Source organism: Cellulomonas sp. P5_E12 (genome assembly GCF_054049315.1).
Genome location: NZ_JBFUMP010000006.1, coordinates 57109 through 283067, shown reverse-complemented (window position 1 = coordinate 283067; position 225959 = coordinate 57109). Strand labels below are relative to the sequence as shown.

Sequence of the window (225959 nt, the reverse complement as noted above, 5' to 3'; positions counted from 1 at the left end):
ATCGGGCACGTGGGGCCCGGAGTCGGCGGACAAGATGATGGCCCGCGACGGGCGCGTCTGGAGGCGGCCATGATCATCGAGATGCCCGACACCACCACCCGCGACATCAACAAGCGCCTGCTCAAGGAACGCGACGAGGGCGGCGCGATCGCCCTCGGCCGCGTGCTGACCCTGATCATCCCCGTGGGTGACCGGGACCCCGACGAGGCGATCGACGCCGCGAACGACGCCAGCCGCGAGCACCCGTGCCGCGTCATCGTCATCGCGAACGACACCAAGGAGCGGACGTCCACGCTGGACGCCCAGATCCGGCTCGGCGGCGACGCTGGCGCGAGCGAGGTGCTGGTGCTGCGCCCGTCCGGGCAGCTCGAGCGGCACCTGGACACGCTCGTCATCCCGTTGCTGCTCCCCGACACACCGATCGTCACCTGGTGGCCCTACGAGATCCCCGAGAACGTCGCCGAGGCGCAGCTCGGGCGCATGGCGACCCGCCGCATCACCGACTCGACCCAGGTCGCCCGCCCGAACGCGGCGCTGCGCAAGCTCGCCGCGTCCCACGTCGACGGCAACACGGACCTCGCGTGGACCCGCGCGACCCTCTGGCGCGGGCTCATCGCCGCGACGCTCGACCAGCCGCCGTACGAGCCGGTGCACAAGGCCGTCGTCGTCGGCGAGAGCACCCACCCGTCGGTCGACCTCATGGCCGCGTGGCTGGCCTACGCGCTGAAGGTCCCCGTCGAGATCGAGCGGATCAAGGACGCGCCCGCGATCACGCAGGTGCGGCTGGAGCGCGCGTCTGGTGACATCGTGCTCGACCGCCCGGACGGCAAGACGGCCGCCCTGCGGCAGCCCGACCAGCCCGAGCACCGGATCGCCCTGCCCATCCGCCAGCTGCGCGAGTGCCTGGCCGAGGAGCTGCGGCGGCTCGACGCCGACGAGGTCTACGGCGAGGTGCTGCAGAAGGGCCTCGCGAGGATCGACGCATGACCCGCGACGTCGTCGTCCACCCGGACTCCCGGGTGCTCGCCGAGTCCGTGGCCGCCCGGCTGCTCACGCACCTGGTCGACGTGCAGTCGCACCGCTCCCCCGTGCACGTGGTGCTCACCGGCGGCACGGTCGGCATCGCGTCACTGAAGGCCGTCGCGGCCAGCCCGGTGCGGGACGCCGTCGACTGGTCGGGAGTGCACCTGTGGTGGGGCGACGAGCGGTTCCTGCCCGACGGAGATCCCGAGCGCAACGAGACGCAGGCGCGGGACGCCCTCATCGACGCGCTCGGCGACGCCCTGCCGCTCGAGAACGTGCACCCGGTCCCCGCCCGGTCCGACGACGTCCCGACGCCCGAGGCGTCGGCCGACGCCTACGCCCAGACGTTCGCGGAGGCCGGTTCGCCGGCCTTCGACGTGCTACTGCTCGGCATGGGGCCCGACGGGCACGTCGCGTCGCTGTTCCCGGGCCACGAGGCGCTGACGGTCACCGGTCGGCCCACGGTCGGCGTCCACGGCTCCCCCAAGCCGCCGCCGGAGCGCGTCTCGCTGACCTACGACGCCATCCACGCCGCGCGCGAGGTCTGGGTGGTCGCGTCCGGTGCGGAGAAGGCCGCCGCCGTCGCCTCGGCGCTGCGCGGTGCCCCCGTGACGACGACACCCGCCTCGGGCGCCCTGGGCACCGAGCGGACTCTCTGGCTGGTGGACATCGCCGCCACCGAGGGCCTGGGCACCCCCGCCGCGCTCTCCACCACGCCGTCGGCGTTCCCGGCCCCGGTCGAGACGGAGGCCGACCTCTGGACCCGGGTCGACCACTACTTCGGCGCGCTCGTGCCCGAGGACGTCGCGCTGAGGGACACCCGGCACGCGGCCGCGTCCGGCGGCCTGCCCGACATCGCCGTCGCCCCCAACCAGGGCAAGCTCCTGCACCTCTTGGCGCAGGCCACGGGCGCCCGGCGGATCCTCGAGGTGGGGACGCTCGGCGGGTACAGCACGCTGTGGCTAGCCCGCGCCCTGCCCGCCGACGGCCACCTGACGACGCTCGAGCTCGAGCCCGAGCACGCCCGCGTGGCGACGGAGTCCCTGACCCGTGCCGGCGTCGACGGGCTCGTCGAGGTGCTCGTGGGTCGGGCGGCCGACACCCTCGACGGGCTGATCGCCGACGGGACCGAGCCGTTCGACCTGGTGTTCATCGACGCCGACAAGGAGTCGATCCCGCACTACCTCGAGCAGACGCTGTCGCTCACGCACCCGGGGTCGGTGGTGATCGTCGACAACGTGGTCCGCGGCGGTGCCGTGGTCGACGCCGACCACCCGGACGAGCGCGTCCAGGGCGTGCGCGCGATGGTCGAGCTGCTCAGGAGCCACCCGCGCTACGACGGCACGGTGATCCAGACGGTGGGCACCAAGGGGTACGACGGCTTCGCCCTGCTCCGCGTGCTCGACTGAGACCCGACACGTCGAAGGGGCCCCCGAATCTCGGGGGCCCCTTCGTCGTGTGTTCTGGGTCAGCCGCCGCGCTTGGCGCGCAGGGCCGCGAGTGCCTCGTCGAGGATCGCGGCGCCGTCCTCGTCGGACCGCCGCTCCTTCACGTAGGCGAGGTGCGTCTTGTACGGCTCGTTCTTCGACGGCGACGGAGGGTTCTCCTGGTCCTGCCCGGCGGGGAACCCGCAGCGGGGACAGTCCCAGGTCACCGGGGCGTCGAGCGCCGCTTCCTCGGCGAAGCTGGGGCGCGTCTCGTGGCCGTTGGCGCACCAGTACGACACCCAGATCCGCGGAGCGGTGTCCCCGCGCTCGGCCTCGCCCATCGGGCCGGCGCCGACTCGCGACCCCCTGATCGCACTCCCGCTCGCCATCGTCTACCGCCTCAGACCGTGCGCTCGAGGAGACCGAGCAGGATGATGATCGCCGTCCACAGGAGCGCGGTGCCGATCGTGATGCGGTTCAGGTTCCGCTCCGCCACGCCCGAGCTTCCGGCGCTGCTCGTGATGCCGCCGCCGAACATGTCCGACAGGCCGCCACCCTTGCCCTTGTGCAGCAGGACGAGCGGGATGAGCAGGAGGCTGGTCAGCACCAGCAGCACAGAGAGCGCGATACGAAGGCCAGTCACGTCGGTGTCAGTTCCTTACTGGGCGGGCACGTCGACGGCGGCTGAGCCGGCGACGCTGCGGTGGACCGCGGTACAGGGTAGGCGACGAGTGGGGCGATAAGCCACCACCTCGCCCAGGCGGGTCCCAGGAGTCTCCCGGGACCCACCCGCGACGGACTCAGAGACCGACGGCGTGCGACTGGTAGCGCGCGATCGCGGCGAACTCCTCGGGGTCCAGGCTCGCGCCGCCGACGAGAGCGCCGTCGACGTCGGGCTTGGCCATGATCGAGGCGACGTTCGACGACTTCACGGAACCGCCGTAGAGCACGCGGACGGCGTCGGCCGTGGCGGCGTCGTACAGCTCGCCGATCCGCGTGCGGATGGCCGCGGCCAGCTCCTGCGCGTCCTCGGGCGTGGCCGTCTCGCCGGTGCCGATGGCCCACACGGGCTCGTAGGCGACGACGATGGTGGCGACCTGCTCGGCCGTGAGGCCGGCCAGCGCACCGTCCAGCTGCGCGAGCGTGTGCGGCACGTGCTCGCCGGCCTTGCGGACGTCGAGCACCTCGCCGACGCACAGGATGGGGATCAGGCCGGCGCTGAGCGCGGACTTGACCTTCGCGTTGACCAGCTCGTCGGACTCGTTGTGGTACTCGCGGCGCTCCGAGTGGCCCACCGCGACGTACGTGACGCCGAGCTTGGCCAGGAACGCCGGCGAGATCTCGCCCGTGTACGCCCCGGACGTGTGCGCCGAGACGTCCTGCGCGCCGTAGACCAGCTCGAGCTTGTCGGCGTCCACGAGCGTCTGCACGCTGCGCAGGTCGGTGAACGGCGGCAGCACGGCCACCTCGACCTTGGCGAAGTCGTGCCGGGCGTCCTTGAGCGTCCACGCGAGCTTCTGCACGGTGTGCGTGGCCTGGTGGTGGTCCAGGTTCATCTTCCAGTTGCCCGCCATCAGCGGGGTGCGAGTCGCCACGTTCAGTCCTCCAGAACCGCGATGCCGGGGAGCGTCTTGCCCTCGAGGAACTCGAGGCTCGCGCCACCACCGGTCGAGATGTGTCCGAACCCGGCCTCGTCGAAGCCGAGCGTGCGCACGGCCGCGGCGGAGTCGCCACCGCCGACGATCGTGAAGCCGCCGTTGGCACCCGCGTCGACCAGCGCCTGCGCGACGGCACGCGTGCCGCCCGAGAACGCCTCGAACTCGAACACGCCCGCCGGGCCGTTCCAGACGACGGTCTTGGCGTCGACGATCTTGCTCGCGAAGAGCTTGCTCGACTCGGGGCCGATGTCGAGCCCGATCTTCCCGTCCGGGATCGCGTCCGCGCGCACGACGAGCGCCGGGCTGTCGGCCTTGAACTCGTCGGCGACGACGATGTCGGTCGGCAGCACGATCTCGACGCCGGCCTCCTCGGCCTGCGCCAGGTAGCCCTTGACGGTGTCGATCTGGTCGGCCTCGAGCAGCGAGTTGCCGACCGGGTGGCCCTTCGCCGCGAGGAAGGTGAAGAGCATGCCGCCGCCGATGAGCAGGCGGTCCGCCTTGGTCAGCAGGTTGGCGATGACGCCGAGCTTGTCGGACACCTTCGAGCCGCCGAGGACGACCACGTAGGGCCGCTCGGGGTCGTCGGTCGCCTTGCGCAGCGACGCGACCTCCTTGAGGACGAGCTTGCCGACGGCGTGCGGCAGCACCAGCGCGACGTCGTAGACCGAGGCCTGCTTGCGGTGCACGACGCCGAAGCCGTCGGACACGAAGACATCAGCAAGGCCGGCCAGCTCCCCCGCCAGCTCGGCGCGCTCGGCGTCGACCTTGGACGTCTCGCGCGGGTCGAACCGGATGTTCTCCAGCAGTGCGATCTCGCCGTCCTGCAGCGCCGCCACGGTGGCCTTCGCCGAGTCGCCGACGACGTCCTTCGCGAGCGCGACCGGCTGCCCCAGCAGCTCGGAGAGGCGCGCGGCGACGGGCGCGAGCGAGTACTTGTCCTCGGGGGCACCCTTCGGGCGGCCGAGGTGGGCGGTGACGACGACCCGCGCGCCGGCGGCGAGGAGCGCCTGGAGCGTCGGGAGGGCCGCGCGCACGCGGCCGTCGTCGGTGATGGTCGTGCCGTCGAGCGGCACGTTGAAGTCGGAGCGGACGAGCACGCGCTTGCCGCGCAGGTCGCCGAGGTCCTCGATGGTCTTCATGCGTCTTCTTCCCTTGACTCGAGCAGGGCCGGACACGGCAGCGTCCGCGTGCGCCGGGGCCACAAGGGCCGGGGCGCACGCGGACGCATGACCGTCACTACAGGTGCGACGTGACCGTCAGAGACGCTCGCCGACGTACGTGGTGAGCGCGACGAGGCTGTTCGAGTAGCCCCACTCGTTGTCGTACCAGGCGATGATCTTGACCAGGTCGCCGCTCACCTTGGTGAGCTTCGAGTCGAAGATGCTCTGGTGCGGGTTCGTGACGATGTCGCTCGACACGATCTCGTCGTCGACGTACTCGAGGATGCCCTTGAGCGGGCCGTCGGCAGCGGCCTTGACCGCGGCGTTGACCTCGTCGACGGTGACCTCGCGCGAGGCCGTGAACGTCAGGTCCGTGGCCGAGCCCGTGATGACCGGGACGCGGAGGGCGAAGCCGTCGAGCTTGCCCTTGAGCTCCGGGAGCACGAGCGCGACGGCCTTGGCCGCACCGGTCGACGTCGGGACGATGTTCTGCGCGGCGGCGCGGGCGCGGCGGAGGTCCTTGTGGGGGCCGTCCTGCAGGTTCTGGTCGCCGGTGTAGGCGTGGATCGTGGTCATGAGGCCACGCTCGATGCCGATCGAGTCGTTGAGCGCCTTGGCCACGGGGGCCAGGCAGTTCGTGGTGCACGACGCGTTCGAGATGATGTGCTGCGTCGCGGCGTCGTACGACTCGTGGTTCACGCCGACGACGAACGTCGCGTCCTCGTTCTTCGCCGGGGCGGAGATGATGACCTTCTTGGCGCCGGCCTCGAGGTGGGCCTTCGCCTTGGTGGCGTCCGTGAAGAAGCCGGTCGACTCGATGACGATGTCCGCGCCCAGCTCCTTCCAGGGGAGGCTGGCGGGATCGCGCTCGGCGAGGGCACGGATCTTCTTGCCGTCGACGATGATGTTCTCGTCGTCGAAGTCGACGCTGAGCGGGAAACGACCGAGCACCGTGTCGTACTTCAGCAGGTGCGCGAGCGTCTTGTTGTCCGTGAGGTCGTTCACGCCGACGATCTCGATGTCGGCACCGGACGCGATGATCGCCCGGTAGAAGTTACGCCCGATACGGCCGAAGCCGTTGATACCGACGCGGATGGTCACTTGCCCTCCTCGGCAGCGCCGACGGGGGGCCGGCGCACACATTTTGGTGATGGGGTCACGCACGCCGCTGTGCGCTCCGGACGCCTACGGCACGGGCTGTCTCACATGCCCAACACGTGACCGTCGTGTGACGTTCGGATGACATGACCCTATACCAGTGACCGGGCTCACGCGGTGACGAAGGTCCCTCGTGAGACGGCCGCGGGGGCACCGCGGGCCAGGTCAGAGGTCGAGCAGGTCCGGGCTGAGCCCGGCCTCGGTGTCCGGGATCCCCAGCTCCGCCGCGCGCTTGTCCGCGGTCGCCAGCAGGCGGCGGATGCGGCCTGCCACGGCGTCCTTGGTGAGCGTGGGCACGGCGAGCTTGCCCAGCTCCTCCAGCGACGCCTCCTTGTGCGCGAGCCGCAGCTCCCCGGCCTCGCGCAGGTGCTCCGGCAGCTCGTCGCCCAGGATCTCGAAGGCCCGCTCGACGCGGGCACCCGCGGCGACGGCGGCGCGCGCCGAGCGGCGCAGGTTCGCGTCGTCGAAGTTGGCGAGCCGGTTGGCCGTGCCGCGGACCTCGCGCCGCACGCGGCGCTCCTCCCAGACCAGCACGGTCTCGTGCGCGCCGAGCCGCGTCAGCATGGCGCTGATCGCGTCCCCGTCGCGGATGACCACGCGGTCGATGCCCCGGACCTCGCGCGCCTTGGCGGCGATGCCCAACCGGCGCGCGGCCCCGACGAGCGCGAGCGCCGCCTCCGGGCCGGGGCACGTGACCTCGAGCGCCGACGACCGGCCGGGCTCGGTGAGCGAGCCGTGCGCGAGGAACGCTCCGCGCCAGGCCGCCTCAGCCTCCGCGACGCCCGCCGACACGACCTGCGGCGGCAGCCCACGGACCGGGCGCCCCCGGTTGTCGAGCAGCCCCGTCTGGCGGGCGAGCGACTCGCCGTCCTTGACGACGCGGACCACGTACCGGCTGCCGCGGCGCAGACCACCGCCCGACACGACGATGATCTCGCTCTCGTGCCCGTACACCTCGGCGATCGCCTGTCGCAGACGCCGGGCCGCGATGCCCGTGTCCAGCTCCGCCTCGATGACGATCCGACCCGAGATGATGTGCAAGCCCCCGGCGAACCTCAGGGTGGCCGAGACCTCGGCCTTCCGTGAGGACGTCTTGTCCACCTTCAGACGGGCGAGCTCGTCCTTCACCTGTGCCGTCAACGCCATGGCTGCATCCTGCCATTGCAGGACACGTGCCCGGGACCGCTCCCGTCACCTACCTCGGTGGGTTCTCGCGGGTCCCGACGTCCCCGAGGAAGCCGTCCAGCACGTCCGAGTAGGCCCCGGCGAGCCGCAGCGGGTCGTGCCGCGGGGTCCCGTCACCCCGGCCGACCTGCCGCAGCAGGAGACGTGCTCCCAGGTCCGCGCAGCGTGCGGCGAGCGCGGTGACGTCCTCCACGGCCGACGGGTCCGCGACCACGGCATCCACCCGGAGCTCGGGCGCGTGCACCCGGAGCACCTCCAGGTACTGGTCGGCGCTCATGCCCGCCGTCTCCCCCGATTCACCCGAGGAGAGGTTGAGGGTCAGGATCGTGCGCGCCCCCGTTCGGCCCAGCGCGTCGCGCAGCCCCGGCACCAGCAGGTGCGGGAGGACCGACGTGTACCAGGAGCCCGGCCCGAGGATGACCCAGTCGGCGGCCTCGATGGCCTCCACGGCCTCGGGGCACGCGGGCGGGTCCGCCGGTTCGAGGCGCACCTGCGTGATGGTCCCGCTCGTGACGGCGACGGCACTCTGCCCGACCACGAGGCTCGTGGCGCCCCCGGGCTCGACGACGTCGGCCTCGATGAGCAGCGGCACGGAGGTCATCGGCAGCACCCGACCGCGGGCGCCCAGCAGCTTGCCCACCCAGTCGAGTCCTTCGACGGTGTCGCCCAGCAGCTCCCACAGCGCGACGATGAGCAGGTTCCCCACCGCGTGGTTGTCCAGGTCCCCGGACGAGCGGAACCGGTGCTGCAGCAGGTCGCGCCAGGTCCGGCCCCAGTCCGAGTCGTCGCAGAGCGCGGCGAGGGCCATCCGGAGGTCGCCGGGCGGCAGGACGCCGAGCTCGTCGCGCAGGCGGCCCGAGGACCCGCCGTCGTCGGCGACCGTGACGACGGCGGTGATGCGGTCGGTCATCAGCCGCAGGGCCGACAGTGACGCCGACAGGCCGTGCCCACCACCCAGAGCGACGACGGCCGGCGCGGCCGCCCTCATTCCTTGCCGAGGTCGCGGGCCGACACCGCGACGAGGTGACCCCGCTCCCGCAGCTTCGTCGCGATGGCCTCGCTGACGGCCACCGAGCGGTGCTTGCCGCCCGTGCACCCGACCGCGATGGTCACGTACCGCTTCTCCTCGTTGAGGTACCCCGCCAGCACCGGCTCGAGGGCGTCGACGTACCGGTCGATGAAGGTCACGGCGCCGGGCAGGCCCAGCACGTAGTCGCGCACGGGCGCGTCGCGTCCTGTGAGGTGCCGCAGCTCGGTGATCCAGTACGGGTTGGCCAGGAACCGCATGTCGACCACGTGGTCGGCGTCCAGGGGGATCCCGTACTTGAACCCGAAGGAGACGACCGAGATCCGCAGCACGTCGTCGGCGGCGCTGGCGACCACGGCCCGGACCTCGCGGGCCAGGTCGTGCACGTTGAGCTCGGAGGTGTCGATCAGGGTGTCGGCCCGCTCGCGCAGGTCGGAGAGGATCGCGCGCTCCTCGGCGATGCCGTCGAGGATCCGCCCCTGACCCTGCAGCGGGTGCGGCCGCCGGACCTGCTCGAACCGCCGCACCAGCACCTCGTCCGAGGCGTCGAGGAACAGGATCCGGTACTCGATCCCCGACGCGCGCAGCCCCTGCAGCACGGGCGACAGGTCCCGGAAGAACTCGCGGCCGCGCACGTCGATGACGGCGGCGAGCCTCTGCGCCCCGGCGCCGGCAGGCCCGCTGGTGAGCATCCCGACGAGGTGCGTGAGCATCTGGGCCGGCAGGTTGTCGATGACGTACCAGTCGAGGTCCTCGAGCACCGCGGCGGCCCGCGTGCGGCCCGCGCCGGACATGCCGGTGATGATGAGGACCTGCGGCTGGCTCAGGTGGGGCGCCTCGGTGGCCGCCTCGAGGGCGGGGATCCCGGCGGGCACCGTGATCGGCGAAGGCTCGTCGCTCATGCGTCCAGCATGCCAGCCGGCTCGGTCGCGGGGGCCGCCGCCACACCCGGCGCGGCCAGCGCGGCGACCACCGCCGCCGCCGTCCGGTCCCCCATGCCCTGTACGGACGCGATCTCCTCGACCGACGCCGCACGCAGCCGCTTCACGGACCCGAAGTGCCGGAGCAGGGCCGCCTGGCGGGCAGGCCCGAGGCCGGGCACGCCGTCCAGCACCGACGTCGTCATGCCCTTGCTCCGACGCTTGCGGTGCGCGGTGATCGCGAACCGGTGCGCCTCGTCGCGCAGTCGCTGGAGCAGGTAGAGGCCCTCGGAGCTGCGCTGGAGGATCACCGGGTACTCCTCGCCCGGCAGCCACACCTCCTCGAGCCGCTTGGCCAGCCCGACCAGGGCGACGTCGTCGATCCCGAGCTCCGCCATGGCCGCAGCGGCCGCCGCCACCTGCGGCGGTCCGCCGTCCACGACGACGAGGTTCGGCGGGTAGGCGAAGCGCACCGGCTTGCCGGTGACCTCGTCGATCGGCCCCGAGCGCAGCGGCTGGTCGTCGTCGTCCTCGCCGATGCCCAGCTCGACGTCCCGCGCGTCCGCCCGGTCGGCCAGGTACCGCCGGAACCGCCGGGTGATGACCTCGTGCATGGCCGCCGTGTCGTCGCGCGCGCCCTGCCCCTCCGGACCGCGGACGGTGAACAGCCGGTACTCGCTCTTGCGCGCGAGACCGTCCTCGAAGACGACCATCGACGCCGACTGGTACGTGCCCTGGTTGTGCGAGACGTCGTAGCACTCGATGCGCAGCGGGGCGGACGCCAGGTCCAGCGCCTCCTGGATCTCCTGCAGCGCCTGGCTGCGGGTGGTCAGGTCGCCCGCGCGCCGGGTGCGGTGGAGCACGAGCGCGTGCTCGGCGTTGCGGTGCACGGTCTCCGCCAGCTCGCGCTTGTCGCCCCGCTGCGGCACGCGCACCGAGACCTTGCTGCCGCGCAGGCCTGTCAGCCAGGCCTGCACCTGGTCGACGTCGGGCGGGAGCACGGGGACCAGCACCTCGCGCGGCACCGCCGACGAGCCCGGGTCCCCGTCGCCGGACGCCTCGTTGCCGTAGATCTGCTGCAAGAGGTGCTCGACGAGCTCGGCGTCGGTCACGTCCTCGACCTTCTCGACCACCCACCCGCGCTGGCCGCGGATGCGTCCGTCGCGCACGTGGAACACCTGGACCGCCGCCTCCAGCTCGTCGCCGGAGAGCGCGAAGATGTCCGCGTCCGTGCCGTCGGCCAGCACCACCGCGTTCTTCTCGGTGGCCCGCTCGAGGGTCGCGATGTCGTCGCGCAGGCGTGCCGCGCGCTCGAACTCCAGCTCCGCCGACGCCTCCTTCATGCGCGCCGTCAGCCGCCGCGTGAACTTCGCCGTGTCGCCCGCCATGAAGTCGCAGAAGTCCTGGGCGAGCTGGTGGTGGTCGTCGGGCGAGATGCGGCCGACACAGGGCGCCGAGCACTTGTCGATGTACCCGAGCAGGCAGGGCCGGCCCTGCTGGTGCGCCCGCTTGAACACGCCCGCCGAGCACGTGCGGACCGGGAACACGCGCAGCAGCAGGTCGACGGTCTCGCGGATGGCCCACGCGTGCGCGTAGGGGCCGAAGTACCGGGTGCCCTTGCGCTTGGCGCCGCGCATGACCTGGATGCGCGGGAACTCGTCGGCCATCGTCACGGCGAGGTACGGGTACGACTTGTCGTCCCGGTACTTCACGTTGAAGCGCGGGTCGAACTCCTTGATCCAGGAGTACTCGAGCGCGAGCGCCTCGACCTCGGTGCCCACGACCGTCCACTGCACCGAGGCAGCCGTGGTGACCATCTGCCGGGTGCGCTGGTGCAGGCCCGAGAGGTCCTGGAAGTAGCTGGACAGGCGCGAGCGCAGGCTCTTGGCCTTGCCGACGTAGATGACGCGGCCGTGCTCGTCGCGGAAGCGGTAGACGCCCGGCGAGTCCGGGATCTCCCCCGGCGCGGGGCGGTACGTGGCGGGATCAGCCATGCGTTCGAGCGTAGTTCGCGAGACCGTCGCTGCAGACCGCCCACGGCGTTGCCGACGCCGTTACCGTGGACCGATGGGCCCCCTCCACACGTACTCCGTCGACGTCACCTGGACCGGCGCCGGCGCCACCGGTACGTCGAGCTACACCTCGTACAGCCGCGACCACGAGGTGCGCATCGGCTCGAAGCCCCCGCTCCTCGGGTCGTCGGACCCGTCGTTCCGCGGAGACCCGTCGCGGTACAACCCCGAGGAGCTGCTGGTCAGCGCGCTGGCCCAGTGCCACATGCTCTGGTTCCTGCACCTCGCATCGGCCGCCGGCGTCGTGGTCGTCGGGTACGAGGACAAGGCCGTCGGCACCATGCGCATCGAGGCCGCGGGCCACGGTCAGTTCCGTGAGGTCGTCCTGCGGCCGCGGGTCACCGTCGCCCCCGGCGCGCACCTGCCCACGGGCGGCGCGGTGACGGACGCCGTGCTCGGCGGAATCCATCACCAGGCGCACGAGCACTGCTTCATCTCCCGGTCGGTCAACTTCCCCGTCCGGCACGAGCCCGTCCCGGTCCGGATGGCCGTCGCGGGCTGACGTCCCCTCGGCGGGGCCGACCAGCCCCGCGCCGGTCACGCCGGGATGCGCTGCTTGACGGCGCGGCGCTTCTTCACCGGCTGCGCGACCGGTTCGAGCACCTCGGCCAGGAACCGGCCGGTGTGGCTCGCCTCGACCGAGGCGATGTGCTCCGGGGTTCCCTCGGCGATGACCAGGCCACCGCCGCTGCCGCCCTCGGGACCCATGTCGATCACCCAGTCGGCGTTCTTGATGACGTCGAGGTTGTGCTCGATCACGATGACGGAGTTGCCCTTGTCGACCAGCGACTGGAGCACCCCGAGCAGCTTGCGGATGTCCTCGAAGTGCAGGCCGGTGGTCGGCTCGTCGAGCACGTAGATCGTGCGACCGGTCGAGCGCCGCTGGAGCTCCGCGGCGAGCTTGACGCGCTGGGCCTCGCCGCCGGAGAGCGTTGGGGCCGGCTGGCCGAGCCGGACGTAGCCGAGGCCGACGTCGACCAGGGTGCGCAGGTGCCGCGAGATTGCGGGCACGGCGGCGAAGAACTCCGCGGCCTCCTCGATGGGCATGTTGAGCACGTCGGCGACCGTCTTGCCCTTGAAGTGCACCTCGAGCGTCTCGCGGTTGTAGCGCGCGCCGTGGCAGACCTCGCACGGCACGTAGACGTCGGGCAGGAAGTTCATCTCGATCTTCAGCGTGCCGTCGCCCGAGCACGCCTCGCAGCGGCCGCCCTTGACGTTGAAGGAGAACCGGCCCGGCGTGTAGCCGCGCACCTTGGCCTCGGTGGTCTCCGCGAACAAGCGGCGGACGTGGTCCCAGACGCCGGTGTACGTAGCGGGGTTGGAGCGCGGCGTGCGCCCGATGGGCCCCTGGTCCACGTGCACGACCTTGTCCAGGTGCTCCAGGCCGGTCACGCGCTTGTGCCGACCGGCGACCTGGCGGGCGCCGTTGAGCTCGTTGGCCAGCACCGTGTAGAGGATCGCGTTGACCAGGGTCGACTTGCCCGAGCCCGAGACGCCCGTGACGGCGGTCAGGACGCCCAGCGGGAACGAGACGTCGATGCCCTGCAGGTTGTGCTCGCGCGCCCCGACGACGGTCAGCTGCCGCAGCGTGTCGGTGGGCCGCCGCTCGTTCGGCATCGGGATGGTCCGCCGGCCCGACAGGTACGCCCCTGTCACCGACTCGGTCGACGTGAGCAGGCCCGCGAGGTCGCCCGAGTGGACCACCCGACCGCCGTGCTCGCCGGCGCCCGGGCCGATGTCGACGATCCAGTCCGCCGTGCGGATGGTGTCCTCGTCGTGCTCGACGACGATGAGCGTGTTGCCCAGGTCCCGCAGGCGCGTCAACGTGTCGATCAGGCGGCGGTTGTCCCGCTGGTGCAGCCCGATGGACGGCTCGTCCAGCACGTAGAGCACGCCGACCAGGCCGGAGCCGATCTGCGTCGCCAGGCGGATGCGCTGCGCCTCGCCTCCCGACAGCGTGGCCGCCGGGCGGGTCAGCGACAGGTAGTCCAGGCCCACATCGAGCAGGAAGCCGAGGCGCGCCTGGATCTCCTTGAGCACCTGCGCGGCGATCGCCCGCTCGCGCTCGCCGAGCTCCAGCCCGTCGAGGAACTCGCGCGCCTCCCGGATGGGCAAGGTGCAGACCTCGGCGATGGACCGACCCCCGACCTTCACGGCGAGGACCTCGGGCTTGAGCCGCGCACCCTCGCACACGGGGCACGGGACCTCGCGCATGAAGGCCTCGTACTTCTCCTTGCTCCAGTCCGAGTCGGTCTCGTTGTGCCGGCGCTCGAGGAACGTGATGACGCCCTCGAACCCGGTCGAGTACTGGCGCTCGCGACCCCACCGGTTCTTGTAGCGGACCTTCACCTCGTGGTTCTGGCCGTGCAGCACGGCGTCCTTGGCGCGCTGCGGCAGCGCCCGCCACGGCACGGACGTCGAGAAGCCCATGTCCGCGGCGAGCGCGCTGAGCACCCGGGCGAAGTACTCGCTGGAGATCTGCGACCACGGGGCGACCGCACCGTCGTCGAGCGACAGGTCCTCGTCCGGGACGACCAGGTCGGGGTCCACCTCGAGGCGCGAGCCGATACCCGTGCACTCGGGACACGCGCCGTACGGCGCGTTGAACGAGAACGTCCGCGGCTCGATCTCGTCCAGCGTGAGCACGTGGTCGTTCGGGCAGGCGCGGTGCTCGGAGAACCGACGCTCGCGGTTCAGGTCGTCGATGTCGGCGTCGACCAGCTCGACGACCAGGAGACCGCCGGCCAGGCCGAGCGCTGTCTCGACGGAGTCCGTGAGCCGGCGTTGGACACCCTCGCGGGCGACCAGGCGGTCGATGACGACCTCGATGTCGTGCTTGAGCTTCTTCTCGAGCGCGGGGGGCTCGGTGAGCTGCACCACCTCGCCGTCCACGCGGGCGCGGGCGAAGCCCTTGGCCTGCAGCTCCTTGAAGAGGTCGGCGTACTCGCCCTTGCGGCCGCGGACCACGGGCGCGAGGACCTGGTACCGGGTGCCCTCGGGGAGCTCGAGCAGCCGGTCGACGATCTGCTGCGGCGTCTGGGCGGTCACGCGCTCGCCGCAGATCGGGCAGTACTGCGTGCCGGCGCGCGCATAGAGCAGCCGCAGGTAGTCGTAGACCTCGGTGATGGTGCCGACCGTCGAGCGCGGGTTGCGGTTGGTCGACTTCTGGTCGATCGACACCGCCGGCGACAGGCCCTCGATGAAGTCGACGTCGGGCTTGTCCATCTGCCCGAGGAACTGGCGCGCGTACGCGGACAGCGACTCGACGTAGCGCCGCTGGCCCTCCGCGAAGATCGTGTCGAACGCCAGCGACGACTTCCCCGAACCGGACAGACCGGTGAACACGATGAGCTTGTCGCGCGGGAGATCGACGTCGACGTTCCGAAGGTTGTGCTCGCGGGCGCCCTGCACCACCAGTCGTTCGTTCACGGCGGGGAGTCTACGTGGCGCCACCGACAATCGCACATCTGTTCGACGTGAGCGAACGCACACGGGTCCGACGTGCCGCTCCCCCGCCGCCGGTCCATGCTTCGCACGTGGACAGTCCCGACGCCGCCGTCGACCCCCCGCTGGTACCGATCGAGGACTACGCCGTGCTCGGCGACGGGAGGACGGCCGCACTCGTCTCCCGCCGCGGCTCGATCGACTGGATGTGCCTGCCCACGTTCGACTCCGCCGCCTGCTTCGCGCGCCTGCTCGGCTCCTCGGACGACGGGCGCTGGCTGCTCACCGTGCGGGACGCGAGCGCGGTGACGCGGCGCTACCTGGACGACTCCTTCGTCCTGGAGACGACGTACGAGACCGCCCACGGGACCGCGGTTGCCCAGGAGACGATGCCACTCAACGACGGCCGTGCCGACCTCGTGCGGCGACTCGTCTGCACCCGGGGCAGCGTCGAGGTGGAGCACGAGTGGGTCGTCCGGTTCGGGTACGGCGCGGTCGAGCCGTGGGTGCGACGCATGACGGACGACGCGGGGAACGAGGCCATCCGGGCGATCGCCGGCCCGGACTCCCTGCTGCTGCGCGGCGACCGGCTGCCCACACCCCACGACCACCGGCACGCGGACCGGTTCACCCTGCAGCAGGGCGAGTCCGTCGAGCTCGCGCTGACCTGGACGCGGTCGTGGGACCCGGTGCCACCGCGGCTGACCATCGAAGACCGGATCGACCGCACCCGGATCAGCTGGGGCCTCTGGGCGCGCAGCTGCGCGTACACGGGCTCCTACCGCGAGGCCGTCGTCCGGTCGCTCCTCGTGCTGCGCATGCTCACGGACTCCGAGACCGGCGGCATCGTCGCCGCGGCGACGACGTCGCTGCCCGAGGACTTCGGCGGCGAGCGCAACTGGGACTACCGCTACTGCTGGCTGCGCGACGCCGCCATGACGCTCGAGGCGCTGCTCGAGCACGGCTACCGCGACGAGGCGACGGAGTGGCGCGACTGGCTGCTGCGGGCGGTCGCGGGCAACCCCGCCGACCTGCAGATCATGTACCGCGTCGACGGGGGGCGGGACCTGCCCGAGCGCGAGCTGGAGCACCTCGCGGGGTACGCCGGGTCGCGCCCGGTCCGCATCGGCAACGCCGCCGTCGAGCAGGTGCAGAACGACGTGCTCGGCGAGGTGATGTGCGCCCTCGAGATGGCGCGCGAGGCGGGCCTCGCCGAGACCGACGACACCTGGTCCCTCCAGCGGCACCTCGTGGACCACCTGCTCACCCGCTGGCGCGAGCCGGACCGGGGCATCTGGGAGGTCCGCGGCGACCCGCAGCACTTCACGCACTCCAAGGTCATGGCCTGGGCGGCGGTCGATCGCGCCGTCCGCGCCGCCGAGAGGCACGGGCTCGACGCTCCCGTGGACAGGTGGCGCACCGAGCGGGACGCCATCCACGCGGACGTCCTGACCCACGCGTGGAACGCGGAGCGGGGCACGTTCGTGCAGGCGTACGGCGCGGAGCACACCGACGCGGCGCTGCTGCAGATGGCGCAGGTCGGGTTCCTGCCGGCGGACGACCCGCGGATCGTGTCCACCCTCGCCGTGATCCGTGCCGAGCTCGAGGTCGCGCCCGGGCTGCTCCGCCGCTACCGCACGGAGCGCACCGACGACGGCGTGCCCGGCGACGAGCACGCGTTCCTCGCCTGCTCGTTCTGGCTCGCCGACGCCCTCGCCCGCGCGGACGACGTCGACGGCTCGACGGACGTGCTCGACATCCTCGTGGGCCTGGCCAACGACGTCGGGCTGCTGGCCGAGCAGTACGACCCGGCGGGCCGCCGGATGGCGGGGAACCTCCCGCAGGCCCTGTCGCACCTGGCGCTCGTCCGCGCGGTGCACAGCCACGACCTCGCACTGGAGAGAGCAGGACGATGAGCGACGACACGCAGGTGCTCGACGAGCTCGTGATCCGCCGGGCGTCCGTCGGGCCGATGGACAACAACGCCTACCTGCTGACGTGCCGTCGCGACGGCTCGCAGCTCCTCATCGACGCCGCCGACGACCCCGACCGCCTGCTCGCCCTCGTCGCCGAGGGCACCGGCCGCCTCGACCTGGTCGTCACCACGCACCGGCACGCGGACCATCACCGCGCGCTCGCCTCCGTCGTCGCGGTCACCGGCGCGCCCGCGGCCGCAGGCGCTGACGACGCCGAGGCGATCACGAAGGCGACGGACATCCCGATCACCCGGCGGCTCCACCACGGCGACACGCTGACGCTCGGGCAGGTGTCGCTCGAGGTCATCGCGCTGCGCGGACACACGCCGGGATCGGTCGCGCTGGCCTACACGGAGCCCGACGGCCGCGTGAACCTGTTCACGGGCGACTCGCTGTTCCCCGGCGGCGTCGGTGCCACGAAGAGCCCCGAGGCGTTCACCCAGCTGTACGACGACGTCGTCACCCGGCTGTTCGACCGCTTCGCCGACGACACGCCCGTCTACCCGGGCCACGGCCGCGGCACGACGCTCGGCGCCGAACGTCCGCACCTCGCGGAGTGGCGCGACCGCGGCTGGTGAGGCTCACGCCTCGAGGACCGACTCGCGCACCACGCGGCGCAACACCTTGCCCACCTGCGACCGGGGCAGGTCGTCGAGCACGACGAGCCGGCGCGGCAGCGCGTACCGCGCCAGGTGCTTCTCGCCCCAGGCGCGGACCGCGTCGAGCTCGATCCCCGGCGTCCCCGGCTCGAGCACCACGGCGGCGACCACGGTCTCGCCCAGGTCGCCCCCGGGCACCCCGACGACGGCGATGTCGGCGACCCCCGGCATCGTGCGCAACCAGTCCTCGACCTGCGACGGGTACACCTTGAAGCCGCCGCTGACGATGACCTCCTTGATGCGGTCGACGAGGACGACCCACCCTGTCTCGTCGACGGTGACGATGTCGCCCGTGCGCAGCCAGCCGTCGTCGAGCAGCTGCTCCGCGGTCTCGTCGGGACGCTTCCAGTACCCGGCGAACACCTGCGGGCCCTGGATCAGCAGCTCGCCGCGCTCCCCCGGCTCGACGTCGCGCGTGACGTCCGTCGGGTCGACCACCCGGATGCTCGTGCTCGGGAACGGCAGGCCGAGGGTGCCGGGGCGCCGGGCGCCGGTGAGCGGGTTGCCGAGCGCGACGGGCGAGGTCTCGGTCATGCCGTAGCCCTCGATGACGAGGCCACCGGTGACCTCCTCCCACGCCTGCGCCGTGGACGCCGGCAGGGCCATGGCACCGGAGATCGCGTACCGGAACGACGTGAGGTTCGCGCCGGTCGCGCGAGCGGCGGCCGCGAGGCGGTCGAGCATCGGCGGGACGGCGGGCAGGAACGTCCCGGGGACGCGCTTCTGGGTGTCGAGCACGCGCGCCGGGTCGAACGACGGGAACGCGACGAGCGTCGCGGCGACCCGCATCGCGTAGCTCAGGCAGAGCGTGAGCCCGAAGGCGTGGAAGAACGGAAGCACCCCGTAGACGACCTCCGTGGCGGGCGTGGCGCCGGTCCACGCCTGACCCTGGACGGCGTTCGCGACGAGGTTCCGGTGCGTGAGCATCGCGCCCTTCGGCGTCCCCGTGGTGCCGCCGGTGTACTGCAGGAGGGCGACCTCGGACGCCGTGGGCGCCGCGTGGGCGGGGTCGAGCGGGGTCGCGCGGGCGACGAGCCTGTGCCACATCGGGAACGCCGGCGGAACCTTGCCGCACATGGCCCGGCGCGCCTTGCGGGCGCTGGGCAACGGCAGGCGCAGAGCCAGGCGCTTCCCGCGGGACAGGTCGGCCGACAGGTCCATCGCCACCACCGCCTTGAGCGCGGTCCGGGGCAGCGACTCCAGCACGCGCGGCACGGCCTTCTCCCACACGAGCGCGACGACGGCGCCGGAGTCGGCCAGCTGGTGAGCGAGCTCCCCGGTCGAGTACGTGGGGTTGTGCTCCACGACGACCGCCCCGATCCGGAGCGCGGCATAGAACGCGACCACGTGGCTGGTGCAGTTCGGCATGACCAGCGCGACTCGGTCACCGGGGCGGACGCCGAGGTCGAGCAGCACCTGCGCCCCGCGGGCGACGGAGTCGGCGAGGTCGCGGTACGTGGTCGCCGCGCCGAGGAAGTCCACCGCGGCCCGGTCGGGCCACCGCTGCGCCGCACGGTCGAGCGCTGCGGTGAGCGGCTCGTCGGGGATGGCCACCTCCCGCGGGGCGCCGGTGGACGCGGCGGACGGTCGGCCTGATCCCACGGTGGTCATCTCCCGATCGTAACCTACGGTTGCGTAAGTTACTTGTGAGTAGGTTGTGGGTCGCGCATGCGTGACCAGCGCGTCACCGTGAGGCCGTCGGGCTCCACCTCGATGTCGCCGCGCACGAAGGACGCCCGCTCGAGCACACGCTCGCTCCGGGTGTTCTCGAGCATCGTCAGCGCCTGCACGCGGTCCGCACCGTGCGCGAACGCCCACGCACAGAGGGCCTCCACGGCAAGGKTCGCGAGCCCGAGCCCGCGCCCCTCGGGCAGGAACGCGTAGTAGAGGTACGTGCCGTCGATGCGGTGCACGAACCCGACCGTGCCGACCGCCACGCCATCTCGCTCGACGACGAAGCGCCCGCCGCGCCCCTCCACCCGGTTCGCCAGGCTGCGCGCCACCCGCGCGCGAGCCTCGTCCACGCCGATGTCCGCCGGGTAGTAGGTCCACTGCGGCACGTCGGAAACCCGGGAGAGCGTGTAGTCGAGCTCCCAGTCGTCCTCCCGCACGGCGCGCAGGTGCGCGGTGCCGAGGTCCAGCGCGTCCGGCAGCTCCACGTCAGGCCTCCGGCGGTCCCAGCACGGACGTGGCGACCGTGGCGTGCGCGGACTCGTCGTCGGACGGGTGGAACAGCCCGGCGAGCACGTCGCGGTACAGCCGCCCGAGCTCGCTGCCGCTGAAGTACGAGCCCCCGCCCGAGACGCGGATCGAGTTGTCGACGACCACGCGGGCGGACTCGGTGGCCCGGACCTTGAGCCCGACCAGCTGGGCGAACCACCGGCTGCCGTGGTCCACCTGCTCGTCGACGTCCCGCGCCAGCGCGAACACCTGCAGCTCGGCGCCGTCCTGCGCGAGCACGGCGTCGGCGATCCGCCAGCGGATATCGGGGTCCTGGGCGTAGGCGCGGCCGTCGTACTTCATCGACGTCCGGCGCCGCGCGGCCGCGACGCCGAGCTCGATCGCCCGCCGCCCGATCCCGGTGTAGACCGCGCCGAGCAGGATCTCGAAGACCGCGAAGAGGGCGAAGACGAACGAGTCCGCGCTCGGGCCGGGCGGCAGCGAGCGGTAGACCCGGTCGGCACGAGCGAGCGCGCCGTCGAGCACCGTGGTGGCGGACTGCGTCGCCCGCATGCCGAGGGTGTCCCAGTCGTCGCGGGCCTCGACGCCGCCGTCCTCGCGGGAGACGACGCCGTGCACGAGCCGTGGGTCGTCCCGGTCCGAGTCGTCGAGGCCGAAGGTGGCCAGCCGCGTCCACACCGGCGACAGCGACGTGAAGATCTTCGTGCCTGTGTACCGGTACGCGCCGTCGGGCTGACGCTCCGCCCGCGTCCGGGAGCCGAACATGACGAGGTCGTTGCCGGCCTCGGAGTTGCCGAACGCGAAGATCTCCCCCGCCGCGGCGTCGCGCAGGACGAACTCGACGGAGTCGTCCCCGCGGCCGACCAGCAGCGCCGCCAACCCGGTGACGACGAGGTGCATGTTGATCGCCAACGCCGTCGCGGGCGCCGCCGCCGCGAGGCGGACCTGCTCGCGCGCGACCTCCTCCAGGGTGAGGCCGGCGCCCCCGAGCGACTCGGGCACGAACGCCGTGAGGTACCCCGTGGCGACCAGCTCCGCGAGGTCGTCGTGCGGGAACGTGTTCTCGCGGTCGTGGACAGGCGCTCGCTCATGGATCCGCTCGAGCAGGTCGTCGGTGAGCAGCGTGCGCAACGTGCGGGCCATGTCAGCACTCTGCCACCGGCTCGGGCAGGATGGCGCCATGCCCACCTATGCCGTCCGCTACACCTACGACGAGCGCGACGACGTCCGCGACGTGTTCCGGGCCGAGCACCGCGCGTACCTGTCCGGGCTGGCCGAGCAGGGCACGCTCCTGGTCTCCGGACCGTTCTCCGACGGTGCCCCCGGCGCGCTGCTGGTGTTCCGGGCCGACGACCAGGCGGTCGTCGACGCGATCCTGGCGGCCGACCCGTTCGCGCGCGAGGGCCTGGTGGCCGACGCCGACGTGCGCGCGTGGGAGCTGGTGCTCGGCCCCTGGAGCGCCTGACCGGTCAGTCGGTGATGCGCTCGGCCGCGGCCGAGYGTTCGTCGAGCCGGACCTTGAGGATGCTGGCCAGCGCCGTCACGGCGAGGATCGCGACGATCGTGCAGAGGGACAGCCAGATAGGGATCTCGGGCGCCCACTGGACGGGCTCGCCGCCGTTGATGAACGGGACCTCGTTCTCGTGCAGCGCGTGCGCCACGAGCTTCACGCCGATGAACCCGAGCAGCACCGCGAGCCCGATGTTCAGGTAGACCAGGCGCTTGAGCAGATCGCCCAGCAGGAAGTAGAGCTGGCGCAGGCCCATGAGGGCGAACAGGTTCGCCATGAGCACGAGATACGGCTCGCTGGTCAGGCCGAAGATGGCCGGGATCGAGTCGAACGCGAACAGCAGGTCGGTGGCGCCCAGCGCGACGAGCACCACGAACATCGGCGTCATGAGCCGGCGGCCGCCCTCGACGACCGTGAGCTTCACGCCGTGGTACTCCGGGGTCGCCGGGAAGACCCGCTGCACGATCCGGAGCAGGAGCGGCGGGTGGAACTCGTCGTCGTCGCCGGCCGCCCCCTCGCGCCCGACCTTCCAGGCGGTCCAGACGAGGAACGCGCCGAACAGGTAGAACACCCAGCTGAACGCGTCGATGACAGCGGCGCCGGCCCAGATGAAGATCCCGCGGAACACCAGCGCCAGGATGATGCCGATGAGCAGCGCCGTCTGCTGGTACGCCCGCGGCACGGCGAACTTGCCCATGATCAGCAGGAAGACGAACAGGTTGTCCACCGACAGCGAGTACTCGGTCAGCCAGCCGGCGTAGAACTGGCCCGCGTACTCCCCGCCCCAGCGCATCCACACCCAGCCGCCGAACAGCACGGCGAGCCCGATGTAGATGGCCAGGTAGCGCAGGCACTCGGCGGTCGTCGGGACGTGCGGCCGACGACCGACGACGGCGACGTCGATGACGAGCAGCGCGCCGGCCAGACCGAGCGAAGCGATCCAGACGAGGGAGTCGACGTGCAAGGGGTGTTCCTCAGTTCTCGGTCTTCGACGCGATGCTCGCGTCACTGCGGGTCTTCAGGAGGCTCAGGACGGTGGCCACGACGAGGGTGCCGAGGATGACCACGAGCGACAGCCAGATGGGGATCTCGGGAGCCCACTCGACGGGCTCGCCGTTGTTGATGAAGGGCAGCTCGTTGACGTGCAGAGCGTGCAGCACGAGCTTGATGCCGATGAAACCGAGGATGACCGCGAGGCCCTGCGACAGGTAGATGAGCCGCTCGAGCAGGCCCCCGATGAGGAAGTACAGCTGGCGCAGGCCGAGCAGCGCGAACGCGTTCGCCGTGAAGACGATGTACGGCTCCTCCGTCAGGCCGTAGATGGCCGGGATCGAGTCGAGCGCGAACAGGACGTCGGTGGACCCGATCGCGACCATGACGACGAGCATCGGCGTGAAGAACCGCTTGCCGTCGAGCCGCACCGTGAGGCGGTCGCCGTGGTACTCCTCCACCGTCGGGACGAAGCGCTTGAACAGCCGGACGGGGATGCCGTCGCGCTCCTCCCGCGGGTCCGGGTGCTCGGCGTCGTGGTGCTCACGGACCAGCTTGATCGCGGTGTACACGAGGAAGCCGCCGAAGATGTAGAACACCCACGAGAACTGCTCGATGGCGGCGGCGCCGGCCAGGATGAACACCGTCCGCAGGATCAGCGCGATCACCACGCCGACCAGCAGCACCTTCTGCTGGTACTCCCGGGGCACCGCGAACTTCGTCATGATGATGAGGAAGACGAACAGGTTGTCCACCGAGAGGCTCTTCTCGGTGATGTACCCGGCGAAGTACTCGGTGCCAGGTCCCCAGCCCCAGGCCATGCCCACGATGACGCCGAAGACCAGGGCGATCGCGATGTAGAAGATCGACCACCGCGCGGACTCGGAGAAGGTCGGCGCGTGGGGGGTGCGCACGTGCGCGTAGAAGTCGAAGACGATGAGGCCGACGACGAAGACCGCCGTTACCGCCCAGACCCAGCCGGCCACGTCCATGCAGAAACCTCCGGTACGAGAGTTGCGTCGGTACCGAAGGTCTCCCCCGCCCGCACCGGAGTGTCGCGGACCGATCCAGCCGGGCCCCGCGCGAGCGGGTCCGTGATGACGACGGGATCGTGTGTGGGGTACTCCCCTTCAACGTCGGCAAGCATAGGGCACGCCGGCCTCGGCGACGCTGTCTCGCGGCGCGGAACAGTCACATCTGCGTCACGCGGGCTCCACATCGCATCCGGGGCGCGCCTCTCACTGCAGGCAGAACTCGTTGCCCTCCGGGTCGTTCATGACGATCCAGAACGAGCCCGGACCCTCCTCGCCCTCGAACACCCGCACCTGCGTCGCGCCGAGCTCCACGAGCTCCGCCGACCGCTGGCGGCATCGGGCGGGCCGGTCGGCGCGCTCGAGGCCGGCGCCGACGCTCACGTCGAGGTGCACGCGGTTCTTCGCGGTCTTGCCCTCGGGCACCTTCTGGAACAGCAGCCGGGGCCCGACGCCGTCGGGATCGATCACCGCGTACGCCGAGTTCCGCTCGTCCGGCGGAACGCCCAGGGTGTCGAGGAACGCGTCCCAGCTCGCGTGTCCGTCCGGCGGTGGCTGCTCGACGTAGCCGAGCACCTCACCCCAGAACCGACCGAGCGTCGCCGGGTCCGCCGCGTCGCACGTCACCTGGACCGGGACCGCCATGATCGCTCGCTCTCCTCAGGCCGTCGCGGCCTGCATCTGCCGGAGCTCCTTCTTCATTCCGGAGATCTCGTCACGCAGCCGCGCGGCCAGCTCGAACTGGAGCTCCGCGGCGGCCGCGTGCATCTGGTCCGACAGCTGCTGGATGAGGTCCGCCAGCTCGCCCGCCGCCGCGCCCGTGAGCCGCGTCCGCTCGTCGCGCGGAGCACCCTTCTTCGAGCCGAAGCCCGGCACCGGCGCCTTGCCGCGGCTGGTCTGCCGTCCGCCGCCCCCGAGCAGCTCCGCCGTGTCCGCGTCCTCGCGGGCCAGCAGGTCCGTGATGTCGCCGATCTTCTTGCGCAGCGGCGTCGGGTCGATGCCGTTCTCGAGGTTGTAGGCGACCTGGCGCTCCCGCCGGCGGCTGGTCTCCTCGATGGCCTGCGCCATGCCGTCGGTGATCCGGTCGGCGTACATGTGCACCTCGCCGGACACGTTGCGCGCGGCGCGCCCGATGGTCTGGATCAGGGACCTCCCCGACCGCAGGAAGCCCTCCTTGTCGGCGTCGAGGATGGCCACGAGCGACACCTCGGGCAGGTCGAGGCCCTCGCGCAGCAGGTTGATGCCGACCAGCACGTCGTACTCGCCGAGCCGCAGCTCGCGCAGCAGCTCGACGCGCCGCAGGGTGTCCACCTCGGAGTGCAGGTAACGGACCCGGACGCCCTTCTCCAGGAAGTAGTCGGTGAGGTCCTCGGCCATCTTCTTGGTCAGCGTGGTCACGAGGACGCGCTCGTCCTTCTCGACCCGGTCGTGGATCTCCCCCAGCAGGTCGTCGATCTGCCCCGTCGTCGGCTTGACCACGACCTTCGGGTCCACCAGGCCGGTCGGCCGGATGATCTGCTCGACCACGCCGTCCGAGATCGAGAGCTCGTAGTTGCCGGGCGTCGCCGACAGGTAGACGGTCTGGCCGATCCGCTCGACGAACTCCTCCCACCGCAGCGGCCGGTTGTCGGTCGCGCTGGGCAGCCGGAAGCCGTGGTCCACGAGCGCCCGCTTGCGGGACATGTCCCCCTCGAACATCGCGCCGATCTGCGGCACGGTCACGTGCGACTCGTCGATGACCAGCAGGAAGTCCTCGGGGAAGTAGTCGATCAGCGTGTTCGGCGCCGTCCCGGCGCTGCGCCCGTCGATGTGCCGCGAGTAGTTCTCGATGCCCGAGCAGGAGCCGATCTGGCGCATCATCTCGATGTCGTACGTGGTGCGCATGCGCAGCCGCTGGGCCTCGAGCAGCTTGTTCTGCCGCTCGAGCTCGTCCAGCCGCTGCTCCAGCTCGAGCTCGATGCCGTTGATCGCGCGCTCCATGCGCTCCGGGCCCGCGACGTAGTGGGTGGCCGGGAAGATGTGCATCTGCTTTTCCGACCGCACGACGTCGCCGGTCAGCGGGTGCAGGGTCGCGATCGCCTCGATCTCGTCGCCGAAGAACTCGATCCGGATGGCGAGCTCCTCGTACACCGGGATGATCTCGACCGTGTCGCCGCGGACGCGGAACGTCCCGCGCGTGAACGCCATGTCGTTGCGGGTGTACTGCATGGTGACGAACTTGCGGAGCAGCTGGTCGCGGTCCACCTGGTCGCCCACGGACAGCGTGACCATCCGGTCGACGTACTCCTGCGGGGTGCCCAGACCGTAGATGCAGCTCACCGATGCGACCACGATGACGTCGCGCCGCGTGAGCAGCGAGCTGGTCGCGGAGTGCCGCAGCCGCTCGACCTCGTCGTTGATGGACGAGTCCTTCTCGATGTAGGTGTCCGTCTGCGCGATGTACGCCTCGGGCTGGTAGTAGTCGTAGTACGAGACGAAGTACTCGACGGCGTTGTTGGGCAGCAGCTCCCGGAACTCGGTGGCCAGCTGCGCGGCGAGGGTCTTGTTCGGCGCCATCACCAGGGTCGGACGCTGCACCTGCTCGATGAGCCAGGCCGTGGTCGCGGACTTGCCGGTGCCGGTGGCGCCCAGCAGCACGACGTCCTTCTCGCCCGCGTTGATCCGGGCCGACAGCTCCTTGATCGCCTTGGGCTGGTCACCCGACGGCGTGTACTCGGAGATCACCTCGAACGGCGCGACGGTCCGCTGAAGGTCGGTGACTGGACGCATGCCACAACCGTACGTGCCGCCACCGACACGTGCGGGCTACGCCAGGGTGCCCGCGGAGACGCGGACGTCGGCGGTCGTCGACAGCGCCGCCCGCACCACAGCAAGCAGCGCCGTGGCGGCGTCGGAGACGTCGAGCGCGGGTCCGCCGTCCGCCACCTGCGCCGGGGTGCGCGGGACGTGCACGAACCCGCTGCGGACGCCGGTGCGCCCGGCCAGCAGGTGCTGCAGGGCGTAGAACGTGGCGTTGCAGACGTACAGCCCGGCGGTGTTCGACACCTCGACGGGCACCCCCGCGTCGCGCACCGCGGCCGCGCACGCCTTGACCGGGAGCGTCGAGAAGAACGCTGCCGGCGCGCCCGCGATGACCGGGACGTCGATGGGTGCGGACCCGTCGACGTCCGGGATCCGCGCGTCGATCACGTTCACGGCCACCCGCTCGACCCGGACGGCCGACGTCCCGCCCGCCTCCCCGACGCACACGACCAGGTCCGGCTCGACCTCCGCGATCGCGGACCGCAGCTGCTGCCGCGCACTCCGGAAGGACACCGGCAGCTCCCGCACCACGAGCTCGGCGGGACCGGTCCACGACGCGACCACCTCGGTCACGGCGAGCCACGACGCGTTGACGGACTGCCCGTCGAACGGCCCGAACCCCGTCAGCAGGACGCGGGTCACGGCGTCTCGGCCGCGAGCTCGTCGGCCCGCTCGACCGCGAGCCGGTCCCACAGGGCGTCCACCTGCGCGCGCAGGTCGTCGTCGCTGCCCGTGCCGTCCAGCACCACGTCGGCGACAGCCAGGCGCTCGTCGTCGCTCGCCTGCGCGGACACGCGCGCCTCCGCCTCGACCCGGTCCATGCCGCGCAGCCGGACCAGCCGCTCGACCCGCAGGACCGCCGGCGCGTGCACGACCACGAGGACGTGGAAGGCGTCGGCCTGTCCCGTCTCGACCAGCAGGGGGATGTCGTGGACGACGACCGCGCCGTGGTCGGTCACGGCCGACGACGCCTCGCGCTCGGCCGAGAGCCGCCGCACGATCGGGTGCACGATCGCGTCGAGCCGCGCGCGCGCCGCCGGGTCGCTGAACACGATCCTGGCCAGCGCCGCCCGGTCGAGGGACCCGTCGGCCGCGAGCACGCCGGCGCCGAACTCCTCGACGACCGCGTCGAGACCGGCCGACCCGGGGGCCACGGCTTCGCGCGCCAGCACGTCGGAGTCGATCACCACCGCCCCGAGCTCACCCAGCCGCTGCGCCGCGACGGACTTGCCGGCCGCGATCCCGCCTGTCAGACCGATGCGTTGCATCCGTCCATCCTGCCCTGCGCGGGCCTTGGCTGCCGAGCCCGGGGACGCCGAAGGCCGGCCACCGCAAGGGTGACCGGCCTTCGAGCGTCAGGCGTGGATCAGTTGCCCGTGAGCTTCTCGCGCAGAGCGGCGAGCGCCTCGTCGGACGCGAGCGTGCCCGCGGCCTCCTCGGTGGACGACGAGTACGTCGACGGCACCGGGCCGGCGGACGAGCTCGACGTGCTGGAGGACGACGTCGCACCGTCGGCACCGGCCGAGGCAGCCTCGGCGTCGGCCTTGGCGGCGTCGGCGACCTGCTTGCGGTGCGCCTCCCAGCGCTCGTGGGCCTGCGCGTACTGCGCCTCCCACACCTCGCGCTGAGCCTCGAAGCCCTCGAGCCACTCGTTCGTGGCCGGGTCGAAGCCCTCGGGGTACTTGTAGTTGCCGGCGTCGTCGTACTCGGCCGCCATGCCGTACAGCGCGGGGTCGAAGTCCTCGCTGGCCGGGTCGAAGCCCTCGTTCGCCTGCTTGAGCGACAGCGAGATGCGGCGGCGCTCCAGGTCGATGTCGATGACCTTCACGAAGACGTCGTCTCCGACCTGGACGACCTGCTCCGGGATCTCGACGTGGCGCACGGCCAGCTCCGAGATGTGCACGAGGCCCTCGATGCCGTCCTCGACGCGCACGAACGCACCGAACGGGACCAGCTTGGTGACCTTGCCCGGGACGACCTGGCCGATGGCGTGCGTGCGGGCGAATGCCTGCCACGGGTCCTCCTGCGTCGCCTTCAGCGACAGGGAGACACGCTCGCGGTCGAAGTCGACGTCGAGAACCTCGACGGTGACCTCCTGGCCGACCTCGACGACCTCGGACGGGTGGTCGATGTGCTTCCAGGACAGCTCGGAGACGTGCACGAGCCCGTCCACGCCACCCAGGTCCACGAACGCACCGAAGTTGACGATCGAGGACACGACACCGGGGCGGACCTGGCCCTTCTGCAGCGTCTGCAGGAAGGTGGAGCGCACCTCGGACTGCGTCTGCTCGAGCCAGGCACGGCGCGACAGGACCACGTTGTTGCGGTTCTTGTCGAGCTCGATGATCTTGGCCTCGATCTCCTTGCCGACGTACGGCTGGAGGTCGCGGACGCGACGCATCTCCACCAGCGACGCGGGCAGGAAGCCGCGCAGACCGATGTCGAGGATGAGGCCGCCCTTGACGACCTCGATGACGGTGCCGGTGACGACGCCGTCCTCCTCCTTGATCTTCTCGATCGTGCCCCAGGCGCGCTCGTACTGTGCGCGCTTCTTGGACAGGATCAGCCGGCCTTCCTTGTCCTCCTTCTGGAGGACGAGGGCCTCGACTGCGTCGCCGACCTTGACAACCTCACCGGGGTCCACGTCGTGCTTGATGGACAGCTCACGGGAGGGGATGACGCCCTCGGTCTTGTAACCGATGTCGAGAAGGACCTCGTCGCGGTCGACCTTGACGATGGTGCCCTCGACGATGTCGCCATCGTTGAAGTACTTGATGGTGGCGTCGATCGCGGCGAGGAAGTCCTCTGCCGAGCCGATGTCGTTGATCGCGACCTGCGGGGTGGCGGGCTTCGCGGGGGTGGTGATGCTCATGTAGGGATGGGCTCCGATGCGGACAGGGATGTTGTACGGGCTGAACGTTGTGCCGGCGGCACGATGACATGCGTGTGGTGATCGCGATCTGATGTGACGCCCTCGACTCCCCGAAGAGAGCCCCCGCACGAGCAGTGCGAGTGAGGACACGCCGACGCAACAAGGCGCGCGGCACCGCCGTCCACCCTATCCGGGCGACGATGGGCAGGTCAAAGCCGATCAGGCGAGCGCGCGCGCGACCGCCAGCAGCTCGTCGGGCACGTACTTGACCTTGCCCGCCACCTCGCTGAGCGGCACCATCTGGACGGACTCGCCGCGCAGCGCCGTCATGACGTCCGACTGGCCCGCGCTGGCCGCGTCGATCGCGGCCACCCCGAACCGCGATCCCAGGATCCGGTCGACGTGCGTGGGGATGCCGCCACGCTGCACGTGGCCCAGCACGACCAGTCGGGTGTCGAAGCCCGTGCGCTGCTCGATCTCGAGCTTGAGACGCTCCCCGATGGCGCCCGCGACGATGTCGCCGAACTTGCCCATGGGCGTCTGGTAGTCCATGGGCGTGCCCGGCGCGGGGACAGCCCCCTCGGCGACGACGATGATCGAGTAGTTCGCGTGCGCGCGGTGCCGGTACTTGAGGAACCGCTCGATCTTCTCGATGTCGAACGGCGCCTCCGGGGCCAGCACGAGCTCGGCTCCCCCGGCGATGCCCGCCGTCGCGGCGATCCAGCCGGCGTGCCGGCCCATGACCTCGACGATCATCACGCGGTTGTGGCTCTCCGCCGTGGTGTGGATGCGGTCGACGGCCTCGGTCGCGATCGAGACCGCGGTGTCGAAGCCGATGGACTGGTCGGTCCCCCACACGTCGTTGTCGATCGTCTTCGGGATCGCGACGATGCGGACGCCCGCCTCGGCCACCTTGCTCGCGGCGTGCAGGGTGCCGTCGCCGCCGATGCAGATGAGCGCCTCGATGCGCTCGGACTCGAGCGTCGACAGCACGGCGTCGAGGCCCCCGTCGGCGGCGTGGGGGTGGTACCGCGCGGTGCCGAGCAGGGTGCCGCCGACGGCCAGCTGGTTGCGGATGTGCTGGCGGGTGAGCGGGACGCTGAACCCGTCCACCACGCCGCGCCAGCCGTTGCGGAAGCCGATGATCGTGTGGCCGTACTCGCCCTCGCCGCGCTTCACGACGGCGCGGATCGCGGCGTTGAGACCGGGGACGTCTCCGCCGCCCGTGAGCAGACCGACTCGCACGCTGGCACTCCTTGATCGTCGCGGGGCTCGGATGAGCCTGGCCGGAGCGCATCATCGGGCCGCCGTGCCGACAGCGTATCCAGGTGCACCAGCCCCCAGAGGTGACACTGGTCCTATGCACGACGACCCGCTGGCCGAGGCCGGCTACCTCGACGTCCCTGCCGAGGCCGCCGGCGCCGCCGGCCGCGGGTGGTGGGACGCGAACGCCGAGGAGTACCTCGACGAGCACGGCTCGTTCCTGGGCCCCGCCGACTTCTGCTGGTGCCCCGAGGGCGTCCGGGAGAAGGACGCGCGCCTGCTCGGGGACCTGACCGGCGCACGCGTGCTCGAGGTGGGCGCGGGGGCCGCGCAGTGCGCGCGGTGGCTGGTCGGCGAGGGCGTCGACGTCGTCGCGACCGACGTCTCGGCCGGGATGCTCGCCGCCGGGGTGCGGTACGACGCCGAGGTGGGCCGCGCCACTCCCTTGGTGCAGGCCGACGCCCGGGTGCTGCCCTTCGCCGACGCGTCGTTCGACGTCGCGTTCACCGCGTTCGGCGCCCTGCCGTTCGTGCCCGACGCCGACCGCGTCCACGCCGAGGTCGCTCGCGTGCTGCGACCGGGCGGTCGGTGGGTGTTCGCCGTGACCCACCCGGTCCGCTGGGCCTTCCCCGACGACCCGGGCGAGGCCGGTCTGACGGCCACGCGCTCCTACTTCGACCGGACCCCCTACGCCGAGCTCGGCGAGTCGGGCCGCGTGCTGTACGCCGAGTACCACCGGACCCTCGGCGACCACGTCGCCGAGCTGGTGGCCGCCGGGTTCGTGCTCGACAGCCTGGTCGAGCCGGAGTGGCCCGCCGGCCACGACCGGACCTGGGGCGGCTGGGGGCCCGTGCGCGGCGCACGGATCCCCGGCACCGCGATCTTCGTGACGCACCTCGGGCGGCCGACGGGTTAGGTCGGCCGCCCGAGGGCCGGCGTCAGTGCACGACCGCCTTCTCGGAGCCGGCCCCGGTCAGCGACCGGACCTCCATCTCCGCGAACTTCTCCGGGCTCGACGCGTCCTTGCTCAGGTACGTGCCGAGGATCCCGAGGAGGAACGCGAGCGGGATCGAGATGAGCCCCGGGTTCTCCAGCGGGATCAGGTGGAAGTCGATGGACGTGTCCTTGATCATCGACAGGCTCGCGCCGGTCACCGGGTCGACCTTGCCGGACACGACGGGCGAGAACGCGATGAGCACCAGGCAGGAGATGAGCCCGCCGTAGATGCTCCAGAGCGCCCCGGACGTGTTGAACCTCTTCCAGAACAGCGAGTAGAGGATCGTCGGCAGGTTGGCGCTCGCCGCGACGGCGAAGGCCAGCGCCACGAGGAACGCCACGTTCTGGCCGTTGGCGAAGATGCCGCCGATGATCGCGAGGATCCCGATCACCACGACCGTGATCCGCGCGACGCGGACCTCGCCGTCCGGCTTGACCTCGCCGCGCTTGATGACCGAGGCGTAGATGTCGTGCGCGAACGACGCCGCGGCCGTGATGGTGAGGCCGGCGACGACCGCGAGGATCGTCGCGAACGCCACCGCCGAGATGAGACCGAGCAGCACGGTGCCGCCCAGCTCGTACGCGAGCAGCGGGGCCGCCGAGTTCACGCCGCCGGGCGCCGCCTTGATGGCCTCGGGACCGACGAGGGCCGCGGCGCCGTACCCGAGCACCAGCGTGAAGAGATAGAAGATGCCGATGAGCCAGATCGCCCAGACCACCGACCGCCGGGCCTCCTTGGCCGACGGGACCGTGTAGAACCGCATGAGCACGTGCGGCAGGCCGGCGGTCCCCAGCACGAGCGCCAGCGCGAGCGACAGGAAGTTCAGCTGGCTCATCGCGCTGACGCCGTACTGCTTGCCGGGCGCGATCAGTGACTCGCCACCCTCGCCGGCCGTGTCGATGGCGCCCTGCAGCAGGTCCGAGAAGTTGAACCCGAACTGCGCCAGCACCCAGACCGTCATGACGGCCGCGCCGATGATCAGCAGGACCGCCTTGATGATCTGCACCCACGTGGTGCCCTTCATCCCGCCGACGAGGACGTAGAGGATCATCAGCGCACCGACGACGGCGATGACGACTCCCTGACCTGTGGTCCCTTCGACGCCCAGCAGCAGCGCGACGAGACCGCCGGCACCGGCCATCTGCGCCAGCAGGTAGAAGAAGACGACCGTGAGGGTGGCCAGCGCCGCGGCCATGCGGACCGGGCGCTGCTTGAGCCGGAACGAGAGGACGTCGGCCATGGTGAACCGACCGGTGTTGCGCAGCAGCTCCGCCACGAGCAGCAGGGCGACGAGCCACGCCACCAGGAAGCCGATCGAGTAGAGGAACCCGTCGTACCCGTTGATGGCGATGGCGCCGCAGATGCCGAGGAACGAGGCGGCCGACAGGTAGTCCCCGGCGATGGCGGTGCCGTTCTGCGGGCCGGTGAACGAGCGCCCGGCCGCGTAGTAGTCGGCCGCCGTCTTGTTGTTGCGGGAGGCCCGGAACACGACGACCAGCGTGATCGCGACGAACACACCGAAGATCGCGATGTTGACCGCGGGGTTACCGATGTCCTCGGTCTCGGCGGCGTGCAGCAGGGTGGTCAGGGAGGCGCTCATGCGACACCGCCGTCCAGGCTGTCGCCGTCCTCGATGTGCCTGCGGAGGCGCTCCGCCACGGGATCCTGCTTGTTGTTGGCCCACCGCGCGTAGACCATCGTGATGATGAAGGTCGAGACGAACTGCCCCAGCCCGAGGAGCAGCCCGACGGTGATGTTGCCCCAGATCTTGGTCGCCATGAAGTCGTGCGCGTAGTCCGCGAGCAGCACGTACAGGAAGTACCAGGCGAGGAAGAGGGCGGTCATCGGGAACACGAAGCGGCGGAACCTGCGCCGGAGCGCCTGGAACTCGTCGCTGTTCTGTACCCGTTGGTAGTCCGTCTCACGATCTCCGAAGGTGTCGGTCATCAGCGCCTCCCGGGAGGGATGTCAGCGGCTCCGTTGCCGCTTCTGTGCGCCATACTGTGGCGTAGATCACCCCACCGCGCACCCGATTCCGACGACGTGTCGGGCGATACCGCCGTCTTGACGGCGTGTCAGTGCCCTGCGTCGTGCCAGGAGCCTCCCGCGCCGACCGTGACGTCGAGCGCCACATCCAGCGGACCGTCGGTCGCCGCGTCGCCCGCGGCGCCCATCTGCTCGCGCACCAGGGCCTCGACCTCGTCCCGCTCCCCCGGCGCCACCTCGAGCACGAGCTCGTCGTGGACCTGGAGCAGCATCCGCGAGCCGAGCCCCCGGCGACTCAGCTCGCGGTCGACGCCCAGCATGGCGACCTTGATCAGGTCGGCAGCGCTGCCCTGGATCGGCGCGTTGAGGGCCATCCGCTCCGCGACCTCGCGACGCTGGCGGTTGTCGCTGGTGAGGTCCGGCAGGTAGCGACGGCGGCCCAGGATGGTGGCGGTGTAGCCGGTCTGGCGGGCGACGTCGACGACACCGGTGAGGTAGTCGCGCACCCCGCCGAAGCGTGAGAAGTAGTCCTGCATGAGCGCCGCGGCCTCGGACACCTCGACCGAGAGCTGCTGGGACAGCCCGTACGCCGACAGGCCGTAGGCGAGCCCGTAGCTCATCGCCTTGATCTTCGAGCGCATGGCCGGCGTGACCTCGTCCGTCGGGACGCCGAACACCCGCGAACCGACGAAGCTGTGCAGGTCCTCGCCCGAACGGAACGCGTCGATGAGCCCCTCGTCGCCCGAGAGGTGCGCCATGATCCGCATCTCGATCTGCGAGTAGTCGGCCGTCAGGAGCGTCTCGTAGCCGTCGCCGACGACGAACGCCCGCCGGATCTGCCGGCCCGCCTCGGTGCGGATCGGGATGTTCTGCAGGTTCGGGTCCGCCGACGACAGGCGCCCCGTCGCGGCGATCGTCTGCTGGAACGTCGTGTGGATCCGCCCGTCCGCCGCGATCGAGCGCAGCAGCCCCTCGACGGTCTGGCGCAGACGGATGGCATCGCGGTGCGCGAGCAGGTGCTCGAGGAACGGGTGCTGCGTCCGGGCGAACAGGTCCGTCAGCGCCGAGGCGTCGGTGGTGTAGCCCGTCTTGATCTTCTTGGTCTTCGGCATCCCGAGCTGGTCGAACAGCACCTCCTGGAGCTGCTTGGGCGACCCGAGGTTCACCTCCCGCCCGATGACCGCATAGGCCTCGGCGGCGGCGTTCTGCACCTGGCCGTCGAAGGACCGCTCCAGGCCGGACAGGTAGCCGTCGTCGATCGCGATGCCGGTGCGTTCCATGCGGGCCAGCACGTCGACCAGCGGCAGCTCGAGGTTCTCCAGCAGCGAGGTCGCGCCGCGGTCGCCGAGCTCGCCGCCCAGCACGTCGGCCAGGTCCCGCACGGCGGCGGCACGGACGGCCGCGCGGCGACMCTCGTCGGTGCCGTCGAGCTCGAGGTCGAGCGCGCCCTGCGCGCCGTCGCCGGCGTCGTCGGCCCCGAGCTCACGGTGCAGGTAGCCGATCGCGAGGTCGGTCAGGTCGTAGGCACGGCGGTCGGGCTGGCACAGGTAGGCGGCGAGCTCGGTGTCGAACACGACCCCCGCCAGCGGCAGTCCGCGCCCGGTCAGCGCGTGCCAGGCCTCCTTCGCGGCGTGCACCACCTTCGGCGCGGCCGGGTCGGCGAGCCAGGCCGCCAGCGCCGCCTCGTCGGCGGGCTGGATCTCGGCGAGGTCGAACGCCGCCGCCTGACCGTCCGGGTCCGCCAGCGCGATGCCCCACGCGTCGCCGCCCGACGGAGCACCCGAACCGCGCACGTCGACGCCCAGAGGGCGCCCAGCGCGCTCGGCGAGCCAGGCCGCCAGCTCGCCGGAGCCGAGCACCGTGAGGTCCAGCTGGGCCGCCGCGACGGTGCCCGGCCCCTCGCCGCCCTCGTCGGGAAGCATGGCGAAGAGCCGGTCGCGGATCGCGCGGAACTCGAGCTCCTCGAGGATGGCGTGCAGCGCCGTCCGGTCCCACGGGCGCGCGGCCAGGTCCTCGGGCCCGAGCGGGAGCTCCAGGTCCGTCAGGAGGGCGTTGAGCTGGCGATTCAGGCGCACCTGGTCGAGGTTGTCGCGCAGAGACTCCCCCGCCTTGCCCGGCACCTGGTCCGCGGCGGCGAGGATGCCCTCGAGGCCGTCGTACTGCACGATCCACTTGGCGGCGGTCTTCGGGCCGACGCCCGGGATGCCCGGCAGGTTGTCGCTGGTCTCCCCGACGAGCGCCGCGAGGTCGGGGTACCGCTCGGGCGGGACGCCGTACTTGGTCTCGACGGCGGCCGGCGTCATGCGGGCCAGCTCCGAGACGCCCTTGACCGGGTAGAGCACGGTCACGTCGCCGTTCACCAGCTGCAGGGCGTCGCGGTCGCCGGTGCAGATGAGCACCTCCATGCCCTGCGCACGCGCCTGCACCGAGAGCGTGGCGAGGATGTCGTCGGCCTCGAACTGCGGCTTGGACAGGTACGGGATGTGCATGGTCTCCAGCACCTTCTGGATGACCGCGACCTGACCCTTGAACGGCGCCGGGGTGGCGTCCCTGTTGCCCTTGTACGACTCGTACACCTCGGTGCGGAACGTCGTCCGGCCGGCGTCGAACGCGACCGCGACGTGCGTGGGCGCCTCGTCACGGAGCAGGTTGGCGATCATGGAGAAGAACCCGAAGACCGCGTTGGTGGGCTCGCCGGACGACGTCGCGAACTTGTCCACCGGGAGCGCGAAGAACGCCCGGTAGGCCATCGAGTGACCGTCGATCAGGAGGAGTCGGGCAGGCGTTCCGGGAGTGGCCGGCGGAACCGCTGGCAGTGCGTCGCTCACGGGTGCCAACCTATCTGCCATGTCCGACACGACGACCACCGACCAGCCCTACCCGGGCACCCTCATCGAGCGCATGGGCATCGTGGTGACCGAGGCCTCCGCCGAGCGCACCGTCGGCACCATGCCCGTCGCCGGGAACACCCAGCCGTACGGCCTGCTCCACGGCGGCGCGTCCGCGGTGCTGGCCGAGACGCTGGGCTCCGTCGCCGCCATGACGTACGCGGGCGAGGGGCGAGCCGCGGTCGGCATCGAGCTCAACGCCACCCATCACCGGTCAGCGCGCTCCGGCGTGGTCACCGGGACAGCGACAGCGCTGCACCTGGGCACGACCCTGGCCAGCTACCAGGTGGTGGTCGAGGACGAGGACGGTCGGCCCGTCTGCACCGCGCGGCTCACCTGCATGTTGATCGACGCGCGCGGCTGATCCGCGCCCGACGCTCGCGCCACGGGCGCCGGCTCGTCGGCCTGCTGCCGCGCCTCGCGCACCTGTCGCCTCCGGGCGATGAGGTCCTCGAGCCCGCGCGGGCCCGAGCGGCGGACGGAGCCGCCGGCGCCGTGCTCGTGCGCCAGCCGGCGCTGCAGGGCGGAGGTGGTGACGACGCGGTGCGACGCGGCCGGCGCGAACCCCAGCCGGGCGAGGAAGCGCTGCATGCCGCGGGCGCCAGGCAGTGGCGACGAGTACAGCTCGGTGGCATCGGCCGCCTCGGCCACGGTCGCCGCGCCGACGAGCAGCGCGTGCCCGAGCCCCCGCCGGCGGGCCGCGGGGAGCACGTAGACGGCCTCGATGTCGAGGCTCACGACGTCGGTGAACGGTCCCGGTCCGACCACGCGAGCGAGGAGCAGGCCCGCGGGCTCGTCGTCGAGGAGGGCGAGCAGGATGCGTCCGCCGGGGACCGCAAGGAGCGCTCCCAGCTGGTCTCGGAGGCGGTCGGCGTCGTCCGTGCACAGCTGCGAACCGACGGCTGCCTCCCGGCGTGCGGCGAGACAGAGCGCGACCAGGCTCTCCAGGTCGCCCGGCAGGGCTTCGCGGACTTGCACACCGAGACGCACGGCAGCGGTACCTCCAGACGGGACGAGGGGGATCCGGTCGGGGTGGCGTCACCTCTGCCCGCGACGGCGCCGTCCTCGATCATGGACCAGCCGGGACGCCGGTGCCAGTCCTGTGGCGTCCCTCATCCGAACGACCCGCCACCAATTCTGGACGAACGACCAGAAAAGTTCCGACACGCTGGCACCGCAAGGGACGGAAGTCTCGCCTTCACGAAACGAACACGACACAATCCCTGCCTATCGTCCTGCCACCCGGCAGACGTCGGACGGGTCGCTGCAACGACGCGGCGACTCTCGACGTGCCACACCCGAACAGACGGACGGAGGTCCCAGGTGCGAGAGCTCGCCACCCTGGACCGTTCCCCCACCCTGCGCCGAAGCGCGAGCGCCCTGCTCGTCCTGCTCGTCGCGTCGCTCGTCCTGGTGCTCGCGCCCTCCGCGGCGCACGCAGCGACAGGACCGTGCGTCGCCGACGCGGCAACAGGGTGCATCAACGGCACCATCCGCACGGCCGCGGGCCAACCCGCCGTCGGCGTCACGCTGACGGTCGAAGKAGCCGGCGGGACCCTCACCGTCACCACCGACGCCGAGGGCAAGTGGACCGCCCCGGTGACCGCGGCGGGCGACTACACGGTCACGCTGGACCCGGCGACCCTCCCCGCCGGCGAGACCCTGCGGAACCCGACCGGCAACCCGCGCACCGTGACCGTCACGCTCGGCTCGTCCAGCGGTGCGCTGTTCCCCCTCGGGGAGCCGGCGGCCTCGGGCGGCGACGCGGGGCCGAGCCCGACCGCGTCAGCGGGAGCAGGCGAGACCGACGGAGAGACGGGAGCGCCGACCGGCTCGTCCTCCGAGGGCGGGTTCAGCTGGTCGCGACTCGCGCAGCAGACCGTGAGCGGGCTCGTCTTCGGCATCCTGCTCGCGCTCGCCTCCGTCGGCCTGTCGCTGATCTACGGCACGACCGGCCTGAGCAACTTCGCGCACGGTGAGCAGGTCACGCTCGGCGCGATCCTCGCCTACATCGGGGTGCAGACCTTCGGGCTGCCGCTCGTCGTCTCCGGCGTGCTCGCCGTCATCGCGGGCGCCCTCAGCGGCTGGATCCAGGACGCCGGCATCTGGCACCCGCTGCGCCGGCGGCGCGTGGGCACCACCCAGCAGATGATCGTCACCATCGGCCTGTCGATGGCGTTGCAGTACACGTACCAGTTCTTCTTCGGGGCGAGCGCGCTGCGCATCGTGACCGAGAACCCCGACATCGTCACCATCGGCACGGTCCGTATCTCGGTCACGTCGATCTGGTCGGTCATCATCGCCGGCGCGGTGCTCGGCGGGGTCGCGTACTTCCTGCTCGCCACCCGGATCGGGCGCGCCACACGGGCCGTCTCCGACAACCCGGCACTCGCGGCCGCCTCCGGCATCACGGTCGAGCGCGTCATCCGGCTCGTCTGGACGCTCGGCGGCGCGCTCGCGGCCCTCGGCGGCGTGCTCATGGGCCTGTACCTCAACGCGACCAGCTGGAACATGGGCGGCGCCCTGCTGCTCCTCATGTTCTCCGCGGTGACGCTCGGTGGCCTCGGCGCCCCCTTCGGCGCACTCGTCGGCTCGATCGTCATCGGGCTCGTCGTCGAGCTCTCCAACCTCGTGCTCCCCAGCGACATGCGTTACGCCGGGGCGCTCCTCATCCTCATCCTCGTGCTGCTGCTGCGCCCCCAGGGTCTCCTGGGCCGCGCCGAGCGGATCGGTTAAGGAGCAGACATGGACTGGTCCCGCATCCTCACCAACGTCGCCGGCGAGGTCTTCGCGCCGACGACGGCCGCCTACGCGCTCGGCGCCATCGGCCTCAACATCCACTTCGGCCTCACCGGGCTGCTCAACATGGGCCAGGCAGGCTTCATGCTGCTCGGCGCCTACGGGTTCGCCATCGCGACCATCGCCGGCTGGCCCCTGTGGGCGGCCGTGGCCGTGGCCATGGCCGCCGCGGCCGTGTTCGCGCTCATCCTCGGCATCCCCACGCTGAAGCTGCGCGGCGACTACCTCGCCATCGTCACGATCGCCGCGGCGGAGATCGTCCGGCTCGTCGGCCGCTCGACCGCGCTGACGGAGATCACCGGTGCCTCGTCGGGCCTGCGCGGCAACGAGTACAAGCACACGTTCACCGGCGCGTCACCCTTCCCGGACACCGTCTGGTCGCTGGGCCCGTTCTCGTACGCCACCAACGCGTCGAACAGCTGGTGGATCCGCATCGTCGCGTGGGTCGTGGTCGGCCTCGCCTGCCTGCTGGTCTACCTGCTCATCAAGTCGCCGTGGGGCCGCGTGCTCAAGGGCATCCGTGAGGACGAGGACGCCGTCCGGTCCCTGGGCAAGAACGTCTACTCGTACAAGATGCAGTCGCTCATCCTCGGCGGCGTCATCGGCGCGGTGGCGGGCATCATCTACGTGCTGCCACGAGCCGTCCAACCCGACTCCATGGGCCGTCCGATGACGTTCTTCATCTGGACGATCCTGCTGCTCGGCGGTGCCGCGACCGTGTTCGGACCCGTGCTCGGCTCGATCATCTTCTGGGCCGGGCTCATGCTGATCAAGACGGTCATGCGCGACGGCGTCCCGGAGACGATCATGCGGAACGAGCAGATCGAGCAGTTCGGCTGGATCATCGTCGGCGTCACGCTCATGCTGCTGGTGATCTTCCGTCCGCAAGGCATCCTCGGAGACAAGAAGGAGCTGGCGATCAATGTCCGCTGACCTTCCGGCCACCACGGTCGCTCCGGCCGCGAGCCGCCGCGCCGCCGTCGCGGCGGAGCTGGCCGACGTCGCCCGAGTGCCGGGTGCCAAGAAGCCCGACCCGATCGTCGTCGCCGACCACATCACGCGCCACTTCGGGGGCATGACGGCCGTCGACGTCGACCACATCGAGATCCAGCGCGGCGCCATCACGGCCCTCATCGGCCCGAACGGAGCCGGCAAGACCACGCTCTTCAACCTGCTCACCGGCTTCGACAAGCCGAGCACCGGCACCTGGTCGTTCGAGGGGAAGTCGCTGCACGGCGTCTCGGCCGCCCGCGTGGCCCGCTCCGGCATGGTCCGCACCTTCCAGCTGACCAAGGCCCTGAGCCGCATGCTCGTCATCGAGAACATGCGGCTGGGCGCCACCAAGCAGCCCGGCGAGAACCTGGTCACAGCCCTCTTCCCGCCGCTGTGGAGGGCGCGCGAGAAGGAGATCACCGTCCAGGCCGAGGAGCTGCTGGCCCGGTTCAAGCTCGACACCAAGCGGGACGACTTCGCCGGTTCGCTCTCGGGCGGCCAGCGCAAGCTGCTCGAGATGGCGCGGGCGCTCATGAGCAAGCCGACCATGGTGATGCTCGACGAGCCGATGGCCGGCGTGAACCCCGCGCTCACGCAGTCGCTGCTGGGGCACGTCGAGGCGCTGCGCGACGAGGGCACCACGGTGCTGTTCGTCGAGCACGACATGCACATGGTCCGGCACATCTCGGACTGGGTCATCGTCATGGCCGAGGGGCGCATCGTGGCCGAGGGACCCCCCGAGACCGTCATGCAGGACCAGGCCGTGGTCGACGCCTACCTGGGCAAGCACCACGACACGGACCTCGGCGACGACAGCCTGCTCGAGGACGACACCACCGAGCAGCTCGAGGCGGAGGTCCGCGCCGAGGCGATCGCGCGCGGCGAGCAGGAGGAGACGTCATGAGCACGACGGCCACCGACACCACCGACGCCGCGTCCGTCCACCGGGGCGCACCCGCCGGCGAGCCGCTGCTCGACGCGAAGGACCTCTACGCCGGCTACATCCCCGGCGTCGACATCCTCAACGGCTGCAACCTCGTGGTCCACCCGGGCGAGCTGGTCGGCATCATCGGCCCGAACGGCGCCGGCAAGTCGACGCTGCTCAAGGCCCTGTTCGGCCTGGTCACGGTCCGGCAGGGAGCGGTCACGCTGCACGGCGAGGACATCACGCGCCTGCGCTCGGACTCGCTGGTCAAGCGCGGCGTCGGCTTCGTGCCGCAGTCCAACAACGTGTTCCCCTCGCTGAGCATCGAGGAGAACCTCCAGATGGGCATCTTCCAGGCCCCGAAGAAGTACAACGAGCGGTTCGAGTTCATCGTCGACCTGTTCCCCACCCTCGGGGAGCGCCGCAAGCAGCGGGCCGGCTCGCTGTCCGGCGGTGAGCGGCAGATGGTCGCGATGGCGCGGGCGCTGATGATGGACCCGTCCGTCCTGCTGCTGGACGAGCCGTCCGCGGGCCTGTCGCCCGTCCGGCAGGACGAGACGTTCATCCGGACCCGCAAGATCAACAAGGCCGGCGTCTCGATCGTCATCGTCGAGCAGAACGCGCGCCGCGCACTGCAGATCTGCGACCGCGCCTACGTGCTCGACCAGGGCCGCAACGCCTACTCCGGGCCGGGCCGGGAGCTCATGCACGACCCCAAGGTGATCGAGCTGTACCTGGGCACGCTGGCCACGGACGTCGAGGAAGCGAACAAGCCGACGACCCCGCCGCCGGCACCGGAGGCCTGACCCGCCCGAGCCGCGTCAGTCGTCGAGCCCGGTCGCATCCGCGCGGCCGGGCTCGACGTCCGTCCCGGGCGTGGGGCGGACGTCCGTGATGCCCAGCTCGTCGGCGAGGAAGAGGAACGCGCGCCCGTAGGGATGCGGACCGACGTCGGCGCGCACGCGGTCCCAGTCGATCTGCTCGCGCAGCGCCCGGACGATGGCCAGCAGGCGCCCGAAGTCGCACGCGTGCTCCCCGAGCACCCGCAGCTTGGCGGAGACGACGTCGGTGGCGCTGAGCACCGGCATCCGCACCGCCAGCACCTCGAGGACGTCGCTGCGTGCCAGCAGCTCCTCGGTGACCGGCTCCCCCACCATCCGGAAGAGCACGTCGACCAGCTGCCCGTGGTGGAACGCCTTGAACAGCCAGTTCTCCGCGGGGTCCTCGACGTCCAGGCCCGCCGCCGCGATGGCCTCCTTGGCCCGGTCGACGTCCTTCTCGGTCACCGCGAAGTCGGCGTCGTGGCTCGGCTCCGGCGCGCCCCGGGCCCACGCGGCGTAGCCGCCGACGAGCGCGAACGGGATCTCGGCGTTTGTCAGCGCGACCGCGGTGAGCCGCAGCCCGTCCTGCAGGGCTGTGCGGTCGTCCGGGGGGTCGGCGAGGGCACCCTGCTGCGTCATGGCTCCACTGTCTACACGCCGACGCGCGGGCGCGCAGGTCGACCGCGACAATCGTCGGGATGCGCCTGGCGACCTTCAACATCCTGCACGCGAGATCCCTCGTCGACGACGCCGTCGACGTCGACCGGTTCGCCGACGCCGTCCGCGCGCTCGACGCCGACGTGCTCGCGCTGCAGGAGGTGGACCGGGACCAGCCTCGCTCGCACGGGGCGGACCTCACGTCGGTGGCCGCCCGGGCCATGGACGCCCCCGAGCACCGCTTCGCCGCGGTCCTGCACGGCGAGCCGGGCCTCTGGACGGCGGCGACCGGCGAGCTCCAGCCGTCGACCGCCGGGTACGGCATCGCGCTGCTCAGCCGGTACCCCGTGCGCGAGTGGCGCGTGCTCGCCCTCCCGACGCTGCGTGGTCGAACCCCCGTGCGCTGGCCGGGGAACCGCTGGCCCTCCTTGGTCCGCGACGAGCCCCGCGCTGCCCTGGCGGCCGTCCTGGACACCCCTGAGGGCGTCCTGACGGCCGTGGCGACCCACCTCACCGTGATCCCGGGCTGGACCACCCGCCAGCTCCGGCACCTCACGGCGCAGGTCGCCCCGCTCCCCCGCCCCCTGGTGCTGCTGGGCGACCTCAACCTCGACGACGACCGCCCGACCCGCACGACGGGCATGCGCGCGCTCGCGACCGCCTCGACCTACCCCGTCGGCTCCCCCACGCGCCAGCTCGACCACATCCTCGCCGACGGCCGGGTGCGCGCCCTCGGTCCCGGCCGCGCGGTGGACACCGGCCTGTCCGACCACCGCGCCCTCGTCGTCGACGTCTCGCTCGACTGACACGCACCGAGGGCCGGTGCGGATCGCTCCGCACCGGCCCTCGGTGGTGGTTCAGCGTCTGTCGACGCGATCAGCGCAAGGTCACTTGACCGAGCCCTCGACCGCCTTCACCCAGACGTTCTTGTTGTCGTTCCCGTACTTGTAGACGCCGATGAAGGCGCTGGACGGGTCGTTGTCCGCGTTGAACGGACCCACGCCGGCCTGGCCCTTGTACTGGATGTCCTTGCCGTCCTCGATGAGGGCGACGCAGTCCTTGTACGTCGAGCACTCCTCGCCACCGTCGGCACCCGAGACCGCAGCCAGGTTCTTCTGGATGGTCTCGCCGTCCGTGGCCCCGCCCTTCGTCGCGGCGAGCGCGGCGAGGATGGCGGCGTCGTACGACTCGGGACCGTAGGCGAAGTCCTTGAGGTTGGCGTCGACGGTCTTCAGCTTGGCCTGGAAGTCGTCGCTCGGGAACGCACCGGGGATGGTGCCCTGAGCGCCCTCGAGGGTGCCCGGCTGGAAGTCGGCCGAGTAGTCGGCCGTGTTGCCGTCGACCAGGTAGATGGTCGACGGGTCGACGCCGGCGCCGACGAGCGCAGGGATGATCTGCTTCGTCTGCTCGAAGGCCAGGACCACGACGGAGTCGGGGTTGGTGGCCAGCAGGGCCGTGATGTCGGAGTCGAAGCTGCTCGCAGCCGGGTCGAACTCCTGGCCCTTCAGGCCGTAGGTGATCGTGCCGCCAGCTCCCTCGACGGTCTCCTGGACGACGTCGCGCAGCGACGTGCCGTAGTCGTCGTTGAAGACGAGGATGCCGACGTTGGAGTGACCGTCACCCGTGATCAGGTTGCCGAGCGCCGCACCCTGGACCGTGTCCGGCGGGGCGGTGCGGAAGTAGTACGGCGAGTAGCCCGACAGCTTCGTGGCGGTGTTGGCGGGCGAGATCTGGACGACCTTCGCTGCCGTGATGTCGTCCACCACGTTGAGCGTGACCGACGAGGATGCCGCACCGATGATGACCTGGACCTTCTTCGAGAGAAGGTCGGTCACCGACTGCGTGGCGACCTCAGCGTGGTCGGCGTCGGACGAGTCGGCGTCCTCCTGGACGACGTCGTTGCCCAGCACGCCGCCGGCCTCGTTGATCTCCTTGATGGCGAGCCCGACACCGGCGATCTCGGGCGGGCCGAGGTAGGCGAGCGAACCCGTCTGCGGGAGGAGCGTGCCGATGATCAGGGCGTCGGAGGAACCTGCGGCAGTGCCGCCGTCCGTCGCGTCGTCGCCGCTGTCGCCGGAGCCGCCACAGGCGGTCAGAACCAGCGCTGTCGCACCGGCCAGGGCCGCGGCCCGAACTGCGTGAGTCGAACGAATCATTCGTGGTACCCCTCTGTGAGTACTGCGATCCGCAGGATCCCGGTAGGAGTCCTGCAGGTGTGGCGCGAAGGTACTCATTGTTTGTGTCCGCGATGTGAATCAGCGCGTCTCAGCGAGGGTTGTTGCCAAGTTGTGACCGACCAGTAACTACGCCAACCTGGACAGACGACCGATATCGGGACGGTCCGGACACGCCGAAGGCCGGCCCGGATCTCCCTGGCCGGCCTTCGTCATTCACTCGTCAGGACGAACCGCCACCGACCTGCTCGATGACCGCGTCGGCCACCTCGCGCATGGTGAGCCGGCGGTCCATCGAGGTCTTCTGGATCCACCGGAACGACTCCGGCTCCGTCAGCCCCATCTTGGTCATGAGCAGGCCCTTGGCCCGGTCGACGCGCTTGCGGGTCTCGAACCGCTCGGCGAGGTCGGCCACCTCGGACTCGAGCGCGGTGATCTGCGCGTAGCGCGAGATCGCGATCTCGACGGCGGGCAGCAGGTCCGCCGGGCTGAAGGGCTTGATGACGTACGCCATGGCGCCGGCGTCGCGCGCCCGCTCCACGAGCTCCTTCTGCGAGAAGGCCGTCAGCAGGACCACCGGCGCGAGGTGCGCCTTGCCGATGCGCTCCGCCGCGGAGATCCCGTCGAGGATCGGCATCTTCACGTCCATCACGACGACGTCCGGCTTGAGCTCGGTGACCAGCTGCACGGCCTGCTCACCGTCACCTGCCTCGCCGACCACGTCGAAGCCCGCGTCGCGCAGCGTCTCGACGACGTCCATCCGGATCAGCGCCTCGTCCTCCGCGACGACGGCGCGCCGGGCGGGGCGGCTCGGGGCCGGGGTGGGCTCACCCGCCGGCGCGGGAGTGCTCAGGTCGAGGGCGGCGTCGGGGGCCGCCTCGGTCGGGGGGGTCGCGTCGGTGCTCACGTGCACAGAGTAGTGGGAGGCGCCCGTCCCTTCGCAGTGATTGCACCTGTGAGGCGGAGCACGCGGTCCACGCTCGGCTGCTGCGCGGCTATCCTGCTGCACGGCCCCGATAGCCCAACCGGCAGAGGCGTTCGGCTCAAACCCGATCCAGTGTGGGTTCGAATCCCACTCGGGGCACGCATCTGACCTGGTCATACGTGTCGGCGTGTCATATACGTGTCATAAGAGATCGTGCGTCGACCACGACCGCTGGTTGACGTGGCCGATTCCTCGGCCGCACGCGACGTGAGCGCGGCGAGGCACCTGCGCGGGACGATCATCCTTCTGGTCTGGACGGGCGGGCCACCACTAGCGTCTGCGACGTGGCCTACTTGCAGACGCACTTCTTCTCCGAGGTCCTGGGCTTGTCCGTGCAAGCAGACGTCCTGCTCCCGCAGCCCGCGTCCGCGCGGCAGATCGGCCTGAGCGCGCCGCCCACGACCGACCGGCATCCGACGCTGTTCCTGCTGCACGGCCTGTCCGACGATCACTCGATCTGGATGCGTCGCACATCGATCGAGCGGTACGCGTCCGAACACGGGCTGGCGGTCGTCATGCCGGCCGCGGACCGGTCCTTCTACGCCGACATGGTCCACGGCAACCGGTACTGGACCTACGTCAGCGAGGAGCTCCCCGCGCTGATGCGGTCGTTCTTCCCGTTATCTCACCGGCGGGAGGACACGTTCGTCGCCGGCTTGTCGATGGGCGGCTACGGCGCCTTCAAATGGGCGCTGAACAAGCCCGGGACAGTCGCTGCGGCCGCGAGCCTGTCAGGTGCCCTCGACGTCGCCTCCGAGTTCGACACGGACATGGGGCCCGAGCTCCGCACGATCTTCGGCTCGGTCGACGAGCTGCGCGCCGACGGCAACGACCTGCTCGACCTCGTCGCGCGAGCGGACGTGTCCACGACGCCCGCGCTGTACCAGTGGTGCGGCACCGAGGACTTCCTCTACGACCAGAACGTGCGATTCCGCGACGAGGCGCTGGCCCGCGGACTGCCGCTCACGTACAGCGACGGCCCTGGCGAGCACGAGTGGTCCCGCTGGGACGACCAGATCCGGCGCGTGCTCGACTGGCTCCCGATCCCGCGCTAAGACCGGCCCACAGTGCGCCGCCTGGGTTACGTCTGGGGTGCGCCCTGAAGGACCGGGTCGCTCGTGGCTCACGGCGTGGGAGCGCCCCAGCGCACGATCCGGGTACCGGCCCGCCCGGCGCGTGCACCGGGTGGACGTGGCGCCTTCCCTGATGACGCAGGTCAGAAGGTTGGCATCCTTCAGTGCGACCTGCCGTCGACCGATAGGCGGAGAAGGACCACGCACCCGAGAGGCGCACCGTTGACAGGCAACAACCCACCGCCGGACGACCTGCCGCGCTCCCCGAGCGGACGTACCCCGCAGTGGGTTATCGACGAAGCCCGCCGCGGGCATCCCACCACACCCGAACCGTGGCGGGCGGGACCACCGACGCTTCTTCCCGGGCTCCCCGTGAGCCGCCGGGATCTCCGCACGGCGAAGACGTCCGCTCGCGGGGTCCGCAGGTCGACCAACGAAACCCTCCCCCTGTCATACGGACCTGGGCGACGCCAGTTCCGCGGCAGCCCCGCCTACAACGCGATCTTGACCACGTTCGTAGTCGTGGCTTTCGCCGCCGCGGCCGCTGGCAAGTTCGGACTCTTGGGTGGCACCAACGTCCTTGCGGCGGGCACTCCTGCCATCCCTGGCCTGCAACACGCCGCTGCGGGGCTTGGCGCGGACGTCGCCACCCAGCAGCCTGCGCCGACGGTGCCGGACGCAGCCCGCAAGGCGCTGGGGTTCCCCACCGCCGGCCGCGAGGCCGCGACCACACCGCTCGGCGTCCCGCCCCAGGTGACGACCCCGAGCTCGTCGTACACGTTCCTCAGCAAGCAGCCCGACGGCGTCACCCCGGTCTCGTGGGACCCATGCCGACCCATCCACTACGTCACCAGCGCTACCGGCGCCCCTACGGGAGGCGACCAGATGATCGCGGACGCCGTCGCAGCCGTGCACGCCGCGACCGGCCTCGTGTTCGTCAACGACGGCACCACCGACGAGGCACCGAACCCCGCCTCACCGCGGTCGATGTCGCAGCCGGACCGGTACGGCGACCGGTGGTCCCCGGTCCTCATCTCCTGGGACACTCCGGCGACCAACGTGCGCCTGGCCGGCGACATCGCTGGGGTCGGTGGGCCACAGTCAGTGAGCCTTGACGGCACCCTGTTCGTAAGCGTCACCGGCATCGTGTCTCTGGATGCCCCACAGATCGCCGAGCTCGAGCAGTACGAAGGCAACGCGTCCTCCGTCGTCAAGCACGAGCTCGGACATCTCGTCGGCCTCGACCACGTCAACGACCCCACCCAACTGATGAACCCGGTTGGCTCAGTCGACGTGACCACGTTCGCAGCAGGCGACCTGACCGGGCTCGCCGCGCTCGGCGGCGGGGTGTGCGACCCGCGGCTGTGAGCACCATGGCGCTCAGCAGTTCGGGCACCGCCGTCGAGTGTTAACGACGGCGTTGGTTCCTGAGCAGGTAGACCGTCGACGACAGATCCGTTTCCACGCGTCATCGACGCCTGGCGGTCTGGAGTTCGGCGACTGTGCCTGGTCTGATCGTCTTCGCACTTGGCGCCGAGCCCGCCGCCTTCACGCGGCAGGTATTCGGGGTAACCAGGTCGTCAGGGACACCTGTCGAGTAAAGGATCTGCGGACGGTTACTGGTTCGAGTCCAGTCGAGGGAGCCAGTAAAGCCACAGGTCAGGCCCCCTTTCGAGGGGGCCTTCGTGCGTTCGTGCCAGATACATGCCAGATCAGAACGTCGTTCCGTTCCACCACGTGAGCAAGTAGACCCGGCAAGTCGGGGCCGCCGGGCCTCCTCCTTCGCGTCGGAGCGGCGTGCGGTGCCCGCCTCGACAACGCCATGCGAGCACTCGGCCGGGCATCGGCCGCTGTCGCTCGCCATGGCGTTCGGACCGTGCCTGAAGACCAGCGCCGCGCAGTCTCGACGCGGAGGCATGGCACCCGAGAGCATCACAACGAATCAGCACTCTGGTACGCGGAGTGCCCGCAGCGAGATGTTCGCTGGAAGCGAACGATCGCCGTGAGGGAGGTCTGCCGCGCGGCCGCGCGGGCGAGGCCGAAGGGGTCGCGCCTCAGACCCCTCGGATGTCCGTCGCGCCGGCGGCGACGCGGTCGCGCGCGACGGCTGCGAGCCCGGTGAGCATGTCGATCTGCGCCCGAGCTCGCTGCTCCAGCTGGTCGAAGTCGGCCCGGTCGAGATCGAGGGCTCCGCTCCAGGCCGCGAGCGTGTCCCAGATGCCGCGCTTCCCGTTCACGCCGGCACGCAGGACCTCGAGCTCGAGGAGGGCGGACAGCGGTGAGGCGCTGCGAATCCGACCGTTGGGCTTGAGCCTGCCCACCCGCTCGGCCGTCAAGGCGGCGGCCGACTTCCACCTGCCGACGCGCAGGCCCAGACCGTCGGCGAGCTCGAGGAGCAGCGTGCGCTCCTTCTCGAGCTCCGCCGCGAAGTCGGCCATCGGGCCGGCCAAGGGGGTGGAGCGATAGGCACGCGCCATCCGCTCCGCGCGGGCATGAGCACCGGCGGCCCCTGCGATGTGGTCCGAGAGATAGATCCTCAACAGCTGCGGATCGACACCCACGTTCGTCGCGGCCATGTTCTCCTCCTCGATCAGGTGCGTGGTCTTGCTGACCCGGCGGCCCGACCGTCCCGCGGCCCGCCCGACAGGCGGGCCGCGGTCGATGGACGCGTCAGCTGCGTCGGCGCACGCTCCCGGCGACGATCGACACGCCGATGGCGGCGAGGACGATCTGGAACAGCAGCTCGATCCAGTCGATGCCGTCCGTCGTCTCCACGCCGACGAGGCTGGCCAGCCAGGTGCCCAGCAGCGCGGCGACGATGCCGACGATGATCGTCACCAGGATCGAGATGTTCTGCTTGCCGCGCACGACCAGGCGGCCGAGCACGCCGATGATGGCGCCGATGACGATGGCCGAGATGATGCCTGCGGGGGTCATGTGAAGGGTCTCCTCGTGAGGTGGTCTGCCGGGTACGGCGACGAGTGAATCTAGGGCCGATGCGTTCAGCCCGCTCGTTGAAGATCGGTCCACCGTGGTCCGGACAGTGCGGCGTACTCGTAGGAGGCTCGTCGTACTCGGACGAGGCTCGCCGTCGCCGGGCGACCTCCTAGATCCCGCGGCCTGTCGCAGCGCACCCCGACGCCGTGAGACTGCCGCAACCCGTTGCTAGGTAGGCGGCTTCCGCCGCGGGCCTGGGTCCGATGTCTCGGCGTTGCCACCCCAGAACGCCAGTGTCACGATGTCAGCGACCGGGCGACCCACCGGCCGGTCTCCGTGGGGGCGCGAGACCGGGGGCATGACGTGGACGACTCGCTCGACAGTGTCATCGCGGCCTACGCCGATCTTGCCGTCCGGGTGGGGGTCAACCTCCAGCCCGGGCAGCGGCTGGTTATCCGGTGCCAGGTGGAGCACGCCGACGTCGCCCGGGCCATCGCCGGCGCCGCGTACCGCGCCGGCGCGGCGCACGTCTCTATCGAGTACGCCGACCAGCATCTGCAGCGGCTCATCGTCGACCACGCCCCGCTTGAGTGGCAGGGGCGCGGGCTGCAGTACGAGGTGGACCGCATCCGGGCAGCGCGAGAGGACGGGGCGGCGATCATCAACCTCACGGGCAACCCGAATCCCGACGCGATGACAGGCGCCGACTCCGCTCGGGTCTTGGCGGCGATACGGATGGATATCGTCCGAGAGCTGCTTCCGACCATGGCCAACGACCTCGTGCGGTGGGCCGTCGTCGGCGCTCCGAACGAAGGGTGGGCCAGAAGCCTGTTCGGCGAGCCGGACGTCGAACGCTTGTGGCGCGCGGTCGCGGTAGCGGTCCGCCTGGACGAGCCGGATCCGCGCGACGCCTGGCGGGCGCACCTGACGAACCTCGCCGCGCGGCGCGACGCGCTGAACGATCGGCGGTTCGACGCCGTCCGGTTCCGGGGGCCCGGTACGGACCTGGTTGTCGGGTTGTCCCCGGCGTCCCGCTGGACGACCGCGGAGCACATCGGACCCGACGGCCACACGTTTGTCGTGAACCTGCCGACCGAGGAGGTCTACACCGCCCCTGACTGGCGGCGCGCGGACGRCACGGTGCGAACGACGGCTCCGTTCTACCTGAGCCATGTGAACACCCTCGTCGAGGGACTCGAGCTCGACTTCTCCGAGGGTGCGATCGTGGCCGCCCGCGCTGATGTCGGCGAGACTGCCGTGCGGAACGAGCTGGACACCGTCCCGCGAGCTCGCCACCTCGGAGAGGTGGCAATCGCGACACGACCGCGCGGGTGGGGCGCACGGGCCTCACGTTCCGCGACATGCTGTTCGATGAGAACATCGGCTCGCACGTGGCGTGGGGCCATGGCTACCCGACGACCTTCGAGGGTGCCCGCGAACTCGACCCGGCGCAGCGCGTCGAGGCCGGGCTCAACCAGTCGCCGACGCACGTAGACGTCGTCATCGGCGGCCCGGAGGTCGAGATCGACGGTCTGGACGTGAACGGCGGGGCGGTCTCCATCGTCGCCGGGGGCGAGTTCGCGCTGACCTGAGCGAACGTGCTCGAGTTCCAAGCCACGATGCGCGGCCATGGCCTGCAGCCCGATGTAATCGGGACGAGCTACTCGGAAGAGGGCGGCTACATCGCCTCGATGCAGGCACTTCGTCGTCCGAACCCGCCGACGGCTCGGCTCGCTGCGACAACATCTTCATCGCAGGAATACCCCGCATCTCGTTGACGACGGTCGATCAGGACGCTCATCTCACGGGTTCGGTGAGCGCGCGCTTGTTGCTGGAGCGATCAACGGCCGGAGCCGACCGGTGCAGTTCGTCGTGACGCCGCAGCTGGTCGTTCGCGGAACGAGCAGATCGCCGTCAGCCTCCCGCCGACTGGCTGCCGGTCGATAGGTCCCGCGATTCGGGCGGTCGGCGCCCAGCAGGAGCGCCCGGCAGCTCTGGCGCGGCGACGATCGGCCACTCGCGGACCCGCTCGACAAGGGGTCGGGCGTCACGACCTCGCTCCAACGAACGTCAAGGACGCTTGCAGCGACTACCCCACCCCCGCTGTGATGCGCAGGGTATGGGGTCAAACCCGAGCCGAGGCTGGCAGCAGCTCCTGGTCCACCAGGTCGAGGTCGATGCGATCGACAGCATCCTGGATGGCGACGGTCGCGGCTCCTCGGGCCCACGCGGAGAAGCCGGAGTCGTCGACGTAGAGCCTGACGGGTTCGGCGCGGGGGTCGCGGTCGGCGGCGACGGCGGTTCGCACTCGCTCCTCGGCGACGGCGAACAGCCCGATGCCCTCGCCGGCCAGGACGACCGCCGGCTGCAGGGTCAGGTTGGCGGCCATGGCGACGAGCCGCCCGAGCGCCGCCGCGGCCTCGCCGACCACGGTCCTCGCCGCCGGGTCGCCCTCGCCGGCCAGGCGCAGCACCTCGTCGTAGTCGACGGGGCGTTGCAGCGCGGCAGAGACCTGGGCCTCGATCGACCCGGAGGTGAGCATCGCCTCGGCGCACCCGCGGTGCCCGGCGTGGCACACGGGGCCGGAGGACGCGAGCGGGATGTGCACGCCCAGGCCGACGCCCGCCTCCCGGGAGTGCACGACCTCGCCGTTCACCACGAGGGCGTCGCCGATGCCGGCGCCGATGGTGATGACGACGAACCCCGGGATGCCGCGGCCCACCGAACCAGCGTTCGGCCTCGGCGAGTGCGACCAGGTCGTTCTCGAGCGACGCGGGCACGCCGAGCTCGGCCTCGACGAGCCGCGCGAAGGGCACGTCGGTCCAGTCGAGGAACGGAGCGAACTCCACACGCCCGTCGCGCACGGCGCCACCCAGCGACACGCCGACGCCCGCGATGCGGTCGACACCGAGCCCCCGGACAGCCATTGCGATCTCCGCGGCGACGTCTCCGGGGTCGTGGCTGCCCAGCGGGCGCTCCTCGTACGCGAGCAGCGCAGCGCGCACGTCGGTCGCGACCACGTGCAGGGACTCCCCCGTGACCTTGACGCCGGCGAAGTGAGCCAGGCCAGGCCGGACATCGAGCGGTCGGACAGGGCGGCCCACCGAGCCGTCGGGCCGGTCGTCGAGCTCGACCAGGAGCCCCCGGTCGAGGAACGGTTTGGCGAGGCGCGTGAGGCTCGGCGGCGACAGCCCGAGTCTGCTGGTCAGTTCGCTCCCGGAGATCGGCCCGTGGATCAGCACCGCGCGCGCGAGGGCCCTCGCGCTGTCGCTCAGCATGCCGTCTGGCGAAACCGTGTGTGATCTGCGGAATTACGCGTTGCGCGGCGGCGAGCACCGCGCGTCATTGACTGTTGTCGAGCGTCGCCGTGCGGCGAATTCGTGGGGTAACCGTGGGAGCCGTGATCCCCCACTGGCGCACTCGCCGACCTCTCAAGCACGCCTCAAGCCACCTTGACTCGGCCAGGGTGTGGTCCGGCTGACCAGCACAAAAGGGGTCTCCAGCTCGGTGGCGGTGATCGACGTCGACCGACGACCGACGACCCTGATAGCACCTGACCTGTCGTGCCGAAGGGCAGCGCTGGAAGGATGTGCACTGTGCCCCGACCATTGGGAGTCCAACAGTGACCATTCCTATCTCCCCCGAGGCGCTTGATGCCGCTATCGAGGCGGAGTCGTTCACCGGCGTACTCACCATCGATGTTGGTGACAGGCGCACGCTCGAGCGCTGCGAGGGGTTCGCGAACCGCGCCCTCGGCGTCCCCAACACCCCGAGCACCCGTATCTCGGCCGGAAGTGGCAACAAGGGCTTCACCGCGCTCGTGATCACACGGCTCATCGAGGTCGGCAAGCTCGGCCTCGGGGACCTCGTGCGCCCGATCCTGGGCGACGACCTGCGTCTCATCGACGACGCGGTCACGATCGAGCACCTGCTCACCCATACCTCCGGTATCGGCGACTACCTTGACGAGGAAGGCGACGGGGAGATCGACGACTACATCTTCTCCCTGCCGCTGCATGTGCTGGCCGAGACCGAGGCGTTCCTGCCCGCCCTCGACGGCTTCCCGCAGAGGTTCCCTCCCGGCGAGCGGTTCTCCTACTGCAATGGCGGGTACATGGTGCTCGCGCTCGTCGCCGAGCGCGTCAGCGGCCGCACGTTTCATGAGCTGGTGCAGACCGAAGTCTGCGACCGGGCGCGACTCACCGGCTCTGCATTTCTCCGCTCCGATGACCTCCCTGAGGATGCCGCGCTCGGGTACTTGGACGAGGAGGGAAATCGCACCAACGTGCTGCACCTCCCCGTACGGGGCAACGGCGACGGCGGGATGTACCTCACCGCCGACGACCTGCACCGGTTCTGGAACGCACTGCTAGACGGCCGGATCGTGTCGTCCGGCACGCTCGCCGACATGATTCGTCCCCGCTTCGACGTGCCGTCAGAGCACAAGCGGTACGGAATGGGGTTCTGGCTGGGTCGCCGAAACTCGTCGCTGATCCTGGAGGGCTACGACGCCGGCGCGTCATTCCGGTCCACGCACATTCCGGAGACACGCACCACCGTGACCGTGCTCGGCAACAGCTCCGAGGGCGCCTGGCCGCTGATCTACGCCCTTGCGGATGCCATGGACGGAACCGTCCGTGGAAAGTTCGCGGACGAGAGCTGACTCAACCAGCACCACCTGCGGTGCGACTGCGGCGCGGTCGATGGCCGTGGTCTCGGCCAGGTTCAGGGCGTTCGCGGGGCCGGCGGGCGACGGACCGGAAGCTCCGAGGGCCGCGACGGAGGACAGCTCAATCGGCCGTAGTGCTCGCCGGCGCGGTCCCCGTCAGTAGAGAGTTCATCCGCGAGCCGAACGGCCCCACCCATACGGGCCCAAAGACGCGTGCGCGAGGCTAGATGACCACGACGGTCTTGCGCGGCGATGCACACCAACACGCCCATCGGCGACCTGATCAGCGGTGGCGGTCAGCTCGTGCCAGGGGGCATCGCCGCGAACGAAGGCACGCGGTCGCGTTCGATGTGGGCGTAGGCAACCGACTCCGCTACGCGCGGGTTGCCGGAAGCGATCGCCTCGCGCAGCAGAACGTGGTCGTGGAAGGCCTCGTCGACGTCGAGCTGGCTGGTCATGTAGAACAACCAGGTCATCCGCCCGGAGATCGTGCGCATCATCTTGAGCATGAGGGCGTTGTCGGCGGTCGCGACGATCGCCTCGTGGAAGTGTGTGCTCTCCTGCGCGATCCGCAACGGGTCACGCAGCGACACGACGTCCTGCGAGACCTCGAGCGCGGCGTCCAGCAGTGCCAGCGATGCCCCGTCGGCAACCTGCCGTGCGGCGTAGCCGGCCGCGCCCACCTCCAGGCACAGGCGGACGTCGAACAGGTCGTCCACCTCCTTCTCCCCCCACTGCGCCACGACGGCGCCGCGACGGGGGTACGTGTGGACGAACCCGTCGCGCTCCAGGAGCGGGACGGCCTCGCGCAGGGGGACGCGGGACACGTCCAGCTCCTCGGCGATGCGCTGTTCGGGCAGGCGGCTTCCCTGCGGGTAGTGCCCGAGGATGATCCGCTCGCGCACCGTGTCGTAGATGCGCTGCGAGAGCGAGGCCTTCGGCTCGGCGATCTTGGTCATGCGTCGAGTCCTTTCCGACGAGGTCGGGACCGGGCTCGCGACGAACGGGCCCGGTCCCGATCAGCTCACTGACCGTCGATGCCCAGCATGGCGAAGTTCAGCTCGTTGGCACCGATGTTGTGGCTCTCGGCCACGCCGGTGAGCCACGACTGCGCGACCACCCAGTCCTTGTTGTAGGACAGGTTCAGGTAGCAGCCGGTCTTGCCGTAGAGGTCGCCGGCCTGGGTGTACAGGTCGGTGTCACCGTCCACGACGGCCCGGTCGAGCAGGGCGTTGACCTCCTCGGACTGGCAGCCGAAGTAGTTGATCCCGCCGCTGGCGTCCCAGAACACGTGGCCCCACATGTAGGGGTTGCCGCCGTCGGGGCCGTTGTTGCCGTCGATGAAGGCGTCGGGGCCCTGCGTCGGGTCGTTGATCCAGCCGAACACGGTGCTGGTCTCGTAGCCCTGCGCGGTCGCCTTGAGGCCGTCCGTCTGCAGGTTCGCGACGACGATGTTGGCCATCTGCTCGGCGTTCGCATTTCCGTTGGCGTAGCCGATGACTAGGGACTTCGCGTCGTCGGGCAGCGTCGCCGCGTAGTCCGCCAGCGGCTTCGGGTCGTAGCTGATCGCCTGCTTGTCGGCGTCGCCCGGGATCATCCCGCCGGCGTACATGGTGGTGGCCACCGACGACCGCGCGCCGAGCACCTGCTCCACGAGCGACTTCTGGTCGAGCGACTTGAGGAACGCGATGCGGGCCTCGGTGTCCTTGAAGAACGGCAGGCTCGAGTTCACCGTGACCAGCGCGGACTGCAGCGTCGGCAGGAAGTAGTTCTTTACTGCCGCCTTGGAATACTTGTCCAGGCTGGAGGACGGCAGGGCGGCGACGATCGCGTCGACGTCACCGGAGTCGAACGCGAGCTCCAGGGCCGACTCGTCCGTGTAGACCGGCAGCTCGACCGAGGTGAACGGGGAGGACGAGCCCCAGTAGTCCTTGTACTGGGTCAGCGTGTAGCCGACGCCGGTCTCCGCCTTGGTCAGCTCGTACGGGCCGGTGCCCAGGTCGTGCGTGGACAGGTAGGTCTGCGCGTTGTCGTCGCCCGCGTTGGTCGCTAGGCCCGTCGGCGACTCCATCTTGGGACCGAACGGCGAGGCGAGGTAGTCCAGGAACGCCGAGTTGGGCTTGTCCAGGTGGACCACGGCGGTGAGGTCGTCGGGGGTGTCGACGCCGGTCACGCCAGCCACCATGTACGACGCACCGCCCTCCACGGCGATGCGCCGGTCGAACGCGACCTTGACGGCGGCGCTGGTGAACGGGGTGCCGTCGTGGAACGTGACCCCGTCCTGCAGGTGGAACGTGAACGTGGTGTTGTCCGGGCTGGACTCCCAGCTCGTCGCCAGGCGCGGCGCGATCTCGACGGCGTCGCTGTCGTTCTTGTACTGGACCAGACCCTCGTAGGCGTTGAGCACGATGGCCAGGCCGTTGTTGGCGTAGTAGATGTCGGGGTCCGGCGGCTGGCCGATGTCGCCCAGCAGGCCGACGGTCAGGACGCCGTCGGTGGGGGCAGCTGCGGTCTCGCCTCCGCTCGCGGCATCGTCGGAGGACGAGCAGGCGGACAGGGCGAGCGCGGGCACGAGCACGCCGACGACGGCGAGGCCGCGCAGCGATCGGGACGATCTCGTGGACACGGGGGTCTCCTTGGGTTGATCCGAGCGGGGGTACGGGTCAGGTACAGCAGCGGCGGCAGTGCGCCCCTCCGTCGTCGTCACGCGGTGATCCGCGGGTCGGCCGCCGCCTGGAGAAGGTCCACGGCGGTGTTGGAGAGGACGTAGATGGTCCCGAGCACGAGCGTCACGCCCGCGATCGCCGGGAAGTCGGCCACCGGGATACTCGCGGCCAGGTAGTTGCCGATCCCGGGCCAGCTGAACACCTGCTCGACGACGACCACACCGGCGAACATGAAGCCCAGCTGCAGACCGGCCATCGAGACGGCGGGCCCTGCGGCGTTGCGGAACACGTGGTGGCGCAGGACGTGGCCCTCGTCGAGACCCTTCGACCGGGCGGTGCGGATGTGGTCCGCGCGCAGGGTCGACTCGAGGCTCGTGCGCAGGATCCGTCCGATGGCGACCGCGGGGATGATCGCCAGGACGGTCGCGGGCAGGATCAGGTGGCGCAGTGCCTCGGCGAACAAGGGCCCGTTTCCGTGCAGGAGCGCATCGACGACGAGCATCCCCGTGGGTCCTGGTGAGTCGGACGCGCCCTGACCGTTGCCGGGGAGCCAGCCGAGCCGGCCGTAGAAGAGGACGATGCCGACGATGGCCAGCACGAACGGTGGCGCGGCGCCGAGCACCAGCAACCCACCGCGCACCGCCCCTGTGCCCCGCCACTGCAGGGCGCCGGACACCGCGAAGAGCGTGGCCAGGAACAGGGCGATCAGGAACGCGGCCAGGACCAGCTCGATGGTGGCGGGAAGGTAGGTGCCGAGGTCGTGCGTGACGTCGTTGCGGGTGCGCAGCGAGCGCCCGAGGTCACCGGTCACCGCGTGGCCGAGGAAGTGCACGTAACGGACCGGCAGCGGATCGTCGAGGCCGAGCTGTTCGCGCTTCGCGGCCACGGCAGATGGCGACGCGTTGGCACCGAGGTAGGCCCGGGCCGGGTCGGCCGGGCTGATCTGCTGGAGCACGACGAGGACGAACGACAGGACGATCAGCAGCAGGACCGCCGCGCCGGCGCGCTTGAAGGCGAAGGTGCGCACGTCACCACCTCGCCGGGAGCAGCGTGCGGACGGCGTCGCCACCGAGATTGGCGACGAGGGTCAGGAACAGCACCGCGAGCGCGGGCACACCAGGCACCCACCAGTGGCTCAGCATCTGCTGCATCGCGCGGGCGGTGTCGGCGCCCAGCTCGGGTGCGGGTGCCTGCTGGCCAAGGCTAAGGAATGACAACCCCGCCAGCAGCAGGATCACGTTGCCGACGTCGAGGCTGGCCGTGACGACCGCGGTCGGGACGACGCCGGGCAGCAGGTGCCGGCCCACGAGACGGATCTCGCCCACGCCGGACAACCTCGCGGCCTCGACGTGCGGCCGTGCCGCGAGCGCCTTCACCTCACCGCGGATGATCCGGGCGTAGTAGGGCCACCAGACGATCGCGACCGCGACGAGCGTGTTCCGCAGGCCCGGTCCCATTGCCGCAACGATCGCGATGGCGACCAGGGCTCCCGGCAGGGCGAGGAAGAGGTCGGTGACGCGCATGAGCAGGTCGTCGAGCCAGCCGCCGCGGGATCCGGCGACGACGCCGACGATCCCGCCGATGATCAGGCCCGACGCGACGATGGCCAGCGCGCTGAACCAGCTGACCTGCATGCCGACGAGCGTCCGGCTGAACAGGTCGCGCCCGATCGAGTCGGTGCCGAGCAGGTGGTCCGGGCTGAACGGCGGGAGGTTGAGTGCGCCGACCGGCTGGACCGGGTTGTAGGGCGCGAGGACCCGCGCGAAGAGCGCGACCAGGGTCACGATCCCGAGCAGGGCGACGACCGCGATGCTCAGGGGTCGCGCGAGCCGAACGCCAGGGATCGGGCGGATGCGGGTGCGGGGGACGACGGCCGTGGACATCAGACCTGGACCTCCCGGATCTCGGGGACGGCTGCGAGCAGCGTCTTGGTGTACCCGTGCTGCGGGCTGGCGGTGACCTGGTCGGCGGTGCCCAGCTCGACCACCGCGCCCGACTGCATGACCGCGATCCGGTCGCCCATCAGCCGCGCGACGGCGAGGTCGTGCGTGACGAACAGGACGGTCATGCCTAGGCGGGCGCGCAGGTCTCGGATCAGCGCGAGGACGCTGCGGGCGAGGGACGCGTCGAGCGCGCTGGTCGGTTCGTCGCAGAGCAGGACCGCGGGTGGGACGACCGTCGCGCGGGCTAGGGCAACGCGCTGGCGCTGGCCGCCGGACAGCTCGCTCGGACGGGCCTTCGTGACGTCGATCGGGAGGCCGACGGCGTCGAGGGCTTCCTCGATGCGGTCCTTCTGTTCGCTCTTCGACAGCTTGAGCGGCCTGAGGCGCTCGGCCAGCGTGTGGCCCACCGACATCCACGGTGTCAGCGACGAGCCCGCGTCCTGGAATACCATCTGCGCACCGCCGGGAGCGATCTCGACCGTGCCCGCCGTGGCGCTCTCGAGGCCGGCGACGATCCGCAGCAGCGTGGACTTGCCCGAGCCGCTCTCGCCGACGATGGCCAGGCCCTCCCCCGGTGCGACGTCGAGGTCGACGCCGGTCAGTGCCCGGACCTCGCCGTGCTTGACCTTGAACGTGCGCTCGAGCCCGCGGACCCGGACGGCGGGCTTCGCGACGACAGCGTTGGCTCGCGTGTCCCCGTCGGCGACCGTGGTGCCGTCGCCGTAACCGGCCGCCACTGCGGACATCCCGCCGCCGACCGCGGTTGCCGCGTCCCCGTCGGCGAACCGCTCGTCCCGTGGCGAGCTGAGCGAGAGCCGCGACTCCAGCAGCGACCGCGTGTACGCGTGCGACGGGTGCGTGACGACCGTGCGTGCCGGGCCGAGCTCGACCAGCTCGCCGTGGTGCAGGACGGCGAGGCGGTCGGCGATCTGGTCGGCGACGCCGAGGTCGTGCGTGATGAGCAGGACCGAGCAGCCGAGGTCGTCGCGTAGCTCGCGGAGCAGCTGCAGGAGCTGGGCCTGCACGGTCACGTCGAGGGCTGTGGTCGGCTCGTCGGCGATGACGAGCCTCGGGCGGCCGGCGACGGCGATTGCCGCCATGACCCGCTGCCGCAGGCCGCCCGAGAGCTGGTGCGGATGGACCCGCAGGCGAAGGGTCGCGTCGCGCACACCGACGGCCTCGAGGAGTCGGACCGACTCGGCGTCGTCGCCCGTGGACTCGCGGATCTGCCGGCCGATGCGCATGGTTGGGTTCAGCGACGTCATCGGGTCTTGGAAGATCGCGCCGAGCGACTCCCGGCGGACCCGCCGCAGCTCCTTGTCRGGCGAGCGCTGCATGTCGACGCCGGTGACGGTCGCGCAGCCGGACGTCTCAGGGTTGCTGCTGTGCGGGAGCAGTCCCAGCAGGGCGAGCGCGAGCATGCTCTTGCCGGAGCCTGACTCGCCGACCAGCCCGACGATCTCCCCCGGCGCGATCGAGAGCGAGACCCCGTGCAGGATCTCGCGGCGCTCGCCGTTGCGGACCAGAGACAGGCGCAGGTCGTCGACGACGGCGACGGCTTCGGTGGTCGGCGTCCTCACGGGCGCCTCGCTCACGGCCGTCATCGTGGCGCCCCGAAGATCGACGGGTTCGCGACGACGGCCGCGTGGATCTCGTCGGGCGTCGTGAACCAGACCTCGTCGCTGCGCGAAGCGAGGTGCTCCAGCGCACGGGTCAGGGCGCGCAGGCGGAACGGCGCGCCGGAGATGAACGAGTGCAGCACCACGGACATGACGAGCGGGCGGTCCTGCGCCGCGAGAAGCAGCTCGTCGAGCTCGTCGACGATCATGTCCGCGAAGTCCCGGGCGGTGACGTCGCGGCCGATGATCGTGCTGGAGTCGTTGACCTCGGCGTTGTACGGGATGGCGAGCAGCGGGCCGTTGTTGGTGCGCAGCCAGACGGGCTGGTCGTCGACCCGCAGGTCGAGCAGGTATCGGTACCCGGAGGCCGCGAGCAGGTCGATCGTCGCCGGGGTGTGCGTGAGCCACGGGCTGGACCACCCACCGGGTGCCGTGCCCTCCGCGTCGTGGATGCGGTCCGCGACCGCCCTCAGGTAGGCCGCTTCGTCGGGCACGTCCGCGAGGGAGTCGGAGTTGCTCAGCCCGTGCCCGACGATCTCGGCGCCGTGCTTGCGGGCCGCCTCGAGCACGTCGGGAGCCTCGTCGTAGACGTCCGTGTTGAGCAGGACGGTCGGCGCGATGCCGAAGTCGGAGAGGCGGTCGAACAGCCGGAACGCGCCGACGCGGTTGCCGTAGTCGCGCCAGGCGGTGTTGACGAGGTCGGGCGCGGGCACACCGGGAAGGGTGTCCTCGACGTGCTCGCCGCCGACCCGGTACGCCTCGACGCCCACGCACACGTAGACGGCGAGCTTGGCCCCGCCCGGCCAGGTGCCGGCCGGTCTCGTCGTCGCGGGGCTGTAGTCGTACCGGGTCACTGGACTCCTACCCATCGGTGCACACCCACGTCGAGCCGGGCGGCCTTGTGGACCATCGCGCGGTAGGCGGGCTCGACGACGGCCGCGCGCTCCCGGGCCGCTTCGAGCGCCGGTTGCTTGGCGGTGAAGATGGCTCGGGCCTCGGCGAGCAGCGCGTCTTCGTCGACCGTGGTGACGTGGCCGTTCTCCGCGACGACCCGCCCGTCGACCGCCGTCAGGACCACGTCCCGGCCGTCTTCGGCGTAGACGAGCTGCTCTCGAAGGTCGTTGAGCGGGGTGAACGGCAGCGCGTGCATTTCGACCAGGGTGAGGTCCGCGAGCATGCCGACCTCGACCGAGCCGAGCTTCCCGGCGAGCCGTTGCGCGCGTGCACCACCGAGCCAGAGGGCGTCGAGCACCTCGTGCGCGGCGGGCCAGTCGTGCGGGTCGCGACCGGACACGTTGTGGATCAGGCCCGCGGTCTTGGCGACGGTCCAGATGTTCACCGTGTCGTCGCAGATCGCCTCGTCGGTGCCCAGCGCGACGGGGATCCCACGCTCCAGGACGTCGCGCCAGGGCATGACGCCGCTGCCGAGGCGCAGGTTGCTCACGGGGTTGTGGGCGATGGTGCTCTTCGCGGCGGCGATCCGGTCCAGGTCGTCGTCGGACACCCAGACCGCGTGGATGACGTTCGTGCGCTCGGTGAGCAGGCCGAGCTCGTCGGTGTACGCGACGAGCGACAGCCCGTGGAACCGCGGGTGCTGGGTGAGGGCGGCCTGCGTCCTGGTCTCGAGCATGTGCGCGTAGACCGCGAGGTCGTGCTGCTCCGCCAGCTGTTGAAGCGACGCGAAGTACGCCGGGCTGACCCGCTGAGGTGCGGACACCGAGACAGCGGCCCTGATCCGACCGTCCGCCTTCTGGTGCCAGCGGCTGATGAGGTGGTCGTAGGCGGCCAGGAGCTCGTCGGCACCCGCCGCGGGTCCTTGGGCCAGGTAGTCGGTCAGCTCCGGGGCGTCGTCGGAGATGAACGGGAGCTTGTCCTTCTCGGGCAGCTCGGGCTGGTCCAGGGCTAGCGTCGCGCGGATGCCGGAGTCTTCGTAGGCCTGCCCGACGGCGTCGATGATCTCGGGCTCGGGCGTCGGCATGAGGAACGCGTCGTCCTGCACGCTGGTGATTCCGCGCTGGAGCATCTCGACCGCGGCGAGCATGGTGCGCACGTACGCCTCGTGCGGCGTCGGGGTCAGCGACGGGTCCGCCGGCGACTCCTGAAGCATGAACAGCTCGAGCGGCAGGCTCCTGACAGAGCCACGCAAGTGGTTCGCGGGCGAGTGGAAGTGCGCATTGACGAGCCCCGGCAGCAGCAGCCGATGCCCGTCGCCGCGAATGACCCGGTCCGCTCCTTCCGCCCGAGCGCGTACCTCTGTGCCGAGCGCGTTCGTCTGGACGGACGCGCTCGGTCCGGACTCACGCAGTCGGGGACCAATGGCGACGATCGCGTTGCCCTCGACCAGGACGTCGGTCGGGCCGACGTAGCCCGCGGGCACCGACCGGTCGTACACGAGGACGTCGGTGAACAGGAGGCTCATCGCCAGACCTCCGCGACGTGCGGAGTGGTGACGCGCCCGAACGAGCTAGCTCGGGATGTGCCGAGACCTTGTGCGACGAGCCCCGCGGCCAGCACGACCGCCGCTGCGACGCCCTCGACCACCGGGACGTCGAGCGCTGCGGTCAGGGGGTCGACGAGGTCCGCGAGGCCCGCGCAGCCGAGAACGACGACCTCGGCGCCCTGTTGCTTTGCTTCGTTCCCCTTGTCGATGAACGCGTCGAGCACGCCCGCGCTGCCCTCTTCGAGCTCGGCGACGGCCGCATCGACGGCGGTCACCGTCACGCGGTGCCCGAGCCCGAGGTCCCGCACCACGCGCTCCGAGTGCACGATCGTCCGCGGCGGCATGGTGATCACGGCGATCCGGTGCCCGAGCAGCGCGGCGGTGATGAGCGCGGCCTCGGTCATCCCGACGACCGGCCCGGTGGCGACCTCGCGGGCGGCGGTCACGCCGGTGTCCCCGAAGCACGCGATGACGAACGCATCGGTGGTGGCGTCGTGCTGCTGCACCTGCTCGACGACGCCGAGCGCGGCCCACGCCTCCTCGGCGTGACTCTCGACGGACAGCACGCCGTGGGACGGCTTCGCTCCCGTGACCGTGTGCGTCGTCGCCTTCCGGGCCGCCTCGACGATCGTTCTGGTGAGGGCCTCGGACGTGTTCGGGTTGATCACGGTGATGTTCATGCGGCACTCGCCTTCTCGCGGAGTGCCCGGACCAGCCCGTCGACTCCCACGCCTAGGACCGCGGTCCGCGCGATACCCGTCGCGAACCTGGCTGCCTCGACCGCCCCGACGCGCAGGTGCACGGCGGCGAACGCCCCGCAGAACGCGTCGCCGGCACCCGTGCTGTCCACGGGTTCGACCACGTCCGCCGGCACGTGCACCGACTCGTCCGCGGTGACCACGACACACCCGCGCTCGGCAAGCTTCACGACGACGACGCCAGGCCCGCGGGTGAGGAAGAACCGGGCCGCGGCCACGGGGTCGGTTGTGCCGGCCAGCGCGCACGCCTCGACCTCGCTGGGCAGGAACACGTCACATGCGGCGACAGCGTCGAGCAGGCTCCCCTCGTTGCCTGCGACGTAATCCTCCTGCGGGTCGAAGTAGACCGTCGCCCTCGTCCTTCCGACGAGCCACTGCGCCACCTCGAGCTGCGCGTGCAGACCCATGGCTGACAGGAGGATGGCGTCAGCGGTCAGGGCGTTCTGGTCGACGTCGTGTGGATGGATCGACATCCGCTCGAAGTGCTCGTCGCCGGTCTCCAGGGTCCATCGGCGGGAGCCGTCGGCGGCGTAGTCGATGCGGTTGCGAACCGTTGGTTCGTCGCGATGCGGCAGGCCCTCGGGATCGGTGCCGGTGAGCGCGACAGCTGCTCTCAGCTCGTCGGGCGCGTCGTTCCCGATCGGCGCGACGACCTTGACGCGAGCCCCTGCCAATCGAGCCGCGAGCCCGGCGTAGAGGGCGTCGCCACCCATCCCGAGGCTGCTGCGCCTGGCGATCACGGCCTGGTCGACAGTGAGGTTCCCGACGCAGACGAGGTTCAGAGGCCGCTGTTCAGTCACGGTCTGCCGCCGCCCGAAAACCCGCGAGGCCCAGGTGGTACCCAAGCAGCTGCGCGGGGAGGAAGGTCAGCAACGCGCTGAGAGCCTCGTCGACGGGCGGGAGGAAGACGATGTCGTCGGCCATCCTGTCGAACGCCGTCTCGCCCTGCGTGGTGACCACGTACAGCCGCCCGCCCCAGCGGCGCGCGTCGGTGCCGGTGTCGACGGCACGCGGCACGGTCGGCCCGGACGGCGCGATAAGCAGCAGCGGCTCGCCGGCCTTCTGCGAGTTGTAGTGGTGGTACTCCTCGACCTGGATGGCCAGCGCGTGCACCGGCGTGCATTCTTTGACCTTCGCCGCACCGACGACCGCCGCCGCCGCACTCGGTCCGCCGCCGCTGAACAGCACCATCTGGGCCCCGACCTCCCGCTCGGCGATGGCAGCGATCTGGCCGCTGGTCGTGTCGAGAACGGCCTGCATTAGCCCGGTGTCGATCTTCTGGCCCGCCAGCGCCAGCATCAGTGCGAGCGCGGCCGTTGACGACTGCGTCGGCCATCCCTTGCGCGTCGCCCGCACCAGCAGGCTGAGATTCGCCTCGCGCTCCAACGTCGACCCGGCGGTGTTGGTCAGCGCCACGGTCCGCGCCCCAGCGTTCTGCGCGACTAGAACCGCCTCGACCGTCCGCGTCGTCTCCCCCGAGCTCGACAGCGCGATCACCGCGACATTCGGCCCGAGGATCCCCCGCCCGTAGTACGCGAGCTCGAGGCTCTGGATCGGGATGCACGGAACCCCGAGGCTGTCCTGCAGCGCAACCCGCGAGGCGTCCATCACGGCGAGCGAGTCGCCGGCGCCGACGAGGTAGACCAGGTTCACGCCGGTCAGAAGCCGCTTCACCTCGCGAAGCGCGTCGGCGTTGTGCGTGAGAGTTGCCTCGACCGCCTCCGCCTGCCCGAACAGCTCCGGCCCGGTCAGCTCGACCCGCGCTCGGCGCTTCGGATCCAGCGGGTCGTCACTCGGCAGCGCCAGGATGTGCGCCCGCTCGGCGGCGGACACCTGGTCCACGACCGCCCGCTGACGAGCGTCGAGCGGACTCGACGCCGCATCGAGCAGCGGGCTGGCAAGCACTGCATGCATGGGTTGCGGTTCCGATCCGTCGGGCGACCTGATGTCGAAACGGTATACAGCGGGGTGTTTCCGTCGCGGCCCTCGCGCGTGAACAGCCTGTTACGCATGTCGCCTTGTAGACCGCACGCCGCATCGTGGCCACGGCCTCCGTCCTGTCCATCTGCACAGGGAGGCGGCCGCCCAGGGTGCCCCGTGCGTGGGGGACCCGGGCTGGATCAGTACATCGCAGGCGGACCTGCGGGAGGCGAAACGCAGGTGCCGGTCCTGCCCGGTGCTGGGCCTGTGCGCCCTGGCGGCCGCGGAGGGGCGTCCGTCTGCTGGGGTGTGGGCGGGACAGAGGTTCGGGCCTGAGGGCAAGCCGCGTCGCGGACCCCGGGCGGGTGTGGCTATCGTGCGGCCATGACCGCGACACCGTCGGCCCGGAGGGCCTGACCACCCGAACATCCGGCACCCCCTGGAGGGTTCCGATGAGTTTGCCTGTTGGCCTGTGGTGCGGGAGATGCCTTCGACCTGACTGACGCCGATGCGGACCGATGGAACGCCACGCTGGAGGCCGGGGCCATCGTGGGTGTCACTTGCCCCGATTGCCAGAGCGACCTGGACCACCTGGAAGCGGAGGTGAACCAGGCGACAACCGACTACGGGCGCTCCGCGGACGGACGGGTCATCGGGACTCCGAAGGCGACCACATCGCCGCCTGAGTGAGGCCCGGCGGGGCGATCCGGAACTGGCCGGTTCACTGAGTGCCATGTGGCGGCACGTAGGTGGGGCTGGTCCACACGCCCTGTGACCACCGGATGACGCGCGGACCCCACTGCCCCAGGAGCCACAGGTCCGTGAGCGGGCCATACGGTGAGGGGGCGATACTGCCGTGTTACCGCCACCGCGGGCCAGCGATACCGTGCACGTTGATTGGCGCGCCCATCACAGATGTCGCCGCCAGGAGCGTCTCGGCGGTCCCGATCGGGCCGGAAGACGATTCACGCCACTGGTGTCAGTAGAACCCGCCCTCAGGATTCGGTGCCAGGTACACGTCGACCAGCCCATCGTGGAGCACGAACCGGACCTGTGAGGTCGGGTCACCGGACGGCGCGGGTGGGAACATGTCGGGCGGGAAGTCGAGATCGGCGACGGGGTCGAGCGACGGTGCTGAGCAGCGGACCATGATGATGCGATTTTCCGCGACTATCGCGAGGCACGGCTTCGCCTCCGGCGTCGTCGTGCTCCAAATCTGCAGCTCGCCGTACGAGCCGTAAGAGACGAAGTCGGCGTCCGTCACGCCGCCCATGGTCGTGGCGGCCTCGTCGTCGAGAGGAATGGCCCCCTGGTCGGGATCGGCCTGCGGTGTGAGCTGTGCCACCGGTACGGGCTCACTCGACTCGTTGACGGCGAGAACACCGACGGCGATGGCCGCCACCAGCACTGCAACCGCGGCGATGCCCCATGGCAGGACACGTCGCACACGCCCGTTGTGTGGATCTCGTGGCGTGGTTTCGAGCGCAGCAGCGTGCGACGGATTCACAGCCCCGCCCGGTGCCGGCCCGTCGGCTTGTCCGCCCTCCGTCGGGGGCTGGCCGCCCATGGCATCGGGCGCCGTCGGATCGTGCTCACGGCCGTTCATCGGGCTTGTCGACTCGTCCATCTGCGTGTCCTTTCGTCGGACCAGCCGGGCTGACTGCTCGAGCCCTGGACCGGATCAGTGGCGCGCACGTAGACGTTGACGTGGTCGCCCTCGAGCGTGAACCGGATGACACTGCCGTTCGGCAGGCCGGCGAAGACTCCGGGGGGAAGCACGTCGAAGCCGTACAACGGCCCCAGCTCAGCGATGGGGTCGAGGCCTTTGCGCGAACACGCTTCGGCACCAATCCCCTCCCTGAGCCCCTGGACGGGGTGGGCCACGAGCAGGCACGTCGTGCCGTTTCGAGACTCTCCGCTCCAGACACTGAGGCCCCCCACGTCCTCATAGCGCCGCATCTCATCGGCACTGAGATCCAGCGCGTTGAGGGTGCCGTGCCTGTCGATCGGCTCATCGGCGTCCGCACCGACCGACTCCAGTGCGAGCACGTAGTCCTGTGCGAGCACGTAGTCCTCGGGCACGTCGGGCGGCGTGGTGAGGCCCAGCCGGCCCGGAGTGACGATCACGACGGCCGCCGCACCGACGACTGCTGCCGACCAGAGCCAAACCGTCCCGCGGCGCCGGCGACGCCGATCGAGAGGCGCGGCCGACGCGTCGGGAGGTTCGACGAGCTCGACGTCGGCCATCCTGACCACCCGGTTCCGCCTTGCGGATCGCTTCGCCACCATCGGACTTCCCCCCGGCCGTACCGCACTCGCACTCCGTGTGTGATCCCTCGCAGCGAGTAGCGCATCGAAACTGTTCGACCCCACGCCGCACGGAGTCCGCATCACGTCGACGGCAGGCTCACCGCTGACGGCGAGGACTGGGCCGACCGTCACTCGTCGGGTCTGACGAACTCGATCGAGTCGAAGATGGCGCGTGCCTCTTTCGTCAGCGCCGGATTGATCGAGCCGTCGGATCCCATCGCGATCACGGCGCGCTCGCCGTTCAGGTCGACCGCTCGGTAGGTTTGGCGCTCGTCCACACTCCCAGTGTCGAACGAGCTTCCGTTGCAGTCCTCCGCGAAATCCGAGTAGATGCACAACTTGGCGAAGTCGCAGTCGCGGACGTCGACGTCGCTCTCGGCGGCGTAGTCGAACTCGAAGCCGGAGTAGTCGCCGACCATGACCTCGACGGCAGGGGTGCTTACCGTTGACGCCTGTGCCGTCATCGCCTCGACGAACGCTTCAGCCGTCGGATCGATCTGGACGAGCGCGCCCCTCCAGGCGCATGCGTCCGTCGGGACATAGGTGACGGGGTAAAACAACAGGGCGACATCCCATGTATTCGGGTCGAGATCTGGGTCGTCCTTGCCCAGGCTCGCGCCGTCGAAGGTCTCCCAGCCGTCTGAGACGGTGATCTCGAAGGGCACCGGATAGCCGGTGACGAGGTAGGTGCCAGGGTCGATGAAGCCGCTCTGCGGGAACGGTGCGATCGTGTCAACCTCCGCGGTCGATGCCGGGGACGGCGGTTCGGTCGCGGTGCACGCGGCGAGGCCGAAGCACGCCAGCAAACCGACGGCAACACCCACCCGCCGCGAGCGTGTCGCGTGAGCGGCGCGGGAGCGCCGGGTTGATGTCCACATGTCCGCGTCCTTTCCTTCGATCCATGCAGCGCCGGGGCTGCTCGATCAGTCAAGGACGAGCGTGTATCAGCAGGATAACGGCGCCCATCGGGTGTGTATCGGCCCGATATCAGCCGTCTTGACCGATGTTGGAGTCGGGGTCACGGTGGCGTCATGGAGGTGCACGTTCTGGGAGCACTGACGCTCGACGACGGCCGGGTTCTACTGGCTCCGCGCGATCGTGCGGTGATGGCTGCGCTCACGGTCCGCCTGGGTGCGCCATTGTCGGCCGCATCCCTCGCGGCGGCACTGTGGGGCGACGACCCGCCCCCGTCGTGGTCGCATATCGTCCCGGGGAGCATCATGCGGTTGCGCCGACTTATCGCGCCGGCGCGGATCGAAACCACCGCTCACGGGTACCGACTCGTCGCGGAGCACGTCGAGGTCGACGCCGAGCAATTCGAACGACTCGTCACGCGGGGTACGCAGCAGCTGGAGCTCGGTGAGCCCGAGCGTGCTGCGCACACGTTCTCGGAGGCTCTCGCACTGTGGCGGGGCGAACCCTTCATCGAGCTCCCCGACTGGGAGCCAGCGAGGATCGCGTCCGGCTGCCTCGAGGAGATACGTCTCGGCGTCGAGGAGCTGCTCCTGGACGCGCGGCTCCAGGCAGGTGAGGTTCACGAGGTGACCGCGTTGGCGCGCGCCCGCGTCGCCGAGGCACCGCTGCGCGAGCGGCGCTGGGTCCTGTTGAGCGTGGCGCAGTACCGGCAGGGCCGGCAAGCGGACGCGCTCGCCACCGTCCGAAGGGCGCGGGGGCTGCTCGCTGCCGAGCTCGGTCTGGATCCGTGCACGGAGCTCGCCGGGCTGGAGCAGGCAATCCTTCGCCAGGATCCCGCGCTGCTGTCCGACCACGTGCTCCGAACCGCGAACCCGCAGTGTCCGTACTTCGGCCTGCCTCCCGCGGGCACGGGTGACGCAGAACGGTACTTCGGTCGCGAGCAGGAGCTGTCCGGGGCACTGCGGGCGCTCGAGGAGCACGGCGTGCTGCTCGTCGCGGGCTCATCGGGCGTCGGAAAGTCCTCATTCGTCAGGGCGGGGATCGGTGCGCAGTTCCTTGCGCGCGGCGTCCAGGTCGCCGTCGTGACGCCCGGCGAGCACCCGGTCGATGCTCTTCGCAATCTCGATCTTCCTGCCGGGGAGTCGCTGCTCATCGTCGATCAGTGCGAGCAGGCGTTCGCCGTGGCCGACCCCGCCGAGGTGCGGCAGTTCTTCGACGCCCTGTCGCGCATGGTGTTCCGCGGCTCGCTCGTCGTGACGATCCGCGCCGACCGTCTCGGAGACCTGGCCGATCGCGAAGGCTTCGCCCAGATCATTCAGTCGCACATGCTGATGCTCTCTGCGCTCGGCCCCGACGGGTTGCGGACCGTGATCGAGAAGCCCGCGGAGCAGTCCGGACTCATCTTGGAGCCGGGCCTCGTCGAGATCCTGGTCCGCGACGCCGACGGGCGGACCCTTCCGCTGCTCTCCCACGCCCTGCGCCAGGTGTGGTCCCGACGTGAGGGCCGCGTTCTGACCGTCGAGGGCTACCGCGGATCTGGAGAGATCGACGGTGCCGTCGCGAAGACCGCGGAAGAGGTCTTCGCGACACTGTCGGAGGGCGGCGCGCGGCTGCTGCGCGACATCCTCCTCCGGCTCGTCGAATCCTCCGCAGACGGCGCGGTGATTTCTCGCCGGGTCGAGCGCACCCGGATCGCCATCGACGACGCCCATGCGAAGATCGTCGACCGGTTGGCCGACGCACGCCTGCTCACCACCGATGAAGAGTCCGTGCAGCTGTCGCACGAAGCACTCGCACGGGAATGGCCACGATTGAAGGAATGGCTCGCCGATGATGTCGAGGGCCAGCGCATCATGCGACACCTCGGCTCCGCGGCTGCGGCCTGGGATGCGATGGAACGACCCGACAGCGAGCTCTACCGCGGCAGCCGACTGACGACCGCCCAGCACTGGCGGGACACGGCCGGTCCCGCGCTCACGGCGGTCGAAGGAGAGTTCCTCGATGCCTCCGCGGCGAATGAGACCGCAGGACTCGCTGCCGCGCAGAACCAGCTTCGCAAGGAGCGCCGCATGGTGCGGCGACTCTCCTGGGTGTCCGTGGGCGCGGCCGCGCTCGCGGTCTTTGCGGTGACGGCGAGCCTCGTTGCCAGTTTCCAGGCGAACCTCGCAAGCGAGCGCGACACGGTCGCAGAGGCCCGGCGGGTCGCTGGCCTTGCGCTGGAGGAGCCGGACTTCGACCGCGCGCTGCTGCTCGCCGTTGAAGCCATCCACATCTGGGACGATTCCGACACACGCGTCAACCTCGTACGCGTCATCTCCCGCGCACCCCGTCTGACGAGCATCATCCGCATCCCGGAAGACGGAGTCGGCGCCGCGAGCATGTCTCTCGCGGAGGACGGGACCCGGGCAGCGGTGATCGACAGCGACCACGACCTGCGCCTGTTCGACCTCGACGACAGATCGCAGCTCGGCGAGTACTCCCCGTTCTTGAAGATGATGCTGGCATCGGCCGTCGATCCCGTCTCCGGGGCCGTCGCGTTCAGCGAGACATCCGACCCCTGTACCGACGCCCGCTGTGCTCGGCGAACGGGAACGCTCGATCTCGCAGAGCAGGGCCGCTCCGCCGTGGCAACCTACGAGGGGATGGGCGGGACCGCGATTGACGTCGAGTACTCGGCCGACGGATCCCTGTTCGCAGCGCTCGCGGCGTCACAGCAGCCTGAGTCGCCCGTGAGCATCGCCCTGTGGCGAGTCGGAGCGGGAGACCCGACCGGCCCGATAGTCCTGGATCTCGGCGTGACCAGTTCCGATCCGACCTCCACGCCCGGTCAGGCCTTGCCCGGTCCGGCCTGGCAATACAGTGCGGTGAAGTTCTCACCGGACGGCTCACGCATCTACGCCAGCGGGTTCGGACCGACCGTCGTACTCGACACGGCATCGGGCAAGGAGCTCCGCCGGATCCCCGGCACCGGGATTCTCGCCGTCAGTGCGGATGGCCGCCACATCGCCGTCCGCGATGGCTCGCGGGCGGTGCGCATCGTCGACTCCGCGGGGCTCGCAGCACCCATCACCGTCACGCTGTCGTCCTTTCCGTCGGTGGCCGACTTCAGCCCAGACGGCACTCAGCTCGCCATCGCCGCCGGCAACGAGGTCGTCGTGGCGAGCAACGCGACCGGCGAGATCGCGGAGACGCTCCGGGATCATGACGGCGAGGTCACCGCGGTCGAGTTCCGACCGACCGGCGAGCTGGTGACCGCCGGAGCGGACGGCGCGATCATCACGTCGGACTTCGGAGACTGGTCGGCGGCCTTTCGCAGCGACCTGCGCCAACAGGGCCGCGCACCCGCCGAGCTCGATGAACGCACCGTCGCGCACGAACAGTCCGATGGGCGTTGGCAGGTCGTCGTCGCCGAGCCGGCGGCGTGGGCGGAACGCGCGTGCGAGATCGCCGGACGCGTACTCACCCAGCAGGAATGGGCGGAGCTCCTCGGGGCTCGGCCGTACGCCCCGGCATGCGAGGAATGAGCGCGGCTGTAGCTGGGTGCGGCGGCGAACTCAGAGTGAGCCGGTCCGGTCGGGCAGGGCGGCCGTTAAGGATGATTAGGGCGCTACCCGACCCGCGACTCCAGGATCAGGCGCGCGAGCGCCGATGGGACCTGGTGGTCGGCCTGACCGAACTTCCTCTTCGCGATGACGACGGTCGGTATCTGCTGATCAAGACCGACTCCCGGCAACGCACCGCGGTGTTGTCTCTTCCGGCGCTCGGCGGGTTCCGGGTGCATGCGCGAAGCCATCGCGCGGTGCGCACGCTCATCAGCGGCATGACAGACCAGACACCACCGTCCGAGCAGCGCGTCCCGCTCTCGCACCTCGGGGGGCGCTGGCGCGTGCTGTGGGGAATGGTCCTGGCCAATCGCCCCTGGCTCCTGGTGCCCGGGCTCAAGTCCGCGCTCGTCGCCGCACTCGCGACCGGAGCAGTCGCCACGATCAACTCCACCGTCTGGCTCCTGGCCGGTTCGCTGTCGGGGTGGCGCTTGTGGTGGCGATGATCGTCTCCATCACGCTCGTCGCCGGCTGGCTCGTCGTCGACGGCGAGTTGTGGGACCGACCCGACGACGACTCCGCCCAAGCCCGTGAGAGATCCCGTCTCTACAACCTGTCGACCCTGGTGACGCTGACCGCCGGCGTGCTCATCGCCTATCTCGCGCTCTACGTGGTGAACCTGGCGCGGGCGCTGTTCTCCTCGACCCCGCCGTGCTGGGCGGCTATCTCGACGCGCCACGAGGCTATGCCGACTTGTTCGTGCTGACCTGGTTCGTCGCATCGGCAGCGACGGTCGGCGGCGGCCCGGGCTCGAGCCTGGAATCCGACGAGCCGATCCGAGCGGCCGCCTACTCGAAGCGAGAGGAAGAACGGCGCAACCAGATCGCGCGTGACCGAACCTAGGCGCCGAGCGCTATCGGGAGCTCGACCCGCACCAGTCACCGCGACGTTCCTTGTCGGATCGCGCACTCGACCGGGCACGCCGCAACGCGTGGGCTTTCTGTGCGCGGCGAGCCGCGCACCCCCGAGCTGAGCTGCGTCGCGACGACGGCACGCGTGCGTACTCGCTATCCGCGGCCCCCCGCGAGGCTGCGGTGGCGTTGCGCCACCCCCGCCGCGCCGTACGGATATTCGTCGATCCTGGGCGCGCTGGCGTCGGTCAGCCGTTCGAGGTCGTCGCCGGTCAGCTGCAGGTCGGCGGCCGCCATGTTGTCGACAAGCTGCTCGGTGGTGCGAGCCCCGAGGATGACGGAGGTGACTGCCGGGCGACTCGCAAGCCACGCCAGGGCGACCTGGGACATCGTCGCGTCGCGGTCGTCGGCGACCTCACGGAGGGCGTCGATGACGCGCCACGTCCGCTCGTCGGCGTTGCGCGCCTCCCAGGCCTCCATACCTCGGGCGGGGTCCTCGCCCAGCCGTGTGGCGCCGCGCGGTGGGACGTCCCGCTCGTACTTGCCCGTGAGCCAGCCGCCGGCCAACGGTGACCAGGGCAGGAGGCCGAGACCTGCGTCGAGGGCCGCGGGCACGACCTCGTGCTCAATGCCACGCACCAGCAGGTTGTACTGAGGCTGGAGCGTCACGGGTGCCGACCAGCGGTGTGCCCGAGCCACGTGGACGGCCTTCGTGAGCTGCCACCCAAGGTAGTTGGAGAACCCGTAGTACGAGATCTTCCCGGCGGCCACGGCCGAGTCAAGGAACCCGAAAGTCTCCTCGACCGGGGTGAGCGCGTCCCAGGCGTGCATCTGGTACAGGTCGATGTGCTCGACGCCGAGCCGGCGCAGGGAGGCGTTCAGCGCGTCCCGAAGGTGGCGCCGGGACAAGCCGACGTCGTTCGGGCCGTCGCCCATGGGAAACCGCCCCTTGGTCGCCACGACCAGCTGCCGGGCGTCCGTCGGGTGGGAGGCGAGCCAGCGCCCAAGGATCTCCTCTGAGCCCCCGCGGGAGTAGACGTCGGCGGTGTCGACGAACGTGCCGCCGCGCTCGACGAAAGTCGTGAGGATCTGGCCCGACACCGTCTCGTCCGCCTCGGCGCCGAACGTCATCGTGCCGAGGCATTGGGTGGATACGACCGTGCCGCTCGTGCCAAGAGTGCGGTACTGCATGATCGAGCCTCCTGCTTGTCGATTGCGTCGAGGACATCACGCAGCGAGCGTGCTCGCCACTGCGCCCGGACCAACAGGCGCCGCRGCCGCTCGCCTCACGGCGACGGGTAGGCACAAGGGACAAGCAAGGCGCCGACGGTTGAGCGAAAGCGGTCATCCCTCGACGCGAGAACGACTCCAGCGGCTGGCGGCGGGGGCGCGGCTTCGGCTCGCCCGCACAGGGCGTCCAGGTTCACCCGTCGGCGCTCTCGCCACCGGAGCGCCCCCGCCGTCGTCCGTCAGGCGACCGCGTCCGCCTCCGCGGTGATCTGGGTTGCGTCACCCGCTGGTCACGTTCCTCCTCAGCGACGAGGCCTCCTCCATCACCGGAGCCGAGATCCCCGTCGATGGAGGGTTGACGGCACACGGCGGCGTGAAGTCGATCAGCGACGTCATGCGAAGCGCGGTGTGACCGACGCCAATCGCCTCGACGGTGGATGGTCCTCCGCACTCCCCCGTGCCCGCTAGATCGCTCGGCCGGGCGGGTCAGCATCGCGTCTTGGGGTTGCCGTCGCACACCTGCTCGTGACGACGATCCACGGGAGGACGCAAGAAGGACCACATCGATCTTGATGCTGCGACAACAGCCAGCCCAGAGCAGGTCGCCGCTGTGCTCGGCACCTCCGGGTGGTGGGTCCGCGAGCAGGTGCGGCTGGGTCGCTTCGAACACCTGCGCGTCGGCGGTCGACGCATCCGATTCACCGCGCGACAGGTCGAGCGGCTCGTCGAGCTCGCGACGGTGACGTCGCAATCCCCCTCGCCTCGAGTCGCGATCGAGGACGACGTCGCCGAGGTGCTCGGAGCGTCGCGACGATCGCACTCAGCGTCAGCCCGATCCCCAGAGAACTAGCGCCGAACGGACCAGGGTCACCTTTCCCCGCGGGGACAACGGCGAACAATCGAGACCAACGAAGACCAACACGAACCGAAGAAACCGCAGGTCACGGCCGCGGCACGGTCGCCCTCGTGTCCGATTCGGCCGTCTGGTGGGGTTCGATTCCCACTCGGGGCACACGTCTGACCTGGTCATACGCTTCGGCGTGTCATATACGTGTCATAGGCGACCGTACGTCGATCACTGCCGCTGGTCGACGTGGGCGATACACAGCCGTTCGCGACGCGGCGAGGCACGTGCGCGAAGATCGTCGTTCTGGTCCGGACGGGTGGGCCGCCACTGACGATGGCGCGCGAGCGAGCCGTCGTCAGCGCGACCATCGCTTCGGCACCTGCGGGCCGAACTCCTACAGCGAGGCGCCGGCTCGACCGGGATCGCCCCGTCGTGCGACAGCTCGAGGGCGCGTATCCACATCCCAGCGGCCCCGACCGTCCCGGTACACCAGGTTCGAGGTCGTGGGAAGGAGCATCATCACCCGACCGCTATGGGCTGATTTGTCCGGTTCGGCGTATATTCGTCGTGCCGTTCGGATACCTCAGAAAGGAAGCCCAATGTCGCGCTTGTATCGTCTCCTCGCCCTACCCGCCGCTGCCGGTCTGCTGTTCGTCGGTTCCTCGATGGCCAGTGCCGGTGAGATCAACGGCAACGGCCAGCCGTCTGGCGCTGAAGGCCTCGGCACCCTGCACGCAAACTCGGAGTGCTCCTTCTCCGGCCTCGAGGACGGGGGCGACTATCCCGGCCAGCCTGCCGGTCCGGGTGCCACGCCGCAGTCGTTCGGCCACACGCTCGCAGCGGTCAAGGCCGGTCTTCTCGGTCCCGACTTCACCAGCATCGCCGACATCAAAGCTGCGGGCTTCAACCCGGGCGTCGCCTGCAACGGCCACCTCTCCGGCCGCAAGTAGCCGATGCCCAAGCTCCACGCACCTACTCGGACACCGGCACGGGCGCCCGCCGCTGGGCCACGCTGATCGAGTCCGCGCCCAGGGGATGACCACCGCATCACCGACAGCTCGAGCAGCGGGGACAACCCGTGGGGACACGGCGAGACACCATCGAAGGTCAGAGGCGTAACCCGAGTGGGATATGGACCCACAGACGGGGATAGACGATGCACTCGACGGTCGTGATCGACCCGACACGGCAGTCACGCGGCCGCGTACCCGCGCGGCGAGGCTCAGGCGGACGCTGGTTCGAGTCCAGTCGGGGGAGCCAGTATCACCGCATGTCCCTTCGAGGGGCCTTCGTGCTGTCGTGCCCAAGACGTGCCCGATCAGAACGTCACGATGGTTCCAGCGTGTGAACGGCCGATGCCGTTCGCGAGCGTTCGCCGTGCGGCCGGGGTGCGCTCGCTCGACGACGGCAGGGGGGTCACTCCTCCCACGACGCAGGTCGTCGCCGGCGGGGCGCACATGTGAGTGGTCGGTGAGTCAGTCGATCAGGCACCCGCCGCGGTGCTTGCCAGTTCTGGTTGTGGGTATCGCCTGGCAAGCATGCCCGCGATGGGATGCAGCACGGCTAGACCGATGATCAATAGTGCGATGCCCGCGAGGATCTGGAACCCGCGTTCCTCGGCCTCGAACCCGACGTCCCCGGGCGAGGCAAGGAAAAGCACCAGCGAGAACGTGTACAGGCCGTACATCAGCCAGTACGTCGCGCGCTGCATCACCGCGAGAAGGAACGCGACAACGGCGAGCGTGGCCTGGGCCCACGGGGGCAGGCCGAGGATGGCTACGACCACGGCGGCAGCCGCGCCGACAGCCGTGCCGAGCGCCTTCTCCCGAATACGCTCGCGGTGTCCCATGAGCAGGTACATGACAAGGACGAGGATCGGCTCGGGCACCCAATACGGCTCGGTCCACGACAGAGCAACCCCGAGAGCTGCGGCGCCACCCAGGGCCGCGCCGAAGCAGAGCGCGATGATGGCGGTGACCGGCAGCGAGTATCGGTCGCCCTCGACCACCGCCGGCGCACCGAAACGGCGCATGATCACGACGCCGTATGCGGTGCCGACCGCGACGATTGCTCCGAAGGTGACGGCGGTCGTAGCGGTGTGCACAGGCGTCACGAAGGTGGCGGCGTAGGGAACCATCAGCAGCGGGGCGAACCAGCCGAACCGGTACCCCACACCGGCGAGGACGCCGGTCGCCGTCAGCAGAGCAACCCACCACCAGCCGTACGCGGTGTACGCGCCCAGCCCGGCCGCGACCCCGACCAAGGGCGTCACGTAAACCATCCGGCGTGTGCCCGCGAGCTTGGCCCCCACCGCGCCCCACACCACGCCCGTGAACAACGCCGACACGCCCAACTCGCCCACCAACGCACCGACCAGCACGGCAGGAAGAACTACCCCGACAATCAGCGCCCCAAGGAGATGGAGCAGCCGGTGGCTACCTGACGGCTCATGCGGCGACGGCGCCGCGAGGTCACCCGGCTGCCTGTCTCCGGGGTCGACACCCTCGGCACGGCTCATCCCCACAACCCATCGGAAGAGTCCCCGATGACTACCCTATTCGCCGATCACCCACGCCAACCCGTGTCTTGCTGCCAAAGGCGCACACCTGCTGACGGCACAAGGCTGCCGACCAGGACTGAGAGCGACATCCGCCTGTCCCCCGCGGGGGCATCAACCGATCGAGACCAACGAACGCCAACACAGAGCAACGAAGCCGCAGGCCAGGGCCACGGCCGCTTCGCCGGTGTATCCGTTTCGCCCGTGTGGCGGGGTTCGAATCCCACTCGGGGCACATGGCAATGCCCACCCCATCGACCTCGGTTCGAACGACCGGGGCGGCCGCTCCACGCCTCGGGCTGACTGCACTAAGAGGTTGATGGCATCAGGCGGGGCCCGCCCGTCGGATCGGACTTCGTGGGCCTGAGGTCGTTGGGACCCGCGTTCATCCGCTCGAGCTCGTTTCGCCCAGCAACGGGACGGGCACCGAGGGGCCGCCTCCTACGATGAACCATGGCGTCCCCACCGACAACGCAGTCCTGTGGCGCACGTTCGGCGGAAAGCCAACGATGAACATCGCCAACCTGAACCTGAATCTTCTGACTGCGCTGGACGCGTTGCTGCGCGAGCGCAGCGTCACCAACGCGGCTGCGAAACTCGGGCTGAGCCAGCCGGCACTGAGTGCATCACTCGCCCGGCTGCGCCGGCACTTCGACGACCCGTTGCTCGTGCGGGTCGGAAACGCCCACGAACTCACGCCGTTCGCTGAGCAGCTGCGAGAGCGGACCGGAGCGGCCATGGCGTCGGTGCAGCGCGTCTTCTCCGTCGCACCCACCTTCCAACCGTCACGATCGGATCGGGCGTTCAGTGTGCTTGTCGCCGACTACGCACTCAGCGTGATCGGCACGGCGGTCAGCCAGATCATCGCTGAGCGCGCGCCCGGAATTCGTGTCGAGTTCCACCCGCACACCCCCCAACTGATCGAAAAAGCGGAAGAAGTGCTCCGGGATGCCGACGCGATGATCTTGCCCCGGGGCTTCCTGTCGGGTCTGCCCCACCTCGACCTGTTCACCGACACGTGGGTATGCATCGTCGACGCCGACCATCCAACAGTCGGCGAGGAGGTCACGTTGGCCGACCTTGCTCGCCTCCCCTGGGTCGTCAGCTACCGCTCGTCGTCAGCATTCACTCCCCCGATGCGCCAGCTCGAGAACCTCGGGGTCGACGTCCACGTCCAGATAGTCGTCGAGAGCTTCTTGGCCATCCCTCAGTTCCTCGTGGGAACCGATCGCATTGCGTTGGTCCAGAAGCGTCTCGTTCCACATCTGTTGCGGGGACATCAACTACGAACAGTGCCGTGCCCCCTTGAAGTCATCCCGCTCGTCGAGGCGCTGTGGTGGCATCCCTCGCAGCAGCTCGAGCCGGGGCACACCTGGTTGAGGTCAGTGATTCTCGAGGCCGCGCACGGCCTCGATCCGTCCTGACGGCCGCACCTCTTCGAAGACTCTGGCCAGCAGCTCGGGGCCGAGTGCCGTGGACGGGTCGTCGAAGAGTCGCTCGATCGGGAGGTCGCCGATCATCGTCAGGATGACCGGGTTGGACAGGAAGCCCGCCGTCGAACCTGCCGGATCGACCGCGGCGGCCAGCCGAAGCAGCGCCGGTCCTGCGTCCGGATCCGTGAGCCATTCTCGCAGCGTCGAGCGAGGGGTCAGCCTCGTCGCAGGGCCGGATGCCACCCTGCTGACGTCGCTCTGTAGCCGGATGTCCCGCGAGGAGGCACCGACCTCGATCGTGTACGTGCCGGCATCGACGACCCAGCCGTCTCGGAGGTCGTCCCAACGAGCGAACTCACGAGGCACGACCGTGGTCCGGACTCGCGTAGAACCGCCGGCGTCGAGCTCGACCTTGCCGAAGCCGGCGAGCGTCCGGACCGGCCGTTGGGCCACTCCCCGCTCGGGCTTCAGGTAGACCTGCCAGACCTCGGCGCCCGCCACGGCACCGACGTTGCGGACCGTGAACTCGACGACCACGTCACCGGAAGGAGCACCGTCGCCGACCACCTCGATGTCCTCGTAGGCGAATCTGGTGTAGCTGAGCCCGTGACCGAACGGGAAGGCGACGTCGCGCTCGGCGTGGTCGTACCCGCGGTAGCCGACGAACACGCMCTCGCCGTGGAAGACGCGTCCCCCGTCGCCAGGGAAGGACGGGAACGCGGGTGTGTCTGCCAGGCGAAGGGGGATCGTCTCGGTGAGGCGTCCGGACGGGTTGACCACTCCGGTCAGCACCTGAGCGATGGCCGTACCGCCGCCCTGTCCCGGAAGCCACGCCTCCACGAGTGCGCCGACGTCGGCCGACCAGGGCGATGTCAGGACGATCCCCCCGTTGTCCAGGACGACCACTGTTCGCGCATTGACCGCCACAACTCGCGCGAGCAAGGTGCACTGCTCGGGCGGAAGCTCGAGGGAGGCGCGGTCGTATCCCTCGGACTCCGATCCCTCGCCGGGACCGAGGAAGACCACGGCGACGTCGGACTCCTGGGCGATGCGGACGGCCTCGTTCGCGAGGGCCTCCCGCTCGGTCGGGTCCGAGGAGTACCCGACCGAGAACTCCACCGGGCGGTCGAGCGCTGCACGGAGAGCGGCCAGTGGCGTGTCCGTCTGTGTGGCTGACGCGCTCGCGCTTCCGCCGCCCTGGATGTGCGGGGTTCGCGCGAGCTCACCGATCACCGCTACCTGGCCGCCGGTCGTTCTCAGCGGCAGGAGATCGTCGTTCTTCAGCAGGACGATCGATGCGGCGGAGGCGGTCACCGCGAGCTCGTGGTGCTCCTCGAGATCGGCCGGCGCCCCCGCCGGTGCGCCCCAGGTTCGGGCCAGGCGACGGAGCCGTTCGGCTGAGTCGACGACGACGGAGGCGTCCAGGTCACCGCGGGTGACGGCGGCGAGGATCTGCCGGCGGGAAGCGTCTGCGGGTCCGGGCATCTCGAGGTCCAGGCCTGCACGGAGTGCCTCGACTCGGTCGTCGACCGCACCCCAGTCGGACACGATCGCACCGTCGAAGCCCCACTCATCGCGGAGGACCTCCGTCAGCAGACGGTGATCCTGCGTCACGTAGGTTCCGTTGACGCGGTTGTACGACGCCATCACCATCGCCGGGCAAGCGGTCGAGACGATGTGCTCGAACGCCGCGAGGTAGATCTCCCGCAGCGCCCGCTCACTGACCTCGGCGCTGACCCTCATGCGGTCGGTCTCCTGGCTGTTGACCGCGAAGTGCTTGACGCACGCGCCGACTCCCGCCGACTGGACCCCCGTGACGAACCCTGCCCCGATCCGACCCGTGAGGAACGGGTCTTCCGAGTAGTACTCAAAGCCTCGCCCACCCAGCGGGGACCGCTTGATGTTGATGCTGGGACCCAGCAGGACGTCGGCACCCGCGGCCCGGGCCTCGCGCCCGATTGCGGCGGCCACCCGGGAGACCAGCTCGACGTCCCACGTCGCGGCCAGCGCGACCGGAGCCGGAAAGCAGGTGGCAGGTACCTTCCCGGACCAGTCAGGCAAGTTCATCGCGAGCCCGTTCGGGCCGTCGCTCAGGGTGAGCGCACGCACGTCGTTGTCCGGTCGCGTGTGCGACATGTCGGCGCCGCTGAGCAACGCTGCGTGCCGAACGAGATCGCCGTCGGTCGGAGTCGTCTCGGTCATGCGGTCACTCCCAGCTCAGCCATCTCGAGACGGTCCTCCGGACTGTGGATGTTCCACAGCCGCGGCATTGCGGGATCGTCGGCAGCTGCGCGGTAAGGCGTCTGGAACGTGTGCGAGCCGCGACCGACGCGGACGGTGCGCAAGGCGCCCGGCAAGTCGACGTCCGCCTCGACCCCGAACGGCACGTCGACCTGGACGACGAGAGTGGCCCCGTCCCTGCGCCACGCGCAGGTGATCATCCCGTGGGGCGAGAGATGGGCGGCCGACGCATACGTCAGCCCACCGCCGGGGAGTGGCGCGATCCTGACCCGCTCGTATCCCGGAGCGGCCGGAGCGAGCCCCGCGACCGTCCGATGCAGGAAGTCGACGACAGCGCCGAGCGCGTAGTGGTTGAACGACGTCATCTCACCCGGGTTGACGGAGCCGTCGGGGAGCATGCTGTCCCAGCGCTCCCAGATCGTCGTCGCACCCATCGTCACGGGGAACAACCACGACGGACTCTTCGTCTGCAGGAGCAGGTGGTAGGCGGTGTCGACCGAACCCGTCGCGACGAGTGCGTCGCAGACGAGCGGCGTACCGATGAACCCGGTTCGGATGAGATGGTCACCCTCCCGCACGAGGTCCGCGAGGCGCTTGCCGGCCGCCGCCCTCTGGTCGGCCGTCGGTAGCAGGTCGAAGCAGATGGCGAGCGACAGCGCGGTGACGGTGTCGCTCACGACGCGGCCCGACTGCGTGACGTACTCGTCGCGGAAGGCCCGGCGCGCACGCTCGGCGATGGCGTCATACCGCTGCGCGAGCGACGGTCGGTCGAGGACGTCGCACGCTCGAGCGGTGAGGCCGGCCGTGTGCGCGTGGTAGGCGGTGGCAACGAGGTAGGGATCTGTCGCGGAGTCTCCGGGTCGGTCTGGCGGTGCCTGCGGGTCGAGCCAGTCACCGAGCTGGAACCCGCCAGCCCACAGACCGGTGCCCCCGGTGAGCCCGTCGACCTGGTCGACCCAGGCGGTCATGCTCGGCAGCTGCTCCTCGAGGAGGCCCAGGTCACCGGTCCGCTCGTAGAGCGTCCACGGGACGAGGACCGCAGCATCGCCCCACCCGGCGGCGGGATCAGCCGGGAACCCGCAATCGAGCCACGGGTGGAAGTTCCGGACCGAACCGAAGTCCCTCTGCTCGGCCGCGAGATCGCGGAGCCAGCTTCGAAGCACGCCGGTGCTCTCGTACAGGAAGGTCGCCGCGGGCGCGAAGGCTTGGATGTCGCCGGTCCAGCCCAGCCRTTCGTCTCGTTGGGGGCAGTCCGTGGGGAGATCGACGAAGTTGTCGCGCATGCTCCAGACCACGTTCTCGTGAAACTTGTCGAGCAGGGGGTTCGAGCTGCTGAACCACCCAGCGCGGCGCATGTCGGAATGGATGACTCGGGCCACGACATCGATCTCCTGGCCTTCGGGCCACCCGTCGATCTCCGCGTAGCGGAAGCCGTGCACCGTGAAGCGCGGTTCCCAGGTCTCCGGGCCTTCACCGCAGAACGTGTAGTGGTCGATCGAGATTGCCGTCCGCAGCGGCCGCACGCAGAGCTCGTCGTTCTCGAGCACCTCCGCGTGGCGAACGGTGAGCTCGTGACCGCGAGGGGCGGTAGCCGTCAGCCGCACGCGACCGGAGATGTTCTGACCGAAGTCCAGGCGTACGCGGCCGCCCGGACGCCGCTCCACGGTCACCGGCGCGAGCTGCTCGACAGGCCGGATCGGCGGACCCGCAGGCCCCTCGATCTCCGCCGAGAACGCGCCACGCGACAAGCATGTCGTCGGCGCCCAGTCGCTCTGGTCGAAACCCACCCGACCCCAGCCATGCGGGTGGAGCCGAGCATCGTGGGACTCGCCCTCGTACAACCCGGTGGCGGTGATCGCTGACAAAGCCGTCCGCCAGTCCAGAGGAAGCCGCTCGAGGCGCCCGTCCTCGTGGAGGAGCTCGAGCTGGACCATGACCGCGACGTCATCGCCGTACACGTCCCACAGGCCGCCGTTGAAGCCGAGTCGTCCGCGGTACCACCCATCCGCGAGCCAGATCCCCAGCACGTTGCGTCCAGCGGTGATCAGGTCGTCCAGGTCGAAGGTCTGGGCCCGAAGTCGGTGCCGAAAGCTGGTCCAGCCCGGCGACAGAACCGCGTCGTCGGCGGGTGAGCCGTTCACCTCGAGGTCGTAGACACCGTGCGCGGCGACGTACGCACGCGCTCGTCGCACGGTCGCCGGAACGTCGAACTCGGCTCGCAGGAGATGTGCCGGGCGCGCTTCCGTCCGAGCCGCAGAGATCGACGGTGACACGAAGTCGACGGCCCAATCGGCAGCGTCCAGGCCGCGCTCGACGGGCGTCGGCTCCGACCACGCGCTCGACGCGCCGTCGTCGAAGAGTGCGCGCACGCGAACGGATGCGCGTTCGCGCGATCGCAGCGGCGGCCCGGGCCAGGCGACGAGTACCGACGACGCTCCGTCGATGCGGGTGCGTCTCGTCGTGCTGCAGTCCCGGGCGATCTCGAGCTCGTAGGCGATCGGATCTGCTCCCGGCCCCCCGCTCAGCCTCCAGCTGAGACGCGGCTCGGACTCGGAGATGCCGATCGCTCGATCGAGATGCTCGATCCGGACGGCGTCGACCGTGGTGGTCACCCCTTCACCGACCCAGCGGTGAGGCCCGTCATCATGCGCTGGTTGAGGAAGAGGTAGATCAGCAGGGTGCCGAAGACGTTCAGGCAGATTGCGGCCATGGTGGGGCCGTACTCGACCTGGCCGAACTGACCCTGGAAGCTCAGCAGCCCGACCTGGATGGTCCGCAGATCGTCCCGGTTGGTGAACGTCAACGCGATGAGCAGGTCGTTCCAGATGAAGAAGAACTGCACCAGGGCGACCGTGAAGACCGCGTTCCGGACGAGGGGCACCCCGACCGTGAAGAACGAGCGCAGCATGCTGGCCCCGTCGAGCGTTGCTGCCTCGAACACCTCACGAGGCACGGCGCGGAAGTAGGTCGCCATCATGAAGACCGTGAGCGGCAGGCCGATTGCCGTGTAGGTGATCACCAGCGGCCAGAGCGAACCCGTCAGACCGGTCTTGAAATAGATGGTGAACAACGGCAGCAGAATCATCTGACCTGGGACCATGATGCCGGCCAAGAAGAGCAACAGCACCGTGCCGCGCCCCTTCCACACCATGACCTCGAGCGCAAAGCCCGCGGCAACGCCGAGCGCGAGCGTGAGGAACAGGGACGGCACGACCGCGATAATGCTGTTCTTGGCGTACGTGCCGAGATTTCCTTCGGTGATCGCACGCGTGTAGTTGTCGAAGTTCAACCAGTTCTCGGGCAGCGCGAATGCCGCATTGTTCAAGAACTCGGACTGTGTCTTGAGCGACCCCAGCACGAGCCACACGAGCGGGAAGACGACAACGACGATGAGGATCGCCGAGACGATGCCGACGCCGACGGATCGGATCCGGCGCTTCTTCGGGGCGCGGCGACGCTGTTCGACGCGCGGCGGGGCCAAGGGCGGCGAGGTGGTGGGTGCGGGAGCGAGGGACATGGATCAGGCCTTCGTCAGATCTCGGCGTGCCGAACGGAAGATGAACAAGGTGACGGACAGGCAGACGACCGTCAGGAGGAACGCGATCGAGCTGCCGTAGCCGTACTGTCCGTAGGAGAACGACGTCTGGAACATGTACATGGTCAAGGGCGTCGTACTGCTGCCTGGGCCGCCGTTGGTGAGGGCGAGCACGGAGTCGAAGATCTTCAACGTGCCGTTGATGCTGAAGATGATCGCGGACAGCAGGACCGGCCAAGACAGCGGAATGACGATGTGACGAACCAGCCCGACGCCGGTCGCGCCGTCAAGTCGCGCAGCCTCGAGCGTGTCTTCCGGGATGTCCACCAGGCCGGCGTAAAGAAGGATCGCGTAGAAGCCCATCGACCTCCAGGACTCCATGATGATCAGGACCCAGAAGGCGGACGTGCTCGAGCCGAACCAGTCCACGCTCTGAATGCCCAGCAGATTCAGCAACAGGTTGACGGGGCCGACACGCGGTGCCGACTCGAACAGCTGCTGGAACAGGAGCCCGACGGCGACCGTGGGCAGGACGATCGGGAAGAACGCGAGCGTGCGCACGAGGTTCGAGGCTCGCCGCAGGACGAACACGTAGAGCAAGGCCAGTCCGTAGCCGAGAGCGACCTGGACGATCGTGAGCACGATCGCGAACCGGACCGTGAACGACAGGGCCTCGCGCACGTCACCGTCGGTGAAGAGCTGCTGAAAGTTGTGCAGGCCCACGAAGTCGAAGCCCGTGATGGCGTTGCCTTCGAAGAACGTGTAGCCGAACGACCAGAACACGGGGACGAGGATGACCAGCGTGTAGATCGTCAGCGCCGGCGCCAGGAGCAGCGCGCCCGGCGCTAGCTCAGCCCTCGTCCAGATCCGCCTGGACCTTGCTCATGAAGTCCTCGGGGCTCATGCCGCCGGTGACCAGGAGCGAGGCGTTCGTCTGGCTGGTCGTGGAGGCCTTCGGCGGGAAGAGCGCCTCGAACCACAGGACGGTCTTGCTGGTCTTCGCGATCTGGTCCTGGACCGACTGGGTCAGTGCAGGGACCTCGCCGACGTCACCGTCGACCTTGAACCCGGTGATGACGCCCTGGTCCTTGAGGGACTGAGCACCGAAGTTCTTCGCGATGCAGTTGAGCCACTGCTTGCTGCCGTCGTCGTAGCGCGCCTTCGACATCGCGAGCGGCACGCCGACGTTCGCAGCCAGCTCGTCGGCCGATCCCTTGCCGCCCTCGACCGCCGGGAACGGCATGAAGCCGATGTTGTCGTTCCCGATCACGTTCGCCGTGGGGTCGTTGAAGTTCCCGAGGATCCAGCTGCCCATGTAGAACATGGCCGCCTTGCCGGAGAGGAACTGGTTGACCGCGGTCATGTAGTCGATCGAACCGACCGACGGGCCGAAGTAGCCCTTCGCGCCCAGGTCGGCGACCTGGCTCGCCGCCTCGACATAGGCGGAGTCCGTCAGCTTCGCGCTTCCGTCGGCGACCTTGGACAGAGCGTCCGCGCCGAGGCTGCGGTACAGGTAGTTGCCGACGAGGCGGGTCAGCGGCCAGCCGTCCTGGCCATCGGCGGAGAACGGCTGGACGCCGGCCGCGTTGAGCTTGTCGGCCGCTGCGACCAGGTCGTCCCACGTGGCCGGCAGCTCGATGCCGTTGTCGGCGAAGAGCTTCTTGTTGTACCAGAAGCCCTCGACGTTGAACTCGGTCGGAAGGACGTACACCTTGCCGTCGTAGAGCGACTCGATCGTCGACTTCGCAGCGGGGATGATCGCGTCATCCAGCCCCGCAGCAGTGAGCTCCGCACCGATGTCGACCAGCGCACCAGACGACTGGATGTCCTTGGCGACCTGCGGCGAGTTGCCGCTCGCCAGAAGCGACGGCAGGTCGTTCTGCCCGGCACGCAGCTGGAGCGTCTGGTCGTAGCTCGCCTGCGGAGTGCTGTCGATCGTGAGCTTGGCCGCCGCGTTCGCATCGCTGCACGCGCCCGTAGAGAGCGCAGTCAGCGTGTCCTGGATCGACGTGTTCTCCGCGAACGACAGGTAGGTGAAGTCCTTGCTGGAACCACTCGTCTCGGACGCGGAATCGCCGCTCGAGCCGGAACATGCCGAGAGCAGCAACGCTCCGGCCGTAGCGATACCCAGAATCGACGTGATCTGGGTCCGCTTCCGTGCACGCGTCAACATCACACTTCCTCCTTGAAATGTTTTGGTGGGCGCATTGAAGCGCTTCAGGGCGAGACAGTAACCTCGTGAAATCACCAGATCAAGCCGGGAAACCGCAGTAGAACAAGATTGAATAGTGGACATCCACGGCCCTAATGCGGACGGGTTTCAAGCGCTTCAAAACAGCGTTATTGTGACGCGACCGAGACCAATCAAGGGAGATCTGGTGCAACGCAACATCCGTCCGGGAAGCCCGGAGACCCGCGCGGGCATCACTGACGTCGCATCCCTTGCCGGCGTCTCCCAGGGCACGGTCTCGAACGTCCTGAACCATCCGGACCGAGTGGCGGCGGAGACGCGAGGCCGGGTCGTCCGGGCCATGGAGATGCTGAGCTACGTACCCAACGGACTGGCGCGATCGCTCGCAGCAGGAACGAGCACGACCCTCGGGCTCGTCGTGACGGACCTCAGCAACTCGCTCTTCATCGACATCGCCCGCGGTGCAGAACGGGCAGCGGACTTGATCGGCGTGAATCTCATGCTCGCCAACAGCGATGGGCGGCTCGACCGAGAGGAGCGCTACCTGACCCTGTTCGCCGAGTCGCGCTTCGCAGGGATCCTCATGACCCTCAACGACGAGCACCACTTCGCCGCCATCGCGGCGATGGCGACCGGCAGGACCCCGCTCGTCATGCTCAACTTCGACGCTCCCGAGTCACGCTTCTGCAGCGCTTCGGTCGACAACGAGCTCGGCGGCTATCTCGCCGCGCAGCACCTGCTCGAGCTCGGCCGGCGGCGCCTGGTGTTCGTCGGCGGCCCCGATGAGCTCAAGCCCGTCCAGGACCGTGGACGCGGATTCCGACGTGCTCTACGCGAGCGCGGGTTGATCGGCAGCCAGGAGCTGATGCCTCAGCGAATCAACCGTGCCGACGGATGGGAGATCGGGTTGGACCTCGCAGCCTCCGTCGCCCGCGGAGAGATCGATGGGATCTTTGCGTCCTCCGACCTGCTCGCGGCCGGCATCGTCCAGGCGCTGGCGGGCGCGCCGGGGATCTCGATCCCGGAGGATGTCGCGATCGTCGGCTTCGACAACAACCAGGCGGCCTGGGACAGCCCGATCCCCATCACCACCGTGAGCCAGCCGGGCGAAGAGGTCGGCAGCATCGGCGCACAGCTCGTGCAGTCAGAGGCCACGTCGCGTGCCGGGGAACATGAGCACCGTTCGGTGGTCCTCGCTCCCGAGCTGGTGATCCGGCAGTCGACGTCGCTGCGGACGCTCTGACGCGGGGTGGTGGTCGCACCGCTTCGACGGTGCTCCGGATCGGGATCGGCGCTGGTGGTGGACCGCATCACCACGGAGGCCTTCCCGCTGCACTCCGCTTCGTCGATCGTGGCTCGATGGACATCGCGGCGAAGCGATCTGAACCCGCCACGGCGTCGACGGCGCCGAGACCACTGGCACCCACGCGGTGACCGGACGGCTCGCTGAAACGCCTCGGGTCTAGTGGAGGCTCGGTTCTCTGGTTTCGGCCGTCGTGACGGTCGAGCGCTACTGCTGCTCGTGGTCCGCCCCGCGACGGGTGGTGCGGTTGGTCGTGCCGCCGTGCCACTCAAGGAGCAGCAGGGCCGCGTCGTCCTGGATGTTGTTGCAGACCGTCTCGAGGAAGATGCGCGAGATGCCCTGGGCCACGCTGCGGGTGTGCTGGTCTGCGGTGTCGCGAAGGGCAGCCGGCAGGTCGAAGCTCGCGGCGCTGCGCTCGAACATGCCATCGGTCATCATCAGCAGCCGGTCGCCGGGGTACAGCTCGATCTCCTGGATCTGGAACTCGTGCTCGTGCAGCCCGAGCAGCGGGTTGTTGGCCGGCGCGACGGTGGTGACGTGTCCCTCGTGGAGCAAGAGGGCGCCTGGGTGCCCCGCGTTGATGATCCGGGCCACGGTGCGATCGCCGGGGCGGGGCTCGTCACCGGACGCTCGGAGGTCCATCTCCAGGAGGATCCCTGTGACCAAGTTGCGGTCCCCGTCGTGCTCGAGAAGGGCGGTGTTGGCGGCGTTCGCCTGCTCGACGAGGTCGGCGCCCCGCCGCCGGGCGTTGCGCAGCGAATTGACCGCGAGGGTCGCCACCATCGCGGCGCTCAGGTCGTGCCCGGTGGCGTCGGTGAGCGAGGCCGTGAGCCGGTCCGGGGACGCGACGTAGTCGAACGTGTCGCCGGCGGCGCTGGCGGAGGGTTCGAGCCACCCGGCGATCGTGAAGGATCCTCCCTCGCAGACGAAGCCAGGGGGCAGCAGGCGTCGTTGGATCTCCCGGGCCAGCGTGAAGTCGACCGACCGCATGGCTGTCTCGTACCTGTCGGTGTGTCGCTGGCTGGCGATGAGGACGTATCCGAGGACGTGCGCCACCGCCGCGAGCTGCCCGGTCGTCGTGGCATCCAGCGTGGTATCCGCGCGTTCTGGGGCGTCTGCGGCGGTGTCCTGCGCCTGCAGCTGTACTGCGAGCACCCCCAGCGCGTCGCCCCGCACGGTCACGGGGGTGTAGGCCCACCCGTGCCCGTCATGCACGGTGCGCTGGTCGCGCCAGGCCCGACCCGGGTCCGTGCCATCGAGCTCGAAGCGGCCCTCGGGGTTCGCCGGGTCGACGAGCGTGCTCCCTGCGGCGTCAGCGATCAGGAACGTCGCAGACCGCACGCCGAGCGTCCGGCGCAGCACCTCCGCGGCGACGGACATCGCCTCTGCAGGCGAGGCATCTTCCACCGCGGTGAGGAGGGCGGAGATGTCGACCTGGTGGGTGAGCGCCATCGCGCAACCATGACACGGCTGCCGAGCGTCGGCCCTGTCGCCGGCAAGAGGAGTGGTTGAGGGCCGGGTTGCGGGATCGCTGGGCTCCAGCGACCGCACGCCGTTCTACGGCTGGAGCGAGCCGGTCGTCCAGCCCACCGGCTGAGACCTGGGACCGGCACCGACTGCAGGCTCCCGCGCATGTGCTGCGCGGGAGCCTGCAGCACGTTCGCCGGAGTGCGGTCCACTGCGCGGAATGGCAGGTCCGCACTACGTGGTCGACCACGTGGGCCCGGGACGCGACGCCCTGACGCCGAGGACGACGGTGCTTGTGGGCGGCATGGGACGCCCGATCGACGACCAGAAGGCGGCCCGACATGACCCCGACGACGACGGCCGATCCTGGACTCCGTGACGCAGCCGCAGTCCTGGGATCGCAGCGGCGTCGCCTGTTCGGGATCGCTCACCGCATCGTGAACGACGCCAGCGATGCGGAGGACGTCGTCCAGGACGTGTGGATCCGCTGGCAGCGCGTCGACCGGGAGCAGGTCCGCAACCCTTCGGCATTTCTGACCACCGCCACGACCCGGGTGGCGATCAACGTCCTGCAGTCGGCCAGGGTCAGGCACGAGGCTGCGGCGAGCGCGTGGCTGGACGACGTTGCCGGCACCATGGTCGACCCGCAGTCGGACCCGCTCGAGGCGGTCGAACGGGCCGACGGTGTGGAGCGGGCGATCCGTGTACTTCTCGAGCACCTGAACCCCACCGAGCGAGCGGCGTTCGTCCTGCGGACGTGCTTTGACTATCCGTACCGGGCGATCGCCGACCTGTTGGGTCTCAACGTCGCCAACGTCCGACAGCTGGTCAGTCGAGCACAAAGGCGTGTGCACACGACGCCGGCGAGGTCGGTGAACACGGACGTGCACCGCCGCCTGGTGCGTGCGTTCGTCACGGCCGCTCGCTCGGGCGACCTGCTCGAGCTCGAGCAGGTGCTCGCCTCGGACGCAGCCGCGGGCGCGACGACGACACGGGTCGCCTAGGGCACCTCGTGAGCGCCGGCGTCGTCGGCCATCGCGTCCTTGAGCTCGGAGCGTGACCGGATGTCGAGCTTCACGAACACCTTGCGCAGGTGGTAGTCCGCGGTGTGGGCGCTGAKGAACAGTCGCGCTGCGATCTCGCGGTTGGTGAGCCCGTCGCGCGCGAGCCGCGCGACGGCGAGCTCCTGGTCGGTGAGCGGGTTCACCAGGTCCGCCGCGCGCCCGCGCACGGTCTCGCCGGTCGCCCTCAGCTCCTGGAGCGCTCGGTCAGCGAAGCCGCTCATCCCCAGGGCGACCAGCCCGTCGTAGGCGGCACGCAGCTGAACGCGCGCGTCGATCCGCCGGTTGGCGCGTCGCAGCATCTCCCCGTACAGGAGCTGGCTGCGCGCCACGAGCATCGGGACACGTATCCGCTGGAAGCGCTCGATCGCCTCCCGGTAGAGCTCCTCGGCCCTCGCGCCTTCCCGCAGCTGCGCCTGGGCCATCGCCATGAAGGCGAGCGCCCAGTCGCTGTCGCCGACGGGACGTGTCACGCCCGCCAGCCGCTCGACCGCCTCTTCGGCGACGACGCGTTCGCCGGTGCGCGTCGCGGCCTCGACGACCTCGAGCAACGTGCGCATCGCGTGGCCGAGCTCGTGCGTGTACGGCATCTCGCCGAGTGCTGCGGCGAGCGCGTCGCGGTAGCGGCCGGCACCGTTGTAGACGAGCGCTTCGGCCAGGTTCGCGACGGTCAGCGCGTACCCCTCGCCCCGCGTGTTGGCGTCGACCCGCAGCTCCTTCGCGCGCCGCTCGACCTCGTCCACCTGCCCGCGGTATGCCGGGACGAAGATCCGCCCGAACTTCGGCAACGGCTGACCGGTGACGGACAAGATGGCATCGATCTCGTCGCAGATGGCCTCGGCCTCGTCCAGGTGCCCGTCGAACGTCCGCGCCACCATCAAGAGGCTGAGGGCCATCGGCAGCACGGTCAGGACCCCGCCGGCGCGAGCCAGCTCGACCTGCCGGTACGCGAGGGTACGGAACCCCTCCGCGTCCCAGAGGTCTTGTGCGGCCCGGCCCCCGAACCACATCCAGTGCAGCTCGAACGCCTGGGGTGGTTGCTCGACGAAGGCGCGGATCGCGCGCCTCACGGTGGGCAGCGCGGCCTCCTGCCCAGCTGCGGAGAGCAGCGCCTGGCCACGCAGGATCAGGTCCTGCGCACGGTCGGACTCGTCCTGCTCTGTCGCCCGGAGGATGGCCTCCGCGACCTCGGCGACCGCCCCGGGCTCGCCCAGACGGCCGGCGTAGAGAGCGGCGGAGAGTGCCTCCATGTAGGTCAGGCGCGCCAGGTCCCGGTCATGCGGCTCGAGCTTCTGCGCAGCGGCCAGCAGCTGCCTCGGTGCACTGCGGTCGCGGCGCAACGCGTATCCGGCCCGAGCGCGCAATCGCCCGATCAGCGCCTCCTGCAGCGGGGTCGTCGGCTGGTCCCGAACGCTGTCCAGCAGGCGTAACGCAGTCTCCGGAGCGCCGGCGTCGAGCTTCCCCTCTGCCGCCGCGATCAGCCGCTCGGCACGCCGCGCCGGCGCGACGGACAGCTCCGCCGCACGCTCGAGGAATGCGGCCCCTGCCGCCACCCCGCCGCGCGTGCGCGCACGCTCCGCGACCGCTTCCAGGTCGGCTGCCACGTCGTCGTCCGGACCGGAGGTCGCGCTCGCCCGGTGCCACGCACGCCGGTCCGGGTCGCGGCCTGCGTCCGTGGCGTCGGCCAATGCCGCGTGGGCTGCTCGTCTGTCGTCCGCCGACGCGGCGCGATAGACCGTTGACCGGATCAGCGGATGACGGAACTCGACTCGCGCCCCGACCACGAGGGCATCGGCTCGCGCGGCAAGATCGAGGTGCTCCGGACCGAGCCCGAGGTCCCGGCTCGCCCGCCAGAGCAGGCCGGGGTCGCCCGTGGGGTCCGCCGACGCGAGCAGGAGAAGCATCCGCGTCTGCTCGGAGAGCGGCCCGAGCTGCGCGAGCAGGCTCTGCTCGATTCGGCGCTCGACGGGGAGCGCGCTGGCCAGCGCGAACCCGCCGGCCAGCTCGGTCGGGCTCAGCCCCCGTGGCAGCTCCCGAAGCGCCAACGGGTTTCCCCGCGACTCCGTGATCAGCTGATCGCGCACCCGGTCGTCGATCGCGCCGGGAAGCGCGAGCCGGAGCACCTCACGCGCGTCCTGGTCACCGAGGCCCTCGAGGACGAGCTGGGGAAGGTCCGAGAACTGCTCGTCCACCTCCCTCATCGCCAGCACGATCGCGATGCCCTCGTCACCGAGCCGGCGGGCCACGAAGGCGACGGCACGCGCCGACGCTTCGTCGAGCCACTGCGCGTCGTCGACGATGCACACCAACGGCGCCTCGGCGGCGGTCTCGGCGAGCAGGCCGAGGACGGCCAACCCGACGAGGAACGGGTGCGGCGCGCTGGCAGCACGCAGACCGAACGCAGTCTCCAAGGCCTCCCGCTGCGCGACCGGGAGCCGCGTTGCGGCCGGCATCATCCGCCCGCACAGCAGCTGCAGGCCGGCGTAGGCGAGGTCGATCTCGTTCTCGGAAGCGGCGATCCGCTCGACCCGGATGCTCGGCCCGGCCAGGGCGGCGACACGATCGAGGACAGCGGTCTTGCCGATCCCCGCGCCGCCGGCGACGACCAGCGCCCCGCTGTGGCCCTCGCGGGCTCGGGCAACGAGCGTCACGAGCCGCGCGAGCACGGTGTCGCGGCCGAGGAGCGGGGTCACCCGGACGGGTGACGTGCGCGCGATCTCCCCCGCGCTCATGGGACGGACGGCTCTCGGGACTGGCGTGGCATGCGCATCTTCCTGCCGGACCTGTGCGGCACCGACGAGCCTAGAGGGGCCGAGGCCGGCTGAACATGCGTTCCTGCACCTCAGATGGGCCTCCGTGTCACAACGGCCCGCGCGGCCCGGTCATCCGTGACGTCAGCACCGAGGCACAGCACGTGCCTCGGTGCTCCGGCCGAGTCGCGACGTAGGAGCGGGAGCACCGGGTTTCAGATGGCCTCCTCGGAGGTACGCATCAAGCAGAACGCGACTGGTCCCACCCGCCGCCGGAATCGGGTCCCGGGTCCTCTCCCCTCCGGAGGACCCGGGACCCGGCGCGTCGGGCCCCCCGGTCGCTCGACCCCACCGATGTGACGCTCGCCACCTGAGCGCCCGAATTGTCACAACGTCGTCATCGGCTCGGTCGGTCCTGCAGACCCACCGCCACACAGGTCGGGTCCTCGCCACTCCAGCAGAAGGACGACCATCATGAGCACACGACCCATCCTCGAACCCGCTGCACAGGCGTTCGCCGACGCCACCTCGACGCCTCCGTTCCTCTACGAGCTCGGGCCCGAGGGAGCCCGCAAGGTCCTCGACGACGTCCAGGCGGCGGCCGTGGAGAAGGCGCCCGTCTACGACCGGTGGATCGACGTGCCCGCCGAGGTCGGCGACGTCCGCGTGCGGATCGTCAAGCCGATCGGTGCACCTGCGTTCCTGCCCGCGATCCTCTACGTCCACGGCGGCGGCTGGGTCCTGGGCAACGCCGGCACGCACGACCGCCTGGTCCGCGACCTGGCCGAGGGCGTCGGCGCGGCCGTCGTGTTCGTCGAGTACGACCGCTCCCCCGAGGCGCGCTACCCGGTCGCGATCGAGCAGGCGTACGCGACAGCGCAGTGGATCACCCGGCACGGCCTGTCCGAGGGTCTCGACCCGGACAGGCTGGCCGTCGCAGGAGACTCCGTCGGCGGGAACATGACTGCGGCGCTGACTCTCCTGGCCAAGCAGCGCGGGGACGTCACGTTCGTCCACCAGTCGCTCTACTACCCCGTCACGGACGCGGCGCAGGACACGGCCAGCTACCGCGAGTTCGCCGACGGGCCGTACCTCACCGCGAAGGCCATGGCGTGGTTCTGGGACTCCTACGCGCCGGACCACGAGGTGCGCTCGCAGATCACCGCGTCACCGCTGCGCGCCACTCTCGACGAGCTCGCCGGCCTGCCGGAGGCGTTCGTCATCGTCGACGAGAACGACGTGCTGCGTGACGAGGGCGAGGCCTACGCGCGCCGGCTCGTGGAGGCCGGTGTCCGCACCACCTCGGTCCGCTACAACGCCACCGTCCACGACTTCATGATGCTCAACCCCCTGCGGGAGACCGCAGCCAGCAGCGGTGCCATCGAGCAGGCCATCCACGTCCTGCGCACGGCACTCAAGGTCGCCTGAACACCCACCCCGCACGAAGGAGAATTCTCATGAGCACGAAGAAGCCCACGGTCGTCCTGGTCCACGGCGCGTTCGCCGAGTCGAGCAGCTGGCAAGGCGTCGTGGAACGGCTGCAGGCCCAGACCGTTCCCGTCGTCGCCGTCGCCAACCCGCTGCGCAGCGTCGCCGGCGACGCCGCCTACGTCCGCGACGTCGTCGCCGACATCGCCGGACCCGTCATCCTCGTCGGCCACTCCTACGGCGGCATCGTCATCACCGAGGCGGCCGCCGAGAACGACTCCGTCGTCGGCCTCGTGTACGTGAACGCGTTCGCCCCGGAGCACGGCGAGAACGCGTTCGACCTCTCGGCCAAGTTCCCTGGCAGCACGCTCGGCGCCGCGCTCAAGGCCTACCCGGTCGCCAGCGGCGGCAACGAGCTCGCGATCCGTCCGGACGTGTTCCGGCAGCAGTTCGTCGCCGACGTCCCGGCGGCCGTGGCCGACGTGCTGGCGGCGACCCAGCGGCCCGTCACCCAGGCCGCGCTGGTCGAGGGGCTGGCCTCGGAGAAGCCGGCGTGGGCGACGCTCCCGTCGTGGTTCGTCTTCGGCGACGCGGACCGCAACATCCCCGTCGCGCTGCACCGGTTCATGGCCGACCGCGCCGGTGCCCGCAACGCGACCGAGGTGGCCGACGCCTCGCACGCGATCTCGGTCTCCCGTCCCGACGCGGTGACCGCCACCGTCCTCGACGCCGTCGCGCACTGGGACGACTGACCCCCAGCATCGCCACCTTCCCCTCAGAACGGAGACAGCAGACATGAAGATCCTCATCATCGGCGGCACGGGCCACATCGGCTCCAACCTCACCGGCCTCCTGCGCGCGCGGGGCCACGACGTCACGCCGGCCGCACCCAGCACGGGTGTCGACACCATCACCGGGCAGGGCGTCGCCGAGGCGGTTGCCGGCCAGGACGTGGTCGTCGACGTCAGCAACGCCCCGGCGTGGGACGACCAGGCCGTGCTGCATTTCTTCACGACCTCGACGGGCAACCTCCTGGCTGCCGAGCGAGCGGCCGGTGTCCAGCTCCACGTCGCACTCACGATCGTGGGTGCGGAGCGCGCTCCGGACAGCGGCTACCTGCGCGCCAAGGTCGCCCAGGAGAAGCTCATCCAGGAGTCCGGGCAGCCCTTCACGATCGTCCGCTCGACGCAGTTCTTCGAGTTCGTCCGCGGGATCGCCGACTCCGCAGCCGACGGCGACACCGTCCGACTGCCGGGGGCCACCCTCCAGCCGATCGCCGGCGACGACGTCGCGCAGCTCCTGTGCGAGATCGCGACGTCCCCGGCGGCCGACGGTGTCATCGAGATCGCGGGACCGGAGGCCATCGGTCTCGACAACCTCGCCCGCCGAGCCCTCGAGCGCGACAACGACACTCGCGTCGTCGTGACCGACCCGGATGCCCGCTACTTCGGCACCCGGCTCGAGGACTCGACCCTGACGCCGGGCGAGGGCGCGCGCCTCGCACCGACCCACTTCGGGGACTGGCTCGCGACGCACCCCCGCGTCTGAGCCCTCACAGGTGACGGCGGGCGGTCCACACCGCCCGCCGTCACCACCAGCGGAGGAACCTGATGTTCGACGACTTCCACGAACGACTCCTGCAGACCGACCGTGGACCTGTCTTCGCGCGGGTCGGCGGAGACGGACCCCCCGTCCTCCTGCTCCACGGCTACCCGCAGTCCCACCTGATGTGGCACTCGACCGCACCCTTGCTGGCCCCGCATTTCACCGTTGTCGCCGTGGACCTCCCCGGGTACGGCGCCTCGTTCCGTCCGGTGCTCGCGGACGACCACGCCCCGCACTCCAAGCGGGCGTTGGCCGGCGACCTGGTCCAGGCCATGGCCGACCTCGGCCACGACCGGTTCGCCGTGGCCGGCCACGACCGTGGCGGACGCGTCGCCTACCGGATGGCCCTCGACCATCCCGAGCACGTCATCGGTGTCGCCGTCTTCGACGTCGTACCCACCGGCGAGGTCTGGGCACGGGCAGACGCCCTCCTCGCACTCACCTACTGGCACTGGGCCTTCCTCGCGCAACCAGCCCCACTCCCCGAGCGCCTCATCGGCGCCGACCCTGACGCCTTCTTCGACCTCCACGTCAGAAGGCTCGGCATCGGCTCCACGGCCGGTCGGTACCCGCCGGCAGTGCTGGCGAGCTACCGCGCCCTGCTCGACGATCCGAGCACCGTCGAGGCCATCTGTGAGGACTACCGCGCCGCCGCCACCATCGACCGCGCCCACGATGGCGCGGACTTCCGCGCGGGTCGGCAGATCGACGTTCCGTTGCTGGCTCTGTGGAGCGCACGGGGTGCGCTCCCGCGCCTGTACGCAGACGTGCTCGACGTCTGGCGGCCCTGGGCCCCCCGGGTGTCCGGCCGCGGTGTGGACACCAGCCACTTTCTCGTCGAGGACGCCCCGCACGAGGTCGCTCACGAGCTTCGGAGCATCTTCGTCTGAGCCGACGCACGACGACCACCGAACTCACCGCCCTGGACACGGGTGCCACAGCGCACTCCCGGTGAGGCCATCACCCACGAGGCGATCGCGTTCGAGGTCCGCGAACCCTGACCTCCACTCGAGCGACGGTCGGCGAGGTTGCGACGAGCGGAGTCGTCGCGCGCTACTTACGATCTGTCGAGGTCAAGCAGCGGCCCTCCGAACCCGCGCATCACCGTGCGTGCGGAACCAGGCGGCGCCGCTCGACGGCGCCCGTCGGCACCCCGAGGACGTGATCATGCCGAACCGCAATCCCGGACCCAGCGTCAAGGACAAGGAGCTGTACGAGACGCTCCGCGACGAGGGCAACAGCACGGAGAAGTCGGCGCGGATCGCCAACGCTGCGGCGGCGAAGGGCCGAGGATCGGTCGCGCACACGGGAGGCAGCTCCGGTCCGTACGAGGACTGGTCGGTGCACGACCTGCGCAAGCGCGCGGCCGAGATCGGCATCGGCGGCAGGTCCACGATGACGAAGGCGGAGCTCGTGGCCGCTCTGCGGTCTCATTGAGCACCGTCGACGGCCGGCCGAGACCCACGAGTGCGGGCGTGACGCCCGTGCGCCTCGGCCTACCGGCCGCGACTGCCCTGTCGGTACGCATCCCTCTTTCGGTCGACGAGGCACTGCGCGACGTCGAGGAGTGGCCCGCCGGGCTGCTGCCAGGTCATGGCGCCACCGTGCAGCTGTGGGAGCTCCTGGCGACGCTCGCGGCGGGGGATCTTGCCGTCGCGCGCGCGGTGGAACCCCATCTCGACGCGCTGGCGATCCTCGACCAGGCACGCACGGCGGGCATGGACCAGAGCGGCCTCCCGTTCTCGACGTGGGGTGTGTTCGCAGCCGAGACGCCGACGGCCCGGCTCCGTGCCACGCGCGCGCCGGGCGAGTCGTGGCGGCTCGACGGGCTCAAGCCGTGGTGCTCGTTGGCGGGCCGGCTCGATGGGGCTCTGGTCACCGCGGCGCTGCCCGGTGAAGGGGACGACCACGGCCTGTTCGTCGTCGACCTGCACTCCCCCGGCGTCGAACCCGTGCGTCACGCGTGGATCTCGCGTGGGCTGCGCGAGATCCCCAGCGGACCGGTGAGGTTCGACGACGTGGCCGCCGAGCTCGTCCGCGACGGCGACTGGTACGTCCAGCGCCCCGGCTTCTGGTGGGGCGGGATCGGCGTCGCGGCCTGCTGGTACGGCGGCGCGGTCGGCATCGCACGTCGGGTGCTGCTCGAGGCGCGACGCCGACCCGACGACCGGCTGCTGGCGATGCACCTGGGATCGATCGACGAACGGCTCGCTTCCGCGCGGTACGCCCTCGCCCACGCGGCGGCCGCGGTCGACTCTTCGGGCAGCACCACGGACGGAGGGCGGACGGCTGGTTCGGCCGCTGACCGCTCCGCCGGCCGCGTGCTGGCGAAGCGGGTGCGAGCGGTCGTGGCGCGAACGTGCGAGGCCGTGCTCGCGAGTTCCGGTCACGCGCTGGGCCCGGGCCCGCTGACCCAGGAGGAGGACCACGCCAAACGCGTCGTCGACCTCGAGATCTACCTGCGCCAGCATCACGCGGAACGCGACGACGCCTCCCTGGGCAACGCGTTGACCGCGTCCGAGGGCGACCCGTGGTGACGTTCGACGGTCGGGCTCCCGGAACACCGGCGATCGTGTGGTCCGCCGACCCGCGGCTCGCCGCGCTCCAGCCGCTGGCGGTGCCGCTCGGTGGCCGGGTGGTCGTGGTGGCTGCCCATCCCGACGACGAGACGCTCGGTGCCGGTGGCCTGCTCGCCGAGCTCGCGGCCGCCGGACGACCCGCGGAGGTCATCGTCGTGACCGACGGCGCCGCGTCCCATCCCGGGTCGACGACCCTGCTCCCGGCGGACCTGCGCAGGCGTCGGGTCGACGAGGTCCGCCTGGCCCTCACCGTGCTGTCGCCGGACTCTCCCGTGCGGCTGCTGGGCCATGAGGACGGCGCCGTCCAGGACCATCGCGACGACGTCACGCGGGACCTGCGAGACCTCCTGACGACCGCGGACCCGCCGCAGGTTCTCGTCGCCCCGTGGCGCGGCGACGGGCATCGCGACCACCGGGTCGTCGGCGAGATCTGCGCGGAGCTCGCGCTCGAGCTCGGCGCGCAGCTGCTCGAGTACCCCATCTGGATGTGGCACTGGGCTACCCCTGACGAGCCGCTGGTGCCGTGGCCGCGGCTGCGCGCGCTGACCTTGTCGGACCGGTCGGTCGTCCGCAAGCACCGGGCGACCGCCGCCCACAGCACGCAGGTGCGGGCCGCCTCGGCCGCGCCGCTGGACTCCGCCCCGCTGCACGCGGACTTCCTCGCCTCGTTCGATCGGGACGTCGAGGTCTACGTGGTCGCCGACGAGCAACCTGTGACGGACCTGCCGGCGTCGTACTTCGACGCGAGCTACGCGCGTCGAGCGGACCCGTGGTACCTCGAGTCGCGCTGGTACGAGGAGCGCAAACGCGCGGTGACGCTCGCGGCGCTGCCCGAGCAACGTCTGGGCACGGTCCTGGAGGTCGGGTGCTCGATCGGCATCCTGACCGCCGAGCTCGCACCTCGGTGCGAGCGATTGGTGGCGACCGACGTGTCGCCTGCCGCGCTCGCCCAGGCCAAGGAGCGCCTGGCGGACCGGAGCAACGTCGAGCTGCTCCAGCACGACATCGCCGACGGGGTGCCCGGCGGCGGCCCCTTCGACCTCATCGTCCTGTCCGAGGTCGGGTACTACCTCACCGGCACGCACCTGCGCGATCTCGCCGGCGCACTCCGGCAGTCCCTGACCGGCAATGGGAGCCTGGTGGCCTGCCACTGGCGCCATCCGGTCGCGGACTACCCGCTCGGCGGGGACGACGTGCACCGGATCCTGCGCGCCTCGCTCGCGCTGCCCCGCCTCGTCCAGCACGTCGAGGACGACTTCGTGCTCGAGGTCTGGAGCCGTGACGACCGTTCGGTCGCCCGTCGGGCCGGTCTCGCGTGACCCCGCGCGGTCCGGTCGGCCACGTCATCGTCGTGGTGCCGGCGCGGGACGAGGAAGACCTCCTCGCACGGTGCCTCACCTCGGTGGTCGCGGCCGCCTCCCAGTTGAGCGGCCCGACCGCGCACGTCGTGGTGGTGCTGGACGACTGCCTCGACCGGACTCCCGACATCGCGCGCTCGTTCCCGGTCGACGTCCACGAGGTCGCAGCCCGATCCGTCGGCGCAGCACGCGCCTACGGGGTCGCGGTCGGGCTTGCTGCCGGAGCGGCCCCGCTCTCGCGGACCTGGATCGCGTGCACGGACGCCGACTCGGAGGTGCCCCCTCACTGGCTCACGAGTCAGCTGTCGCGTGCCGACGCCGGTGCGGACGTCGTCGTCGGCACGGTGCGACCCGATCCGCAGGACCTGACCGAGGACCAGCTGGCCACCTGGTCTGCGACGCGCGTCCAGGGACGGCCGAACGGCCACGTGCACGGCGCGAACCTGGGCGTGCGGGCCGACGCCTATGTGCGAGCCGGCGGGTTCCCGCACCGCCCAGAGCACGAGGACGTCGAGCTGGTCAGGCTGCTCGCCCAGGACGCGCGACATGTCGTCGTGGCGTCCGACGAGGCCGACGTCCTGACATCCGGCCGTCGGTACGGACGGACCCCGAATGGCTACGCGGGCTACCTGAGAGCCGCGTTCGGCTGAGCTGCGAGGCCGCCGCGAGCAACTACGCGACCTCATCGTCGCGGGTCGCGCACGGCCGTCGTTCCTCGCGTCCCACGAGCTCGGCCCCGACGAGCCGCGTGACGCGTACGCCACGTTCGACGCTCGGCAGGACGGGTGGACCAAGGTCCATCTGCGGCCGGCGCCTCATGACCGGCGACCCGAGAGCTGTCATCCACGCCGCGACCTTCCACCGCGGGGCGGTGAGCGGGTCTGGCTCGCCCGCACAGGGCGTCCCTCGCCCGGCGGACGCTCTCGCTGGTCCCTCTCACCGCCCCGCTCTCGGGTCAGGACTGGATCGTCTCCCCCGAGGTGATCTGTGTGGTGTCGGCCCCGTGCTGGACCTCGATGCGCCGGGGCTTGGCGTCCTCGGACACGGGGATCGTCAGGGTCAGCACGCCGTCGGCATAGGTGGCCGAGATGGCGTCGAGGGCAAGTCCTCGGCCGACCGTGAGCTGGCGTGCGTAGGTCCCGACCGGGCGCTCCTTGGCCAGCCACTGGACGTCCTGCTCGGTGCTGCCGGTCCGCTGGGCGCGGATGGTCAGCGTCCGGTCCTCCACGTTCACGTCGATCGTCCCCGGGTCGGCACCCGGAAGGTCGACGTGCAGGACGTAGTGGTCACCGGACCGGAACAGATCGATCGGCATCGTCGCGGCCGCGCGCTCGGCGGACACCATCTGCCCGAAGAGCCGGTCGAACTCCTGGAAGGGGTCGAATCGCGTAGCCAACGCCCTCACCTCCTCGTCGTCGAGGCGCCGGACCTCCCGGGCCTCGGAGCTCGTCCGGCGCCTTGTCGCCGGACTGGCTACACCTCAAAGAATTAGCACTCGCACGTGGCGAGTGCCAGTCATCTCTGTTCGCCAAAGGTGAACTGGGTCGGCCTGCTCGGGCCGAGACCGAGGTGCCCGGTTGCACGGCGTTCGGGGCACGCTGATGGTGGATACCCCGGTATGTAGCGGCGTTGCCTCGACACGAAGGGCGAGCATGCGGTCAGTCTCCTGGTGGGTTCGCGACCTCGTCGTGCTCTGGCGCTCGCAGAGCGTCCGCGCCCTGCGCTGGCGCTCCGCACCGCGACCGGGTGCGCGGCACCGGACATCGAGCGGATGACCGACCGGCTCGATCGCGCAAGTCCCCGGTCCCAGCGCCTGCGATCGACGGAGCAACGACCGCGCCCAGTCCGCCGCACCCCTGATCGCCCGCAGCGCTCGCGACGCCACCGTGGGTCCGGCCGCACGCCGTTCGCCCGCACGCCTCGACGCACCTCAGGCCGGAGAACGCCGATCAGGCAGAGTTCAGCGGGCCGTCGCGCACCGGTGGGTCCGCCGGGTCCGCGGGCGCCACCGGCACGTCCTCTCGCGACGGCGGGTCGTCGAGGTCGCCGGAGCCGTCCGACTGCCCGTCCACGATCGGTCGACTCACGCGTGGATGATCGGGCCGTGGGCGTCGGGGTTACCGGGGTCGTCGACGGCGGGCGGCGAGTCCGCCGGCTCCTTGTCCGGAAGACCGTCCAGCTCGTCAGGCAGGTCGGGCGTGTCGTCGTTGTCGGGAACCGGGATGCTCATCGCGCGCCTCCTCGTGCAGGTCCCACCACGGTAGGCACGTGCCGCCTCCCCCGCGCGCCGGGCGACGCCAGAGGCGGACGGGATGCGTCGCCGGACTGTCGGGACCACAGTGGAAGCTCCACACCACCACGAACGGAGTCCCCTGTGAGCGACCAGAACGCGCACCCGACGGGCGTGGAGGACACGCCTGCCCTGCCCAGCGCGACACCGGCAGAAGGTCAGCCGGACCAGGGCGACAACCAGGACGTCCCGGCTCGCAAGATCTATCCGACCGATCCCACCGGAGCCGATCCGGCGTGAGCACGCACCCAACGCCTGCGTTCGCGGGCGTCACCGAGCTGATGCTTGTCCGACACGGGGAGAGCGTGGGCAACGTCGCCGCGACCGATGCGGAACGCGCCGGGCTCGAGGTCATCGACCTGACCACCCGGGACGCCGACACTCCTCTGTCGGCGCGCGGCGCCGTGCAGGCACAGGCGCTCGGCACGTGGCTGCGTGAACAGCAGGAGGGCACCGGCCCGCACAGCGTCTGGTGCTCGCCCTACGTGCGAGCCATCCAGACCGCGACGATCGCGTTGGAAGCTGCTGGCGCGGACGTCGACCTCCACCTCGACGAGAGGCTGCGCGACCGCGAGCTCGGGATCCTGGACCTGCTCACGACGACGGGCGTCGACGCCCGATACCCGGCCGAGGCTGCCCGCCGGCGTCACCTGGGCAAGTTCTACTACCGCCCCCCGGGCGGCGAGTCCTGGGCCGATCTCGTCTTGCGGGTGCGCCCGTTCCTGTCCGACCTCGATCGTGCGGAGGACGGTCGACGAGTGCTCGTGGTGGCTCACGACGCCGTCATCATGACGATCCGTTACGTGTGCGAGGCGCTGACGGAACAGGGCGTGCTCGACCTCGCTCGCCACACACCGGTACGCAACGCCGCCGTCACGCGGCTCGTCCGGAACTCCGACGGGACGGGGTGGGTGCTGGCGGCGTTCAACGAGGACGAGCACCTGGAGCGCGAGGGCGCCGCGGTCACCACCCACCCCGGAGACCGTGATGCCTTCCCGCACTGAGGTCATCACGCCGGCGCTGCTGCGCGACTGGCCCTTGCCTGCCGGTGCCACCTCGAAGTACGGCCGCGGGCAGGTGGTCGTGATCGGAGGAGCACGCAGCACACCGGGCGCGGCGCTGCTCGCCGGCGTCGCGGCCCTGCGCGTCGGAGCCGGTCGGCTCACGATGGCGGTCGCGAGATCCGTCTCGATCCCGCTGGCGATCGAGCTCCCGGAAGCCGGCGTGGTCGGCCTGCCCGAGACCGAGAACGGCTCCCCGGACGGCTCCGGGATCGAGCTCCTCGCCGGCGATCTTCAGACGGCCGACGCGCTGCTCGTCGGGCCCGGCCTCGACGACCCTGAACGGACGACCGACCTGCTCGGCTCGCTGGGCGCGATGGTCCCCCACAAGATTCCGGTGCTCCTTGATGCCTTCGCCCTGGGGGTGCTGCCCCAGATCCCCACCGTCGCCGAGCAGCTCGCGGGCCGACTGGTCCTCACTCCGAATCCCGAGGAGGCATCGCGCCTGCTCGGGGTCGACGAGATCGACGAGCACACGTGTGCTCGCATCGCGAAGAAGTACGACGCGGTCGTCACGTGCCAGGGGCGTATCGCGGCAGCCGACGGCTCCCAGTGGGAGGTGTCGACCGGGCTCCCGGGGCTGGCCACGTCGGGCAGCGGCGATGTCCTCGCGGGGGCACTCATCGGGATCCTGGCTCGTGGAGCGGATCCGGCGCAGGCCGCCTGTTGGGCCACCCACCTGCATGCGGCCGCCGGCGACCGGCTCGCCACCCGCATCGGCACGCTCGGATACCTGGCGCGGGAACTCCCGAACGAACTTCCCACGTTGCTCGACGAGCTCGCTCCGTAGTCACCGCTCTGGGTCTGTCTGGCGCGACGAAGCGAGCAGGGCCGGATGCGGCGGTCAGCCCATCTGCAACATGCGGGTCTGGAAAACTCAATTGCTCCTGGAGCTGCCCGCGGTGGCGCGAGCGGCACGCGGATCACGCGCGGCGATCCATCCGCCCGGCAGGGCGACGTCGACGCAGTGGCCGCCGACCACGATGCGCATGGGCACGCGGTGAGCGGCGCTACGACGTCTGGCGGTCGCCAGGGCGAATCGCGCGACGCTCCCGACGCTGTCGAGGCCCTGGATGTCGACCACCACGCCGTCGCGGTCCCCGGCGAGCATGAGCTTGTTCAGGGCGGCGGTCAGTGCGCCCACGGTCGCCAGATCGATCCGGCCCGTGACGCGCAGCGTCGGGACGGGCGCGTGCGTGTCGAACGACAGACTCGCAGACCGACCCCCGGAGCACGGGAGCGGGAACGGGGCATCGTCGAGGACCAGCAGGAACGTCTCGTCCACCAGCGCGCGCACCTGGGTGCCGAGGCCGCCGGCGGACTGCAGGGCGGTGGTCAGCCTCTCGGCCAGCGCGCGAAGCCGGACGTTGCGCTGCTGCGATGCCCACCGCAGCAGCTGAAACGCACTCTCGCTGTCGACGCCGTAGACAGCCATGAGGGCGCCCTTGGCCTGGTCGATGGCGGCGTGCGATTCCAGCGCGAGCTGAAGTTGGGCGTTCACCCCGTGGGCGACCGCTTGACGGACCCGTTCGGTGTCATCGATGAGGAACCCCCGCACCGTTCCCGTCTCATCGACCGGGCTCAGGGCGAGCAGGACTTCCTTCATCTCACCGGTGAGGTCGATCAGGCGGTAGGCACACACGGCCGGCTCGCCGGCGGTCACGGTGTCGTCGAGCGCGGCCTCGACACCGGATCGATCCTCGGGGTGGACATGGCTCAGGAACAAGGGCCGCGTCGGTACGACTTCGCCGGGTGACATCCCGTGCAGCGCGAACATCCCGTCCGACCAGCACCATCGAGGTGCGCTCGAGGAGAAGCTGAACTGGCCCACAGTCATCGTCGTCGAGGTAGTCACAAGGTCCTCCGGCACGTTCACACGTGGGCGGGTCACCTGCGCAGGCTCGACACTGAACCTGTGGCGATCCGCCAGGTCGGCCAGTGACCGAACCGACCAGTGCGATCTGTCTGGCGACAGATTAGGCCGACCTCGGGCATGGCGCGACAGGTCGAATCGCTCGCCCACGCCGGCTCCGTGTCGGCCCCGATTCCCTGCGCTCGGGACACGCTGACTCCCAAGCACGCACCGCGACAGCACGGACTTTCGGACGCCAGCCAGAGTGCGGCCGGCGGCGCACCACAGCCTCACGCGAGCTGGACGGCCAGCTCCTCGGGACGGGTCGTCGGCTGCTCGCAGACGAACCCCCGGCAGACATAGGCGGCGGGTGCGCCGCCGACGAGGGGCCGATCTCGGAGCAGCTCGCGGCCGTCCCGGTCCTCGTCGGGCTCGCCGACCGCGAGAACGAGTCCTGGGGCGTTCGACCGGAGGGCGAGGCTGCGGAGCACCGCTGTGCGCGGGTCGTCGCGACGCCCGACGATCGCCACCTCGCGGGGCCCGTCGAGCACCGCCTCCAGCACCGCGAGCGCTGCGCCTGCGGCCCGCGGGAACCGCGTCGCCAGCACGAGCCCTCCACGCAGGGCGTTCTCGGCGGCCTCCCGGTGCCGCAGGGATCCCGTCAGCGCGGCGAAGGTCAGCAACGCACCGGCCGCGGCGGACTGACCCGAGGGCGTCGGTCCGTCGGCAGGCTCCCGCGGCCGGCCGATGCGCGCGATCACGGCGTCCGTCTCGTCGTCTGCCGTGTCGTGGAAGCCACCGTCGGTGGCGGTGAAGTGATCGAGCACCGTGTCCAGCAGGCGGCCGGCGACCGCGAAACCCTCGGAGCTCCCGGTGACTGCGGAGAGTGTCAGCAGACCCTCGGCCAGGTTGGCGTAGTCCTCCAGCACGCCGGCCGCGCGACCCGGTACGCCGTCGCGCGATGCACGGTGCAGCCGCGTGGATCCGTCGGCGTGCTCATGCACGTGCGTCGCAAGCACCGCCTCGGCGGCCCGGGTGGCCGCCTCGAGCAGGTCGGGGCGGTCGAACAGCGCACCGGCCTCGGCCAGCGCGGCGACAGCCAGCCCGTTCCATCCCGACACGACCTTGTCGTCCCGGCCGGGCCGGGGCCGCAGCCCGCGCGCCGCACGGAGCCGGGCCCGAACGTCGTCGAGCCGACCCACGTCCCCGGGCTCGCTCCGGCGCTGGAGCACAGACATCCCGCGCTCGAACGTGCCCGGGACAGTCACGCCCAGCGTGTGCGCCGCCCAGGTGCCGTCGTCTTCACCGAGCACCTCGCGCAGCTGGGTCGGGTTCCAGACGTAGAACGCGCCCTCGCGGCCCTCGCTGTCCGCGTCCAACGAGGAGGCGAACCCGCCCTCGGTCGTCCGGAGCTCATCGAGCATCCACTGCGCCGTCTCGAGGGCGATGCGACGCATGCCTGGTTCACCAGTGGCGCGCCACGCGTGCGCGTACACGCGGACAAGGAGCGCGTTGTCGTAGAGCATCTTCTCGAAGTGGGGCACCGTCCATGTCGCGTCGACGGCGTACCGGGCGAAGCCGCCCGCGAGCTGGTCGTACATGCCGCCGCGCGCCATCGCGTCGAGCGTCAGCCGTGCCATCTCGAGCGCTCGGGGTTCTCCGGTCCGCGCGTGATGGCGCAGCAGCCACTCGAGCACCATCGACGGCGGGAACTTCGGCGCGCTCCCGAAGCCACCGGCGCGTGCGTCGAACGTCGAGGCGATACCGCCCAGCGCCCGCTCGGCGAGGTCGTCGTCGCCGGTGACGGCGGCGGGATCCGCGGACCGGCCCGCGAGCGCCTCGGTGATCGCGCCGGCGGTCGACACGACCTCGTCGCGACGCGCCGTCCAGGCGGACGCCACTGCGTCGAGCACCTCCGAGAAGGACGCCACCTGCTGCACTCGGCGCGGAGGGAAGTACGTGCCGCAGAAGAACGGCTCCCCCGCCGGTGTCGTGAACACCGTCATCGGCCAGCCGCCCGAGCCCGTCATCGCCTGCGTCGCGGCCATGTAGACCGAGTCGATGTCGGGCCGTTCCTCGCGGTCCACCTTGACGCACACGAAGTGCTCGTTCATGAACGCGGCGACCGCCGTGTCCTCGAACGACTCGTGGGCCATCACGTGGCACCAGTGGCATGCCGCGTATCCGACCGAGACCAGGACCGGCACGTCGCGCGACACCGCCTCCTCGAACGCGGCACTCCCCCACTCGCGCCAGTCGACGGGGTTGGCGGCGTGCTGCAGGAGGTAAGGACTCGTGGCATCGGCCAGATGGTTGGGCATGAGCCAGCGTCCGTCACCCGCCTCGTGCGCGCCACCGATCGTCGCACCGCCCGAGCGTGTGCGCCGCTAGCGGCGACGCTCTCCGTCGCCGGCCGCGACCCCGATTCCTTGGCGGTCCGCCACGAGCGCGACATCGAGATCCGTCGGACGCGGCACCGACTCACGGACGGTGTCGCCAAGGAGGTCGAGCTGGCGCTCAAGGACCGGGACGCGGTCCGGCGTGGCGACCTGCACCAGGTCGCGCAGCGCCGCGGCGAGTCGGCGGGACACCTGCGGTGACGCCGCGCCGGCGATGCGGATCTCGTCGAAGGCGAGATGGACGTACGCGTCCCAGTCCATCACCGGTTCCCGCAGTCGAACGGTGCCCCCGCTGTCCCGGTAGAGCCCGTCCGACAGGGGGCGCCGGGCGATCTGTCGAAGGCAGTCGTGGAGACGGTCGATGGCCTGGACAGCGGTCGTCGGGTCCTGGAGCGGAGAGTCCGCGAGCGAGCGCTGGGCGATGTCCACCAGGAGCCGCAACCCGTACGCCGCGTCCTTGTCCAGAGTTCGCTCGAGGCCCATCACCACGGCCTCGTCGACCTTGCGCTCGTCCAGGTCGACCGGGTCGCCGTGGACCTGGAACAACGGCGCACCGGCCGGGACGAACTCGCCGAGCGCCGGCAGCAGCTCCAGGACGCAGTCGGACCTCGTGGCTTCCTCCACCAGGTGCTGGTACCCGATCACGGTGACCACTCCGGACCGTGGCGCTCGCAGGAGCCGTCGCCCGTCCTCCTCGAGGTCGTCACCGGGGTCGGCGTAGATCTCGTCCAGCAGCTTGCGGGTCTGCTTGCCGACGAGCTCGATGAGGCTGGAGACGCGGAGCGACTGCCCGATGTGGTGCACGTAGATGATCAGCACCGCGATGCTGATGATCACCAGGACGAAGGCCGTCAGGACCGCGGTGCCCGGCACGTTGCCCGTGCCATCACCGTTCGACGTGACCTCGTGCAGGGCGACGATCGCGAACGCGAACGTGGCCACGAACAACCCGATGGCGCTCTGGCTCGGCTTGTCGCGCAGCAGCCGCTGGACGATGCGGGGAGAGAACTGGCCCATCGCGAGCTGCACCACGACCATCGTGATGGTCAGCACGAGGGCGGCCATGCTCACCATCGAGGCCGCGACCGTCGACAGGATCGCGATCGCCGCCTCGGGGCCGCCGACGATCGCCGTGGGGATCAGCGAGTAGTCGAAGTGTCGGTCGATGGTGATGGTGACCAGGGCCAGCGCCACGCCTCCGAGAACGAACACGACCGGCACGAGCCAGAGGCTGTTTCGCACGCTCAGCCACGTCTTGTAGAGCCACATACCGATCCCCCTTTCGGAAGGGCGAGCAGCGCACGCCGCTGCCGGAGGTCGCGTGGGCACCGTTGGTGCGGCCGCGACCAGGCATCGACCCCGGTCGGCCTGCGGTATCGCAGTCGCTGCGACCTCGGCGCCGGGCCCGCTGCGTCGGCCGGTCGGCGAGAGAGGAAGATCCGGAAGCGCCCTGGGCGCCTGTGCTCACGCTCGGCGCTCACTGCATGACGTCGTGGACCCATGGTGGGCGTTCGGACGTGCCTGCGCACCTTGGGAGGGCAAGCGACGATACGACGATCCCCGAAACTCCAGGGTCGGATGCAGGGCTCGGGGTGCCGAAGAAATGCACTCTGACCTGCGGGTTCATCCGGACACAGGTCGGCCCCGGTTCCAGTGTGCTCACGACGCGCCGCACGGCGACTTGACCCTCGCTGCAGTCCCGGGTTCCGGTCATGCATACGAGGGACGGCAGGGTCCACCTCCTGCGACACTCAGGACCAGCAGAGGCGCGCACGGTCATCGGGACCACCGTGGCGGCGCGCGAAAAGGGGACTGGCGCAGACGGCGTTGTCTGACCGGACGGCAGTCAGCCTCGAAAGGGTGTGTAGGCATGTCGTCTGTCACGCCGGGCACGAAGATCGATACGACCAGCCGGTTCAGCTCGAGGATCGCGGTGACGGCGATGATCCTCGGCCTCGTGATCGTGGCCGTCGTGCTGACGATGGCCATCCGCGACCGGAGAGCGCAAGCCGCCTACGAGGATGCCTTCGCGACCGGTGGCGTGGACGGCGTCGTCGCGCACGCGAACGAGCGGGGCGATGACCTGTCCCAGTTCACGGGCGGGGCCTACACGAACGGCGGGCACTGCTACCTGGTCGACGGCACAGACTTCACCGATGAGACCCTCGCGACGTGTCAGGAGGCCGCCGGAGTTGCCGCGGCACTCGCGGGAAGCTGACGAGCGGGCTGCGACACACCTCGGGCGCTCCCCACGGGCGATCGGGTAGGCAGCCAGCGCGACCTTGCCCCCGCGCGAGCATGTCTCGCCGGGGGCCCATTACGTGTCCCAGGACGGCCCGCACCTAGCGCGACATCAACCTGCAGCTCAGGGGCACATTCTCCCTCTACGACGCGGAGATTCCTGGGGAGAAGTGGCCGCCGGTCGGACACGGCGAGACAACATCGCAGGTCGACGCCTATGAGTCGGTGCACTCGCCCAATCGACGATCGCCAAGCGAGTTCCTGCATCGGGCCGGTTCCCGGTTCGTTCGGTGCGCCGTGCAGGTGCGTGATTCTCCCCATCCCGGAACTCAGAAGATGCGCGATCGTGCCGACGCGGCGCCCGATCGCGCGCTCCTAACGTGCTGCCGTCCAGCGACGACGGGAGCACGCCATGACCACGCAGCACATCGAGACCCTGGTGATCGGTGCCGGCCAGTCCGGCCTCGCCACCGGGTACCACCTGCAGCGGCTCGGCCGCCCGTTCCTGATCGTCGACGGCGAACAACGGGTCGGCGACGGCTGGCGCCGACACTGGGACACGCTGAGGCTCTACAGCCCGGCGAAGTACGACGCGCTCCCCGGCCTGAGCTGGCCGGCGGAGCCCTGGTCGTTCCCCGGCAAGGACGAGGTCGCGGACTACCTGGAGAAGTACGCGATCCACCACGACCTCCCGGTGCGGACGAGCACCCCCGTCGACCGGCTCGAAGCGAGGACCGAGGGTGGCTACCGCGCCGTGCTCGGCGAGGACACGATCACCTGCGACAACGTCGTCGTGGCCACCGGCACCTTCGGGCGGACGCCGTCCGTCCCGGCCTTCGCCGCCGACCTGGATCCGTCCATCCAGCAGCTGCACTCGTGCGAGTACAAGCGCCCGTCGCAGATCTCCGATGGTCCTGTGCTCGTGGTGGGCGCCTCGCACTCGGGGTGCGACATCGCCTACGAGGTGGCCGAGCACCTGCCCACCACGCTGGTCGGGCGGGACTGCGGGCAGATCCCCTTCCGGTGGGACCGGAGGGTTCTTCGGATCGGCTTCCCCGCCGTGGTCCTCGCGTGGCAGCACCTGCTCACCCGGCGTACGCCCATGGGACGCAAGGCGCTGGACGAGGTCCGGCACCACGGCGGACCGATGACCCGGGTCAAGCGGGAGGACCTGGCGAGGCGAGGCGTCGAACGCATCACCTTGCGGGTCGCCGGCGTCGAGGGCGGGAGACCCGTGCTGGACGACGGCCGGGTGATCCCCGCCTCGACGGTGATCTGGTGCACCGGCTTCCGGCAGGTCTTCGACTGGATCGCGGTGCCGGTCTTCGGTCCGGACGGATGGCCCGAGGAGTACCGCGGAGTCGTCGCGAAGGCTCCCGGGATGTTCTTCTGCGGCCTCGCCTTCCAGTACGCCTTCAGCTCCATGGTGCTGGTGGGCGTGGGGCGCGATGCGGAGTACGTCGCGTGCCGGATCGCGGAGAGGGTCGACGCACTCGCCGCCGCCTGACGGGTCCTCCGCGCACGTCCTAACATCGAAGGAGGGTGGTGCGCCGTGGGAGTGGTCGACGATCTGGAACGAGCACGGGACGCCTACGAGCGCCGCGAGTGGGTGGCGGCGTACGACGCCCTCTCCGATGCCGACGACTCYGCCCTCGACGCACAGGACTTCTCCCGGCTGGCCGTCGCGGCCTACCTTCTGGGCCGGCAGAACGACTGCGTCCAGGCGTTGCAGCGTGCCTACAAGGCGCACATCGACGCCGGCGAGACCGTGCCCGCGGTCCGAGTCGGCTTCTGGCTCTCCATGGTGCTCCTGGACAGCGGCGAGTCCGCAGTCGGGGCCGGCTGGCTGGGGCGCTGCCAGCGGCTGCTGGAACAGGTTCGCGGCGACGTCGTGGAGCGGGGGTACGTCCTGGTTCCCGCGATGATGCGCCACATCTACGCGGGCGAGTTCGAGCCGGCGTCGAGGCTGGCGACGGAGATCACCGAGTACGGGCGGAGGTTCAGCGACGCCGACCTGCTCGCCCAGGGGCTCAACGCGCAGGGCCGGATGCTGATGTACGCGGGCCGCGTGCCGGAGGGCATGGCGCTGCTGGACGAGGCGATGATCGGCATCTCGATGGGCGAGGTCTCCCCCATCGTCGCGGGCCACGTGTACTGCTCGCTCATCGAGGCATGCCAGGAGGTCTTCGACTACGGGCGCGCCGCGGAGTGGACCGCGGCTCTGACCCGGTGGACCGAGGAGCAGCCGGGCCTCGTCCCGTTCACCGGTCAGTGCGCGATCCACCGCGGGCAGATCATGGGGATCCGAGGCGCCTTCCGAGCAGCACTCGAGGAGTTCGACCGCGCGGTGCGGAGGTACCTCGATTCCGGGACCCCGTGGGCCGCGGGACTGGCCCTGGCCGAGGCAGGCAACCTGCATCGCATCTGCGGCGACCTGGACGCGGCCGAGGCGGACTACGAACGGGCCACCGGCTTCGGCTACGAGTCCCAGCCGGGGTTGGCGCTGCTGTGGCTCGCGAGAGGCCGCACCGGGGCCGCGACCAACGCCGTCCGCCGCCTGCTGGCCGAGCCGCGGGACCCGGTCCACCGATCCCAGCTGCTCGCGGGCTCGGTCGAGGTGCTGCTCGCGACCGGCGAGGTCGAGGGGGCGCGGGCCATCGCCGAGGAGCTGGCAGGGATCGCCGAGGCGTTCAGGTGCGCGGCGCTGTCGGCCGCAGCCCACCAGGCGCGAGCGAGCTGCCTGCTCAGCGCTGGAGATGCTGGCGCGGCCGCCCTGGAGGCTCGCAGCGCGGTCTCACTGTGGCGGTCGCTCGAGGCACCCTACGACGCCGCGCGATGCCAAGTGCTCCTCGGACGGGCCCTACGGGACCTGGGCGACGGCGACTCGGCCCTCGCCGAGCTCAGCCAGGCGCGACGGGTGTTCCAGGATCTCGGTGCGGCTCCGGCGGAACGCGACGTGCTCCGGCTCGTGCATCCGAGTCGGCCCGCCGGACTGACGGAGCGCGAGGTCGAAGTGCTCCGGCTGGTGGCGAGCGGCCGCAGCAACTCGGAGATCGCTGCCGCGCTCGTGCTGAGCGACAAGACGGTCGCTCGGCACCTGTCGAACATCTTCACGAAGCTGGGCGTCGCCTCCCGGACAGCGGCCGCGGCGTTCGCGTACGAGAACGGGCTCCTCTGACTCGTTGCCGCCCGATCAGGTCACGTCACGAGACCAGAGATCGACTCCCCGCTTCGGGTGGCTGGCCGAAGCGCGCCCCCGCGACGGTCCGACTTATGACCCATGGCCTCGTCGGCAGATCTGCATGGTTCTCCCGATGCGACAGGCCGCGCCGCGCCGCGACCGTGGAGCATGGAAGGGCGTCGGGAGGATCCGGTGGAGTCATCGACGAGGACGGTGCCGCAGACCCCTGCGGCCGCCTCCGGCCGGATCCGCGCCGTCCTGGCCGCGGAGGCCCGACCTGCCCTGTGGTGCGGAGCGCGCTGGCGGTCGGCGCCACGCGGTGGCACGCCGTGATTGCGTTCGCCGGGCTCGCCGGACTCGCGGGCTCGGCCGTCTCCCTCGTGCTCTGGTGGCCCCAGGCCATGGCGGTCTGGCGGAGCCGGGGCGACCCGGAGCGCCTCCGCGGGGTCTCCATGGCCTCGCAAGTCCTGCTGCTCCTCAACGCGGTGATCTGGGGCGCGTACGCCGTGTCGACCCAGTCCCTGTGGGTCGGTGCACCAGGGTTGGTCAACGCACCGCTCGCCGTGCTGACTGTCGGTATCCTGCGGAAGGCCCATCGGCACCCTGAGTCGCCGACCTTCCGGCGCCACACGGGAGCCGACCCCCATCCGGTGGGCCCGCCGGTGGGGTCCCCGCACCACAACCGTCAGTCCGAGCTCGTTTCCTGATGACCCTCGACGCGCCGCGGACGCTCGCAGCGCCTTCGCGCTGGGCGTCGAGGCGGCGGATTCGGGCTTGAGTGTGTCCCTGGAGCCGTTGGCCGACGCGATGGCGTTCGTCGGTGTTCGCGGGCACCCGTCAGCAGCGGCAATGCCTCGCGACCTGCGCGAGCGACTACTGGCGGACGCCGATCTGGTCAGATCCGGCCGACGACGTGAAGCGTGCGGCATACCGGTTGGTCGGCTGTGAAGCTCGTGAAAGCCGCCTGCTCCTGCAGATGGCGGCCCGTCTTGGTGTGGTGCCATACATAGAGCCGCTAGGGTTTGATACCTAGCACATCAATGTAGAGGAGGCGCCGTGCGCATCGACAAGGACCTGGTCGCCGCCTCGGCGACACCGCTCGTGCTCGGGATCCTCGCGGACGGCGACCTCTACGGGTACGCGATCCTCAAACGCGTCGGCGAGCTCTCCGGCGGGCGCATGCAGTGGACGGACGGCATGCTCTACCCGCTCCTGCACCGGCTCGAACGGCTCGGCCACGTCTCGTCGTCCTGGGGCACGTCCGAGTCGGGCCGACGCCGCAAGCACTACGCGATCACCTCGACCGGCCGGGCGGCGCTCGCCGAACGGCAGGCGCAGTGGAGCGTCGTCGCGGACGCGCTCCGGCAGGTCTGGGAGTCGGCGCCGCGGCCCGCCGCCGTCGTGGAGGGGTGGGCGTGATGGCGCACGACCACGAGCTCGAGGCCCAGATCGACAGGTGGCGGGGCTACGTGCACCGACGTCAGGTCATCTCGTCGGCCGACGTCGACGAGCTCGAGGACCACCTGCGGGGCCAGGTGAGCGACCTGCGCGCGACCGGGCTCGACGACGACGAGGCGTTCCTCGTCGCGATCAAGCGCCTCGGCAACCTGGATGCGGTCTCCCGGGAGTACGCCCGTGAGCACTCGGACCGGCTGTGGAAGCAGCTCGCGCTCGTCCCCGACAGCACCCTCGGCACCTCCGGTGCCCCGGCACCGCGGTGGCACGAGCTCGCGGTCGTGCTCGCGCTGGCGGTCGGTGCGGGCGTGGCGGTGCGTGCCGGGATCGCCTGGATCGACGACGAGGGCGCGTTCGCTCGCAACGTCGGCCTGCTCGTGGCGCCGTTCCTCATCGCGTATCTCGGATGGAAACGCCGGGCCGGCCTGAGGACCGTGGCCGCGATCGCCGTGCCGTTCGTCGCGCTGGCCGTCGCGCTCAACGTGTACCCGTTCACCCCCGGAGGGTCGACCGAGGTGCTGGCGATCCTCCACGCACCCGTCGTGCTGTGGCTGCTGGTGGGGCTCGCGTACGTCGCCGGCTCCTGGCGCTCCGACGGGCGACGCATGGACTTCGTCCGGTTCACGGGCGAGCTTGCGATCTACTTCACGCTGCTCGCGCTGGGCGGCGGGGTCCTGCTCGGCCTGACCGCCGGGGTGCTGCAGCTCGTGGGAGTCGACCCCGAGCCGATGATCGCCGGCTGGGTGCTGCCGTTCGCCGTGCCGGGCGCCCTGGTCGTCGCCGCCTGGCTGGTCGAGGCCAAGCAGGACGTCGTCGAGAACATCGCGCCCGTGCTGACCCGGATCTTCACGCCGCTGACCATCGCCATGCTCCTGGCCGTCCTCGTGGTCCTCATCACGTCCGGCGGCCTGGTCGAGGTGGACCGCGACCTGCTCATCCTGATGGACGCGATCCTCGTGCTGGTCCTGGCGCTGCTCCTCTACTCGATCTCCGCCCGTGATCCGCTGGCACCGCCCGCGCTCGCCGACTGGCTCCAGCTGGTCCTGGTCGGCGCAGCCCTCGCGGTCGACGCCGTGATGCTGACCGCGATGCTCACGCGGATCGCGCAGTTCGGCACGAGCCCCAACAAGATCGCCGCGCTCGGACTCAACCTGCTGCTGCTCGTGCACCTCGGGGTCTCGGCGTGGCGGAGCGGCCGGTTCCTGCGTGGTCACGGCACATTCTCGGCGCTCGAGCGCTGGCAGCCGCGGTACCTGCCGGTCTACGCCGCCTGGGCCGCGGTCATCGTGATCGTGTTCCCGCCGCTGTTCGACTTCGCCTGACACGCTGCCCTAACGCCTCCGCACCAGCACCGGGCGCCCCCGAGCACGGTGATGGTGGCGCGTCGTTCGACTCATGGGGGACGTGGCGCCTCGACATCAGAGAGCGTGCGCGCAGAGGGGTACCCGCAGGCCCTCCCGGCCATGCGAGATGACGTGTTCCATGGGCTTCATGGGAGGAGCAGTCATCGACGGACCGAACGACGTGCGCGTCGAGGAGCGCCCCGTCCCCACCATCGTCGAACCTGCCGATGCCGTGATCCGCACGGTCGCGGCGTGCGGGTGCGGCTCGGACCTGTGGCGGTACCGGGGGCTCGCGGACGTGCCGAAGCCCGTCCCGATCGGGCGGGAGTACGTCGGGATCGGCGATGCCGTCACCGCCGTGAAGCCGGGCGACTTCCTGGTCGGCGGGTTCCTGCACAGCGACAAAACACACCACCCGCGCCACCCGGCCGGGACGAAAACCGGAAGACACGAGGAGGTCGACATGGAGATCACTCCCCTGCCGTCGACGCAGAAGGGCCCCGCGCAGTGGTTCACCGGTGACGTCTGGTTCGACGTCCTCGGCGCACCGCCGGAGCCCGCACGGCTGCGCGTCAACGCCGTGCGGTTCGCGCCGGGTGCGCACACGTTCTGGCACCGCCACTCCCGCGGCCAGACCCTGCACGTCACCGAGGGCACCGCCCGGGTCGGCACCCGGGACGGGCGCGTGGTCGAGCTGCAGCCGGGCGAGACCGTCTGGACTCCGCCGGGCGAGTGGCACTGGCACGGTGCCGCACCGGACCGCTTCATGACGCACCTGGCCATGTGGGAGATCGGCGACGCCAGCACAGGCCCGGACACGGAGTGGGCCGAGGAGGTCACCGACCAGCAGTACGGGGGGACGGGCGCATGAGCGGCTGGACTGCGGACGAGCTGCGCGCGGTCGCGCCGGTCGACGAGCTCGAGGTGGCATCCCGACGCACGGACGGCACCCTGCGCCCGTTCGTGACGATCTGGTTCACCGCGTCCGACGACGACCTCTACATCCGGTCGGCCCACGGACCGCAGAACGGATGGTTCCGTCGGGCCAAGGAATCGGGAACCGGCCGGGTGCGCATCGGCTCCGTCGAGAAGGACGTGACCTTCGAGGACGGCACCGACGCGGCGCACGACGCCATCGACGCGGCGCTGCACGCGAAGTACGACCGCTACGGGCCCGGGCCGGTCGGGGCGATCGTCGGCCCGAGCGCCGCCGAGGTCACGCTGCGCGTCGTGCCGACCTCGTGATCTCCCGACCGACGAGCCCGAGCGCAGGCGAAAATCGGCCCTGAGCTCGGTCGTCGACCGGATCCAGCTGCTCTTGGCGAATCGGAGCCGCGACCGTCAACGCCGCTGGTTGCCCTGGACCTAGGCTGGATTCACCCTCACCGGCTGGATGAGAGGTGGTTGCATGCCCGCTCTCGTGATCGCTCGCTTCCGCGGAGACGTGAGCACGTTGATCCGCGCGTACGACCTGGCACACCGGGCGATCATGGAAGCCGGCGGGCCGCCCGGGGAGCTRCGCCACCACTGCGCAGTCGGCGACGACTCTCTGTACATCGTCGGAGTCTGGGAGTCCGAGGAAGCGATGCGGACGAGGTTCGCGAGCCTGGAGATGCGCGACGCCCTTGCACAGGCCGGATTCCCTGCCATGGACCAAGCGGACATCACCGTGCTCCGGCTGCATGCGGTCGAGCCGCCCCTGTGACGAGTGCGCTCGCGCCCGACGCGACGCGACGCAGCTCGAAGCCGCCAGCCGATTGTCGCGCCGCACAGCCGCAGCTACCGTCGCGAGATGGGCGATCGAGACATCGTTGTCGACGGTTTTCGGATCGAACCGCTCAGCCCCCTGACCTGGGATGCGTTCGCGGACCTGGCGGAACGGCACAACGGTGTCTGGGGCGGCTGCTGGTGCACCTACTTCCACCTCTACCCCGACCCCACGGAGGAGCGCCGAGCGCTCGGCCACCGCGAGTTCAAGCGGCGTCTCGTCGAGGCCGGTCGCGCACACGCGGCACTGGTGTTCGACGGCGACGTGGCCGTGGCGTGGGCCCAGTACGGGACGGTCGATGAGCTGCAGAACATCCACCACCGCAAGGAGTGGGAGAAGGGCGTCGCGCACAGGCCGGACTTCCGGATCACCTGCCTGTTCGTGGACCGCGACTACCGACGCAAGGGGATGGCATCGGTCGCGGTCCGCGGTGCGCTCGCGCTGATCTCCGCTGCGGGTGGTGGGCTGGTCGAGTCGTACCCGCACGACCTGCCGCCCGGCAAGAAGACCTCGGCGTCGTTCCTCTACAACGCGACGCGGACCATGTACGAACAGCTCGGCTTCACCTATCAGCGCCCCAAGGGCCAGGGCAACTGCGTGATGACCACCCACGTCCCCGCCGACGAGCATGCGTCCTCCTGACCGCCCGATGCTCCACAGAGGGGACCAACGTCCCTCGTAGGCAACCGCCATTCCACCGACAGTGCTAGCAGCCGGAGACCCCGGCGCCGCATGGAGACACGAGAGGTGGAGACCCCACATGAGTCCAGAGCTGTATCTCATCGAGTACCACAACAGGGAGCACGAGCTCGCCATCGAAGCCGAGCACCGACTGGCGTGCGCGGCCCGTCCGCAGAGCACACACCCGATGCCCCGCAAGCACCTCCTGCGTCGTCTGCTGGCGGCAGCAACGCGCTGACCGGGACCCGCTCGCGATGGCCAGTCCACTCGGGCTGGCCGTTGCGGTGTACTCAGCTCTTCGACCCCTGTGGTGCGAGACCCACGCGCGCTCTCGAGCTCGCGACGGCCTCGCGTCAGCGGCGCGAGGTCGGCCAGCCAAGAACACGCGACGCGCCTCTGGCCCGGTCCTGGTTCCGCGCGCTCCGAACACGGTCGAACACTCGATCCATGCCTGTCCGACTTCCGGTTCGATGTGTTCACGCACCTATCGCTGTTCTATCGAGCACTCTGTACTGGGGGTGCACGACGACGAGAGCGAGAGCGACCGATGATCGACCCGACGACAGCACCGACGCCGCTGGCCTTCGACCGGACGGCGCTCGACTACACCCCGTGGGCCTTCTGGGACAGTGCCGACCCGGAGGCACAGCAACGGCAGCTCGAGGTGCAGGTGCGGTTGTCGCACGAGCGGGGGTACCGCTTCGCCGAGCGCGTCTTCGTCTCGGAGCTCGCCTCCATCACCAACGACACCCTCGAGCTGGGCGACCGGACCTACGTGGCGGCCGGCGCCTACCTGGGCGGCTCGCTCCGGGCCGGCCGCGACTGCACCGTCAACCCGTACGCGGTCGTGCGGGGCGAGGTCGTGCTGGGTGACGCGGTGCGCATCGGCGCGCACTCGTCGGTGCTGGGCTTCAACCACACGATGGACGACCCCGAGGTCGAGGTCTTCCGGCAGCCCGTGCTCTCCCGAGGCATCACGATCGGCGACGACGTCTGGATCGGCTCCCACGTGGTCGTGCTCGACGGCGTGCACATCGGCGACCGGTCCGTGCTCGCCGCGGGCGCGATCGTCACCAAGGACGTCCCCGCCGGCGCGGTCGTGGGCGGGAACCCTGCCCGGGTGCTGCGATGGCGCGGAGCGTCGGGGACGACCCCCAGCCTGGCGGGCGCGGTCGCGAGCTTCTCCGACCGGGCGCGCGACCAGGCCGCGGCGGTGCTCGCCCGGTCCTGGGACGACGAGCGCCGGCTGTTCTCCGACAAGCCCGGCGGCCCCGCGACGGTCCGCGCCCAGTGCGACGCCATCGAGATCGCGGACCTGCTCCTGGGGACCGCTCCCCCGCAGCTTTCCGGGGACGAGCAGTCGGCGCGGCTGCGGTCCTGGCAGGACCCTGCGACCGGGATGGTCGGTGAGCTGCGGCCGGAGGGCGGGGTGGCGCCGGTGCGGCACGAGCGGTTCGACGACAGAGGGAGCTACCACGTCCTGTGCGTCGGCTACGCGCTCGACCTCCTCGGCGAACGGTTCGACCACCCGGTCCAGGTCGTGGCGGAGGCGACGGCGGCCGAGCTGGTCACCGAGCTCGACGCCCTGCCGTGGCGTGACCAGGCGTGGGCCGCGGGGCACTGGGTGGACGTGCTGGGCACCGCGCAGCTCTGGAACCACCGGCGCGAGGCTGCGTCACAGCCCGGCGCGGTCGACGCCGTGCTGGGCTGGCTCCTCCTGCACGCCGACCCGCAGACCGGGATGTGGGGGCGCCCGACCGCGACCGAGGGCCTGCTCCAGGTGGTCAACGGCTACTACCGCGCCTCCCGCGGGACCTTCGCGCAGCTCGGGGTGCCCGTCCCTCACCCCGAGGCCGTCATCGACACCGTCCTGACGCACCTGCGGGACGTGCGCTTCTTCAGGCCCGAACGACAGACCGCCTGCAACGTCCTCGACGTGGCGCACCCGCTCTGGCTCACGCGCGCGTCCGGCCATCGCTCCGAGGAGGTCGTCCGCCGGGCCGAGCAGCTCCTCCGCGACGCGCTGCGGTACTGGACCGCCGACGCGGGATTCGGCTTCCAAGCCCCGCACCCGACGACCGTCGGGACCGCCGCGACGGCACCCGGGCTGCAGGGCACGGAGATGTGGCTCGCGATCATCTGGCTGCTGGCCGACATCGTGGGCATCTCCGACCAGCTGGGCTACCGCCCGCGAGGCGTGCACCGACCCGAGCCGGCGCTCGACCTCGCGGACCTGCGGCGGTGGTATCGGTGACGCGCGGCCTCCCGCGGACGCTCGTGGTGATGGCCCACGATGCCTGGGAGCTGCAGTTCGACGACCGTCGCCGTGCGCGACTGGCCCAGCTGTCTCGCGACGGGCAGGTGACCTGGACCGGCTCGCTCGACGATCCCGCCGTCGCCGACCGGCTGGCCGAGGTCGAGGTCCTGCTGACCGGCTGGGGCACCCCGCTCATAGGTGACGACGAGCTGTCGCGCCTGCCCTCCCTGCGCGCCGTGCTGCACTGCGCGGGAACCGTGCGCGGGATCGTCGCCCCAGCGGTGTGGGGCCGCGGCGTCCTGGTCTCCAGCAGCGCCGACCTCAACGCCGATCCCGTGGCGGAGTTCACGATCGCGGCGATGGTGATGGCCGGCAAGAAGGCACCTTTCCTCGCCGCCGACGCGCGTCGGTACCGGGAGGACTGGTCGTACAAGACCAGGCGCGGCCCGCTGAGCAACACCGGTCGGACCGTCGGCATCGTCGGGTTCTCCCGGATCGGTCGACGCGTCGTCCGGCTGGCCGTGGACCGGCTCCCCGACGTCACGTGCCTGGTGGTCGACCCGTACGCCGACCCCGCCGAGGTCGCCCGGGCCGGTGCGCAGCTGATCGGTCTCGCCGAGGCACTCCCCCGCCTGGACTTCCTGTCGATCCACGCCCCGGAACTGCCCGAGACCCACCACCTGATCGGCGCACCCCAGCTGGCTGCCCTGCCGGACGGCGCAACGCTCATCAACACCGCGCGCGGGTCCCTGGTGGACACCGCAGCCCTCGAGGCCGAGTGCGTGGCCGGTCGTCTGCACGCGATCCTCGACGTCACTGACCCCGAGCCCCTGCCCGCGTCGAGCCCGCTCTACGACCTGCCCAACGTCATGCTCACGCCGCACGTCGCGGGATCACTGGGCTCCGAGACGTTGGCCATGACGGACGGGGCCCTCGACGAGCTGGAGCGCCTCGTCGACGGTCGGCCACTGGCACGCCCCGTGCACGTCGAGGACCTCGCACGCATTGCCTGAGAGAGATCGCGACCCCGGCTGCAGCGCGAGGAACCGTGGTCACGGCGACCCCATGCGTTGCGCCTGCGCGGCAGGTTCGTCGGGGCTCCACACGTGGTAAGCGGCGCTGCCAGGGCCGTGGGTCTGCGCCCAGACTCGACCGCGCGCGACCGCAGCGTCACGGGCCTCCCTCACGGCGAGCTCGGCCGACGGCGATGTCGGCGCCGGCCACGAGCACCACCTGACCAGCTCGACGCCATCCGGCTGCGGTGCATCGACGTGCCGGCACGCTGACACAGCCGCGGGACGCTCGAACGCCTTCGGCCCGCTCGATGGGGCCGGCGCCGTCGCGATGCCGGTCCGGACCACGGCGGCGAGCAGGACACCCACGGCAACACCCGCGAAGACGACGAGCCGACGGACGTGCATCGCGCGCTCGCCCAGCACCGGCGCGGGCGCGCCCACCGGTTCCGGTTCCATCTCGAACTCGATGACGGTCTCGAGGTGAGCGTCGGGGCGCCGGGTCGCGTTGACCATGGCTCGGCCCTTCCGGCGGCGTTCAGTCGCACGTTGCGTCGACCGGTCCGCGGTGGGGCCAGCAGGCGGGGAGGCGGATTGACGGGCTGAGCGCTCGCGTCAATCCTGGCAGCGCGCCACAGCCGAGCAGGAGCAGGTAGGGCCACACAGTGGCCCCTGAAGCCAAGGTCAGGAGCTCGGCGGCCGCTCGAGCGCTCGTCGTGCGCGTGCCTCAGGCAGCGCCAGGGGGATCGCTGCGGAGAGCGCATCGGTGACGCTGGTGATCGGGCCCTGGAGACGTTCGGGGTCCCACGAGCCGGACCGACCGATCACGCCGACGATGCCAACCACGTGGTCGTCGTGGTCGCGGATGCCCGACGCGATGCACGACCAGCCTGGAGTGTGCTCTTCGCGTTCCACAGCCGTGCCGCGATCGAGGGTCGCGTCGATCGCGGCAAGCAGGGTGCGGCGCGAGGGGGCGGAGTGCCGGGTCCGGCGTCGTAGGCCCGCGGCCAGCAACGCGTCGACACGGTCGGGGTGCTCGGCGAACACGATGCGGCCTGCAGCCTTGAACAAGATGGCCGGTTCGGCTGGTTCAACGGTCGGCCACCCATCCAAGGTCGCGGACACCGCGGCGGCACGGCTGTGCCCGTAGGCGACGTGCAGCGTCACCATCGTCAGGTCGGGTTCGACGGTCTGGACGAACGCCACCTCCCCGGTCCGTGCAAGCAAGTCCTGAACATGCGGTGCGGTCGCGGCACGGAACGGATGTCGGGCGAGAGCAGCAGCGCCGAGGGAGACCAGGCGCGGACCGAGCTCGTACCCGTCGGGACAGCGGGACAGGAGGCCACGGTCGATGAGGTCGGCCGCGATACGCCGCACGGTGGGCTTGGGCAGGCCGGCATCACGCGCGAGGTCCGCCTGCCGGATGCACCCGGCGGCCTCGACGATCTCGAGGAGCAGCGTCGCACGTCCCACCACGCTGCCGTCGTCGGCGGTTCCCACCAGACCAGCGTCCTCCGAAGTGGGCGCACAGGGAATCGTGGGGCACCCCCGGGGATCGGCACGATCCGACGAACGCCATCGCCCAGCACGTCGGTCCGGGGGTCCGGCTGTGGCTCGCAGCGCAGGCGGACCCCCGGACCAATGCTTCGTCCATGCGCAAGCAGCGAGCGGCCATAGGTCGCCGGCACGAACGCGCCTACAGTCGGCGCGTGCCACGCAGCATCGCGACTCCCCCGCCGTCCGAGCCCCCGCGGTCGGCGACCGGCGCCGTATCCCTCGTGCGGTCGTCCACGGGCACGCGGATGACCGCCCAGATCGATCTGCTCGGCGGCGGTCTGCGCACACTCGTCGCTGATGACGTCCCACTCGTGGAGACCTACGCGGACGGAGCTGCGGCGCCCTTCGCCGCGGGCGCCGTCCTTTTCCCGTGGCCCAACCGGGTGCGGGGTGGGCGATGGGTCCATCGAGGCGCGGAGCAGCAGCTCTTCATCGACGACGTCGAGCACGGGAACGCGAACCACGGCCTGGTCCGCGACAAGCGCTTCACCGTGATCGACCAGGGTGCGGACCACGTGACGATCCGCGGCTCGGTCGCCGACGAGCCCGGGTACCCGTTCTCGGTCGCCCTGCAGATCACGTATCGGCTGACCGACGGCGGGATCACGGTCGACTCGCTCGTCTCGAACGGCTCGGCCGAGCCCGCGCCGGTCGCCCTGGGCGCTCACCCGTACGTGCGCATCGGTGAGGTGCCGGTCGAGGACCTGATGCTGCGCGTCCCGGCGGACGCCTACCTGCCCGTGGACGAGCGACTCATACCGGGCGCTCCCGTCGGCGTCGACGGGACTGCGCTGGACTGGCGGACAGCCCGTCGGATCGGTGATGCCGAGCTCAACACGTGCTTTGCTCTCACCGAGGGCGCGGGACGCACGCCGCGCACAGTCGCCGTCGCGGCGCCGGACGGACGCGTCCTCGACGTGTGGTTGGACCACGACTTCGGCTACGCGCAGATCTACACCTGCCCGGCGTACCCGGACCCGTCCGCGACGCGGCGCGCGTTGGCCGTGGAACCGATGTCGGCCCCCGGTGACGCCCTGAACTCCGGCACGGGGCTGCGCTGGCTCGCGCCCGGGGACGAGTGGCGGCTCGCCTGGGGCATCACGGCCACGTGGTTGCCCACCTCCATCGTCGCGGGCGAGCCCGGTAGCCGACCGGCGTTCTTCTGACCACCGCTCCCGACTCACGACCCCGTCGGGCGTTCCCTGTAGGCCCTCGGCGACATCCCGTGGACGCGCGTGAACTGGCGGGAGAAGTAGAGCGGGTCGTCGTAACCCGCCAGTCGAGCAAGAGCCGCGATCGACATCGTGGTGCTGTCGAGCAGCTCGCGTGCCCGCGCCATGCGCAGCTGCGTCTGGTACTGGAGCGGCGACGCGCCGAGCTGCCGGCGGAACAGTGCGTTGAGCTGGGAAGGACTCAACCCGACCATGCCGGCGAGCACCTCCGTCGAGGTGCGGCTGGGGGACGTCGCACGGAGGTGCTCGACGGCGCGCTCGACCGGGCTCAGGCCCGGCCCGGGGCTGCGTCGGCCGGTCGCCGCCACGAGGGCGAGGGCGTGCCAGGCGGGACCCGCGGCACGGACGAACGCGGTCGAGGTCATCCCGGCGTCCAGCGCGTCGATGACCTGGGAGACGAGGCTGGCGATCGGCGCCGCGTCGCGCAGGTGCGTGACGGGACCACCCGCCGCGGCGTGTGCCGCGTCGACCAGGTCGACCGCGTCGGCCCCGGTGACGTGGAGCCACCACAACGTCCACGGGTCGGCGTCCGACGCCCCGTACGCGTGCGGACGCCTGGCAGGGAGCAGCACGGCGTCGCCACGTTCGATCACGAAGGAGCCCTCGGGTGTCCGGCACCACCCCGAGCCGCCGGTGCACACCAGCAGAACGCTCTCGACCGCGCCGTTGGCACGGGATCGTCCATGCCTGGACGCGTGCGGGAAGAATCCCGCGTCGGTGACCAAGAGCTTGCTGCTGACGGGCAGCCTCAGTGCGCGTTCGAGGGCAGGCCGCGGGACGACGAGCATGCGCTGGCCGACGAAACCCTCGCGCACGAAGTCGACGGTCGGCGTCGGCGTTTCGTCCATATCACCGAGTGGATCGTGTATCGGCGAGCCGTGTCAACCGCCGCTATGTTCATGTCATGCTCAGCGAAGAGTCCAGGCTCGTGCTCCCGGACACGCCCCCCGCATTGTCGGACCGATCCGTCCGCGCGTGGCGTGCCGGGGTCTCCATCGACACGTACGAGCCCGGTTCCCCCGACCGCTACCCCGCGTACCTCGACCAGCGCGTCTACCAGGGCTCGTCGGGCGCCGTGTACCCGCTGCCGTTCATCGAGAGCGTCGCCCAGACCAAGACGCCGCGTCTGTGGGACGCCGTCCACCTCGAGAACGAGTACGTGCGTCTGATGATCCTGCCGGAGCTCGGCGGGCGGATCCACGTCGGTCTCGACAAGACGCGCGGGTACGACTTCTTCTATCGCAACGACGTGATCAAGCCCGCCCTCGTCGGCCTCGCGGGCCCGTGGATCTCCGGGGGCGTCGAGTTCAACTGGCCCCAGCACCACCGTCCCGCGACCTACCTCCCGTGCGAGGTGACGATCGAGGAGGAGCCCGACGGCGCGGTGACCGTGTGGTGCTCCGACCACGACCCGTTCGCCCGCATGCAGGGCATGCACGGGATTCGTCTGCGCCCGGGCAGCTCGCTGATCGAGGTGCGCGGGCATCTGGTGAACCGCACCGCCGACGTGCAGACCTTCCTGTGGTGGGCCAACGTCGCCGCCGCGGTCAACGACAGCTACCAGTCGTACTTCCCCACCGACGTGCATGTCGTCGCCGATCACGCCAAGCGGGCGATCACCACGTTCCCCGCGTCGCGCGGCCACTACTACGGCGTCGACTACCCGGCGCGTCGCACGACCGAGCGGCCGGACGGCGATCGGCTCGACTGGTACCGGAACATCCCCGTGCCGACGTCGTACATGTGCCTCGGTACCCAGGACGACTTCTTCGGCGGCTACGACCACGGCGTCGGAGCCGGGTTCCTGCACTGGGCGGATCACCGGATCGCTCCGGGCAAGAAGCAGTGGACCTGGGGCAACGACCAGTTCGGCTGGGCCTGGGACGCGCAGCTCACCGACACCAACGGGCCGTATGTGGAACTCATGGCCGGCGTCTTCACCGACAACCAGCCCGACTTCGCCTTCCTCAAGCCGGGCGAGACCAAGACGTTCAGTCAGTTCTGGTACCCGATCCAGGACACCGGCCCGGTCCACCAGGCCACCCGCGAGGCTGCGGTGCGACTCGACGTCACCGTGGTCGACGACCGCACGACGATCCGCGTGGCCGTCGCCGTCACGTCAGCTCGCCCCGGCAGCCGGGTCGTCGTGCGCACGGGGTCGCAGGTGCTCACGGACGAACGGGCCGACATCGCACCGGGCGCTCCGTTCGTGCACGAGCTCACCGTCGACGGCGCCATCTCCCCGACCGAGTGCGAGCTGGTCGTCGAGCATGAGGGCGAGCTGCTCGTGACGTGGAGCCCCCGCCCCGCTGAGCACACCGAGGAGACCGCACCGGCCGAGGCGGCGACCGAGCCGTTGGAGCCCTCCCAGATCGACTCGGTCGACGAGCTGTACCTGACGGGCGTCCACCTCGCGCAGTACCGGCACGCGACGCGGTCGCCGGAGCCCTACTGGGACGAGGCGCTGCGTCGGGACCCGGGCGACTCACGCTCGAACGTGGCGATGGCGGCCCGCCGTCAGCACGACGGCCGCCTCGACGACGCCGAGCGGCACCTGCGCGCGGCAGTGGATCGCGTCACCCGACGCAACCCGAACCCCCGCGACTGCGAGGCGCACTACCGCCTCGGTGTCGTCCTGGCCCGTCAGGGCCGTGCTGCAGACGCGCGGCGGGCGTTCGGTGTCGCCCTGTGGGACCGCACCTGGCTCGACGCCGCCACCGTGGCGTCGGCCCGTCTCGATCTCGCGGAAGGCCGCGACCGGCAGGCGTTGACCGATCTGGTCCCGCTGGTCCGGCGGAGCCCGTTGCACGCCCAGGCGCGCAACCTCGCAGCCGTCGGGGCCCACCGGACGGGCGACACGGACGGTGCGCTCGAGCTGCTCCGAGGAACGCTCGCGACCAACCCCCTGGACGCCTGGGCGCGAGACCTGGCGGCCCGACTGGGAGCGCCGACCACGACCACGACCGACCCGACGATCGCCCTCGACGTCGCGCGCGAGTACCTCAGCATCGGCGATCACGACGCGGCGATCGATGCGCTCGAACACGCTGCGCGCCTCCCGATCACCCCCGGTCAGACCAACGTCGCACCGCTCGCGCTGCTGTACCGCGCCGACCTCGAGCTGACGCGGGGCGACAGAGCCGCAGCTATCGCGGCCCTGTCCCGGGCGCGGGTCCTGGATCGCACGTGGTGCTTCCCGTCCGCGCACGACAACGACATGCTCGCGCGGTTGCGTCGCGCGCTGCCCGACGACGACATGCTCGCCGAGCTCCAGGGGCACTGGCTCTACGCCGCCGGGCGCCGCGGCGAGGCGATCCGTGCGTGGGAGGTCGCCGCAGCCCACGAACCCGCCAGCCCCGTCGTGCTCCGCAACCTCGGCATCGCTGCCCACAACGTCCTCGCCGAGCCGGCGCTGGCCGCCTCGTTCTACGAGCGCGCACGCCTTCTCGCTCCCGACGACGCGCGTCTCCTCTTCGAAGCGGATCAGCTCGCCGGACGTCGGGGAGTCGATCCGGCGCGGCGGATCACCGACCTGCTCGAGCGGCCGGACCTCGTGCACGCGCGCGACGACCTCTCGGTGCAGCTCGCCGAGCTTTTCACGGCCGAGGGCCGCGCACCCGAGACGCTGGAGGTGCTCCTCGAGCGTCCGTTCCAGCCGTGGGAGGGCGGCGAGGGCCGCGTCCTGGCGGCCTGGGAGGAGGCGCACCTCAGCGTGGCACGCCTCAGCCTGGCCGCAGGAGACGCCGTCAGAGCCGTCGAGCACGCGACCGCGGCGCTCCGTCCCGTCGCCACCCTGGGAGAAGCCAGGCACGCGCTGGCCAACACCGCCGACCTGCACCTCGTCCTCGGCGACGCGCTCGACGCGGCCGGTGAGACTGACGCCGCGCGACGCGCGTGGGAGCGTGCCGCCGCTCAGCAGGGCGACTTCCAAGGGATGCAGGTCCAGCGCTACTCCGAGCGGACGGCCGCGGCGATCACGGCCCTGCGCCGGCTCGGCCGGGTCGAGGACGCATCGCTGCACCGTGACGGCCTCGCGGCCTACGTGACCGAGCAGGCGGGGGTCCGTGCGGTGATCGACTACTTCGCGACCTCCCTGCCGACGACCCTCTTGTTCACCCATGACATCCAGCACGCCCACGACCTTCGGGTACGGGTCCTCGTCGCCCAGCTGGCCGTCCTCGACGGGCGCGAACCCGAGGCGGTCGCGGTCGCCCACGAGGTCCTCTCCGACGACCCGCTCAATCCCTTCGCCCGCGCCATCGCCGCCGCGCCAGCGGTTCGCCGATAGCTGGGACCGTGGACGCCTTGCTCCGAGGAAAGACATGACCAACGACGCTCGCCCGACCCCGCCCGCAGCGCCCCACCACCTCACCGTCACCCCGCCGGCGGCCCCGCGCCGAGGCCACCTCGACGTGGGCGAGTCCCCGAGGGGCGACGACCGGATCGAGGTGACCAGCGCGTGGATCGAGCGCGGGGGCAACCCGTGGTTCCCCATCACGGGCGAGATCCACTACTCGCGGATCCCACGCGACCGTTGGCGTGACGTCCTCGGCCACGCTCGGGCGGGCGGCCTGACGTCCGTCGCGACGTATGTCTTCTGGCAGGCGCACGAGCCCGAGCCTGGACAGTTCCGCTGGGACGGGCAGCTCGACCTGCGCGCATTCATCGAGGAGGCGGCGACGCACGGCCTCGACGTCGTCGTGCGGCTGGGCCCGTGGGCCCACGGCGAAGCACGGTACGGCGGCTTCCCGGACTGGCTCGTCGAGCGGAAGCTCCACACCCGCACCAACGACCCCGAGTACCTCGAGCTGGTGCGCGCCTTCTATGCCGAGACGATCTCGCAGCTCGTGGGCCTGTCGCACGCCGACGGAGGGCCGGTGATCGGCGCCCAGATCGAGAACGAGCTCTACGACCAGCCGCAGCACCTGGCCCACCTGCGCGAGCTCGCCCAAGAGCTCGGGCTCCACGTCCCGATCTGGACGGCCACGGGCTGGGGCGGCGCGGAGGTTCCCGAGTCGCTCCTGCCCGTGTACAGCGCGTACTCGGACGGCTTCTGGGACGACGAGCTGACCGAGTGGCCAGAGTTCTCCGCGTTCCACTTCCGCTACAGCCCCGTCCGCGACGACCTGTCCGTCGGGGCCGACCTGCGCGAGGCGCTCGACGGCATCACCCTGGACCCGCGTGCCGTGCCGCTCAAGGACGACGACGCAGTGCCGTTCGCGACGTGCGAGCTCGGCGGTGGGATGCACGTGGCGTACCACCGCCGGCCGATCGTGGCGCCTGCCGACGTTGCCGCACTCGCCCTCGCGAAGGTCGGCAGCGGATCGATCTGGCAGGGCTACTACATGTACGCCGGCGGGACGCAGCGGACCGGCCCGCACGGTTCGGAGCAGGAGTCGCACGCGACCGGCTACCCCAACGACGTGCCACGGGTGACCTACGACTTCGCAGCCCCGATCGGCGAGCACGGTCAGATCCGCCCCCACCACCACTACCTGCGGGCCCAGCACCTGTGGCTCCAGCAGGACGGGCACCGCATCGCGGCCATGGCCACGACGGTCGGCGGCGGCAGCGCTGACCCGGAGGTCCTGCGGTGGGCCGTGCGGTCCGACGGTCGCAGCGGCTACCTGTTCGCGTCGACGTACCAGCCGGCGAAGGCGGCCCTGCCGGAGCAGCACGACGTGCAGTTCACGGTGACCCTCGACGGCGGGGACGTCACGATCCCGACCCAGCCGCTCACGATCCCCGCCGGTGTCTCGGTGGTCTGGCCGATCCGGTACCCGCTCGCTCCGGGGGTCAGCCTCCGGAGTGCGACCGCCCGGGTGCTCACGCGCGTCACCGTCGACGGCCGAGAGGTCGTCGTGCTCGGCGCCTACGACGGCATCCCCGTCGAGCTCGTGCTGGACGGGACCCACGAGGTCGGCGGAACGGGTGTCGCCGTCCACCGCGACGGTGCGACGGTCGTCTCGCTCACGGCACCCGCCGGCCCGACGTGCATCGTCGAGCTGAGGGACGCACGGATCATCGTCCTCGACCAGGAGGGCACCGACCGGCTCTACCTGCTCGAGGTCGAGGGCCGCGAACGGCTCGTGCTGTCCTCGGCTCCCCTCTACTCGCGCAACGGCGAGCTCGTGGTGCACACGGAGCACCCCGACCTCAGGATCTCGGTGCTCCCGGCACCTCGGACGCTCCAGGCCGAGGGCGCCGAGCTGAGCGCACCGTTCGACGACAGCCCCTGGCGCACGTGGCGGATGCGCGCCGAGCACGCGGGCCGTCACACCCTCCTCTCCGGGCTCCACCTCGACGCGACGTCGGTGCCGCGTCCTCAGCGCGGTGGTCCCCTCAACCGGCTCAGCGCGCCCACGGACTTCTCCGGCGCCGCTGTACTGCGGGTCGCGGTCTCCCCCGACCTGTTCGACGGCGCCGACCGCACGCTGCTCCGGATGCGGTGGACGGGCGACGTCGGACGTGCGTACGTGGGTGACCAGCTGATCAGCGACCACTTCTGGCACGGTCGGGACTGGGACGTCGACCTGACGCCGTGGGCGGCGGAGGTCGCTCGTCACGGCGTGCGGTTCGAGCTCCTGCCGTGGAAGCGCAGCACCGGAGTCTGGGTCGACCCGACCGTGCGGGATATCCCCGACGACCTGCACGTTGCAGCGGTGGACGTCGTGCGCGTCGGCCGCGTCCGTCTCGCCGGGCGCGAGCCGTGAGGCAGGACCGGCGCCCGTCGTCGGACCGGCGGTCGCTCGTGGTTCGTCCCGATCGACGAGGATGGTGACCGCGCTCCCCGTCCGCACCGACCACGAGGCATGTACCTGTGACGCTGCACGTCCTTGACGACGTTCCGCTCGAGAACGTCGAGATCCTCGACGAGTACGAGGCCAACGCGTTCGCGCGCACGGTCGACTACCTCCTGCGGCTCGAGCCCGAGCGGTTCCTGCACGGCTTCTACCTCGTCGCGGGGCTCACGCCGACGACGACCGAGGGCTACGGCGGCTGGGAAGGAGCGACCGGCCCCCGCTTCCAGGGCCACTTCTTCGGCCACTACATCTCGGGTCTCTCCCAGGCGTACGCCTCGAGCACGGGCGAGCTCGCGGCGTCGTTGCTCGCTCGGCTCGAGAGCGCGGTGCACGGCCTGTCCGCGTGCCAGGCGGCGTACGCCGCCGCGCACCCCCTCGACGCCGGGTACGTCTCCGCCTTCTCGGCCGACGTCCTGCCGGCGGGCGCCGACGACCTGATCGTGCCGTTCTACAACCTGCACAAGGTCCTCGCCGGACTGCTCCACGCCCATCGGTACGCGCCCCCCGACCTGTCGGCCGCGGCGCTCGAACTCGCCGCCGGGTTCGGGAGCTGGATCGCCGCGTGGGCGGGACGTCAGGACGATCCCGCCGCCATCCTCGCGACCGAATACGGCGGCATGAACGATGCCCTCTACGACCTCTACGCGATCACCGGCGACCCGGTCCATCGCCGAGCCGGAGAGTTCTTCGACGAGACGACGCTGTTCGAGCAGCTGGCCGCGAACGAGGACGTGCTCGACGGTCTGCACGCCAACACCACCATCCCGAAGCTCATCGGCGCCCTCAAGCGCTACACGGTGCTCACCGACTCGCGGGGCGCCGACGAGCGTGCCGGCCTGGCCACGTACCGCACCGCGGCGGAGAACTTCTGGCGGATGGTCGTGGAGCAGCACACCTACGCGAACGGCGGCAACAGCCAGGCGGAGCACTTCCACCAGCCCGGGACCCTGCACGCCTTCGCGACGAACGGCGAGACGCAGGGGTACGGCGAGAACTCGACGAGCGAGGGCTGCAACGAGTACAACATGCTCAAGCTCACGCGGGAGCTCTTCAAGCTGACCGGCGACGTGCGCTACGCCGACTACTACGAGTCGACGCTCATCAACACGATCCTCGCCTCCCAGAACCCGCGGACCGGGATGGTGACGTACTTCCAGCCGATGGCGGCGGGATACGCCAAGGTCTTCGGCGCGGAGTTCGACGAATTCTGGTGCGACCAGGGAACCGCGCTGGAGAGCTTCACCAAGCTCGGCGACTCGATCTACTTCGCCGACGCCGATGGACTGTGGGTCTCCCAGTTCCGGTCGTCCGTCGTCGTCGATCCGGAGCACAACCTCCGGATCACCCAGCACGCCCGCGTGCCCGAGAGTGAGACGGTCACGTTCACCGTCGACGCGATCGACGGTCACGAGGCCGCCGAGGGACTGCTCCGCCTACGGGTCCCCGGCTGGGCGACCGGGGCTCCGGGCCTGACCGTGAATGGCAGCGCGAGCGACCTACCTCCCTCCGTGGCGGGCGGCTGGCTCGTCGTCCCCGTCCGCGCCGGAGACCTCGTCGACTACCGCCTGACCGCACGGATCGAGGTCGTCGACGGGACCGAGGACCCGAACTGGGTCGCCTTCCGCTACGGGCCGGTCCTGCTCGCCGCGGAGCTGAGCCGCGAGCAAGTCGACGCGACCTACGAGGCCGGCGTGCTCGTGCGACTCAGCACCGCGGTGGGACTGGATGCGGACGTGGTGGTCGCGGACCCTGCGGCCTGGAAGGCGCAGGCCGACGCCCACGTCGTGCGCGTGAGCGACGGCCCGAACGGCAACGGGCTCACGACCATGCGCTTCGCGCTTCGAGAGACCGACGAGCGCTGGGGCCAGCGCACACTCGAGCCCTACTACAGCCTCTTCGGCGCCCGGTACGCGGTCTACGTCAGTCTCGTTCCGCCCGCTGGTTGAGGACCTGTCTGCCTTCGACGCTCAGATCGTCCGAGGCGTCAGCCCGCGTCGGGCACGTTCGCTGACCCCGCCGACCCGGCCCGCTCGACCCGGTAGGCCCGCACGGCGCTGTGCACGGTGGGATAGAAGTGGTCCGGCCCGAACCGGCTGCCGACGCCGAAGCGCACCAAGCGGTCCTTGATCGGGCCCTTCATCTCCGCGAACACCAGGTCGACGCCCATCGCGGCGAGGTGGTCGTCCAGCTCGACGAGCTCGTCGAGCGCAGTCGTGTCGAGGCCCGTGATCGGCTCGGCTGCGATGATGACGCGGCACACCGGTGCCGGGGCGTCGGCGACGAGGCCGCGCACCCAGGTGTCGAACACGTCGCCGTTGGCGAAGAAGAGAGGCGCGTCGAACCGCGCGATCACGAGTCCCGGGATCCGCTCCCCCTCGGGATGCCGGCTGAGGTCGTGGAACCCCGGCACGCCCTCGACGCTCACCAGCTCGGCGCGGTAGGGCTCCCACGCCCGGCGCACGAACACGGCGAGCGACAGGGCGACGGCGACGAGGATGCCTTGCAGGACGCCGACGAACGCCACGCCGAGGAACGCCGCGACCAGGAGGGCCGCGTCGCTCCGGCTCATCCGCACCAGTCGGACGAACGTGTGCACGTCGACGAACGAGGACGCGGCGGCGATGACGACCGCGGCCAGTGTGGCGGAGGGCAGGTACGCGGGCACGCCGGGTGCGACCAGCATGAAGACGACGAGCAGCAGCGCGGCGACGACGCCGGTCAGCTGCGTGCGGGCGCCCGCCTGGACCGCGACGGGCGTGCGTGACGCGCTGCCCGAGACGGGGAAGCCGCCGAGCAGCCCGGTCGCGAGGTTGGTCGCTCCGAGCGCGCCCATCTCTTGGTTGCCGTCGACGGTCTCGCGCCGGCTGCCACCGAGCGCGCGCGACAGCACGGTCGTGTCGGCGAAGGTGATGAGCGCGATGCCGGCCGCAGGCCCGACGAGCGCGAGCGCGTCACCGGGTTCGAGGCCCGCCAGGGCCGGTGAGGGCAGACCGGACGGCAGGGCCCCGACGACGGGGATCTGGTCGGCGAGCCCGAGCACGGCGGTCAGGACGATCGCCCCGACGACCGCCAGCACGATGCCCTTCGCAGTGGCACCGAGTACGCGCGCGCCGACGATGATCGCGAGGGACCCGACGCCGATCGCCGCCGCCGCGCCGTTGACCTGCCCGTCGGCGACGGCCGTCATCGTGTGACCGAGGTGCTCCCAGACCGAGCCGGACGGCACCGAGATGCCGAGCAGCTTGGGCAGCTGGCCGGCGATCACGACCAGCGCGATCCCGTTCATGTACCCCACACGGATCGGCATCGACAGCAGGCCGGTGAGGAACCCGAGCCGGAGCACGCGACCTCCGACGAGCATGAGGCCCATGAGCACGGCCAGCAGGCCGGCCAGCGCCACGGCACGGTCGGGGTCGCCGAGCGCGAGCGGCAGCACCGCCGCGCCGATCATCGGCGCGAGCGACGAGTCCGGCCCGAGCACGAGCACCCGCGACGGGCCGACGAGCGCGTAGACCAGCAGCGGGACGATCGTCGCGTACAGGCCCGTGACGGGCGGCAGCCCGGCGGCCGCGGCGTACGCCATGCCCGCGGGGATGGCGACCGCGACGAGCGAGGCACCGGCGATCAGGTCCGATCGGAGCCACGCCCGCTCGTAGCGCCGGGCGACACCGACGCCGGGGAGCAGCACTGCGACCCGCCCACGGTCCATCTCCCGAGCCTAGGACCCGGCCCTCGACGGCTACAGGGGCCGGACGTCCCCGACACGTGGTGTGCGGCTGGCCAGCTCGCCGCTCGTCCGGGCCGATGACGACGCGGGTGTCGGCGCCGTCGACTGCTCGGCGTCCGTCTTCGGGACTTCGGACCCTACGAGACGCGTGACGTTCCGGAACACAGTGGAGATGCCGCGCGACGTGGCGCGACACCGAGCTCAACGGAGGTGTGTGATGAACCAGCCAGTCGTCGTGGGCTATGACGGTTCGACCCACTCAGGCGAAGCGTTGACGTGGGCCACCAGGGAGGCCCGGCGGTTGAGTGCGCCGCTGCGCATCGTGCACGTCGCGCACACGATCACCGACGGTTTCGTGGTGGCGGACCGCCCGCTCGACCTCACCGCCCAGGTCGGCGCGCAGGTTCTGGCCGAAGCTGTCGAGCACGCGTACGCGGTGGATCCTGACATCGACCTGAGCACGCGGCTCGAGCTGCGCGACAGCGTGCCGGCGATCTTGGCCGAGGCCGGTGCGCTCGCCCGCCTCCTGGTGGTCGGGTCACGCGGACGCGGGGGGTTCGCCGGCCTGCTCCTGGGCTCGGTCAGCATCGCCGTCGCGGCGCACGCGCCGTGCCCGGTCGTCGTCGTCCGTCGCCAACCGCCGCCGCTCGCGGACGGATCGGTTCGACCGGTCGTCGTCGGCGTCGACGGTTCCGAGACCAGCGTGCGAGCGGTCGACTTCGCCTTCGATCAGGCCGACCGGTTGGGCGCCCCGCTCGTGGCGGTCCACGCCTGGGAGCCGCCTCCCATGATGGGGCCGGTGCCGGGGTGGAGGCCGGACGAGATCGAGGAGCTGCGCATGGCCGAGAAGGTTCTGCTCTCCGAGAGCCTGGCGGGGCACTCCGACCGGTATCCGGACGTCGAGGTACGCCCCGTCGTGCTTCGCGGCGGCCCCGCGCACTCCGTGCTCGTGACGGCGGAGGACGCCCAGCTTCTCGTGGTCGGATCGCGCGGCCGCGGCGGCTTCCGCGGACTGCTGCTCGGCTCTGTCGGCCAGGCCGTCGTGCACCACGCGACCTGCCCCGTGGCGATCGTCCATCCCGCTCAGACGACGACCCGCCACTGAGCGCGCGCGCCGATGCAGCCTCTGCGTAGTTCGGAGAGCCTCCGCACGACCGGCGTCGACGAGCGTTCGCGCTCTCGTCGATCAGTGCGCGACGCGGGTCCCCATCCCGAACCACGCGTTGGACACGCACCGTCGGGTACATCGTCTGCCGAGCGGCGAGCTCATCGAACGGGTCGGCGGCGGAGCCGGTTCACCGCGGGGGGTCTGGGGAGGCTCCCCGGGTCCCGGCGCGCGCGCTCGGGACCTTCGACCCTGGCGCGACKGGCCGGCAAGCGGTGGACTAGTGGTACCGAAGGGAGACCCTGCCCATGATCGAGACGCGGAGCCCGACCTCGCGACTGGAACGCCCCGGCACCTCCGTGGCGATGTCGTACGACGGCGCGCTGAGCGCACGGATCGTGGTGCACACCGACGACGAGCTGGACGCTGCGCGTTCCGCAGCCGCACTCGTCTGCGACATGCTCCGGGACGCCCAGGCCCAGGGCATCACCACAGTCAGGATCACCCTCGATCCGTCGTCGCCGATGTGCGCAGAGGTCTTGGGACGGGTTCGCGGGCTCGTCCTGCATGGCGTGGCGGACCTCGACGTCCGACGCGCCGGCGGAACCATGATGGCCGAGATCCGGCTGCCCTCGCGCGGTGCAGAGTCTCGGTCCTCCCGCACGGGATCACCCACGACCGCCCGACCGATGGGCCTTGCCGACCCCGATGGATCAACGTCCAGCCGCCGCGACGCGTGCGCCGTGCAGCCCACGTTGGCGAAGGTCCAGCTGGCGAAGGCACACCTTCGCGAGCAGCTCAGCGATCGGACTGGAGTCTGCGGAGTGGGTCTGGCTCGACGGGACACGGGGTACGTGCTCCGGGTCAACCTCGTCGGATCCGGGTTCGACGTGCCGTCGCAGGTGGACGGGATCCCGGTGGAAGTCCGCACGACGGGGCCGCTCGCCGCATCCGTCGAGCGGACAACCGCCTAGGAACGCCCTCGCGGCCGCGGTTCCGAGGGCAGCGGTGGTCCTCGAGCCTCCTCCAGCTCCGGCCGTGACCTCGCCCGCGTGAGCTCTCCCCGCCGCGACGGATCGGGGCGGCTGCCGCTCAGCGACCGAGGAGCGGCCGCGGGTTCACGGTCGAGCCGTTCACGTAGACCTCGAAGTGGAGGTGGCAGGCACCGGAGAGGCCCGTGTTGCCGGAGTAGCCGATGAGCTGCCCCTTCGCCACGCCCTGTCCCGCTCTGACGACCGAGCGGGTCAGGTGGTTGGAGCTGCTCATCAGGGAGTTTCCGTCGACCGTCCCGTAGTCGAGCATGACCTGGTTGCCGAAGCCGTTGCGCCACTGGGACCACACCACGGTCGCGTCGCGCGGTGCGTACAGGGGCGTGTTGCACCCGGTGCGCAGGTCGATGCCGGCGTGCAGGCGCACGTAGCCCAGGATCGGGTGCAGCCGCATCCCGTACTCCGAGGTGACGTACATCGGGTTGATCGAGGTCGGGTTGGCGAACACGGCTCGGGACACGGAACCCGACGGAGGCTGCACGGGCGCCGGCGGAGGCGGTGCCGGTTGTGGCGGTGGCTCCCGACCCGCCGCCTCCGCGGCGGCACGCGCTGCGGCTTCGGCGGCCGCACGCGCAGCTGCCTCGGCGGCTCGCGCCGCCGCCTCCGCAGCCTCACGAGCAGCTCGTTGCTCGGCGATGATCGCGACGAGCTCGCGCTCGATGGTCGCCCGCTCGGCGTCGATCTCGGCCGCCTCGGCCTCGGCCTGTGATTTGAGCGAGGCGATCGCGTCCTGCCTGGCGCTCTGCTCAGCGATGAGCCGGGTGATCTCTTCCTCGCGCGACTGGGCGACCCGCCGGGCCTCGTCGGCAGCAACGACGTTGGCCTCGGCCTGCTGCTTGAGCTCGGCGACGCGGTCGGTGACGGCGCTCAGGCGCGCCTCGCTGTTGCGGTTGGTGGCGCCGACCTCCCGCAGCTCGTCCAGGATGCGCGACTGGCTGCGGAGGGCCGTGTCGACGAGCTGGGCGTTCTCGAGGAACTCCGTAGCGTCGTCCGCGTCGAGCATCACGTCCAGGGCGGACACACCCGGTGCACCCCGATAGGCCTCCCGCGCCATGACTCCCACGGCGGCTCGGAGCTTCTTCTCGTCGGCGCGACCGGTGGTCATGGTCGCGGTGAGGCTCCCTCGCAGGTCGGTCGCGTCCTGGAGCCGGCCGGCGACGATCGCCGCCTCGCGCTGGGTGGCCTCCAGAGCGGCGCGGGCGTCGTCGAGCTCGGCCTGCGCCGCGGGCAGCCGCGCCTGGGTGACCTGGAGGTCGAGGGCGGCCTGGCTCAGCTCCGCGCTGAGACCCTCGATCGAGGACTGCAGCTCCTCCGCGCGTCGGTCAGCCTCGCTGCTGCGGCGCTCCGCCTCCGCCCGGCGGTCGTCGATGCCGTCGGCGTAGCTGGCGACTCCACTACCCATCAGACCAATCACCGCGGCGACGAGCACGGCGCCCACCCGACGCCGCAGGCGACGGGTGGACGCGGCTGACGAGGGCAGCGGCCAGAGCCGGGCCTGCCTTCCGCGAGAGTCCATCGACATGTCCGTGGCGGCCGGGATCGGGGACGGGAGGGTACGCGCGGCCGCCCGCAGGCTACGTGCGCGTCGCCGTCCGGAGCGGCCGTGACACGCGACCGCGCCCGGTGAACCGGACGACCGGTGGACCGCGCGCACCGCAAACGGGCATGAATCGGACGCTCGTGGCCGCCTTAGCGAGCCCGTTGCTCGGGTGCCGCCCGCATCTACGCTGCTTCCGCGATCGCGATCAACGTGTCGGATCTCGTCGCGCTGGCCTGCTCACCGGTGCTGGGATGGGCCCATGCAACGCGCAGCTGTCGTGACCGGCGGGGGCCGCGGTGTCGGGCGGGCCGTGGTGGAGCGCCTGCTCGCCGACGGCGAGGCGGTGGTCGTCATCGAGGTCGACCCCGATGCGGTGGCATGGCTGCCGGTCGATCTGCCCGTCACGGCGGTGGTGGGCAGTGCCGGTGACGCCGAGGTGGCTGAGGCCGCCGCCGACGCGGCCGAGCGCCTCGGGACCCTCACGGGGTGGGTGAACAACGCCGCCATCTTCCGCGATCCCGGCCCCGACGACGGTCCCGACGAGCTGCTCGAGCTCGTGATGGCGAACCTCGCGCCCACGCTCGTCGGGACGGCCGTGGCGGCCCGGCGGTTCCGTGGTCCGGGCTCCGTCGTCAACGTGTCGTCCCACCAGGCGCAGCGGCCCGTGCGTGGCTCGCTCCCCTACGCGACCGCGAAGGCGGCGATCGAAGGTCTCACCCGCGCTGCGGCCGTCGAGCACGGAGCGCGGCAGGTCCGGGTGAACGCCGTCGCGCTCGGCTCGATCTCGACGGCCCGGTACGACGCGTTCCTGGCGGCACAGCAGCCCGGGCAGGCGCGCCACATCGAGGAGGAGATGCAGCGCCTGCATCCGCTCGGTCGGGTCGGGCGCGTCGACGAGGTCGCGGCGACCGTGGCCTACCTGCTCTCCGACGCCGCATCGTTCGTGACCGGCGCGATCCTCCCGGTCGACGGCGGGCGCGCCGCGCTAGGACTGGACCCCGAGGCCACCTGAAATCATTCTCGGGACCGAGGGGCTAGAAGCGGAACGGGATCGGGATCGGCCCGCAGCAACACACGCCGCGCACGTCCGTGGTGCTGAGGAGCTGCGCGGCCTGGTAGCACGCGACGAACCGGGCCACCGTCGGGACCGCACCCCTGACGAGCCCCGAACGCGTGAGGATCTCGCGTACGGCGGCGGAGCAGGACGCACCGCCATGGGCGACGCGGTGCGCACACGCCCACCCCTTGCGCGGCGAGAGATGCCGCTGATAGAGCCCGATCAGCGAGTCGGCCAGGCGTCCACCGGGAGTCATCCGGTCACAGTACGTACGCCGTGCTGAACCCGCTTGCCGGCGGTGGCAGCAGCGCACGAGGTCCGCGCAGCGCGGCCAGAGCGGTGGCGACAGCACCGCTACGGCCGGCGCTGGGACACATCGTCGAGCGGTCCGTGGGCTCTCAGGTCGGTCGCGTGCTCGCGATGATCGCGCGGATGCGCTCGACGTGCAGCTTGGGCGTACGGTCCGCCCGCACCAGCCCGTTGGTCTCCTGCTCCGTGTCGGCCAGCTGGGTGTAGCAGAAACCCGCGAGCACCTCGCTGGAGTGCACCGCGTCGAGCAGGCCCGACAGTCGCTCCTCGAAGTCGTCCGCGCTGCTGGCGGCGGAGTAGCCCCAGGCGTCGTCGACGGCGTCGACGTCGTAGGAGATCCCTCCGAACTCGGTGAGCATCACGGGGGCGTCGTCGACCGCCCCGCTGAGCACCAGCCGCCGGCCGGCCGGCCCGACCCCGTCGACCATGGCTTCGATCGCCGCACGGTTCCGGTAGCGCGGTCCGACGACCGCAGGATCGGACTCGTAGTCGTGGATCGCGACGATGTCGGTGTCGACCTGCTCCCAGCCGTCGTTCGACACCACGGGGCGCGTCGGGTCGAGCGCCTTGGTCAGCCCCACGAGCGCTCGGGCGAAGTGCTGCATGCGGACGTCGTGGGCGATGTGCTGCACGCCCCAGCTCTCGTTGAGAGGTACCCACGTGACGATCGACGGGTGCGAGTAGTCGCGCCGGACGATGTCGAGCCACTCGCTGACGGTGCGCTCCACCGTGACGGGCGAGTACGTGAAGGTCGCGGGAGCCTCGCCCCAGACCAGCAGCCCGAGTCGGTCGGTCCAGTACAGGAATCGGGGGTCCTCGAACTTCTGGTGCAGGCGGGTGGCGTTGAAGCCCAGGTCCTTGATGAGCTGGGCCTCGGCGCGCAAGGCGTCGGCCGACGGGCCGGTGAGGTGTGACTGCGGCCAGTAGCCCTGGTTGAGCACGGAGCGCACGTAGTACGGCCGGTCGTTCAGCAGGAAATGCCCGCGGGCGGCCTCGGTCGTGCGGATCCCGAGGTACGACGAGACCCGGTCGTCCCCCACGTCGAGCGTCGCGTCCACCAGCCGGGGGTTCTCCGGCGACCAGAGCAGCTCTTCGTAGGCCTGCCCGTTGGTCAGCGCCGGGACGGTGACCACGAGAGTGGTCTCGAGCTCGGTCGTCACCGTGCTCGCCGTCCCGAGCACCAGGTCTCCGTCGACCAGCCGCACGCGGACCGGGAGGGGCACGGACGGGGTCGCCGACAGGCGGAGCATCGCAGTCACGGTCGCGGCGTGCGGGTCGGCGGTCCAGTGGAGGGTGTCGACCGCGACCGGCGGGACGGACTCGAGCCACACCGGCTGCCAGATGCCGCTCGTGCGGTGGTACCAGATGACGTGCGGGTCCTCACGCCAATCCTGCTTGCCCCGCGGCTGGGACACGTCGTGCGGGTCGTCCTCCGCGCGCACGACGAGCACGTGCTMGTCGCCGACGAGCGCGTCGGTGATGTCGCACGAGAACGGCGAGTGACCGCCCTCGTGGGTGCCGACGAGCTGACCGTCGACCCAGACCCGGCACCGGAAGTCGACCGCGCCGAACCTGAGCACGACCCGCTGCCCGGTCGCGTGTCCCGCGGCGTCGAGCTCAGCGCCGGACAGCGAACGGCGGTACCAGGAGACCCGGTGGAACGCCGTGTCGCCCACGCCGGAGGCAGCTGACTCGGGCGGGAAGGGCACGACGATCTGCGTGTCCTCCCCCGGCCAGCTGAGCCACCACCGCTCGCGCAAGCCGCGGTTCTCGTCGTCGAACGTGAACCGCCACGGGCCGGACAGGTCGACCCAGCTCGCCCGCACCAGCTGCGGCCGCGGGTAGGTTCCGTCCTGGGCGCTGGCCACGGGTCGGGCGATGTCGTCGTCGATCATGCGGGCCAGCATGACGCACCACGCCGTGCCCGGCGCGAGCGCCGTCGATGGCGTCGGAGGTGCTCGCCGCATGGTCGGGTTGAGCAGGGCGCCGTCGACGAGACCGGCCCGGGATGCCGGGCGCTCAGCGAGCGCCCGGTGCCACCGCCTACTCGGGCTTGTACTTGAACGACAGCTGGATGCGCGTGCGGAAGAGCAGCTCCCCGGCGTCGCCGACGACGACGTCCTGCTTGGTCACCTCGGCCACCCGAAGATCGTGCAACGACCCGCCGGCCGTGCTGATCGCCTCCTTGGCCGCGTCCTCCCAGGACGACGTGCTCGTCCCGATGACGTCGATCACTCGATACACACTCATGGTCATGGCCCTCTCGTAGCCCGGAACCGACGACTCCATAGTGGTCGCGGCTGCGCGCCACCACCACGGTCTTGGGCGGGCAGGATCGAGGGCGCCGACGCGCCGGACACGAGCGCCGACGCGAGCAGCCCGGTCCGCGGCGGCATCTGACGCCGCCGCGGACCGGACCGGCCTCACTCCTCGGTGCCGGTCACGGCGATGAAGACCTTCGCGTTGCCGCGGGGGTTGAGCATCACCACCGGGGCGATGCAACGCTGCGGGAGATCGACCGTGGCGCGGATCGTGGCGTCACCCGTCGACGAGAACGGCACGACGGCCGTCGTCGCGACCACCGCCCCGTTGCACGCGACGCTGGCCGCGAGCTCGGTGATGGGGTTCGCGCCCGTCGACGTCAGGACGAGGCCCTCGACCCGGACGTCCAGCCGTCCGTCGTGGCGCAGGCGGGCGTCGCTGTTGCCGATCACCCAGTCTGCGCCGCCGGGAGCCGCCCCGAAGACCGGAAGATCCTTGACCAGACTGCCCGCCAGCTCCGCGCTCAGGATGGTCCGGCCACCACCGCCGCCGTGCTCGCCACTGGCGAAGGCTGCCGGAGAACCGACCAACCCAGCAGTCGTCACGACGGCCGCTGCCACTGCTACGCGCCTCAGGATCGTCTTCATCGTCAACCCCTCCTCCGCGAGCCCACGACGGGCCCGACACGAGTTGATACGAGACGGCGGGACGCCGGGTTCACCCGGACGGTGGCCACGTCCCGGGCTGATGCGAACATCCGCGTGCTCGACTCGGCCGAGCGGTCAGCCCACGGACCGAGATCGCCGGCGTCCGGCCCTTGGCAGAGGCACGCGGGAGCCGGAAGAGTCGTGACATGCCCACGGCCGGAGCGCTTCCCGCCATGTTCGAGGGCGAGGTCCTCGTCCCGGACTCGCCCGGGTACGACGCCGCGCGCGCCGTCTGGAACGGCGCCGTCGACCGCCGCCCGGCGTACGTCGTCCGGTGCGCCGGCACCGACGACGTGCGCTCGGCGGTCCGGGTCGCGCGTGAGCTTGGCCTGCCGATCGGCGTGCGCGGCGGCGGGCACAGCGCGGCCGGATGGGCGGTGCCCGACGGCGGGCTGATGATCGACCTCTCCCCGATGCGGGGCGTCGCCGTCGACCCGGGTGCCCGCACGGCGAAGGTGCAGGGCGGCGCGCTGCTGGGGTCTCTCGACGCCGCCACGCAGCCGCACGGGCTCGCGACGACGGCGGGGATCGTGTCGCACACCGGCATCGGCGGGCTGGCACTCGGTGGTGGCGTCGGCTGGCTGGGCCGGCAGTACGGCCTGACCTGCGACAACGCGCTCGGGTACGAGATCGTGACTGCCGACGGCGAGCTCATCCAGGCGACGGCCGACGAGCACCCCGACCTCTTCTGGGGGCTGCGGGGCGGCGGCGGCAACTTCGGCGTCGTCACGCGTTTCGACCTCACGCTGCACGACGTCGGCACGCAGGCGCTCGTCGCCGAGGTCGACCTCGACCCGGCGGGCGGCCTCGACCCGCTCCGGACGTGGCTGGCGTGGTCCGACGACGCACCGAGGCGCGCCACCCTCTTCGCGGAGGTGCGCGCCGGGGCTCCGCTCACGCTCGGGTTCGTCTGGGTCGGTACGCCCGACGACGCCGCACCGACGGTCGCACGGCTCGACGGCCTCGGCACCCCTCTGGCCAGACGCGTCGCGCCGATCAGCTACCTCGACCTGCAGCGTCAGTCCGACGTCGGTGCGGCGCACGGCTTCCGGCGCTACGCGAAGAGCCACTACGTCCGGGAGCTGCCCGACGCGGCGCTCGAGGCGTTCCTCGCCCACACCGAGGCGGACGTGGGGGCGGCGAGCCTCGTCGCCTACGGGGGCGCCATCGCCGACGTCGACCCGGGGGCGACTGCCTTCGCGCACCGCGATGCTCGGTTCGAGTACGACGTCGGCGCCAAGTGGGAGGATCCCGCCGACGACGAGCGCCATGCCGCGACGTGCCGACGCCTCGCCGCGACGATCGAGCCGTGGAGCGTCGGCGTGTACGTCAACGCGCTCGGGGCCGAGGGCGTCGCGGGCGTGCACCGGGCCTACGGAGCCGCCACGTTCGCGCGGCTCCAGGAGGTCAAGTCGGCCTGGGACCCGGACAACGTCTTCCGCCTCAACCAGAACGTCCCGCCGGTCTGAGAGGCCGCCGTCGACGGGCGATCGACCGCTGCCGTTTGACGTGCGGCCACGCCGCCGTCACTCTCGTCGGGTGGCTGAGGACGCACCCGGGGCGGTCGACGCAGTCGTCGACTCCAAGGACGAGGCGGACCACCATGCCTAAGGATCGCTACCGCGTCATCTCCGACACCGGTGACCAGCTCGGCGAGGTCTTCAAGAGCCGCGAGTACTCCGACGCGATCCTGGAGCTCGCCGCCCGGATCAAGGAGCAGCCGTCCGAGGGAGCGAAGGCCGGCCTCGAGCGACTCCAGGACGACGGGTCCTGGCTCGACGTCGGGCCGTGGATCGCGAAGCGCGAGCTCCTCTGACCGCACGGACGGTCCGTGGGCGCGTCACTCCGGTGACGGTTGTCCCACCCCGGGGCCCCCGCCCCAGTAGCCTCGTCTGCGACCGTCCACCCGGCAGCGCGGTATGCGCGTGGCTCCGTCGATGTGCGCAGGAGGCTCGATGGCCGTGAGGCCGGTTCGGTCAGGCTCGAACGCGGGCGGGTTCGTCCGCGTCTGGTCATCGGCTGCCGATGCCCCGCGGCTGCGCCGACCGACGGACGTCCTCCTGCTCGTCGTCTCGGTCGTCGTCCTCGGGCTACTCGCCCTCGCCGCGCCGGGGCCGACCGGCGCCGACCGCGCGCTCGACACGCTGCTCGCGTGGCTCGAGCCTCTGCTCGGCTGKGTCTGGAACATCATCTACGCCGTCCTGACGCTATGGGCCGTCGGTGTCGTGCTGCTCGCCCTGGCCAGTCGGGGGCGGCGGCGGCTCCTGGTCGACCAGGTGACCGCGTCCGCCGTGGCCTTCTGTGCGGCGTTGGGCGTCGGAGCCCTCGCCGGGACCGACCCCTCCACCGCCGTCGCCGCCCTCGTGTCGTCCGGTCCGCCGGTGGTCTACGTCGCCACCCGGGTCGCGGTCCTGACCGCCGTCGTCGTCACGGCCTCGCCGCACCTCGCGCGGCCCTGGAGGTACGCGAGCCGGTTCGTCATCGCGCTGGGTGCCGTGGCCGCGATCGGACTCCACGCCACGAACCTGATCGGCGCGGCCGGCGCGATCGCCGTCGGGATCGCGGCCGCCGCGATCGCGCACCTGGTGTTCGGGTCGCCTCCCGGACGCCTGACCGACGCGCAGGTGCGGGTCGCACTGCAGGACCTCGGCGTGCCGACGACGCTGGGGGTGTCGACCGCCACGCGGGAGGGCGCGGACAACGTGCTCGTCGCACGCGGAGGCGACGGCTCATCCCTGCTGGTCACGGTCTACGGTCGCGACGCGTGGGACAGCCAGGTCGTCGGATCGATGTGGACCGCGCTGACCCGTCGGGGTGAGCGGGCGCACGTGTGGGGAACCCGGCGGTCCCGCGTCGAGCACGAGGCCCTCTTCACCCTGCTGGCCGCGCAGGCGGGCGTGCCGACGCTCGACGTCGTGGCGGTGGGCATCGCCGAGCAGGGGGACGCCCTGCTGGTGACGAGCGCGCCCCGCGCGTCGCTGGGCGAGCTCGAGGCCCGTGCGCTCACCGACGAGCTGCTCGGCGACATGTGGCGCGCCGTGGTCGCGCTGAACGAGGCAGGGATCGCGCACGGACGGATCGACGGCAGCCGGGTCGTCGTCCGCGCCGACGGCGTCGCCGCGCTCGCGGACTTCGACGCCGCGTCGCGCACCTCGGACGAGAGCGACCTGCACACGGACCGCGCCCGGCTGCTGGTCGCGACGGCCCTCGCCGTCGGTCCCGACCGCGCGCTCGCGGCAGCGGTCGCCGCCGTCGGGGCCGAGGGTCTCGCGGAGGTGCTGCCCTACCTGCAGCCGGCCGCGCTCGGGCGCAGCACGCGTGCCGACGTGCGCGCCGCGAGCTGGTCGCTCGACGACCTCCGCGCGGCCGCCGTCGAGGCCGCGGGCGTCGAGGAGCCCCCGCTGGAGCGCCTGCGACGGGTGACCCCGAGATCGATCGGGACCCTGCTCCTCATCGGGCTGCTCGCGTACGTGCTGATCACGCTGCTGGCCGGCATCGACCTGGCCAGCGTCGCCTCCGCGCTCGCCTCGGCAGACGGCGCCTGGCTCGTGGCCGCGCTGGTGGTCTCTCCCTGGATCCAGGCGGCGCTCGCCGGGGCGACCTTGGGCGCGGCAACCGCACGGGTGCGGTACATCCCGGTCCTGATGCTGCAGTACGCGATCCAGTTCATCTCGCTCGTGCTCCCGGCGACCGCCGCCCGGCTCGCGCTCGAGGTCCGGTTCTTCCAGAAGTTCGGGATCCCCGCCGCGACCGCGCTCTCGTTCGGTCTCATCGACAGCGTCAGCGGGTTCGTCGTGCAGATCACGCTGATCCTGGTGATCTTCGTGAGCGGGTTGCCGGGCTTCACCTCGGCCCTCCTCACCGGTTCGAGCACGACGAGCGACGGCTCCTCGAGCCCCTCGCTCGTCGCCCTGCTCGTGGCGCTCGTCGTGATCGGCGTCGTCATCGCGCTGGTCGTCCCGCGGGTGCGTCGCCGCATCGCCGCGCAGATCCCGCGGGTCCGCACCGCGCTGGCCGAGCAGGCACGCTCGGCGCACTCCGCGCTCAGCGTCCTGCGTCGGCCGGGGAAGGTGGCCGCGATGCTCGGCGGCAACCTCGGCGCGCAGCTCCTCCAGGCGGCCGTCCTGGCCCTGTGCCTCCACGCGTTCGGGCAGACCGCGCACTTCTCGCAGCTGATCCTCATCAACACCGCGGTGAGCCTGTTCGCCGGCCTGATGCCCGTCCCCGGCGGCATGGGGGTGGCCGAGGCCGGGCTCACGGTGGGCCTGCAGGCCATCGGCGTGCCCAGCGCGATCGCGGTATCGACGGCCATCACGTTCCGCCTGGTGACCTTCTACCTGCCGCCGATCTGGGGGGCCGCCGCGATGCGCTGGCTGCGCCGCAACGAGTACGTGTGAGGTCGTAGGAGCGGCACCGGGTGGGGCATTCAGGCGATCCTCAGCATGCCTGACGATGCTGACCCCATGGGACCGAGCGGCGGACCCGAGCTCGCGGCGGCCGGCCACGACCGCGCCGTCGGCTGGCTCGTCGCCGGTGCCGCCGGACTCCTCGCGCTCGCCGTCCGCTGGCACCTCGTCGGCGGGTTCGCGGGGCTGCGTGGGTACCACGGCTATGACGACGGCGTGTACTACTCGTCGGCGGTCGCCTTCGTGCACGGCAGGATGCCCTACCGGGACTTCCTGCTGCTCCATCCGCCGGGGATCATGCTCGCGCTGACACCGTTCGCGGCCCTCGCGCGGTGGACCGGCGACTCCACGGCACTCGCAGCCGCGCGCCTCGCCTTCATCGTCGTCGGCGCGCTCAACACCGTGCTCGTCGCGCGTCTCGCGCGGCGCTGGGGCATCGCCTCCGCGGTCGTCGCCGGCACCCTGTACGCCGTCTCCTCGGCGGCGGCCTACGCCGAGCGGCTCACGCTGCTCGAACCGCTGGGCACCCTCACGGTGCTGGCCGCCGTGTCCCTGCTGCTCCGAGCCCGCACGTCGGACTCCCCGCGCTGGTGGCTCTACGCGGGAGGCGCCGCGCTCGGGCTCGGCCCGGTCGTCAAGATCTGGAACGTCGTCCCCGCCCTCGTCGTCATCGCGTGGCAGGCCTACCCGCACCAGCTCCGGTCCGCGCTGCACGTCGCCGCCGCGGCGACCGCGTCCGCGCTCCTCGTGGTGCTGCCCTTCGGTCTGAGCGCGCCGGGCACGATGTTCCGTCTGCTCGTCCTCGACCAGCTGGGCCGAGCCCGGACGCCCGGCACCATCGCCACCCGGCTCGAGGGCATCGTCGGCGTGGACGCGACCCTGCCGACGGCGTCGGCGTCGGTGCGCGCCGCGCTGATGGCGAGCATCTGCGTGACGGTGACGACTGCCGCGGTCGTGGCATGGCAACGGGACCGGGGCCGGCTGTGGGTCGTCCTGCTCGCGGCGGAGACGGCCGTGATCCTCGCCTCGCCGTCGTACTACAACCACTACGCGGCGTACTCGGCGGCGGCCGTGCCCCCTCGTCCTGGCCGCGGCGGTGTCGCTGATCCCGGCGCGCCAGCGGGCCGGGAGCGCTGCGCTGGCGTGCCTCGCGCTCGGCTTCGTCACCGGCGCCTCACGAGCGCCGACGCTGCCGGCCTTCCCCGTGGCGCAGGTGCGCGAGCTGCTCCCGGCGTCGGGCTGCATCGAGTCGGACTCCCCCGGCGCGCTGGCGGTCCTGGACGTCCTGTCGAGGGACGAGTCACGCGGCTGCGACACGCGCGTCGACGTCTCGGGGCAGACCTACGACCTCGGGAGCCGCGACCGTCGCGGCCGACCCGTGCCCCGGATCCGCAACGCACGCTGGCAGCACGACGCCGCGGCGTACCTGACCTCGGGATCGGCGGCCGTCATCGCCCGGACCACCGGCGACGCCTTCGACGCCGCGACCGTCCAGCGCCTGCGCACGCGCTCGACGCTCGTGCAGGTGCACGGCGTGGAGGTGCTGCTTCCCAGGCTCGCTCCTGCGCCGGCACCGCCGTGAGCTCGGCCGACGGCCTCCCGTGGACCCGGTCGACCACGGCACCCAGGGCGTAGTGGTGGAAGCTCGTCATCTCGCCGTGGGCGCCGGTGAGTCATGCCAGCAGCTGGGCCATCTTCTTGGCGACGAGCTCGGTGGCGCGCCGCGGGGCGAGCCGCGACAGGCGGTCGAGCGTCCTGGCGTCGCTGCCGATGCAGACGCGGTACGGGCCGGTGCGGACGGCGTCGACGATCTTCGCCGCCGCGACGGTGGGCTTGGTGAGCGACGACTCCATGGCCGAGGTGTCTGCGCCCGCCCCCGGGATCGCCGAGCCGGAGTTCTCCGCGATCCCGGTCGCCACACCGCCGGGGAACACGACGGTCACCGCGACCGGGGTGCCGCGCAGCTCGGCGTACAGGGCCTCGGTGAACAGCTTGACCGCGGCCTTCGACGCGCCGTAGGCGGCCTGCCCGGGCACGGGCGCCAGCGCGCCCATGCTCGAGACGTTCACCAGGGACGCCGCGGGCCGGGCCTGCAGCTGAGGCAGGAACGCGGTCGTCATGTTGACGACGCCCCAGAAGTTGACCGCCATGACCTTCTCGATCTCGGCGTGCGTCAGGTCGGCCACCTTGACGAACTTCTGGATGATGCCGGCCACGTTGATCAGCCCGTCGACCTGCCCGTGCGCGGCCGCGACGTCACCGACCAGCGCCGACACCGCGGCCTCGTCGCTGACGTCGACGGTGTGCAGCGTGAGCCGGTCGGTCGCGCCGGCCAGCCGTGCGGTCTCGGCGAGGGCGTTCTCGCGCAGGTCGACCGCGGCGACGCGACCGCCCTGGTTCAGCAGGGCGAGGACGACCTCCCGGCCGATGCCGTTGCCGCCGCCCGTGACGACGAAGACGCGACCCTGGATCTCCACGGCCGTCAGCTCTTGGCCATGTGGCGGGCGGCGCGCAGCCCGAAGACGGCGGCCGGTCCGATGGTCGAGCCCGGACCCGGGTAGGTGCGGCCCATGACCGACGCCGAGTTGTTCCCGGCGGCGTACAGGCCCGGGACGACGGTGCCGTCCTCGCGCAGGGCGCGCCCATCGGGGTCGGTGACGACCCCGCCCTTAGTGCCGAGGTCGCCGAGCACGACCCTGTACGCGACGAACGGACCCTTCTCGATCGGGCCGAGGTTCGCGTTGGGGTGAACCGTCGGGTCGCCGTAGTAGCGGTCGTAGGCCGAGTTGCCGCGGCCGAAGTCGCCGTCGACGCCGGACCGGGCGAAGCCGTTGAAGCGCCGCGTCGTGGCCGCGAGGCGGTCGGGCTCGACGCCGATCTTGCGGGCCAGCGCGGCGATGCTGTCGGCCCTCACCTCGATGCCCGCCGCGCGCATCGCCTTGACCGCGCGGGGGTCCATGGCGAACGTGCGGAAGTAGCGCCGGATGTTGCGCGCCTCGAGGATCAGCCAGTACGGGCCGGCGCCCCCGTCGCGCTCGAGCATGTCGTGGCCGAGGTCGACGTAGGACTCGGACTCGTTGGCGAACCGGTCGCCGACGGAGTCGACCATGATCGAGTACGGCATCGAGCGCTCGCCGACGATGAAGGACGGGCGGCCCTCGGGCGGCGCGGCGAGCGACGCACCCCACCACGCCTCGTCCATGAGCTCGACGGCCACGCCGATCTCCTGCGCGGCGGCGATCGGGACCCCGATGTTGCCGAGGTTGCCCGAGGGGGCGCCGTCGATGCCGTGGTACTTCTGGCGCCAGTCCGTGTTCCCCTCGAACCCGCCGCCCGCGAGCATGACGCCGCGGTTCGCGCGGATCGTCACCGGCCCGCCGTCGCGCTGCACGCGGATGCCGACCACACGGCCGTCCTCGACGAGCAGCTCCTCGAGCGGCGAGCTCAACCAGAGCGGCACGCGGCGCTGGACGACGAGCGCGTGACCGAACGCGGTCGCCCACGCGTTGCCGATACCGACCAGGCGCTTGCCCGTCACCACGCCGCCGAGGATCMGCGAGACGACCTTGACGCCCCGGACCATGCCCGACGGCGTCGACCAGGAGCGGCTGAGCAGCCAGACGTCGTCCGTCTTCGCGGGCAGCGGCACGGCGCCGCGCAGGGTCTGCCACCACGATCCGAGGATCTTGGAGTCGAGCGGCTTGACCTCGATCGAGCGGCCGATCTTGCCGCCGGGAAGCTCGGGGTAGTAGTCGGGGTAGTCCGTCGCGCGGGCGAACGTCACGCCGAACTTCTCCGCCGTGGTCACGAAGTCGTCGACGCCGTCGACGAACGCCTCCTTGCGCGCGCGGGTCGAGGCCAGCCCGACCTCGCCGACGCATGCGTCCAGGTAGGTCAGCGCCTCCTCGCGGGAATCGCCGACGCCGTCGCGGTGCATGAGCGGGTTGTCGGGCATCCACATGCCACCCCCGGACATCGCGGTCGAGCCGCCCCACTTGTCGGTCGACTCGACCATGAGCACCGACAGGCCCTCGTCGACGGCGCCCATCGCCGTGGCCAGACCAGCTGCTCCGGTGCCGACGACCACGACGTCGTAGGTGTGCTCCTGCGGGCTCTTCGGTGCCATCTCATGCTCCCAGCTCGACAAACCGGACAACACTGTCCGGATCTAGGATGCAGCATGCCTCCCGCCCGACGCGCAGTCAACCGTGGCCCCGCCGCGGCACCCGAGAACCGTTCCGCGATCCTCGAAGCGGCGCGACGCCTGTTCGCCGAGCGCGGTTTCCTTGTGCCGCTCAGCACGATCGCGAAGGAGGCCGGCGTCGGGCAGGGCGTCCTCTACCGGCACTTCCCCACCCGGTTCGACCTGGCGTTCGCCGTGTTCGAGGACAACTTCGTCGAGCTCGAGGGCGCCGCCTCCGCGGGCGGCCCGGACGCGTTCGGTGCGCTGTGGGCGACGCTGCTCGAGCAGACGGTGCGCGAGGCCGCGTTCGTCGAGATGGTGGTCGAGGCCCGCCGGTCCCAGCCTGCCTACGACGGCGACGACCGGCTGCGCGCCCTCATCGAGCGCACCCTGCCCGAGGCGCGCGCCGCCGGCCGGGTGCCGGCCGACGTGGGGGTCGACGACGTCCTGCTGGCGTGGCGGATGATCTTCGGCGTCGTCGCGACGGCGGAGTCCGCTGTGGCGGCGCGCGCGGACGTGGATCGCGTCGTCGCGTTCTTCGATCCGAGCCGCTGACCCGTCGCGGCGCCAGACACGAACTCCGTTCGGGGGATGCGTCGCCCACGCTTGTGGCGTAGAACGGATCGCATGTTCGAAGAAGGACAGCTGTACGCCCCCGTCACCGCGGACGAGGACGGCAAGGCCACGGTGCACCTCGCCGACGACCACCCCGGTGCGAACGACCAGGAGTACCGCCGCCGCCGCAACGAGATCGCCGCGCCGGCGCTCGCGTGGCAGCCCGGCGACCCGGTGCCGCGCGTGGAGTACACGGACTCCGAGAACGAGATCTGGCGGACCGTGTGCCGTGAGCTGGCGCCCAAGCACGAGCGGCTCGCGATCCGCGGCTATCTCGAGGGTAAGGAAGCCCTCGACCTGCCGACGGACCACGTGCCTCAGCTCGACGAGGTCAGCGCCGGCCTCGCCCCCCTCAGCGGCTTCCAGCTGCACCCGGCCGCGGGGCTGGTGCCCCTCGACGTCTTCTACGGGTCGCTCGCGGACGGCGTGTTCCACTCCACGCAGTACCTGCGCCACCCGTCGCAGCCCCTGTACACACCGGAGCCGGACATCCTCCACGAGGTCGTGGGGCACTGCAATCTGCTCGCGAACCCGGCGATCGCCGAGGTCAAGCGGCGCGCCGGTGAGGCCGCGCGACGGTGCGAGACGCCCGAGGGCCTCCAGTACGTGGCCGACGTCTTCTGGTTCACCATCGAGTTCGGCGTCATGTACGAGAACGGCGAGCTGCGCGCGTACGGCGCTGGCCTGCTGTCCTCCTACGGCGAGATCGAGGAGTTCCGCGGCGCCGACATCCGGCCGGTGGACTTCGACCAGATGGCCACGCTGGCGTACGACATCAGCCACTACCAGCCGATCCTGTTCGCCTGCGACGGCATGGGCGAGCTCACCGACCGGGTGGCCGGGTTCTTCGCCGACTTCGACGACGACGTGGCGGCCCGGCTCGCACGCAACACTGCGCTGACCAGCTGACGCGCCCGCATGGACCAGCGGGGCGCCGACCACTGGGTGGTAAACCGCGACCGGTACGACCGGATGTACGAGCCGTTCCAGACCGCCCTGCTGTCCGCCGCCGGGATCCGCGGCGGCGAGCACGTGCTCGACGTCGGCTGCGGCTACGGCACGACGACGCTGGCCGCCGCGGCGCTCGCCCGACCCGGCACCGTCACGGGCATCGACGTGTCGCCCACCATGCTCGCCCTGGCACGAAGGAGCATGGCGGGCTCAGCGGGCACGAGCACCGTCTCGTTCGTCGAGGACGACGCCCAGACCCACCCCTTCCCGCCGTCGACGTTCGACGTCGTGGTCTCACGCTTCGGCGTGATGTTCTTCGACGACCCGGTCGCCGCGTTCACCACCCTCCGGCGCGCCACCCGACCCGGCGGGCGCCTCGCCTTCGTGTCCTGGCGGTCGCCCGCGTACCAACCGTGGCTCTGCGTCCCGGGCGCGGCGGTCGCGCGCTACGTCGAGCTCCCTGACCTGACCAACAGTGGCGGACCGGGCATGTTCGGCCTCGCCAACCCCGACCGCGTCCGGGCCGTGCTCCAGGCCGCGGGGTGGACGGCCGTCGAGCTGGACCCCGTGACAGCTCCGCTCCGCGTCGGGAGCTCGCCCGAGGATGCCGTCGCGTTCCTCCGGAGCGGATCCCTCGGTCGCCGGGCCCTGGACGGCGCCGACGAGGACGTCGAAGCGCGCGCGCTGGCCGAGGTCCGGGCGGCGCTGGCTCCGTACACCCAGCCCGACGGAGTCCGGCTCGACGCCAGCGTCTGGCTCGTGCACGCGCGGGCGTGACCGATCGCCGGTCAGACCGGCTGCCGGTCCCCCACGAGCATGTGCTGCCTGAAGAACCCCGCGAGCTCGTCCGTCGCGTCGAGCGGCAGGACGGCGGCGACGTACTGGTCGGGCCGGACGACGACGACGCACCCGCCGCGATCCACGCCGCGCCGCTCGAAGATGTCGTCGTCCGGGTGCGTCGCGAAGACCTTCTCGTAGTCGACGAGACGGAACGGCCCGGTGCGCGGGCGGAACAGCTCCGGCACGGCCGAGATGTCCACGTCGACGTGCCGCTGCTGGTACACAACCTTGACGTCGACGACGCTGTCGAGGTCCTCGCCCGCGTGCCGGTGGGCGCGCACCGGCGAGTCCGGCGACCCGGCCATCCACTCGGCCCACGCGGTCAGCGCGGCGGCGTCCCCGTCGGCGAACGCGTACACGCGCCAGCGGCCGTCGGCGACGTGCTGGTGCCCGAGATGCAGGGGGTTCGCGTCGGCGACGCGGACGACGGGGGCGGCCTTGAACCGCTTCCCGACGGGGAAGCCCGTGGCGAGCTCCTGGTGGTCCGGCCCGGCGACGAGCATCGACGGCGGGTACTCGGTCATGAACCCGAACAGGAACTCGGTCGTCCGCACGTAGAAGTCCGCGAGCTCGGCGGGGTCGGTGAACTCCTCCGGCTTCTTCGCCATGAGCGCCGACCACTGCTTGTCGAAGTCGATGAGGTTCTGGGCAATGACCTGACGCTCGGCGGAGTAGGTGGCCAGCAGGCTCTCCGGGCTGCGCCCGGACAGGACGTAGCCCAGCTTCCAGCCGAGGTTGAAGCCGTCCTGCATGGACACGTTCATGCCCTGGCCGGCCTTGGCGCTGTGGGTGTGGCAGGCGTCGCCCTCGATGAAGACGCGCGGGCTGCGCGTGCCGATCTGTTCGAGCGGGACGTCGTCGAACCGGTCGGTGACCCGGTGGCCCACCTCGTAGACGCTGTGCCAGGCGACGTCCTTCACGTCCAGGGTGTACGGGCGCAGGATCGCGTTCGCGTGGCCGACGATCTGCTCGACCGTCGTGCTGCGCAGGGCGTCGTGGTTCTCCGGCCGGACCTCGCCCAGGTCCACGTACATGCGGAACAGCTGGCCGCCCTCCCGCGGGATGAGCAGGATGCTGCCGCCGGAGCCGGACTGGATCGCGCACTTCTTGCGGATGTCCGGGAAGTCGGTCACCGCGAGGACGTCCATGACCCCCCACGCGTGGGCGGCGCTGCCGCCCTGCGGCGTGCAGCCGATGGCCCGCCGGACACCGCTGTGCGCGCCGTCGGCGCCGACGACGTACCTCGCCCGGACGACCTTCTCCTGCCCGGCGTCCGGGCCCGACGTGCGCACGAGGCGGACGGTGACCGGGTGCTCTTCGCCGTCGTCGATCTCGAGGTCGCGGAACTCGTAGCCGTAGTCGGGCGTCATCCGCGTCGGGGCGTTCGCCATGAACTCGGCGAAGTAGTCGAGCACGCGGGCCTGGTTGACGTACAGGTGGGGGAACTCGCTGATCCCCGACGGGTCGTCGGGCGTCCGCTCCCCTCGGACGATCCGCGTGGGGTCGGCCGGGTCCGGGTGCCAGAAGCACACCTCCATGACGCGGTAGGACTCCTCGGCGATCCGCCCCGCGAAGCCGAAGGCCTGGAACGTCTCGACGCTGCGCGGCTGGATCCCGTCCGCCTGGCCGATCGCCAGCCGCCCCTCGCGGCGGTCGATGATCCGCGTGGTGATGTGCGGGAACTGCGACAGCTGGGCGGCGGTGATCATCCCGGCGGGGCCCGTGCCGACGACGAGGACGTCCACCTCGTCGGGGAGCTCGTCGGGACGGTCGAGGCCGACGCCTGCCGCGGGCTGGACCCGCGGGTCGCCGGAGACGTAGCCGTGGTGGTGGAACTGCATGGGACCGACTCCCCTGACGCCGATGTCGAGGTGTGACGGATCGTATACTATCGCCCCGAGCCGCAACGATGCCGCTGCGGTCTACCTGGTCCGGGAGGCCCTGCTCCATGCCGACGGTTTCCGCGCACGTCGCGGTCACGCTCGCCGCCCACGTCGACCACGTCTTCGGGGTCATGGGCAACGGCAACGCGTACTTCCTCGACGCCCTCACGTGTCAGACCGACGCGCGCTTCGTCCCGGTGCGGCACGAGGCGGGCGCCGTGGTCGCCGCCGACGCCTTCCACCGGTCCTCAGGCAGGCTCGCCGCGGCGACGACGACGTACGGCGCCGGGTTCACCAACACCCTCACGGCCCTCGCCGAGGCCGTGCAGGCGCACGTGCCGCTCATCCTCGTCGTCGGCGACGAGCCGACGTCGGGGCCGCGCCCCTGGGACGTCGACCAGATCGCGATGGCCTCGGCCGTCGGGGCCCGCACCTACACCGTGGGTCGCGCGGACGCCGCCGCCACCACCGTCATCGCCGTCGAGCACGCCCTGACCTACCGGGTGCCCACCGTGCTCGCGATCCCCTACGACGTCGCGACCCTGGACACCGGCCCCGTGCCCGAGACGCCGACCCCACGGCTGCCTCCGCCGCTCGCCGTGCGCGGGGCGTTCGCCGACGGCGTCGTGCGGGAGATCGCCGCGGCCCTCGCGACGGCGCGCCGCCCGCTGCTCCTGGCAGGCCGCGGCGCGTGGGTGGCCGACGCGGGCAAGGCGCTCGGCGCCATCGCCGACGCCACCGGCGCCCTGACGGCGACCACGGCGCTCGGGCGCGGGGTCTTCCCCCGGCCCGAGTTCGACCTCGGCGTCGCGGGCGGGTTCGGGGCGGAGGGGGCGATGGAGCTGGTGCGCGAGGCCGACGTCGCGGTCGTCGTGGGCGCCTCGCTGAACCAGTTCACCATGCGTTTCGGCGACCTCTTCGCCCCCGGGTGCCGGGTCTTCCAGGTCGATGTCGCGCCCGCGGCGACCCATCCGCACGTCGGCGGGTTCGTCCGCGGGGACGCCGCGGTCGTCGCCGAGGCGATCCTCGGTCGGCTCGAGGGCGCCGCGCCGAGCGGGTGGCGCGAGTCCGTCGACCTGACGACCGCCCGACGGCACGAGCCCGGGGACGGTATCGCCGCGGACGGGCGGCTCGACCCGCGCTCGGCCGCCGCCCGTCTGGCGGAGCTGCTGCCCGAGGACCGCGTGGTCGTCTCGGACGGCGGCCACTTCCTCGGCTGGTCGAACATGTACTGGCCGGTGACCGCACCGGACCGGATGGTCATGGTCGGCACCGCGTTCCAGGCGATCGGGCTCGGCTTCCCCAGTGTGGTGGGAGCGGCGCTCGCTCGGCCCGAGGCCACGGTCGTCCTCACCACCGGCGACGGCGGCGGGCTCATGGCGCTGTCCGACCTCGAGTCGGCGGTGCGGGTCGCGGGCGGCCGCGGGATCGCGGTCGTGTGGAACGACGGGGCCTACAGCGCGGAGATCCACCTCTACGCGCGCAAGGGTCTGGCCCGGGAGCCGATGCTCATCCCGGACGTCGACTTCGCCGGCGTGGCCACCGCGCTCGGCGCCCAGGGCGTCGCCGTCCGCTCGGTCGAGGACCTCGACGCGCTGGCTCGGTGGAGCGCGCGCCCGGCGACCGAGCGTCCGTTCCTGCTCCTCGACCTGCGAATCTCCGGCGCCGTGGTCGCACCGTTCTGGGAGGAGATCTCCCAGGCGAGCGGCTGACCATGCCGACCACAGCCGTGACCGCGACCTACGGAGAGAGGGAGCCCATGACCCCCCGCCACCTGCCCGCCGACCTTCCCGAGCGCATCCAGCACTACGTCGGCGGCGAGCACGTCGACTCGGCGGACGGCGCGACGTTCGAGGTGCTCGACCCGGTCTCCAACGAGACGTACGTGCACGCCGCGGCCGGCAAGGCGGCGGACGTCGACCGCGCCGTGACCGCCGCGCGGCGGGCGTTCGACGACGGTCCGTGGCCGCGGATGCTGCCGCGCGAGCGGTCGCGGGTCCTGCACCGCGTCGCCGACATCGTCGAGTCGCGCGACGCCCGGCTCGCCGAGCTCGAGAGCTTCGACTCCGGCCTGCCCATCACCCAGGCGCTCGGCCAGGCCCGCCGGGCGGCCGAGAACTTCCGATTCTTCGCCGACCTGGTGGTCGCCCAGACCGACGACGCCTTCAAGGTCCCCGGCCGCCAGCTCAACTACGTCAACCGCAAGCCGATCGGCGTCGCCGGGCTCATCACGCCGTGGAACACGCCGTTCATGCTCGAGTCGTGGAAGCTCGGCCCCGCGCTGGCCACCGGCAACACCGTCGTGCTCAAGCCCGCGGAGTTCACGCCGCTGTCGGCGTCGCTGTGGGCCGGGATCTTCGAGGAGGCCGGCGTGCCCACGGGCGTGTTCAACCTCGTCCACGGCCTCGGCGAGGAGGCGGGCGACGCGCTGGTCAAGCACCCGGACGTCCCGCTGATCTCGTTCACGGGTGAGAGCCGGACCGGGCAGCTCATCTTCGCTAACGCGGCGCCGCACCTGAAGGGCCTGTCGATGGAGCTCGGGGGCAAGTCCCCCGCCGTCGTGTTCGCCGACGCCGACCTCGAGGCCGCGATCGACGCGACGATCTTCGGGGTGTTCTCGCTCAACGGCGAGCGGTGCACGGCGGGCAGCCGGATCCTCGTCCAGCGCGAGATCTACGACGAGTTCGTCGAGCGCTACGCCGCCCAGGCGAAGCGCGTCGTCGTCGGCCCCCCGCACGAGGCGACCACCGAGGTCGGCGCGCTCGTGCACCCCGAGCACTACGACAAGGTCATGGGCTACATCGAGATCGGCAGGACCGAAGGTCGGCTCGTCGCCGGTGGCGGGCGGCCCGACGGCTTCCCGACCGGCAACTACGTGGCACCCACCGTCTTCGCCGACGTCCCGGCGGACGCCCGGATCTTCCAGGAGGAGATCTTCGGCCCGGTCGTCGCGATCACGCCGTTCGACACAGACGAGGAGGCGCTCGCTCTCGCCAATGGCGTGAAGTACGGGCTCGCGGCCTACATATGGACGAACGACCTGCGGCGGGCGCACACCTTCGCCCAGGGGGTCGAGGCGGGCATGGTCTGGCTCAACAGCAACAACGTCCGCGACCTGCGCACCCCGTTCGGCGGCGTGAAGGCGTCGGGCCTCGGACACGAGGGCGGGTACCGCTCGATCGACTTCTACACCCACCAGCAGGCCGTGCACGTGACGCTCGGCGCGGCGCACAACCCGACCTTCGGCAAAGGACACTGACGTGAGCACGTCCACCGACCCCATCCCGACGCCGTCGTCCCCGCCGCCCGACATCCTGCGCGCCGCCTCCATGGAGCTCGTCGTCACCGACCTCGCCGCGTCGCGCCACTTCTACGTCGACGTCCTCGGCCTCGTCGTGACCGAGGAGGACGACCGCGCCGTCTACCTGCGCAGCCACGAGGAGTTCATCCACCACAACCTGGTCCTGCGCACGGGTCCCGTGGCGGCGGTCGCGGCGCTCTCCTACCGCGTCCGCGCCCCGGAGGACCTCGACAAGGCGGTCGCGTTCTACACCGAGCTCGGGTGCCGGGTCGAGCGGCGGGCGGACGGCTTCGCCCGGGGCCTCGGCGACTCGGTGCGGGTCCAGGACCCCCTCGGGTTCCCCTACGAGTTCTTCCACGACGTCCAGCACGTCGAGCGGCTCGCGTGGCGCTACGACCTGTACACGCCGGGCACCCTCGTGCGCATCGACCACTTCAACCAGGTGACCCCCGACGTGCCCCGGGCCGTGAGGTACCTGGAGGACCTCGGCTTCCGGGTGACCGAGGACATCCAGGACGAGGCGGGCACCACCTACGCCGCGTGGATGCGCCGCAAGCCCACCGTCCACGACACGGCGATGACCGGCGGCAACGGCCCGCGCCTGCACCACGTCGCCTTCGCCACCCACGAGAAGCACAACATCCTGGCGATCTGCGACAAGCTCGGCGCGCTGCGGATGTCGGACCGGATCGAGCGGGGACCCGGTCGCCACGGCGTGTCCAACGCGTTCTACCTGTACCTGCGCGACCCTGACGGGCACCGCATCGAGATCTACACGCAGGACTACTACACCGGCGACCCGGACAACCCCGTGGTCACGTGGGACGTGCACGACAACCAGCGCCGTGACTGGTGGGGCAACCCGGTCGTCCCCTCCTGGTACACCGAGGCGTCCCTCGTCCTCGACCTCGACGGCACCCCGATGCCGGTCGTCGCGCGCACGGACTCCAGCGAGATGGAGGTGACGATCGGGGCCGACGGGTTCTCCTACACCCGCAAGGGGGACGCTCCCGAGGAGCTGCCGAGCTGGAAGCAGGGCGAGTACAAGCTCGGGCACCAGCTCTGACGCGCGCTCCCCGCCGATCGGCTCAGGCGTCGTCGGACGCGCTCTCGGCCTGGCGCCGCGCGACGCCCGTGTGCACGGCTGCCGTGAGCAGCCGGACCCCCGCACCGATCAGGACCAGGTTGAGCACCATCTGCACCATGACCATGATCCGCGCGCCCTGGCTCGTGGCGGTGATGTCTCCGAACCCGACGGTGCTGAAGATCGTGAGCGTGAAGTACAGGCTGTCCGTCCGGGTCAGGCCCTCGACGTTGAAGTTGGCCGGGTCCGCCTGCGCCATGAGGTAGTAGCCGGCCGCAAAGAGCACCAGGAACACCGGCACGTACTCGGAGAGCGACTCGACGGCGCGGATCGTCGGCGTCCTGGAGTTCGTGATGGACCGGATCTCCCAGGCGCCCCACGCCGCGAGAAGGACCAGCCCGACCGCCAACGGCAGCCAGAGCGGAAGACGCGCCACCAGGTCCATCGGGAGGACGTAGTACACGGCGATCACGAGCGTGGCGGACACCAGCACCCGCAGCAGGACGCGGAGGAGGAGCCGGCGTCGCTGCCGCGCCGTCTGGACCTGCTCCTGACCCATACCCAGCCTCCGGATGCTTTCGGGGATCGCTTGCCGAGCACCTTTTCATGCGGTCTGCGTGATGTCAGCCGATTGGTGCCGACCTAGCGTCGACGCGAGGACGACATTCATGAGTTCCGTCGAGGGGATCTGAGCATGAGCGAGAACCGCAGCGACCTGGCAGTGGGGCTGAGCGTCTTCGCCGGCGTGATGCTGATCATGGTCGGCGTGCTGCACGCGATCCAGGGTCTGGTGGCGCTGTTCAACGACACGTTCTACGTGGTCGGCAAGGAGTGGGTCTTCGAGTTCGACGTCACCACGTGGGGATGGATCCACCTCCTGGTGGGCATCCTGGTCGCGTTCGCGGGCTTCTTCGTGTTCCGGGGCGCCGTGTGGGCACGCACCATCGGCGTCATCGTGGCCGTGGCGAGCGTGGTCCTGAACTTCGCGTGGCTGCCGTACTACCCGGTCTGGAGCCTGATCATCATCGCCCTGGACGTCTTCGTCATCTGGGCACTCACCGCTCACGGGCGCGACGTCGCCGCCTGACGGTTCTCTGACCTCCCCGCACGTCCCGCGTCATCCATGACCCCGAGGGGTCGAGATCGAAAGAAGGTCCCATGAACACGTTCGGACAGTGGCTCTGGCTCTTGATCTGGTGGTTCTTGTTCTTCGCCTACCTCGTGATCTTCTTCCAGATCCTCAGCGACCTGTTCCGCGACAAGTCGCTGGGCGGCTGGGCCAAGGCCGGGTGGATCATCGCGCTGGTGTTCGTGCCGTTCCTGTCGGCGCTGATCTACATCATCGCCCGCGGCGACGGCATGGGCCGTCGGCACGCCGAGGCGCTCGGCCAGGCCAAGGCACAGACCGACGCCTACATCCGGCAGACCGCCTCGACGTCCTCGCCGGCCGCGGACATCGCGGCCGCGAAGTCCCTGCACGACTCGGGTGCCATCGACGACGCAGAGTTCGCGGCGCTGAAGGCCAAGGCCCTCGCCTGACCCGGGTCCAGCCCTTCCCGACGAATCGCCCCTGCCCATCGAGATCTGGGCAGGACTGGTGAGTCCTCGAGCTGCGGCTCTCGGAGACCGAGAACGCGGCTGAGGGTCGCGGCGGCGGCGGCGCAGGTCGCCGCCCGCCGCCGCGGCCAGGCGGGGCGTTCGGCGTCTGCACGGCGTCACCACCCCCCTGGACCGATGCCAGGGATCCGACACACGACACGGGCGGGCAACAGCCTTGGACTACACCGATCGACTGCTCCACCTCGCGCTCAACGACACGAGCCCGGGCGAGCACGGCTTCGAACCCGAGGTGCTCGACGCGAAGGTGGTTGCCCTCGTCCGCCTCGCGGCCCTGATCGCCATCGGTGGCGCGGTCCCCACCTACGGCGCCGAGGTGGACAACGCCGTGAGCGCCGGCGCGACGACCGCGGAGATCGTCGACGTGCTGGCGGCAGCGATCCCGATCGTCGGTCTGCCGAGCGTCGTCGCGGCCGCACCCAAGGTCGCGCTCGGGCTGGGCTACGACCCGTTCGACCCCGAGCTCACGACGGAGTCGTGACCGCTACTGCCCCAGCAGCCTCATCGCCACTGCTCGCCCGACCGCTGCGTTCCGTGAGCTGACGCCGAGCTTGCGGTAGATGGAGCCGATCTGGGAGCTCGCCGTGTTCCGCGAGACGTGGAGCCGTTCGCCGATCTCCGCGATCGTCAGGTGCGTCTGCAGGTAGGGCAAGATCCGCAGCTCGGCAGGGGTCAGCGGCGAGGTGCCCGGCGCGCCCGCGCCCCCGCCGACGCTCGGGGCGAGGACCGTGCGCAGACCAGCCACCTCGCGGAGCAGGTCCCCCAGGTCCGGTCGACGCATCAGGACGTCGTCGATCTCGCGGAGCAGGTGGCGCGCGGCCACGCGGTCCCCCGTCGCCACACAGGCGAGGGCCATGTGGACCCGGGCCCGCACGGCCAGGAACGGGATCGCGTAGGTGCAGATCGGTCGGGCGCGCATCGCCCTCGTGAGCTGTCGACCTGCCTCCTCGACGTCGCCGCGGTGCACCTGGAGGCGCGCTGCCGCGGCGAACCCCAGGACGGCGACCGCGTAGTCGTCGATGCGGTACGCGGCGACCAGCCCGAGGACGCGGCTCACCCGGTCGGCCGCGTCGTCCCACCGCCCGCCGTCCATGTCGAGCAGCGCCAGCTCGGACTCGATGAGCACGACCCGGACGACGTTGCCGTCCCGCGTGGCGGCCGCGGACGCCTCGTCGAACAGCCGGGCCGCCTGCGTGCGATCACCCAGCAGGAGGCTCGCCTCGCCCTGCAGCATCAGGGCCTGCGACCGCCAGACGCTCCACCGGGGCTCGGATGCCGCCGCGAACGCGCTGTCCGTCCGCATCTGCTCGGGCCCGCCGGCGCACATCAGCGCCCGGACCATGGCCCGACCCGAGTCGAACGAGGCCGTACCGTCCTCCGGCAGCAGGTCGAACGTCGCCTCGTCGAGGATCGCCGACCACCGCTCCGCCTCGGCGCCTCGTCCCGTGAGCACGGCTGCCTGGGTGGCGAGCACCACGAGCGGCGGGTATCCCGCGATCGCCTCGTCTCCCAGGGTGGCCAGCCATCGCTCGGACGTCGACATCTGACCGGCCTGGTACGTCGGCATGCTCAGTGCGGTGACCAGGTGGACGGACCGCTCCCGCTCGGTGGTGCTGAGCAGGTGCTCGAGCGCACGCACGGGCGACCCGTGGGCCTCGAACCAGTCCGCCGCGCGCAGGTGCAGCTTCATGACGATGTCAGGCTCGACCCGGGCGAGCTCCCCCCGCAGGAACTCCCGGAACAGGGCGTGGTACCGGTACCAGCCCCGGCGGCGGTCGAGCGGGACCAGGAACACGCTCGAGGACTCCAGAGCGCGCAGCGTCTCCTGCGCCCCCGCCTCGCCCGAGCCGCCCGGCGCACCGACCACCGCGTCGCACAGCGAGGCGTTCATCTGGTCGAGCACCGACGTCCGGCGCAGGAACTGCAGGGTCTGGCCGGGCAGGTGCAGCAGCGCCTCACGTTGCAGGTAGTCGGAGACGAACCGATCGTCGCCGGTGACCGCGGCGGCCGCCTGCCGGCCGCCGTCCCGGGCGATCAGGGACGCGAGGTAGATGCCCACGGGCCATCCCTCGGTCCGCTGCGTGACGAGGTCGGCCTCCTCGGGCGTGACCTCGACGTCCACAGAGGCGAAGATCTGCTCGGCCCCTGCCGCGTCGAGCGCGAGGTCTTCCGCGAGGATCTCGACCACATCGCCCTCGGTGCGCAGCAGCGGCACGAACGGCTGCGCGGCGCGGCTGGCCGCGGCGATCTGCGACCCCGGCGGCACGCCGGCGACGAGGATGCCGAGCACGTCGTGGCAGATCGGCGACCGGAGCTCGTGCAGGTCGTCGAGCACGAGCAGGAACGGCTCCTCGCTCGACCTGAGTGCCGCCGCCAGGCGCGGCGCCCCGCGGCCGAGCACCGAGTCGCCGGGACCGACCATGTCGGCCACCAGCTCCTGGTCGCGCCCTGTCGCCCGGACGAACGCGGACGCCAGCAGCGTGAGGAAGCCGACGGGATCGTCGTCGAGCCGGTCCAGGGACACCCAGGCGACCCGCCGCTCCTCGGCGGCCACCCATTCGGAGAGCAGGGAGGTCTTCCCGTAGCCCGCCGGCGCCGTGATCGCCACCGCGCGGCACCCGCTCCGACGAGCCCGGTCGACGAGCGCGGCGCGACTGACCGAGCCGGCACGCGGCCGCGGCGCACGCAGCTTCGCGTCGAGGAGGACGGCATCCAGCTCGGCGCTCGCGCTGGCCCTGCCTGGCTCCTCGCTCACGTTCGCAGAGTACGGGCACGGCTGGTCCGCGCACGGGACGGATCGCGGGGACGGACGAAACGCCCGGGCTCCGACGCGCGGGCCCATGCTGGACAGCGGGGCACTCGGCCGCCAAGGTGTCGGTACATGTCGACCACGACGTGGTCGACGAGCAAGGACCTGAGAGGGGCCCCCGTGTCAGAGCCGCAGGAGAACGCGACCGTCGAGGAGACGTCAGGCAGCCCCCGACTGGCGATCCTGCTGGCCATGGCGATGTTCGTCCTGGTGGTGGACACCTCGTTGATGAACGTGTCGATCTCTGCCGTGGTCAACGACCTGGGCACGACGGTCAGCGGCGTCCAGTCGGCGATCGCGCTCGAGGCCCTCGTCTCCGCCGCGTTCATCCTGATCGGCAGCAAGATCGGCGATCTCTACGGCCGCAAGAAGGCGTACATCGTGGGCCTGCTCGCCTATGCGGTGGGCGCGTCCGCGATGGCCCTGGCGCAGAGCCTGACCGCGATCATCGTCTTCTGGGCGATCATCGGCGGCCTCGGCGCGTCCTTGCTCCTGCCGGCCATGCAGTCCCTGATCCACGGCAACTTCGCGGGAGCCGCGCAGCGCAAGGCCTACGCGCTGGTCGGGGCGGCCGCCGCGATCGCCGCCGGCGTCGGCCCCCTGATCGGTGGCTTCATCACGACCTACCTGTCCTGGCGCCTGGCGTTCCTGCTCGAGGTCGTCGTGATCGCGGTCGTGCTGTCCGGGATCGGCCTGGTCAAGGACGTCCCGTACACGGGGCCTCGCAAGATCGACTCGGTGGGAGCCGTCCTGTCCGTCCTGGGCATGGGTGGGGTCGTGCTCGGCATCCTCGTGTGGCAGGAGGGTGGCGAGTCCGTCCTCGCGATCCTGGCGGTGGGCGTCGTCGCCCTCGGCTCGCTCGTCTACTGGCTCGCCCGGCGCAAGCGGCAGGCCAAGCCGACGCTGATCGACCCGGACCTGTTCAGCTCGAAGGTCTTCCGCTTCGGCATCACCCAGCAGACCCTGCAGCAGATCGCGCTGGGCGGCACCATGATCGCCCTGCCCATCTACCTGCAGATCGTGCTGGAGTACAACGCGATGCAGGCAGGTCTGTCCCTGGCTCCGCTGTCCCTGAGCATGTTCGCCGTCGCCGTCCTCGCCGGAAAGAAGGCCGGGACGCGCAACCCCAGCGGCATCATCCGGTGGGGCTTCGCCCTGCTCGCCGCCGGCATCGCCCTCGTGCTGCCCATCGTCCCGCGGGCGGACTCCGGGTGGTGGCTGGTGATCCCCCTGATCATCGCCGGGTCCGGTCTCGGCCTGCTGGTCTCCCAGCTGAACAACTACACCCTGGCCCCGATCTCCGAGGAGCGCGTGAGCGAGGCGGCCGGCGTCAACTCGGCGGCGGGGTCCTTCGGGCTGTCGTTCGGACTGGCGTTCGCCGGCGCGATCCTGCTGGCCGCCCTGTCGACCATCTTCACGTCGATGGCGTCGGAGAGCACCGTGCTGTCCGCGCCGGAGCAGACGGAGGTCGCCGACGTCCTCGAGCACGACGCCGAGGTGATGAGCAACACCGCCCTCGACGCGCTGCTCGTCGACGAACCGCCGGCCACCCAGGACGAGATCATCCGGATCAACACCGAGGCGCGCCCGCTGGCGCTCCAGATCGCCATGCTCATCCCGCTGCTCGCCGCGCTCACCGGGCTGACGATCTCGTTCCGCATGACGCGCCTCCCCCAGGCACCACCGACGGCGCCCGTCGAAGCCGCCGTCTGGGGCTGACCGGCACAGACCCGCACGTCAGGGGCCCGACACGCCGGATGGTCGACAAAACCTCAATATCGGGCACGGTCCTGCCGATACATACCGCGGGGCAGGCATACGCGAACCCGCCGGATGGAGCCACCCCGCTGGAGGAGACCGTGACAGGTACCACGCAGCACCACACCCCGACGCCCGCCACAGGCGTGGGCGCGCTCACGCATCGCGAGCGCGTCGTCCTGGCGGAGCTCGGTGAGGACATCACCCTGGAGGAGATCGCCCGCCGGCTGTGGGTCACCCGCAACACGGTGAAGTCTCAGCTCCGCAGCGCCTACCGCAAGATGGGCGTGTCCACGCGCGCCGAGGCGGTGGCCTGGGCGCAGGCCCACGGCATCTGACCCACTTCCCGTGAGACCGGCGCCTCGACCGGGCAGACTCGGGGCATGGGCGCAGACACGGCCTGGGTGCTGCACGTCGACCTCGACCAGTTCGTCGCGGCGGTCGAGGTGCTGCGCCGCCCGGAGCTCGCGGGCAGGCCGGTCGTGGTCGGCGGTCGCGGCGACCCGACCGAGCGAGGAGTCGTGTCGACCGCGTCCTACGAGGCACGGGTGTTCGGGGTGCACTCCGGCATGCCGCTGCGGATCGCCGCGCGCAAGCTGCCCGACGGGGTGTTCCTGCCGGTGGACGCGCCGGAGTACGAGGCGGCGTCGGAGCGCGTGATGACGACGCTGCGCTCGCTCGGCGTCGTCGTCGAGGTGCTCGGGTGGGACGAGGCGTTCCTGGGAGCCCGCACCGACGACCCGGAGGCTCTGGCCCGGCGGGCGCAGGAGGACGTCCTGCGCGAGACGCACCTGCACTGCTCGGTGGGCATCGGGGACAACAAGGTGCGCGCCAAGATCGCCACCGAGTTCGGCAAGCCGGCCGGTGTCTTCCGCCTGACCGCAGAGAACTGGTTCGAGGTGATGGGTGACCGACCGACCCGCGAGCTGTGGGGCGTGGGGTCGAAGGTGTCCAAGCGGCTCGCCGGGTTGGGGATCGCGACCGTCCACGAGCTGGCGGCCGCGCCGGCCGACGCGCTGGTCGCGGAGTTCGGGCCACGGATGGGCCTCTGGTACCACGAGCTCGGGCAGGGCCTCGGACCGGTGACGGTCGACGACAGCCCCTGGGTGCCGCGCGGCCACAGCCGCGAGACGACGTTCCAGCAGAACCTCACGACGCCGGAGCAGGTGCGCGAGGCGATCCGCCGGCTGGCGCGCGACGTGGTCGAGGACACCGCGCAGGACGGGCGACCGGTGATCCGTGTCGCGCTCAAGGTGCGCTACGCGCCGTTCGTCACCAAGGGCATGAGCCGCAAGCTGGCCGAGCCCACGCGCGACGCCGAAGCCGTCGTCGAGGCGGCGATGGCCCTCGCGGAGAAGCTCGAGGACCGCGAGGTGCGGCTGCTCGGCGTGCGCGCGGAGATGGCCATGCCCGACGACCCGGTCGACCGGACCCCGGTGCGCGGCCGGATCTGACCGTCAGCCGGCCAGCGCCGCCCGGAGGAAGGCGATGTCGTCGGCCTGGGTCTCCGCGGGCGTCTCGACGATCGCGTCGCACCCCGCCTCCCGGACCACGTGCGCGATGAGCTCGGGCGGGATCGTCCCGGTCGCGAAGCCGGCGTGCCGGTCGCGCGCCGAGCCGTGCGGGTCGCGCGAGCTGTTCGCGTGGACGAGGTCCACCCGGCCGGTGACGGCGCGGACGCGCTCGACCAGGGTCTCGAGGTCCTCCCCCGCGGCCCACGCGTGGCACGTGTCGAGGCACGGGCCCACGTCGTACTCGCCGATCGCGTCCCAGAGCAGCGCGATCCGGTCGAGCGTCCGGGCGCACGCGTTCTCGCCACCCGCGGTGTTCTCGACCAGCACCCGCACGGGGAACGTGGCCCGCTCGAAGGTCTTGCGCCAGTTGTCGATGCCGACCGCGATGTCGTCGCCGTCGCCGACGTGCCCGCCGTGCACGATCAGCCCACGGGCGCCCAGGGTCGCGGCCGCGGCCGTGTGCTGCGCGATCATGTTCCGGCTCGGGATGCGGATCCGGTTGTTCGTCGACGCGACGTTGACCAGGTAGGGCGCGTGCGCATAGATGCCCAGGCCCGAGGCGACCAGCGCGTCGGCGTCGGTGCGCGGCACCGGCTTCTTCCACCCCTGCGGGTCGGCCAGGAACAGCTGCACGGACTGCGCGTCGAGCTCGGCGGCGGCCGCCACCGGGTCGTCGCCGCGCACGTGAGCGCCGATCAGGACCACGACGATCTCCTTCCGCTGGACCAGGCGCCAGGCTAGACCGAGACGCCCACAGCCGCCGTGGCTGCAGCGCCGCACGCTGTACCGTGCCCAGCATGACCCGCACGCTCGGTCTGTGCTTCGCCCACCCCGACGACGAGACGTACGGGTCGTTCGGGACCGTCGCCCTGCACGCGGCCGATCCGGAGCTCCGGCTCGTGGTCCTGCACGCGACCGACGGCGGGGCGGGTGAGGTCGCGCCTGGTGTCGAGGTCGGACCCGAGGGGCTGGGCGCGCTCCGCCGCGTCGAGGACGAGCGGGCGTGGCAGGCAGTGGGACGGGTGCCGGACCGGCACGACTGGCTCGGCCTGCCCGACGGCGACGTCGCCGGCGTGCCGCTCCCCGACCTGGTGGACCGCGTCGCCGCCTTCCTGGACGAGGAGCGGCCCGACGTCGTCCTCACGTTCGGTCCCGACGGGATCACCGGTCATCCCGATCACATCGCCATCGGCGCGGCCACGGACGCGGCCTTCGACCGGGTGCGCGCCGACGGCGGCCCCGGGCTGCGCCGGCTCCTGCACGGCGGGATCCGGCAGTCGTGGTTCGACAGGCACCAGGCGTGGCGCGCGTCGCACGGGTTCGAACCGTGGGTGCCGGACCGGCTCTACCACCTGCGCGGGACGCCGGACGCGCTGATCGGCATCGACGTGCCGACAGCCACCGTCTCCGCGCAGGTGCTCGCCGGCCTGCGGGAGCACCGCAGCCAGGCGCACGTGCTGATGCCTGCCGGCCTGGACGACGGCTCGTTCGTCTGGGGCACCACGAGCGAGACGCACGTCATCGCCTGGCCGCCGCGCGGGCCCGACGACGCCTGCCTGACCGACGTGTTCGAGGGTCTCGGCTGAGGCGAGGCGCTCTCGCCGTGCGGTCCGGCCGCTGCGGAACGACGATGCGTTCATGCACGGCGCACGCGGCATCCCCGCCCTTCTCGCGATCGTCGTGGCCTCCGGCTGCGCGGTCGGGTCGTCGGCGAGCCCCGCCGACGACGCGCGCGCCCTGTCCGCCCCGGTCGCGCAGGCGACGTCGGCCGTCGAGACCGCCACGATCGCCGTCCAGCTCCTCGTCGACGACCGCCTGACCCCTCCGGTGACGGACACCGCCCTCGTCGACCAGATCCACRTGCTCKAGGAGGCCGCCGACGCCGTCTCCACTCTCGTGCCCGGCGACGCCCGGGGCGCCGGGTGGCAGGAGGACGCGCTCGCCGCGGTCCGCGACGCGCAGGCGGCCGTCGTCGCCGCACGCGGCTGGGCGAACGACGCGGCGGGGACGGGCGACGTGGTGCGCGCGGGCCTCGACGCGAGCGCCGACCAGCTGGACGAGCTGACCACCACGCTCGACGAGGCGGGTGCCTCGTGAAGAAGGTCCTCGGGCTCGCGCTCGRCATCCTCACCGCGATCGGCGGCTTCCTCGACATCGGGGACCTGGTGACCAACGCGGTCGTCGGCTCCCGGTTCGGGCTGTCGCTCGCGTGGGTGGTGGTCGTCGGCGTCGTGGGCATCTGCCTGTTCGCCCAGATGTCGGGGCGCGTCGCGGCCGTGAGCGGGCGCGCGACGTTCGAGATCATCCGCGAGCGGCTCGGGCCCCGGGCGGCCGGCGCGAATCTCTCGGCGTCGTTCCTCATCAACCTGCTGACGCTCACGGCCGAGGTCGGCGGCATCGCGCTCGCGCTGCAGCTGGCCAGCAGCGTCGAGCCGCGGCTCTGGATCCCGGTGGCCGGGCTGGCCGTGTGGCTGGTCATCTGGCGGACGCGGTTCTCGATCATGGAGAACGTCACCGGGCTGGTCGGGTTGACGCTCATCGTGTTCGCGGTCGCGGTGTTCCTGCTCGGGCCCGACTGGGGAGACCTCGCCCAGCAGGCGCTCCACCCCACGGCGCCGGCCCAGGAGGGGCAGGCCGTGTACTGGTACTACGCCATCGCGCTGTTCGGGGCCGCGATGACACCGTACGAGGTGTTCTTCTTCTCCTCCGGTGCCGTCGAGGAGAAGTGGAAGGTCAAGGACCTCGTGCAGTCCCGGATGAACGTGCTGGTCGGCTTCCCGCTCGGCGGCGTGCTGTCCGTCGCCATCGCCGCGTGCGCCGCGATCGTGTTCCTGCCGAAGGGCATCGAGGTCTCGTCGCTCTCGCAGATCGTGCTGCCGGTCGCGCTCGCGGGCGGCAAGCTCGCGCTCGCCGTCGTCATCGTCGGCATCGTCGCCGCCACGTTCGGGGCCGCACTCGAGACGTCCCTGTCGAGCGGCTACACGCTCGCGCAGTTCATGGGCTGGTCGTGGGGCAAGTTCCGCCGGCCGTCTCAGGCCGCCCGGTTCCACCTGACCATGATCATCTGCCTGCTCGTCGCCGTCGGCGTCCTCATGACTAGCGTCGACCCGATCAAGATCACCGAGTTCTCGGTCGTCTTCTCCGCCATCGCGCTGCCGCTGACGTACCTGCCGATCCTCGTCGTCGCCAACGACCCCGAGTACATGGGCACGTACGTCAACGGCCGCGTCACCAACGCGTTCGCGCTGGTCTACCTCGTGATCATCGTGGTGGCGTCCGTCGCCGCGATCCCCCTGATGATCGTGACGGGAGCGGGCTCATGAGCCTCCCACCGGACGAGCGCCCACCGGGCCTCGTGCTCGACGCGCGCCTGCACCTGCTGGACCGGCAGGTCCTGGACGTCGACGGGGTTCCCGTCTGCACGGTCGACGACCTCGAGGTGCACGGCGTCGACGGCAGCGACCGACCCGACGGCTCCCAGCCGGCCGTCGTGACCTCGTTGCTCAGCGGCGCCGTGCTGGCCACCCGGGTCTTCGGCGGACGGCCGCCCTCGTCGCGCTGGCACCGGATCCGTTGGGCCCACGTCGCGGACGTCGGCACCACGGTGAAGCTCGGGGTGCAGGGGTCCGAGCTCGACGTGACGTGGACCGAGCGCTGGGTCCGCGACCACATCATCACGCGCATCCCCGGAGGCAGCCATGATCCTGGGTGACCTGCTCGACTCCCCCGTCCTCGACCCAGGCGGAGCCCGGCTCGGGTTCGTCGTCGACGTCCGGCTCGCGCTGGACGGACCGCTCGACGGCCTCCTGGCGGCGCCGCGGCTGCACGGGCTGCTGGTCAGCCCGCGCACGGGCACGTCGTTCCTCGGCTACGAGCGCAACGGCGTCAACGCTCCGGCGGTGCTGGCGCGCTGGTTCGCATGGCGCCACCGCGGCACGTTCCTGGTGCACTGGACGGACGTGGAGTCGGTGACCGGGGACGCCGTCGCTCTGCGTGCGGGGTTCCGGCGCTTCGCCGCCGACCTGCCCGGCTCGCCCACCCAGCGTCCGTGAGCATCCGCATCGGGACGTCCGGCTGGTCCTACGACCACTGGGACGGCGTTCTCTACCCCCCGGGCCTGCCGCCGTGGGACCGGCTCGGCCGCTACGCGCAGGAGTTCGACACCGTCGAGCTCAACGCCAGCTTCTACCGGTGGCCGCGCGAGTCGACGTTCGCCGGCTGGCGGCGCCGCCTGCCGCCCGGGTTCGGCATGTCGGTGAAGGCCTCGCGCGGCCTGACCCACGCCAAGCGCTTGTACGCGCCCGAGGCCTGGTCGGAGCGCATCGCCCGCTCCTGGCACGAGCTGGGCGAGCGGCGCGAGGTCGTGCTCGTCCAGCTGCGCCCCGACCAGGAGCGGGACGACGCCCGGCTGGACTGGTTCCTCGGCTCGCTGCCCGACTGGGTGCGCGTGGCCGTCGAGCTGCGCCACCCGTCGTGGCAGGCCGACGACGTCTTCGCGCTGCTCGAGCGCCACGGCGCCGCGTCGTGCGTGATGAGCGGCGCGCACCTGCCGTGCGTGCTGCGCGCCACCGCGCCGTACGTCTACGTGCGGATGCACGGTCCCGACCACGACCACCTCTACGGCGGCTCGTACTCCGACGACGACCTGCGCTGGTGGGCCGACCGCATCCGCGAGTGGTCGCACGACGGACGCGACGTCCTCGTCTACTTCAACAACGACGGCGGCGGGAACGCGGTGCACAACGCCCGGACGCTGCGCTGGATCCTCGGCGCCTGAGGCATCAGAAGACCGGCTTGCCCCCCGTCACGCCCAGCACCGTGCCCGAGACGTAGGACGCGGTCGTGGCCGAGGCGAGGAAGACGAACGCGGGGGCGACCTCGGCGGGCTGACCGGCACGACCCAGGGGTGTGTCGGACCCGAACTTCTCGATCTTCTCCGTCGGCTGCGTCGCGGGCTGCAGGGGCGTCCAGATGGGTCCCGGCGCGACCGCGTTGACCCGGATCCCGCGCGACCCGACCTCCGCGGCGAGGTTGACGGTGAAGTTGTTGATCGCCGCCTTGGTCGAGGCGTAGTCGAGCAGCGACTCCGACGGCTGGTAGGCCTGGATCGAGGAGTTGTTGATGATCACTCCCCCGTCGGACAGGTGCTCCAGGGCGGTCTGGGTGACCCAGAACAGTGCGTACAGGTTGGTGGTGAACGTCCGGTCCAGGTCCTCGGTCGTGATGTCGGCGATCGACTCCCGCCGGGCCATCTGGAAGCCGGCGTTGTTGACCAGGACGTCCAGCCCGCCCAGCTGCTCGACCGCGTCGCGCACGGATGCGCGCGCGGCGCCCTCGTCGCGCAGGTCGGCGGGCAGTAGCACGCAGCGGCGGCCCGCCTGCTCGACCCACCGGGCCGTCTCCTGCGCGTCGACCTGCTCCTCGGGCAGGTAACCGATCGCGACGTCGGCCCCCTCCCGGGCGAAGGCGATGGCGACCGCGCGGCCGATGCCCGAGTCTCCGCCGGTGATCAGCGCTCGTCTGCCGGTGAGCTTGCCGCTGCCCTCGTAGCTGTTCTCGCCGTGGTCTGGCCGGGGCGACATCTGTCCCGTCAGTCCCGGGGGCTGCTGCTGCTGGGCGGGGAAGGTCGTGTCGTCGTCGGGCATGGCTGCTCCTTGCTCTCGTCGGGGTGCGGGTGTCAGGGGGCGACGAAGCCGATGGCCTTGTGGCTGCCGTCGCAGAACGGGGCGATCGCGGACGCGCCGCAGCGGCAGAGCGCCACGGTGCGCCGTCGGCGCTCGAGGGGGACGCCCGCCCCGTCGACGAGCTCGACGTCCCCGCGCACGAGCAGCGGACCGTTGGGGCACGCCTCGATCGTGGGGGGCTGCGGCGCGCTCATGCCGCTCGCAGGGACGAGGTGCCCGCCGACCAGGCACCGAGCAGGTGCCGACCCACCCGGTCGTCCAGGTGCAGGCAGGCGGCGGCGCCGAACAGGACGTCCACGACGAGCTCCGGCTCCTGCTCGGCGAGTCCCCCGGCCAGGTCGCGGCCGGCGATCTGCTCGTGGACGGCGTCGGCCTCGACGTGCTCGTCGAAGTACTCGGTGGTGGCGGCGTCGTGGCCGAGGCGCCGGAAGCCGTCGCCGTACAGGCGGTTGGGCAGCGACGACGTCATCTCGAACGCGGCGAGATGCCCGGCGATCGCGCCGCGCCAGCGCCGGTGCAGGCCGAACAACGACATGAGGTTGAGGGCGGCGAGCGTGACCGCGGGGATCCGGTCGACGTAGTACCCGTAGTCGTCGACGAGGCCCAGGCCGCGCATCGTTCGGGCGAACAGCGCGCTGTGCATCCGTTCCGGCCGGCCGCCGCCGTACTCGTCCGACTGCACCTCGACCAGCGCCGCCTTCGGGGCTCCGGACAGGCGCGGGATCGCCCACGTGTGGGGGTCGGCCTCCATCAGCTGGTACAGCGACCGGTGGATGAGGAGCTCCTCCACCTGCGCGGCGTCGGCGGTCCTGCTCACGTAGCGGGCGACGCTCGGGCCCGGTCCCGGGGCGGTCATCGCGAAGAGCGCCGACGCCACGGCCTCGCGTTCCGCGGCGGTCTCGGGCGGGACCGGCACGGCGTCGCGGAGCGCCCGCTCGAACGCCTCCTCCAGGATCCGGCGCAGGCGCAGCAGCGCCGGATCCCACTCCCAGGCGTCGTCCACGCCCTCGAACCCGCGGTAGTGGAGTGCGTACAGCGTCCACAGCGTGAGCTGCAGGTCGTCGTCGACGACGGGGTCGGGGACGTCCGCGGCGGTGCGCCAACGATCCACCAGCGACGCGTCCGCGACGGCGTCGGCGTGCGGTGGGTGGACCAGCAGGTCGGTGAGCGAGGAACCCAGGGGTCCTCGCGGTACGGGCAGCTTCATGCGTCGAGCTCCGTCCGGGTACAGCCGCCCGATGCTGGAGCAGCAAGCCTTGCCTTCAGCCTGCGCCAGGGCGGCCTGGACCGCGACCGCTCCCGGACGTCAGGGTCGGCTGAGACGAAGCAGCTCCACGTCGACCAGGCGCCCACCGACCACCGACGCCGTCATGAACGTCGCGAACGGCTGTCGTCGACGGTCCGTCGGCGAGCCCGGGTTGAGCAGTCGCATCCCTCGCGGGGTGACCGTGTCCCACGGGATGTGGCTGTGGCCGAACACGAGGACGTCGAGGTCCGGGTGCTCGTCGTCGCAGCGGCGCTCGCGGCCGGTCGCCGCCCCCGTCTCGTGCACGACGCCCAGCCGCAGGCCGTCCAGCTCCACCCGGGCGACGAGCGGCAACCGCTCCCGCAGCGCGGGACCGTCGTTGTTCCCGTAGCAGGCGACCAGTCGCCGCGAGCGCGCGGCCAGGGCGGTGTGCGCGTCGACGGAGACCCAGTCGCCGGCGTGGACCACGACGTCGGCGGCGTCGACCGCCTCCCACACCACGGCCGGCAGGTCGCGGGCGCGGCGCGGCAGGTGCGTGTCCGCGAGCAGGACCAGCTGCACGGTTCCTCCCGCCCGGTCAGCCGACGAAGATGCAGAACGGGTGGCCCGCAGGGTCGGCGTAGACCCGCAGCGGCTCCTCGAGGTCGTCGGACCGGTCGAACAGGAGCCGCGCGCCCAGCCGGAGGGCCCGCTCGTGCTGGACGTCGAGCTCGGCGATGTCGGGCACCGTGGTGTCGAGGTGCAGCTGCTGCGGGATCGGACCCTCCGGCCAGGTGACCTCCGGCAGGGCGTCGACCTGCTGGAACGCGAGCGGGACGCCGCTGGTCGACCGGAGCACGAGCCAGTCCTGCTCGGCGTTCTCGGGCTCGTCGCCGGGCCGGTACTCGAGCCCGAACAGCTCGCGGTAGAACTCCGCCAGCCGGCGGACGTCGGTCGTGTCGAGCACGACCTGCCGGATCGTCGGGAACGTCGCCATGAGTCCTCCTCTCGTTGTCGGACGGGACCGTCGCGCGCCGTGCTCCCGCCCGGTGGACCCGACCCACTCTGGCAGGCGCTCCGTCCCGGTGGTAGGACGCAGGACGTCCGCCCCCTCGCCCGAGGAGATCCCCTCGATCGTCCAGGCCGATCCGGCGCTCCCGCGGGCGGATCTCCAGGCGCTGGGGCACGCGGGAGAGCGCGGGCGTGGTGCACGGCTGAGCCGTTCGGTCCGGTCACCGCGCCAGGCGCGCCCACCACCGGTGCCATGGCGGCGCGTCCTGCCAGTTGAGCCGGAGCGTCCGCCAGGCGCGGTCGAGCCGGTGCACGCGCTGCGCGTGCCCGCGCAGCGACCGGGCGGACACCCCGACGCGCAGGAAGGGGTCGAACCGGATCCGCCGACCGGGACCGAGTGCGAACGCGAGGTCGAGGTCGTCGTGCACCTCGGGGTCGTCGCGCCGGACGGTGGCGCGGACCTCCAGCCATGACCCGCGGCGCACCGCCATGCTGGACCCCCACAGCGGGGTGTGGCCGAGCGCGAGGTGCGCCAGCACGTAGTACGCACCCAGGTAGGCGCCGGACGCGACGTCCCGCACCATCGGAGCCAGGTCGAAGAACCGACCGGAGCCCGTCACGGCGTCGAGCTCGGGGTCGTCGGCCATGCGCGCGGCGATGCGCTCCACCCACCGCGGGTCGGGGCGCGAGTCCGCGTCGAGGCGGGCGATGACGTCGCCGCGGGCGCGGTCGTACCCGGCTGCGGCCGCGCTCGGGATGCCGACGCGCGGCTCCGACACCACGATGGCGCCCCACGCCCTGGCGACCGCGGCCGTGGCGTCGGACGACCCGTTGTCCACGACCACGACCTCGGACGGCGCGACCGTCTGGCGGCTCAGGCGTTCGAGGCACTCGCGCAACGCGGGCGCGTCGTCGCGGACCGGGATGACGACCGAGACGGTCGGGCCGCTCATGCGACGACGAGCCGACGTCGGCGCGCCAGCGCGAGCCCCGCGACGACGCTGCCAGTGAGCCCCGCGGCGAGGTCGCCGACCGTGTCCTGATAGCCCACGTGGATGCTCGGGTCGAGGAAGGTGTGCCCGGCCCACTCGCCGATCTCCCACAGCACCGCCAGCGCACCGCCCGTCCCGGCGACAAGCAGGACGCTCCCCCACCGTGGGTGGCGGGCACCGTCGACGAGGTCCGAGGGCAGGACGCCCCAGCGCACGAGCGCGAGCACGGCGACGAGCGCGACCAGGCCGGTCGCGACCGCGTGCACCGCGACGTCCAGCCAGCCCACCGCGTCGTACCACCCGAGCTGCGCGGCCCAGGCCGCCAGCACGAGGGCACCGCAGTACGCCACGTCGAGCGACGCCGGGACCCCGATCACCCGCGGAACGAGCGACCCGCCGAGCACGAGGAGGAAGAGCGCGGTCGCCACAGGCCCGGACAGCCAGGTCCCGACGACGACGCTGACCGCGGCGAGCGCCCGGACGAGATCGCCAGGCACGACGTGGCGCGGCCACGCGGACGCCTGCAGCATGGGTGCGCCTTCCGGGGTCGAGATCCGGCCCGCGCCGCACCTCCCGAGCACGGGCAGCTCCTCGACCCGGACCCCCATGGTGCGCCACGGCCGACGGTCGCGCCGGGCGAGACTCGGTCCGTCGCCGTCGTCGGCGGCCCCCTCGACGGCCCGCTCGCACCCGACGGCCCCAGGCCGGCCGGCCCGCACCACGCGTACCGTCGCACCATGGGCTTCGACGTCGGCGCGGCGGCGTACGACCGGTTCATGGGCCGGTACTCCGAGCCGCTCGCGGAGCAGTTCGTCGCGACGGTCGGTGTGCTCCCGGGTGCTCGCGCCCTCGACGTGGGGTGCGGGCCTGGTGCGCTGACCGCGCAGCTGGTCGCGCGGCTCGGGGTCGACGCCGTCGTGGCCGTGGACCCGTCGGAGTCCTTCGTTGCCGCGGTACGCGCTCGCTTTCCCGGCCTGCGGGTACACATCGCCGTGGGCGAGTCGCTGCCGTTCGCCGACGACGCCTTCGACCTCGTCGCCGCGCAGCTCGTCGTCCCGTTCATGACCGACCCCGTCGCGGGGCTCGTGGAGATGGCCCGCGTGACCCGGCCCGGCGGGGTCGTGGCCGCGAGCGTGTGGGACCACGCCGGCGGAGGCGGTCCGCTCCGAGGCTTCTGGCGAGCGGTGCACGAGGTCGACCCCTCGGCCGTGGACGAGTCGCACCAGCCAGGCGCCCGCGCGGGGCAGCTGGCCACGCTCTTCCGTGCAGCCCACCTGCGCGAGGTGGTGCCCTGGAGCGAGACCGTGACCGCCGCCTACGCGTCCTTCGACGAGTGGTGGGAGACCTTCACGCTCGGGGTCGGGCCGGCGGGGTCCTATGTCKCCGGGCTCGCGGACGCCCAACGCGACGCGCTCCGGGCGCGCGCCGCGCGGCTCGTCCCGGCCGGACCGTTCGAGGTCGCCGCCGTGGCGTGGTGCGCGCGCTCAACGCCCGGGGACTCGACGCAGCAGCACCGCGATGGCGACCGCTGAGAGGCCGAGGAGGACGGCGCCGAGCAGCTGCGTCGACTGGAACGCCTCGCCGAACGCCCCACGCGCCGCGTCGAGCAGCTCGCCGGCGGCCGCCGGGTGCAGGTCGCGGGCGACGTCGATCGCGCGCCCGAGCGTGCCGTGCGCCGCCTGCCACGCGTCGTCGGGGACCCCGGCGGGCGGCGGCTGGGACATCCCGTCACGGAACACCACGCCGGCGACGCTCCCGAGCACCGCGATCCCCAGGGCTCCCCCCAGGTTGGTGCACGTCTCCAGCAGGGCGGACGCCCTCCCGGCCTGGCGCACCGGCGCGGCGGACACGGCAAGCCCGGTCGCGACGACATACACGGGGGCGAGGCCGAACGACAGGATCACCGACGCCACCACGTAGAGCGGCAGACCTCCGCCGTTCGGGACAGGCACAAGCAGGGCGAACCCGAGGGCGGACACCACGAGGCAGGCCGCGAGGGCGGCGCCCGGGCGCAGCCGGTGGGCGACGCGCGGCGCGGCCACCGACCCGGCCAGGTAGCCGAGCGCCGACGGGATCGTCCAGAGGCCCGCCTCGAGCGGCGAGAGCCCGAGCACGAGCTGCAGGTACTGCGCGAGCAGGAACTGCATCCCGTAGAGCACGAAGAACGCGATCGCGTTCGTCGTGACCGGGAGCGCGAACGCCCGTCGCCGAAAGAGCTCCAGCCCGAACGTGGGGTGGCTGCGCTGACGCGTGAGGAAACCGACGCCGGCCGCCGAGCCGACCACCAGCGCGACCAGCGGCTCAGCGCCTGTGCCGGACTCGGCGAGCCGGGTCACGCCGTACACGACCAGGAGGACGGCGACGACGGAGAGCCCGGCGCTGCGCAGGTCGACGGGGGCCGCGTCCTCGTCGCGGAACTCGGGCAGCAGGCGCGGGCCGAGCACCACGAGCAGCAGCATGACCGGGACCGCGACGACGAACACCGACCCCCACCAGAAGGCGCCGAGCAGCAGCCCGCCGACGACGGGGCCGATCACCCCGCCGAGCGCGAAGCTCGCGGTCCAGACCCCCAGCGCCGTGCTGCGCTGACGGGCATCGGCGAACATCGAGCGGATCAACGACAGCGTCGACGGCATGAGCGTGGCGCCAGCAACGCCGAGCAGCATGCGCGCGGCGACGAGCATCTGCGGGGTGGTGGACAGGGCCGCCAGCAGGGACAGCACCCCGTAGGCGCCGCCGCCCAGCAGGAGCAGCCGCCGACGGCCGACCCGGTCCGCCAGCGCACCCATCGCCATGAGCGAGCCCGCCAGCAGGAACACGTAGCCGTCGACGATCCACAGCAGCTGCGCGTTCGTCGGGCGCAGCTGCTCGGAGATCGCCGGGAGTGCGAGGTGCAGCACGTTCGAGCCCATCGACACCACCAGGCACGGCAGCACGAGCACAGCCAGGGCGGTCCACTCTCGCGTCCCGGCGCGGAACTGGGTCTGGGCCATGCACTCCAGTGAACCGCTGTGAGCGGTGTCACACCACTCAGGTGGCTAGAGTGGTGTCATGCGCGACGTGGGAAGTGCCGACGCGAACGTCCGGGCCGAGATCCCGCCCGCCGCGCTCGCCGTGAAGGACTTCGTCAACTCGGCCGACCTGGCGGCCGGCACCGAGGAGCTGTCGTCGCCCGCCGCGCTGGGCGCCTGGCTGGACGCGCACGGCCTCGCCGGCCCGGCGGGCGTGCTCGACGACGCCGAGGTCGAGCGGGCCATCGCGGTCCGCGAGGGCCTGCGCCAGCTGTTGCTCGTCAACGCCGGACACGCCCCCGACGCACCCACGCTCGACCGGTTCAACGCGGCGCTCGCATCGACGGCGCTCGTCGTCCGGTTCGACGCCGCAGGCGACCGGGCGCTCGCGCCCGCGGATCCCGCCCCCGTCGCGACCGCGGTGGCCCGGTTGCTCGCCGCGGTCGACCGGGCCCGCGCCGACGGAGTCTGGGAGCGGCTCAAGGTCTGCGCGCGCGACGAGTGCCGATGGGCGTACTACGACGCGTCACGCAACCGGTCGGGACGCTGGTGCTCGATGACCGACTGCGGCAACCGCGTCAAGATGAAGCGTGCCTACGCCGCCCGGACCGGCCGCGCCTAGCCTGGACCGATGGACGTGATCGAGTGGTTGCTCGAGGGCGACCCCGCCATCCGCTGGCAGGTGCTGCGCGACCTGACGGACGCACCACCCGACGACGTCGAGGCCGAGCGGGCCCGCGTCGAGACAGAGGGGTGGGGCGCTCGGCTGCTGGCGCTCGAGGACGACGACGGGCTGTGGGCGGGCGGCGCGTGCTTCCCCGCGGGCTACGCGGGCGACGAGCCCGGTCAGCCGTGGACCGCGACGATGCACACGCTGCAGACCCTGCAGATCCTCGGCCTCGACCCGGCGTCCGCCTCGGCCCGCCGCGCCGTCGCGCTCGTCGCGGAGAACGGGAGGTGGGAGCACGCGGGCCAGCGGTACTTCGACGGCGAGGTCGAGCCTTGCATCAACGGCCGGACCATCGAGTCGGGCGCCTACTTCGGGGTGGACGTCGCCCCGCTCGTCGACCGGGTGCTGGGCGAGCGTCTGCCCGACGGCGGGTGGAACTGCGAGGTCGAGAACGGGTCGGTGCGGTCCTCGTTCGACACGACGATCGACGTGCTCGACGGGCTGCTGGTGTTCGAGCGCGCGACCGGCGGTTCGGCCGCCGTCCGCGAGGCCCGTCGGGGCGGCGAGGCGTACCTGCTCGAGCGCGGGCTGTTCCGACGCCTGAGCACTGGCGAGGTGGCCGATCCCACGTACCTCGACCTCRCGTTCCCGTACTACTGGCAGTACGACGTGCTGCGCGCGCTCGACTACTTCCGCGGCGCGGAAGTCGACCCGGACCCCCGCATGGCGGAGGCCGTCGAGCACGTCCGCTCGCGCCGGCAGCCCGACGGACGGTGGCTGCTCGACCGCGTCCCCGCGGGTCGCGTCCACTTCGAGCTCGAGGACGGCGTGGGTCGGCCGAGCCGGTGGAACACCCTGCGCGCGCTGCGGGTGCTCGCGTGGTGGGACGCCGGGAGCTGAGCGGGTGGAGAATCACCAGATGGGCGTCCCCAAGGAGACCGAGTCGAGCATCGACCTACCGGTGTCGAAGGACGTCGCCTGGGAGGCACTCACCCGAGCCGCGGGTGCCGACATGACCCTCCCGGGCACGACCTGGCACCTCGAGCACGCCGACGTGGCGATCGATTCCGCCACCCCGGGCGAGGGCGCCGGCGGCCTGGGGCGCTGGTACGGCATCGACTACCGCGTCGCCGCACACCTCGTGCCGCAGGGTGCCGGCCGGACCCTCCTGCTGCTGACCGCGGATCCCGGCGTCGAGCAGTCCGGCCTGGGCGGGGAGGTGCGTGTCTCCGCCTCGCACCGGCACGCCCGGCGCGACCTGGAGGCACTCGCGGCGGCCACGGGCGACCAGGTGACGAACGGTGGCCACGGGTAGCCGCTGCTCCTGCTAGTCGAGCTCGTCGGACGCGAGCAGCCCGACGTCCACCAGGTCGAGCGGGTGGATCCACGCGTCGGTCACGGGCACGCCCCCGGCCCGCGCGATCGCCCCGCGCAGCGGGATCGCCCAGATGTGCTCGATGAGCGCGATCGCGGCCGCGCTGCCGTCGGGGATCGAGTCCGCGACGTCCCACACCTGGGAGTCGTCGATGAGGTGGCCGTCCGACCCTGCGTCGGCGCCGGCGATGGCGCCGGCCTCGGCACCCTCCTCCCCCGCCAGGCCCAGCCCGAGGAGTGCACCGACCGTGGCACCGAACTCCTCGGCCTCGGGGATCGAGAGGTCGCTCTGCCGGAACGCCTCGATGGCCCCGGCGTCGTTCTTCTGCACGACGAGCACGTCGATCAGCCGGATCTGGTCGTTGTCGCGCAGGTAGGCGAGCTCGTCGAGGATCTCGCCGGTGAAGTTCGGCTGGTCGAAGGCGACCACGAGCAGCTGAACAGGTCCGATGGGCATGCTGATCTCCTGGGTGGGGTCTGTGGTGGGTGGTGACGGATCGGACGGGTCGCTCAGGCGTTGAGCACCTTCTGCTTCTCGGCGTCGAACTCCTCCTGCGTCAGGACGCCGGCGTCGAGGAGGCCCTTGAGCTTGGTGAGCTCCTCGTACTTGTCCTCCGGCGGTGCCGCGGGAGGCGCCTGGACCACCGGCGGCGCCTCCGCGACCGGTGCCGCCGCGGCCTGCTGCTCCGCCTCCGCCGCACCTCGAGCCTCGCCACGCTTCGACGCGACGTGGGCCGTGGCCCCCAGGACTGCGGCCCGTCTCAACATGCGCGGCATCTCGTTGCTCCTTCTGCTGGGGCTGGGCCCGGTGGCCCCGCCACGGTCTACCTCAGGCCATGCTCTGCCCGGCGTCGGCCGGGTTGCTCACCCGTACGCGCGCTCACCCGGGTGAGCGGTCGGAGGTGGCGGGCTCGTCGAGAACGACAGCACCTCGAGCCCCAGGTCGAAGAGCTGGTGCAGGACGCCCTGGACGTGCGCCTGGTCGGTCAGGCTGCCGATCAGCTCCGTCCGGCCCTCGCCTGCCGTGAGCGTCATCCCCTCGAAGGCGTCGCCGAAGCGCGCGTCGAGCTCTCCGGCGACGACGATCGTGCAGAGGACCATCTGCGCATCGTGCGCGACCGCACCCTCAGGAGGGACCACCCACGGGGCTGCTCACCCGGGTGGTCGGGTCGACCTCGTCGTCCATCGCGCGCAGCCTCGCGATCGCGGCCTCCCGTGACGCGACCCCGAGCTTGCGGTACGCGGCCTTCAGATGGGACTTCACCGTGTTGTACGAGATGAACAGCTGGTCGGCGATCTCCCGCTGCTGCAGACCGTCGGCGGCAAGGCGCAGCACGACGACCTCCCGCTCGGACAGCTCCTCCCCGAACTCGGTGGCGTGGCGGGTCGGGGCTGCCAGCTGGTCGCGGAGGGCTGCCGCGCGCACGACGAGCGCGCCGGGCCCGGGCAGCCGGTCGAGGATCTCCTGCGCCCGGTCGACGGACGCCAGCGCCGCGGCGCCCTGGCCCACGTGGCGCTGCCCTGCAGCCAGCAGCAGGAAGGCGTTGGCCAGCCAGGTGCTCCGTGGCATGTCCTCCAGGACGTCGATCGCCGACCGGTACTCGGCCAGCGCGCCCTGCGGGTCCCCGAGGCGTCGCGCGCGCTCGCCCCGAGCCAGCAGCACGATCGCGCCCGGGAGCGAGCGGTCGGCTCCGGCCACGCGGAGCACCTCGGTCACGCGGTCGAGCAGCGGGTCCGCGTGGCTCGCTGCTTCGGTCGCCGACTCCGCCAGGCCCAGGTTGCCGACGGCGAAGGCCAGCATGATCGGGTTGGCGTCGGAGATCTCGCCCACCCCGCGCTGGAGCGTCTCGCTCGCCGCGGCATCGCCGAGCAGGTACTGCGCCTGGCCCAGGCACGCGAGCGCGATGCCGTGCCAGCTGCGGTTGGGCGCCCCGGCGATCGCGCGCTGCGCCGCCGCCTGGGCCCGCGGCACGTCGTCCACACCGATGGCGCTGTCGAGGAAGTCGACCCGGAAGCCCAGCGTCAGACCACCGGAGTCCAGCGCGTCGAGGGGGCCGGTGCGCGCCACGTCGAGCCACTCCGTCGCCTCGTCGAGGCGGTTGTCCAGGCTCGCGGTGAGGGCGCGCGCGAAGGCGAGCCCAGGGTCGCGGCGCGCCTCGGGCCAGGACAGCGCCGCGAGCCAGCGGTCGAGGTTCGCGCGGCGCCCGCCGGCGGACATCGGCTGCACCTGGCCGGCGACCAGGCGAGAGGCGACCGCGACGTCGCGCGCGGCGATCGCGTGCTCCGTCGCCGCCTCGAGGTCACCGGCGGCCTCGAGCCACGCGGCGGCGCGCCCGTGCAGCACGGGGACCAGGTCGGGCCGGGTCCGCGTGAGCTCGACGCGGAGCGCCTCGCTGAACAGCTGATGGGCGTGGTACCACTCCCCCGCGCTGTCCACCGAGATGAACAGGTTCGCCCGCTCGAGGTCGGCGAGCAGCGCGCCCGACCCCGTCGTGCCGGCCACCACGTCGCACAGCGGGCCGTTGAGCCTGCCGAGGACCGAGACCTGGAGCAGGAACTCGCGCGTGGAGGGCTCGACGAGCTCGAGGACGTCCCGCGAGAGGTAGTCGACGACGTGCCGGCTGGCGCCCGAGAACTGGTCGATGAACGCCGAGCGGCCGACCGCCGGCATGAGCAGCGAGGCGAGGCGCAGCGGGGCCGGCCACCCGCCGGTCCGCTCCGTCAACCGTCGCTCCTGGTCGGACGTCAGGCCGGCGACCCCGATCCCGTCGAAGAAGCGGGTCACCTCGGCGTCGTCGAACCGGAGCCCGTCCGCGCGGACCTCGACGAGGTCACCCGAGGCCCGCAACCGGGCGATCCCCAGGGCCGGGTCCGAGCGCGTCGCGACGACGAGCTGGACGCGTGCCGGCCGGTACCGCATGAACTCCGCGAGCTGCGCACTGATCGCCGGGGTCTCGGCGCGGTGGTAGTCGTCCAGGACGAGGACGACGTCGTCGGCACCGTCGGCCAGCTCGTCGTACAGCCGCGGGAGCGCGACGTCGACGATCTGCGCCGGCCGGGCGCGCATCGCGGCCAGGGTCGCCTCGCCGACGCCCGCCTCGGCCATCGCCAGCGCGGCGACGACGTGCGTCCAGAACCGCTCCGGCTCGCCGTCGCCCGCGTCGAGCGTCACCCAGGCGAACCGCTCCGACGGATCGGCCCGGACCCACTCGGCCAGCAGGGTGGTCTTCCCGTACCCCGCGGGCGCCGAGACCAGGGTCAGCGGGTGACCGCGCCCCTCGCGCAGCGTCTCCAGGAGCGCGGGTCGCGGCACAGAGCCGCGCGGCGGTCGGGGCGGGGCGAGCTTCGCCCGGACCACGCCGAGACCCAGCGTCCGCCGTGACATGTCTGCCTGCTCCGAGCCGATGTCGTGCACCACGAACTCTCCCCAGGGCCGCTTGAGTTGAACCCTAGTCCGCGAAGGTGTCGGACCGGGCACATCGGTCATCCGGGTCCCGGTCACCCGGGTGAACGTGGCGAGGGGTGATCACGCACCCCGACCGGCCGTCGGACGATCGCACCGAGCCCCCGACACGGGTCTCGCGACCGCCCGCGCACGCGACGGGTGCTCGTCTCCACCACGAAGGAGCCCGCCATGGACCTGTCCGCGACGTTCGGAAGCGGTGACGTGCTGCTCTGGATGCTGGAGTTCTTCCTCTTCATCATCTGGTTCTGGCTGCTGATCGCCATCTTCGGCGACCTGTTCCGCGATCCCGACACCGGTGGCGGCGCGAAGGCCCTGTGGGTCGTGCTGCTGATCCTGCTGCCGTTCCTGGGCATCCTGCTCTACCTCATCGTCCGGGGTAAGGGCATGGGCGAACGCCAGGCCAAGCAGATGCAGGCGGCCCAGTCCGCGTTCGACGACCGGATCCGCACCGCGACCGCGTCGTCGCCGTCGTCCTCGCCGGCCGACCAGATCGCCCAGGCCAAGGCCCTGCTCGACTCCGGTGCCATCGACCAGGCCGAGTTCGCGAAGCTCAAGGCCGCGGCGCTCGGATCCTGACCACCTACCGAGAAGCGAGGACGATCTGATGACCGAGACATCGCTGGACAAGCTGGGGCCCGTCGACTACGTCGTCGTGGAGTTCCCGGCCGGCGAGAGCAGCTTCACCGGGGAGATGGTCGACGAGCTGATCAAGCTCGTCGACGCCGGGACCATCCGCGTGATCGACGTGCTGGTGCTGACCAAGAACGAGGACGGGTCGGTGGAGGCGATCGAGCTGTCCGACATCCCCCAGCTGGGCGAGCTGCAGAAGATCGAGGCCGAGCTGGCCGAGCTCCTCGCGGCCGACGACGTGGAGAACCTCGCCGCCGCGATGGACCCCGGCACGGTCGCCGGCGTCCTGATCTGGGAGAACCTGTGGGCCGCGGGCTTCGCGTCCGCCGCCCGTCGCGCCGGAGGCCAGCTCATCGCCGACGGCCGCATCCCCATCCAGGCGATCATCGCGTCGATCGAAGCCGACGCCGCACTCGAGGAGGTCTGACATGCCGCTCCGCCCAGCCCGCATCGGGAGGGTCGGCGTCATCGGCCACCCCGTCGCCAAGACCGCCGTCGTCGCCAAGGCGATCACGCCCGGCCCCGCTCCGGTCGCCAAGACCGCCGTCGTCGCGGCGGCCGTGACCCCCGGGCGCCGACGCCGCATCTAGTGGGCCCGACCCGCCACCACCGAGAGGGAGGCGCATGAGCGAGAACCGCAGCGACCTGGCCGTCGGCCTGAGCGTCTTCGCCGGGACCCTGATGGTCCTGATCGGGATCCTGCACGCGATCCAGGGCGTGGTCGCCCTGGTCAACGACACGTTCTTCGTGGTCGGGCCGGAGTGGACGTTCCAGTTCGACGTCACCACCTGGGGCTGGATCCATCTGCTGGTCGGCATCCTCGTCGCGTTCGCCGGCTTCTTCGTCTTCCGTGGCGCGATCTGGGCTCGCACCGTCGGCGTGCTGCTCGCCGCGTTCAGCGCGATCGTCAACTTCACCTGGCTGCCGTACTACCCGGTCTGGGCCCTCGTGGTCATCGCGCTCGACGTCTTCGTGATCTGGGCCCTGACGGTCCACGGTCGCGACGTCGCCGCCTGAGCGCACCGCCTCATGGGATCACCGGACGGCATCGCCGGGGTCTTCGACCGCGCCGCCGCGACATACGACGACGTGGGCGTGCCGTGGTTCGGGCCGATCGCCGCCGGTCTGGTCGACGAGCTCGCGGTCGCTTCCGGCGAGCGGGTGCTCGATGTCGGCTGCGGTCGCGGCGCCGCGCTGGCACCGTTGGCGCGGGCGGCGGGTCCTGCCGGGTACGCGCTCGGCATCGACCTGGCTCCCGCGATGGTCGAGCTCACCGCGCGCGACCTGGCGGACCTCCCGCAGGTCGAGGTCCGGGTCGACGACGCGCGCGCGCCGGACCTCCCCCCGTCGTCCTTCGACGTCGTGGCGTCCTGCCTGGTGCTCTTCTTCCTGCCCGACCCCGCGGACGCCCTGCACGCGTGGACAGGGCTCCTGCGGCCCGGTGGCCGGCTCGGCGTGACGACGTTCGGGGAGCAGGACGAGGGCTGGCGGGCCGTCGACGCGCTGTTCGACCCCTACCTGCCGCCCGCGATGCTCGACGCCCGCACGAGCGGCCGGCGCGGGCCGTTCTCGTCGGACGGCGGCATGACGGACCTGTGCGACGGCGCCGGCCTGGTCGACGTCCGGACGGTGCACCGCACGGTCGAGGCCACCTTTCGCGACCCCGAGCACTTCCTCGAGTTCTCGTGGTCGCACGGTCAGCGCGCGATGTGGGAGGCCGTCCCGCCGGGCGGCCGCGACACGGTGCGCTCCGACGTGCTCGACGCGCTGGCGGGCCTGCGCGACGCCTCCGGCCGCATCGTCCTCGGACAGGACGTGCGGCACACCCTCGCCCGGCGGCCCTGACCGATTGCGCCGGCGGCGAACCTGGGGCATATCCGCCCCGCCGCGCTCGCTGTACCCGCCGTGGAGTCTGAGCCCCTGGACGCGTACTCGCGCACGGTCGTCGCCGTCGCGGAGGCCGTGCTGCCCAGCGTCGCGAGCCTGACCGTGCGCACCGCGCGCGGCACGGGCGCCGGCAGCGCGAGCGTCATCACCACCGACGGGTACCTGCTCACCAGCGCGCACGTGGTGGCCGGCGCGACCCTGGCCGAGGCGGCGTTCAGCGACGGMACGACGCTGCCGGCGGACGTCGTCGGGCGCGACCCGCTCTCGGACCTGGCCGTGCTGCTGGCACGGGGCGACGTGCCCGCGCCCGTCGAGCTCGGCGACGCCGCCGGGCTGCGCGTGGGCCAGCTGGTCATCGCGCTGGGCAACCCGCTGGGCCTGGCCGGGAGCGTGACGGCCGGCATCGTGTCGGCTCTCGGCCGGTCGCTCCCGACGGCCTCGGGCCGCGTGGTCGACGAGGTCGTGCAGACCGACGCCGCGCTGAACCCCGGCAACAGCGGCGGCGTGCTGGCGGACAGCGCCGGTCGGATGGTCGGCGTGAACACCGCCCTCGCCGGGATCGGCGTGGGCCTGGCGGTGCCGATCAACGCCACGACGCGGGAGATCATCACGACGCTCATGACCCGCGGCCGGGTGCGCCGGGCGTGGCTGGGCATCATCGGCGCGCAGGTGCCCCTCCCGCCCCAGCTCGCCGAGCGGATCGGCTCCCCCACCGGGCTGCAGATCGCCGGCGTCCAGCCCGGCAGCCCGGCCGCCCAGGCCGACCTGCACCGCGGCGACATCGTGGTCGAGCTGGACGGCAGCCGGGTGGTCACCTCCACCGCCGTGCAGAAGCTCATGGTCGAGGACGCCATCGACCGCCGGATCGAGGTCACGGTCTGGCGCAACGGCGCCCTGGTCGACGTGCTCGTGTTCCCGCGGGAGCTGGTCACCTAACCGGCTGCGAGGTGCTCCGCGCTCCGGTACGCCAGGGCGAGGATGGTCAGCACGGGGTTGAACCCGCCGTTCGTCACGTGCACCGACCCGTCCATGACCCAGAGGTTGTCGTGGCCGTGCACCCGGCCGTGGGGGTCGGTGACCGAGGTCGCGGGGTCGTCGCCCATGCGGCAGGTCCCCGCCTGGTGCTGGCCCGCGGTGACCCCGGTGGGCGCCGGACCTGCCGGCCAGACGCGCGTGGCACCGGAGGCGTCGAGCCACTCGAGCGCGGCCGCCTCCTGCCGGAGCGCGGTGGTGAGCGTCACCGGGTGCTGACGCCCGGAGAGGCGGGCGACGGGCATCCCGTGCCGGTCGACCAGCCGGGGGTCGAGCGTGACGCGCAGGTCGGGCATCGGGATCTCCTGCACGGGTCCGACCACGTGGCTGGTGCGCCGGTACAGGTCGCGCATCGCGTGCTTGCCGGACAGGCCCCACCGCGGCGCGTCGGGCGGGAGCGCGGCGAGCCAGTGGGCGATCGGCAGCTTGATGACCTCGTTGGCCAGCACGCCGGCGCCGATCGTGCCGGGGAGCCCGTTGACGTAGTCGCAGGTCGCGATCCGCACGTTCGGACCCGGCCCGTCGATGACCGGCTCGTCGAACAGCCCGAAGCCGCCGACGTACGGGTGGCCCTGCAGGTGGCGCCCCACCTGGTCGCTGTGGTTGCCGAGGCCGTCGGGGTGGGCCGCCGACCGGCTGGCCAGCAGGAGCCGCGCCGTCTCGATCGCGGAGCAGGCGAGCACGACATGGCCCGCCTCGATCGCGCGGCGGCCGCCCGTCGCCTCGTCGACCACCAGGACACCCGTGACCGACCCGGTGGGGCCCGTGCGCACCTCGAGCACACGCGCGCCGGTCACCAGGACGCACCCGGCGGCGACGGCGGCGGGCAGGACCGTGTTGTACGGACCGTTCTTCGCGTCGCTCGGGCAGGCGAACCCCACGCACTGGCCGCACTGCACGCAGCGCCCCCGGCCGCCCCGCGGAACCGAGTTGATGAGCAGCGGGACCGGGCCCGTGGACAGCCCGAGCAGCTCGGCGCCGCGGCGCAGGAGTCGGGCCTCGGTGTTGTCCGGCAGCGGCGGCATCGGGTACTCGGCGGACCGCGCGCCCTGGTTGCGGTGCGCGGCGCCGTCGCCCGACACCCCGAGCTCCTGCTCGACCCGCGTGTAGAAGGGCTCGAGCTCGGCGTAGTCGAGGGGCCAGTCGGCGAGAGAGCTGCCCTCGGGCACGCCGTGGGTGCTCGCGAGCCGGAAGTCCTGCGGGGTCAGCCGCCACGCCATGCCCTGGTAGACGCGCGTGCCGCCGCCCACCGTGTGCGGCAGCGCGCCGTAGCCCGGTCCCCACGGCGGCTCGACGCGCTCGGTGCCGTCGGGGTCGACGACCACCCGCGGGCCGCCGTCCTCGAGGTAGGGCGGCGTGTTGTGGCCGTACCGGCTGACCCGGAAGTTCCGCAGGTGGTCGTTGCCCACCTGGTCGTACGTGAGCAGCTCGCCGCGTTCCAGCAGCAGCACCCGCAGTCCCGCGCGGGTGAGCACCGCGGCCGCGACTCCCCCGCCGGCCCCGGCGCCGACCACGACGACGTCGTAGCGGTCGGCCGCGTCCGACAGACGCCGGGTCGGGAGCGGCGGCGGACCGAGCGGACCGGGGTCGCGCCGCGGGCGGGGGTCGTAGCCGACCATGGCCCACCCCGGGGCGTCGCGAGCGCCGTAGTACTGCTCTGCGACCAGCTGGATCATCGTCCGCGCGAAGGCCGCGGCGTCGACCGGCCACGACGCCGCCGTGCGGCCCGCCAGGAGGTCCTCGACGGACTCGTCGGCCAGGTGCGCGAAGCCGGGCGCCAGCAGCGTCGTCCACGGTTCGCCGTCGGCGCCGGCCCGAAGCGCGTCGACCACGCCGGCCTGCGACGCCGACGGGAAGTCGTCCTCCGGCACCAGGCGGTCGACGAAGGCGGCGACCTGCGTCCAGTCGATGCGCACGACGCCAGTGTCGCGCCTGCGGGGGCGGCTCGGTCGAACGCGGTGACCGACGCCTCTATGTTGTGACGGTGGCCAGTGACACCACCACAGGCGCTCGTCGCCCTGGACGCCTCGGACCGCGGCCTCGGCCACGTGGTCATCGTGGTCAGCCCGAGCAAGCTGCGACAGTTCGCGCCGGCGGCCTGAGGTGTCACGGTCCCGGGTCCGGCACGGTCGAGAGGGTATGAGCGTGACGAAGAGGATCGTGGTCGTCGGCGGTGGCTACTCCGGGTTCTACGCGGCGTGGAACCTGGAGAAGAAGCTGCGTCGCGACGAGGCGCAGATCACCGTGATCGACCCGCGCCCGTACATGACCTACCAGCCGTTCCTGCCCGAGGTGATGGCCGGCTCGATCGAGGCGCGCCACGCGGCAGTCTCGCTGCGCCGGCACCTCAAGCGCACGCGGATCCTCACCGGGCAGGTCACCAGGGTCGAGCACGCGCGCAAGACGGTCGTGGTGCGCCCGACCGACGGTGACGACCTCGAGCTTGCGTACGACCTCGTCGTCGTCACCGCCGGCGCCGTCACGCGCACGTTCCCCATCCCGGGCGTCGCCGAGAACGCGATCGGCATGAAGCACGTCGAGGAGGCGGTCGCCATCCGCGACAGCCTGCTCACCGCGTTCGACCGCGCGTCGGGGCTGCCCCCGGGCCCGGAGCGTCGGCGGCTCCTCACCGTGACGTTCGTGGGCGGTGGGTTCTCGGGCGTCGAGGGCTTCGGCGAGCTGTTGTCCCTGGCCACCGGGCTGCTGCGCTCCTACCCGGAGCTGAGGCCCACGGACCTCAGGTTCCACCTGGTCGAGGCCGCGGGCCGGATCCTGCCCGAGGTGACCGACGGTCCGGGGAGGTGGGTGGTCCGCAACCTCGAGTCCCGCGGCGCGCACGTGCACCTGAACACGCAGCTGGTGTCGGCCGTGGACGGGCACGTGGTGCTCTCGACGGGCGAGGAGCTCGACTCCGAGCTGATCGTCTGGGCCGCCGGCAACGCCGCCAACCCGGTGGTCGCCCAGCACACGGACCTCCCGGTCGACGAGCGCGGGTACCTGGTGGTCGGGGCGGACCTGCGGGTCGGCCCGCGGGGCGCGCCCGTGGCCGACGCGTGGGCGGCGGGCGACGACGCCGCCGTCCCGGACCTAGCCGCGGACCTGCCGGGCCGGCGCACCGTGCCGAACGCGCAGCACGCCGTCCGCCAGGGCCGGCACCTCGCCATGAACATCGCGGCTGTCCTGCGCGGGCAGGAGACGACGGACTACGTGCACGAGAGCCTCGGGGTCGTCGCKACGCTCGGGATCGGTCAGGGGATCTTCCAGTACCGCCGCATCGTCGTGAAGGGCCTCCCCGCCTGGCTCATGCACCGCGGCTACCACGTGCTGGCCGTGCCCACGTGGGAGCGCAAGGTCCGGGTGCTGGCCGGGTGGCTGGCGATGGGCGTCTTCGGGCGCGACATCGTGTCGCTCGCGAACGTCCAGCACCCCCGCGACGCGTTCGTCCGCGGCGGCGTTCCCGACTAGGTGCGGGGCTGCACCCTGAGCCCGACCGCTCCCCCGTCGACGCCCAGCAGCGTGCCCGTGGTGGACCCGGCAAGCGGGCTGGCCAGGTACGCGATGGCGTGCGCGACCTCGTCGGCGGACACCAGGCGCCCGATCGGCTGGCGGGCGCGCAGCGCGGCGGCCGCCGCCTGCGGGTCGTCCGCGGCCGCCAGGAGCCGCTCGACCCAGGGGGTCTGGGTAGTGCTCGGGAGCACCGCGTTGACGCGGATCCCCTCGTGCACGTGGTCGGCGGCCATCGCCAGCGTGAGCGCGGCGATCGCGCCCTTGCTGGCCGAGTACAGGGCGCGCTGCGGGTAGCCGGCGGCGGCGACCATCGAGCAGGTGTGCACGATCGCCGCGCTGCTCGACGCCCGCAGGTGCGGCAGCGCCGCGCGGGACACCCGGGCGGTGCCGACGACGTTGACGTCGAGCACGCGCGTCCACTCGGCGTCGTCGTTGGCCGCGACGTCCCCGACCGCGCCGATCCCCGCGTTGTTCACCAGCACGTCGAGACCGCCGAACGCCTCGACCACGCGCGCGACGGCGTCGTCCACGGCCGCGCGGTCGGCGATGTCGCAGACGACACCGAGATCGCTTGCGGAGTGCTCGCCCGCGGTCGGGTCGAGGCTGGCCACCCGTGCGCCGCGCGCCTGCAGGAGCGCGACGGTGGCGGCGCCGATGCCGCTCTCCCCGCCGGTCACGATCGCGGTCAGTCCGGCGAAGTCGGTCATGTCGTCTCCTGGGGGTGGACCAGCACCTTGCTGGCGGTGAGCTCGCCCCGGGCCAGGGCGCGGAAGGTGTCGGGCGCCTGGTCGAGGTCGACGTGCGCCTCGACGAGCGGTCCCAGCGCGGCGGCGTGGTCGCCCACCCAGGCGGCGGTCTCGACGAAGGCGCCGTCGTCGTAGGAGAACGTGCCGATGATCGAGCGCTCGCCGGTGCTGACGGCGTACGCGGCGAGGTCCACGGTCGGCGCCGCCATGCCCACCAGGACGATGCGCGCGCCCGGTGCCGACACCTCGAGCGCCGTGGCCAGCGTGCGGCTGGACCCGACGGCGTCCACGACGAGCGTCGGGCGCCGCGAGCCGAGGCCGTCCGGGTGCACCGCGGCGAAGCCGAGGCGCGCGAGCAGGTCCCGCCGGTGCGCGTCGAGCTCCGCCACGACCACGTCCGCGGCGCCGAGCCGACGGGCCGCGAGCGCGACGGCCTGGCCGATCGGCCCGCCGCCGATCACCAGGAGCTCGTCGCCCTCCACGAGACCGCCCCGCTGGACCGCGTGGAAACCGACGGCGAGCGGCTCAACGAGCGCGCCGAGGTCGGGCGGGGTGCCCTCGGGCAGCGGGACGACGTTGCGCGTGGGCGCGACCATCCGCTCGGCGAACGCCGCGCTGAGCTCGGGCTGGACGCCGATCACCCGCCGCTGGAGGCAGCGCTGCGCCTGGCCGGCGGCGCACGCGGCGCAGTGCCCGCACCCGAGCACCGGGTTCACCGTGACCACGCGTCCGGGGGCGTGCGTGCCCGTGCGGTCCACCACCACGCGCGCCACCGTCTCGTGGCCCATCACCTGACCCGGATGCCGCCGGCCGGTGTCGCCGGTGTACCCGTGCAGGTCGGAGCCGCAGATACCGGTGGCCAGGATCTCCACCAGCGTGTCGGTGGGTCCCGGCGTCGGCTCGGGCCGGTCCTCGACCGCCATGTCCCAGGGTCCGCGGAAGACGAGTGCGCGCATGGTTCAGCTCCTCGGGTCGACGTGGGTCTTCGGTGCGGCGCCCCAGCTGCGGCCGCCGAGGACGTCGGCGACGTCGTCGAGCCCCAGGGTCGCGGCGACGAGCGGGCGGGGGTCGACCGCGCCGGAGGCGTAGAGGTCGACGATGCCCGCGAGGCCGCCCGACGCGCTGAGCACGCCGACGGCGGTGACGTCCTTGAGCGCGAGCAGGCGGGTGTCGACCAGGCTCGGCTCGGTCGACAGCCCGATGTAGACCACGCGGCGACCGGGCTCGACGAGCTCCGCCGCCAGGGCCGGCACCGCCGGGCCGTTCGTCGCGTCGATCACGGCGTCCCACGGCAGGTCCGGCAGGGTCTTGCGGGTCCACACGCGCTCGAAGCCGATCGACCGCGCGAAGGCGGTCGACGTCGCGCTGCGACCCATGAGGTGCACCTCGACGCCCTGTGCCGTGGCGATCTGCGCCGCGAGCAGGCCGATGGCGCCGGGTCCGAGCACGAGCAGCCGCTCGCCGGGCTCGAGCGCCGCGCCGCGGACCGCCCGCAGCGCGTTCCCGCCCGGCTCGACGAGCGCGCCGAGCGTCGCGTCGACGGTGTCGGGCAACCGCTGCAACGCCGTCACCGGCACGGGCAGCTGCTCGGCGAGCGCGCCGGGCCATCCCCCGCTGATGCCGATCTCGAAGCGGTCCGCGCAGACGTGCTGGCGCCCGCTCCGGCATCGCGCGCAGCGTCCGCAGCCGAGCATCGTGTCGCCCGTGACCCGTCGCCCGAGCCAGGCGGCGTCGACGCCGTCGCCGACCGCGGACACGGTCCCGCACCACTCGTGCCCGAGCCGCAGGGGGTACTCGGCGAGCCCGGTAGCCAGGTACTGCATCTCGCCCGTGAAGAACTCGACGTCCGTGCCGCAGACACCCACCCGTTCGACGTCGACCACCACCTGGCCGGCGCGGACGTCCGGCGGGACGACGTCCTGGACCTCCCCCGCCCGGGGACCGGTGAGCACGAACGCCCGCATCAGCGCGGAGCCACCACGACCTGGCGCTGGGCGCCCAGACCGTCGATGCCCAGCTCGACCACGTCGCCGGGCTGCAGGTAGACCGGCGGCCTCAGGCCCATACCGACGCCAGGCGGGGTGCCGGTATTGATGAGGTCGCCGGGCTCCAGCACCATGAACTGGCTGAGGTACCGGACGATCTCGAACGGATCGAACACCATCGTCGACGTGCTGCCGTCCTGCCGCCGCACACCGTTGACGTCGAGCCACATCCGCAGGTCGAGCACGTCGTCGATCTCGTCGGGCGTCGCCAGCCAGGGCCCCGCCGGGTTGAAGGTCTCGGCCGACTTGCCCTTCGACCACTGCCCGCCGCGCTCGATCTGGAACGCCCGCTCGCTCACGTCGTTGCAGACCACGTACCCGGCGATCGCGTCGCGCGCCGCGTCGTGGTCCTCCAGGTAGCTCGCCCGCCGACCGATCACGACGCCGAGCTCCACCTCCCAGTCCAGCTTCGTCGAACCGCGGGGCTGCCGGAGGTCGTCGTGCGGCCCGACCAGGGTGTTCGGTGACTTGGTGAACAGGATCGGCTCGTCGGGGACCGCCTGGCCCGTCTCGGCGGCGTGGTCGCGGTAGTTCAGCCCGATGCACAGGATCTGGTGGGGCCGGGCGATCGGCGCGCCGACCCGCAACCCCTGCAGCTGCTCCACCCGGCCGGCGGCGACCCGCTCGGCGACCACGTCGCGCAACGCGTCGAGGCCGCCCGCCAGGAGGGCACCGTCGACGTCCTGCACGACGTCCGACACGTCGACGTAGGTGTTGTCGCCCACGCGGACGGCGGGCTGCTCGGCTCCGGGCGGTCCGAGGCGCATGAGGTGCATGAGGGTCTCCAGGTCAGGGGCCGGACCAGGGCGTCACCGGGTGCCCGGCGACGCCGACGTGGGCGAGGAACAACCGACCGGAGTCGGGGAACGCGGCGAGGTCGGCCGACGCCAGCTGCGCGGTGGCCGTGGTGACGAGCAGACGGTCCAGGCGGTCGCCGACGAACGCGACGCTCGCGGTGTGCGGCGCGGGCACGTCGACGATCCCGACGAGCTCGCCGGACGGCGTGTACCGGCGGACCTGACCCGCACCCCACATCGCGATCCAGAGGTGGTCCTCGGCGTCGACGCACAGCCCGTCGGGCGACTCGTCGTCGAACCGGAGCCAGTCCTGTCGGGCGCCCACGGCACCGGTCGCCGCGTCGTAGGTGCGGACGTGGACCACGTGGCTGGCGGTGTCGGCGGAGTAGAACAGACCGCCGTCGACGCTCCAGGCGAGCCCGTTGGACAGGCCGAGGTCGTCGTCGAGCACGGTGGTGGACCCGTCGGGCTCGAGGCGGACCAGCCGCTGGCCGCCGTTGACGCCGTCGAGCGCGAGGGTGCCCACCAGGAACCTGCCCGCGGGGTCGCACGCGCCGTCGTTGAGCCGGCGAGGGCCGTCGGTCACGCGGCCGCCGGGAAAGGTCCGCTGCGCGCCGGCGACCAGCAGCTCCCCGTCGGCGGAGCAGACCACCGCGCCCACGGTGCCGTCGACGTGCGTGCTGCGCACGGGGACCACGCGGTCGCCCTCGAGCCGGCCCTCGTGCACGGTGCCCCTGTCGACGTCGACCCAGAGCACCCGCGCCCGCGGCGCGTCCCACAGGGGCCCCTCGCCGAGGCCGTAGATGGCGTTCGACGCGACGGCGGCCGTCCACCGGGTCGGGCTCACCGGTCCGCCTCCAGCGTCGCGCGGATGGCCGGCAGGGCAGCGACGAGGTCGGCGAGCGGCGTGCGGTACTGCGGCGCCGAGACGCTGACCGCCCCGCTCGGCCGCGTCGGGGACGTGAGGAAGGCCGGCACGGCGACGCAGACGATGCCCGGCTCGTTCTCCTGGTCGTCGACGGCGTAGCCCTGCGCCCGGATGGTCCGCAGCTCCGCCGCGAGCGCGTCGGCGGAGGTCAGGGTGTGGGCGGTGCGCCGCTCGAGGGTGCGGTCCCCCACCCACCGCGCGACGGCGTCGTCGTCGGGCAGGGCCCACGACAGCAGCAGCTTGCCGACGCCCGTGCAGTGCGCGGGGTTGCGCCCGCCGACGGTCGAGGTGAGCCGCACAGCGCCGGACGGCGGGTCGACCTTGGAGCGGTAGACGACGTCGTCGCCGTCGAGGACCGCGTAGTGCGCCGTCTCGCCGTAGCGCTCGGCCAGCTCGGTGAGCACCGGGGTGATGCGCAGGTGGTCGGGCCGGGCCTCGTGGTGCGCGAACGCGAGCCGCAGGAACTCGTCGCCCAGCACGTAGCGGCCGCGGCCGTCCCGCGACGCGAACCCGAACCGGCAGAGGGAGGCCAGCGCGCGGTGCACGGTGGGCTTGGGGCTCGCGGCGGCGCGCGCCATGTCCTCGAGCGCGATGCCGTCCGGGTGGCGGGCCAGCTCGGCCAGGATGCCGAGCACGCGATCCGACCCCACGAGGGTGCGTGCGCCGTCGTCCGCCATGGGGGTACCGTACCCATGTTCCACATAGCCATCCAGCGTTCCGATAGATGGAAGATCGATGCCGGAGCTCCGCAGCGCACAGTGGTACGAGGGTCACGACCGCAACGCCTACATCCACCGCGCCTGGATGCGGCGTGGGCTGCCGGACTCGGCGTTCAGCGGCCGCCCGCACATCGCGATCGCGAACACGGCGTCCGACCTGGCGCCCTGCAACCGGCACCTGTCCGAGGTGTCCGAGCACGTGCAGCGGGGCATCTGGGAGGCGGGCGGCGTCCCGCTGGACCTGCCGGTGGTGTCGCTGGGCGAGACCCAGGTCCGGCCGACGGCCATGCTCTGGCGGAACATGGCCGCGATGGCCACCGAGGAGATGCTGCGGGCCAACCCGATCGACGGCGTCGTCCTGCTCGGCGGCTGCGACAAGACCATCCCGTCGCTGCTCATGGCGGCCGCGTCGGTCGACCTGCCCGCGGTCGTCGTCCCCGGCGGACCGATGCTCACCGGGACGTTCCGTGGCACTCCGCTGGGGTGCGGAACGGACGTCTGGCGGCTCAGCGAGGAGGTGCGCGCCGGCACGCTGAGCGAGGCCGCGTTCCTCGACTCGGAGTCGTCGATGATCCGCAGCCGGGGGCACTGCAACACCATGGGGACGGCGTCGACGATGGGGCTGCTGGCGGAGGCGCTCGGCACCGTGCTCCCCGGCACCGCGGGCATCCCGGCCCCCGACAGCCGCCTGCTCGCCCGCGCGCACGAGACCGGGCGGCTGGTCGTCGAGATGGTCGCCGCCGACCGCCGTCCCAGCCGGGTCCTGTCGGCCGGCTCGTTCCGCAACGCGATCGTCGCGCTGGCCGCGCTCGGCGGGTCCACCAACGCGGTCGTGCACCTGCTCGCGATCGCCGGCCGGCTCGGCGTGCCCCTGACCCTGCAGGACTTCGACCGGATCGGCGCCGACGTGCCGCTGCTGGTGAACCTGCAGCCGTCGGGGACATACCTGATGGAGGACCTCTACCGGGCCGGCGGCCTGGCGGCGGTGCTGCGCGAGGTGGTCGACCTGCTCGACCCGTCGGCGGTCGACGTCACGGGCAAGCCGTTCGTCGAGTCGCTGGAGGGCGCCCAGATCTGGGACCCCGACGTCATCCGCGTGCGCGCCGAACCGCTGCAGCCGCACGCCGGGATCGCTGTGCTGCACGGCAACCTCGCGCCCGCCGGCGCGATCATCAAGCCCTCCGCCGCGTCGCCGCACCTGCTCCAGCACAGCGGCCGCGCGATCGTCTTCGACTCGGTGGAGGACCTGCACGCCCGCATCGACGACCCGGGGCTCGACGTCGACGCCGACAGCGTGCTCGTGCTGCGGGGGTGCGGGCCGCGCGGCTACCCCGGGATGCCGGAGGTGGCGAACCTGCCGCTGCCGACGAAGCTCCTCCGGCAGGGGATACGCGACATGGTCCGGGTGTGCGACGGGCGGATGAGCGGGACGGCCTACGGCACGGTGGTGCTGCACGTGGCCCCGGAAGCCGCGGCGGGCGGACCGCTGGCCCGCGTGCGCACGGGCGACCTGATCACGCTCGACGTCGCCGGCCGCAACCTCTCGGTCGACGCCGACCTCGAGTCCCGCGAGCCCGCCGCCGCCCTGGTCGAGGCGCTCGCCCGGCCGACCCGCGGCTGGGAGAGGCTCTACGTCGAGACGGTGCAGGGTGCCGAGACGGGCGCGGACCTCGACTTCCTCGTCGGCGGCAGCGGCGACCGGGTCTCCCGCGACTCCCACTGACCCGCACGATGCCTCCCCGCGGGCCGCGCCGGTTCCGCCCGCACGCCCTGTCAGGATGTGCCCGTGACCACACCTGCACCCGCCATCACCGCGCGCCGCTGGCGCAGCCGACGCTCCGCCGCGGTCGCGGGGATCGTGTTCGGGGTCCTGCTCATCTCGGCGCTGGTGATGCTCCGGCTCGCCGTGGCGGGCGGGGACCTCGAGGACGTGGACATCAACCACACCCGGCGGGCGCTCGTCCGCATCGCCCTCAACCTCGTGCCGTTCGCGGGCATCGCGTTCCTCTGGTTCATCGGCGTCGTGCGCGACCAGCTGGGCGACGTCGAGGACCGCCTGTTCTCGACAGTCTTCCTGGGCAGCGGCCTGCTCTTCCTCGCCATGCTGTTCGAGGGCGCAGTGACCGCGGGCACGCTGGTCCGGATGGTCCCGGGCGACGACCTCGACGCCGGGATCTGGGCGTTCGGTCAGGGGACCACGGAGACGCTCGTGTCGGTCTACGCGATGCGGATGGCGGCCGTGTTCACGCTCTCGGTGAGCACCGTCGCGCTGCGCACCGCCACCGTCCACCGCGTCGTCGCGTTCTCGGGCTACGCGGTCGCCCTCGTGCTGCTGCTCGCCGCCGGCACGTACAAGTGGACGCAGCTCGTCTTCCCGCTCTGGGTGCTCGTGATCAGCATCGCCATCCTCGTGACGCCGGAGCGCAGCCGCGTCGAACCCGCAGCCGCGTAGAGCGGCGTCAGCCCGGGGTCAGGACGCAGAACTCGTTGCCCTCGGTGTCCGCGAGGCACACCCACGGCACGTCCCCCTGGCCGACGTCGGCGTCGGTTGCCCCCAGGGCCCGCAACCGGGCCACCTCGGCCGCCTGGTCGTCGCCGGCGTACGGCCTCAGGTCGAGGTGGATCCGGGTCCGCACAGTCTTCTCGACGGGTGTGCGGACGAGCTCCAGGTACGGCCCGACACCCTGCGACGAGCGCAGCCTCGCCCGGTCGTCGGTCACCTCGTGCACCGTCCAGTCGGTCGCCCCACCCCAGAACCGGGCCATGGCCCGCGGGTCCGCGCAGTCGACCACCACGGCGGCGATGGGACCGGTGTCCCGGTAGATCGGTCGGGGCTCGAGCACGCGGAAGACGTTGCCCTCCGGGTCGGCCAAGACCGTCCACGGCACGTCCCCATCGGCGCCGACGCGCGTCGCGCCGAGCTCGAGGAGGCGCGCGACCCACTCCGCCTGGTGCTCCGCGGACGTGGTCGCGAGATCGAGGTGGGCGCGGTAGTCCACGGTCTCGGGGTCCGGGACGATGACGACGTCGACGCAGACGGCGGCCGGGTCCGGCCAGGCAAACCCGACGGGTTCGACGTTGGTCACTCCGGGTCCCTCGCTGGACACGCCCCAGCCGAGCGCGTCCGCCCAGAACCGGCCGAGCGCCGCGTCGTCCTGCGCCTTGATGTTCACCTGGACGAGTCGCAGTGCCATGGCAACCGACCCTATGGCGCGACCACAACCGCACATCGTCGCTAGGACGCCACAGCCTCGCGCGCGTCGAGATCGCCGGACGCGCGACCCGCCGGCTCGGTGATCTCGGCCCACACCGCATCGAGGGACAGGCCGAGCACGTCGGCGATCGCGGCGACGGTCGGGAAGGCCGGCGTCGCGACCCGACCGGACTCGATCTTGCGGAGCGTCTCCGGCGAGACGCGCGCCTCGAGCGCGGTCATCAGCATCGAGCGGTCCCCCCGGGCTCGGCGGAGCAGGGCGCCGAGGCGCTGTCCGCGCTCGACCTCGGCGGGAGTGAGCGGCAACCTGACCATGCCGCCGATTCTAATCCCGGGATACTATGGCCGGGATAGTTATTGGCCCGAGAGAGGCACTCCATGATCGAGATCCTGAGCCGGCCCGAGCTCGACCGAGCCCGCATCACCGGCGCGCTGGTGGCCGACATCCTGCAGACGCTGAAGAGCCGCAGCGCCGTCGGCACGAACCTCCTCGACATCGACCGGTGGGCCCGCGACCTGATCGTGCAGGCGGGAGCGCAGTCCTGCTACGTCGACTACGCGCCGTCCTTCGGCCGCGGACCGTTCGGCCACTACGTCTGCACCGCCGTCAACGACGCCGTGCTCCACGGGCTGCCGCACGACTACGCACTGGCCGACGGAGACCTGCTGACGCTCGATCTCGCGGTCTCGCTGGACGGAGTCGCCGCCGACTCCGCGATCAGCTTCGTCGTCGGCCGAACGACCTCCCCGGAGAGCGTCGCGATGATCGGCGCGACCGAACGCGCCCTGCGCGCGGGGATCGCCGCCGCACGACCCGGCGCACGCATCGGCGACATCTCGCACGCCATCGGCTCGGTGCTCAGCGCGGCGGGGTACCCCGTCAACACCGAGTTCGGGGGGCACGGCATCGGGTCGACGATGCACCAGGACCCGCACGTGCCGAACACCGGGCGCGCCGGGCGCGGTTACACGCTGCGCCCCGGGCTGCTGCTCGCCCTCGAGCCGTGGGTCATGGCGGACACCGCCGAGCTGGTGACCGACGCCGACGGGTGGACGCTGCGCAGCGCGACGGGCTGCCGGACCGCGCACAGCGAGCACACGATCGCCATCACCGACGACGGCGCCGAGATCCTGACGCTGCCGACGCCGTCGTCCTCATGACCCGGTCGCCGCGGCCCGGGCGGCCGCTTCCAGCCGCTCGCGGTAGGCGGGCCAGTCGATGGTCGGGATGTTCGGGTCGTCGCGGCGGCTGCCGACGGCACCGTCGACGAGCTCCCGCACGATGTCGGCGTGGCCCGCGTGCCGGGCCGTCTCCACGCCCATGTGCACGAGCATTTGGTGCAGCGTGACGTGCCGCCGCTCCCCCCACCACGGCACGTCGCCCGGCGCGTCGAGCGGCAGCGCCTCGATCGTCGCGTCGCTGTGCGCGGCCGAGTACCGGTGCAGCTCGACGATCTCCTCGCGGGTCTGCTCTGCCGGTGCCCACATGTCCGCGTTGACCTCGGCGTCCTCGGCGAACCACGCCAGGTCGCGCTCCGCGGGTCGGCCGAAGACCTCGCCGAAGTAGCCGAGCTCGACGCTGGCCACGTGCTTGACCAGGCCGAGCAGGTTGGTCCCGGTGGGAGTCATCGGCCGACGGACCTCGTACTCCCCCAGCCCGTCGAGCTTGCTGAGCAGGCTGTCGCGCTGGGCGCGCAGGTAACGGTGGAGGGTCTCCTTCTCGTCCATCCGGCCACTATGCCGTGACCCGGGGTCTGCGCGGATGCGCCTGGGTACTCTCCCTGCGTGCCACCGATGGAGAGCGTCCGCTACGGCCCGCACCCCGACCAGGTCGTCGACCTGACGTTCCCGACGACGCCCGCGACGAGACCCCCACCCCTGGTCGTCCTCCTGCACGGCGGCTTCTGGCGCGTCGCCTACGACCGGCTGCACGTCCGCGTGGTCGCTGACGCGCTGACCGCCGAGGGCTACGCCGTCGCGAACGTCGAGTACCGCCGCGTCGGGGGCGGCGGGGGCTGGCCGACCACCTTCGCCGACGTCGCCCGGGCCATCGACACGGTCGGGGAGGCGGTGGCCGATCGGGTCGACCTGGACGCGGTCGCCTACGTCGGGCACTCCGCCGGCGGGCACCTCGCCCTCTGGGCCGCCCTGCGCGACCGGCTCCCGGCGGGCACACCGGGACGCGTCGAGGTCCCCGCCCGCGTGCGCGGGGTCGTCGCCCTCGCGCCGGCCGCGGACCTGGCGGCCGCCGACCGCCTCGGGCTCAGCCGGGGTGCMGTCGCCGAGCTCCTGGGCGGGGRCGCGGCGGACGTCCCGGACCGCTTCGCGGCGACCGACCCGGCGGTGCTGGGCGCCCCCGCGGCGGCGACCGTCGTCGTGCACGGCGAGCTCGACGACACGGTGCCGGTCAGCGTGTCCCGCGGCTACTGCGAGCGCACCGGCGTCCGGCTCGTCGAGCTCCCCGCCACGGGGCACTTCGAGCTCATCGACCCCTCGTCGGCGGGGTGGCCGGTGATCGTCCGCGCGCTGAGGGACGTCCTGCGCTGAGCACGTCGCGTGGGCCCCTTGAAGTACCCGCCGTGACAGACGACCATGGACGCCTCACACCCGGCCGGGTCGACGACGACCCGCGCACCTCCCCGCGAGGAGCCCATGAGCACCGTCGGTGCGAGTGACCTGTTCGAGACGCCTGCCCACGACGCCGACGCGGACGTCTTCTCCCAGCGGGTGGTCGCGGCGACGCTCGGCGCGCTGGACGCCTTCGCGATCCACCTCGGCCGGACGCTCGGCTGGTACCGAGCGCTCGCCGACGACGGCCCCCTGACCTCCGTCGAGCTCGCCCGGCGCACCGGCACCCAGGAGCGGTACGCACGCGAGTGGCTGGAGCAGCAAGCGGTCGGGGGCTGGCTGCTCGTCGACGATCCCGGTCGGATCGCGACCGAGCGCCTGTTCCGCCTCGCTCCTGGAGCCGCCGACGCCCTCACCGACCCCGACAGCCTCGCCTTCTCGGCGCCGCTGGCGGGGTTCGCCGTCGCGATCGGTCGCCGGTTCGACGACTTCGTCGAGGCGTACCGCACGGGCGGCGGCGTGAGCTGGGCACAGCTCGGCCCCGATGCCCGGACCGCCCAGTCGGCGGTCAACCGGCCGCTGTTCCTGCACCAGCTCGCCCAGGAGATCGTCCCGATGCTGCCCGAGCTCCACGCGGTCCTGGCGGGAGGAGCGGCCCGGGTGGCGGACATCGGCAGCGGCGAGGGGTGGTCGTCCATCGGGCTCGCCACCGCGTTCCCGGCGGCGACGTTCGAGGGGTTCGACGTCGACGAGCCGTCGGTGGACGCCGCCCGCCGGCACGCGGCGGAGCACGGCGTGCAGGACCGCGTGACGTTCACGCGCGCCGACGCCGCCCGGCTGCGCGAGTCCCGGGCGCGGTCGTTCGACGTGGTGATGGCCTACGAGTGCGTGCACGACCTGCCGGACCCGGTCGGCGTCCTCTCCGCGATGCGCGCGATCGCGCGGGACGACGCCTACGTGCTGGTCATGGACGAGCGGACGGCCGAGTCGTTCGCCGCACCGGCGGACCCGACCGAGCGCCTGCTCTACGGGTACTCGATCCTGTGCTGCCTGCCGGACGCGCTCAGCACGCCCGGCGCCGTGGGCACAGGGGCGGTGATGCGACCCAGCGTCCTCGCGGGCTACGCCGAGGCGGCCGGGTTCTCCCGTCTCGAGGTGCTCCCGGTGGAGAACCCCGACTTCCGGTTCTACCGCCTGCACCTCTAGACGGAGCGCGCTGGGGCCGGCTCGGCGGCACCCACCGGCCGCGTGGGCAGCAGCCGCGAGAAGAAGAGCGCCAGCGCCGCGACCAGGGCGAGCACCATGAGGCTCGCGCGCAGGGCGTCGATCCGGGCCGACTCGTTCTCGTCGACGATCGCCGCCGCCTCGTCCGCGGGCAGCCCGGCATCGTCCAGCGCCGTCTCCAGCTGGGCGTCGGAGACGAACGGGACCCCGCTGGCCAGCTCGACCTGCGCGTTCGCGGTGACCTCGGCACTGATCGCCGGGTTGTCGCCGAGGCCGGCCAGCAGCGTCGAGGTCAGGGTCGCGATGAGGATCGACCCGGCCACGGCCGTGCCCAGGGAGGCGCCGAGGTTCGTCATCGTGTTCTGCACCCCGCCCACGTCGCCGGACTGCTCGTCGGGCACGGCCGAGACCGTGATCGCACCCAGCTGGGAGGCCAGCGCACCCACCCCGAAGCCGGCGAGCAGCAGCGGGACGGCCACGATCTCGGCGCCCGCCCCGACCTCGAGCGCGCCGACGAGGACGACGATGCCGAGCAGCATCGCGAGCACCCCCCAGCGCACCACCTCGCGCGGGGAGGCCCCGGGGAAGAACCTCGGGATCCCGACGGCGGCGATCAGCAGCGACACCGAGAGCGGCAGGAGCCGGACGCCCGTCTGCAACGCCGACAGGCCGAGCGCGACGGACAGGAACAGCGGGATGACGAAGAAGAGACCCGCCTGGATCATGAACTGGAAGAAGAACATCGTCAGGCCGCCCGCGAGCCGCGAGTTGCGCAGCATGTCGAGCCGCAGGAGCGGCTCGCGGCCGGCCGCAGTCACCCGCTGCTCCCACGCGACGAACAGCCGCAGGACGATCACGCCGGCCAGGACGAACCAGACGGTCGGCGACAGGCCGAACCACGACGAACCGCCCGGTCGGGCGCGCACCCAGCCCCACTCGCCGGCCCGCAGCACGCCGTAGACAGCCAGCCCCAGCCCCAGCGCGGACAGCACGGAGCCGACCACGTCGAGGCGGAACCGCTCCTCGGGCTCGGCGTCGGCGATCTTGCGGGTGAGCGCGAGGATCCCGATGACGAGCACGACCTCGCCGGCGAAGACGTAGCGCCAGGTCCAGTTCGTGGTGACGAACCCGCCGATCAGCGGTCCCGCGGCCACCGCGATGGCGCCGGCCGAGGCCACCAGGCCGTACGCCCGGGGTCGCTGCGGCGTCTCGAAGTTCGACGCCACCAGCGCCACGATCGCGGGCATGATCAGCGCCGCGCCGAGGCCCTCCAGCACGGACCAGCCCACGATGAGGACGGTCAGACTCTGGGCGATCGACGTGACGAACGAACCGCACGCGTAGATCACGCAGCCGATCGCGAACGCCCGCCGCCGCCCGATCAGGCTCCCGACCTTGCCCCCGGTGATCATCATCGTGGCCATCACGAGCGTGTACAGCGTGATCGCCGTCTGGATGCCCGTGACGGTGGTCCCGACGTCCTCGGCGACCTGGGCGATGGACACGTTCATCACCGAGCTGTCGAGCGTCATGAGGAACTGGGCCGTCGCGAGGGTGAACAGGACCAGCCCCGCCGCTCCGCCGGTGCTGCGCGCCATGGTGCTCCCCGTCCGCCCGGCAGGGTGCCGGAGGTTCATGGGTACCACCCCGGCCGGCCGCGCGCTACGTCGTCGCAGGTCGTGGCGCCGCGGGGTGAGTCGTGAGACCGTGTCGAAGGATCGCCGGCATCAACTCGGGGGGTACCCGATGGACGAGGTGATGGACGAGCTCGACGAGTCCACGGCGCGCCGGGAACCCGGTTGGTACCGCCACCTCGACCTCATGGCGACCGTGCTCCTCGCGATCGCGACCGTGCTCACCGCGTGGTCGGCGTTCCAGAGCAGCCAGTGGAGCGGTGTCCAGGCGGCCGCGTACAGCGCAGCCTCGCGCGAGCGCGCCGAGTCCAACCGCGCGCAGACGCTCGCCGGGCAGCAGACGATCATCGACGTGATGCTCTTCACCGACTGGCTCGCCGCGCTGCACGACGAGGGCGACGCCTCCGTCGTCCCCGACCCGTACGTGCCCGACCCGGCGCTCTACTCGGGATTCCTGTTCGAGCGGTTCCGCCCCGAGTTCCAGCCCGCGGTGACCGCCTGGCTGGCGACGGACCCGTTGGTGGATCCCGGTGCGCCGCCCACGCCGTTCGCCATGGACGAGTACGTCCTCGCGTCCGGGACGGAGGCCGCCAAGCTCGCGAAGGCGTCGGAGCGCTCCGCCGCGGTCGCCCGCGTGGCCATCGAGCGCAAGGACAACTACGTGCTGGCCACCGTGCTGTGCGCGTCCGTGCTGTTCTTCAGCGGCATCGGCTCCAAGCTGGGCTCACCCCGCCGGCGGGCCACGATGATCGCGATCGGTGCCGTGGTACTGCTGGCCACGATCGGGGTGGTCCTCACCTTCCCGACGCAGTTCTGACGGGCCCTCGCGCCGAGCAGGAGCACCGTCGCTAGCATCGAACGATGCGAAGCTCCCTGATGCAGAACGCGGAACTCTCCACCGAGCCCGGCAGCTTCGTGCTGCAGAACTCCCGGATGCTCAAGGTCGACCTCGCCGGCACCGGCGGGTTCTTCTACGCCAAGCAGGGCTCGATGGTCGCCTACCAGGGCGACGTCGACTTCGCCTACCAGGGCAGCGGCGGCGTCTCGAAGATGTTCAAGAAGGCGTTCACGGGCGAGGGCATGTCGCTCATGAAGGTGTCCGGCAGCGGGGACGTGTTCCTCGCCCAGGACGCCGACGAGATCTTCGTCCTCGAGCTCGAGAACGAGAGCGTCACGGTCAACGGGGCGAACATCCTGGCGTTCGAGAGCGCGCTGACGTGGGACATCCAGCGGGTCGAGGGAGMCTCGATGATGAGCGGCGGCCTGTTCAACACCACGTTCACCGGGACCGGCGCGATCGCGGTGACCGCCTACGGCACGCCCGTCGTGCTCCAGGTGGACGTGCCGACCTTCGTCGACGTGCAGGCCGCGGTGCTGTGGTCCACGTCGCTGACGTCGTCCGTGCGCAAGACGGCCAAGCTCTCGGCGGCGATCGGCCGCGGTTCCGGCGAGGCGTACCAGCTCGGCCTGTCCGGCCGCGGATTCGTCGTCGTCCAGGCGTCCGAGGGGCACCCGCCGATCCGCCAGTCCTGACCCAGGACGCCGATCGGCCCCGGCGCGTGTGCACCGGGGCCGATCGTGACGTGCGGGGTGTCAGGCCACCCGGCCGCTCGAGTTCTCCTCGTCGCCGATCTTGTGCACGACGATCGAGTTGGTGGAGCCCACCACGCCGACCGGCGCACCCGCGACGACGACGACGTAGTCGCCGATCTCCGCCAGGCCCTGCGCACGCAGCGTCGAGTCCACCTGGCTCACCATGGCGTCGGTGCTCTCCACCGACGGCACGCGGTACGTCTGCACGCCCCAGCTGAGCGAGAGCACGTTGCGCACGTCGTCGACCGGCGTGAACGCCACCAGGGGGATCGCCGAGCGCAGGCGCGACATGCGGCGGGCCGAGTCGCCCGACTGCGTGAACGTCACGAGGTACTTGACGTCGAGCGTCTCGCCGATCTCGGCGGCGGCGCGCGTGATGGCACCGCCGCGCGTGTGCGGCGTCGAGCCCAGGGGTGCGATGCGCTCGCGGCCCAGCTCCTCGGTCGCCTCGATGATCCGCGCCATCGTGCGCACGGTCTCGATCGGGTAGTCGCCCACGCTGGTCTCGCCCGAGAGCATGACCGCGTCGGCGCCGTCGAGCACCGCGTTGGCGCAGTCCGAGGTCTCGGCGCGCGTCGGGCGCGGGTTCGTCGTCATCGACTCGAGCACCTGGGTCGCGACGATGACCGGCTTGGCGTTGCGGCGGGCCAGCTCGACCGCGCGCTTCTGCACGAGCGGCACCTGCTCGAGGGGCAGCTCGACGCCCAGGTCGCCGCGGGCGACCATGATGCCGTCGAAGGCCGCGATGATCTCGGCCAGGTTCTCGACGGCCTGCGGCTTCTCGATCTTGGCGATGACCGGGACGACCCGGTTCTCCTCCTCCATGATCCGGCGCACGTCGGCGTAGTCGTCGGCCGAGCGCACGAACGACAGCGCGATGATGTCGGCGCCGACGTTGAGGGCCCAGCGCAGGTCCTCCTCGTCCTTGTCGCTCATCGCGGGCACCGACACGGCGACACCGGGCAGGTTGAGGCCCTTGTTGTTCGAGACGGGGCCGGGGACCTCGACGCGGGTGACCACGCGGGGGCCCTCGACGGCGGTCACGCGGACCAGGACCTTGCCGTCGTCGATGAGGATCGGGTCGCCCACGCGCGCGTCGTTCGGCAGGCCCTTGTGGGTCGTGGAGACGAGCTCCTTGGTGCCCTCGACGTCCTCGGTGGTGATGGTGAACGTGTCACCGACGGCGAGATCGTGCTTGCCGTCCTTGAACCGGCCGAGCCGGATCTTCGGGCCCTGCAGGTCCACCAGGACGGCGACCGAGCGGCCCGACGCCTGCGCGGCGGCGCGGACGTTGTCGTACACCTTCTTGTGGACCTCGGTGTCGCCGTGGCTGCGGTTGAGCCGCGCCACGTCCATCCCGGCATCGACGAGGGCCTGGATCTGCTCCGCCGACTCCGTCGCGGGGCCGATGGTGCAGACGATCTTTGCTCTACGCATGAAGCGAGCCTATGCCTTTCGTGATTTCACGGTCGGACCAAACGTCCTAGTGCAGCCCCGGCCGACCCTCTGGGTCGGACGGCTCGCAAGTTCGGTCAGGAGGGGTTCAGGGGCGCAGCGCCACGGTGCTGGCGGTGACCGGTGAGGGCAGCTCCGTGCTGCCCGAGAGGTAGGTGTCGACGGCGGCCGCGGCAGCGCGGCCCTCGGCGATCGCCCAGACGATCAGGGACTGCCCGCGGCCCGCGTCGCCCGCGACGAACACGCCGGGGACGGTGGTCGAGTAGTCGTCGGAGCGCGCGACCAGGCCGCGGGGCGTGAGCTCGACGCCGATCTGCGCGGTGAGCGGGTCGACCTCGGGCCCGGTGAAGCCCATGGCGACCAGCACGAGGTCCGCGGGGATCTCCCGCTCGGTCCCGGGCGTCGGCACCCGGCGCCCGTCGGACAGGTACTGCGTGGTCGCCAGCTGCAGCGCGCGGACCTTCCCGGACTCGTCGCCGACGAACTCGACGGTCGACGCCAGGTAGTCCCGGTCGCCGCCCTCGGCGTGCGAGGAGGACACCTCGAACAGGATCGGGTCCGTCGGCCACGGCTGGTGCGCCGGACGCTCCTCGGGCGGCCGCTTGCCGATGGCCAGCGTCGTCACCGACGCGGCACCCTGGCGCAGCGCGGTGCCGAGGCAGTCGGAGCCGGTGTCGCCGCCGCCGATGATGATGACGTGCTTGCCCTCGGCGGTGATCTGGTCCGCGACCGGCTTGCCGGCGGCGACCGCGTTGGCCTGGTGCAGGAACTCCATGGCGACGTGCACCCCGCCCAGCTCCTTGCCGGGCACCTGGAGCTCGCGCGGCACGGTGGCACCCGTCGCGATGACGATCGCGTCGTAGCGCGCCTGCAGCTGCGGCCAGGTGACGTCGCGGCCGACCTCGACGCCCGGGCGGAACCGCGTGCCCTCGGCCTCCATCTGCGCCAGCCGGCGGTCGATGTGGATCTTCTCGAGCTTGAAGTCGGGCACGCCGTAGCGCATGAGCCCGCCGATGGCGTCGTCTCGCTCGTACACCGCGACCGTGTGACCGGCCCGCGTGAGCTGCTGGGCGGCGGCCATCCCGGCCGGGCCGGAGCCGACCACCGCGACCGTATGGCCCGTGAGCCGCTGCGGGACCTGCGGCGTCACGTAACCCCGGTCGAACGCCTCGTCGATGATCGAGACCTCGACGTTCTTGATGGTCACGGCGGGCTGGTTGATGCCCAGCACGCAGCTCGACTCGCACGGGGCCGGGCAGATGCGGCCCGTGAACTCCGGGAAGTTGTTGGTCGCGTGCAGCCGGTCGATCGCGTCGGACCACTGCCCGCGCCACACCAGGTCGTTCCACTCGGGGATGAGGTTCCCGAGCGGGCAGCCGTTGTGGCAGAACGGGATGCCGCAGTCCATGCAGCGGCCGGCCTGCTCCTTGAGGTACGGCTGGCCGTCCTGCAGGTGCTCGTGGACGTCCTTCCAGTCGCGGAGGCGGACCTCGACGGGGCGGTTCGGCGGGAGCTCGCGCTCGCGCACCTTCAGGAAGCCGCGGGGGTCAGCCACGGGCCACCTCCAGGATCTGGTCCCACACGCCGGGCGCGGCCGGGTCGAGGCCGTCGGCCTCGGCCTGGGCGAGCGCGCGGCGGACGCGGGCGTACTCGGTGGGCAGCAGGCGCGTGAACCGCGCCCGGGTCGTGGTGAAGTCGTCGAGCAGCTGGGCGGCGACCGGCGAGCCGGTCTCGTCGAGGTGCGCGTGCAGCAGCTGCTGCACGAGCGCGGCGTCCTCGTCGTCGAGCGGGTCGAGCGACAGCTCCTTGGTCCGCAGCGCGTCGACGTTGACCAGGGCGGGCTCGAGGTCGAGCACGTAGGCCGTGCCGCCGGACATGCCGGCGCCGAAGTTGCGGCCGGTCCGGCCGAGCACCAGGACGGTGCCGCCGGTCATGTACTCGCAGCCGTGGTCGCCCACGCCCTCGACCACCAGCGTGGCGCCCGAGTTGCGCACGCCGAAGCGCTCGCCGACGAGGCCGCGCAGGAAGACCTGGCCGGTGGTCGCGCCGTAGCCGATGACGTTGCCGGCGACCACGTTGTGCTCGCTGGACAGGGCGGCGTTGCGGTCGGGCCGCACGACGATGCGGCCGCCCGAAAGGCCCTTTCCGACGTAGTCGTTGGCGTCCCCGAACAGGCGCAGCGTGATGCCGCGGGGCAGGAACGCCCCGAACGACTGGCCCGCGGAGCCCGTCAGCGTCACGTCGATGGTGTCGTCCGCGAGCCCGGCGCCGCCGAACCGCTTGGTCACCTCGTGGCCGAGCATGGTGCCGACCGTGCGGTTGACGTTGCGGACGGGCAGGTCGATGCGCACCGGCTCGCGGCGCTCGAGCGCGTCCTGCGCCAGCGCGACCAGCCGGTTGTCCAGCGCCCGGTCGAGACCGTGGTCCTGCAGCTTCGTCTGGTGCAGCTGGGTGCCCGCGACGGGCGTCGGGACCGCGAGGACGGGGCTCAGGTCGAGGCCCTCGGCCTTCCAGTGGTCGACGGCGGCGCGGGTGTCGAGCAGCTCGACGTGCCCGACGGCCTCGAGCAGGGTGCGGAAGCCCAGCTGCGCGAGCAGCGCCCGGACCTCCTCCGCGATGAACTCCATGAACGTCACGACGAACTCGGGCTTGCCCGTGAACCGGGCGCGCAGCTCGGGGTTCTGCGTCGCGACGCCCACCGGGCAGGTGTCGAGGTGGCAGACGCGCATCATGACGCAGCCGGACACGACGAGGGGCGCCGTCGCGAAGCCGAACTCCTCGGCGCCGAGCAGCGCGCCGATGACGACGTCGCGGCCGGTCTTGAGCTGCCCGTCCACCTGCACGACCACGCGGTCGCGCAGGTTGTTGAGCACGAGGGTCTGCTGCGTCTCGGCCAGGCCGATCTCCCACGGCGTGCCGGCGTGCTTGAGCGACGTCAGCGGGCTGGCACCCGTGCCGCCGTCGTGGCCCGAGATGAGCACGACGTCCGAGTGCGCCTTGGCGACGCCCGCCGCGATGGTGCCGACGCCGAACTCGCTCACCAGCTTGGTGTGGATCCGCGCCCGCGGGTTCGCGTTCTTGGCGTCGTGGATCAGCTGCGCCAGGTCCTCGATGGAGTAGATGTCGTGGTGCGGCGGCGGCGAGATCAGCCCGACGCCGGGCGTCGAGTGCCGCGTCCGCCCGATCCACGGGTACACCTTGTTGCCCGGCAGCTGACCGCCCTCGCCGGGCTTGGCGCCCTGGGCGAGCTTGATCTGGATGTCGTCGGCGTTGGTGAGGTACTCGCTGGTCACGCCGAACCGGCCCGACGCGATCTGCTTGATCGCGGACCGGCGCACGGGGTCGTTGAGGCGCTCCGGGTCCTCGCCGCCCTCGCCGGTGTTCGACTTGGCGCCGATGCTGTTCATCGCGATCGCGAGGGTCTCGTGCGCCTCCATGGAGATGGAGCCGTACGACATCGCGCCGGTGTTGAACCGCTTGACGATCTCGCTGACCGGCTCGACCTCGTCCAGCGGCACGGGCTGGCGCTCGCCGTCCTTGAACGCGAGCAGACCGCGCAGCGTCATCAGGCGCGAGGACTGCTCGTCGACCCGCTTGGTGTACTGCTGGAAGACGTCGAACTGCCGCGTGCGCGTCGAGTGCTGCAGCCGGAACACGGTCTCGGGGTCGAACAGGTGGTCCTCGCCGTCGCGACGCCACTGGTACTCGCCGCCCACCGCGAGCCGCAGGTGCGCCTGGCGGTTGCCGCTCGCCGGGTAGGCGTCCGCGTGCCGCGCCGCGACCTCGGCCGCGATGACGTCGAGCCCGATCCCGCCGAGGCGGCTGGTGGTGCCGGTGAAGTACTTGTCGACGAGCGGCTGCGAGAGCCCGATGGCCTCGAACACCTGCGCGCCCCGGTAGGACGCGATGGTCGAGATGCCCATCTTGGACATGACCTTGAGCACGCCCTTGCCGAGCGCCTTGATGAGGTTGGCGACGGCCTTCTCCGGGCCGACGCCGGGCAGGTACCCCGAGCGGGCCAGGTCCTCGACGGTCTCCATCGCGAGGTACGGGTTGACCGCGGCCGCGCCGTAGCCGATGAGCAGCGCGGTGTGGTGCACCTCGCGGACATCGCCGGCCTCGACCACCAGCGAGATCATCGTGCGGGTGTGCCGGCGCAGCGTGTGGTGGTGGACCGCGCTCAGCAGCAGCAGCGACGGGATGGGCGCGAGGTCCGCGTCCGAGTTGCGGTCCGAGAGCACGATGAAGCTGACGCCGTCGGCCACCGCCGCGTCGACCTCGGCGAAGATCTCCTCGAGGCGCGCCTCGAGGGCCTCTCCCCCGCCCGCCACCTTGTACAGGCCGCGGATGGTCATCGCCCGGTAGCCCAGCGAGGGCTCCTTGGCCACGTGCACGATCTTCGCCAGCTGGTCGTTGTCGATCACCGGGAAGGGCAGGATCAGCTTGCGGGCGTGGCCCGGGCCGTCCTCGAGCAGGTTGGGCTCCGGCCCGATGGCGCCGCCGATCGCGGTGACCAGCTCCTCGCGGATCGCGTCCAGCGGCGGGTTGGTCACCTGCGCGAACATCTGCGTGAAGTAGTCGAAGAGCATGCGCGGGCGGTCGGACAGCACCGCGACCGGCGTGTCGGAGCCCATCGCGCCCAGCGGCTCGGCGCCCGCGGCCGCCATGGGGCTGAGCAGGATCTTCAGCTCCTCCTCGGTGTAGCCGAACGCGCGCTGGCGGCGGCGGACCGAGGCGGCCGAGTGCGCGACGTGCTCGCGCTCGGGCAGCTGCTGCAGGTAGACGGAGTTGTCGCGGACCCAGTCGGCGTAGGGACGCTGCGCCGCGAGCGACGACTTGATCTCCTGGTCGTCGATGATGCGGCCCTTGCCGGTGTCCACCAGGAACATGCGGCCCGGCTCGAGACGGCCCTTCGCGACGATCGTCGCGGGGTCGATGTCCAGCACGCCGGCCTCGGACGCGCACACGACCAGACCGTCCTCGGTGACCCAGTACCGGCCGGGACGCAGCCCGTTGCGGTCCTGCACCGAGCCGATGAGCGTGCCGTCGGTGAACGTGATCGCGGCCGGGCCGTCCCACGGCTCCATCAGCGTCGAGTGGTACTCGTAGAACGCGCGTCGCGAGGGGTCCATCTGGGCGTGGTTCTCCCACGCCTCCGGGATCATCATCATCACCGCGTGCGGCAGCGTGCGGCCCGACAGGTGGAGCAGCTCGAGGACCTCGTCGAAGCTGCCCGAGTCCGAGCCGCCGGGCGTACAGACGGGCATGAGCGGCGTGAGGTCGCCCAGCTCCTCGCTGGCGAGCGTGCCCTCGCGGGCGGCCATCCAGTTGCGGTTGCCGCGCACCGTGTTGATCTCGCCGTTGTGCGCGATCATCCGGAACGGCTGCGCGAGCGGCCAGGACGGGAACGTGTTGGTGGAGAAGCGGGAGTGCACCAGCGCGATCTCGGAGGCGTACCGCGGGTCCGACAGGTCGGCGAAGAACGGCTCCAGCTGACCGGTGGTGAGCATGCCCTTGTAGGCGAGCGTGCGGGCCGACAGGGAGGCGAAGTAGAGGCCGAGCTCGCGCTCGGCGCGCTTGCGCAGCCGGTACGCGCGGCGGTCGAGGTCGATGCCGGACAGCTCGCGCGACGGGTCCGCCACGACCAGCTGGCGGAAGACGGGCATGGACGCGCGCGCCGTGGGACCGACCAGGTCGGCAGTGACGACGACCTCGCGCCAGGCGAGCACGTCGAGCTTCTCCTCGGCGGCGATCGCCTCGAGGGCCGCGACAGCCGCGCGCTGCTCGGCCTCGTCGACGGGCAGGAAGGCCATGCCGATGGCGTAGAAGCCGGCGGGCGGGAGGTCGGCGTCGACGACGTCGCGCAGGAAGGCGTCCGGGATCTGGGTGAGGATGCCGGCGCCGTCGCCGCTGTCCTCCTCGGCGCCCACGGCGCCGCGGTGGTCGAGGTTGAGCAGCGCGGTCAGGCCCGCGTCGACGATGTCCCGGCCGGGCGTGCCGCGCAGCGTGGCCACGAACGCGAATCCGCACGCGTCGTGCTCGGCAGCGGGGTCGTAGAGACCCTGCGGCGGCGGGGCGCTCAGAGCGCCAGGGCTCGCGGGCGACGTCGACATCAGCACCGTCCTCACGGTCCCCGACACGGGTCGGGGCGTAGCACGAACAAGGGGGGAACGCGGGACGTCGTCGGCCCAGTGTGGCGACGATACAGGGCAGTCAGCGGACCGCCCGCATCGTCGGCGATGAGGTGAGCTGCCGGCCCTCCGCGGGTCAGCGGGCGGGGTCGGTCGCGTTCTCCTCGTCGTCCTGCACGGTCGGGGGTGCCAGCAGGAGGGTCGTATCACGTCCTGGGTGCCGGCGTCCGACCACCACGAACGCTACCAGCGCTCCGATGCCGACGATGATGGCCGTCCAGACGTTGAGTCGCAGCCCCAGGATGTGGTGCGCCGGATCGATCCGGAGCAGCTCGATCCAGAGCCGGCCGGTCGTGTAGATGACGACGTAGAGCCAGAACACGCGGCCGTAACCGAGCCGGAGCTTGCGGTCGAGCCAGATCAGCATCGCGGCGCCTGCGAGGTTCCAGACGATCTCGTACAGGAAGGTCGGGTGGTAGAGCGTGCCCGCGGGATCGCCGACGGGCATGTGCTCGGGGTCGATGCGCAGGCCCCACGGCAGCGTGGTGGGCCCGCCGTACAGCTCCTGGTTGAACCAGTTGCCCAGCCGGCCGATCGCCTGCGCCACGAGCAGGCCGGGCGCCAGCGCGTCCGCCCACGGCGCGAGCCGGACGCCCTGGCGGCGGGCGCCGATCCAGGCGCCGACGCCACCGAGGGCGACCGCACCCCAGATGCCGAGCCCGCCCTCCCAGATGTACAGGGCGCGGACGGGGCTCCCACCGACGCCGAAGTACGCGTCGGGCGAGGTGATGACGTGGTAGATCCGGCCGCCGACGATGCCGAACGGCACGGCCCAGAACGCGATCTCGAGGGTCGTGTCGGGCTCGCCGCCGCGCTCGATCCAGCGGCGCCGCGTCATCCAGAGCGCCACGACGATGCCGAGCAGGATCGCGAACGCGTAAGCCCGCACCGGGAAGGGCCCGAGGTGCCACACTCCCTGCGACGGGCTCGGGATCGCGAGCGGGAGCAGCGCGCTCACCGCGTGCGCCCAGGCGCCGAGCGGACGCCCTCGGCGAGATCCGTCGTCAGACGAGCCAGGGCATCCCGGCCCGCCGCGTCGTCGGGCGCATCGAGCATCGTGCGCACCAGCGCCGAGCCGACGATGACGCCGTCGGCGTAGCCCGCGACCTCCGCGGCCTGCTCGGGACGCGAGATCCCGAGGCCGACGCAGACGTGCTGGGCCCCGGCTGCCCGGGTGTGCGCGACGAGCTCCTCCGCTCGGTTGCCGACCGTCGCCCGCTCCCCCGTCACGCCCATCGTCGAGGCCGCGTAGACGAACCCGCGCGACGCGGCCGCCGTCGAGGCCAGGCGCTCGGGCGTCGAGCTGGGCGCGACGAGGAACACGCGGTCCAGGCCGTGGGCGTCGGACGCCGCGATCCAGTCCGCGGCCTCGTCGGGGATGAGGTCGGGCGTGATCAGACCGGCGCCGCCCGCGGCGGCGAGGTCGCGCGCGAACGCGTCGACGCCGTAGCGCAGGACGAGGTTCCAGTACGTCATGACGAGGATCGGCGCACCGCGCCCCGCTACCTGCTCGACCGCCCGGATGGTGTCGCCGACCCGCGTGCCGCCCGCCAGTGCCGCGTCGACCGCGCGCTGGACGGTGGGGCCGTCCATGACCGGGTCGCTGTACGGCACGCCGAGCTCGACCACGTCCGCGCCCGCGTCGATCATCGTGCGCACGGCCTCGATCGACCCGTCCACCGACGGGTACCCGACGGGCAGGTAGCCGATCAGCGCCGCGCGCCCGAGGGCGTCGAGGTGCTCGGCGACCTGCGACCGGACGGCGACGGCACTCACAGCTGCTCTCCTTGGTCGGCCAGCACGACGGGCTCGTCCTCGATCAGGTCGAACCACGCCGCGGCGGTGGCCACATCCTTGTCCCCGCGCCCCGACAGGTTGATCAGCAGCACCGGCTCGTGGCCGTCGTCGCCGGTCCAGCCGGACAGCTCGGCGCCCAGCTGGATCGCGCCCGCCAGCGCGTGCGCCGACTCGATCGCGGGGATGATCCCCTCGGTCCGGCACAGGATCCGGAAGGCCTCCATGGCCTCGACGTCCGTGACGGGCCGGTAGTCGGCGCGCCCGATGTCGTGCAGCCACGCGTGCTCGGGCCCGACGCTCGGGTAGTCCAGGCCGGCCGAGACCGAGTGGCTGGGCAGCGTCTGGCCGTCGTCGTCCTGCAGGAGGTAGGACTTGGCGCCGTGCAGCACGCCCGGCTCCCCGCCGGAGAACCGCGCCGCGTGGCGCCCGGACGAGATGCCCTCGCCGCCGGCCTCGAAGCCGAACAGCCGGACCTCGGGGTGGTCGAGGAACGCGTTGAAGATGCCCATCGCGTTGGACCCGCCGCCCACGCACGCGGCCACGGCGTCGGGCAGCCGGCCGATCTCCTCGAGGAGCTGGGCCTTGGCCTCCTCGCCGATGATCTTGTGGAAGTCGCGGACCATCTCGGGGAACGGGTGCGGTCCCGTCACGGTGCCGAGCAGGTAGTGCGTGGTCTCGACGTTGGCCACCCAGTCGCGCAGCGCCTCATTGATCGCGTCCTTGAGGGTCCGCGTCCCGATGGTCACGGGGATGACCTCGGCGCCGAGCAGCCTCATGCGCGCGACATTGAGCGCCTGCCGGCGCGTGTCCTCCTCGCCCATGTACACGGTGCACTCGAGGTCCAGCAGCGCGGCAGCGGTCGCCGTGGCGACGCCGTGCTGACCGRCACCGGTCTCCGCGATCACGCGCGTCTTGCCCATGCGCTTGACCAGGAGGGCCTGCCCGAGCACGTTGTTGATCTTGTGCGAGCCGGTGTGGTTGAGGTCCTCGCGCTTGAGGAACACCCGCACGCCGGGCGCGACGTGGGCGGCGAACCGCGGCACCTCGGTCAGCGGGCTCGGCCGGCCGGTGTACGTCTTGTGCAGCCGCGCGAGCTCGCGCCCGAACGCCGGGTCGGCGAGCGCCTTGTGGTACGCCGTGTCGAGCTCGTCGAGCGCCGCGATGAGCGCCTCCGGCACGAACCGGCCGCCGAACTCCCCGAAGTACGGCCCGGCGTGGGTGGACAGCGGTCCGCTGGCGACCGCCTCGAGCAGCTTGTCCGAGACGGGTCCGACGGTCGATCGACCGCTCACTGACGCACCGCCCGCAGGGACGGGTGGGCGCCCGCCGCCACGAGGTCGGCGACGGACTCGCGCGGGGCGTCGTCCGTGACCAGCGCCTCGCCGACGAGCACCGCGTCCGCGCCGGCGCGGGCGTAGTCCATGACGTCGTGCGGCCCGCGAACCCCGGACTCGGCGATCTTCACGATGTGCGACGGGATGGCCGGCGCGACGCGGGCGAACGTGGTCCGGTCCACCTCGAGCGAGCGCAGGTCGCGGGCGTTGACGCCGATCACGCGGGCACCGGCGTCGGCCGCGCGGGCGACCTCCTCGGTGTCGTGCACCTCGACCAGGGCGGTCATGCCCAGGGAGTGCACGCGCTCGACCAGCGACTCCAGCACGGTCTGCTCGAGCGCCGCGACGATGAGGAGCACGAGGTCGGCGCCGTGGGCCCGCGCCTCCCACACCTGGTACGGCGTGACGACGAAGTCCTTGCGCAGGACGGGGATGTCGACGCGGGCGCGGACGGCGTCCAGGTCCGCGAGCGAGCCGTGGAAGCGGCGCTCCTCGGTGAGCACCGAGATGACGGCGGCGCCGCCCTTCTCGTACTCGGCGGCCAGCGCGGCGGGGTCCTTGATGGTGGCGAGGGCGCCCTTGCTCGGGCTCGAGCGCTTGACCTCGGCGATGACCCGGACCGCGTCCTCGGCCCGCAGCCGGCCCACGCACTCGATGGCGGACTCGCGGCGGTGGGCGCGCTCCTTGACCTCGGCGAGCGGCGTGGCCTGCTCCCGGACGGCCAGGTCCAGTCGGACTCCCGCGACGATGTCGTCCAGCACGGTCATCGACAGCTCACCTTCTCCCCCGGTCGGTTTCCGGACCTCATCCTCGCCGTCGGTCGTGGCGGTGGGCCCAGAGGCACATCGTAGATCGGTCGCGGAGTGACCCGGACCACAGGCCGGTGGGTGGGACAGGGACTTTCGTCAGGGGGCCAGCCACGGCGCCAGCGCCGGGACGTTCCGCAGGATCCCGAACGCCAGGATCACCGCGAGGGTCGACCAGGCGAGCCACGCGGGTGCCGGACGCACCGCCCGCCCCTGCGCCCGGCGCACGACGAGCCGACCCCAGAGGGCGACCACCAGCGGGACCGCGAGCACCCAGAGCGGGTTCATCGACCACGCGCCCGCGACGTCGCCGTGCGCGAGGTCGTGCGTCGCCCGCAGACCGCCGCACGCCGGGCACCAGAGACCGGTCAGCGCGTAGAGCGGGCAGACGCCGTAGCTGCCGGTGGTGTGGGGGTCCCGCAGCGCCAGGACGACGGTCGCGGCCACGGTGAGGCCCCCGGCCACCAGCGGCCGGCGCACGGACGCGCGACGGCCCGCCCCGACCGACGGCACGGCGTCGGGCGTGAGCGGGCCGTCGGGCAGCTCAGTAGTTGGAGCCGTTGTAGCCATCGTTGAAGGCGTCCCGGAAGTCCGCGTTCGAGAACAGGATGCTGAACAGGATGATCCCGATGATCGACAGCGCGATGGCGACCCAGCCGAGGATGATCCCCGCGGTCGCCATGCCGCCGTTGTTCGCCTCGCCGCGCGCGACGGCCTTCTTGGCGTTGTTGCCGACGATGATCGCGGGGATGCCTGTGAGCAGCCCGCACGAGAGCACGAACGAGCAGATGCCCAGCACGAGCGACCAGACCGCGAGGCTGTTCTTCGGGTACGCCACGCCGTAGCCGGGCGGCGGGTAGCCGCCGGGCGCCGATCCGTACGGCGCAGCCGCCGGGTACGGGGTCGCGGGCGGGGCGCCGTACTGCGGAGCCGACGGGTACTGCGGGGCCGACGGGTACTGCGGGGCCGGCGGGTACTGGGGCCCAGCCCCCGGTGCCGGGGGCGCACCCGGGTACTGCGGAGCCGGGGGCTGCGGCGTGGCGTCCGGGTCCTTCGGCGGCTCGGCGCCGTACGGGTTCTGCGGCTCGTTGGGGGTCGACATCGGTCCTCCTGCGTCGCGTGCGCCGACCCGGGCTCCCGAGCGGCGGTCGAACAGCCTTCGGTCAGTGCCCGCCGGTGCGAGCCGCGCGGGCGCGTGTCTTGGCGCCGCCCTGGCCGTGGCCCGAGGCCTGCAGCACCTTGCCGGCCACCAGGCCGAGCGCAACGAGGGCCAGGCCGACCCAGAAGAGCCAGACCATGGCGAACAGGACGCCGAGCCCGGCGATCGTGAAGGCGATCACCACGCTGTAAGTGGTGACCCAGGCGGCCAGCGTCTTGCCGTGGTTCGTGGGGGCCGCCGTGGGCGGCAGGTGCATCGCCTCGGTGGTCGTGGCGTGCTGCGCGCGGTGCGCGAGGGTGTTGTCGGCCATGTGGGTGCCCTTCGTGCTCGGTTCTGCGCTCACCCTATCCGACGGGCGACCCCCAGCCCGGGACGAGCGCTGCAGGTCAGGACGGGTCGTCGCCGCGGCTGAGGGCGTCCCAGTCGGACCGCTCGTCGGGCTCCGCAGGAGCGGTCGGGGCGGCCGCGGTCTCGTGCCGGCGCGACGGCCCGGCCCACGCGCGCGACGCGAGCACCAGCCAGACGCCGGCGAGCGCGTCGAGCACCCCGACGGCCACCGCCAGCCAGGGCCAGATGCTCGTCGTCACGGGCCCCGCGAGCTTGCCCACGCCGGTCACGTCGGCGACCACCGGGGACACCGCGGCGACCGGGTCGCCCAGCACGGTCAGCGTGGTGCCGACGACGAGCACCCCGCAGGCCACGACCACCACGGCGACGACCCAGCGACCCGCCCGCCCGACGAGGGCGACCGCGGCCACGGCGGCGAGGATGGCGACCGCCGCCGCGAGGATCGCCGGCGCCACCTGCGAGCCGGACACCTGCACCGTCACGGTGCCCTCGAGCGCCGTCGTGCCCGTGGTCGTGAACCAGGTCGGCACCGCGACGAGCGCCGTCAGCCCGGCCAGGACGAGCAGCAGGGCCGCTGCGCGACCCCGACCCGCCCGGCGGCGCTGGCGGGCGTCCGTCACGCGCCCGCCCGACGGAGCCGGGACGCGATCTGGACGGCCCGGACKGCCGCGGCGGCCTTGTTGCGGGACTCCTCGTACTCCAGCGCGGGCACCGAGTCGGCGACGATCCCGCCGCCTGCCTGCACGCTCGCGCGCCCCTCGCGGATGAGAGCCGTCCGGATGGCGATGGCCATGTCCATGTCGCCGGCGAAGTCGAAGTAGCCGACCGTGCCGCCGTAGATGCCGCGACGCGCGGGCTCGATCTCGTCGATCAGCGCGATCGCGCGCGGCTTGGGCGCGCCGGACAGGGTTCCCGCGGGGAACGTCGCGACCAGGGTCTGCAGCGCGGTCGCGCCCTCCCGCAGGCGCCCGACGACCGTCGAGCAGATGTGCATGATGTGCGAGTAGCGCTTGACCGCCATGAACTCGACGACCTCGACGCTCGTGGGTTCGCAGACCTTCACCAGGTCGTTGCGGGACAGGTCGACCAGCATGATGTGCTCGGCCCGCTCCTTGGGGTCCGCCAGCACCTCGTCCTGCAGACGGCGGTCCTCGTCGGGGGTCGCACCGCGCGGCCGCGACCCGGCGATCGGGAACGTCACGACGCGGCCCGACGTGACCTTGACCAGCGTCTCCGGGCTCGAGCCGACCACCGCGAAGTCGCGCCCGTCGGCGTCCTGCAGCTGCAGGTAGTACATGTACGGGCTCGGGTTGATGGTCCGCAGCACCCGGTAGACGTCGAGAGGCTCGGCCGGGCAGTCGAGGTCCAGGCGCTGCGAGAGCACCACCTGGAAGACGTCGCCGTCGCGGATGGCCTCCTGGCCCGTGCGCACCGAGTCCTCGAACTCCTCGCGCGTGGACCGGAACGCGAGCTCGGGCTCGGGCACGTCGGTCAGCACTGCGACCGCGGACTCCGTCGGCTCGAGCAGCGCCGCCTCCATGGCGTCGAGGCGCGCGAGCGCGTCCGCGTGCGCCTCGTCGACCCGCTCGTCGGTGTCGTCGAAGTTGATCGCGTTGGCGACCAGCCAGACCGAGCCGTCGTGGTGGTCGACGACCGCGAGGTCCGTGGCCAGCAGCAGCGTGAGCTCGGGCACGCCCAGCTCGTCGGGGGCGTTCGCGGGCAGCGTCGGCTCCCAGTGCCGCACGATGTCCCACCCGAGCGCGCCGACGAGGCCGCTGGTCAGGGGCGGCAGCCCCGCGATCGCCGGGGTGCGCAGCGCGTCGAGCGTGCGGGCCAGGACGTCGAGCGCGTCGCCGTCCGTCGGCACGCCCACGGGCACGTCGCCCACCCAGACCGCCGAGCCGCCGCGCACCGTGAGCGTCGCCCGCGAGTGCACGCCCACGAACGAGTAGCGGTCCCAGCTGCCGTCGGCCTCCGCCGACTCGAGGATGAACGTGCCGGGCCGGCCCGCGGCCAGCGTCCGGTACAGGCCGACCGGCGTGATGTCGTCGGCGAGCAGCCGACGGACCACGGGGATGACCCGGCGGTCCTGCGCCAGGCCACGGAACTCGTCGAGCGACGGCCACGTGCCGCCCCAGGGGACCTCCGCCGCGGTGACGTCCGTGGGCACGGTTCCGGCGGTCATCGGGGGTCTCCTCCGGTGGGTCGGGTGCCGACGACGGCCGGCAGCGGGCCGCCGGCGTCGAAGCACGTGTGCGCGCCGGTGTGGCAGGCGGCTCCCACCTGGTCGACCTCGACCAGCAGGGCGTCGCCGTCGCAGTCGAGGCTCACGGCCTTGACGAACTGGGCGTGGCCCGACGTGTCGCCCTTGCGCCAGTACTCCTGGCGCGAGCGGCTCCAGAACACGACGCGACCGGTCGTCAGCGTGCGGTGCAGCGCCTCGTCGTCCATCCAGCCGAGCATGAGCACCTCGCGCGAGTCGTGCTGCTGCACGATCGCCGCCACCAGGCCGTGCTCGTCACGCTTGAGGCGGTCGGCGACGGCGGGGTCGAGGGTCGGTGCGGCGGGGCTGGAAGACACGGACCGATCCTGCCACGGGGCCGCGTGCGGCACGGACCCCGTCCACCCGCGGTCAGCGCGTCTGCGACACCCAGGCCGCGTGCATCGCGGCGTAGTGGCCCTCGCGCGCCACGAGGTCGTCGTGGTGCCCGACCTCGACCACGCGCCCCGCGTCGACGACGACGACCGTGTCGGCCGCCTCGGCGGTGGACAGCCGGTGCGCGATGGTCAGGGTGCTGCGGCCGCGGGTCAGCGAGTCGAGGGCGCGGGCGATCCGCACCTCCGTCGCCGGGTCGACCGCCGAGGTCGCCTCGTCGAGCAGGAGCAGGTCCGCCTCGGCCAGGTAGGCCCGCGCGAGGGCGACCAGCTGCCGCTCCCCCGCCGACAGCGACTCGCCGCGCTGGCCCACGGGCGTCTCGAGGCCGTCCGCGAGCTCGTCCACCCAGGCGTCCAGGCCGAGCGCCTCGATGGCCTCCCGGATACGGGCGTCGTCGGCCGGCGCGGACGTGGTGCCGTCCTCGTGCCGGAGCCCGTACGCCACGTTCTGCGCGAGCGTGCCGTCGAACAGGAAGCCCTCCTGCGGCACCAGCACGACGCGGCGCCGCAGCTCCGCGACCGAGATGTCCCGCAGGTCGACGCCGTCCAGCAGCACCGACCCGCTGGTGGGGTCCATGAAGCGCGCGACCAGCTTGGCGATGGTCGTCTTGCCCGAACCCGTCGCGCCGACGACGGCGACGGAGGTGCCCGCGGGGATCGCGACGTCGACGCCGGTGAGGACGGGCGGCCCGTCCGGGTACGCGAAGTCGACGTCGCGGAGCTCGACGTGGGCCGGGCCGCGCGGGCTGGGCACGCCGTCCGGGCCGGCGTCGACCACCTCGACCGGCGTCTCGAGCACGCCGAGGACGCGGCGCCATCCCGCGACGGCGTTCTGCAGCTCGTTGAGGATCTCGGTCGCCATCTGCACCGGACCGGTGAAGAGCTGGACCAGGAACAGGAAGGCGAGCAGGCGACCCGCGGTCATCTCGCCGGCGATCCCGAGGTAGGTCCCCGCCACGACCACGACCGCCAGCACGAGGTTGGCCACCAGCACGCCGCTGGAGAAGACGAGGGCGACCAGGTTCTGCGCGCGCACCATGGCGCTGCGGGTCGCTGCGACCGCCGCGTCGATCTTGCGCTGGGTCCGCTCCGCGACGCCGTACGCCCGGATGGTCTCGGCGCCGACGACGGCCTCCGAGACGGACCCGAGCATCCCGCCCACCCGCTCGCGCACCGCCGTGTACCTGGCGTTGACGCGCTTCTGCAGCGGCTGGAGGAGGACGAACAGCGGCACGAAGCCGAGCCAGACGATGAGCGTGAGCTGCCACGAGTAGAAGGCCATGAGCACCGTGGCGACCGCGATCTGCAGGACCGAGACKAGCAGCATGATGCCGCCCCACTGCACGAACAGCKAGATCGTGTCGACGTCCGACGTCACGCGCGAGACCAATGAGCCGCGGCGCTCGGTGTTCTGCGTGAGCACGGACAGGTCGTGCACGTGCCGGAACGCCTGCGTGCGCAGCGACAGCAGGCCGCTCTCGCTGGACCGGAAGAGCCGCACGTTGACGTAGGCCGAGCAGACGGCGCCCACCAGCA

At 71.6% G+C, this 225959-nt stretch carries 208 protein-coding genes, 1 tRNA gene and 2 pseudogenes (2 of these 211 only partly in view); 99 read left to right on the top strand and 112 right to left on the bottom strand.

What is annotated here, in order from left to right:
• The 3 genes in view from zwf to pgl are tightly spaced (each overlapping or abutting the next) and all read left to right on the top strand, a layout consistent with a single transcriptional unit that may run on beyond the window.
• Nucleotides 1-73, top strand: the 3' end of a protein-coding gene (gene zwf / locus ACXJKA_RS07695; RefSeq protein WP_456824599.1) for a glucose-6-phosphate dehydrogenase. It extends 1469 nt beyond the left edge of the window; only the last 73 of its 1542 coding nucleotides appear in the window; the start codon falls outside the window, past its left edge; the stop codon is at nt 71-73.
• Entirely contained in the window at nt 70-987 is a 918-nt protein-coding gene (locus ACXJKA_RS07690) for a glucose-6-phosphate dehydrogenase assembly protein OpcA (RefSeq protein WP_456824598.1), read from the top strand. The genes zwf and ACXJKA_RS07690 overlap by 4 nt, the downstream gene beginning before the upstream one ends.
• On the top strand, nt 984-2432 hold the full coding sequence (gene pgl / locus ACXJKA_RS07685; RefSeq protein WP_456824597.1) for a 6-phosphogluconolactonase: 1449 nt from the start codon (nt 984-986) through the stop codon (nt 2430-2432). The genes ACXJKA_RS07690 and pgl overlap by 4 nt, the downstream gene beginning before the upstream one ends.
• Nucleotides 2433-2491: 59 nt before the next feature.
• Here pgl and ACXJKA_RS07680 read toward each other — a convergent pair whose 3' ends face one another.
• The 9 genes from ACXJKA_RS07680 to uvrC form a co-directional block, all read right to left on the bottom strand.
• Nucleotides 2492-2839, bottom strand: coding sequence for an RNA polymerase-binding protein RbpA (locus ACXJKA_RS07680; RefSeq protein WP_370503994.1), 348 nt, complete (start codon nt 2837-2839; stop codon nt 2492-2494).
• An 11-nt stretch (nt 2840-2850) separates the two neighbouring features.
• Nucleotides 2851-3093, bottom strand: coding sequence for a preprotein translocase subunit SecG (secG, locus tag ACXJKA_RS07675; protein ID WP_456824596.1), 243 nt, complete (start codon nt 3091-3093; stop codon nt 2851-2853).
• A gap of 157 nt (nt 3094-3250) precedes the next feature.
• Nucleotides 3251-4045 carry a triose-phosphate isomerase gene (gene tpiA, locus ACXJKA_RS07670; protein WP_456824595.1) on the bottom strand — a complete coding sequence of 265 codons (795 nt, stop codon included), beginning with the start codon at nt 4043-4045 and terminating at the stop codon, nt 3251-3253.
• A gap of 2 nt (nt 4046-4047) precedes the next feature.
• The gene (locus ACXJKA_RS07665) at nt 4048-5247 is read right to left on the bottom strand and encodes a phosphoglycerate kinase (protein WP_456824594.1); all 1200 of its coding nucleotides are present in this window, start codon (nt 5245-5247) and stop codon (nt 4048-4050) included.
• A 117-nt stretch (nt 5248-5364) separates the two neighbouring features.
• On the bottom strand, nt 5365-6369 hold the full coding sequence (gene gap, locus ACXJKA_RS07660; RefSeq protein ID WP_456824593.1) for a type I glyceraldehyde-3-phosphate dehydrogenase: 1005 nt from the start codon (nt 6367-6369) through the stop codon (nt 5365-5367).
• 222 nt (nt 6370-6591) lie between these two features.
• Nucleotides 6592-7572, bottom strand: coding sequence for a DNA-binding protein WhiA (gene whiA, locus ACXJKA_RS07655; RefSeq protein WP_456824592.1), 981 nt, complete (start codon nt 7570-7572; stop codon nt 6592-6594).
• 49 nt (nt 7573-7621) lie between these two features.
• Nucleotides 7622-8599, bottom strand: a complete 978-nt coding sequence (locus tag ACXJKA_RS07650) for a gluconeogenesis factor YvcK family protein (protein ID WP_456824591.1) — start codon at nt 8597-8599, stop codon at nt 7622-7624.
• Nucleotides 8596-9540 carry an RNase adapter RapZ gene (gene rapZ / locus ACXJKA_RS07645; protein WP_456824590.1) on the bottom strand — a complete coding sequence of 315 codons (945 nt, stop codon included), beginning with the start codon at nt 9538-9540 and terminating at the stop codon, nt 8596-8598. Before rapZ ends, ACXJKA_RS07650 begins: the two co-directional genes overlap by 4 nt.
• Nucleotides 9537-11552, bottom strand: a complete 2016-nt coding sequence (gene uvrC / locus ACXJKA_RS07640) for an excinuclease ABC subunit UvrC (protein WP_456824589.1) — start codon at nt 11550-11552, stop codon at nt 9537-9539. Before uvrC ends, rapZ begins: the two co-directional genes overlap by 4 nt.
• Before the next feature lie 73 nt (nt 11553-11625).
• Here uvrC and ACXJKA_RS07635 point away from each other — a divergent pair, with 73 nt between their 5' ends.
• Nucleotides 11626-12132, top strand: coding sequence for an OsmC family protein (locus ACXJKA_RS07635; protein WP_456824588.1), 507 nt, complete (start codon nt 11626-11628; stop codon nt 12130-12132).
• A 35-nt stretch (nt 12133-12167) separates the two neighbouring features.
• Here the strand turns inward: ACXJKA_RS07635 and uvrA are convergent, their stop codons facing one another.
• A complete protein-coding gene (gene uvrA, locus ACXJKA_RS07630; RefSeq protein ID WP_456824587.1) occupies nt 12168-15059 on the bottom strand; it encodes an excinuclease ABC subunit UvrA in 2892 nt (963 codons plus the stop codon).
• 107 nt (nt 15060-15166) lie between these two features.
• On the opposite strand from uvrA, the gene ACXJKA_RS07625 reads away from it, so the two are divergent.
• Together ACXJKA_RS07625 and ACXJKA_RS07620 are read left to right on the top strand one after the other, a co-directional pair.
• Entirely contained in the window at nt 15167-16990 is a 1824-nt protein-coding gene (locus ACXJKA_RS07625) for a glycoside hydrolase family 15 protein (protein ID WP_456824586.1), read from the top strand.
• Entirely contained in the window at nt 16987-17628 is a 642-nt protein-coding gene (locus ACXJKA_RS07620; RefSeq protein ID WP_456824585.1) for an MBL fold metallo-hydrolase, read from the top strand. Before ACXJKA_RS07625 ends, ACXJKA_RS07620 begins: the two co-directional genes overlap by 4 nt.
• Before the next feature lie 3 nt (nt 17629-17631).
• Here ACXJKA_RS07620 and ACXJKA_RS07615 read toward each other — a convergent pair whose 3' ends face one another.
• From ACXJKA_RS07615 to ACXJKA_RS07605, 3 genes are read right to left on the bottom strand one after another with little or no spacing between them, the layout of a single operon-like run.
• Complete coding sequence (locus tag ACXJKA_RS07615) at nt 17632-19320, bottom strand: AMP-binding protein (RefSeq protein WP_456824584.1); 1689 nt, start codon at nt 19318-19320, stop codon at nt 17632-17634.
• 29 nt (nt 19321-19349) lie between these two features.
• On the bottom strand, nt 19350-19868 hold the full coding sequence (locus ACXJKA_RS07610; RefSeq protein WP_456824583.1) for a GNAT family N-acetyltransferase: 519 nt from the start codon (nt 19866-19868) through the stop codon (nt 19350-19352).
• A gap of 1 nt (nt 19869) precedes the next feature.
• Nucleotides 19870-21033 carry an acyl-CoA dehydrogenase family protein gene (locus ACXJKA_RS07605; RefSeq protein WP_456824582.1) on the bottom strand — a complete coding sequence of 388 codons (1164 nt, stop codon included), beginning with the start codon at nt 21031-21033 and terminating at the stop codon, nt 19870-19872.
• Between the two features lie 37 nt (nt 21034-21070).
• Here ACXJKA_RS07605 and ACXJKA_RS07600 point away from each other — a divergent pair, with 37 nt between their 5' ends.
• A complete protein-coding gene (locus tag ACXJKA_RS07600; RefSeq protein WP_456824581.1) occupies nt 21071-21355 on the top strand; it encodes a YciI family protein in 285 nt (94 codons plus the stop codon).
• 4 nt (nt 21356-21359) lie between these two features.
• On the opposite strand, the gene ACXJKA_RS07595 is transcribed toward ACXJKA_RS07600, so the two are convergent.
• The 8 genes from ACXJKA_RS07595 to ACXJKA_RS07560 all read right to left on the bottom strand — a co-directional run bounded on the left by ACXJKA_RS07595 (nt 21360) and on the right by ACXJKA_RS07560 (nt 30340).
• Nucleotides 21360-22364, bottom strand: a complete 1005-nt coding sequence (locus ACXJKA_RS07595; protein WP_456824580.1) for a TerC family protein — start codon at nt 22362-22364, stop codon at nt 21360-21362.
• A 10-nt stretch (nt 22365-22374) separates the two neighbouring features.
• A complete protein-coding gene (locus ACXJKA_RS07590) occupies nt 22375-23382 on the bottom strand; it encodes a TerC family protein (protein ID WP_456824579.1) in 1008 nt (335 codons plus the stop codon).
• A gap of 246 nt (nt 23383-23628) precedes the next feature.
• The gene (locus tag ACXJKA_RS07585; RefSeq protein ID WP_456824578.1) at nt 23629-24066 is read right to left on the bottom strand and encodes a VOC family protein; all 438 of its coding nucleotides are present in this window, start codon (nt 24064-24066) and stop codon (nt 23629-23631) included.
• Between the two features lie 15 nt (nt 24067-24081).
• The gene (uvrB, locus tag ACXJKA_RS07580) at nt 24082-26190 is read right to left on the bottom strand and encodes an excinuclease ABC subunit UvrB (protein WP_456824577.1); all 2109 of its coding nucleotides are present in this window, start codon (nt 26188-26190) and stop codon (nt 24082-24084) included.
• Between the two features lie 36 nt (nt 26191-26226).
• Nucleotides 26227-26865, bottom strand: a complete 639-nt coding sequence (pcp, locus tag ACXJKA_RS07575; RefSeq protein WP_456824576.1) for a pyroglutamyl-peptidase I — start codon at nt 26863-26865, stop codon at nt 26227-26229.
• Nucleotides 26862-27491, bottom strand: a complete 630-nt coding sequence (coaE, locus tag ACXJKA_RS07570; RefSeq protein WP_456824575.1) for a dephospho-CoA kinase — start codon at nt 27489-27491, stop codon at nt 26862-26864. The genes pcp and coaE overlap by 4 nt, the downstream gene beginning before the upstream one ends.
• Before the next feature lie 98 nt (nt 27492-27589).
• Nucleotides 27590-29095, bottom strand: a complete 1506-nt coding sequence (gene rpsA / locus ACXJKA_RS07565) for a 30S ribosomal protein S1 (protein ID WP_456824574.1) — start codon at nt 29093-29095, stop codon at nt 27590-27592.
• 219 nt (nt 29096-29314) lie between these two features.
• Nucleotides 29315-30340: a 6-phosphofructokinase gene (locus ACXJKA_RS07560; protein ID WP_456824573.1), complete on the bottom strand. Its 1026-nt coding sequence runs from the start codon at nt 30338-30340 to the stop codon at nt 29315-29317.
• 115 nt (nt 30341-30455) lie between these two features.
• Between ACXJKA_RS07560 and ACXJKA_RS07555 the strand changes: the two genes are divergently transcribed.
• Nucleotides 30456-31274: a class I SAM-dependent methyltransferase gene (locus ACXJKA_RS07555; RefSeq protein WP_456824572.1), complete on the top strand. Its 819-nt coding sequence runs from the start codon at nt 30456-30458 to the stop codon at nt 31272-31274.
• Nucleotides 31275-31296: 22 nt separating this feature from the next.
• Here ACXJKA_RS07555 and ACXJKA_RS07550 read toward each other — a convergent pair whose 3' ends face one another.
• The 3 genes from ACXJKA_RS07550 to polA all read right to left on the bottom strand — a co-directional run bounded on the left by ACXJKA_RS07550 (nt 31297) and on the right by polA (nt 36190).
• Nucleotides 31297-32955: a solute symporter family protein gene (locus ACXJKA_RS07550; RefSeq protein WP_456824571.1), complete on the bottom strand. Its 1659-nt coding sequence runs from the start codon at nt 32953-32955 to the stop codon at nt 31297-31299.
• The gene (locus ACXJKA_RS07545) at nt 32952-33302 is read right to left on the bottom strand and encodes a DUF485 domain-containing protein (protein WP_456824570.1); all 351 of its coding nucleotides are present in this window, start codon (nt 33300-33302) and stop codon (nt 32952-32954) included. The genes ACXJKA_RS07550 and ACXJKA_RS07545 overlap by 4 nt, the downstream gene beginning before the upstream one ends.
• Nucleotides 33303-33430: 128 nt before the next feature.
• Nucleotides 33431-36190, bottom strand: a complete 2760-nt coding sequence (gene polA / locus ACXJKA_RS07540) for a DNA polymerase I (RefSeq protein ID WP_456824569.1) — start codon at nt 36188-36190, stop codon at nt 33431-33433.
• Between polA and ACXJKA_RS07535 the strand changes: the two genes are divergently transcribed.
• Nucleotides 36189-36593, top strand: coding sequence for a hotdog fold thioesterase (locus ACXJKA_RS07535; protein ID WP_456824568.1), 405 nt, complete (start codon nt 36189-36191; stop codon nt 36591-36593). The two genes, polA and ACXJKA_RS07535, sit on opposite strands and share 2 nt — an antisense overlap.
• Here ACXJKA_RS07535 and ACXJKA_RS07530 read toward each other — a convergent pair.
• Nucleotides 36509-37219, bottom strand: a complete 711-nt coding sequence (locus ACXJKA_RS07530) for an N-acetyltransferase family protein (protein ID WP_456824567.1) — start codon at nt 37217-37219, stop codon at nt 36509-36511. The genes ACXJKA_RS07535 and ACXJKA_RS07530 overlap by 85 nt on opposite strands.
• A gap of 333 nt (nt 37220-37552) precedes the next feature.
• On the opposite strand from ACXJKA_RS07530, the gene ACXJKA_RS07525 reads away from it, so the two are divergent.
• The 4 genes from ACXJKA_RS07525 to ACXJKA_RS07510 are packed head-to-tail and all read left to right on the top strand — an operon-like array spanning nt 37553 to nt 41752.
• On the top strand, nt 37553-38965 hold the full coding sequence (locus ACXJKA_RS07525; protein ID WP_456824566.1) for a branched-chain amino acid ABC transporter permease: 1413 nt from the start codon (nt 37553-37555) through the stop codon (nt 38963-38965).
• A 9-nt stretch (nt 38966-38974) separates the two neighbouring features.
• Nucleotides 38975-39961 (top strand): branched-chain amino acid ABC transporter permease, encoded by a 987-nt coding sequence (locus ACXJKA_RS07520; RefSeq protein WP_456824565.1) that lies wholly within the window; start codon nt 38975-38977, stop codon nt 39959-39961.
• Nucleotides 39951-40925, top strand: coding sequence for an ABC transporter ATP-binding protein (locus ACXJKA_RS07515; protein ID WP_456824564.1), 975 nt, complete (start codon nt 39951-39953; stop codon nt 40923-40925). Before ACXJKA_RS07520 ends, ACXJKA_RS07515 begins: the two co-directional genes overlap by 11 nt.
• Complete coding sequence (locus ACXJKA_RS07510) at nt 40922-41752, top strand: ABC transporter ATP-binding protein (protein WP_456824563.1); 831 nt, start codon at nt 40922-40924, stop codon at nt 41750-41752. The genes ACXJKA_RS07515 and ACXJKA_RS07510 overlap by 4 nt, the downstream gene beginning before the upstream one ends.
• Before the next feature lie 15 nt (nt 41753-41767).
• Here ACXJKA_RS07510 and ACXJKA_RS07505 read toward each other — a convergent pair whose 3' ends face one another.
• The gene (locus tag ACXJKA_RS07505; protein ID WP_456824562.1) at nt 41768-42406 is read right to left on the bottom strand and encodes a nucleotidyltransferase family protein; all 639 of its coding nucleotides are present in this window, start codon (nt 42404-42406) and stop codon (nt 41768-41770) included.
• 59 nt (nt 42407-42465) lie between these two features.
• On the opposite strand from ACXJKA_RS07505, the gene ACXJKA_RS07500 reads away from it, so the two are divergent.
• Nucleotides 42466-43230, top strand: a complete 765-nt coding sequence (locus ACXJKA_RS07500; RefSeq protein ID WP_456824561.1) for an endonuclease/exonuclease/phosphatase family protein — start codon at nt 42466-42468, stop codon at nt 43228-43230.
• Between the two features lie 81 nt (nt 43231-43311).
• Here the strand turns inward: ACXJKA_RS07500 and ACXJKA_RS07495 are convergent, their stop codons facing one another.
• Nucleotides 43312-44580, bottom strand: coding sequence for an ABC transporter substrate-binding protein (locus ACXJKA_RS07495; protein WP_456824560.1), 1269 nt, complete (start codon nt 44578-44580; stop codon nt 43312-43314).
• 241 nt (nt 44581-44821) lie between these two features.
• Nucleotides 44822-45451 carry an ANTAR domain-containing response regulator gene (locus ACXJKA_RS07490; RefSeq protein ID WP_456824621.1) on the bottom strand — a complete coding sequence of 210 codons (630 nt, stop codon included), beginning with the start codon at nt 45449-45451 and terminating at the stop codon, nt 44822-44824.
• 157 nt (nt 45452-45608) lie between these two features.
• Here ACXJKA_RS07490 and ACXJKA_RS07485 point away from each other — a divergent pair.
• The 3 genes from ACXJKA_RS07485 to ACXJKA_RS07475 all read left to right on the top strand — a co-directional run bounded on the left by ACXJKA_RS07485 (nt 45609) and on the right by ACXJKA_RS07475 (nt 48024).
• Nucleotides 45609-45682 (top strand) — tRNA-Leu (locus ACXJKA_RS07485).
• Between the two features lie 185 nt (nt 45683-45867).
• The gene (locus ACXJKA_RS07480) at nt 45868-46638 is read left to right on the top strand and encodes an alpha/beta hydrolase (protein ID WP_456824559.1); all 771 of its coding nucleotides are present in this window, start codon (nt 45868-45870) and stop codon (nt 46636-46638) included.
• Nucleotides 46639-47160: 522 nt separating this feature from the next.
• Complete coding sequence (locus tag ACXJKA_RS07475; protein WP_456824558.1) at nt 47161-48024, top strand: matrixin family metalloprotease; 864 nt, start codon at nt 47161-47163, stop codon at nt 48022-48024.
• Nucleotides 48025-48710: 686 nt separating this feature from the next.
• On the opposite strand, the gene ACXJKA_RS07470 is transcribed toward ACXJKA_RS07475, so the two are convergent.
• Both ACXJKA_RS07470 and ACXJKA_RS07465 read right to left on the bottom strand, forming a co-directional pair.
• Entirely contained in the window at nt 48711-49232 is a 522-nt protein-coding gene (locus ACXJKA_RS07470; protein WP_456824557.1) for a hypothetical protein, read from the bottom strand.
• 94 nt (nt 49233-49326) lie between these two features.
• Nucleotides 49327-49593: a GlsB/YeaQ/YmgE family stress response membrane protein gene (locus ACXJKA_RS07465; RefSeq protein ID WP_456824556.1), complete on the bottom strand. Its 267-nt coding sequence runs from the start codon at nt 49591-49593 to the stop codon at nt 49327-49329.
• A gap of 336 nt (nt 49594-49929) precedes the next feature.
• Between ACXJKA_RS07465 and ACXJKA_RS07460 the strand changes: the two are divergent.
• Nucleotides 49930-50853, top strand: a pseudogene (locus ACXJKA_RS07460) (aminopeptidase); the annotation flags it as partial.
• 71 nt (nt 50854-50924) lie between these two features.
• Nucleotides 50925-51185 carry an aminopeptidase gene (locus ACXJKA_RS07455; RefSeq protein ID WP_456824555.1) on the top strand — a complete coding sequence of 87 codons (261 nt, stop codon included), beginning with the start codon at nt 50925-50927 and terminating at the stop codon, nt 51183-51185.
• 533 nt (nt 51186-51718) lie between these two features.
• Here ACXJKA_RS07455 and ACXJKA_RS07450 read toward each other — a convergent pair.
• Nucleotides 51719-52315 (bottom strand): ROK family protein, encoded by a 597-nt coding sequence (locus tag ACXJKA_RS07450; RefSeq protein ID WP_456824554.1) that lies wholly within the window; start codon nt 52313-52315, stop codon nt 51719-51721.
• A gap of 55 nt (nt 52316-52370) precedes the next feature.
• Nucleotides 52371-52520: pseudogene (locus ACXJKA_RS07445) on the bottom strand (MarR family transcriptional regulator); the annotation flags it as partial.
• A 695-nt stretch (nt 52521-53215) separates the two neighbouring features.
• Here ACXJKA_RS07445 and ACXJKA_RS07440 point away from each other — a divergent pair.
• Entirely contained in the window at nt 53216-54256 is a 1041-nt protein-coding gene (locus ACXJKA_RS07440; protein WP_456824553.1) for a serine hydrolase domain-containing protein, read from the top strand.
• Nucleotides 54257-54558: 302 nt separating this feature from the next.
• Here the strand turns inward: ACXJKA_RS07440 and ACXJKA_RS07435 are convergent, their stop codons facing one another.
• The 10 genes from ACXJKA_RS07435 to ACXJKA_RS07390 form a co-directional block, all read right to left on the bottom strand.
• Nucleotides 54559-55221 (bottom strand): GntR family transcriptional regulator, encoded by a 663-nt coding sequence (locus tag ACXJKA_RS07435; protein ID WP_456824552.1) that lies wholly within the window; start codon nt 55219-55221, stop codon nt 54559-54561.
• 65 nt (nt 55222-55286) lie between these two features.
• Complete coding sequence (locus tag ACXJKA_RS07430; RefSeq protein WP_456824551.1) at nt 55287-56888, bottom strand: ABC transporter substrate-binding protein; 1602 nt, start codon at nt 56886-56888, stop codon at nt 55287-55289.
• 77 nt (nt 56889-56965) lie between these two features.
• A complete protein-coding gene (locus tag ACXJKA_RS07425) occupies nt 56966-57955 on the bottom strand; it encodes an ABC transporter permease (RefSeq protein ID WP_456824550.1) in 990 nt (329 codons plus the stop codon).
• A gap of 1 nt (nt 57956) precedes the next feature.
• Complete coding sequence (locus ACXJKA_RS07420) at nt 57957-58811, bottom strand: ABC transporter permease (RefSeq protein ID WP_456824549.1); 855 nt, start codon at nt 58809-58811, stop codon at nt 57957-57959.
• Entirely contained in the window at nt 58811-60466 is a 1656-nt protein-coding gene (locus tag ACXJKA_RS07415; RefSeq protein WP_456824548.1) for an ATP-binding cassette domain-containing protein, read from the bottom strand. Before ACXJKA_RS07415 ends, ACXJKA_RS07420 begins: the two co-directional genes overlap by 1 nt.
• Before the next feature lie 5 nt (nt 60467-60471).
• Nucleotides 60472-61344, bottom strand: a complete 873-nt coding sequence (locus tag ACXJKA_RS07410; RefSeq protein WP_456824547.1) for a polysaccharide deacetylase family protein — start codon at nt 61342-61344, stop codon at nt 60472-60474.
• Nucleotides 61341-62909: an amidohydrolase family protein gene (locus ACXJKA_RS07405; protein ID WP_456824546.1), complete on the bottom strand. Its 1569-nt coding sequence runs from the start codon at nt 62907-62909 to the stop codon at nt 61341-61343. Before ACXJKA_RS07405 ends, ACXJKA_RS07410 begins: the two co-directional genes overlap by 4 nt.
• Nucleotides 62906-63610 (bottom strand): aspartate/glutamate racemase family protein, encoded by a 705-nt coding sequence (locus tag ACXJKA_RS07400; RefSeq protein WP_456824545.1) that lies wholly within the window; start codon nt 63608-63610, stop codon nt 62906-62908. The genes ACXJKA_RS07405 and ACXJKA_RS07400 overlap by 4 nt, the downstream gene beginning before the upstream one ends.
• Nucleotides 63607-64488 carry a carbohydrate kinase family protein gene (locus ACXJKA_RS07395; protein WP_456824544.1) on the bottom strand — a complete coding sequence of 294 codons (882 nt, stop codon included), beginning with the start codon at nt 64486-64488 and terminating at the stop codon, nt 63607-63609. The genes ACXJKA_RS07400 and ACXJKA_RS07395 overlap by 4 nt, the downstream gene beginning before the upstream one ends.
• Nucleotides 64481-65602: an SIS domain-containing protein gene (locus ACXJKA_RS07390; protein WP_456824543.1), complete on the bottom strand. Its 1122-nt coding sequence runs from the start codon at nt 65600-65602 to the stop codon at nt 64481-64483. Before ACXJKA_RS07390 ends, ACXJKA_RS07395 begins: the two co-directional genes overlap by 8 nt.
• Nucleotides 65603-65789: 187 nt before the next feature.
• Between ACXJKA_RS07390 and ACXJKA_RS07385 the strand changes: the two genes are divergently transcribed.
• Nucleotides 65790-65996 carry a WhiB family transcriptional regulator gene (locus tag ACXJKA_RS07385; protein WP_456824542.1) on the top strand — a complete coding sequence of 69 codons (207 nt, stop codon included), beginning with the start codon at nt 65790-65792 and terminating at the stop codon, nt 65994-65996.
• Nucleotides 65997-66587: 591 nt separating this feature from the next.
• Here the strand turns inward: ACXJKA_RS07385 and ACXJKA_RS07380 are convergent.
• From ACXJKA_RS07380 to ACXJKA_RS07370, 3 genes are all read right to left on the bottom strand, one after another.
• Nucleotides 66588-67235 carry a hypothetical protein gene (locus tag ACXJKA_RS07380; RefSeq protein WP_456824541.1) on the bottom strand — a complete coding sequence of 216 codons (648 nt, stop codon included), beginning with the start codon at nt 67233-67235 and terminating at the stop codon, nt 66588-66590.
• The gene (locus tag ACXJKA_RS07375; protein ID WP_456824540.1) at nt 67211-67855 is read right to left on the bottom strand and encodes a hypothetical protein; all 645 of its coding nucleotides are present in this window, start codon (nt 67853-67855) and stop codon (nt 67211-67213) included. Before ACXJKA_RS07375 ends, ACXJKA_RS07380 begins: the two co-directional genes overlap by 25 nt.
• Before the next feature lie 191 nt (nt 67856-68046).
• Nucleotides 68047-68742 (bottom strand): hypothetical protein, encoded by a 696-nt coding sequence (locus ACXJKA_RS07370; RefSeq protein ID WP_456824539.1) that lies wholly within the window; start codon nt 68740-68742, stop codon nt 68047-68049.
• Nucleotides 68743-68949: 207 nt separating this feature from the next.
• On the opposite strand from ACXJKA_RS07370, the gene ACXJKA_RS07365 reads away from it, so the two are divergent.
• The 3 genes from ACXJKA_RS07365 (at nt 68950) to ACXJKA_RS07355 (ending at nt 73141) form a co-directional block, all read left to right on the top strand.
• The gene (locus ACXJKA_RS07365) at nt 68950-72357 is read left to right on the top strand and encodes an nSTAND1 domain-containing NTPase (RefSeq protein WP_456824538.1); all 3408 of its coding nucleotides are present in this window, start codon (nt 68950-68952) and stop codon (nt 72355-72357) included.
• Nucleotides 72358-72491: 134 nt separating this feature from the next.
• Nucleotides 72492-72881 carry a hypothetical protein gene (locus ACXJKA_RS07360; RefSeq protein ID WP_456824537.1) on the top strand — a complete coding sequence of 130 codons (390 nt, stop codon included), beginning with the start codon at nt 72492-72494 and terminating at the stop codon, nt 72879-72881.
• Nucleotides 72860-73141 (top strand): hypothetical protein, encoded by a 282-nt coding sequence (locus ACXJKA_RS07355; RefSeq protein ID WP_456824536.1) that lies wholly within the window; start codon nt 72860-72862, stop codon nt 73139-73141. The genes ACXJKA_RS07360 and ACXJKA_RS07355 overlap by 22 nt, the downstream gene beginning before the upstream one ends.
• 301 nt (nt 73142-73442) lie before the next feature.
• Here ACXJKA_RS07355 and ACXJKA_RS07350 read toward each other — a convergent pair whose 3' ends face one another.
• A complete protein-coding gene (locus ACXJKA_RS07350; RefSeq protein ID WP_456824535.1) occupies nt 73443-74477 on the bottom strand; it encodes an aldo/keto reductase in 1035 nt (344 codons plus the stop codon).
• A 1485-nt stretch (nt 74478-75962) separates the two neighbouring features.
• Here ACXJKA_RS07350 and ACXJKA_RS07345 point away from each other — a divergent pair.
• On the top strand, nt 75963-76313 hold the full coding sequence (locus tag ACXJKA_RS07345; protein ID WP_456824534.1) for a hypothetical protein: 351 nt from the start codon (nt 75963-75965) through the stop codon (nt 76311-76313).
• 533 nt (nt 76314-76846) lie between these two features.
• On the opposite strand, the gene ACXJKA_RS07340 is transcribed toward ACXJKA_RS07345, so the two are convergent.
• A complete protein-coding gene (locus tag ACXJKA_RS07340; protein WP_456824533.1) occupies nt 76847-77881 on the bottom strand; it encodes an FUSC family protein in 1035 nt (344 codons plus the stop codon).
• A 485-nt stretch (nt 77882-78366) separates the two neighbouring features.
• On the opposite strand from ACXJKA_RS07340, the gene ACXJKA_RS07335 reads away from it, so the two are divergent.
• Nucleotides 78367-79344 (top strand): LysR family transcriptional regulator, encoded by a 978-nt coding sequence (locus ACXJKA_RS07335; protein ID WP_456824532.1) that lies wholly within the window; start codon nt 78367-78369, stop codon nt 79342-79344.
• Here the strand turns inward: ACXJKA_RS07335 and ACXJKA_RS07330 are convergent.
• The 5 genes from ACXJKA_RS07330 to ACXJKA_RS07310 form a co-directional block, all read right to left on the bottom strand.
• Complete coding sequence (locus ACXJKA_RS07330; RefSeq protein WP_456824531.1) at nt 79303-81555, bottom strand: glycoside hydrolase family 3 C-terminal domain-containing protein; 2253 nt, start codon at nt 81553-81555, stop codon at nt 79303-79305. The genes ACXJKA_RS07335 and ACXJKA_RS07330 overlap by 42 nt on opposite strands.
• Entirely contained in the window at nt 81552-84206 is a 2655-nt protein-coding gene (locus tag ACXJKA_RS07325) for a family 78 glycoside hydrolase catalytic domain (RefSeq protein WP_456824530.1), read from the bottom strand. The genes ACXJKA_RS07330 and ACXJKA_RS07325 overlap by 4 nt, the downstream gene beginning before the upstream one ends.
• Nucleotides 84203-85111, bottom strand: coding sequence for a carbohydrate ABC transporter permease (locus tag ACXJKA_RS07320; protein WP_456824529.1), 909 nt, complete (start codon nt 85109-85111; stop codon nt 84203-84205). Before ACXJKA_RS07320 ends, ACXJKA_RS07325 begins: the two co-directional genes overlap by 4 nt.
• A 3-nt stretch (nt 85112-85114) precedes the next feature.
• Complete coding sequence (locus ACXJKA_RS07315; protein ID WP_456824528.1) at nt 85115-85912, bottom strand: carbohydrate ABC transporter permease; 798 nt, start codon at nt 85910-85912, stop codon at nt 85115-85117.
• A 67-nt stretch (nt 85913-85979) separates the two neighbouring features.
• Nucleotides 85980-87302 (bottom strand): ABC transporter substrate-binding protein, encoded by a 1323-nt coding sequence (locus tag ACXJKA_RS07310; RefSeq protein ID WP_456824527.1) that lies wholly within the window; start codon nt 87300-87302, stop codon nt 85980-85982.
• Nucleotides 87303-87417: 115 nt separating this feature from the next.
• Here ACXJKA_RS07310 and ACXJKA_RS07305 point away from each other — a divergent pair, with 115 nt between their 5' ends.
• Complete coding sequence (locus tag ACXJKA_RS07305; protein ID WP_456824526.1) at nt 87418-88563, top strand: LacI family DNA-binding transcriptional regulator; 1146 nt, start codon at nt 87418-87420, stop codon at nt 88561-88563.
• Between the two features lie 267 nt (nt 88564-88830).
• Here ACXJKA_RS07305 and ACXJKA_RS07300 read toward each other — a convergent pair whose 3' ends face one another.
• Entirely contained in the window at nt 88831-90075 is a 1245-nt protein-coding gene (locus ACXJKA_RS07300; protein WP_456824525.1) for a PP2C family protein-serine/threonine phosphatase, read from the bottom strand.
• Nucleotides 90076-90431: 356 nt separating this feature from the next.
• Here ACXJKA_RS07300 and ACXJKA_RS07295 point away from each other — a divergent pair, with 356 nt between their 5' ends.
• A complete protein-coding gene (locus tag ACXJKA_RS07295) occupies nt 90432-91094 on the top strand; it encodes a sigma-70 family RNA polymerase sigma factor (RefSeq protein ID WP_456824524.1) in 663 nt (220 codons plus the stop codon).
• On the opposite strand, the gene ACXJKA_RS07290 is transcribed toward ACXJKA_RS07295, so the two are convergent.
• The gene (locus ACXJKA_RS07290) at nt 91091-93883 is read right to left on the bottom strand and encodes an AAA family ATPase (protein ID WP_456824523.1); all 2793 of its coding nucleotides are present in this window, start codon (nt 93881-93883) and stop codon (nt 91091-91093) included. The genes ACXJKA_RS07295 and ACXJKA_RS07290 overlap by 4 nt on opposite strands.
• A 492-nt stretch (nt 93884-94375) precedes the next feature.
• On the opposite strand from ACXJKA_RS07290, the gene ACXJKA_RS07285 reads away from it, so the two are divergent.
• From ACXJKA_RS07285 to ACXJKA_RS07250, 8 genes are all read left to right on the top strand, one after another.
• Entirely contained in the window at nt 94376-95329 is a 954-nt protein-coding gene (locus tag ACXJKA_RS07285; RefSeq protein ID WP_456824522.1) for an alpha/beta hydrolase, read from the top strand.
• Between the two features lie 29 nt (nt 95330-95358).
• The gene (locus ACXJKA_RS07280; protein ID WP_456824521.1) at nt 95359-96081 is read left to right on the top strand and encodes an alpha/beta fold hydrolase; all 723 of its coding nucleotides are present in this window, start codon (nt 95359-95361) and stop codon (nt 96079-96081) included.
• Nucleotides 96082-96124: 43 nt separating this feature from the next.
• Nucleotides 96125-96877, top strand: coding sequence for an SDR family oxidoreductase (locus ACXJKA_RS07275; RefSeq protein ID WP_456824520.1), 753 nt, complete (start codon nt 96125-96127; stop codon nt 96875-96877).
• Between the two features lie 62 nt (nt 96878-96939).
• Nucleotides 96940-97824 carry an alpha/beta hydrolase gene (locus tag ACXJKA_RS07270; protein ID WP_456824519.1) on the top strand — a complete coding sequence of 295 codons (885 nt, stop codon included), beginning with the start codon at nt 96940-96942 and terminating at the stop codon, nt 97822-97824.
• A 277-nt stretch (nt 97825-98101) separates the two neighbouring features.
• The gene (locus tag ACXJKA_RS07265) at nt 98102-98371 is read left to right on the top strand and encodes a DUF7218 family protein (RefSeq protein ID WP_456824518.1); all 270 of its coding nucleotides are present in this window, start codon (nt 98102-98104) and stop codon (nt 98369-98371) included.
• A gap of 38 nt (nt 98372-98409) precedes the next feature.
• On the top strand, nt 98410-99471 hold the full coding sequence (locus ACXJKA_RS07260; protein WP_456824517.1) for an acyl-CoA dehydrogenase family protein: 1062 nt from the start codon (nt 98410-98412) through the stop codon (nt 99469-99471).
• Nucleotides 99465-100832 (top strand): PIG-L family deacetylase, encoded by a 1368-nt coding sequence (locus ACXJKA_RS07255; protein ID WP_456824516.1) that lies wholly within the window; start codon nt 99465-99467, stop codon nt 100830-100832. Before ACXJKA_RS07260 ends, ACXJKA_RS07255 begins: the two co-directional genes overlap by 7 nt.
• Nucleotides 100829-101521 carry a glycosyltransferase gene (locus tag ACXJKA_RS07250; protein ID WP_456824515.1) on the top strand — a complete coding sequence of 231 codons (693 nt, stop codon included), beginning with the start codon at nt 100829-100831 and terminating at the stop codon, nt 101519-101521. The genes ACXJKA_RS07255 and ACXJKA_RS07250 overlap by 4 nt, the downstream gene beginning before the upstream one ends.
• Nucleotides 101522-101826: 305 nt before the next feature.
• Here ACXJKA_RS07250 and ACXJKA_RS07245 read toward each other — a convergent pair whose 3' ends face one another.
• From ACXJKA_RS07245 to ACXJKA_RS07235, 3 genes are all read right to left on the bottom strand, one after another.
• Nucleotides 101827-102267, bottom strand: coding sequence for an Hsp20/alpha crystallin family protein (locus ACXJKA_RS07245; RefSeq protein WP_456824514.1), 441 nt, complete (start codon nt 102265-102267; stop codon nt 101827-101829).
• A gap of 553 nt (nt 102268-102820) precedes the next feature.
• Nucleotides 102821-102958: a hypothetical protein gene (locus ACXJKA_RS07240; RefSeq protein WP_456824513.1), complete on the bottom strand. Its 138-nt coding sequence runs from the start codon at nt 102956-102958 to the stop codon at nt 102821-102823.
• Nucleotides 102955-103101 carry a hypothetical protein gene (locus ACXJKA_RS07235; protein ID WP_456824512.1) on the bottom strand — a complete coding sequence of 49 codons (147 nt, stop codon included), beginning with the start codon at nt 103099-103101 and terminating at the stop codon, nt 102955-102957. The genes ACXJKA_RS07240 and ACXJKA_RS07235 overlap by 4 nt, the downstream gene beginning before the upstream one ends.
• Nucleotides 103102-103245: 144 nt before the next feature.
• Between ACXJKA_RS07235 and ACXJKA_RS07230 the strand changes: the two genes are divergently transcribed.
• The 3 genes from ACXJKA_RS07230 to ACXJKA_RS07220 are packed head-to-tail and all read left to right on the top strand — an operon-like array spanning nt 103246 to nt 105012.
• A complete protein-coding gene (locus ACXJKA_RS07230; protein WP_456824511.1) occupies nt 103246-103401 on the top strand; it encodes a hypothetical protein in 156 nt (51 codons plus the stop codon).
• Nucleotides 103398-104165 (top strand): histidine phosphatase family protein, encoded by a 768-nt coding sequence (locus tag ACXJKA_RS07225; protein WP_456824510.1) that lies wholly within the window; start codon nt 103398-103400, stop codon nt 104163-104165. The genes ACXJKA_RS07230 and ACXJKA_RS07225 overlap by 4 nt, the downstream gene beginning before the upstream one ends.
• On the top strand, nt 104149-105012 hold the full coding sequence (locus ACXJKA_RS07220; RefSeq protein ID WP_456824509.1) for an NAD(P)H-hydrate dehydratase: 864 nt from the start codon (nt 104149-104151) through the stop codon (nt 105010-105012). The genes ACXJKA_RS07225 and ACXJKA_RS07220 overlap by 17 nt, the downstream gene beginning before the upstream one ends.
• Before the next feature lie 87 nt (nt 105013-105099).
• Here the strand turns inward: ACXJKA_RS07220 and ACXJKA_RS07215 are convergent, their stop codons facing one another.
• From ACXJKA_RS07215 to ACXJKA_RS07205, 3 genes are all read right to left on the bottom strand, one after another.
• Nucleotides 105100-106245 (bottom strand): ANTAR domain-containing protein, encoded by a 1146-nt coding sequence (locus ACXJKA_RS07215; RefSeq protein WP_456824508.1) that lies wholly within the window; start codon nt 106243-106245, stop codon nt 105100-105102.
• A 119-nt stretch (nt 106246-106364) separates the two neighbouring features.
• Entirely contained in the window at nt 106365-108395 is a 2031-nt protein-coding gene (locus tag ACXJKA_RS07210; protein WP_456824507.1) for a thioredoxin domain-containing protein, read from the bottom strand.
• A gap of 66 nt (nt 108396-108461) precedes the next feature.
• On the bottom strand, nt 108462-109742 hold the full coding sequence (locus ACXJKA_RS07205) for a DUF2254 domain-containing protein (protein WP_456824506.1): 1281 nt from the start codon (nt 109740-109742) through the stop codon (nt 108462-108464).
• A 601-nt stretch (nt 109743-110343) separates the two neighbouring features.
• Between ACXJKA_RS07205 and ACXJKA_RS07200 the strand changes: the two genes are divergently transcribed.
• From ACXJKA_RS07200 to ACXJKA_RS07140, 13 genes are all read left to right on the top strand, one after another.
• Nucleotides 110344-110691 (top strand): hypothetical protein, encoded by a 348-nt coding sequence (locus ACXJKA_RS07200; protein WP_456824505.1) that lies wholly within the window; start codon nt 110344-110346, stop codon nt 110689-110691.
• A 435-nt stretch (nt 110692-111126) separates the two neighbouring features.
• The gene (locus tag ACXJKA_RS07195) at nt 111127-112221 is read left to right on the top strand and encodes a flavin-containing monooxygenase (protein ID WP_456824504.1); all 1095 of its coding nucleotides are present in this window, start codon (nt 111127-111129) and stop codon (nt 112219-112221) included.
• A 45-nt stretch (nt 112222-112266) separates the two neighbouring features.
• The gene (locus ACXJKA_RS07190) at nt 112267-113892 is read left to right on the top strand and encodes a LuxR C-terminal-related transcriptional regulator (RefSeq protein ID WP_456824503.1); all 1626 of its coding nucleotides are present in this window, start codon (nt 112267-112269) and stop codon (nt 113890-113892) included.
• A gap of 332 nt (nt 113893-114224) precedes the next feature.
• A complete protein-coding gene (locus ACXJKA_RS07185; RefSeq protein ID WP_456824502.1) occupies nt 114225-114602 on the top strand; it encodes a hypothetical protein in 378 nt (125 codons plus the stop codon).
• 349 nt (nt 114603-114951) lie between these two features.
• A complete protein-coding gene (locus ACXJKA_RS07180; RefSeq protein WP_456824501.1) occupies nt 114952-115314 on the top strand; it encodes a PadR family transcriptional regulator in 363 nt (120 codons plus the stop codon).
• The gene (locus ACXJKA_RS07175; RefSeq protein WP_456824500.1) at nt 115314-116672 is read left to right on the top strand and encodes a permease prefix domain 1-containing protein; all 1359 of its coding nucleotides are present in this window, start codon (nt 115314-115316) and stop codon (nt 116670-116672) included. The genes ACXJKA_RS07180 and ACXJKA_RS07175 overlap by 1 nt, the downstream gene beginning before the upstream one ends.
• 169 nt (nt 116673-116841) lie before the next feature.
• Nucleotides 116842-117564, top strand: coding sequence for a (R)-mandelonitrile lyase (locus ACXJKA_RS07170; RefSeq protein ID WP_456824499.1), 723 nt, complete (start codon nt 116842-116844; stop codon nt 117562-117564).
• A complete protein-coding gene (locus ACXJKA_RS07165; RefSeq protein WP_456824498.1) occupies nt 117561-117938 on the top strand; it encodes a DUF2255 family protein in 378 nt (125 codons plus the stop codon). Before ACXJKA_RS07170 ends, ACXJKA_RS07165 begins: the two co-directional genes overlap by 4 nt.
• Before the next feature lie 163 nt (nt 117939-118101).
• Nucleotides 118102-118398 (top strand): hypothetical protein, encoded by a 297-nt coding sequence (locus tag ACXJKA_RS07160; RefSeq protein WP_456824497.1) that lies wholly within the window; start codon nt 118102-118104, stop codon nt 118396-118398.
• Nucleotides 118399-118485: 87 nt separating this feature from the next.
• Entirely contained in the window at nt 118486-119103 is a 618-nt protein-coding gene (locus ACXJKA_RS07155) for a GNAT family N-acetyltransferase (protein ID WP_456824496.1), read from the top strand.
• Between the two features lie 118 nt (nt 119104-119221).
• Nucleotides 119222-119380 (top strand): hypothetical protein, encoded by a 159-nt coding sequence (locus tag ACXJKA_RS07150; RefSeq protein WP_456824495.1) that lies wholly within the window; start codon nt 119222-119224, stop codon nt 119378-119380.
• Nucleotides 119381-119689: 309 nt separating this feature from the next.
• On the top strand, nt 119690-121396 hold the full coding sequence (locus ACXJKA_RS07145) for an acyltransferase (RefSeq protein ID WP_456824494.1): 1707 nt from the start codon (nt 119690-119692) through the stop codon (nt 121394-121396).
• A 29-nt stretch (nt 121397-121425) separates the two neighbouring features.
• Complete coding sequence (locus tag ACXJKA_RS07140; protein ID WP_456824493.1) at nt 121426-122412, top strand: hydroxyacid dehydrogenase; 987 nt, start codon at nt 121426-121428, stop codon at nt 122410-122412.
• A 39-nt stretch (nt 122413-122451) separates the two neighbouring features.
• Here ACXJKA_RS07140 and ACXJKA_RS07135 read toward each other — a convergent pair whose 3' ends face one another.
• Nucleotides 122452-122928 (bottom strand): hypothetical protein, encoded by a 477-nt coding sequence (locus tag ACXJKA_RS07135; RefSeq protein WP_456824492.1) that lies wholly within the window; start codon nt 122926-122928, stop codon nt 122452-122454.
• A 168-nt stretch (nt 122929-123096) separates the two neighbouring features.
• Nucleotides 123097-123912 (bottom strand): IclR family transcriptional regulator, encoded by an 816-nt coding sequence (locus ACXJKA_RS07130; RefSeq protein WP_456824491.1) that lies wholly within the window; start codon nt 123910-123912, stop codon nt 123097-123099.
• Between the two features lie 209 nt (nt 123913-124121).
• Here ACXJKA_RS07130 and ACXJKA_RS07125 point away from each other — a divergent pair, with 209 nt between their 5' ends.
• The gene (locus tag ACXJKA_RS07125) at nt 124122-125135 is read left to right on the top strand and encodes an aldose epimerase family protein (protein WP_456824490.1); all 1014 of its coding nucleotides are present in this window, start codon (nt 124122-124124) and stop codon (nt 125133-125135) included.
• A 14-nt stretch (nt 125136-125149) separates the two neighbouring features.
• On the opposite strand, the gene ACXJKA_RS07120 is transcribed toward ACXJKA_RS07125, so the two are convergent.
• Nucleotides 125150-126049: a helix-turn-helix domain-containing protein gene (locus tag ACXJKA_RS07120; protein WP_456824489.1), complete on the bottom strand. Its 900-nt coding sequence runs from the start codon at nt 126047-126049 to the stop codon at nt 125150-125152.
• A 56-nt stretch (nt 126050-126105) separates the two neighbouring features.
• Between ACXJKA_RS07120 and ACXJKA_RS07115 the strand changes: the two genes are divergently transcribed.
• From ACXJKA_RS07115 to ACXJKA_RS07105, 3 genes are all read left to right on the top strand, one after another.
• Nucleotides 126106-129489, top strand: coding sequence for a DUF5107 domain-containing protein (locus tag ACXJKA_RS07115; RefSeq protein ID WP_456824488.1), 3384 nt, complete (start codon nt 126106-126108; stop codon nt 129487-129489).
• A gap of 34 nt (nt 129490-129523) precedes the next feature.
• Nucleotides 129524-131914 (top strand): beta-galactosidase, encoded by a 2391-nt coding sequence (locus tag ACXJKA_RS07110; protein WP_456824487.1) that lies wholly within the window; start codon nt 129524-129526, stop codon nt 131912-131914.
• Between the two features lie 107 nt (nt 131915-132021).
• A complete protein-coding gene (locus ACXJKA_RS07105; RefSeq protein WP_456824486.1) occupies nt 132022-133950 on the top strand; it encodes a glycoside hydrolase family 127 protein in 1929 nt (642 codons plus the stop codon).
• A gap of 38 nt (nt 133951-133988) precedes the next feature.
• Here the strand turns inward: ACXJKA_RS07105 and ACXJKA_RS07100 are convergent, their stop codons facing one another.
• Nucleotides 133989-135713, bottom strand: a complete 1725-nt coding sequence (locus ACXJKA_RS07100; RefSeq protein WP_456824485.1) for a SulP family inorganic anion transporter — start codon at nt 135711-135713, stop codon at nt 133989-133991.
• A gap of 190 nt (nt 135714-135903) precedes the next feature.
• On the opposite strand from ACXJKA_RS07100, the gene ACXJKA_RS07095 reads away from it, so the two are divergent.
• Together ACXJKA_RS07095 and ACXJKA_RS07090 are read left to right on the top strand one after the other, a co-directional pair.
• On the top strand, nt 135904-136836 hold the full coding sequence (locus ACXJKA_RS07095; protein WP_456824484.1) for a universal stress protein: 933 nt from the start codon (nt 135904-135906) through the stop codon (nt 136834-136836).
• Between the two features lie 308 nt (nt 136837-137144).
• Entirely contained in the window at nt 137145-137810 is a 666-nt protein-coding gene (locus tag ACXJKA_RS07090) for a hypothetical protein (RefSeq protein ID WP_456824483.1), read from the top strand.
• Between the two features lie 118 nt (nt 137811-137928).
• Here ACXJKA_RS07090 and ACXJKA_RS07085 read toward each other — a convergent pair whose 3' ends face one another.
• The gene (locus tag ACXJKA_RS07085; protein ID WP_456824482.1) at nt 137929-139401 is read right to left on the bottom strand and encodes a peptidoglycan DD-metalloendopeptidase family protein; all 1473 of its coding nucleotides are present in this window, start codon (nt 139399-139401) and stop codon (nt 137929-137931) included.
• A 283-nt stretch (nt 139402-139684) separates the two neighbouring features.
• Here ACXJKA_RS07085 and ACXJKA_RS07080 point away from each other — a divergent pair, with 283 nt between their 5' ends.
• Nucleotides 139685-140437 carry an SDR family NAD(P)-dependent oxidoreductase gene (locus ACXJKA_RS07080; protein ID WP_456824481.1) on the top strand — a complete coding sequence of 251 codons (753 nt, stop codon included), beginning with the start codon at nt 139685-139687 and terminating at the stop codon, nt 140435-140437.
• A 22-nt stretch (nt 140438-140459) separates the two neighbouring features.
• Here the strand turns inward: ACXJKA_RS07080 and yidD are convergent, their stop codons facing one another.
• The 4 genes from yidD to ACXJKA_RS07060 form a co-directional block, all read right to left on the bottom strand.
• On the bottom strand, nt 140460-140738 hold the full coding sequence (gene yidD, locus ACXJKA_RS07075; RefSeq protein WP_456824480.1) for a membrane protein insertion efficiency factor YidD: 279 nt from the start codon (nt 140736-140738) through the stop codon (nt 140460-140462).
• Nucleotides 140739-140880: 142 nt separating this feature from the next.
• Nucleotides 140881-142686 carry a glycoside hydrolase family 2 protein gene (locus ACXJKA_RS07070; protein WP_456824479.1) on the bottom strand — a complete coding sequence of 602 codons (1806 nt, stop codon included), beginning with the start codon at nt 142684-142686 and terminating at the stop codon, nt 140881-140883.
• Between the two features lie 148 nt (nt 142687-142834).
• Nucleotides 142835-143047 (bottom strand): dodecin family protein, encoded by a 213-nt coding sequence (locus ACXJKA_RS07065; RefSeq protein WP_456824478.1) that lies wholly within the window; start codon nt 143045-143047, stop codon nt 142835-142837.
• Nucleotides 143048-143214: 167 nt separating this feature from the next.
• Nucleotides 143215-143700 carry a hypothetical protein gene (locus tag ACXJKA_RS07060; protein WP_456824477.1) on the bottom strand — a complete coding sequence of 162 codons (486 nt, stop codon included), beginning with the start codon at nt 143698-143700 and terminating at the stop codon, nt 143215-143217.
• A 206-nt stretch (nt 143701-143906) separates the two neighbouring features.
• On the opposite strand from ACXJKA_RS07060, the gene ACXJKA_RS07055 reads away from it, so the two are divergent.
• The 4 genes from ACXJKA_RS07055 (at nt 143907) to ACXJKA_RS07040 (ending at nt 149801) form a co-directional block, all read left to right on the top strand.
• Entirely contained in the window at nt 143907-145229 is a 1323-nt protein-coding gene (locus ACXJKA_RS07055) for an FAD-binding oxidoreductase (RefSeq protein ID WP_456824476.1), read from the top strand.
• A 134-nt stretch (nt 145230-145363) separates the two neighbouring features.
• On the top strand, nt 145364-145576 hold the full coding sequence (locus ACXJKA_RS07050) for a hypothetical protein (RefSeq protein ID WP_456824475.1): 213 nt from the start codon (nt 145364-145366) through the stop codon (nt 145574-145576).
• A gap of 139 nt (nt 145577-145715) precedes the next feature.
• Complete coding sequence (locus ACXJKA_RS07045; protein WP_456824474.1) at nt 145716-148157, top strand: lysylphosphatidylglycerol synthase domain-containing protein; 2442 nt, start codon at nt 145716-145718, stop codon at nt 148155-148157.
• A gap of 66 nt (nt 148158-148223) precedes the next feature.
• The gene (locus ACXJKA_RS07040) at nt 148224-149801 is read left to right on the top strand and encodes a glycosyltransferase family 39 protein (RefSeq protein WP_456824473.1); all 1578 of its coding nucleotides are present in this window, start codon (nt 148224-148226) and stop codon (nt 149799-149801) included.
• A gap of 38 nt (nt 149802-149839) precedes the next feature.
• Here ACXJKA_RS07040 and ACXJKA_RS07035 read toward each other — a convergent pair whose 3' ends face one another.
• Both ACXJKA_RS07035 and ACXJKA_RS07030 read right to left on the bottom strand, forming a co-directional pair.
• The gene (locus ACXJKA_RS07035) at nt 149840-150643 is read right to left on the bottom strand and encodes an SDR family NAD(P)-dependent oxidoreductase (RefSeq protein WP_456824472.1); all 804 of its coding nucleotides are present in this window, start codon (nt 150641-150643) and stop codon (nt 149840-149842) included.
• 5 nt (nt 150644-150648) lie between these two features.
• The gene (locus tag ACXJKA_RS07030; protein WP_456824471.1) at nt 150649-152292 is read right to left on the bottom strand and encodes an FAD-binding protein; all 1644 of its coding nucleotides are present in this window, start codon (nt 152290-152292) and stop codon (nt 150649-150651) included.
• A gap of 54 nt (nt 152293-152346) precedes the next feature.
• Here ACXJKA_RS07030 and ACXJKA_RS07025 point away from each other — a divergent pair, with 54 nt between their 5' ends.
• The 3 genes from ACXJKA_RS07025 to ACXJKA_RS07015 all read left to right on the top strand — a co-directional run bounded on the left by ACXJKA_RS07025 (nt 152347) and on the right by ACXJKA_RS07015 (nt 154692).
• Nucleotides 152347-152904 carry a TetR/AcrR family transcriptional regulator gene (locus ACXJKA_RS07025; RefSeq protein WP_456824470.1) on the top strand — a complete coding sequence of 186 codons (558 nt, stop codon included), beginning with the start codon at nt 152347-152349 and terminating at the stop codon, nt 152902-152904.
• Nucleotides 152905-152976: 72 nt separating this feature from the next.
• Complete coding sequence (locus tag ACXJKA_RS07020) at nt 152977-153873, top strand: phenylalanine 4-monooxygenase (protein WP_456824469.1); 897 nt, start codon at nt 152977-152979, stop codon at nt 153871-153873.
• A 9-nt stretch (nt 153874-153882) separates the two neighbouring features.
• Complete coding sequence (locus tag ACXJKA_RS07015) at nt 153883-154692, top strand: class I SAM-dependent methyltransferase (RefSeq protein WP_456824468.1); 810 nt, start codon at nt 153883-153885, stop codon at nt 154690-154692.
• Between the two features lie 11 nt (nt 154693-154703).
• On the opposite strand, the gene ACXJKA_RS07010 is transcribed toward ACXJKA_RS07015, so the two are convergent.
• Nucleotides 154704-156596, bottom strand: a complete 1893-nt coding sequence (locus ACXJKA_RS07010) for an FAD-binding monooxygenase (protein WP_456824467.1) — start codon at nt 156594-156596, stop codon at nt 154704-154706.
• A gap of 107 nt (nt 156597-156703) precedes the next feature.
• On the opposite strand from ACXJKA_RS07010, the gene ACXJKA_RS07005 reads away from it, so the two are divergent.
• The 3 genes from ACXJKA_RS07005 to hpaD are packed head-to-tail and all read left to right on the top strand — an operon-like array spanning nt 156704 to nt 161005.
• Complete coding sequence (locus tag ACXJKA_RS07005; protein ID WP_456824466.1) at nt 156704-158350, top strand: thiamine pyrophosphate-binding protein; 1647 nt, start codon at nt 156704-156706, stop codon at nt 158348-158350.
• 47 nt (nt 158351-158397) lie between these two features.
• On the top strand, nt 158398-159897 hold the full coding sequence (gene hpaE / locus ACXJKA_RS07000; RefSeq protein ID WP_456824465.1) for a 5-carboxymethyl-2-hydroxymuconate semialdehyde dehydrogenase: 1500 nt from the start codon (nt 158398-158400) through the stop codon (nt 159895-159897).
• A 1-nt stretch (nt 159898) separates the two neighbouring features.
• Nucleotides 159899-161005: a 3,4-dihydroxyphenylacetate 2,3-dioxygenase gene (hpaD, locus tag ACXJKA_RS06995; RefSeq protein ID WP_456824464.1), complete on the top strand. Its 1107-nt coding sequence runs from the start codon at nt 159899-159901 to the stop codon at nt 161003-161005.
• 22 nt (nt 161006-161027) lie between these two features.
• Here the strand turns inward: hpaD and ACXJKA_RS06990 are convergent, their stop codons facing one another.
• Nucleotides 161028-161582: a potassium channel family protein gene (locus ACXJKA_RS06990; RefSeq protein ID WP_456824463.1), complete on the bottom strand. Its 555-nt coding sequence runs from the start codon at nt 161580-161582 to the stop codon at nt 161028-161030.
• 135 nt (nt 161583-161717) lie between these two features.
• Here ACXJKA_RS06990 and ACXJKA_RS06985 point away from each other — a divergent pair, with 135 nt between their 5' ends.
• The 3 genes from ACXJKA_RS06985 (at nt 161718) to ACXJKA_RS06975 (ending at nt 163121) form a co-directional block, all read left to right on the top strand.
• Nucleotides 161718-162110, top strand: a complete 393-nt coding sequence (locus tag ACXJKA_RS06985; RefSeq protein WP_456824462.1) for a DUF7144 family membrane protein — start codon at nt 161718-161720, stop codon at nt 162108-162110.
• Between the two features lie 71 nt (nt 162111-162181).
• A complete protein-coding gene (locus ACXJKA_RS06980; protein ID WP_456824461.1) occupies nt 162182-162562 on the top strand; it encodes an SHOCT domain-containing protein in 381 nt (126 codons plus the stop codon).
• Nucleotides 162563-162797: 235 nt separating this feature from the next.
• The gene (locus ACXJKA_RS06975; RefSeq protein ID WP_456824460.1) at nt 162798-163121 is read left to right on the top strand and encodes a carboxymuconolactone decarboxylase family protein; all 324 of its coding nucleotides are present in this window, start codon (nt 162798-162800) and stop codon (nt 163119-163121) included.
• A gap of 3 nt (nt 163122-163124) precedes the next feature.
• On the opposite strand, the gene ACXJKA_RS06970 is transcribed toward ACXJKA_RS06975, so the two are convergent.
• On the bottom strand, nt 163125-165395 hold the full coding sequence (locus ACXJKA_RS06970) for an AAA family ATPase (protein WP_456824459.1): 2271 nt from the start codon (nt 165393-165395) through the stop codon (nt 163125-163127).
• Between the two features lie 246 nt (nt 165396-165641).
• Here ACXJKA_RS06970 and ACXJKA_RS06965 point away from each other — a divergent pair, with 246 nt between their 5' ends.
• The 3 genes from ACXJKA_RS06965 to ACXJKA_RS06955 all read left to right on the top strand — a co-directional run bounded on the left by ACXJKA_RS06965 (nt 165642) and on the right by ACXJKA_RS06955 (nt 168661).
• A complete protein-coding gene (locus tag ACXJKA_RS06965) occupies nt 165642-167168 on the top strand; it encodes an MFS transporter (RefSeq protein ID WP_456824620.1) in 1527 nt (508 codons plus the stop codon).
• 140 nt (nt 167169-167308) lie between these two features.
• Nucleotides 167309-167545 carry a LuxR C-terminal-related transcriptional regulator gene (locus ACXJKA_RS06960; RefSeq protein ID WP_456824458.1) on the top strand — a complete coding sequence of 79 codons (237 nt, stop codon included), beginning with the start codon at nt 167309-167311 and terminating at the stop codon, nt 167543-167545.
• A 45-nt stretch (nt 167546-167590) separates the two neighbouring features.
• Nucleotides 167591-168661, top strand: a complete 1071-nt coding sequence (locus ACXJKA_RS06955; protein ID WP_456824457.1) for a DNA polymerase IV — start codon at nt 167591-167593, stop codon at nt 168659-168661.
• A gap of 3 nt (nt 168662-168664) precedes the next feature.
• Here the strand turns inward: ACXJKA_RS06955 and ACXJKA_RS06950 are convergent, their stop codons facing one another.
• Nucleotides 168665-169426 carry a deoxyribonuclease IV gene (locus tag ACXJKA_RS06950; RefSeq protein ID WP_456824456.1) on the bottom strand — a complete coding sequence of 254 codons (762 nt, stop codon included), beginning with the start codon at nt 169424-169426 and terminating at the stop codon, nt 168665-168667.
• A 92-nt stretch (nt 169427-169518) separates the two neighbouring features.
• Here ACXJKA_RS06950 and ACXJKA_RS06945 point away from each other — a divergent pair, with 92 nt between their 5' ends.
• Genes ACXJKA_RS06945 through ACXJKA_RS06920 form a run of 6 tightly spaced genes read left to right on the top strand, consistent with a single transcriptional unit; the run spans nt 169519 to nt 173498 of the window.
• Nucleotides 169519-170307 carry a PIG-L deacetylase family protein gene (locus tag ACXJKA_RS06945; protein ID WP_456824455.1) on the top strand — a complete coding sequence of 263 codons (789 nt, stop codon included), beginning with the start codon at nt 169519-169521 and terminating at the stop codon, nt 170305-170307.
• 52 nt (nt 170308-170359) lie between these two features.
• Nucleotides 170360-170818 carry a hypothetical protein gene (locus tag ACXJKA_RS06940; RefSeq protein WP_456824454.1) on the top strand — a complete coding sequence of 153 codons (459 nt, stop codon included), beginning with the start codon at nt 170360-170362 and terminating at the stop codon, nt 170816-170818.
• A complete protein-coding gene (locus tag ACXJKA_RS06935) occupies nt 170815-172044 on the top strand; it encodes an NRAMP family divalent metal transporter (protein ID WP_456824453.1) in 1230 nt (409 codons plus the stop codon). The genes ACXJKA_RS06940 and ACXJKA_RS06935 overlap by 4 nt, the downstream gene beginning before the upstream one ends.
• A complete protein-coding gene (locus tag ACXJKA_RS06930; RefSeq protein WP_456824452.1) occupies nt 172041-172433 on the top strand; it encodes a hypothetical protein in 393 nt (130 codons plus the stop codon). Before ACXJKA_RS06935 ends, ACXJKA_RS06930 begins: the two co-directional genes overlap by 4 nt.
• Nucleotides 172420-172773, top strand: a complete 354-nt coding sequence (locus ACXJKA_RS06925; protein ID WP_456824451.1) for a PRC-barrel domain-containing protein — start codon at nt 172420-172422, stop codon at nt 172771-172773. Before ACXJKA_RS06930 ends, ACXJKA_RS06925 begins: the two co-directional genes overlap by 14 nt.
• Complete coding sequence (locus tag ACXJKA_RS06920) at nt 172770-173498, top strand: DUF72 domain-containing protein (protein ID WP_456824450.1); 729 nt, start codon at nt 172770-172772, stop codon at nt 173496-173498. The genes ACXJKA_RS06925 and ACXJKA_RS06920 overlap by 4 nt, the downstream gene beginning before the upstream one ends.
• Before the next feature lie 4 nt (nt 173499-173502).
• On the opposite strand, the gene ACXJKA_RS06915 is transcribed toward ACXJKA_RS06920, so the two are convergent.
• The 7 genes from ACXJKA_RS06915 to ACXJKA_RS06885 all read right to left on the bottom strand — a co-directional run bounded on the left by ACXJKA_RS06915 (nt 173503) and on the right by ACXJKA_RS06885 (nt 178163).
• A complete protein-coding gene (locus ACXJKA_RS06915) occupies nt 173503-174366 on the bottom strand; it encodes an SDR family oxidoreductase (RefSeq protein ID WP_456824449.1) in 864 nt (287 codons plus the stop codon).
• A 32-nt stretch (nt 174367-174398) separates the two neighbouring features.
• Nucleotides 174399-174599 carry a CDGSH iron-sulfur domain-containing protein gene (locus ACXJKA_RS06910; protein ID WP_456824448.1) on the bottom strand — a complete coding sequence of 67 codons (201 nt, stop codon included), beginning with the start codon at nt 174597-174599 and terminating at the stop codon, nt 174399-174401.
• Complete coding sequence (locus ACXJKA_RS06905) at nt 174596-175612, bottom strand: iron-containing redox enzyme family protein (RefSeq protein ID WP_456824447.1); 1017 nt, start codon at nt 175610-175612, stop codon at nt 174596-174598. The genes ACXJKA_RS06910 and ACXJKA_RS06905 overlap by 4 nt, the downstream gene beginning before the upstream one ends.
• A 99-nt stretch (nt 175613-175711) precedes the next feature.
• Nucleotides 175712-176212 carry a metallophosphoesterase family protein gene (locus tag ACXJKA_RS06900; RefSeq protein ID WP_456824446.1) on the bottom strand — a complete coding sequence of 167 codons (501 nt, stop codon included), beginning with the start codon at nt 176210-176212 and terminating at the stop codon, nt 175712-175714.
• Between the two features lie 16 nt (nt 176213-176228).
• Nucleotides 176229-176627 (bottom strand): VOC family protein, encoded by a 399-nt coding sequence (locus ACXJKA_RS06895; RefSeq protein ID WP_456824445.1) that lies wholly within the window; start codon nt 176625-176627, stop codon nt 176229-176231.
• 235 nt (nt 176628-176862) lie between these two features.
• Entirely contained in the window at nt 176863-177594 is a 732-nt protein-coding gene (locus tag ACXJKA_RS06890) for a glycosyltransferase family 2 protein (RefSeq protein WP_456824444.1), read from the bottom strand.
• Complete coding sequence (locus tag ACXJKA_RS06885; RefSeq protein ID WP_456824443.1) at nt 177591-178163, bottom strand: hypothetical protein; 573 nt, start codon at nt 178161-178163, stop codon at nt 177591-177593. Before ACXJKA_RS06885 ends, ACXJKA_RS06890 begins: the two co-directional genes overlap by 4 nt.
• A gap of 207 nt (nt 178164-178370) precedes the next feature.
• On the opposite strand from ACXJKA_RS06885, the gene ACXJKA_RS06880 reads away from it, so the two are divergent.
• Entirely contained in the window at nt 178371-179165 is a 795-nt protein-coding gene (locus ACXJKA_RS06880; RefSeq protein ID WP_456824442.1) for a class I SAM-dependent methyltransferase, read from the top strand.
• Here the strand turns inward: ACXJKA_RS06880 and ACXJKA_RS06875 are convergent.
• Nucleotides 179118-180626 (bottom strand): MFS transporter, encoded by a 1509-nt coding sequence (locus ACXJKA_RS06875; protein ID WP_456824441.1) that lies wholly within the window; start codon nt 180624-180626, stop codon nt 179118-179120. The two genes, ACXJKA_RS06880 and ACXJKA_RS06875, sit on opposite strands and share 48 nt — an antisense overlap.
• A 58-nt stretch (nt 180627-180684) precedes the next feature.
• Between ACXJKA_RS06875 and ACXJKA_RS06870 the strand changes: the two genes are divergently transcribed.
• Genes ACXJKA_RS06870 through ACXJKA_RS06860 form a run of 3 tightly spaced genes read left to right on the top strand, consistent with a single transcriptional unit; the run spans nt 180685 to nt 182629 of the window.
• A complete protein-coding gene (locus tag ACXJKA_RS06870) occupies nt 180685-181266 on the top strand; it encodes a CGNR zinc finger domain-containing protein (RefSeq protein WP_456824440.1) in 582 nt (193 codons plus the stop codon).
• A gap of 9 nt (nt 181267-181275) precedes the next feature.
• On the top strand, nt 181276-182214 hold the full coding sequence (locus tag ACXJKA_RS06865; protein WP_456824439.1) for a hypothetical protein: 939 nt from the start codon (nt 181276-181278) through the stop codon (nt 182212-182214).
• A 19-nt stretch (nt 182215-182233) separates the two neighbouring features.
• The gene (locus ACXJKA_RS06860) at nt 182234-182629 is read left to right on the top strand and encodes a hypothetical protein (RefSeq protein ID WP_456824438.1); all 396 of its coding nucleotides are present in this window, start codon (nt 182234-182236) and stop codon (nt 182627-182629) included.
• A gap of 12 nt (nt 182630-182641) precedes the next feature.
• On the opposite strand, the gene ACXJKA_RS06855 is transcribed toward ACXJKA_RS06860, so the two are convergent.
• The 4 genes from ACXJKA_RS06855 to ACXJKA_RS06840 all read right to left on the bottom strand — a co-directional run bounded on the left by ACXJKA_RS06855 (nt 182642) and on the right by ACXJKA_RS06840 (nt 186106).
• The gene (locus ACXJKA_RS06855) at nt 182642-183145 is read right to left on the bottom strand and encodes a hypothetical protein (protein ID WP_456824437.1); all 504 of its coding nucleotides are present in this window, start codon (nt 183143-183145) and stop codon (nt 182642-182644) included.
• Between the two features lie 53 nt (nt 183146-183198).
• The gene (locus ACXJKA_RS06850) at nt 183199-183465 is read right to left on the bottom strand and encodes an SHOCT domain-containing protein (RefSeq protein ID WP_456824436.1); all 267 of its coding nucleotides are present in this window, start codon (nt 183463-183465) and stop codon (nt 183199-183201) included.
• An 87-nt stretch (nt 183466-183552) separates the two neighbouring features.
• Nucleotides 183553-183789: a hypothetical protein gene (locus ACXJKA_RS06845; protein ID WP_456824435.1), complete on the bottom strand. Its 237-nt coding sequence runs from the start codon at nt 183787-183789 to the stop codon at nt 183553-183555.
• Nucleotides 183790-183814: 25 nt separating this feature from the next.
• Nucleotides 183815-186106 (bottom strand): LuxR C-terminal-related transcriptional regulator, encoded by a 2292-nt coding sequence (locus tag ACXJKA_RS06840; RefSeq protein WP_456824434.1) that lies wholly within the window; start codon nt 186104-186106, stop codon nt 183815-183817.
• Between the two features lie 216 nt (nt 186107-186322).
• On the opposite strand from ACXJKA_RS06840, the gene ACXJKA_RS06835 reads away from it, so the two are divergent.
• The 6 genes from ACXJKA_RS06835 to ACXJKA_RS06810 are packed head-to-tail and all read left to right on the top strand — an operon-like array spanning nt 186323 to nt 189607.
• On the top strand, nt 186323-186730 hold the full coding sequence (locus tag ACXJKA_RS06835) for a PLDc N-terminal domain-containing protein (protein ID WP_456824433.1): 408 nt from the start codon (nt 186323-186325) through the stop codon (nt 186728-186730).
• A gap of 28 nt (nt 186731-186758) precedes the next feature.
• Entirely contained in the window at nt 186759-187211 is a 453-nt protein-coding gene (locus ACXJKA_RS06830) for a DUF6325 family protein (protein WP_456824432.1), read from the top strand.
• A 1-nt stretch (nt 187212) separates the two neighbouring features.
• Entirely contained in the window at nt 187213-187374 is a 162-nt protein-coding gene (locus ACXJKA_RS06825) for a hypothetical protein (protein WP_456824431.1), read from the top strand.
• Between the two features lie 34 nt (nt 187375-187408).
• On the top strand, nt 187409-187801 hold the full coding sequence (locus ACXJKA_RS06820) for a DUF7144 family membrane protein (RefSeq protein ID WP_456824430.1): 393 nt from the start codon (nt 187409-187411) through the stop codon (nt 187799-187801).
• 12 nt (nt 187802-187813) lie between these two features.
• The gene (locus tag ACXJKA_RS06815) at nt 187814-188629 is read left to right on the top strand and encodes a class I SAM-dependent methyltransferase (RefSeq protein ID WP_456824429.1); all 816 of its coding nucleotides are present in this window, start codon (nt 187814-187816) and stop codon (nt 188627-188629) included.
• Between the two features lie 60 nt (nt 188630-188689).
• Nucleotides 188690-189607: a S1C family serine protease gene (locus tag ACXJKA_RS06810; RefSeq protein ID WP_456824428.1), complete on the top strand. Its 918-nt coding sequence runs from the start codon at nt 188690-188692 to the stop codon at nt 189605-189607.
• Here the strand turns inward: ACXJKA_RS06810 and ACXJKA_RS06805 are convergent.
• Nucleotides 189604-191619, bottom strand: a complete 2016-nt coding sequence (locus ACXJKA_RS06805) for a GMC oxidoreductase (protein ID WP_456824427.1) — start codon at nt 191617-191619, stop codon at nt 189604-189606. The two genes, ACXJKA_RS06810 and ACXJKA_RS06805, sit on opposite strands and share 4 nt — an antisense overlap.
• Nucleotides 191620-191848: 229 nt before the next feature.
• Between ACXJKA_RS06805 and ACXJKA_RS06800 the strand changes: the two genes are divergently transcribed.
• Nucleotides 191849-193168 carry an NAD(P)/FAD-dependent oxidoreductase gene (locus ACXJKA_RS06800; RefSeq protein WP_456824426.1) on the top strand — a complete coding sequence of 440 codons (1320 nt, stop codon included), beginning with the start codon at nt 191849-191851 and terminating at the stop codon, nt 193166-193168.
• Here ACXJKA_RS06800 and ACXJKA_RS06795 read toward each other — a convergent pair.
• The 6 genes from ACXJKA_RS06795 to ACXJKA_RS06770 are packed head-to-tail and all read right to left on the bottom strand — an operon-like array spanning nt 193165 to nt 198403.
• Nucleotides 193165-193917: an SDR family NAD(P)-dependent oxidoreductase gene (locus tag ACXJKA_RS06795; protein ID WP_456824425.1), complete on the bottom strand. Its 753-nt coding sequence runs from the start codon at nt 193915-193917 to the stop codon at nt 193165-193167. The two genes, ACXJKA_RS06800 and ACXJKA_RS06795, sit on opposite strands and share 4 nt — an antisense overlap.
• The gene (locus ACXJKA_RS06790) at nt 193914-194912 is read right to left on the bottom strand and encodes a zinc-dependent alcohol dehydrogenase (RefSeq protein ID WP_456824424.1); all 999 of its coding nucleotides are present in this window, start codon (nt 194910-194912) and stop codon (nt 193914-193916) included. The genes ACXJKA_RS06795 and ACXJKA_RS06790 overlap by 4 nt, the downstream gene beginning before the upstream one ends.
• A gap of 3 nt (nt 194913-194915) precedes the next feature.
• The gene (locus tag ACXJKA_RS06785) at nt 194916-195920 is read right to left on the bottom strand and encodes a zinc-dependent alcohol dehydrogenase (RefSeq protein WP_456824423.1); all 1005 of its coding nucleotides are present in this window, start codon (nt 195918-195920) and stop codon (nt 194916-194918) included.
• Nucleotides 195920-196777: a fumarylacetoacetate hydrolase family protein gene (locus ACXJKA_RS06780; protein ID WP_456824422.1), complete on the bottom strand. Its 858-nt coding sequence runs from the start codon at nt 196775-196777 to the stop codon at nt 195920-195922. Before ACXJKA_RS06780 ends, ACXJKA_RS06785 begins: the two co-directional genes overlap by 1 nt.
• Before the next feature lie 13 nt (nt 196778-196790).
• A complete protein-coding gene (locus tag ACXJKA_RS06775; RefSeq protein WP_456824421.1) occupies nt 196791-197645 on the bottom strand; it encodes an SMP-30/gluconolactonase/LRE family protein in 855 nt (284 codons plus the stop codon).
• Nucleotides 197642-198403 (bottom strand): IclR family transcriptional regulator, encoded by a 762-nt coding sequence (locus ACXJKA_RS06770; protein ID WP_456824420.1) that lies wholly within the window; start codon nt 198401-198403, stop codon nt 197642-197644. Before ACXJKA_RS06770 ends, ACXJKA_RS06775 begins: the two co-directional genes overlap by 4 nt.
• Before the next feature lie 58 nt (nt 198404-198461).
• Here ACXJKA_RS06770 and ACXJKA_RS06765 point away from each other — a divergent pair, with 58 nt between their 5' ends.
• Nucleotides 198462-200168 (top strand): IlvD/Edd family dehydratase, encoded by a 1707-nt coding sequence (locus ACXJKA_RS06765; RefSeq protein ID WP_456824419.1) that lies wholly within the window; start codon nt 198462-198464, stop codon nt 200166-200168.
• Between the two features lie 63 nt (nt 200169-200231).
• Complete coding sequence (locus ACXJKA_RS06760; protein ID WP_456824418.1) at nt 200232-200897, top strand: hypothetical protein; 666 nt, start codon at nt 200232-200234, stop codon at nt 200895-200897.
• 7 nt (nt 200898-200904) lie between these two features.
• Here the strand turns inward: ACXJKA_RS06760 and ACXJKA_RS06755 are convergent, their stop codons facing one another.
• Both ACXJKA_RS06755 and ACXJKA_RS06750 read right to left on the bottom strand, forming a co-directional pair.
• Nucleotides 200905-201639: a VOC family protein gene (locus ACXJKA_RS06755; RefSeq protein ID WP_456824417.1), complete on the bottom strand. Its 735-nt coding sequence runs from the start codon at nt 201637-201639 to the stop codon at nt 200905-200907.
• A 41-nt stretch (nt 201640-201680) separates the two neighbouring features.
• Complete coding sequence (locus tag ACXJKA_RS06750; protein WP_456824416.1) at nt 201681-201974, bottom strand: helix-turn-helix domain-containing protein; 294 nt, start codon at nt 201972-201974, stop codon at nt 201681-201683.
• Between the two features lie 63 nt (nt 201975-202037).
• On the opposite strand from ACXJKA_RS06750, the gene map reads away from it, so the two are divergent.
• The gene (gene map, locus ACXJKA_RS06745; RefSeq protein ID WP_456824415.1) at nt 202038-202820 is read left to right on the top strand and encodes a type I methionyl aminopeptidase; all 783 of its coding nucleotides are present in this window, start codon (nt 202038-202040) and stop codon (nt 202818-202820) included.
• On the opposite strand, the gene ACXJKA_RS06740 is transcribed toward map, so the two are convergent.
• On the bottom strand, nt 202815-203387 hold the full coding sequence (locus tag ACXJKA_RS06740) for a DinB family protein (protein ID WP_456824414.1): 573 nt from the start codon (nt 203385-203387) through the stop codon (nt 202815-202817). The genes map and ACXJKA_RS06740 overlap by 6 nt on opposite strands.
• Nucleotides 203388-203453: 66 nt before the next feature.
• On the opposite strand from ACXJKA_RS06740, the gene ACXJKA_RS06735 reads away from it, so the two are divergent.
• Both ACXJKA_RS06735 and ACXJKA_RS06730 read left to right on the top strand, forming a co-directional pair.
• Entirely contained in the window at nt 203454-204206 is a 753-nt protein-coding gene (locus ACXJKA_RS06735; protein ID WP_456824619.1) for an alpha/beta hydrolase family protein, read from the top strand.
• A 105-nt stretch (nt 204207-204311) separates the two neighbouring features.
• Nucleotides 204312-205433, top strand: coding sequence for a class I SAM-dependent methyltransferase (locus ACXJKA_RS06730; protein ID WP_456824413.1), 1122 nt, complete (start codon nt 204312-204314; stop codon nt 205431-205433).
• Here the strand turns inward: ACXJKA_RS06730 and ACXJKA_RS06725 are convergent.
• Complete coding sequence (locus tag ACXJKA_RS06725) at nt 205430-207049, bottom strand: MFS transporter (protein ID WP_456824412.1); 1620 nt, start codon at nt 207047-207049, stop codon at nt 205430-205432. The genes ACXJKA_RS06730 and ACXJKA_RS06725 overlap by 4 nt on opposite strands.
• A 148-nt stretch (nt 207050-207197) precedes the next feature.
• On the opposite strand from ACXJKA_RS06725, the gene ACXJKA_RS06720 reads away from it, so the two are divergent.
• Both ACXJKA_RS06720 and ACXJKA_RS06715 read left to right on the top strand, forming a co-directional pair.
• Nucleotides 207198-207902, top strand: coding sequence for a hypothetical protein (locus ACXJKA_RS06720; RefSeq protein ID WP_456824411.1), 705 nt, complete (start codon nt 207198-207200; stop codon nt 207900-207902).
• Between the two features lie 44 nt (nt 207903-207946).
• The gene (locus tag ACXJKA_RS06715; protein WP_456824410.1) at nt 207947-208618 is read left to right on the top strand and encodes an AIM24 family protein; all 672 of its coding nucleotides are present in this window, start codon (nt 207947-207949) and stop codon (nt 208616-208618) included.
• 60 nt (nt 208619-208678) lie between these two features.
• Here the strand turns inward: ACXJKA_RS06715 and pyk are convergent, their stop codons facing one another.
• The 14 genes from pyk to ACXJKA_RS06645 form a co-directional block, all read right to left on the bottom strand.
• Nucleotides 208679-210115, bottom strand: a complete 1437-nt coding sequence (gene pyk, locus ACXJKA_RS06710; protein WP_456824409.1) for a pyruvate kinase — start codon at nt 210113-210115, stop codon at nt 208679-208681.
• Between the two features lie 106 nt (nt 210116-210221).
• Nucleotides 210222-211688 (bottom strand): glutamate synthase subunit beta, encoded by a 1467-nt coding sequence (locus ACXJKA_RS06705; protein WP_456824408.1) that lies wholly within the window; start codon nt 211686-211688, stop codon nt 210222-210224.
• Complete coding sequence (gene gltB / locus ACXJKA_RS06700) at nt 211681-216246, bottom strand: glutamate synthase large subunit (RefSeq protein ID WP_456824407.1); 4566 nt, start codon at nt 216244-216246, stop codon at nt 211681-211683. Before gltB ends, ACXJKA_RS06705 begins: the two co-directional genes overlap by 8 nt.
• A 154-nt stretch (nt 216247-216400) precedes the next feature.
• Nucleotides 216401-217282 (bottom strand): prolipoprotein diacylglyceryl transferase, encoded by an 882-nt coding sequence (gene lgt / locus ACXJKA_RS06695; protein ID WP_456824406.1) that lies wholly within the window; start codon nt 217280-217282, stop codon nt 216401-216403.
• Nucleotides 217279-218100 carry a tryptophan synthase subunit alpha gene (gene trpA / locus ACXJKA_RS06690; protein WP_456824405.1) on the bottom strand — a complete coding sequence of 274 codons (822 nt, stop codon included), beginning with the start codon at nt 218098-218100 and terminating at the stop codon, nt 217279-217281. The genes lgt and trpA overlap by 4 nt, the downstream gene beginning before the upstream one ends.
• Nucleotides 218097-219374 carry a tryptophan synthase subunit beta gene (gene trpB / locus ACXJKA_RS06685; protein ID WP_456824618.1) on the bottom strand — a complete coding sequence of 426 codons (1278 nt, stop codon included), beginning with the start codon at nt 219372-219374 and terminating at the stop codon, nt 218097-218099. The genes trpA and trpB overlap by 4 nt, the downstream gene beginning before the upstream one ends.
• Nucleotides 219375-219409: 35 nt before the next feature.
• On the bottom strand, nt 219410-220222 hold the full coding sequence (gene trpC, locus ACXJKA_RS06680; RefSeq protein ID WP_456824404.1) for an indole-3-glycerol phosphate synthase TrpC: 813 nt from the start codon (nt 220220-220222) through the stop codon (nt 219410-219412).
• A gap of 138 nt (nt 220223-220360) precedes the next feature.
• Nucleotides 220361-220831: a DUF2752 domain-containing protein gene (locus ACXJKA_RS06675; RefSeq protein WP_456824403.1), complete on the bottom strand. Its 471-nt coding sequence runs from the start codon at nt 220829-220831 to the stop codon at nt 220361-220363.
• Nucleotides 220806-221363 carry a DUF4190 domain-containing protein gene (locus tag ACXJKA_RS06670; RefSeq protein WP_456824402.1) on the bottom strand — a complete coding sequence of 186 codons (558 nt, stop codon included), beginning with the start codon at nt 221361-221363 and terminating at the stop codon, nt 220806-220808. The genes ACXJKA_RS06675 and ACXJKA_RS06670 overlap by 26 nt, the downstream gene beginning before the upstream one ends.
• A gap of 61 nt (nt 221364-221424) precedes the next feature.
• On the bottom strand, nt 221425-221730 hold the full coding sequence (locus tag ACXJKA_RS06665) for an HGxxPAAW family protein (RefSeq protein WP_456824401.1): 306 nt from the start codon (nt 221728-221730) through the stop codon (nt 221425-221427).
• A 76-nt stretch (nt 221731-221806) separates the two neighbouring features.
• On the bottom strand, nt 221807-222388 hold the full coding sequence (locus tag ACXJKA_RS06660) for a Trp biosynthesis-associated membrane protein (protein ID WP_456824400.1): 582 nt from the start codon (nt 222386-222388) through the stop codon (nt 221807-221809).
• The gene (locus ACXJKA_RS06655; protein ID WP_456824399.1) at nt 222385-223953 is read right to left on the bottom strand and encodes an anthranilate synthase component I; all 1569 of its coding nucleotides are present in this window, start codon (nt 223951-223953) and stop codon (nt 222385-222387) included. Before ACXJKA_RS06655 ends, ACXJKA_RS06660 begins: the two co-directional genes overlap by 4 nt.
• Nucleotides 223950-224348: a phosphoribosyl-AMP cyclohydrolase gene (hisI, locus tag ACXJKA_RS06650; protein ID WP_456824398.1), complete on the bottom strand. Its 399-nt coding sequence runs from the start codon at nt 224346-224348 to the stop codon at nt 223950-223952. Before hisI ends, ACXJKA_RS06655 begins: the two co-directional genes overlap by 4 nt.
• A 52-nt stretch (nt 224349-224400) precedes the next feature.
• A protein-coding gene (locus ACXJKA_RS06645) for an ABC transporter ATP-binding protein (RefSeq protein ID WP_456824397.1) crosses the window boundary here: on the bottom strand, nt 224401-225959 show its 3' portion. 250 nt of this gene lie beyond the right edge of the window; only the last 1559 of its 1809 coding nucleotides appear in the window; the start codon falls outside the window, past its right edge; it ends in the stop codon at nt 224401-224403.

What these genes read in the sequence shown, in the direction of transcription:
- ACXJKA_RS07690 (WP_456824598.1), top strand. Translation starts at nt 70, where the DNA reads ATGATCATCGAGATGCCCGACACCACCACCCGCGACATCAACAAGCGC.
- pgl (WP_456824597.1), top strand. Translation starts at nt 984, where the DNA reads ATGACCCGCGACGTCGTCGTCCACCCGGACTCCCGGGTGCTCGCCGAG.
- ACXJKA_RS07680 (WP_370503994.1), bottom strand. Translation starts at nt 2,839, where the DNA reads ATGGCGAGCGGGAGTGCGATCAGGGGGTCGCGAGTCGGCGCCGGCCCG.
- ACXJKA_RS07665 (WP_456824594.1), bottom strand. Translation starts at nt 5,247, where the DNA reads ATGAAGACCATCGAGGACCTCGGCGACCTGCGCGGCAAGCGCGTGCTC.
- whiA (WP_456824592.1), bottom strand. Translation starts at nt 7,572, where the DNA reads ATGGCGTTGACGGCACAGGTGAAGGACGAGCTCGCCCGTCTGAAGGTG.
- ACXJKA_RS07650 (WP_456824591.1), bottom strand. Translation starts at nt 8,599, where the DNA reads ATGAGGGCGGCCGCGCCGGCCGTCGTCGCTCTGGGTGGTGGGCACGGC.
- rapZ (WP_456824590.1), bottom strand. Translation starts at nt 9,540, where the DNA reads ATGAGCGACGAGCCTTCGCCGATCACGGTGCCCGCCGGGATCCCCGCC.
- uvrC (WP_456824589.1), bottom strand. Translation starts at nt 11,552, where the DNA reads ATGGCTGATCCCGCCACGTACCGCCCCGCGCCGGGGGAGATCCCGGAC.
- ACXJKA_RS07635 (WP_456824588.1), top strand. Translation starts at nt 11,626, where the DNA reads ATGGGCCCCCTCCACACGTACTCCGTCGACGTCACCTGGACCGGCGCC.
- ACXJKA_RS07620 (WP_456824585.1), top strand. Translation starts at nt 16,987, where the DNA reads ATGAGCGACGACACGCAGGTGCTCGACGAGCTCGTGATCCGCCGGGCG.
- ACXJKA_RS07615 (WP_456824584.1), bottom strand. Translation starts at nt 19,320, where the DNA reads ATGACCACCGTGGGATCAGGCCGACCGTCCGCCGCGTCCACCGGCGCC.
- ACXJKA_RS07605 (WP_456824582.1), bottom strand. Translation starts at nt 21,033, where the DNA reads ATGGCCCGCACGTTGCGCACGCTGCTCACCGACGACCTGCTCGAGCGG.
- ACXJKA_RS07600 (WP_456824581.1), top strand. Translation starts at nt 21,071, where the DNA reads ATGCCCACCTATGCCGTCCGCTACACCTACGACGAGCGCGACGACGTC.
- ACXJKA_RS07590 (WP_456824579.1), bottom strand. Translation starts at nt 23,382, where the DNA reads ATGGACGTGGCCGGCTGGGTCTGGGCGGTAACGGCGGTCTTCGTCGTC.
- ACXJKA_RS07585 (WP_456824578.1), bottom strand. Translation starts at nt 24,066, where the DNA reads ATGGCGGTCCCGGTCCAGGTGACGTGCGACGCGGCGGACCCGGCGACG.
- uvrB (WP_456824577.1), bottom strand. Translation starts at nt 26,190, where the DNA reads ATGCGTCCAGTCACCGACCTTCAGCGGACCGTCGCGCCGTTCGAGGTG.
- coaE (WP_456824575.1), bottom strand. Translation starts at nt 27,491, where the DNA reads ATGCAACGCATCGGTCTGACAGGCGGGATCGCGGCCGGCAAGTCCGTC.
- rpsA (WP_456824574.1), bottom strand. Translation starts at nt 29,095, where the DNA reads ATGAGCATCACCACCCCCGCGAAGCCCGCCACCCCGCAGGTCGCGATC.
- ACXJKA_RS07555 (WP_456824572.1), top strand. Translation starts at nt 30,456, where the DNA reads ATGCACGACGACCCGCTGGCCGAGGCCGGCTACCTCGACGTCCCTGCC.
- ACXJKA_RS07550 (WP_456824571.1), bottom strand. Translation starts at nt 32,955, where the DNA reads ATGAGCGCCTCCCTGACCACCCTGCTGCACGCCGCCGAGACCGAGGAC.
- ACXJKA_RS07545 (WP_456824570.1), bottom strand. Translation starts at nt 33,302, where the DNA reads ATGACCGACACCTTCGGAGATCGTGAGACGGACTACCAACGGGTACAG.
- ACXJKA_RS07535 (WP_456824568.1), top strand. Translation starts at nt 36,189, where the DNA reads ATGTCCGACACGACGACCACCGACCAGCCCTACCCGGGCACCCTCATC.
- ACXJKA_RS07520 (WP_456824565.1), top strand. Translation starts at nt 38,975, where the DNA reads ATGGACTGGTCCCGCATCCTCACCAACGTCGCCGGCGAGGTCTTCGCG.
- ACXJKA_RS07515 (WP_456824564.1), top strand. Translation starts at nt 39,951, where the DNA reads ATGTCCGCTGACCTTCCGGCCACCACGGTCGCTCCGGCCGCGAGCCGC.
- ACXJKA_RS07510 (WP_456824563.1), top strand. Translation starts at nt 40,922, where the DNA reads ATGAGCACGACGGCCACCGACACCACCGACGCCGCGTCCGTCCACCGG.
- ACXJKA_RS07505 (WP_456824562.1), bottom strand. Translation starts at nt 42,406, where the DNA reads ATGACGCAGCAGGGTGCCCTCGCCGACCCCCCGGACGACCGCACAGCC.
- ACXJKA_RS07500 (WP_456824561.1), top strand. Translation starts at nt 42,466, where the DNA reads ATGCGCCTGGCGACCTTCAACATCCTGCACGCGAGATCCCTCGTCGAC.
- ACXJKA_RS07495 (WP_456824560.1), bottom strand. Translation starts at nt 44,580, where the DNA reads ATGATTCGTTCGACTCACGCAGTTCGGGCCGCGGCCCTGGCCGGTGCG.
- ACXJKA_RS07470 (WP_456824557.1), bottom strand. Translation starts at nt 49,232, where the DNA reads ATGGCCGCGACGAACGTGGGTGTCGATCCGCAGCTGTTGAGGATCTAT.
- ACXJKA_RS07465 (WP_456824556.1), bottom strand. Translation starts at nt 49,593, where the DNA reads ATGACCCCCGCAGGCATCATCTCGGCCATCGTCATCGGCGCCATCATC.
- ACXJKA_RS07435 (WP_456824552.1), bottom strand. Translation starts at nt 55,221, where the DNA reads ATGACCAAGATCGCCGAGCCGAAGGCCTCGCTCTCGCAGCGCATCTAC.
- ACXJKA_RS07420 (WP_456824549.1), bottom strand. Translation starts at nt 58,811, where the DNA reads ATGTCCACGGCCGTCGTCCCCCGCACCCGCATCCGCCCGATCCCTGGC.
- ACXJKA_RS07405 (WP_456824546.1), bottom strand. Translation starts at nt 62,909, where the DNA reads ATGAGCCTCCTGTTCACCGACGTCCTCGTGTACGACCGGTCGGTGCCC.
- ACXJKA_RS07400 (WP_456824545.1), bottom strand. Translation starts at nt 63,610, where the DNA reads ATGAACATCACCGTGATCAACCCGAACACGTCCGAGGCCCTCACCAGA.
- ACXJKA_RS07390 (WP_456824543.1), bottom strand. Translation starts at nt 65,602, where the DNA reads ATGCATGCAGTGCTTGCCAGCCCGCTGCTCGATGCGGCGTCGAGTCCG.
- ACXJKA_RS07380 (WP_456824541.1), bottom strand. Translation starts at nt 67,235, where the DNA reads ATGGACGAGTCGACAAGCCCGATGAACGGCCGTGAGCACGATCCGACG.
- ACXJKA_RS07375 (WP_456824540.1), bottom strand. Translation starts at nt 67,855, where the DNA reads ATGGCCGACGTCGAGCTCGTCGAACCTCCCGACGCGTCGGCCGCGCCT.
- ACXJKA_RS07365 (WP_456824538.1), top strand. Translation starts at nt 68,950, where the DNA reads ATGGAGGTGCACGTTCTGGGAGCACTGACGCTCGACGACGGCCGGGTT.
- ACXJKA_RS07350 (WP_456824535.1), bottom strand. Translation starts at nt 74,477, where the DNA reads ATGCAGTACCGCACTCTTGGCACGAGCGGCACGGTCGTATCCACCCAA.
- ACXJKA_RS07345 (WP_456824534.1), top strand. Translation starts at nt 75,963, where the DNA reads ATGTCGCGCTTGTATCGTCTCCTCGCCCTACCCGCCGCTGCCGGTCTG.
- ACXJKA_RS07340 (WP_456824533.1), bottom strand. Translation starts at nt 77,881, where the DNA reads ATGAGCCGTGCCGAGGGTGTCGACCCCGGAGACAGGCAGCCGGGTGAC.
- ACXJKA_RS07335 (WP_456824532.1), top strand. Translation starts at nt 78,367, where the DNA reads ATGAACCATGGCGTCCCCACCGACAACGCAGTCCTGTGGCGCACGTTC.
- ACXJKA_RS07320 (WP_456824529.1), bottom strand. Translation starts at nt 85,111, where the DNA reads ATGTCCCTCGCTCCCGCACCCACCACCTCGCCGCCCTTGGCCCCGCCG.
- ACXJKA_RS07310 (WP_456824527.1), bottom strand. Translation starts at nt 87,302, where the DNA reads ATGTTGACGCGTGCACGGAAGCGGACCCAGATCACGTCGATTCTGGGT.
- ACXJKA_RS07300 (WP_456824525.1), bottom strand. Translation starts at nt 90,075, where the DNA reads ATGGCGCTCACCCACCAGGTCGACATCTCCGCCCTCCTCACCGCGGTG.
- ACXJKA_RS07295 (WP_456824524.1), top strand. Translation starts at nt 90,432, where the DNA reads ATGACCCCGACGACGACGGCCGATCCTGGACTCCGTGACGCAGCCGCA.
- ACXJKA_RS07285 (WP_456824522.1), top strand. Translation starts at nt 94,376, where the DNA reads ATGAGCACACGACCCATCCTCGAACCCGCTGCACAGGCGTTCGCCGAC.
- ACXJKA_RS07280 (WP_456824521.1), top strand. Translation starts at nt 95,359, where the DNA reads ATGAGCACGAAGAAGCCCACGGTCGTCCTGGTCCACGGCGCGTTCGCC.
- ACXJKA_RS07275 (WP_456824520.1), top strand. Translation starts at nt 96,125, where the DNA reads ATGAAGATCCTCATCATCGGCGGCACGGGCCACATCGGCTCCAACCTC.
- ACXJKA_RS07270 (WP_456824519.1), top strand. Translation starts at nt 96,940, where the DNA reads ATGTTCGACGACTTCCACGAACGACTCCTGCAGACCGACCGTGGACCT.
- ACXJKA_RS07265 (WP_456824518.1), top strand. Translation starts at nt 98,102, where the DNA reads ATGCCGAACCGCAATCCCGGACCCAGCGTCAAGGACAAGGAGCTGTAC.
- ACXJKA_RS07235 (WP_456824512.1), bottom strand. Translation starts at nt 103,101, where the DNA reads ATGAGCATCCCGGTTCCCGACAACGACGACACGCCCGACCTGCCTGAC.
- ACXJKA_RS07220 (WP_456824509.1), top strand. Translation starts at nt 104,149, where the DNA reads ATGCCTTCCCGCACTGAGGTCATCACGCCGGCGCTGCTGCGCGACTGG.
- ACXJKA_RS07210 (WP_456824507.1), bottom strand. Translation starts at nt 108,395, where the DNA reads ATGCCCAACCATCTGGCCGATGCCACGAGTCCTTACCTCCTGCAGCAC.
- ACXJKA_RS07205 (WP_456824506.1), bottom strand. Translation starts at nt 109,742, where the DNA reads ATGTGGCTCTACAAGACGTGGCTGAGCGTGCGAAACAGCCTCTGGCTC.
- ACXJKA_RS07200 (WP_456824505.1), top strand. Translation starts at nt 110,344, where the DNA reads ATGTCGTCTGTCACGCCGGGCACGAAGATCGATACGACCAGCCGGTTC.
- ACXJKA_RS07195 (WP_456824504.1), top strand. Translation starts at nt 111,127, where the DNA reads ATGACCACGCAGCACATCGAGACCCTGGTGATCGGTGCCGGCCAGTCC.
- ACXJKA_RS07175 (WP_456824500.1), top strand. Translation starts at nt 115,314, where the DNA reads ATGGCGCACGACCACGAGCTCGAGGCCCAGATCGACAGGTGGCGGGGC.
- ACXJKA_RS07170 (WP_456824499.1), top strand. Translation starts at nt 116,842, where the DNA reads ATGGGAGGAGCAGTCATCGACGGACCGAACGACGTGCGCGTCGAGGAG.
- ACXJKA_RS07165 (WP_456824498.1), top strand. Translation starts at nt 117,561, where the DNA reads ATGAGCGGCTGGACTGCGGACGAGCTGCGCGCGGTCGCGCCGGTCGAC.
- ACXJKA_RS07155 (WP_456824496.1), top strand. Translation starts at nt 118,486, where the DNA reads ATGGGCGATCGAGACATCGTTGTCGACGGTTTTCGGATCGAACCGCTC.
- ACXJKA_RS07150 (WP_456824495.1), top strand. Translation starts at nt 119,222, where the DNA reads ATGAGTCCAGAGCTGTATCTCATCGAGTACCACAACAGGGAGCACGAG.
- ACXJKA_RS07145 (WP_456824494.1), top strand. Translation starts at nt 119,690, where the DNA reads ATGATCGACCCGACGACAGCACCGACGCCGCTGGCCTTCGACCGGACG.
- ACXJKA_RS07140 (WP_456824493.1), top strand. Translation starts at nt 121,426, where the DNA reads ATGGCCCACGATGCCTGGGAGCTGCAGTTCGACGACCGTCGCCGTGCG.
- ACXJKA_RS07135 (WP_456824492.1), bottom strand. Translation starts at nt 122,928, where the DNA reads ATGGTCAACGCGACCCGGCGCCCCGACGCTCACCTCGAGACCGTCATC.
- ACXJKA_RS07120 (WP_456824489.1), bottom strand. Translation starts at nt 126,049, where the DNA reads ATGGACGAAACGCCGACGCCGACCGTCGACTTCGTGCGCGAGGGTTTC.
- ACXJKA_RS07115 (WP_456824488.1), top strand. Translation starts at nt 126,106, where the DNA reads ATGCTCAGCGAAGAGTCCAGGCTCGTGCTCCCGGACACGCCCCCCGCA.
- ACXJKA_RS07110 (WP_456824487.1), top strand. Translation starts at nt 129,524, where the DNA reads ATGACCAACGACGCTCGCCCGACCCCGCCCGCAGCGCCCCACCACCTC.
- ACXJKA_RS07100 (WP_456824485.1), bottom strand. Translation starts at nt 135,713, where the DNA reads ATGGACCGTGGGCGGGTCGCAGTGCTGCTCCCCGGCGTCGGTGTCGCC.
- ACXJKA_RS07095 (WP_456824484.1), top strand. Translation starts at nt 135,904, where the DNA reads ATGCCGCGCGACGTGGCGCGACACCGAGCTCAACGGAGGTGTGTGATG.
- ACXJKA_RS07090 (WP_456824483.1), top strand. Translation starts at nt 137,145, where the DNA reads ATGATCGAGACGCGGAGCCCGACCTCGCGACTGGAACGCCCCGGCACC.
- ACXJKA_RS07085 (WP_456824482.1), bottom strand. Translation starts at nt 139,401, where the DNA reads ATGGACTCTCGCGGAAGGCAGGCCCGGCTCTGGCCGCTGCCCTCGTCA.
- ACXJKA_RS07080 (WP_456824481.1), top strand. Translation starts at nt 139,685, where the DNA reads ATGCAACGCGCAGCTGTCGTGACCGGCGGGGGCCGCGGTGTCGGGCGG.
- yidD (WP_456824480.1), bottom strand. Translation starts at nt 140,738, where the DNA reads ATGACTCCCGGTGGACGCCTGGCCGACTCGCTGATCGGGCTCTATCAG.
- ACXJKA_RS07065 (WP_456824478.1), bottom strand. Translation starts at nt 143,047, where the DNA reads ATGACCATGAGTGTGTATCGAGTGATCGACGTCATCGGGACGAGCACG.
- ACXJKA_RS07060 (WP_456824477.1), bottom strand. Translation starts at nt 143,700, where the DNA reads ATGAAGACGATCCTGAGGCGCGTAGCAGTGGCAGCGGCCGTCGTGACG.
- ACXJKA_RS07055 (WP_456824476.1), top strand. Translation starts at nt 143,907, where the DNA reads ATGCCCACGGCCGGAGCGCTTCCCGCCATGTTCGAGGGCGAGGTCCTC.
- ACXJKA_RS07050 (WP_456824475.1), top strand. Translation starts at nt 145,364, where the DNA reads ATGCCTAAGGATCGCTACCGCGTCATCTCCGACACCGGTGACCAGCTC.
- ACXJKA_RS07040 (WP_456824473.1), top strand. Translation starts at nt 148,224, where the DNA reads ATGGGACCGAGCGGCGGACCCGAGCTCGCGGCGGCCGGCCACGACCGC.
- ACXJKA_RS07025 (WP_456824470.1), top strand. Translation starts at nt 152,347, where the DNA reads ATGCCTCCCGCCCGACGCGCAGTCAACCGTGGCCCCGCCGCGGCACCC.
- ACXJKA_RS07020 (WP_456824469.1), top strand. Translation starts at nt 152,977, where the DNA reads ATGTTCGAAGAAGGACAGCTGTACGCCCCCGTCACCGCGGACGAGGAC.
- ACXJKA_RS07015 (WP_456824468.1), top strand. Translation starts at nt 153,883, where the DNA reads ATGGACCAGCGGGGCGCCGACCACTGGGTGGTAAACCGCGACCGGTAC.
- ACXJKA_RS07010 (WP_456824467.1), bottom strand. Translation starts at nt 156,596, where the DNA reads ATGCAGTTCCACCACCACGGCTACGTCTCCGGCGACCCGCGGGTCCAG.
- ACXJKA_RS07005 (WP_456824466.1), top strand. Translation starts at nt 156,704, where the DNA reads ATGCCGACGGTTTCCGCGCACGTCGCGGTCACGCTCGCCGCCCACGTC.
- hpaE (WP_456824465.1), top strand. Translation starts at nt 158,398, where the DNA reads ATGACCCCCCGCCACCTGCCCGCCGACCTTCCCGAGCGCATCCAGCAC.
- ACXJKA_RS06990 (WP_456824463.1), bottom strand. Translation starts at nt 161,582, where the DNA reads ATGGGTCAGGAGCAGGTCCAGACGGCGCGGCAGCGACGCCGGCTCCTC.
- ACXJKA_RS06985 (WP_456824462.1), top strand. Translation starts at nt 161,718, where the DNA reads ATGAGCGAGAACCGCAGCGACCTGGCAGTGGGGCTGAGCGTCTTCGCC.
- ACXJKA_RS06980 (WP_456824461.1), top strand. Translation starts at nt 162,182, where the DNA reads ATGAACACGTTCGGACAGTGGCTCTGGCTCTTGATCTGGTGGTTCTTG.
- ACXJKA_RS06965 (WP_456824620.1), top strand. Translation starts at nt 165,642, where the DNA reads ATGGCGATGTTCGTCCTGGTGGTGGACACCTCGTTGATGAACGTGTCG.
- ACXJKA_RS06955 (WP_456824457.1), top strand. Translation starts at nt 167,591, where the DNA reads ATGGGCGCAGACACGGCCTGGGTGCTGCACGTCGACCTCGACCAGTTC.
- ACXJKA_RS06945 (WP_456824455.1), top strand. Translation starts at nt 169,519, where the DNA reads ATGACCCGCACGCTCGGTCTGTGCTTCGCCCACCCCGACGACGAGACG.
- ACXJKA_RS06930 (WP_456824452.1), top strand. Translation starts at nt 172,041, where the DNA reads ATGAGCCTCCCACCGGACGAGCGCCCACCGGGCCTCGTGCTCGACGCG.
- ACXJKA_RS06925 (WP_456824451.1), top strand. Translation starts at nt 172,420, where the DNA reads ATGATCCTGGGTGACCTGCTCGACTCCCCCGTCCTCGACCCAGGCGGA.
- ACXJKA_RS06915 (WP_456824449.1), bottom strand. Translation starts at nt 174,366, where the DNA reads ATGCCCGACGACGACACGACCTTCCCCGCCCAGCAGCAGCAGCCCCCG.
- ACXJKA_RS06910 (WP_456824448.1), bottom strand. Translation starts at nt 174,599, where the DNA reads ATGAGCGCGCCGCAGCCCCCCACGATCGAGGCGTGCCCCAACGGTCCG.
- ACXJKA_RS06905 (WP_456824447.1), bottom strand. Translation starts at nt 175,612, where the DNA reads ATGAAGCTGCCCGTACCGCGAGGACCCCTGGGTTCCTCGCTCACCGAC.
- ACXJKA_RS06895 (WP_456824445.1), bottom strand. Translation starts at nt 176,627, where the DNA reads ATGGCGACGTTCCCGACGATCCGGCAGGTCGTGCTCGACACGACCGAC.
- ACXJKA_RS06890 (WP_456824444.1), bottom strand. Translation starts at nt 177,594, where the DNA reads ATGAGCGGCCCGACCGTCTCGGTCGTCATCCCGGTCCGCGACGACGCG.
- ACXJKA_RS06885 (WP_456824443.1), bottom strand. Translation starts at nt 178,163, where the DNA reads ATGCTGCAGGCGTCCGCGTGGCCGCGCCACGTCGTGCCTGGCGATCTC.
- ACXJKA_RS06875 (WP_456824441.1), bottom strand. Translation starts at nt 180,626, where the DNA reads ATGGCCCAGACCCAGTTCCGCGCCGGGACGCGAGAGTGGACCGCCCTG.
- ACXJKA_RS06870 (WP_456824440.1), top strand. Translation starts at nt 180,685, where the DNA reads ATGCGCGACGTGGGAAGTGCCGACGCGAACGTCCGGGCCGAGATCCCG.
- ACXJKA_RS06860 (WP_456824438.1), top strand. Translation starts at nt 182,234, where the DNA reads ATGGGCGTCCCCAAGGAGACCGAGTCGAGCATCGACCTACCGGTGTCG.
- ACXJKA_RS06855 (WP_456824437.1), bottom strand. Translation starts at nt 183,145, where the DNA reads ATGCCCATCGGACCTGTTCAGCTGCTCGTGGTCGCCTTCGACCAGCCG.
- ACXJKA_RS06850 (WP_456824436.1), bottom strand. Translation starts at nt 183,465, where the DNA reads ATGCCGCGCATGTTGAGACGGGCCGCAGTCCTGGGGGCCACGGCCCAC.
- ACXJKA_RS06845 (WP_456824435.1), bottom strand. Translation starts at nt 183,789, where the DNA reads ATGGTCCTCTGCACGATCGTCGTCGCCGGAGAGCTCGACGCGCGCTTC.
- ACXJKA_RS06835 (WP_456824433.1), top strand. Translation starts at nt 186,323, where the DNA reads ATGGACCTGTCCGCGACGTTCGGAAGCGGTGACGTGCTGCTCTGGATG.
- ACXJKA_RS06830 (WP_456824432.1), top strand. Translation starts at nt 186,759, where the DNA reads ATGACCGAGACATCGCTGGACAAGCTGGGGCCCGTCGACTACGTCGTC.
- ACXJKA_RS06825 (WP_456824431.1), top strand. Translation starts at nt 187,213, where the DNA reads ATGCCGCTCCGCCCAGCCCGCATCGGGAGGGTCGGCGTCATCGGCCAC.
- ACXJKA_RS06820 (WP_456824430.1), top strand. Translation starts at nt 187,409, where the DNA reads ATGAGCGAGAACCGCAGCGACCTGGCCGTCGGCCTGAGCGTCTTCGCC.
- ACXJKA_RS06815 (WP_456824429.1), top strand. Translation starts at nt 187,814, where the DNA reads ATGGGATCACCGGACGGCATCGCCGGGGTCTTCGACCGCGCCGCCGCG.
- ACXJKA_RS06795 (WP_456824425.1), bottom strand. Translation starts at nt 193,917, where the DNA reads ATGACCGACTTCGCCGGACTGACCGCGATCGTGACCGGCGGGGAGAGC.
- ACXJKA_RS06790 (WP_456824424.1), bottom strand. Translation starts at nt 194,912, where the DNA reads ATGCGCGCACTCGTCTTCCGCGGACCCTGGGACATGGCGGTCGAGGAC.
- ACXJKA_RS06785 (WP_456824423.1), bottom strand. Translation starts at nt 195,920, where the DNA reads ATGCGGGCGTTCGTGCTCACCGGTCCCCGGGCGGGGGAGGTCCAGGAC.
- ACXJKA_RS06780 (WP_456824422.1), bottom strand. Translation starts at nt 196,777, where the DNA reads ATGCACCTCATGCGCCTCGGACCGCCCGGAGCCGAGCAGCCCGCCGTC.
- ACXJKA_RS06770 (WP_456824420.1), bottom strand. Translation starts at nt 198,403, where the DNA reads ATGGCGGACGACGGCGCACGCACCCTCGTGGGGTCGGATCGCGTGCTC.
- ACXJKA_RS06765 (WP_456824419.1), top strand. Translation starts at nt 198,462, where the DNA reads ATGCCGGAGCTCCGCAGCGCACAGTGGTACGAGGGTCACGACCGCAAC.
- ACXJKA_RS06755 (WP_456824417.1), bottom strand. Translation starts at nt 201,639, where the DNA reads ATGGCACTGCGACTCGTCCAGGTGAACATCAAGGCGCAGGACGACGCG.
- ACXJKA_RS06750 (WP_456824416.1), bottom strand. Translation starts at nt 201,974, where the DNA reads ATGGTCAGGTTGCCGCTCACTCCCGCCGAGGTCGAGCGCGGACAGCGC.
- map (WP_456824415.1), top strand. Translation starts at nt 202,038, where the DNA reads ATGATCGAGATCCTGAGCCGGCCCGAGCTCGACCGAGCCCGCATCACC.
- ACXJKA_RS06740 (WP_456824414.1), bottom strand. Translation starts at nt 203,387, where the DNA reads ATGGACGAGAAGGAGACCCTCCACCGTTACCTGCGCGCCCAGCGCGAC.
- ACXJKA_RS06730 (WP_456824413.1), top strand. Translation starts at nt 204,312, where the DNA reads ATGAGCACCGTCGGTGCGAGTGACCTGTTCGAGACGCCTGCCCACGAC.
- ACXJKA_RS06725 (WP_456824412.1), bottom strand. Translation starts at nt 207,049, where the DNA reads ATGGCGCGCAGCACCGGCGGAGCGGCGGGGCTGGTCCTGTTCACCCTC.
- ACXJKA_RS06720 (WP_456824411.1), top strand. Translation starts at nt 207,198, where the DNA reads ATGGACGAGGTGATGGACGAGCTCGACGAGTCCACGGCGCGCCGGGAA.
- pyk (WP_456824409.1), bottom strand. Translation starts at nt 210,115, where the DNA reads ATGCGTAGAGCAAAGATCGTCTGCACCATCGGCCCCGCGACGGAGTCG.
- gltB (WP_456824407.1), bottom strand. Translation starts at nt 216,246, where the DNA reads ATGTCGACGTCGCCCGCGAGCCCTGGCGCTCTGAGCGCCCCGCCGCCG.
- trpC (WP_456824404.1), bottom strand. Translation starts at nt 220,222, where the DNA reads ATGACCGTGCTGGACGACATCGTCGCGGGAGTCCGACTGGACCTGGCC.
- ACXJKA_RS06675 (WP_456824403.1), bottom strand. Translation starts at nt 220,831, where the DNA reads ATGGCTACAACGGCTCCAACTACTGAGCTGCCCGACGGCCCGCTCACG.
- ACXJKA_RS06670 (WP_456824402.1), bottom strand. Translation starts at nt 221,363, where the DNA reads ATGTCGACCCCCAACGAGCCGCAGAACCCGTACGGCGCCGAGCCGCCG.
- ACXJKA_RS06665 (WP_456824401.1), bottom strand. Translation starts at nt 221,730, where the DNA reads ATGGCCGACAACACCCTCGCGCACCGCGCGCAGCACGCCACGACCACC.